At 38.3% G+C, this 230,686-nt stretch carries 200 protein-coding genes, 5 tRNA genes and 7 pseudogenes (1 of these 212 cut by a window edge); 117 read left to right on the forward strand and 95 right to left on the reverse strand.

Going from position 1 to position 230,686, the window contains the following annotated elements:
- The 3 genes from F936_RS04995 to F936_RS05005 form a co-directional block, all read left to right on the forward strand.
- A partial coding sequence (locus F936_RS04995) for a BapA/Bap/LapF family large adhesin (protein WP_005045646.1) occupies positions 1-4,701 on the forward strand: 4,701 nt, incomplete at its 5' end.
- 144 nt (positions 4,702-4,845) lie between these two features.
- Positions 4,846-6,501, forward strand: a complete 1,656-nt coding sequence (locus tag F936_RS05000; RefSeq protein ID WP_005045649.1) for a glycoside hydrolase family protein — start codon at positions 4,846-4,848, stop codon at positions 6,499-6,501.
- Positions 6,498-8,228 (forward strand): CapA family protein, encoded by a 1,731-nt coding sequence (locus F936_RS05005; protein ID WP_005045651.1) that lies wholly within the window; start codon positions 6,498-6,500, stop codon positions 8,226-8,228. Before F936_RS05000 ends, F936_RS05005 begins: the two co-directional genes overlap by 4 nt.
- 6 nt (positions 8,229-8,234) lie before the next feature.
- Here the strand turns inward: F936_RS05005 and F936_RS05010 are convergent, their stop codons facing one another.
- Positions 8,235-8,954: a zinc metalloprotease gene (locus tag F936_RS05010; RefSeq protein WP_005045653.1), complete on the reverse strand. Its 720-nt coding sequence runs from the start codon at positions 8,952-8,954 to the stop codon at positions 8,235-8,237.
- 81 nt (positions 8,955-9,035) lie between these two features.
- Here F936_RS05010 and F936_RS05015 point away from each other — a divergent pair, with 81 nt between their 5' ends.
- Positions 9,036-9,365 carry an MGMT family protein gene (locus F936_RS05015; RefSeq protein ID WP_080028334.1) on the forward strand — a complete coding sequence of 110 codons (330 nt, stop codon included), beginning with the start codon at positions 9,036-9,038 and terminating at the stop codon, positions 9,363-9,365.
- Positions 9,366-9,438: 73 nt separating this feature from the next.
- Here F936_RS05015 and F936_RS05020 read toward each other — a convergent pair whose 3' ends face one another.
- From F936_RS05020 to carA, 5 genes are all read right to left on the reverse strand, one after another.
- Positions 9,439-9,876 (reverse strand): universal stress protein, encoded by a 438-nt coding sequence (locus F936_RS05020; RefSeq protein ID WP_005045655.1) that lies wholly within the window; start codon positions 9,874-9,876, stop codon positions 9,439-9,441.
- 123 nt (positions 9,877-9,999) lie between these two features.
- Positions 10,000-10,632 carry a CatB-related O-acetyltransferase gene (locus F936_RS05025; RefSeq protein ID WP_005045658.1) on the reverse strand — a complete coding sequence of 211 codons (633 nt, stop codon included), beginning with the start codon at positions 10,630-10,632 and terminating at the stop codon, positions 10,000-10,002.
- A 74-nt stretch (positions 10,633-10,706) separates the two neighbouring features.
- Positions 10,707-11,183, reverse strand: a complete 477-nt coding sequence (greA, locus tag F936_RS05030) for a transcription elongation factor GreA (RefSeq protein WP_003650066.1) — start codon at positions 11,181-11,183, stop codon at positions 10,707-10,709.
- Positions 11,184-11,271: 88 nt separating this feature from the next.
- On the reverse strand, positions 11,272-14,502 hold the full coding sequence (gene carB, locus F936_RS05035; RefSeq protein WP_005045659.1) for a carbamoyl-phosphate synthase large subunit: 3,231 nt from the start codon (positions 14,500-14,502) through the stop codon (positions 11,272-11,274).
- A 14-nt stretch (positions 14,503-14,516) separates the two neighbouring features.
- Positions 14,517-15,656: a glutamine-hydrolyzing carbamoyl-phosphate synthase small subunit gene (carA, locus tag F936_RS05040; RefSeq protein WP_003650071.1), complete on the reverse strand. Its 1,140-nt coding sequence runs from the start codon at positions 15,654-15,656 to the stop codon at positions 14,517-14,519.
- Between the two features lie 123 nt (positions 15,657-15,779).
- Between carA and F936_RS18635 the strand changes: the two are divergent.
- A pseudogene (locus F936_RS18635) lies at positions 15,780-15,937 on the forward strand (hypothetical protein).
- A 29-nt stretch (positions 15,938-15,966) separates the two neighbouring features.
- Positions 15,967-16,554 carry a hypothetical protein gene (locus F936_RS05045; protein ID WP_003650073.1) on the forward strand — a complete coding sequence of 196 codons (588 nt, stop codon included), beginning with the start codon at positions 15,967-15,969 and terminating at the stop codon, positions 16,552-16,554.
- 59 nt (positions 16,555-16,613) lie between these two features.
- On the opposite strand, the gene F936_RS05050 is transcribed toward F936_RS05045, so the two are convergent.
- Positions 16,614-17,150, reverse strand: a complete 537-nt coding sequence (locus F936_RS05050; RefSeq protein WP_003650074.1) for a DOMON-like domain-containing protein — start codon at positions 17,148-17,150, stop codon at positions 16,614-16,616.
- Between the two features lie 16 nt (positions 17,151-17,166).
- Entirely contained in the window at positions 17,167-17,490 is a 324-nt protein-coding gene (gene yhbY, locus F936_RS05055; RefSeq protein WP_003650075.1) for a ribosome assembly RNA-binding protein YhbY, read from the reverse strand.
- A 199-nt stretch (positions 17,491-17,689) separates the two neighbouring features.
- Here yhbY and rlmE point away from each other — a divergent pair, with 199 nt between their 5' ends.
- From rlmE to F936_RS05075, 4 genes are all read left to right on the forward strand, one after another.
- Complete coding sequence (gene rlmE / locus F936_RS05060; RefSeq protein ID WP_003650076.1) at positions 17,690-18,340, forward strand: 23S rRNA (uridine(2552)-2'-O)-methyltransferase RlmE; 651 nt, start codon at positions 17,690-17,692, stop codon at positions 18,338-18,340.
- A gap of 133 nt (positions 18,341-18,473) precedes the next feature.
- On the forward strand, positions 18,474-20,369 hold the full coding sequence (gene ftsH / locus F936_RS05065) for an ATP-dependent zinc metalloprotease FtsH (RefSeq protein WP_026055597.1): 1,896 nt from the start codon (positions 18,474-18,476) through the stop codon (positions 20,367-20,369).
- Between the two features lie 135 nt (positions 20,370-20,504).
- The gene (folP, locus tag F936_RS05070; protein WP_005045664.1) at positions 20,505-21,356 is read left to right on the forward strand and encodes a dihydropteroate synthase; all 852 of its coding nucleotides are present in this window, start codon (positions 20,505-20,507) and stop codon (positions 21,354-21,356) included.
- Between the two features lie 132 nt (positions 21,357-21,488).
- Complete coding sequence (locus F936_RS05075) at positions 21,489-21,803, forward strand: DUF5713 family protein (protein WP_005038721.1); 315 nt, start codon at positions 21,489-21,491, stop codon at positions 21,801-21,803.
- Here the strand turns inward: F936_RS05075 and F936_RS19175 are convergent, their stop codons facing one another.
- Together F936_RS19175 and F936_RS05085 are read right to left on the reverse strand one after the other, a co-directional pair.
- The gene (locus F936_RS19175) at positions 21,804-22,145 is read right to left on the reverse strand and encodes a hypothetical protein (RefSeq protein ID WP_017390070.1); all 342 of its coding nucleotides are present in this window, start codon (positions 22,143-22,145) and stop codon (positions 21,804-21,806) included.
- A gap of 76 nt (positions 22,146-22,221) precedes the next feature.
- Positions 22,222-22,307 (reverse strand) — tRNA-Leu (locus tag F936_RS05085).
- Between the two features lie 195 nt (positions 22,308-22,502).
- On the opposite strand from F936_RS05085, the gene F936_RS05090 reads away from it, so the two are divergent.
- The gene (locus F936_RS05090; protein WP_005045670.1) at positions 22,503-24,305 is read left to right on the forward strand and encodes an alkaline phosphatase D family protein; all 1,803 of its coding nucleotides are present in this window, start codon (positions 22,503-22,505) and stop codon (positions 24,303-24,305) included.
- Positions 24,306-24,414: 109 nt separating this feature from the next.
- Here the strand turns inward: F936_RS05090 and F936_RS05095 are convergent.
- Both F936_RS05095 and F936_RS05100 read right to left on the reverse strand, forming a co-directional pair.
- A tRNA-Leu gene (locus tag F936_RS05095) sits at positions 24,415-24,500 on the reverse strand.
- A gap of 11 nt (positions 24,501-24,511) precedes the next feature.
- Positions 24,512-24,585: transfer RNA gene (locus F936_RS05100), tRNA-Cys, on the reverse strand.
- Between the two features lie 152 nt (positions 24,586-24,737).
- On the opposite strand from F936_RS05100, the gene folD reads away from it, so the two are divergent.
- Both folD and F936_RS05110 read left to right on the forward strand, forming a co-directional pair.
- Complete coding sequence (folD, locus tag F936_RS05105; RefSeq protein WP_003650084.1) at positions 24,738-25,586, forward strand: bifunctional methylenetetrahydrofolate dehydrogenase/methenyltetrahydrofolate cyclohydrolase FolD; 849 nt, start codon at positions 24,738-24,740, stop codon at positions 25,584-25,586.
- A gap of 254 nt (positions 25,587-25,840) precedes the next feature.
- On the forward strand, positions 25,841-26,509 hold the full coding sequence (locus F936_RS05110) for a class I SAM-dependent methyltransferase (protein ID WP_017390069.1): 669 nt from the start codon (positions 25,841-25,843) through the stop codon (positions 26,507-26,509).
- Positions 26,510-26,530: 21 nt separating this feature from the next.
- Here the strand turns inward: F936_RS05110 and F936_RS05115 are convergent, their stop codons facing one another.
- Positions 26,531-26,953 (reverse strand): hypothetical protein, encoded by a 423-nt coding sequence (locus tag F936_RS05115; protein ID WP_003650088.1) that lies wholly within the window; start codon positions 26,951-26,953, stop codon positions 26,531-26,533.
- A 116-nt stretch (positions 26,954-27,069) separates the two neighbouring features.
- Complete coding sequence (locus F936_RS05120) at positions 27,070-28,401, reverse strand: MFS transporter (protein WP_003650090.1); 1,332 nt, start codon at positions 28,399-28,401, stop codon at positions 27,070-27,072.
- Between the two features lie 372 nt (positions 28,402-28,773).
- Between F936_RS05120 and glpK the strand changes: the two genes are divergently transcribed.
- Both glpK and glpD read left to right on the forward strand, forming a co-directional pair.
- Positions 28,774-30,282, forward strand: a complete 1,509-nt coding sequence (gene glpK / locus F936_RS05125; protein WP_017390068.1) for a glycerol kinase GlpK — start codon at positions 28,774-28,776, stop codon at positions 30,280-30,282.
- Between the two features lie 150 nt (positions 30,283-30,432).
- A complete protein-coding gene (glpD, locus tag F936_RS05130; RefSeq protein WP_005045681.1) occupies positions 30,433-31,950 on the forward strand; it encodes a glycerol-3-phosphate dehydrogenase in 1,518 nt (505 codons plus the stop codon).
- A 41-nt stretch (positions 31,951-31,991) separates the two neighbouring features.
- Here the strand turns inward: glpD and F936_RS05135 are convergent, their stop codons facing one another.
- Positions 31,992-33,824 (reverse strand): phosphoenolpyruvate carboxykinase (GTP), encoded by a 1,833-nt coding sequence (locus tag F936_RS05135; protein WP_003650096.1) that lies wholly within the window; start codon positions 33,822-33,824, stop codon positions 31,992-31,994.
- A gap of 392 nt (positions 33,825-34,216) precedes the next feature.
- On the opposite strand from F936_RS05135, the gene F936_RS05140 reads away from it, so the two are divergent.
- The 5 genes from F936_RS05140 (at position 34,217) to groL (ending at position 47,751) form a co-directional block, all read left to right on the forward strand.
- On the forward strand, positions 34,217-35,155 hold the full coding sequence (locus tag F936_RS05140; RefSeq protein WP_003650098.1) for a diacylglycerol/lipid kinase family protein: 939 nt from the start codon (positions 34,217-34,219) through the stop codon (positions 35,153-35,155).
- A complete protein-coding gene (locus F936_RS05145) occupies positions 35,136-35,894 on the forward strand; it encodes a metallophosphoesterase family protein (RefSeq protein WP_005045684.1) in 759 nt (252 codons plus the stop codon). Before F936_RS05140 ends, F936_RS05145 begins: the two co-directional genes overlap by 20 nt.
- Positions 35,895-36,197: 303 nt before the next feature.
- The gene (gene blp1 / locus F936_RS05150; protein WP_005045686.1) at positions 36,198-45,527 is read left to right on the forward strand and encodes a biofilm-associated Ig-like repeat protein Blp1; all 9,330 of its coding nucleotides are present in this window, start codon (positions 36,198-36,200) and stop codon (positions 45,525-45,527) included.
- A gap of 240 nt (positions 45,528-45,767) precedes the next feature.
- Positions 45,768-46,058 (forward strand): co-chaperone GroES, encoded by a 291-nt coding sequence (locus F936_RS05155; protein WP_002120604.1) that lies wholly within the window; start codon positions 45,768-45,770, stop codon positions 46,056-46,058.
- Between the two features lie 58 nt (positions 46,059-46,116).
- Positions 46,117-47,751 (forward strand): chaperonin GroEL, encoded by a 1,635-nt coding sequence (gene groL / locus F936_RS05160; protein WP_003650104.1) that lies wholly within the window; start codon positions 46,117-46,119, stop codon positions 47,749-47,751.
- A 174-nt stretch (positions 47,752-47,925) separates the two neighbouring features.
- On the opposite strand, the gene F936_RS05165 is transcribed toward groL, so the two are convergent.
- Positions 47,926-48,300 carry a diacylglycerol kinase gene (locus tag F936_RS05165; protein WP_004643839.1) on the reverse strand — a complete coding sequence of 125 codons (375 nt, stop codon included), beginning with the start codon at positions 48,298-48,300 and terminating at the stop codon, positions 47,926-47,928.
- Between the two features lie 106 nt (positions 48,301-48,406).
- Between F936_RS05165 and F936_RS05170 the strand changes: the two genes are divergently transcribed.
- Positions 48,407-49,369 (forward strand): MBL fold metallo-hydrolase, encoded by a 963-nt coding sequence (locus F936_RS05170; RefSeq protein ID WP_005045688.1) that lies wholly within the window; start codon positions 48,407-48,409, stop codon positions 49,367-49,369.
- Between the two features lie 44 nt (positions 49,370-49,413).
- Here the strand turns inward: F936_RS05170 and F936_RS05175 are convergent, their stop codons facing one another.
- Entirely contained in the window at positions 49,414-50,556 is a 1,143-nt protein-coding gene (locus F936_RS05175; RefSeq protein ID WP_005045690.1) for a glycerophosphodiester phosphodiesterase, read from the reverse strand.
- A gap of 263 nt (positions 50,557-50,819) precedes the next feature.
- Between F936_RS05175 and F936_RS05180 the strand changes: the two genes are divergently transcribed.
- Both F936_RS05180 and F936_RS05185 read left to right on the forward strand, forming a co-directional pair.
- Positions 50,820-53,915 carry a multidrug efflux RND transporter permease subunit gene (locus F936_RS05180; RefSeq protein WP_005045691.1) on the forward strand — a complete coding sequence of 1,032 codons (3,096 nt, stop codon included), beginning with the start codon at positions 50,820-50,822 and terminating at the stop codon, positions 53,913-53,915.
- Positions 53,916-53,988: 73 nt separating this feature from the next.
- Positions 53,989-54,564, forward strand: coding sequence for a DUF4112 domain-containing protein (locus tag F936_RS05185; RefSeq protein WP_004643833.1), 576 nt, complete (start codon positions 53,989-53,991; stop codon positions 54,562-54,564).
- 50 nt (positions 54,565-54,614) lie between these two features.
- On the opposite strand, the gene htpX is transcribed toward F936_RS05185, so the two are convergent.
- Together htpX and F936_RS05195 are read right to left on the reverse strand one after the other, a co-directional pair.
- Positions 54,615-55,520: a protease HtpX gene (htpX, locus tag F936_RS05190; protein WP_003650116.1), complete on the reverse strand. Its 906-nt coding sequence runs from the start codon at positions 55,518-55,520 to the stop codon at positions 54,615-54,617.
- Positions 55,521-55,767: 247 nt separating this feature from the next.
- The gene (locus tag F936_RS05195) at positions 55,768-56,637 is read right to left on the reverse strand and encodes a lytic transglycosylase domain-containing protein (protein WP_017390063.1); all 870 of its coding nucleotides are present in this window, start codon (positions 56,635-56,637) and stop codon (positions 55,768-55,770) included.
- A 504-nt stretch (positions 56,638-57,141) separates the two neighbouring features.
- Here F936_RS05195 and ttcA point away from each other — a divergent pair.
- Both ttcA and F936_RS05210 read left to right on the forward strand, forming a co-directional pair.
- On the forward strand, positions 57,142-58,047 hold the full coding sequence (gene ttcA, locus F936_RS05205) for a tRNA 2-thiocytidine(32) synthetase TtcA (RefSeq protein WP_003650120.1): 906 nt from the start codon (positions 57,142-57,144) through the stop codon (positions 58,045-58,047).
- A gap of 204 nt (positions 58,048-58,251) precedes the next feature.
- Positions 58,252-58,635 (forward strand): SCP2 sterol-binding domain-containing protein, encoded by a 384-nt coding sequence (locus F936_RS05210; protein ID WP_003650124.1) that lies wholly within the window; start codon positions 58,252-58,254, stop codon positions 58,633-58,635.
- Between the two features lie 91 nt (positions 58,636-58,726).
- Here F936_RS05210 and F936_RS05215 read toward each other — a convergent pair whose 3' ends face one another.
- Positions 58,727-59,839 (reverse strand): MltF family protein, encoded by a 1,113-nt coding sequence (locus F936_RS05215; RefSeq protein WP_003650126.1) that lies wholly within the window; start codon positions 59,837-59,839, stop codon positions 58,727-58,729.
- A gap of 372 nt (positions 59,840-60,211) precedes the next feature.
- Between F936_RS05215 and greB the strand changes: the two genes are divergently transcribed.
- From greB to F936_RS05230, 3 genes are all read left to right on the forward strand, one after another.
- On the forward strand, positions 60,212-60,706 hold the full coding sequence (greB, locus tag F936_RS05220) for a transcription elongation factor GreB (RefSeq protein WP_005045696.1): 495 nt from the start codon (positions 60,212-60,214) through the stop codon (positions 60,704-60,706).
- 89 nt (positions 60,707-60,795) lie between these two features.
- Positions 60,796-60,885: transfer RNA gene (locus F936_RS05225), tRNA-Ser, on the forward strand.
- Positions 60,886-61,596: 711 nt separating this feature from the next.
- Positions 61,597-62,475: a MetQ/NlpA family ABC transporter substrate-binding protein gene (locus F936_RS05230; RefSeq protein WP_005045698.1), complete on the forward strand. Its 879-nt coding sequence runs from the start codon at positions 61,597-61,599 to the stop codon at positions 62,473-62,475.
- Positions 62,476-62,632: 157 nt separating this feature from the next.
- Here the strand turns inward: F936_RS05230 and F936_RS05235 are convergent, their stop codons facing one another.
- The 6 genes from F936_RS05235 to F936_RS05260 form a co-directional block, all read right to left on the reverse strand.
- Positions 62,633-63,376 (reverse strand): TSUP family transporter, encoded by a 744-nt coding sequence (locus tag F936_RS05235; RefSeq protein ID WP_005045700.1) that lies wholly within the window; start codon positions 63,374-63,376, stop codon positions 62,633-62,635.
- Positions 63,377-63,419: 43 nt separating this feature from the next.
- Positions 63,420-64,484: a hypothetical protein gene (locus F936_RS05240; RefSeq protein ID WP_005045703.1), complete on the reverse strand. Its 1,065-nt coding sequence runs from the start codon at positions 64,482-64,484 to the stop codon at positions 63,420-63,422.
- 34 nt (positions 64,485-64,518) lie between these two features.
- On the reverse strand, positions 64,519-65,370 hold the full coding sequence (locus tag F936_RS05245) for an alpha/beta fold hydrolase (protein WP_005045705.1): 852 nt from the start codon (positions 65,368-65,370) through the stop codon (positions 64,519-64,521).
- Positions 65,371-65,483: 113 nt separating this feature from the next.
- A complete protein-coding gene (locus F936_RS05250; protein ID WP_005045707.1) occupies positions 65,484-66,338 on the reverse strand; it encodes an MBL fold metallo-hydrolase in 855 nt (284 codons plus the stop codon).
- Positions 66,339-66,357: 19 nt separating this feature from the next.
- Positions 66,358-66,684 (reverse strand): hypothetical protein, encoded by a 327-nt coding sequence (locus tag F936_RS05255; RefSeq protein WP_005045708.1) that lies wholly within the window; start codon positions 66,682-66,684, stop codon positions 66,358-66,360.
- Between the two features lie 3 nt (positions 66,685-66,687).
- Entirely contained in the window at positions 66,688-67,233 is a 546-nt protein-coding gene (locus F936_RS05260; RefSeq protein WP_005045710.1) for a hypothetical protein, read from the reverse strand.
- Between the two features lie 150 nt (positions 67,234-67,383).
- On the opposite strand from F936_RS05260, the gene F936_RS05265 reads away from it, so the two are divergent.
- Entirely contained in the window at positions 67,384-68,268 is an 885-nt protein-coding gene (locus tag F936_RS05265) for a LysR substrate-binding domain-containing protein (protein WP_005045712.1), read from the forward strand.
- Positions 68,269-68,311: 43 nt separating this feature from the next.
- On the opposite strand, the gene F936_RS05270 is transcribed toward F936_RS05265, so the two are convergent.
- Positions 68,312-68,617 (reverse strand): hypothetical protein, encoded by a 306-nt coding sequence (locus tag F936_RS05270; RefSeq protein WP_005045715.1) that lies wholly within the window; start codon positions 68,615-68,617, stop codon positions 68,312-68,314.
- 321 nt (positions 68,618-68,938) lie between these two features.
- On the opposite strand from F936_RS05270, the gene F936_RS05275 reads away from it, so the two are divergent.
- The 7 genes and pseudogenes from F936_RS05275 (at position 68,939) to F936_RS05300 (ending at position 74,607) form a co-directional block, all read left to right on the forward strand.
- Complete coding sequence (locus F936_RS05275; protein ID WP_005045717.1) at positions 68,939-69,652, forward strand: DUF4882 family protein; 714 nt, start codon at positions 68,939-68,941, stop codon at positions 69,650-69,652.
- 299 nt (positions 69,653-69,951) lie between these two features.
- A complete protein-coding gene (locus F936_RS05280) occupies positions 69,952-70,371 on the forward strand; it encodes a hypothetical protein (protein ID WP_005045719.1) in 420 nt (139 codons plus the stop codon).
- A 138-nt stretch (positions 70,372-70,509) separates the two neighbouring features.
- Entirely contained in the window at positions 70,510-71,253 is a 744-nt protein-coding gene (locus F936_RS05285; protein WP_080595435.1) for a hypothetical protein, read from the forward strand.
- 48 nt (positions 71,254-71,301) lie between these two features.
- On the forward strand, positions 71,302-71,727 hold the full coding sequence (locus tag F936_RS05290) for a hypothetical protein (protein WP_005045723.1): 426 nt from the start codon (positions 71,302-71,304) through the stop codon (positions 71,725-71,727).
- A 214-nt stretch (positions 71,728-71,941) separates the two neighbouring features.
- Positions 71,942-72,165: pseudogene (locus tag F936_RS19180) on the forward strand (MetQ/NlpA family ABC transporter substrate-binding protein); the annotation flags it as partial.
- A 98-nt stretch (positions 72,166-72,263) separates the two neighbouring features.
- A complete protein-coding gene (locus F936_RS05295) occupies positions 72,264-73,358 on the forward strand; it encodes a hypothetical protein (protein WP_005045725.1) in 1,095 nt (364 codons plus the stop codon).
- Positions 73,359-74,052: 694 nt separating this feature from the next.
- Positions 74,053-74,607, forward strand: a complete 555-nt coding sequence (locus F936_RS05300) for a TetR/AcrR family transcriptional regulator (protein ID WP_003650146.1) — start codon at positions 74,053-74,055, stop codon at positions 74,605-74,607.
- Positions 74,608-74,707: 100 nt separating this feature from the next.
- Here the strand turns inward: F936_RS05300 and F936_RS05305 are convergent, their stop codons facing one another.
- Positions 74,708-75,313, reverse strand: coding sequence for a nitroreductase family protein (locus F936_RS05305; RefSeq protein ID WP_005045729.1), 606 nt, complete (start codon positions 75,311-75,313; stop codon positions 74,708-74,710).
- A gap of 40 nt (positions 75,314-75,353) precedes the next feature.
- Positions 75,354-76,508, reverse strand: coding sequence for a glycerate kinase (locus F936_RS05310; protein WP_005045732.1), 1,155 nt, complete (start codon positions 76,506-76,508; stop codon positions 75,354-75,356).
- Positions 76,509-76,905: 397 nt separating this feature from the next.
- Between F936_RS05310 and F936_RS05315 the strand changes: the two genes are divergently transcribed.
- The 5 genes from F936_RS05315 (at position 76,906) to epmA (ending at position 82,864) form a co-directional block, all read left to right on the forward strand.
- Positions 76,906-79,314 (forward strand): FdhF/YdeP family oxidoreductase, encoded by a 2,409-nt coding sequence (locus tag F936_RS05315; protein WP_005045734.1) that lies wholly within the window; start codon positions 76,906-76,908, stop codon positions 79,312-79,314.
- Positions 79,315-79,392: 78 nt separating this feature from the next.
- Positions 79,393-80,184: a formate dehydrogenase accessory sulfurtransferase FdhD gene (fdhD, locus tag F936_RS05320; protein WP_005045736.1), complete on the forward strand. Its 792-nt coding sequence runs from the start codon at positions 79,393-79,395 to the stop codon at positions 80,182-80,184.
- A 143-nt stretch (positions 80,185-80,327) separates the two neighbouring features.
- A complete protein-coding gene (locus F936_RS05325; protein WP_003650158.1) occupies positions 80,328-80,720 on the forward strand; it encodes a YkvA family protein in 393 nt (130 codons plus the stop codon).
- Between the two features lie 105 nt (positions 80,721-80,825).
- Positions 80,826-81,893: a 4-phosphoerythronate dehydrogenase gene (locus F936_RS05330; RefSeq protein ID WP_005045739.1), complete on the forward strand. Its 1,068-nt coding sequence runs from the start codon at positions 80,826-80,828 to the stop codon at positions 81,891-81,893.
- Positions 81,890-82,864 (forward strand): EF-P lysine aminoacylase EpmA, encoded by a 975-nt coding sequence (gene epmA / locus F936_RS05335; protein ID WP_005045742.1) that lies wholly within the window; start codon positions 81,890-81,892, stop codon positions 82,862-82,864. Before F936_RS05330 ends, epmA begins: the two co-directional genes overlap by 4 nt.
- A gap of 58 nt (positions 82,865-82,922) precedes the next feature.
- Here the strand turns inward: epmA and F936_RS05340 are convergent, their stop codons facing one another.
- A complete protein-coding gene (locus F936_RS05340) occupies positions 82,923-83,894 on the reverse strand; it encodes a Tim44 domain-containing protein (RefSeq protein ID WP_005045744.1) in 972 nt (323 codons plus the stop codon).
- Positions 83,895-83,976: 82 nt separating this feature from the next.
- A complete protein-coding gene (gene radA / locus F936_RS05345) occupies positions 83,977-85,365 on the reverse strand; it encodes a DNA repair protein RadA (protein WP_003650164.1) in 1,389 nt (462 codons plus the stop codon).
- Positions 85,366-85,707: 342 nt separating this feature from the next.
- Here radA and F936_RS05350 point away from each other — a divergent pair, with 342 nt between their 5' ends.
- From F936_RS05350 to F936_RS05380, 7 genes are all read left to right on the forward strand, one after another.
- Positions 85,708-87,201 (forward strand): alanine/glycine:cation symporter family protein, encoded by a 1,494-nt coding sequence (locus tag F936_RS05350; protein ID WP_005045747.1) that lies wholly within the window; start codon positions 85,708-85,710, stop codon positions 87,199-87,201.
- A gap of 311 nt (positions 87,202-87,512) precedes the next feature.
- Positions 87,513-88,919: an amino acid permease gene (locus tag F936_RS05355; protein WP_005045750.1), complete on the forward strand. Its 1,407-nt coding sequence runs from the start codon at positions 87,513-87,515 to the stop codon at positions 88,917-88,919.
- A 140-nt stretch (positions 88,920-89,059) separates the two neighbouring features.
- Complete coding sequence (lptM, locus tag F936_RS05360) at positions 89,060-89,284, forward strand: LPS translocon maturation chaperone LptM (RefSeq protein ID WP_005045752.1); 225 nt, start codon at positions 89,060-89,062, stop codon at positions 89,282-89,284.
- 22 nt (positions 89,285-89,306) lie between these two features.
- On the forward strand, positions 89,307-90,557 hold the full coding sequence (gene lysA, locus F936_RS05365; RefSeq protein WP_005045753.1) for a diaminopimelate decarboxylase: 1,251 nt from the start codon (positions 89,307-89,309) through the stop codon (positions 90,555-90,557).
- A gap of 5 nt (positions 90,558-90,562) precedes the next feature.
- Entirely contained in the window at positions 90,563-91,408 is an 846-nt protein-coding gene (gene dapF, locus F936_RS05370; protein ID WP_005045757.1) for a diaminopimelate epimerase, read from the forward strand.
- Positions 91,409-91,486: 78 nt separating this feature from the next.
- A complete protein-coding gene (locus F936_RS05375) occupies positions 91,487-92,410 on the forward strand; it encodes an ADP-ribosylglycohydrolase family protein (protein ID WP_005045760.1) in 924 nt (307 codons plus the stop codon).
- A gap of 1 nt (position 92,411) precedes the next feature.
- Positions 92,412-93,014, forward strand: coding sequence for an alpha/beta fold hydrolase (locus F936_RS05380; protein ID WP_005045762.1), 603 nt, complete (start codon positions 92,412-92,414; stop codon positions 93,012-93,014).
- A 49-nt stretch (positions 93,015-93,063) separates the two neighbouring features.
- Here the strand turns inward: F936_RS05380 and F936_RS05385 are convergent, their stop codons facing one another.
- Complete coding sequence (locus F936_RS05385; protein ID WP_005045764.1) at positions 93,064-93,687, reverse strand: LysE family translocator; 624 nt, start codon at positions 93,685-93,687, stop codon at positions 93,064-93,066.
- 174 nt (positions 93,688-93,861) lie between these two features.
- Here F936_RS05385 and xerA point away from each other — a divergent pair, with 174 nt between their 5' ends.
- The 5 genes from xerA to gyrA all read left to right on the forward strand — a co-directional run bounded on the left by xerA (position 93,862) and on the right by gyrA (position 100,555).
- Positions 93,862-94,755 (forward strand): site-specific tyrosine recombinase/integron integrase, encoded by an 894-nt coding sequence (gene xerA, locus F936_RS05390; protein WP_080595434.1) that lies wholly within the window; start codon positions 93,862-93,864, stop codon positions 94,753-94,755.
- Positions 94,745-95,326, forward strand: coding sequence for an HD domain-containing protein (locus F936_RS05395; protein ID WP_005045767.1), 582 nt, complete (start codon positions 94,745-94,747; stop codon positions 95,324-95,326). The genes xerA and F936_RS05395 overlap by 11 nt, the downstream gene beginning before the upstream one ends.
- Positions 95,327-95,775: 449 nt before the next feature.
- On the forward strand, positions 95,776-96,525 hold the full coding sequence (locus F936_RS05400; protein WP_003650176.1) for an electron transfer flavoprotein subunit beta/FixA family protein: 750 nt from the start codon (positions 95,776-95,778) through the stop codon (positions 96,523-96,525).
- Between the two features lie 17 nt (positions 96,526-96,542).
- Positions 96,543-97,475 carry an electron transfer flavoprotein subunit alpha/FixB family protein gene (locus F936_RS05405; RefSeq protein ID WP_005045769.1) on the forward strand — a complete coding sequence of 311 codons (933 nt, stop codon included), beginning with the start codon at positions 96,543-96,545 and terminating at the stop codon, positions 97,473-97,475.
- A gap of 365 nt (positions 97,476-97,840) precedes the next feature.
- The gene (gene gyrA / locus F936_RS05410; RefSeq protein ID WP_003650180.1) at positions 97,841-100,555 is read left to right on the forward strand and encodes a DNA gyrase subunit A; all 2,715 of its coding nucleotides are present in this window, start codon (positions 97,841-97,843) and stop codon (positions 100,553-100,555) included.
- Positions 100,556-100,599: 44 nt separating this feature from the next.
- Here the strand turns inward: gyrA and F936_RS05415 are convergent, their stop codons facing one another.
- Genes F936_RS05415 through F936_RS05430 form a run of 4 tightly spaced genes read right to left on the reverse strand, consistent with a single transcriptional unit; the run spans position 100,600 to position 105,449 of the window.
- Entirely contained in the window at positions 100,600-101,697 is a 1,098-nt protein-coding gene (locus tag F936_RS05415; protein WP_005045771.1) for an A1S_2622 family ABC transporter permease subunit, read from the reverse strand.
- Complete coding sequence (locus tag F936_RS05420; protein ID WP_174704867.1) at positions 101,694-102,824, reverse strand: ABC transporter permease; 1,131 nt, start codon at positions 102,822-102,824, stop codon at positions 101,694-101,696. The genes F936_RS05415 and F936_RS05420 overlap by 4 nt, the downstream gene beginning before the upstream one ends.
- A gap of 3 nt (positions 102,825-102,827) precedes the next feature.
- Positions 102,828-103,949: an HlyD family secretion protein gene (locus F936_RS05425; RefSeq protein WP_005045775.1), complete on the reverse strand. Its 1,122-nt coding sequence runs from the start codon at positions 103,947-103,949 to the stop codon at positions 102,828-102,830.
- 12 nt (positions 103,950-103,961) lie between these two features.
- The gene (locus F936_RS05430) at positions 103,962-105,449 is read right to left on the reverse strand and encodes a TolC family protein (protein ID WP_005045777.1); all 1,488 of its coding nucleotides are present in this window, start codon (positions 105,447-105,449) and stop codon (positions 103,962-103,964) included.
- Positions 105,450-105,836: 387 nt separating this feature from the next.
- On the opposite strand from F936_RS05430, the gene serC reads away from it, so the two are divergent.
- Complete coding sequence (gene serC, locus F936_RS05435; RefSeq protein ID WP_005045779.1) at positions 105,837-106,916, forward strand: 3-phosphoserine/phosphohydroxythreonine transaminase; 1,080 nt, start codon at positions 105,837-105,839, stop codon at positions 106,914-106,916.
- Positions 106,917-106,975: 59 nt separating this feature from the next.
- On the opposite strand, the gene F936_RS19300 is transcribed toward serC, so the two are convergent.
- Together F936_RS19300 and F936_RS05440 are read right to left on the reverse strand one after the other, a co-directional pair.
- Positions 106,976-107,122 carry a hypothetical protein gene (locus F936_RS19300; RefSeq protein ID WP_005038822.1) on the reverse strand — a complete coding sequence of 49 codons (147 nt, stop codon included), beginning with the start codon at positions 107,120-107,122 and terminating at the stop codon, positions 106,976-106,978.
- Positions 107,123-107,155: 33 nt separating this feature from the next.
- On the reverse strand, positions 107,156-108,097 hold the full coding sequence (locus F936_RS05440; protein ID WP_026055592.1) for a hypothetical protein: 942 nt from the start codon (positions 108,095-108,097) through the stop codon (positions 107,156-107,158).
- Positions 108,098-108,344: 247 nt separating this feature from the next.
- Here F936_RS05440 and F936_RS05445 point away from each other — a divergent pair, with 247 nt between their 5' ends.
- Positions 108,345-108,833: a YaiI/YqxD family protein gene (locus F936_RS05445; RefSeq protein WP_016801978.1), complete on the forward strand. Its 489-nt coding sequence runs from the start codon at positions 108,345-108,347 to the stop codon at positions 108,831-108,833.
- Positions 108,834-108,840: 7 nt separating this feature from the next.
- A complete protein-coding gene (locus F936_RS05450; protein WP_005045785.1) occupies positions 108,841-109,749 on the forward strand; it encodes a DMT family transporter in 909 nt (302 codons plus the stop codon).
- A gap of 29 nt (positions 109,750-109,778) precedes the next feature.
- Here the strand turns inward: F936_RS05450 and F936_RS19485 are convergent.
- Positions 109,779-109,859, reverse strand: a pseudogene (locus F936_RS19485) (PilZ domain-containing protein); the annotation flags it as partial.
- Between the two features lie 149 nt (positions 109,860-110,008).
- Between F936_RS19485 and F936_RS05455 the strand changes: the two are divergent.
- The 3 genes from F936_RS05455 to F936_RS05465 all read left to right on the forward strand — a co-directional run bounded on the left by F936_RS05455 (position 110,009) and on the right by F936_RS05465 (position 114,439).
- A complete protein-coding gene (locus F936_RS05455) occupies positions 110,009-111,244 on the forward strand; it encodes a lipoprotein-releasing ABC transporter permease subunit (RefSeq protein ID WP_003650195.1) in 1,236 nt (411 codons plus the stop codon).
- The gene (locus F936_RS05460; RefSeq protein WP_004643715.1) at positions 111,237-111,923 is read left to right on the forward strand and encodes an ABC transporter ATP-binding protein; all 687 of its coding nucleotides are present in this window, start codon (positions 111,237-111,239) and stop codon (positions 111,921-111,923) included. Before F936_RS05455 ends, F936_RS05460 begins: the two co-directional genes overlap by 8 nt.
- A gap of 83 nt (positions 111,924-112,006) precedes the next feature.
- Positions 112,007-114,439: a DNA internalization-related competence protein ComEC/Rec2 gene (locus tag F936_RS05465; protein ID WP_005045787.1), complete on the forward strand. Its 2,433-nt coding sequence runs from the start codon at positions 112,007-112,009 to the stop codon at positions 114,437-114,439.
- On the opposite strand, the gene F936_RS05470 is transcribed toward F936_RS05465, so the two are convergent.
- Positions 114,392-115,375: a lysophospholipid acyltransferase family protein gene (locus F936_RS05470; RefSeq protein WP_005045790.1), complete on the reverse strand. Its 984-nt coding sequence runs from the start codon at positions 115,373-115,375 to the stop codon at positions 114,392-114,394. The genes F936_RS05465 and F936_RS05470 overlap by 48 nt on opposite strands.
- A gap of 134 nt (positions 115,376-115,509) precedes the next feature.
- On the opposite strand from F936_RS05470, the gene sppA reads away from it, so the two are divergent.
- Both sppA and F936_RS05480 read left to right on the forward strand, forming a co-directional pair.
- Positions 115,510-116,526 (forward strand): signal peptide peptidase SppA, encoded by a 1,017-nt coding sequence (sppA, locus tag F936_RS05475; protein ID WP_005045793.1) that lies wholly within the window; start codon positions 115,510-115,512, stop codon positions 116,524-116,526.
- Between the two features lie 21 nt (positions 116,527-116,547).
- Entirely contained in the window at positions 116,548-117,357 is an 810-nt protein-coding gene (locus tag F936_RS05480) for an alpha/beta fold hydrolase (protein ID WP_004643713.1), read from the forward strand.
- Positions 117,358-117,426: 69 nt separating this feature from the next.
- On the opposite strand, the gene purN is transcribed toward F936_RS05480, so the two are convergent.
- Complete coding sequence (purN, locus tag F936_RS05485; RefSeq protein WP_004643712.1) at positions 117,427-118,056, reverse strand: phosphoribosylglycinamide formyltransferase; 630 nt, start codon at positions 118,054-118,056, stop codon at positions 117,427-117,429.
- On the reverse strand, positions 118,053-119,123 hold the full coding sequence (purM, locus tag F936_RS05490) for a phosphoribosylformylglycinamidine cyclo-ligase (protein WP_005045795.1): 1,071 nt from the start codon (positions 119,121-119,123) through the stop codon (positions 118,053-118,055). Before purM ends, purN begins: the two co-directional genes overlap by 4 nt.
- Before the next feature lie 135 nt (positions 119,124-119,258).
- Here purM and cxpE point away from each other — a divergent pair, with 135 nt between their 5' ends.
- The 4 genes from cxpE (at position 119,259) to F936_RS05510 (ending at position 125,812) form a co-directional block, all read left to right on the forward strand.
- Complete coding sequence (cxpE, locus tag F936_RS05495) at positions 119,259-120,452, forward strand: chloramphenicol efflux transporter CxpE (RefSeq protein ID WP_004643710.1); 1,194 nt, start codon at positions 119,259-119,261, stop codon at positions 120,450-120,452.
- A gap of 20 nt (positions 120,453-120,472) precedes the next feature.
- Positions 120,473-121,171: a DnaA regulatory inactivator Hda gene (gene hda / locus F936_RS05500; protein ID WP_003650214.1), complete on the forward strand. Its 699-nt coding sequence runs from the start codon at positions 120,473-120,475 to the stop codon at positions 121,169-121,171.
- Positions 121,172-121,507: 336 nt separating this feature from the next.
- Positions 121,508-123,358 carry a rhombotarget A gene (gene rbtA, locus F936_RS05505; RefSeq protein WP_005045798.1) on the forward strand — a complete coding sequence of 617 codons (1,851 nt, stop codon included), beginning with the start codon at positions 121,508-121,510 and terminating at the stop codon, positions 123,356-123,358.
- 15 nt (positions 123,359-123,373) lie between these two features.
- Positions 123,374-125,812: a CSLREA domain-containing protein gene (locus F936_RS05510; RefSeq protein ID WP_005045800.1), complete on the forward strand. Its 2,439-nt coding sequence runs from the start codon at positions 123,374-123,376 to the stop codon at positions 125,810-125,812.
- Positions 125,813-125,904: 92 nt separating this feature from the next.
- Here the strand turns inward: F936_RS05510 and F936_RS05515 are convergent, their stop codons facing one another.
- The 5 genes from F936_RS05515 to F936_RS05535 form a co-directional block, all read right to left on the reverse strand.
- On the reverse strand, positions 125,905-126,294 hold the full coding sequence (locus F936_RS05515; RefSeq protein WP_004790640.1) for a DUF3106 domain-containing protein: 390 nt from the start codon (positions 126,292-126,294) through the stop codon (positions 125,905-125,907).
- Positions 126,284-126,604: a hypothetical protein gene (locus F936_RS05520; protein WP_004643705.1), complete on the reverse strand. Its 321-nt coding sequence runs from the start codon at positions 126,602-126,604 to the stop codon at positions 126,284-126,286. Before F936_RS05520 ends, F936_RS05515 begins: the two co-directional genes overlap by 11 nt.
- On the reverse strand, positions 126,594-127,208 hold the full coding sequence (locus F936_RS05525) for an RNA polymerase sigma factor (protein WP_005045802.1): 615 nt from the start codon (positions 127,206-127,208) through the stop codon (positions 126,594-126,596). The genes F936_RS05520 and F936_RS05525 overlap by 11 nt, the downstream gene beginning before the upstream one ends.
- Before the next feature lie 159 nt (positions 127,209-127,367).
- The gene (locus F936_RS05530; RefSeq protein ID WP_005045804.1) at positions 127,368-128,144 is read right to left on the reverse strand and encodes a TrmH family RNA methyltransferase; all 777 of its coding nucleotides are present in this window, start codon (positions 128,142-128,144) and stop codon (positions 127,368-127,370) included.
- 59 nt (positions 128,145-128,203) lie between these two features.
- Positions 128,204-129,175, reverse strand: a complete 972-nt coding sequence (locus tag F936_RS05535; RefSeq protein WP_003650226.1) for a class 1 fructose-bisphosphatase — start codon at positions 129,173-129,175, stop codon at positions 128,204-128,206.
- Between the two features lie 184 nt (positions 129,176-129,359).
- Here F936_RS05535 and F936_RS05540 point away from each other — a divergent pair, with 184 nt between their 5' ends.
- The gene (locus F936_RS05540; protein WP_003650227.1) at positions 129,360-129,545 is read left to right on the forward strand and encodes an NF038105 family protein; all 186 of its coding nucleotides are present in this window, start codon (positions 129,360-129,362) and stop codon (positions 129,543-129,545) included.
- Between the two features lie 58 nt (positions 129,546-129,603).
- Here F936_RS05540 and pal read toward each other — a convergent pair whose 3' ends face one another.
- The 9 genes from pal to F936_RS05585 all read right to left on the reverse strand — a co-directional run bounded on the left by pal (position 129,604) and on the right by F936_RS05585 (position 137,913).
- Positions 129,604-130,164: a peptidoglycan-associated lipoprotein Pal gene (pal, locus tag F936_RS05545; RefSeq protein ID WP_005045807.1), complete on the reverse strand. Its 561-nt coding sequence runs from the start codon at positions 130,162-130,164 to the stop codon at positions 129,604-129,606.
- A 27-nt stretch (positions 130,165-130,191) separates the two neighbouring features.
- Positions 130,192-131,472: a Tol-Pal system beta propeller repeat protein TolB gene (gene tolB, locus F936_RS05550; RefSeq protein WP_004643698.1), complete on the reverse strand. Its 1,281-nt coding sequence runs from the start codon at positions 131,470-131,472 to the stop codon at positions 130,192-130,194.
- A 93-nt stretch (positions 131,473-131,565) separates the two neighbouring features.
- On the reverse strand, positions 131,566-132,969 hold the full coding sequence (tolA, locus tag F936_RS05555; protein WP_005045809.1) for a cell envelope integrity protein TolA: 1,404 nt from the start codon (positions 132,967-132,969) through the stop codon (positions 131,566-131,568).
- A 3-nt stretch (positions 132,970-132,972) separates the two neighbouring features.
- Positions 132,973-133,425 (reverse strand): protein TolR, encoded by a 453-nt coding sequence (gene tolR / locus F936_RS05560; protein ID WP_003650231.1) that lies wholly within the window; start codon positions 133,423-133,425, stop codon positions 132,973-132,975.
- The gene (gene tolQ, locus F936_RS05565; RefSeq protein ID WP_003650232.1) at positions 133,425-134,123 is read right to left on the reverse strand and encodes a protein TolQ; all 699 of its coding nucleotides are present in this window, start codon (positions 134,121-134,123) and stop codon (positions 133,425-133,427) included. The genes tolR and tolQ overlap by 1 nt, the downstream gene beginning before the upstream one ends.
- A gap of 23 nt (positions 134,124-134,146) precedes the next feature.
- Positions 134,147-134,554, reverse strand: a complete 408-nt coding sequence (ybgC, locus tag F936_RS05570; protein ID WP_005045811.1) for a tol-pal system-associated acyl-CoA thioesterase — start codon at positions 134,552-134,554, stop codon at positions 134,147-134,149.
- A 313-nt stretch (positions 134,555-134,867) separates the two neighbouring features.
- The gene (ruvB, locus tag F936_RS05575) at positions 134,868-135,872 is read right to left on the reverse strand and encodes a Holliday junction branch migration DNA helicase RuvB (RefSeq protein ID WP_003650234.1); all 1,005 of its coding nucleotides are present in this window, start codon (positions 135,870-135,872) and stop codon (positions 134,868-134,870) included.
- A gap of 7 nt (positions 135,873-135,879) precedes the next feature.
- Positions 135,880-136,479: a Holliday junction branch migration protein RuvA gene (gene ruvA / locus F936_RS05580; protein ID WP_005038862.1), complete on the reverse strand. Its 600-nt coding sequence runs from the start codon at positions 136,477-136,479 to the stop codon at positions 135,880-135,882.
- A 93-nt stretch (positions 136,480-136,572) separates the two neighbouring features.
- Positions 136,573-137,913: a deoxyguanosinetriphosphate triphosphohydrolase gene (locus tag F936_RS05585; protein WP_003650236.1), complete on the reverse strand. Its 1,341-nt coding sequence runs from the start codon at positions 137,911-137,913 to the stop codon at positions 136,573-136,575.
- A 309-nt stretch (positions 137,914-138,222) separates the two neighbouring features.
- Between F936_RS05585 and purL the strand changes: the two genes are divergently transcribed.
- The 4 genes from purL (at position 138,223) to F936_RS05600 (ending at position 144,054) form a co-directional block, all read left to right on the forward strand.
- Positions 138,223-142,056, forward strand: coding sequence for a phosphoribosylformylglycinamidine synthase (gene purL, locus F936_RS05590; RefSeq protein WP_005045813.1), 3,834 nt, complete (start codon positions 138,223-138,225; stop codon positions 142,054-142,056).
- Positions 142,057-142,132: 76 nt separating this feature from the next.
- Positions 142,133-143,338: a multidrug effflux MFS transporter gene (locus tag F936_RS05595; protein WP_005045815.1), complete on the forward strand. Its 1,206-nt coding sequence runs from the start codon at positions 142,133-142,135 to the stop codon at positions 143,336-143,338.
- 200 nt (positions 143,339-143,538) lie between these two features.
- Positions 143,539-143,664, forward strand: coding sequence for a KGW motif small protein (locus tag F936_RS19625; protein ID WP_004643689.1), 126 nt, complete (start codon positions 143,539-143,541; stop codon positions 143,662-143,664).
- 69 nt (positions 143,665-143,733) lie between these two features.
- Positions 143,734-144,054 carry a YqfO family protein gene (locus F936_RS05600; protein WP_004643688.1) on the forward strand — a complete coding sequence of 107 codons (321 nt, stop codon included), beginning with the start codon at positions 143,734-143,736 and terminating at the stop codon, positions 144,052-144,054.
- On the opposite strand, the gene F936_RS05605 is transcribed toward F936_RS05600, so the two are convergent.
- Positions 144,047-144,847 (reverse strand): enoyl-CoA hydratase-related protein, encoded by an 801-nt coding sequence (locus F936_RS05605; RefSeq protein ID WP_005045817.1) that lies wholly within the window; start codon positions 144,845-144,847, stop codon positions 144,047-144,049. The two genes, F936_RS05600 and F936_RS05605, sit on opposite strands and share 8 nt — an antisense overlap.
- Before the next feature lie 109 nt (positions 144,848-144,956).
- On the opposite strand from F936_RS05605, the gene F936_RS05610 reads away from it, so the two are divergent.
- Positions 144,957-145,532 carry a nicotinate-nicotinamide nucleotide adenylyltransferase gene (locus tag F936_RS05610; protein ID WP_080595404.1) on the forward strand — a complete coding sequence of 192 codons (576 nt, stop codon included), beginning with the start codon at positions 144,957-144,959 and terminating at the stop codon, positions 145,530-145,532.
- 11 nt (positions 145,533-145,543) lie between these two features.
- On the opposite strand, the gene F936_RS05615 is transcribed toward F936_RS05610, so the two are convergent.
- From F936_RS05615 to dapD, 8 genes are all read right to left on the reverse strand, one after another.
- On the reverse strand, positions 145,544-145,906 hold the full coding sequence (locus tag F936_RS05615; protein ID WP_004643686.1) for a glyoxalase superfamily protein: 363 nt from the start codon (positions 145,904-145,906) through the stop codon (positions 145,544-145,546).
- A gap of 12 nt (positions 145,907-145,918) precedes the next feature.
- A complete protein-coding gene (locus F936_RS05620; RefSeq protein ID WP_005045822.1) occupies positions 145,919-146,488 on the reverse strand; it encodes a CAP domain-containing protein in 570 nt (189 codons plus the stop codon).
- 118 nt (positions 146,489-146,606) lie between these two features.
- The gene (locus tag F936_RS05625; protein WP_005045824.1) at positions 146,607-147,068 is read right to left on the reverse strand and encodes a peroxiredoxin; all 462 of its coding nucleotides are present in this window, start codon (positions 147,066-147,068) and stop codon (positions 146,607-146,609) included.
- An 18-nt stretch (positions 147,069-147,086) separates the two neighbouring features.
- Positions 147,087-147,773, reverse strand: coding sequence for a Dph6-related ATP pyrophosphatase (locus tag F936_RS05630; protein ID WP_005045825.1), 687 nt, complete (start codon positions 147,771-147,773; stop codon positions 147,087-147,089).
- Between the two features lie 96 nt (positions 147,774-147,869).
- Positions 147,870-148,286 (reverse strand): hypothetical protein, encoded by a 417-nt coding sequence (locus F936_RS05635; RefSeq protein ID WP_003650267.1) that lies wholly within the window; start codon positions 148,284-148,286, stop codon positions 147,870-147,872.
- Positions 148,287-148,302: 16 nt separating this feature from the next.
- A complete protein-coding gene (gene queC / locus F936_RS05640) occupies positions 148,303-148,971 on the reverse strand; it encodes a 7-cyano-7-deazaguanine synthase QueC (RefSeq protein ID WP_005045827.1) in 669 nt (222 codons plus the stop codon).
- A 40-nt stretch (positions 148,972-149,011) separates the two neighbouring features.
- Positions 149,012-149,722, reverse strand: coding sequence for a 7-carboxy-7-deazaguanine synthase QueE (gene queE, locus F936_RS05645; RefSeq protein WP_005045829.1), 711 nt, complete (start codon positions 149,720-149,722; stop codon positions 149,012-149,014).
- A gap of 78 nt (positions 149,723-149,800) precedes the next feature.
- The gene (gene dapD, locus F936_RS05650) at positions 149,801-150,622 is read right to left on the reverse strand and encodes a 2,3,4,5-tetrahydropyridine-2,6-dicarboxylate N-succinyltransferase (protein ID WP_004643678.1); all 822 of its coding nucleotides are present in this window, start codon (positions 150,620-150,622) and stop codon (positions 149,801-149,803) included.
- A 295-nt stretch (positions 150,623-150,917) separates the two neighbouring features.
- Between dapD and carO the strand changes: the two genes are divergently transcribed.
- A complete protein-coding gene (gene carO / locus F936_RS05655) occupies positions 150,918-151,646 on the forward strand; it encodes an ornithine uptake porin CarO type 4 (protein ID WP_005045833.1) in 729 nt (242 codons plus the stop codon).
- A 90-nt stretch (positions 151,647-151,736) separates the two neighbouring features.
- Here carO and F936_RS05660 read toward each other — a convergent pair whose 3' ends face one another.
- The 6 genes from F936_RS05660 to F936_RS05685 form a co-directional block, all read right to left on the reverse strand.
- Positions 151,737-152,660: a CysB family HTH-type transcriptional regulator gene (locus F936_RS05660; protein WP_003650277.1), complete on the reverse strand. Its 924-nt coding sequence runs from the start codon at positions 152,658-152,660 to the stop codon at positions 151,737-151,739.
- A gap of 28 nt (positions 152,661-152,688) precedes the next feature.
- Positions 152,689-153,750: a sulfate/molybdate ABC transporter ATP-binding protein gene (locus tag F936_RS05665; RefSeq protein ID WP_005045836.1), complete on the reverse strand. Its 1,062-nt coding sequence runs from the start codon at positions 153,748-153,750 to the stop codon at positions 152,689-152,691.
- Between the two features lie 11 nt (positions 153,751-153,761).
- A complete protein-coding gene (gene cysW / locus F936_RS05670) occupies positions 153,762-154,646 on the reverse strand; it encodes a sulfate ABC transporter permease subunit CysW (RefSeq protein WP_005045839.1) in 885 nt (294 codons plus the stop codon).
- Entirely contained in the window at positions 154,643-155,476 is an 834-nt protein-coding gene (gene cysT / locus F936_RS05675) for a sulfate ABC transporter permease subunit CysT (RefSeq protein WP_003650283.1), read from the reverse strand. Before cysT ends, cysW begins: the two co-directional genes overlap by 4 nt.
- 80 nt (positions 155,477-155,556) lie before the next feature.
- Entirely contained in the window at positions 155,557-156,165 is a 609-nt protein-coding gene (locus F936_RS05680; RefSeq protein ID WP_003650284.1) for an alpha/beta hydrolase, read from the reverse strand.
- A gap of 30 nt (positions 156,166-156,195) precedes the next feature.
- Entirely contained in the window at positions 156,196-157,203 is a 1,008-nt protein-coding gene (locus F936_RS05685; RefSeq protein WP_005045841.1) for a sulfate ABC transporter substrate-binding protein, read from the reverse strand.
- Between the two features lie 263 nt (positions 157,204-157,466).
- On the opposite strand from F936_RS05685, the gene pabC reads away from it, so the two are divergent.
- The 4 genes from pabC (at position 157,467) to F936_RS05705 (ending at position 160,511) form a co-directional block, all read left to right on the forward strand.
- Positions 157,467-158,279 (forward strand): aminodeoxychorismate lyase, encoded by an 813-nt coding sequence (gene pabC, locus F936_RS05690; protein WP_005045843.1) that lies wholly within the window; start codon positions 157,467-157,469, stop codon positions 158,277-158,279.
- 1 nt (position 158,280) lies between these two features.
- Positions 158,281-159,351: an endolytic transglycosylase MltG gene (gene mltG, locus F936_RS05695; RefSeq protein ID WP_005045845.1), complete on the forward strand. Its 1,071-nt coding sequence runs from the start codon at positions 158,281-158,283 to the stop codon at positions 159,349-159,351.
- A 9-nt stretch (positions 159,352-159,360) separates the two neighbouring features.
- The gene (gene tmk / locus F936_RS05700) at positions 159,361-159,960 is read left to right on the forward strand and encodes a dTMP kinase (protein WP_005045846.1); all 600 of its coding nucleotides are present in this window, start codon (positions 159,361-159,363) and stop codon (positions 159,958-159,960) included.
- Positions 159,961-160,094: 134 nt separating this feature from the next.
- Entirely contained in the window at positions 160,095-160,511 is a 417-nt protein-coding gene (locus F936_RS05705) for a PaaI family thioesterase (protein WP_003650294.1), read from the forward strand.
- Between the two features lie 59 nt (positions 160,512-160,570).
- Here the strand turns inward: F936_RS05705 and nadB are convergent, their stop codons facing one another.
- A complete protein-coding gene (gene nadB / locus F936_RS05710; RefSeq protein WP_017390058.1) occupies positions 160,571-162,214 on the reverse strand; it encodes an L-aspartate oxidase in 1,644 nt (547 codons plus the stop codon).
- Between the two features lie 230 nt (positions 162,215-162,444).
- Between nadB and F936_RS05715 the strand changes: the two genes are divergently transcribed.
- The 12 genes from F936_RS05715 to F936_RS05770 all read left to right on the forward strand — a co-directional run bounded on the left by F936_RS05715 (position 162,445) and on the right by F936_RS05770 (position 172,778).
- Positions 162,445-163,821, forward strand: coding sequence for a Do family serine endopeptidase (locus F936_RS05715; RefSeq protein WP_005045851.1), 1,377 nt, complete (start codon positions 162,445-162,447; stop codon positions 163,819-163,821).
- A gap of 125 nt (positions 163,822-163,946) precedes the next feature.
- A complete protein-coding gene (locus tag F936_RS05720; RefSeq protein ID WP_005045852.1) occupies positions 163,947-164,399 on the forward strand; it encodes an acyl-CoA thioesterase in 453 nt (150 codons plus the stop codon).
- A 174-nt stretch (positions 164,400-164,573) separates the two neighbouring features.
- Positions 164,574-166,391 carry a translation elongation factor 4 gene (gene lepA / locus F936_RS05725; protein WP_003650302.1) on the forward strand — a complete coding sequence of 606 codons (1,818 nt, stop codon included), beginning with the start codon at positions 164,574-164,576 and terminating at the stop codon, positions 166,389-166,391.
- A gap of 76 nt (positions 166,392-166,467) precedes the next feature.
- Positions 166,468-167,295 carry a signal peptidase I gene (lepB, locus tag F936_RS05730; RefSeq protein ID WP_005045854.1) on the forward strand — a complete coding sequence of 276 codons (828 nt, stop codon included), beginning with the start codon at positions 166,468-166,470 and terminating at the stop codon, positions 167,293-167,295.
- A 24-nt stretch (positions 167,296-167,319) separates the two neighbouring features.
- Positions 167,320-167,694, forward strand: a complete 375-nt coding sequence (locus F936_RS05735; RefSeq protein WP_004643664.1) for a DUF4845 domain-containing protein — start codon at positions 167,320-167,322, stop codon at positions 167,692-167,694.
- A complete protein-coding gene (gene rnc, locus F936_RS05740) occupies positions 167,666-168,358 on the forward strand; it encodes a ribonuclease III (RefSeq protein ID WP_004643662.1) in 693 nt (230 codons plus the stop codon). The genes F936_RS05735 and rnc overlap by 29 nt, the downstream gene beginning before the upstream one ends.
- An 11-nt stretch (positions 168,359-168,369) precedes the next feature.
- Complete coding sequence (gene era / locus F936_RS05745; RefSeq protein ID WP_080028321.1) at positions 168,370-169,392, forward strand: GTPase Era; 1,023 nt, start codon at positions 168,370-168,372, stop codon at positions 169,390-169,392.
- Between the two features lie 17 nt (positions 169,393-169,409).
- Complete coding sequence (locus F936_RS05750) at positions 169,410-169,607, forward strand: NF038104 family lipoprotein (RefSeq protein ID WP_004643661.1); 198 nt, start codon at positions 169,410-169,412, stop codon at positions 169,605-169,607.
- 9 nt (positions 169,608-169,616) lie between these two features.
- Positions 169,617-170,330 carry a DNA repair protein RecO gene (recO, locus tag F936_RS05755; RefSeq protein WP_005045856.1) on the forward strand — a complete coding sequence of 238 codons (714 nt, stop codon included), beginning with the start codon at positions 169,617-169,619 and terminating at the stop codon, positions 170,328-170,330.
- 13 nt (positions 170,331-170,343) lie between these two features.
- Entirely contained in the window at positions 170,344-171,069 is a 726-nt protein-coding gene (pdxJ, locus tag F936_RS05760; protein WP_005045857.1) for a pyridoxine 5'-phosphate synthase, read from the forward strand.
- Positions 171,070-171,075: 6 nt separating this feature from the next.
- Entirely contained in the window at positions 171,076-171,720 is a 645-nt protein-coding gene (gene miaE, locus F936_RS05765) for a MiaE family protein (RefSeq protein ID WP_003650317.1), read from the forward strand.
- Positions 171,721-172,019: 299 nt separating this feature from the next.
- Entirely contained in the window at positions 172,020-172,778 is a 759-nt protein-coding gene (locus F936_RS05770) for an SDR family NAD(P)-dependent oxidoreductase (RefSeq protein WP_005045858.1), read from the forward strand.
- A 187-nt stretch (positions 172,779-172,965) separates the two neighbouring features.
- Here F936_RS05770 and F936_RS05775 read toward each other — a convergent pair.
- Positions 172,966-173,041 (reverse strand) — tRNA-Asn (locus tag F936_RS05775).
- Between the two features lie 52 nt (positions 173,042-173,093).
- Between F936_RS05775 and F936_RS19190 the strand changes: the two are divergent.
- Together F936_RS19190 and F936_RS05780 are read left to right on the forward strand one after the other, a co-directional pair.
- A pseudogene (locus tag F936_RS19190) lies at positions 173,094-173,234 on the forward strand (hypothetical protein); the annotation flags it as partial.
- Positions 173,235-173,275: 41 nt separating this feature from the next.
- Positions 173,276-173,707, forward strand: a complete 432-nt coding sequence (locus F936_RS05780; RefSeq protein ID WP_005045860.1) for a hypothetical protein — start codon at positions 173,276-173,278, stop codon at positions 173,705-173,707.
- Positions 173,708-173,722: 15 nt separating this feature from the next.
- On the opposite strand, the gene F936_RS05785 is transcribed toward F936_RS05780, so the two are convergent.
- On the reverse strand, positions 173,723-174,160 hold the full coding sequence (locus F936_RS05785) for a PaaI family thioesterase (protein ID WP_005045861.1): 438 nt from the start codon (positions 174,158-174,160) through the stop codon (positions 173,723-173,725).
- Between the two features lie 186 nt (positions 174,161-174,346).
- On the opposite strand from F936_RS05785, the gene F936_RS05790 reads away from it, so the two are divergent.
- Positions 174,347-174,763, forward strand: coding sequence for a GFA family protein (locus tag F936_RS05790; protein ID WP_004643654.1), 417 nt, complete (start codon positions 174,347-174,349; stop codon positions 174,761-174,763).
- A gap of 87 nt (positions 174,764-174,850) precedes the next feature.
- Here F936_RS05790 and F936_RS05795 read toward each other — a convergent pair whose 3' ends face one another.
- Entirely contained in the window at positions 174,851-176,086 is a 1,236-nt protein-coding gene (locus F936_RS05795) for a pyridoxal phosphate-dependent aminotransferase (protein WP_005045863.1), read from the reverse strand.
- Between the two features lie 207 nt (positions 176,087-176,293).
- Between F936_RS05795 and F936_RS05800 the strand changes: the two genes are divergently transcribed.
- Positions 176,294-176,473 carry a hypothetical protein gene (locus F936_RS05800; protein WP_003650328.1) on the forward strand — a complete coding sequence of 60 codons (180 nt, stop codon included), beginning with the start codon at positions 176,294-176,296 and terminating at the stop codon, positions 176,471-176,473.
- Between the two features lie 32 nt (positions 176,474-176,505).
- Here F936_RS05800 and F936_RS05805 read toward each other — a convergent pair.
- Together F936_RS05805 and F936_RS05810 are read right to left on the reverse strand one after the other, a co-directional pair.
- Positions 176,506-177,942: pseudogene (locus F936_RS05805) on the reverse strand (sensor domain-containing diguanylate cyclase); the annotation flags it as partial.
- A gap of 175 nt (positions 177,943-178,117) precedes the next feature.
- Positions 178,118-178,909 carry an A1S_2505 family phage non-structural protein gene (locus tag F936_RS05810; protein WP_005045867.1) on the reverse strand — a complete coding sequence of 264 codons (792 nt, stop codon included), beginning with the start codon at positions 178,907-178,909 and terminating at the stop codon, positions 178,118-178,120.
- A 179-nt stretch (positions 178,910-179,088) separates the two neighbouring features.
- Here F936_RS05810 and uvrB point away from each other — a divergent pair.
- The 8 genes and pseudogenes from uvrB to proB all read left to right on the forward strand — a co-directional run bounded on the left by uvrB (position 179,089) and on the right by proB (position 188,637).
- Positions 179,089-181,108: pseudogene (gene uvrB / locus F936_RS05815) on the forward strand (excinuclease ABC subunit UvrB).
- Positions 181,109-181,201: 93 nt separating this feature from the next.
- Positions 181,202-181,789: a lipocalin family protein gene (locus F936_RS05820; RefSeq protein ID WP_005045871.1), complete on the forward strand. Its 588-nt coding sequence runs from the start codon at positions 181,202-181,204 to the stop codon at positions 181,787-181,789.
- Positions 181,790-181,899: 110 nt separating this feature from the next.
- Positions 181,900-182,847 carry an EamA family transporter RarD gene (gene rarD / locus F936_RS05825; protein WP_080595402.1) on the forward strand — a complete coding sequence of 316 codons (948 nt, stop codon included), beginning with the start codon at positions 181,900-181,902 and terminating at the stop codon, positions 182,845-182,847.
- A gap of 216 nt (positions 182,848-183,063) precedes the next feature.
- On the forward strand, positions 183,064-184,521 hold the full coding sequence (locus tag F936_RS05830; protein WP_003650341.1) for a glyceraldehyde-3-phosphate dehydrogenase: 1,458 nt from the start codon (positions 183,064-183,066) through the stop codon (positions 184,519-184,521).
- Between the two features lie 149 nt (positions 184,522-184,670).
- Complete coding sequence (locus F936_RS05835; RefSeq protein ID WP_004643644.1) at positions 184,671-185,396, forward strand: hypothetical protein; 726 nt, start codon at positions 184,671-184,673, stop codon at positions 185,394-185,396.
- Positions 185,397-185,407: 11 nt separating this feature from the next.
- Positions 185,408-186,082 carry a hypothetical protein gene (locus F936_RS05840; protein WP_004643643.1) on the forward strand — a complete coding sequence of 225 codons (675 nt, stop codon included), beginning with the start codon at positions 185,408-185,410 and terminating at the stop codon, positions 186,080-186,082.
- A 182-nt stretch (positions 186,083-186,264) separates the two neighbouring features.
- Positions 186,265-187,488: an Obg family GTPase CgtA gene (gene cgtA / locus F936_RS05845; protein WP_004643642.1), complete on the forward strand. Its 1,224-nt coding sequence runs from the start codon at positions 186,265-186,267 to the stop codon at positions 187,486-187,488.
- A 15-nt stretch (positions 187,489-187,503) separates the two neighbouring features.
- Positions 187,504-188,637 (forward strand): glutamate 5-kinase, encoded by a 1,134-nt coding sequence (gene proB / locus F936_RS05850; RefSeq protein WP_005045878.1) that lies wholly within the window; start codon positions 187,504-187,506, stop codon positions 188,635-188,637.
- Positions 188,638-188,664: 27 nt separating this feature from the next.
- Here proB and F936_RS05855 read toward each other — a convergent pair whose 3' ends face one another.
- Both F936_RS05855 and F936_RS05860 read right to left on the reverse strand, forming a co-directional pair.
- A complete protein-coding gene (locus F936_RS05855) occupies positions 188,665-189,321 on the reverse strand; it encodes an HAD-IB family hydrolase (protein WP_005045881.1) in 657 nt (218 codons plus the stop codon).
- On the reverse strand, positions 189,288-190,496 hold the full coding sequence (locus F936_RS05860) for a DUF1615 domain-containing protein (RefSeq protein ID WP_026055595.1): 1,209 nt from the start codon (positions 190,494-190,496) through the stop codon (positions 189,288-189,290). Before F936_RS05860 ends, F936_RS05855 begins: the two co-directional genes overlap by 34 nt.
- An 83-nt stretch (positions 190,497-190,579) precedes the next feature.
- Here F936_RS05860 and dusB point away from each other — a divergent pair, with 83 nt between their 5' ends.
- A complete protein-coding gene (gene dusB / locus F936_RS05865) occupies positions 190,580-191,605 on the forward strand; it encodes a tRNA dihydrouridine synthase DusB (protein ID WP_005045884.1) in 1,026 nt (341 codons plus the stop codon).
- 37 nt (positions 191,606-191,642) lie between these two features.
- On the opposite strand, the gene F936_RS05870 is transcribed toward dusB, so the two are convergent.
- Both F936_RS05870 and F936_RS05875 read right to left on the reverse strand, forming a co-directional pair.
- Positions 191,643-192,689 (reverse strand): NAD(P)H-dependent flavin oxidoreductase, encoded by a 1,047-nt coding sequence (locus tag F936_RS05870; RefSeq protein ID WP_005045887.1) that lies wholly within the window; start codon positions 192,687-192,689, stop codon positions 191,643-191,645.
- A 109-nt stretch (positions 192,690-192,798) separates the two neighbouring features.
- Positions 192,799-193,500 (reverse strand): VIT1/CCC1 transporter family protein, encoded by a 702-nt coding sequence (locus F936_RS05875; RefSeq protein ID WP_005045890.1) that lies wholly within the window; start codon positions 193,498-193,500, stop codon positions 192,799-192,801.
- 249 nt (positions 193,501-193,749) lie between these two features.
- On the opposite strand from F936_RS05875, the gene F936_RS05880 reads away from it, so the two are divergent.
- Complete coding sequence (locus F936_RS05880; protein ID WP_005045892.1) at positions 193,750-194,970, forward strand: tetratricopeptide repeat protein; 1,221 nt, start codon at positions 193,750-193,752, stop codon at positions 194,968-194,970.
- Between the two features lies 1 nt (position 194,971).
- Positions 194,972-196,114: a non-hydrolyzing UDP-N-acetylglucosamine 2-epimerase gene (wecB, locus tag F936_RS05885; protein WP_005045895.1), complete on the forward strand. Its 1,143-nt coding sequence runs from the start codon at positions 194,972-194,974 to the stop codon at positions 196,112-196,114.
- Here the strand turns inward: wecB and F936_RS05890 are convergent.
- The 9 genes and pseudogenes from F936_RS05890 to F936_RS05930 form a co-directional block, all read right to left on the reverse strand.
- Positions 196,099-197,019, reverse strand: coding sequence for a hypothetical protein (locus F936_RS05890; protein ID WP_005045897.1), 921 nt, complete (start codon positions 197,017-197,019; stop codon positions 196,099-196,101). The two genes, wecB and F936_RS05890, sit on opposite strands and share 16 nt — an antisense overlap.
- A complete protein-coding gene (locus F936_RS05895; protein WP_005045899.1) occupies positions 196,997-198,841 on the reverse strand; it encodes a hypothetical protein in 1,845 nt (614 codons plus the stop codon). Before F936_RS05895 ends, F936_RS05890 begins: the two co-directional genes overlap by 23 nt.
- Positions 198,838-200,091, reverse strand: a pseudogene (locus F936_RS05900) (glycosyltransferase family 2 protein). The gene F936_RS05895 and the pseudogene F936_RS05900 overlap by 4 nt, the downstream one beginning before the upstream one ends.
- Positions 200,078-200,974 carry a hypothetical protein gene (locus F936_RS05905; protein WP_005045906.1) on the reverse strand — a complete coding sequence of 299 codons (897 nt, stop codon included), beginning with the start codon at positions 200,972-200,974 and terminating at the stop codon, positions 200,078-200,080. Before F936_RS05905 ends, F936_RS05900 begins: the two are co-directional and overlap by 14 nt.
- On the reverse strand, positions 200,974-201,717 hold the full coding sequence (locus tag F936_RS05910; protein WP_003650373.1) for a hypothetical protein: 744 nt from the start codon (positions 201,715-201,717) through the stop codon (positions 200,974-200,976). Before F936_RS05910 ends, F936_RS05905 begins: the two co-directional genes overlap by 1 nt.
- A 190-nt stretch (positions 201,718-201,907) precedes the next feature.
- A complete protein-coding gene (locus F936_RS05915; RefSeq protein ID WP_005045909.1) occupies positions 201,908-203,350 on the reverse strand; it encodes a cryptochrome/photolyase family protein in 1,443 nt (480 codons plus the stop codon).
- A 117-nt stretch (positions 203,351-203,467) separates the two neighbouring features.
- Positions 203,468-203,950, reverse strand: coding sequence for an FKBP-type peptidyl-prolyl cis-trans isomerase (locus F936_RS05920; protein WP_003650377.1), 483 nt, complete (start codon positions 203,948-203,950; stop codon positions 203,468-203,470).
- Between the two features lie 136 nt (positions 203,951-204,086).
- Positions 204,087-205,373, reverse strand: coding sequence for an NAD(P)/FAD-dependent oxidoreductase (locus F936_RS05925; RefSeq protein WP_005045911.1), 1,287 nt, complete (start codon positions 205,371-205,373; stop codon positions 204,087-204,089).
- A gap of 98 nt (positions 205,374-205,471) precedes the next feature.
- Complete coding sequence (locus tag F936_RS05930) at positions 205,472-206,791, reverse strand: D-alanyl-D-alanine carboxypeptidase PBP6B (protein ID WP_005045914.1); 1,320 nt, start codon at positions 206,789-206,791, stop codon at positions 205,472-205,474.
- A 170-nt stretch (positions 206,792-206,961) separates the two neighbouring features.
- On the opposite strand from F936_RS05930, the gene F936_RS05935 reads away from it, so the two are divergent.
- Together F936_RS05935 and F936_RS05940 are read left to right on the forward strand one after the other, a co-directional pair.
- Complete coding sequence (locus tag F936_RS05935; protein WP_005045916.1) at positions 206,962-208,665, forward strand: M61 family metallopeptidase; 1,704 nt, start codon at positions 206,962-206,964, stop codon at positions 208,663-208,665.
- Between the two features lie 398 nt (positions 208,666-209,063).
- Positions 209,064-211,301, forward strand: a complete 2,238-nt coding sequence (locus tag F936_RS05940; protein WP_004643621.1) for an NADP-dependent isocitrate dehydrogenase — start codon at positions 209,064-209,066, stop codon at positions 211,299-211,301.
- Positions 211,302-211,418: 117 nt separating this feature from the next.
- On the opposite strand, the gene F936_RS05945 is transcribed toward F936_RS05940, so the two are convergent.
- Complete coding sequence (locus F936_RS05945) at positions 211,419-212,207, reverse strand: rRNA large subunit pseudouridine synthase E (RefSeq protein ID WP_003650388.1); 789 nt, start codon at positions 212,205-212,207, stop codon at positions 211,419-211,421.
- A 196-nt stretch (positions 212,208-212,403) separates the two neighbouring features.
- Here F936_RS05945 and icd point away from each other — a divergent pair, with 196 nt between their 5' ends.
- Positions 212,404-213,660, forward strand: a complete 1,257-nt coding sequence (gene icd / locus F936_RS05950) for an NADP-dependent isocitrate dehydrogenase (RefSeq protein WP_003650391.1) — start codon at positions 212,404-212,406, stop codon at positions 213,658-213,660.
- Between the two features lie 35 nt (positions 213,661-213,695).
- On the opposite strand, the gene F936_RS19490 is transcribed toward icd, so the two are convergent.
- Both F936_RS19490 and F936_RS05955 read right to left on the reverse strand, forming a co-directional pair.
- Entirely contained in the window at positions 213,696-213,821 is a 126-nt protein-coding gene (locus F936_RS19490) for a hypothetical protein (protein ID WP_005045920.1), read from the reverse strand.
- The gene (locus tag F936_RS05955; RefSeq protein WP_016801967.1) at positions 213,818-215,044 is read right to left on the reverse strand and encodes a YbfB/YjiJ family MFS transporter; all 1,227 of its coding nucleotides are present in this window, start codon (positions 215,042-215,044) and stop codon (positions 213,818-213,820) included. The genes F936_RS19490 and F936_RS05955 overlap by 4 nt, the downstream gene beginning before the upstream one ends.
- A 48-nt stretch (positions 215,045-215,092) precedes the next feature.
- Here F936_RS05955 and F936_RS05960 point away from each other — a divergent pair, with 48 nt between their 5' ends.
- The 4 genes from F936_RS05960 to F936_RS05975 all read left to right on the forward strand — a co-directional run bounded on the left by F936_RS05960 (position 215,093) and on the right by F936_RS05975 (position 221,425).
- A complete protein-coding gene (locus F936_RS05960) occupies positions 215,093-215,974 on the forward strand; it encodes a LysR family transcriptional regulator (RefSeq protein WP_005045925.1) in 882 nt (293 codons plus the stop codon).
- 208 nt (positions 215,975-216,182) lie between these two features.
- A complete protein-coding gene (locus tag F936_RS05965) occupies positions 216,183-217,574 on the forward strand; it encodes an L-cystine transporter (RefSeq protein ID WP_004643616.1) in 1,392 nt (463 codons plus the stop codon).
- A 147-nt stretch (positions 217,575-217,721) separates the two neighbouring features.
- Positions 217,722-218,540 carry a PhzF family phenazine biosynthesis protein gene (locus F936_RS05970; protein ID WP_003650399.1) on the forward strand — a complete coding sequence of 273 codons (819 nt, stop codon included), beginning with the start codon at positions 217,722-217,724 and terminating at the stop codon, positions 218,538-218,540.
- Positions 218,541-218,662: 122 nt separating this feature from the next.
- A complete protein-coding gene (locus F936_RS05975) occupies positions 218,663-221,425 on the forward strand; it encodes a M16 family metallopeptidase (protein ID WP_005045927.1) in 2,763 nt (920 codons plus the stop codon).
- A 61-nt stretch (positions 221,426-221,486) separates the two neighbouring features.
- On the opposite strand, the gene F936_RS05980 is transcribed toward F936_RS05975, so the two are convergent.
- Positions 221,487-221,870 carry a DUF3144 domain-containing protein gene (locus F936_RS05980; RefSeq protein ID WP_004643612.1) on the reverse strand — a complete coding sequence of 128 codons (384 nt, stop codon included), beginning with the start codon at positions 221,868-221,870 and terminating at the stop codon, positions 221,487-221,489.
- A 103-nt stretch (positions 221,871-221,973) separates the two neighbouring features.
- Between F936_RS05980 and F936_RS05985 the strand changes: the two genes are divergently transcribed.
- Positions 221,974-222,606: a hypothetical protein gene (locus F936_RS05985; protein WP_003650404.1), complete on the forward strand. Its 633-nt coding sequence runs from the start codon at positions 221,974-221,976 to the stop codon at positions 222,604-222,606.
- A 35-nt stretch (positions 222,607-222,641) separates the two neighbouring features.
- Here F936_RS05985 and F936_RS05990 read toward each other — a convergent pair whose 3' ends face one another.
- Positions 222,642-224,105 carry a CYTH and CHAD domain-containing protein gene (locus tag F936_RS05990; RefSeq protein WP_005045930.1) on the reverse strand — a complete coding sequence of 488 codons (1,464 nt, stop codon included), beginning with the start codon at positions 224,103-224,105 and terminating at the stop codon, positions 222,642-222,644.
- Positions 224,106-224,270: 165 nt separating this feature from the next.
- Between F936_RS05990 and F936_RS05995 the strand changes: the two genes are divergently transcribed.
- From F936_RS05995 to rapA, 6 genes are all read left to right on the forward strand, one after another.
- Positions 224,271-224,654, forward strand: coding sequence for an Mpo1-like protein (locus F936_RS05995; RefSeq protein WP_017390055.1), 384 nt, complete (start codon positions 224,271-224,273; stop codon positions 224,652-224,654).
- Between the two features lie 116 nt (positions 224,655-224,770).
- Entirely contained in the window at positions 224,771-225,382 is a 612-nt protein-coding gene (gene thiE / locus F936_RS06000; protein WP_005045934.1) for a thiamine phosphate synthase, read from the forward strand.
- A gap of 42 nt (positions 225,383-225,424) precedes the next feature.
- Positions 225,425-226,723, forward strand: coding sequence for a glutamate-1-semialdehyde 2,1-aminomutase (gene hemL / locus F936_RS06005; RefSeq protein WP_005045937.1), 1,299 nt, complete (start codon positions 225,425-225,427; stop codon positions 226,721-226,723).
- A 61-nt stretch (positions 226,724-226,784) separates the two neighbouring features.
- Complete coding sequence (locus F936_RS06010; protein ID WP_005045939.1) at positions 226,785-227,489, forward strand: hypothetical protein; 705 nt, start codon at positions 226,785-226,787, stop codon at positions 227,487-227,489.
- A gap of 132 nt (positions 227,490-227,621) precedes the next feature.
- A complete protein-coding gene (locus F936_RS06015; RefSeq protein WP_003650418.1) occupies positions 227,622-228,260 on the forward strand; it encodes an RluA family pseudouridine synthase in 639 nt (212 codons plus the stop codon).
- A 145-nt stretch (positions 228,261-228,405) separates the two neighbouring features.
- Positions 228,406-230,686, forward strand: partial view of an RNA polymerase-associated protein RapA gene (gene rapA, locus F936_RS06020; RefSeq protein WP_005045942.1) — the 5' portion only. It continues 557 nt past the right edge of the window; 2,281 of the gene's 2,838 nt are visible here — the first part of the coding sequence; it begins with the start codon at positions 228,406-228,408; its stop codon lies off the right edge, out of view.

The following is a 230,686-nucleotide window of genomic DNA, read 5'->3' on the forward strand; positions in this document are numbered from 1 at the left end:
GTAGGCGGTACATTGACTGGCCTGGCTACGACTGACAACATCACCTGGACAGCAGTGTTCACACCAGATGGCACAGGCACAGCACCAAGCATTGCGGTGGCTGATGGTAGCTACACAGATACTGTGGGCAACCTTGGTACAGGCGATGTGCTTGATGGTACAGACGGTTTCGTTGTAGACATTGTTCCACCAACACTTGCAATTACTACTGATGATCTAGCTCTTGCAGCAGGTGAAACTGCGAATATTACCTTCACATTCAGTGAAGCAGTTGCAGGCTTTGATGCGACAGACATCGCGGTAGTGGGCGGTACCTTGACTGGCCTGACTACGACGGACAACATCACCTGGACAGCGGTGTTTACACCAGATGGCACAGGCACAGCACCAAGCATTAGTGTTGCTGATAATACTTACACAGACCTTGCAGGTAACTTAGGTACCGGTGATGTACTCGATGGTACAGATGGTTTCGTTGTAGACATTGTTCCACCAACACTTGCAATTACGACAGATGATCTAGCTCTTGCAGCAGGTGAAGATGCCAACATTAGCTTCACATTCAGTGAGGCAGTTACAGGCTTTGATGCAAGTGACATCACACTTATTGGTGGTACATTGAGTGCGTTGGTTACAACTGACAATATCACCTGGACAGCGGTGTTCACACCGGATGGTACAGGTACAGCACCAAGCATTAGTGTTGCTGATAGTACATATACAGACCTTGCTGGTAACTTGGGTACAGGCGATGTGCTTGACGGTACAGACGGCTTTATCGTTGACCTGGTTGCGCCAGTGGTTGGTTTCACAGATGTAACTACTAATGATGACACGCCTCCATTGACCGGTACGATCGATGATCCTGCTGCGACTGTGGTAGTGACTGTTGATGGCGTGGATTATCCAGCAACTAACAATGGCGATGGTACCTGGACGCTTGCAGACAATACCTTGCCAACACTCGCAGATGGTCCACACACAGTGAGCGTAACTGCAATAGATGTGGCAGGTAACATATCGAATCCAGCAACTGGTACGGTAACGATTAGTTCTTCTAGTATCTTGGCCTTTGATAACACTGATACAGCCGTACTTGCTCCTCAACCATTGCTTGTACAAGATGATGCCTCTTTAGGTAGCGAAACTTACCTAGCCTTGGTTTCACTTGCTGGACTTGATTTACAGCTTGGTTCTGAAGCAATTGATTTTACAGTGGGTGCTGGTCAAGAAGGTAACGCGACATTTACTTACAGTGCTTTAATTGGAGTGGATGCATTATCTGACTACTCTCTAGTTGTTCAAAAATTTGACACAACAACAGGTCAATGGACTGCGATTTATGGTGGTGGCCAAGCGGATATTATTGATCTTACTTTACTAGGTTCAACACCTGGTGTAGTGATTGATGGTTTAGAAGAAGGTCAATACCGTGCATTCATGTCTTATAACGGTCTTCTAGGTATCGGTTTACTTGGTACCTTAACAGGTACAATGGATGTCTATGATACGACACAAGTAGGTGGATACTACACCGAAGTTGCCGATGGTAATGTTATTACTGATATCAATACCAGTGGTGAAATAGACATCGTAACTCCTACGACTGTAGTTACAGCGGTAAATGGTCAGCCTGTTACAGCGGTAGATACAGTGATCAACGGGTTGTATGGTACTTTGGTAATTGATCCAGACGGTACATACACTTACACACCTAACTTAGATTCCGCTGGAGTTGGTCAAACAGATGTGTTTGTCTACACATTAACTGATCCTCTAACTGGTGATACGGCTCAAGCAAATCTCAATATTCAATTGAGCTCTGTGAAAGCGGTAGACAATGTAGTAACGGCAGAAATTAACCCAGAGCCATTGCTTGTTGCAGATGATGTAGCTCTTGGAGATGCATCTTACCTTGCAGCCGTATCGTTGGCTGGTCTGGATTTACAATTGCTTGGTAACGAGGCAATTGAATTTACTGTTGATCCAAACCGTGAAGGTACAGCAACGTTCACATTCGATGCTTTACTCACTGTCGATTTACTCAGTGATTATGCGATTGTTGTTCAGAAGTTTGATGAAGCAACAGGACAATGGGTATCCATTGGTGGAACTAATCCAGAAGCTTCTCTCATCGATCTTTCACTCATCGGCGGTACACCAACAGCCGTGCTTGAAGGATTGGATGCTGGTCAGTACCGTGCATTTATCGGATATGAAGGTTTGCTAGGCATAGGCTTAGGCGGAACATTAACTGGTACGATGGATGTCTATAATCCATACATCGTGGCTGGTTACTCTGTTGAACCGATCTCTGGTAATGTCATCAAAGATGCAAGCCTCACTGGTGAAGTTGATGCGGCAAGCAGCAATGCTGTCATCTCTGAAGTGAATGGTATTGCTGTTGATCCAACAGCTGGTGCAACAATTGTTGGCGCATACGGTACGTTGGTGATCGATCAAGATGGTAACTACACCTATACCCCAACTGTAGATGGAGCAAACCTCGGTCAGGTAGATCAATTTACCTACACCTTGCTTGATCCTGTAACAGGTAACACTTCTGAGGCAACACTTTATGTTCGTCTCGATAGTGACAGTGTAGATATGACTTGGAACGATGCAGATCCATCTCAACCAGCTGTAATTACTAGTCCGCTTCCAGTAGATGCAATGGATAACGTTGCTTCAGCTGAAATAGACATGGTGTATCCAGTAACAACTGAGGTACTTGATAATGCGATCAGCTATAACTGGTTACTCGGTATAGGTGGAATTGTTATCGGTTCTAGAGAAGGTACAGCGACATTTACAGTTGACCCAGGTAACCTTACTGATGCCATTATTGCAGTGAACTTCGGTTCGGTTGCAACGGTTATTGATGGTTTACATGTGGTATTAACCCGAGTAAATCCAGACGGCTCTCGTACTGTGGTTGCTGATAGTTCTGATACTGGCGTGATTGATTTGTTAGGTATCTTTGGTTCTGAAGTTCAATTTAAGATTGATAACTTAAGTGCCGGTACTTACGAGTTGTTCATGGAAAGCAACACACTTCTAACAGCTCTAGGTAGTGTTACAGCAGATATCACACTAAATCATGGTGATATTACTCAACCGCCTGTACTGGTCGTTGACCCTGTAACTGGTAATGTACTCGCTGATGATAACTCTGCAGTTTACGGTACAAACTATGTACCAGACTACATTACGACAACTTCAGTAGTAACTACAGTTACAGCTGAAAATGGTAATACAGAGGCAGTTGTAGTAGGTACTCCTACAACGATCGTAGGTGCATATGGCAGCTTGATTATCAATTCAGACGGCAGCTATAGCTATCAGGCAACTGCAGATATGGCGAATGTAGGTAAAGTTGATAGCTTCACTTATACAGTCACAGATCCAGTTACTGGTAGAACTGATACAGCTACATTACATGTTCAAGTTGGTTCGCCAGATGTTGATGTAACTTGGAACACAGCAGATCCTTCGGCAGATGCAACGCTTCCAACGCCTTCTGCAACAGCTGATACTGACGATGCAACAATCAGTATGTCACCAGTGGTAGACCCACTTGTGGATGTGGTAAGTGGTAATGTGACCATCGGTAACTTGGTTGGTTTCCCAATTCCACTTCCTGTACTCAGCAGTACGGTAACGTCGGATCAATTTGTGATTGCTGCTAATACAGTAAGTGATGTACATGTACAGTTGAACTACACTGCATCATTAAGCTTGTCTGCTTTCCCAACAACTGGATATACAATTCAGCAGTTCGTTGGTGGAACATGGGTTGATACTGCATATTCAGGTTCATCAACCGCATTGGCAGGTGTACTCGGTGCTCCGGCATTCTCGGCAGATGTACCACATTTGACGGCAGGTACTTATCGAGTTGTATTCAGTTTATCAAGTGTGCTTTCACTAGGTGTGGTAACTCTAGACTCTGTAGTGACAACTACAGCGACTCATCTAGACCAATACACACCAGATGGTCAAACAGACTGGATTACTGGCAACGTACTTACTAATGATGTGGTAGAAGGTACTCAGCTCTATGTACTGAACTCAACAACTGGCACATATGAGCTAGCTGCTGGTCAAGGAGTGAATACAGGTGAAGGCACATTGTATCTATACAATGATGGCTCTTACTTCTACAAACCATTAGACAGTGCTGCGAATGCGACAATCGATGTGGTTGATTACAAGTTAGTTTCGGTGATTGATGGTAGTGAATATCCTTCTTCATTGACGATTAACTTGAGTCAAGAGTTGAATAGCTTTGCAGTAAGTACTGCGGCAAATGATACATTTGCTCTTGGTAATGGCTCTGATACCTTGATCTACAACACATTAACAGCTGCAAGTGTCACTAATGCAACTGGTGGTAACACAACAGGTGGTGGTGTAGATATATGGACTGACTTCCATGTAGGTGATACTGCAACCGATGATCAGGCTGATAAGATTGACTTAAGTAACTTGTTAATTGGCTCTCAATCTAACTTAACAATTGGTCAATATGTGTCAGTAAGCTACGATGCTGGTACTCAAACTGCGACAATCAGCGTAGACCGTGATGGTGGAGTACTCATCGAAGGTACTTACACTGAAACACCATTGCTTCAATTGACTAACCTCACAGGTCCAGTCACATTGAATGACTTGATCAACAATGGTCAAATCATTTTCTAATCTGAAAATCGACTTATAGAAAAAAGAGCCTTCGGGCTCTTTTTTTATGTTTAAACAATACGTTAACTTTGCTTTTAGAAGGGGCATGATATGATGCTTGATTAGCGCTTTATAGAACAACAAACAATTAGGGACTGAATTCGAGTGACGGCATTTTTAAATTTCCAAAGACAACTTAACCTTTGGTTAGAACAAGTTGTTCAGCACGTTCCGAGTCTTAAGCAGGATATTATTTTATTTTTATCTTATGGCCCTAAAGACCAAAGATGTAGCGTATGGCACAGTGAGAAGACAAATTTAGAGTCTGCTAAAAAACAATTATTAGATTTTATTAATGACCAGTTTGCACAGGCACCACTTGCTGATTATATAAAAATCGATATTGCATATAATTTAATGCAACAGGTGTGGAAAGAAGTAGAGCAGCAGGTCCACCATCAATTTCACAACAACCATTACCGTAAAGGCATTGGCTTTGATGAACTCTGTTCAGTGGCCTTTCTTGAACAAGAGATCTATGGAAAAGCAATTATTCGAGGCTTGAGCTACGATAAGCCGAACTTCTTTGATGAAACCAATCTGAATTATGCAATTAAGCAAAAATATAACGCTACAAAACCACAGATTAAACTACAAGAGTTGCAAGACATTTGGACTTTTGATACCTACGCAGGATTTTATGAAAATGGGCAATTCATTAATTTAGCGAGTCGCTATGATGTAAATGGTATTAGAGGAATTTCAAACAATAAGAAACAGCATTTTAAGCTGCTAATTGAACAAAATTCGGCATTCCTGCATAGCCAGATTCAAGAAAATGGCAAATTTATTTATGGTTATTTTTCTGCCTATGATCGAGACATTCGTAACTATAATACGGTACGTCACTGTTCCTCGACGTATGCCTTACTAGAAACATTTGAGGTGCAAAATAAGCCAGAATATTGGTCTAAAATTCATGCCGCGATTCACTATGCACTGACCAACTTTTATAAAGAAAAAGATTCATCAACCGCTTTTATGATTGATGGTAAAGAAGGGGAATTAGAAATTAAACTGGGTGCCAATGCGGCAGCTATTTTAATGCTAACAAAATATCAAGAAATTACCCAAAAAACTGATTATCAAAAATATGCAGAGAAACTCGCAAATGGTATTTTGAAATTAGTAGATTCAAATGGATCAACGACTCATGTATTAAATTATCCTAACTATGATTTAAAAGAAAAATTTAGGATTATTTATTATGATGGAGAAGCTGCTTTAGCTTTATTAAGGTTATACCAAATTAACCAAGATTCTAGATTATTAGAAACAGTTAAATTAATGTTTGAATATTTTATTGAAAATAGATATGAAAAATATCATGATCATTGGTTAAGTTATTGTACCAATGAACTCACTAAAATATGTCCTGAAGATAAATATTTTATTTTTGGTCTAAATAATTATTTAAAACATTTTATTTTTATTCGAAATCGAAAAACCACATATGCAACTTTGTTAGAGATGTTAATGGCTGCTTATAAAATGGTGAGTCGTTTAAAAGAGCAGGGGCATACAACACTTTTTGAGCAATCTTATGTGTCTGAGCTTCAAAAGCTAATTGAGTTTAGAGCTGATTTTCAAACTACAGGTTTTTTCTATCCAGAAATGGCCATGTATATGGCACGGCCAGATAAAATTTTACATGCATTTTATATTCGACATGACCGTTTTCGAGTAAGGATTGATGACCAAGAACATAACTTGTCTGGTTATATCGCCTATGTAAAAGATTACAAGGGTGATGAGCCATGAAATATCAACCCGTTGAGATTAAGTTATTAGCACATGTCGACACTACAAGTTTTGATGAAACTTTATGGCAATTCGAATTTGATGATGATGTTTCAACGCTATTGCTTATTGACTATGCCCTAGAGCAATTTCAGCAAAAAAATATACAGGCTCAAGATGTCTATGTCGTGCATGAACACCTATCTGAGCAAGTAGGTCAGCACAATCTAGGCCTAAAGCCTTCTGAAAATTACACCTTTACTGAGCTATTACAGTTCTTAATTTTTACCCAAGCAGCAGATGTAAAAAATGCTTTAAGCAATATGCTTTGCGATACAAGTGAAAAAGCACATTTAATTTTGTCCGAAAGAGCTGATGTCTATTTCTTAAATTTCAAAAAAGAAAGTACACAAAACCAGTTAAAACATTTGTTTTTATTAGTCAAAAATATTTATACCTATCCAGCTGAAATCAGAAATCTGTTCTTTGTAAAGGAGCTAGATTTTAAAGGGAAGGCTTATCATCCCCAGACGCCATTAATGGCTCAATCAGTCGTAAGGGTTTTATACCTATCTAATTCGTTTAGAAAAATTTATCTCACGTTTTTTGAAGAAAACCAGACCATCGGTTTCTTTTCATTTTTAGATGATATACACCGGATTGAACATTTGGTTCCTTACTATCATTGCTTTCAAGAGCAGAACGTAAAACCTAAAGTTTGTTCTACTCAAAGTGGCATGATCAACATTTTGGGAGATACTTATTTTGGGGAGAACTATACAGAAAAGCGTAAATCTAAGGGCCAAAAAGATGCTCTACAACAATATGGATACAGCTATTCATTCGAAAAAATAAAAGCCTTTTTAAGTGAAAATGACTTAAATATTGCTAACTTTGAAGCAGTATTTTCTTTAGAAGATCAATCACCATTAGCATATAAAAAGCCGTTTATTCTTAAAGCTGAGGCTGAAAAAACATTAGCAGAATTTAATAATATTCACCTTAACCATGTTGTGTTGGCCAATAACCATCTAAAAGATTATGGCGATAGCGGATTAGCTTATACATTACAACAACTTGATCAGGCCAAAATTTCTTATATCGGTGCAGGATTGAACCAAAAAGATGCCCATAGCTATTTTGAAATCACGTTTAATAACAAGTATTACGCTATTTTTAATGGCTATTGGCACAGAGATACAGCCTATTTAGATTATGATTTTTACGCTTTAGCGCACAAGAGTGGAGTGGCTTGTCTAAATGGAGTTTTAATTGAGCAAATAAGCCGTTATAAGTTGGCTCATCCTCACCATAAAGTCATTGTTATTTGTCATTGGGGCGTTGATTTTAAACCTATTACAAAAGAACAAACTAAACTCGCCAATATTTTAACCCAAGCTGGGGCCGATCTTGTGATTGGACATGGTGCGCACAATGTTCAACCTATTCAATCCATTCATCAAAAGCCTGTAGTATTTGGTATTGGCAATGCAGTTTTTAATAGTAACGGTGAGTATGCAGAGCACAATGCTCTACCATATGGATGTATAGCACGGCTAGATTTGTCAAAAGATCGCCTTCGTTTATATCCGATCTATACCAATAATTTGAAAACATTTTGGCAGCCATATCCGGTCAATGAGGAAGATTTTTCAAAGGCCAGCTGTTATATGACTTCATTACTGGCCCAAGAAAATTATAGTTTGGCTCAAGATAAATTAGGTTTTTATGTAGAGCTTGGTTTCTAAAATATTTTAAGGATAACTTTGATAATTCGATAAAATTGTTTGAAGTTGTACAGGTGTAAAACCTAAATTCCTTAATCCACCACTACTACGTTTGCATTCAGCGCTCGCCATAATATTCGTTGGAGTCCGTTTTGTAGCATTCGGTGCGCAAACATGTTTTAGACCAAATACATGTCCCATTTCATGAACGCTTCCTGCCTGAATATTATAATTTAAACGATTCCAGTCTAACAAAACAAAGGGTTCACCATTGTTGCGAAAAGCTCTGCTGGTAACATCTTCAAATTTCCATTTAGGTGAGTACGCATCGTAAATAAAAATAATGACTTCTTTACTTGCTGTGCGTTTTGGAAAACAGGTCTTTATGCTTGCCGGAATCGTTTCGAGGGAAATAGGGTAGGGCTGATTAATTTGCTGCTTAAGGTCACATCGTAACTGAATGAACTGTTCATATGGGATATAACGGTTTAATTTGAACTTAAAAATTTTATTGTTTTTATCATCTACATAATATTTATTTAATATTTTAATTTCTTTTCGCATTTGTTGATAATTATCAAACTTTACAGCTTCCGGAGAATTAGTGGTAAAAACGAAAGTGACTGGAACAATAGGGCGGCCATCTATAGATACTTTAGGTACTTCTCTTGAAGGAAGAATAGGGGGGCGAGTAGTACAAGAAACACATAGCAAAGTCCCAGTCACTACCAGTATGGCTTTTTTCATGCAGATCTCCCTCAAACCTACCTTGGATTACATTTAATTTTAGTCAAATTTTTTTATATGATATGAAGAATGTCAATTTTTATGGAGTCCATTTTGACAACTCAGTATGAACTACATCGGCAGATTTTAGAAGTCATTGCTTTGATTCCTTACGGAAAAGTTGCAACTTATGGGCAAGTCGCTCGTATGGCAGGTTTACCTAAACATGCGAGATTAGTTGGCTATGTCCTTAAGCATCTTGAAGCAGATCATCAAGTACCATGGTATCGCGTTATTAATTCTCAAGGCAAAATTAGCCTAAGTAAATTTAATGAAAAGGGTGAAAATGTTCAACAGTTAAAGCTAGAAGCTGAAGGCGTCTATTTGTTAAATGGCAAAGTGAACTTAAAGCAATTTGCTTGGCAGCCTTAAATTAACTTAAGGGCTATTTATTTAAAAATAATTGCCTAAATTATTAAGATCAACAAGATAGGCAATATGGAAGTTATCGAACAATCAAAACAGGAATATGGCTTTCGCCTAAGACTTTTTGTGCAACGCTACCTAGCACCAGTTTTCGGACACCAGTACGACCATGTGAACCCATCACAATGAGATCAACATTTAAGTCTTGAGCAGCCTGAATAATTTCTTCATGTACAACAAAACCTTCCAATAACTTAGTTTCAACAGTAATACCTTCTTCGGCAAATTTTTGTTTTGCTTGCTCTAAAATGTCGAGTAAATAAGTTCGTGTGCGTTCAATTAAATCATTAGTTTGACCAGTTTTTACATAGGCATCGGCTATATAAGGGTCAAGTGCCATAACTTGTACAACCGTAATTTTGCTATTTAGCGCTTTTCCCAGTTTAATCGCCTCTTTCATGGCGATCATTGAAGTTTCAGAACCGTCAATTGGTACAAGAATGTGTTGATATAACATGAGTTTTTTCCTTATTGTAATGATGCTTATTTATTCAATACTTTATACTTATTTTTTGACGATTTAAATTCAAGCACGTAATCATTTGTGACTTTATAACAATAAATTTTTCTAGATAAAATTTTATAGATTTCGCAAATTTTCCATATGTGTAGATAAAGCAGCTATATCATCAGTTTGTAAATATTCACGTATTTTCAAAATTTGCTTCTCATCTAAATCATAAAGTTTTAAAGCAAGCAGTTTATCGATTTGTTCTTGAGGAAAGCGATATTTAATAATTTTCGCAGGCACGCCACCTACAATTGCATAGGGTGGAACATCTTTAGTTACTACAGCTCCAGTTGCAACGACTGCACCTTCACCAAGTTTGACACCTTGCATAATCATTGCACGACTACCAATCCAACACCCATCAGCAATAACTGTGTCACCAGCTGCTAAAAAACTACGGGTATCAAAAGGGAAAGTCGAAATCCAGTCTGGTCTATGAAGTTGGTTGCCACCCATCATGATGACGCATTCAGCGCCAAAACAAACAAAATTTCCAATATAAAGTTGGTCAATTGGTTTGTCTGGTGTCGAGGCTTTATCATGTAAATAACGTACGACACAACGTTCAAAACCTTGGTCCCAATAAGCTGAATAATATGAATAATGACCTTTAATATGGATATTTGGGTTTTTAACAGTTTTGGAAATAAACTCAAATTCACACCAATGACGAACTGGGGTGTTAATTAAAGAAGTATCCATTTGTGATTTCCCAAAAATATATCAATGGTATTGAATAAAAACCCCTCATAAAGAGGGGTTAGTTGTGTATTATCTTAGAGATATTCTACACTTACGATTTCATATTCGACTTCGCCTTGAGGAGTCACGATTTTTACTTCATCGCCTTCACTCTTACTCAAAAGACCACGTGCGATTGGTGAGTTCACAGAAATTTTATTAATTTTAAAATCTGCTTCGTCATCGCCTACAATTTTATAAGTCTTACGTTCTTCGGTATCCAGGTTTTCAATGGTGACAGTCACACCAAATACAACACGACCATTTTGCTCAAGTGTTTTGACATCAATTTCTTGAACTGCACCGAGTTTACCTTCGATATCCTGAATACGGCCTTCACAGAAACCTTGCTGTTCACGAGCAGCGTGGTATTCAGCATTTTCCTTTAAATCACCGTGCTCACGTGCTTCAGCAATCGCCTGGATAATACGTGGGCGTTCAACAGATTTTAAATGTTGTAATTCTTTCTCTAAGGCAATTTTACCTTCAGGGGTCATTGGATAGCGTTGCATTTTGGTCCCTCTTAATTTGAGAAAACACAGTTAAAAAAAATGAAAAAATCCCGCCACCGATAAGGTGACGGGACTTATCGGTAACAAATTAACCTACAGTTAAATCTTGCAAGCGGTATACATCCATTGGCAATTTCACAGCAAAGGCTTGGCAAACAGCTTCTGCACCATTGATAGTCGTTGTGTAATACACTTTGCCTTGTAGGGCAGCACGACGAATCATTGCAGAGTCATATTGAGCCTGTTTACCTTCAGTGGTATTGACAATAAGGTGTATTTCACCATTTTTCAAGCGGTCAACAATATGTGGACGATCTTCAGTTACTTTATTCACAGATTCACATTCTAAACCTGCTTCTTTAAGCACTTGGTATGTACCACCTGTTGCAATAAGCTTGAAGCCATATGCAGCTAATTTCTTAGCGATATCTGCAATATATTTCTTGTCAGATTCACGTACTGATAAGAAAGCATGTTTCACTTCGCCTTCGGTTGGTAAACCTGGTAAGCGTTCATTTGAGCCTAAAACAGCTTTATAGAATGCTTCACCAAATGTTTTACCTACGCCCATTACTTCACCTGTAGATTTCATCTCAGGTCCAAGCATTGGATCTACGCCTTGGAATTTAGCGAATGGGAAAACAGCTTCTTTCACAGCAAAGTGTGTTGGAATGATTTCTTTAGTAAATCCTTGAGATTCAAGTGATTGACCAGCCATACAGCGTGCAGCTACTTTTGCTAAAGAATCACCAATACATTTCGATACGAATGGAACTGTACGTGAAGCACGTGGGTTCACTTCAAGAATGTAAACATCATCGCCTTTAACAGCGAACTGAACATTCATCAAACCAACCACACCAAGTTCTTTTGCCATCGCAACAGTTTGACGACGCATTTCATCCTGAATTTCTTTTGATAAAGAATAAGGAGGAATTGAACATGCTGAGTCACCTGAGTGAATACCAGCTTGTTCGATGTGCTGCATAATACCGCCGATCACAACGTCTTTACCGTCAGATACACAGTCAACATCAACTTCAGTTGCATCATCTAGGAAACGGTCAAGAAGGACAGGAGCTTCATTAGATGCCTGAACTGCTTCACGAAGGTAACGTTTAAGTTCTTCTTCGTTATATACGATTTCCATTGCACGACCACCTAATACATAAGATGGGCGAACAACTAACGGATAACCTACTTTTGCAGCTTCAGAGATACCTTCTTCAGCAGATTTTACAATGCTGTTGTTTGGTTGACGAAGCTGTAAACGTTGGATCATTTGCTGGAAACGTTCACGGTCTTCTGCGCGGTCAATTGCATCTGGTGATGTACCAATAATTGGTGTACCAGCTTCTTCTAAAGCACGTGCCAATTTAAGAGGAGTTTGACCACCGTACTGTACGATTACACCTTTAGGCTTCTCTGTACGTACAATTTCAAGCACATCTTCAAGTGTTACAGGTTCGAAGTATAGACGGTCAGATGTGTCATAGTCGGTAGAAACAGTTTCAGGGTTACAGTTAACCATGATTGTTTCATAACCATCTTCACGCATAGCAAGCGCCGCGTGTACACAGCAGTAGTCAAATTCGATACCTTGACCAATACGGTTTGGACCACCACCAATCACCATGATCTTGTCACGATTTGATGGGTTTGCTTCACACTCTTCATCGTAAGTTGAATACATGTATGCAGTACCAGATTCAAACTCGGCAGCACATGTATCAACACGTTTGTAAACTGGATAAACACCCAAATTCCAACGTTGTTTACGGAATTGCTTTTGTGAAATACCCATGAGGTCAGCAATACGCAGGTCAGATAAACCTTTGCGTTTGAAAGCACGGATATTGTCAGCGTTTAAGTCACCAAAACCTAAAGATTTTACTTCAGCTTCAGTTTTAACAATGTCTTGGATTTGAATGAGGAACCAACGGTCAATTTTGGTTGCTTCAAACACTTCATCTAAAGAGAAGCCATGACGGAAAGCATCTGCTATATACCAGATACGCTCAGGGCCTGGAACTTTAAGCTCTTTTAAAATGGTTTCTTTTGCATTTGTTGCACCAGCTTCGATTTTTTCATCAAAACCGCTTACACCAACTTCAAGACCACGTAATGCTTTTTGTACAGATTCCTGGAAGTTACGGCCAATAGCCATTACTTCACCAACAGATTTCATCTGAGTGGTTAATACAGGTTCTGCTTGTGGGAATTTCTCGAAGTTAAAACGAGGAATCTTCGTTACAACATAGTCAATCGATGGTTCAAAGCTTGCAGGAGTCACGCCACCAGTGATGTCATTTTTCAATTCATCAAGGGTATAACCAACAGCAAGTTTTGCTGCGATTTTTGCGATTGGGAAACCTGTTGCTTTAGAAGCAAGAGCAGATGAACGAGATACACGAGGGTTCATCTCAATGACAACCATACGTCCATCTTTCGGGTTAATACCGAATTGAACATTAGAACCACCTGTTTCAACACCAATTTCACGAAGAACTGCAACCGAAGCATTACGCATCAATTGATATTCTTTGTCTGTTAATGTCTGAGCAGGAGCAACGGTAATTGAGTCACCAGTGTGAACGCCCATTGGGTCGAAGTTTTCGATAGCACATACGATAATACAGTTGTCGTTTTTGTCACGAACAACTTCCATTTCGTACTCTTTCCAGCCAATTAAAGATTCATCGATCAATAACTGGTGAGTAGGAGAGAGGTCAAAACCACGTTCACAAATTTCAAGGAATTCTTCGCGGTTATATGCAATACCACCGCCCGAACCACCCATTGTAAATGATGGACGAATAATTACAGGAAAACCAAAGCGCGACTGGATTGTTAAAGCTTCTTCCATTGTTTCAGCAATGGCAGCTTTTGGACATTCCAAGCCAATTTTACGCATAGCGATATCGAAGAGTTTACGATCTTCGGCTTTCTCAATCGCTTCTTTGCTTGCACCAATTAATTCAACATTATATTTAGCAAGAACGCCGTGCTCATCAAGTGCGAGAGCACAGTTCAATGCAGTTTGACCACCCATAGTTGGTAATACTGCATCTGGACGTTCTTTTTCAATAATCTGTGCAACTGTTTGCCAAGTAATCGGCTCAATATAAGTTGCATCAGCCATTGAAGGATCTGTCATGATGGTTGCTGGATTAGAGTTAACCAAAATAACACGATAGCCTTCTTCACGAAGTGCTTTACACGCTTGAGCACCTGAGTAGTCAAACTCACATGCTTGTCCAATCACAATCGGGCCAGCACCAATAATTAAGATGCTTTTAATATCCGTACGTTTAGGCATTATTCGCTCCGTAATTACTGTTTAGATGCTTCGATAAGTTCGATGAAATGATCGAACAAAGGTGCACAATCATGTGGACCAGGGCTTGCTTCAGGGTGACCTTGGAAGCTGAAAGCTGGTTTGTCTGTACGGTGGATACCTTGTAGGGTGCCATCGAACAATGATTTATGCGTTGCTTTTAAGTTAGCCGGTAAAGTTTCTGCATCTACAGCAAAACCATGGTTCTGTGAAGTAATCATCACTGTACCATCTTCAAGATTTTGTACAGGATGGTTAGCACCGTGGTGACCATGGTTCATTTTTACAGTTTTTGCGCCAGAAGCGAGTGCCAGAATTTGGTGACCTAAGCAGATACCAAATACAGGTAATGTTGTGGTTTCAACAATAGTTTTTACAGATTCGATCGCGTAATCACAAGCAGCTGGATCGCCAGGACCATTTGAGAGGAATACGCCATCCGGATTAAGTGCCAATACTTTTTCAGCCGGAGTTTCTGCAGGAACAACGGTTAGTTTGCAACCGCGGTCTGCAAGCATACGCAAGATGTTGGTTTTGACACCGTAATCGTATGCAACTACATGGTATTTTAATTCAGGTTGAGAGAAGCCTTTGCCTAAGGTCCATGAACCTTCAGACCATTCAAAACCTGTTGGATCACAACATTCTTTTGCAAGGTCTAAACCATTTAAGCCACCAAAAGCACGTGCTTTTGCAATTGCTTCTTCTTCTGTAATATTTTCGCCAGCAAGGATACATCCGTTTTGGGCGCCAGTCTGACGTAAAATACGAGTCAGTTTACGAGTATCGATATCTGCAATAGCAACAACATTATGCGCTTGCAAATATTCACTCAACGACTGCTCAGCACGGAAATTACTGTGTAGTAGTGGAAGGTCACGAATAATTAAACCATTCGCCCATACTTTATGGATACGACCAGATTCAACGTCTTCCGAGTTGCAACCAGTGTTGCCAATATGAGGGTAAGTTAATGTCACAATTTGTTGTGCATAACTTGGGTCAGTCAAAATTTCTTGATAGCCTGTCATGGCTGTGTTAAAAACGACTTCTCCAGTCGTATTTCCCGGTGCGCCGATTGACGTTCCTTTAAAGATCGTTCCATCTGCGAGGGCTAAAATGGCGGGGATGCTCAAACCAAAGCTCCTGAATTTCGGCTGTAAAAAAGCGAGTAGACCCAAAAAAGATCGGCGATGTTTGGATAAAACATGCCCTCCCTATCGGTCTGCCCGCTTGTAACTTAACAGCGCATTATACGCATGGAACCCTCTAAAGTCTATTTCTTTTCTGCTAAAAAATATAATTCATTGCTTGCTTTTTACAAAAAAATATCCGCTTATCTGAATTAGATACTTTTGATAAATTGTCTAACAATTTGCAAGGGGAATTCTTGGAACTAGATTTATTGTATTGCTAGTTAAAAAATAAACAATATGAGGAAATAGTATGAGCAATAATGAAGTTTCAACAGATGTGAGCGAAAAAGCTCAAGCGGTAGTTGAGTCGGTAAAAGCTGAGGTTAATGAAGTGAAAGAGACCATAGCTGCTACTACAACTAAGGCTAAAAAAACAGTAACTGCTAAAACTGCACAGGTAAAAGAAGCTGTTGCCGAAAAAACTGAGCAAGTTAAAGAAGTTGCTACAGAAGCAACAACTCAGGTAAAAGAGGCAATTACTGAGACTCAAGAACAAGTCAAAGAAGTTTTAAGCGAGACTCAAGAGAAAATTGAAGCTGAAACTCACGAATTAAATAAGAACATTCAAAATCAATTTGTTCAAATTAAACAAGATATTCTACAGCGTCTGGATGTGATTAAAGCTCAGTTTAGTACTTCACAAGAAGGATTGTCTGACCTTAAAAATGCTTTGAAAGCAGAGATTAATGCCCTTATTGAAGATTTAACGAAAGTGAGCAAAGAGCTTAAGGGTGATATTAGTCAGATTTCTTTGAAACACAAAGATTCTCTAAGTGAAAGTATTAAGCGTACTAAAAGTAATGCAGTCGAAGCTTGGAATAAAGCACGAGACAATTAATGATCTCTGCTTTGATCCAGCTATAAAAAAGCGAGAATTAATTTCTCGCTTTTTTATTTTTAGAACTGATGTAACCAGTCACGTTTATTATGGAAATCTGCACTTTTTCCACTATGCTGCATTGCATAGTACTGCATACCTTCTTTGGTCTTTAAAACTGTAGTCAAACCTAAATAAAGGTTTGCCCATTTCAAGCGATGCTGTTGCATAAATTGTCCTAAATCAAGACTAACATTTAAGCCATAGTGAGTACGCTTGAGATGATTCAGTTCAATATCGTAAGCAGCAAGGGGAGGTATACTTTCTGGATAGCGATATTCTTCAAACTGATATGACTGCCATGCTTGAGAAGGGGAAAGATTAATTTCCCGATAATAATCTTCACCATGCACGCCAACAAAAATTTCGAAACAAGTTTCTTCCCACAAAAAATCTTGACGAGGATGAGCCGCGACTTCTTGAGGCCAGATAATAAGTTGATTTGGATCACGAATCCAAAAACCGATATTTAAGGTATAGGGTGCTTGCTGTTCAATTGCGCCAACAACGGAAACAGCTTGAAAACGATCAAAAGCTGAAAGTTCGTAACTTGCCATAGTTTGTCAAATTAAATTAGTTTGCTAGATGAGCGTGACGAACAAGATTAGATAAATGCTGGTTTTGTTTAGCTGCTTTTTTGTAAAGCAAAACAATTTTACCAATTTTTTGCACAGCTTGAGCACCTGTCGCTTCTACAATTGCGTCAATTGTTGCAGTACGCGCTTCACGGTCTTCACCAGCAATCTTAACTTTAATAAGCTCATGGTCATTTAAAGCACGAAGCGTTTCTTCGATTACTGCGTCTGTTAAGCCTTGTCCACCAATCATGACAACTGGATTAAGCACATGACCAATTTGACGTAAACGTTTACGTTCATGGATAGATAAAGCGGCCATTAAAAATACCTGATTTTAAAAACGGCTTAGTATAGCAAAAAACTTAAATCCAGATGTACGAAAAACTGTATAAATAATCGATCAACATTATTGGAAAAAAACTGTAAAACTTAGTGAGATTACGCTACATCCGTACTGTAATGAGAGTAATTTTCACGTACAATGAACGATCAGAAGTTTTTTTGATATTTAGTGAGTTATGGCAACACGCATTACAAACCAGAAATTGTCGAAAAGTAGTCGTGTATGGATGAGGGAACATCTGGACGATCCTTTTGTAAAAAAAGCACAAAAGGAAGGATATCGTGCTCGAGCAGCCTATAAACTTCTTGAAATCCAAGAAAAATATAAGTTGATTAAGCCAGGCATGACTGTAGTGGATTTAGGCGCGGCTCCTGGTAGTTGGTCTCAAATCGCTGGGAAACTCGTTGGTAGCAAAGGTTTAGTGGTTGCTTCCGACATTTTGCCTATGGATGCTTTGCCTGATGTCACTTTCTTACAAGGCGACTTTAGAGAAGAAGATGTATTTGAAAAATTGTTAAATATTTTAAATGGGCGACAAGTAGACATTGTAATTTCTGATATGGCCCCCAATACATCAGGTAATAGGGCCGTTGATCAACCTAGACAGATTTACTTATGTGAATTGGCTTTAGATTTCGCTCAAAAGGTTCTGGGTCCTAATGGACAATTTGTTGTTAAAGTGTTCCAGGGCACAGGATTCGATGAGTTTCGTAAACAAGTAGTTGATAGTTTTGATGTGTTAAAGACAGCAAAACCAGCAGCTTCTCGGGCGCGGTCTAAAGAGGTTTTTTTGATTGGACAAGGGCGTAAGAAAGCATTGCGATAAAGTTTACTTGCCAAGCTCCTAAAAATTGTGCATTTTGTACTTTTAGGTTATCCGCAAGCAATACAGTTGCTGCTTTTATGACGATCGGCCAAGATTGGGCATGATCAAATTAGATCGATATGGGAATAAAGCTTTGAGCGATTACTTCAAGAATGCCGTATTGTGGCTAATAATACTTGGTGTTCTGATTTTAATTTTCAGTAATATCAGTGACCGCAATAAGCCTACTGCGATGAAATATTCAGATTTCGTTGCAGCGGTGAATAGTGGTCAAATTAAGCAAGTCACAATTGACGGTTTAAATATTAATGGTGAAAAAACTAACGGATCACAGTTTGAAACTGTTCGTCCGCAAGTTGAAGACACTGAGCTTATGCCAAGCTTAAATAAACAAAATGTTGTTGTAGAGGGAACAGCTCCGCAACGTCAAGGCATTTTGATGCAACTTCTCATTGCTAGTTTCCCTGTACTGTTAATCATTTTGTTATTCATGTTCTTTATGCGTAACATGGGTGGTGGTGCAGGCGGAAAGAATGGACCGATGAGTTTTGGTAAGTCAAAGGCAAAAATGCTTTCTGAAGACCAGATTAAACTCAATTTTTCTGACGTCGCCGGCTGTGATGAAGCAAAACAAGAAGTTGTTGAAATTGTAGATTTCTTAAAAGACCCTGCAAAATTCAAACGTTTGGGCGCTACTATTCCTCGTGGCGTACTTATGGTTGGTCCTCCGGGTACTGGTAAAACGTTATTAGCTAAAGCAATTGCTGGTGAAGCCAAGGTTCCTTTCTTCAGCATTTCAGGTTCTGACTTTGTAGAAATGTTCGTGGGTGTGGGTGCGTCCCGTGTCCGTGATATGTTTGAGCAAGCGAAGCGTCACGCGCCATGTATCATCTTTATTGATGAGATTGATGCAGTGGGTCGTCACCGTGGTTCAGGTACAGGTAGTGGTCATGATGAGCGTGAACAAACCCTAAACCAAATGCTTGTAGAGATGGACGGTTTTGAAGGTAATGAAGGCGTAATTGTTATTGCTGCAACTAACCGTGCTGATGTGCTTGATAAAGCATTATTGCGTCCGGGTCGTTTTGACCGTCAAGTAATGGTTGGTTTACCAGATATTCGTGGTCGTGAGCAAATTCTGAATGTACATTTGAAAAAGTTACCTTCAGTCACGGGTGTGGACATGCAAGTCTTAGCGCGTGGTACACCAGGTTTCTCTGGTGCACAGTTGGCAAACCTTGTTAACGAAGCTGCATTATTTGCTGCACGTCGTAATAAGAATACTGTTGACATGCATGACTTTGAAGATGCAAAAGATAAAATCTACATGGGGCCAGAGCGTAAGTCGATGGTTCTACGTGAAGAAGAGCGTCGTGCTACTGCTTATCATGAAGCTGGTCATGCAATTGTTGCAGAGATTTTGCCTGGTACAGATCCTGTTCATAAAGTAACAATCATGCCGCGTGGTTGGGCTTTAGGTGTAACTTGGCAGTTACCTGAACAAGACCAGATTAGCCATTATAAAGACAAGATGCTAAACGAAATTGCGATTTTGTTTGGTGGTCGTATTGCTGAAGAAGTGTTTATCCAACAGCAATCTACTGGTGCTTCAAATGACTTTGAGCGAGCTACTAAAATGGCGCGTGCAATGGTTACTAAGTACGGTATGTCTGACAAAATGGGCGTAATGGTTTACGAAGACGAAAACCAGAATGGTTTCTTTGGAAATGTAGGTAGTCGTACTATCTCTGAAGCAACTCAACAGTTGGTTGACGAAGAAGTACGCCGTATTCTTGATGAGCAATATAAAGTTGCACGTAATATCTTAGAAGGTAATAAAGATATTGCACATGCAATGGTAAAAGCTTTGATGGAGTGGGAAACCATTGATCGTGATCAAATTCGTGACATTATGGAAGGTCGTGAACCACAACCGCCTAAGGTCTATGTTGCTGAAAATCCAGTGGCTGCATTTGAACCGCCAAAAGATGGTCCATCTACACCACCACCATTACCAGCAATGAACTAAACCAGTTAAAAAAAAGAGCCACTATCATGTGGCTCTTTTTTTATGCGTGTATTTCCGGCAAAGCCGAAAAGAAATCAGCAGTATATCGAGCAGAGACTTGTTAAAATGTTGCCGAATATTAAATTGGAGCTTGTCATGCAGCTAATGCCTTTACCTCAGCAAATTCTACAATGTGGACAGCTTCAGTTAGATTTATCACAGCCTCACGTTATGGGTATTTTAAATGTCACACCAGACTCTTTTAGTGATGGTGGAAAGCATAATCAGTTAGATCAAGCTGTGGCGTATGCATTAAATATGATTGAACAAGGCGCCACAATTATAGATATAGGCGGGGAATCTACTCGACCAGGTGCATCTGAAGTAAGTGTAGAAGAAGAGGTGCGACGAGTTGTTCCTGTAGTTGAAGCTTTAGCTAAACATAATGTGGTTTTATCGATTGATACAAGTCAGCCAGATGTTATCCGTGCAGCGAAAGAAGTAGGGGCACATATTTGGAATGATGTACGTGCGCTTACTCGACCAGATGCATTAAAAACCGCAGCAGAGTTAGATATACCTGTAGTGATCATGCATATGCGTGGTGAGCCCACCACAATGAATCAGCTAGATCAGTATACAGATGTTGCATCGGATGTGATGCGAGAGCTTCAGCAGCGTATTAATGAGGCTCTAGCTGCTGGTGTGAAAAAGCATAATATTATTATTGATCCGGGATTTGGTTTTGCAAAAAATGCACAGCAAAATTTAAAACTATTAAAAGAGTTTTGGAAACTTAATGATATGGGTTATCCAATTTTATCGGGTCTTTCTCGTAAACGTTTTATTGGTGAAGCTTTAAAGGGTGTAGCCGCAGATCAACGCGCGGTAGGAAGCGTTACAGGGCATTTGCTTAGTATTCAGCAAGGAGCATCCATTGTTCGTGCACATGATGTAAAAGCCATGCATGATGCAATTCTCGTTTGGAAAGCGATGGAACAAGCTTGAAAAATAAGCTTTTATAAAGAAATCATGATTAATTAATTTCCTGAATTGGATGATTGAGTCAGGGAAAATTGTCGTTATTATTTTGAAAATATGTTATAAGCGGCAGGTTTCTGCTGCTGTGTAAACTTTTGTATGTTCGAAGACTTACTTCTCCCAATGTTTGATGATGAGTATTATCCAGATATTTTAGTCGCTGAACTCAAGCAGTTAATTGAACAATTTGCCAAAAAAGTTCAAAAGTCTGCTTTAGCTGATCAGGATATCTATCGATATGCTCATCAAACTGTTATTGAAATTAATGAAATGAAACCACAGTTCGAAGATCTGGATTCTTCACTAGATGATAGTGCTGCTGACTATATTGCTGAGGCAATGATGATGGTGGCGCAGGGTGCAGGATATTTGGATCTTGAGATGGAAGAGCTGGTTATGAATCGAGAGTGGTGATTACTCTCGATTCTCAATATTTTCAAATGCATCTAATAAATGACAAGATGCCTTTGAATGAATTTCATTTATTTCTTTAATTTTTAACACTAAAACACCATTCTCTTGATAATCGGCATCTGCTAATAAACTGATCCAATAGGGTTCTCGTTTTTGTTGTAATGCTTTGAATTTATCTATGATCTGCTCAGGTGCTTTAATTAAGTAATCATCTTTGGTAATTGAGCAGCGTGAAAAGTACCAGTTGTCATCTTTGAAAGAAATAGTGCCAGAAAAAAGATCTGTAGCGTAAACCTTGGATATAGAAAGGATGCTACACAGAAGTAATAATATTCTTATCATAAAATTCATTTTAATTAGGCATAAAAAAACCAGCTTACGCTGGATTCTTGGTAACACCAAATTCAATATTAGAAAATGGTGCCCGGGGCCGGACTCGAACCGGCACGCTTTGTGGGCGGGGGATTTTAAATCCCCTGTGTCTACCTATTTCACCACCCGGGCATGTGCGCAATAATAGATGACAAGACGGCGATTGGCAAGAGAAAATCGGATAGTTTGCTTTATTTTCAATCAGTTCGTACATCTATTTAAAAATAAGATCTACTTAAGTCATAATTTCTTCATCAAATTGAGATCAGTTGTTCATCTTATCTACTTAAGTTTAAGGCACTCATTGCTTAAAACTTAGGTAGTTGTATGTCAGAGAAAATTTCACGCCGAGAATTAATTCAAAAAAGTCTATTCGGTTTTGGGGCGCTGTCTTTGCCTGTAGCTTTTACGGGTTGTAATGATGGCTCAGACGATGAAAGTACAGAGGCACAAGCAGATTTTTTACATGGGGTTGCGAGCGGCGACCCTTTGCAAGATAAAGTGATTTTATGGACGCGATTAACACCAGTAGATCTTAATGCACGCCTTAAAGTTACTTGGGAAATTGCCACTGATAATCAATTTAAGCAGAATTTAAAGACGGGGATGGTTGAAACGACCAAGACTGACGACTTTACGGTGAAGGTAGATGCAGCAGGACTACAGGCGAATACCATTTATTATTATCGTTTCCGTTTTGGGAATAAAATTTCATCTGTCGGTCAAACTAAAACATTACCAATAAGTACTAATAAAGTTACTTTTGCCGTATGTTCTTGCTCGAACTATCCGGCAGGTTACTTTTATGTTTACCGTGAAATGGCAAAGCAGAATGTCGATGTCATTATTCATTTAGGTGATTATATTTATGAATATGGGGCAGATGGCTATGCGGCGGAAGATGCAGCAAAACTTGGTCGAACCTTACCAACAGATAATAATAAAGAAATTATCAAACTAGATGATTATCGCAAACGTTATGCACTTTATCGTCAAGATAAAGACTTGCAAGCAGCTCACCAGCGTCATCCTTTTATTGTAATTTGGGATGACCATGAGTTAGCAAATGATACTTGGCATGAAGGGGCTGAGAATCATACGGAAGAAACACTAAAAGCAAAGAATGAAGGTAAGTTTTTAGAAAGAAAGCTAGCGGCTTTACAAGCTTATTTTGAATGGATGCCTATCCGTCCTGTCGATGATCAGCACACTAAGATTTATCGCCAGTTTGATTTTGGGGGGCTTGTCAATTTAATGATGTTAGATACTCGCATTATTGCCCGTGACGAGCAGTTGGATTATGGCAAATATATAACAGCGAATGGTTTGGATATTGCAAAATTCCAAGCGGATTTAACTAATCCAATGCGGACCTTAATGGGGCAAACTCAGCGTGAGTGGTTATTGGGTAGTAAAGAGAAAAATATAGTAGGTGTCTTACAAAGTTCAACTGCAACATGGAATGTGATTGGTCAGCAAGTTCTAATGAGTAAGATGTGGATTCCTGCTGAATTATTGTTGTCTTTAGGGCAAATTACTTCAGGTGGGGCTTCGGCTGAAACCTTGGCTAAAATGAATGCGCAAATTACAGAGCTAGTCACCTTGAAACTGCGATTAGAACAGGGCGATCCAACATTAACTGCTCAAGAGAAAACGCGAGTCACAACAGTAGTGCCATATAACCTCGATGCTTGGGATGGTTATTATGCTGAACGTGAAACCGTATATGAAAACTTAGCGAGTTTGAATAAGAAAATTATTGTTCTGGCAGGTGATACTCATAATGCATGGGCATCTTATTTGTATAGCCAAAAAGGTCAATATGTTGGGGTTGAGTTGGCGACAAGTTCAGTTTCTTCACCAGGCCTCGAAAAATATTTAAGTATTCCGATAGCTCAATTGCAACAGTTTGAATTTGCTTTTACTACGCTTATTGATGAATTGGCTTATTGTAATTTAAATCAGCGAGGCTATTTGTTGGTTACGTTGGATCAGGCACAGGTGCAGTCGGATTGGATTTTTGTAGATTCAATTAAAAGTGCAGAATATAAAGTAGATACAAGTCGACAATATCAATTGGTATTAGATGTGAATTTGACACCTGAAAAAGATAAGCAAAAAACTGCTTAAATATCTTGGATAGAGTAAAGGGTGCTAAGCAGCATCCTTTATTTTTTATAGGCATAAAAAAACCAGCTTACGCTGGATTCTTTATGGCACCATTTTCAGTATTAGAAAATGGTGCCCGGGGCCGGACTCGAACCGGCACGCTTTGTGGGCGGGGGATTTTAAATCCCCTGTGTCTACCTATTTCACCACCCGGGCTTTACCAAATTTGGAGGCGGAGGTCGGAATCGAACCGGCGTCCACGGAGTTGCAGTCCGCTGCATGACCACTCTGCCACCCCGCCTACATTTGGTGATGCACATATTAGCAACCTTTACAGAAAAAACAATACTGTTTTTAGTGAAGATGAACATAAAAGCAACATCTAGAATAAAATTGTCCAAATAATCATGTATTATTGGCATATTAAATTCATGTCTACCTTGGAGATGTGCTGTGGCATTGGTTTTAGACGGTCGTGCATTAGCAAAGCAAATTGAAGAAAATTTGTCGGTACGTGTTGAAGCTTTAAAAGCTAAAACAGGTCGTACCCCGATTTTGGCGACTATTTTGGTTGGGGATGATGGCGCATCTGCAACTTATGTACGCATGAAAGGAAATGCCTGCCGTCGAGTAGGGATGGATTCTTTAAAAATTGAATTATCACAAGAAACTACAACAGAACAATTATTAGCAGAAATCGAAAAGCTTAATGCCAATCCAGATGTTCACGGTATTCTTTTACAACATCCCGTACCTGCACAAATTGATGAACGCGCATGTTTTGATGCGATTTCGTTAGCTAAAGATGTAGATGGCGTGACTTGCCTCGGTTTTGGCCGTATGGCAATGGGTGAAGCTGCATATGGTTCAGCAACTCCAGCCGGCATTATGACTATTCTAAAAGAGAACAACATTGAAATTGCGGGCAAACATGCAGTTGTAGTTGGTCGTTCAGCAATTTTAGGTAAACCAATGGCAATGATGCTTTTGCAAGCCAATGCAACAGTAACGATTTGTCATTCACGCACACAAAACTTACCTGAGCTTGTAAAACAGGCTGACATTATTGTTGGTGCTGTAGGTAAGGCTGAACTTATTCAAAAAGATTGGATTAAACAAGGTGCAGTGGTTGTCGATGCTGGTTTCCATCCTCGTGATGGCGGTGGTGTAGGCGACATCCAGCTACAAGGTATCGAAGAAATTGCTTCTGCATATACACCAGTACCAGGTGGTGTAGGTCCGATGACAATTACAACTTTGATTCGTCAAACTGTAGAAGCTGCTGAAAAAGCTTTAGGTTAATTTAATTAACGCTAGGCAGTTATTGATACGCGTAACCGTCATCCGCAATTGTTTGAGGCAGGATTACATTAAAATTTAATGTTTCTGCGATGCTATCGAGTGTAGATAGTATTTGTCGAGTTTTGCGGATGACAATGGTTTTGCCTACTTTTCCCGAAAGAAAAGTAGGTCTAACAGAAGGTTATTCTAAAAATTCAAATCATAATGGAATGACTCTGTTATGCTTGTTATATAAACGAATTAAAAGAACTCTGATGAGCTGCACCTTTCAACTTACCAAAGCCCCTGAACATTTACTTCAAGCCTTGCATGAAGTCATCCCTCATTGTGAATTAATAGCACAGCAGTTGCCGGAAACACCTATTTCTTTATGGTTGATTCCGCCAGTTTTTCCAACTGATCGCTTAGATGATGAAATTATTCGCCGAATCTGGAATGACACGCCGTACTGGATTTTTTGCTGGGCATCTGGTTTAGCAATGGCGCAGTGGTTGCTTGCAGAGCCACATCATGTCAAAGGTAAAGTTGTTCTCGATTTTGGTGCAGGTTCTGGTGTTGTTGCAATTGCAGCAAAAATGGCTGGTGCTAAAAAAGTAATTTGTTGTGATATTGATCAAGTTAGTCTTGCGGCCTGCCGTGAAAATGCTTTGTTAAATGATGTTGAGCTGGAATATTTAGACGATTTATATAAAGCAGAGCAAGTTGATATTTTATTGGCAGCCGATGTGTTATATGACCAGTGCAACCGTTTCTTCTTAGATGAGTTTTTAAAGTTTGCGCCAGAAGTCTGGGTCGCAGATAGCCGTGTTAAAAACTTTAGTCATACTAAATATCAAAAGATTGATGAAAGAAGTGCATCAACATGGCCAGACCTTGATGAAGCAAAAGAATTTAGAAATGTAAGTTTTTATAAGACGCTGTAAAAACAGCGTCTTTTTTTTATATTATGAGCAAGTATAACGAACGACTTTTAGCGTACTCGGGCGTGCTTCAAGCGCTTGACGAGTCGCATAATCTTCACCGTTGTTTAAGCTCGGTGTATTAGATAAACCAAATGAGGCACGAGTTTCACCCAATTGAACACCATAATGTTCTTGTTGAGCTGGGTTTGAAATCTCATTAATGCTAAGAACTGACAATTTATAAACTTTTTGAGCACCCAATACATTTTGACAAGCACGTTGCAATTTACGTTCATCTAATTGCTGATTAGTGCGGCTAGCCAATGTATAAGCTAAAGTTGCGGAAGTTTTTGTTTGGTTTTCAATTTGATAGCCAGTTGAGCCATTATATTGTCGAGGGGTGGTCTGACAAGCAGTTAAAATAAACATGCTGCTTAATGCCAAACATAAAATACTTCTATTCATCAGTATCATCCTTATATTCTTATCTCTAGTATCTCATAAACACAACGATTGTTGGGGCTTAATCGCACGATTTAAGCTAACATCGGCTCGCGATATTAGCGCTTATTGGTAAAATATTAATGTTCTTTAATTTTTGAATGATGCTTAGTATCTTTCATAAAAATATAAATAATGAGTGAAATGAAGATCATAATAGTTACATAAATAAAGTACCAAGATTCATGACCAGCCTCTTTAAAACTCAAAGCAAAGAACTCTGCTGTACCGCCAAACAAGGTATTGGCAATCGCGTAGGGTAAAGCTACCCCTAAAGCCCGAATATGAGCAGGGAAAAGTTCAGCTTTAACCACGGCATTAATTGATGTATAGCCTGTTACCATAACTAGACCTGCCAAACATAACCAGAAAGCAGTCCAATAGTTGTGTGTGGTTGCAAGGGTATTAAATAAAATATAAGTAAATAAAACCCCAGTTACACCAAAAGCGATCATGAGTGGTTTACGTCCGATTCGGTCTGACAAAGCACCAGCTACAGGTTGTAAGCACATGAAAATAAATAGCGCTAAAGTGGTAATTTGAGTGGCTTCGGGTTTTGTAAATCCGGAAGTATTCACTAAATATTTTTGTAGGTAAGTGGTGTAGGTATAAAAAGCTAAAGTTCCGCCAGCTGTTAAAAATAATACTGTAAAAGCTTCTTTTGGGTAGTGCTTGAATAAAGCAAACATGCCTGATTGTGGCTGGTCTTTTTCAGCTTGAGCATTTTTAAAAGATTGTGTTTCTAATAAGCCACGACGAATACGGAACACAACAATGGCAAGTAAAGCGCCAATAAAGAATGGAATGCGCCATCCCCAATCATGCAACTGTTGTTCGGTTAATACGATTTGTAATATTAAAAGAACACATAGAGCCGTCAATTGTCCTGCAATTAAGGTTACATATTGAAAGCTTGAGAAAAAACCACGTCGATTTCTTTCAGCCATTTCACTTAAATAGGTGGCGCTTGCACCATATTCACCGCCTACACTTAAACCTTGAATTAAACGTGCGACAACCAAAAGTAGTGGAGCGAATACGCCAATGCTTTCATAGGAAGGGGTGACTGCAATGAGTAGAGAACCGACACACATTAAAGTGACGGAAAGCGTAAGACCTGCTTTGCGTCCTTTACGGTCTGAATAGATTCCCATAATCCATGCACCGATTGGGCGCATTAAGAAACCTACAGCAAAAATAGCGGCTGCTTGAAGTAACTGAGCAGTTTGACTTCCTTTGGGGAAAAAAGCATGAGCAAAATAGAGGGTAAATGCGGCATATACATACCAGTCGTACCATTCGACAAGGTTACCAGCAGAACCACCTAAAATTGATTTTAGGCGAGTTTTTGTATCTAAATGAGGTTGTGGAGTTGTTGCTGTAGAGGGTTGATCAACCATGGGTCGCTCCATGTTTCGCTTGGGTTAAATGCTAAAAAAGAGAGAATTTATTCCGTTTTTACATATTATCCAGAGGAGTATTTCACTTTATTTTTTTTATGTCTGTAAAACAATGTTTATTATTTAAGCAAAGGGATAGGTTGAATATTTATGTGATTTCAAATTAGACAATTCGCATGTTCTTGTAGCTAAATTTTGACTTACTGCACATTATTTTCCCATAAAGATAAGAAAATTGATCAAGAATGACGAATGTTTAGTTTAAGAAGCAATATATGCGTTAAAAACAATGATATATTCCAAAGAAAATTTTGAATAATGCAGTTAGACATGATGTTTTATCGTCATGAGCTAGTGTGTGTAAATAATGAAAGGGACGTTCAGATGTCAAATTGCCCGAAAAAATATATTGTCGCTTTCGATCAGGGAACAACAAGCTCAAGAGCAATTGTTTTAGATCATGATGCTAACGTTGTAAGTATTGCTCAAAAAGAATTTACCCAGATTTATCCTCAACCAGGTTGGGTCGAGCATGATCCTATGGAAATTTGGGCGACACAAAGTGCTGTATGGGTAGAGGTATTGGCTCAAGCTAGCATTAAGAGTGAACAAGTTGCGGCAATTGGGATTACAAACCAGCGGGAAACCACAATTGTATGGGATAAGAAAACAGGAAAACCTATTTACAATGCAATTGTTTGGCAAAGCCGTCAAACTACAGAGATATGTAATCAATTACAAAAGGCGGGTTGGCAAGATCACGTCCGTAAAGTGACAGGTTTGGTGATTGATCCGTATTTTTCTGCCACCAAAATAAAATGGATTCTAGACCATGTAGAAGGAAGCCGTGAACGGGCCGAGCGAGGGGAGTTATTATTTGGTACGGTCGATACATGGTTAATCTGGAAATTAACCAATGGCGCAGCCCATGTCACTGATTTCACCAATGCTTCGCGAACAATGCTTTTTGATATTGAAAAGCTTGAATGGGATGAGCAACTTTTACAAGCTTTAGATATTCCTAAAGCAATGCTACCAGAGGTGCGTAGTTCATCGGAGGTGTATGGTTATACACATACAATTAGTGGGCAAGAGGTTGGAATTCCAATTGCAGGTATAGCAGGGGATCAACAAGCTGCACTTTTTGGGCAAATGTGCGTAGAACCTGGACAAGCAAAAAATACTTATGGTACAGGCTGTTTTCTTTTAATGAACACGGGTAAAAAGATTGTCCGTTCAGAGCATGGCTTACTGACTACTATTGCGTGTGGTGCACATGGTGAAGTGAACTATGCTTTAGAGGGCGCCGTGTTTAATGGAGGCTCTTGTGTACAGTGGCTTCGTGATGAGCTGAAGGTGATTAAGAACGCTAAAGACTCGGAGCTTTATGCAACACGCGTAAAGGACAGTAATGGCGTATATGTAGTACCTGCCTTTACAGGTTTAGGTGCTCCATATTGGGATCCGACCGCTCGCGGAGCGATTTTTGGACTCACTCGTGGAGCGAGTATAGAACATATTATTCGTGCAACTTTAGAGTCAATTGCTTACCAGACAAGAGATGTACTTGATGCGATGCAGCAAGATGCAGAAGAAGAGCTTCGAACACTCCGAGTTGATGGTGGAGTAACAGCTAATAATTTCTTAATGCAATTTCAGGCTGATATTTTAGCCACACCAGTTGAAAGACCCACCATGAAAGAAACAACAGCTTTAGGTGCTGCTTTTCTTGCTGGACTGGCAACAGGTTTCTGGCAAGATTTAAATGAATTAAGGAATAAGTCTGCAATAGAAAAAGTTTTCGAGCCACGTACCAGCCTTGAAGAAACTGAAGTTATGTATAAGGGATGGTTGAAGGCAGTTCAACGTAGTCAAAATTGGGCAGAGGATTGATTTCCTCTTAAACTAATTAAATCGCAGAGTAATCAATGAAGAGTTAACCTAGTAGCTATTTAAAATTGATTATTCTGCTTTTTTGATTGTTGTTTCATCAATTTGATGTTTTAATTTTTAATAACATAAACAATAAAAAGAAAATGAGAAATGACAGTACAAGCTAATGATTATTCAAAAATATATGATATTGCCGTGATTGGTGGCGGTATTAATGGTGTCGGTATTGCTAATGATGCGGCGGGCCGCGGATTATCCGTATTTTTATGTGAAAAAGACGATTTAGCTAGTCATACCTCATCTGCGAGCAGTAAATTAATTCACGGTGGTTTACGCTATTTAGAACATAAAGAATTTCGGTTGGTTAGAGAAGCTTTAGCAGAGCGTGAAGTCTTGTTGGCTAAAGCCCCTCATATTATTAAACCAATGCGTTTTATTATGCCTCATCGACCACATTTACGTCCTGCATGGTTAATTCGGGCAGGCCTATTTTTTTATGATCATTTAGGAAAACGAGAAAAATTATTAGGATCAAATCTCATTTATTTCAAAGAAGATAGTCCCTTAAAGCCAGCTATAACTCGAGGCTTTGAATATTCTGATTGTACTGTAGATGATGCACGTCTTGTCGTATTAAACGCGCTACAAGCGAAAGAGAATGGGGCTAAAGTTGTAACACGAACACGATGTATTAAGGCTTATAGACAACAAGACTTGTGGCATCTGGAATTACAAACTGGGACTGAGCTTTATCAAATACGTGCAAAAGCGTTAGTGAATGCAGCCGGCCCTTGGGTCGAGGAAATTATTAGTGAAAACCTACAATTAAAATCGCCATATCAAATTCGGCTTATACAAGGAAGTCATATTGTTGTGCCTAAACTGTACGATTGCCATAAAGCCTTTATTATGCAAAACGAAGATCGACGTATTGTGTTTGCCATTCCTTATTTAGAACAATACACATTAATAGGTACGACAGATCAGGAATATTTGGATGATCCACAAAAGGTGGAGATTACAGAAGTAGAAATTGATTACCTTTTAGCAGTGACAAATTCTCATTTTAAAAAGCAGCTCACCCGCGCAGATATTGTAAGTCAGTTTTCTGGAGTCCGAGCGTTATGTGATGATGAGTCAGATAATCCTTCAGCAGTTACACGTGACTATACTGTGGCATTGCAAGTGGAAGATAAAACCATTCCATTACTGTCCGTATTTGGTGGAAAGATTACGACCTACCGGAAATTAGCGGAATCAGCTCTGGAACAACTTAGCTCATTTTTCATAGAAATGGGAGAGGAGTGGACCGCAAATGAAGTATTACCTGGTGCAGTGAATTGGACCACACTTGAAGATTTAGTTATAAGGATTCAAAACCAAGTGGAAGGGGTAACTGAGCAGCTTGCTACGCGCTGGGCAAATGCGTATGGCTCTAGAGTTTGGAATATTTTGCATGAGCAAAAAACTCTTGAGCAGTTGGGACAAGATTTTGGTCACGGTTTATTTGAATCTGAAGTTCAGTATTTATGTGAAAATGAATGGGCAAATACGGCAGAAGATATATTGTGGCGTAGAACTAAGCTAGGTTTGGCATTTGATGAAAAACAAGTAAAAAATTTGGAAAGCTATTTGACTGGACGTCGACAAAAAGATGATGCTGCATAATAAAAAAGGTCGCATATAGCGACCTTTTTTATATTTAGCAATTAGAAGCCAGTTTTTACAGCTTCAAGTAAAGCTGTTTGACGTTCTTTTAATGCTTTTGGTAAGCGTTCACCAAGTTTATTGAATAACTCAGTGTGGCTTTCAATTTCAGTAACCCACTGATCTTTATTTTGAGCTGTGATAAGGTCAAATTCTTCTTTAGAGAAATCAGTACCTTCCCAGTTCAAGTCATCGTAAGTTGGAACAAGACCAATTGGTGTTTCAACAGCGTTTGCACGACCTTCACAACGGTCAATGATCCACTCAAGAACACGCATGTTTTGACCGAAACCAGGCCATACGAAGTTGCCTTCAGCATCACGACGGAACCAGTTTACGTTGAAGATTTTTGGTAATTTATTACCAGCAGCTTCAGCTTTTGTACTTACTTCTTCACCAAGGCTTAACCAGTGATCAAAGTAGTCAGCCATGTTGTAGCCAGCAAATGGAAGCATCGCGAATGGGTCACGACGAACAATACCTTGTTGACCAACAGCAGCAGCAGTGGTTTCTGAACCCATAGTTGCAGCTTTATAAACGCCATCAACCCAATCAAAAGCTTCAGATACTAAAGGAACCGTATCTGCACGGCGACCACCGAAGATAAATGCAGAAATCGGAACACCTGCTGGATTTTCCCAGTCAGCATCGATAGAAGGGCATTGACCAGCAGCAACAGTGAAGCGCGCATTTGGATGAGCAGCTTTTTCACCATTTACGTGAGGTTGACCTTTCCAGTTGGTTAAGTTAGTTGGAATTTCTTTAGAAAGACCTTCCCACCATACTTGACCATCATTAGTTACCGCAACGTTTGTATAGATAACATCTTTGTGAAGAGTTGCCATACAGTTAGGGTTAGTTTTGGTATTTGTACCAGGAGCAACACCAAAGAAACCAGCTTCTGGATTGATTGCGTATAGACGACCATCTTCACCTGGTTTGATCCAAGCAATATCGTCACCTACAGTCTCAATTTTCCAGCCTTCATAGCCTGCTGGTGGAATTAACATTGCAAAGTTTGTTTTACCACATGCAGATGGGAATGCTGCAGCGATATAGTGTTTTTCACCTTGTGGGTTAGTTACACCAAGAATAAGCATATGTTCAGCTAACCAACCTTGTTCGCGTCCCATAACAGAAGCAATACGAAGTGCTAAACATTTCTTACCAAGTAATGCGTTACCGCCATAACCAGAACCATAAGACCAGATTTCACGAGTTTCTGGGTAATGAACGATGTATTTTTCAGGGTTACAAGGCCATGCAACGTCTTTTTGCCCTTCAGCGAGTGGAGCACCTACGGTATGAATACAAGGAATAAATTCGCCGTCTGTACCTAACACGTCATAAACTGCTTTACCCATACGTGCCATTTTGCGCATGCTAACAGCAACGTAAGGAGAGTCAGTTAACTCAATGCCGATATGAGCAATATGGCTTCCAAGTGGACCCATAGAGAAAGGCACAACGTACATCGTACGACCTTCCATTGACCCTTCAAACAAACCATTTAACTTTTCACGCATAACAGCTGGTTCTTCCCAGTTGTTTGTCGCACCAGCATCTTCTTTCTTTTGAGAGCAAATGTAGGTACGATCTTCAACACGCGCAACATCAGATGGATCAGAATTTGCAAGATAAGAACCAGGATGTTTTTCTTGGTTTAATTTCTGCATGGTGCCGTTAGCGATCATCAAGTCGATTAGACGTTGATACTCTTCTTCGCTTCCGTCACACCATTCGATTTTTGCTGGTTTGGTTACGTTTGCAATTTCTTCAACCCATGCGATAAGCTTAGGATGACGAACGAATTCTGGTGCGTTCACTGTGGTCATGGTGAGGCCTATTCAAAATATGTACAACAATGTACAAGTCATTCATTGAGGTACAATGAAAGATCAAATAAAAAAGTGGCTGTATTAAAGCATAAAATCATAAAAAAAATAAGACTAAAGAATAAGAAATAGATATTTTGATTTTTAAATTTTCTTTATTAAAATCATGGATTTATTGTTTTTTGGTGTATTTTATTCTTTACATTTTTATGTTGTATGTGTGTTATTTATATTATTTATTTTTTTTAAAATCAATGACTTGATGTTTAAATTTTTCTTGAGAATTATTATTGATTAAACAAATGATCATCATTCGAAATTTACATAAAGAGACTTTTATTAGGCGATTTTCTATACAAAATATAGGGTAAATCCTCTCTAAGATAATAAAAATGCGGACTTTAAAACCTCTCTCTATCATCTATAACCAGAAATCGGGTTTTCATGCTTCGAAACATGAAGATATGTATGAACAATTAATGACTGTACTCACCGAATTTGGTTTTGAAATACAAGTTTTTGAATTAGCAGAGGGCGTCACCTTTGATGATTTGATGAATAAAGTTATCCATCGGCATAGCCAAAGTGCACATTTAGGCGTTGTTGTTGCAGCTGGTGGTGATGGGACTTTAAATGCAGTCGCATCAAAACTTCGACATACCAATATCCCTATGGGAATTTTACCTTTGGGGACTTTTAATTATGTCGCTAAAGTTTTAGATATTCCTTTAGATTTATTAGAAGCCGCTGAAGTCATCGCTACAGGTACACCACGTTCTGTACATATTGCGACGATTAACGATCATATTTATTTGAACAATGCGAGCTTAGGCCTTTATCCATTGTTTATAAAAAAACGTGAGCTTTACAATAAATACTTAGGACGTTTGCCTTTACATGCCTATACCTCGGCTTTGGATGTTTTATTAAGAGAAAATAAATCAATGAAACTCTCCGTCACGGTTGATGGTAAGAAATATCCAGTTAAAACACCTCTAATTTTCTTTGGTAATAATCAATTGCAATTGTGTGATATGAAACTAAGAATTGCGGATTGTGCTGCACAAGGGCGAGTTGCTGGAGTGGTCATTACAAAAAGTGATAGGCTTAGTTTATTAAACATGTTGTGGCAGTGGATTCAAGGCAAAGTAGAAGAGGCACAAGATGTTTATAGTTTTTGTGCAGACCATGTGATGGTAGATTGTGCAAAAAGATCAAAACTTACCGTGGCTTTAGATGGCGAAATAATAGAGATGAAAACACCATTAAATTTCACTGTAGAAAAGAATGCTTTAAATATTATGGTGCCAAATGTTATTACATCTGTCTGATCTGCATTTTGGAACAGAAATTGAGGCCTGTTTAGATGCGATTCGGCTTTTTTGTACCCAACATAGACCTGAAGTTATTGTTGTGAGCGGAGATATTACTCAACGTGCCCGATATCAACAGTTTTATAATTGTCGCCAATTTTTAGATAGTCTTAATATTCCTTATCTTATTGTACCGGGTAATCACGATATTCCTTTGTATCATGTCTGGAACCGTTTTTTTTCTCCATTTACTCGCTATCAATATTTTTTTGGTCAGCTTGAGCCTACTTTAGAAACCCAGCATTTTTATATTGTTGGCGTGAATAGTATACGCCGCCGTTATCATACGCGTGGCCATATTTCGATTGAGCAAATTCAAACTACATATGAGCGATTACAGCAAGGGCCAGCGAATAAAATCAAATTAGTGGTTTTTCATCAGCCTTTTTATACTCCACCCGATGATGAGCATGGTATTAAAGATTGTCCTGTATTAGGAAAAATGGCACTCGAAAAATGGAGTACCACAGGACTATTTGGAATGTTACACGGGCATCTACATAAAACTGCTGTATATGATTTGACGCAGATCTATCATTTAGAAATAGATCATCCTATTTATGACATTCATGCAGGGACAGCGACATCTAGCCGTCTGCATTATCATGTTCCAAATAGTTTTAATGTCATTTCAAATGAGGGGAAAATTAATCATTATTGGTTTAATTACGATTTAAAGATTTTTCAATTAATTTAATTTATAAAAAATTCTATAAGACATTTAACTTAAGAGTAGATTGATAAAATTTTATCCATTACAATGCCTAAGCTTTAAATTCTATATATGGGGAATAGAAAAACATTATAAATGTTTTATCATTTTAAAATAATATTAATGAATACATAAAAACTTTTAACTATAAAAAGCCGCGATTTTTAAGCAGCTATAATAAGGGTTTATTATTTTATGGAATTTAATAATATTTTATAAAAATGAGTATCTATTTTACTTAATATTTTAGAAAAACTTAATAATTATTTAAAATTTCATGGTGGAAAAATGGTACAAGTATCATTAATGGTAAATACTGCTTCAAAAAATAATACAGTTGATATTAATGTAGGCCAGACAAAAAATATTGTAGTAGATCCTAAAGAAATCGCAAAAATTGATATAAGCCCAGAAAAAATTGCCTCAATAACAAGAGAGGGAAATAATGCAATTATTCATCTAAAAGATGGAACTGAAATTGTTTTAGAAAACTATTTTATTAGCGAAAATCCGCAAATTCTTTTAAATGAAGGGCAGAGTTATTGGACTGCCAATTTGGGTGAAGATGCTACCGGACAGCCCACTGTTAATTATTTAGAATTAAAAGATGCACCAAAGTTTATAGATTCTTCATCTTCTGTACCTATCTGGTCTGGGGTGGTCAGTGCTTTAGCGGGCGCAGGAACAATTGCTTTATTGTCGCGGAAAGATGCTAAAGATACGACGCCTCCTGAGCCGGGTAATTTGAATCTCAAAAATCTTTTGGATTCAGGGGCTTCAACGACCGATCAGATCACTCAAGATAAAAACTTCAATTTAAAGGTTGAAGGGCAGGAAAGTGGCAGCCGAGTAACGTATTTGGTTTCTACTGATGAAGGAAAGACTTGGCAAGAAACAACAGTAGCTCAAAAAGATTTAGCTGATGGAAGTTATCTTTACAAAGCTGTAGTGACAGACCGAGCTGGAAATGCATCGGAAACCGCTATACAAAAAGTAGTGGTGAATACTACAGCGCCGAAAGCAGGTGAACTAACTTTATCTGATTTGAGTGATACAGGTGTTTCGACAACCGACCAGATTACGCAAGATCAAACTTTTGATTTAAAGATTAGTGGACAAGAAGTAAATAGCCAAATCATTTACTGGATATCGAAAGATGAAGGAAAGACTTGGCAGGAAACAATAGTAGCTCAGAAAGATTTGATTGATGGAAGTTATCTTTATAAAGCTGTGGTGACAGACGTTGCAGGGAATACCTCAGAAACTGCTGTCCAAAAAGTAGTTGTTGATACAACGGCGCCGAAAGCAGGTGAACTAACTTTATCTGATTTGTCCGATACAGGTGTTTCAGCAACAGACCAGATCACACAAGATAATAGTTTTACTTTGAAGTTAGCCCAACCGATTGTTATCGGCGGACAAGCAGCTTTACTAGATCATTATGAAGTTTCGACAGATGACGGAAAGACTTGGCAGGAAACAACAGCTGATCAAAAAGATTTAACGGATGGTGTTTACCAATATAAAGCTGTGGTGACAGATCTTGCAGGTAATACGTCTGAAACCGCTGTACAAAAAGTGGTGGTAGATAATTCTTTAAATATTCAAGGAAGTACAGTAACTGTTAAACCAATTACTGAAGATAATAAGATAAGTTTAGTTGAAAAAGATCAGATTATTTCGATAAAACTGGAAATCGATAATCTACCAACAGATTTAAACAGCACGCTGACTACAGTAAATACTACCTTAAATGATGTTCTTTATAACTTTCATTTTGATGAAGTAACCCAAGAATGGATTGCCGAAATTCCAGCAGAACTTCTGTGGTCAGAACAGTTGGAAACTACTATATCAATTGATATTAGCCTTACTGATCAAGCTGGTAATACAGCTATTATTCAACAGGTACATAGTTATAGTGTAGATCATACTCCGAATTCGCCAATACTAGATTCTCTAACTTTCAACAATATAGATGGAGCTATCATTTCAGGTAGTGCTTATAAAGGAAGCAAGATTGATATCTACAATAAAAATGGTGATTGGCTTGCAAGTACAATAACTAATGATGAGGGTAAATTTACTCTACAAGACCTTTCAATTAGTTCAAATCAAGAAGTTTATGCCGTCGCTACTTATAATGGATACAGCAGTGAACACTCATCAATTGGTCTAGTTACTGAAGTTCCAGCTCTTAGTATTCTACGAATTAGTCCAGAAGGTGTAATCATCGGCTATGCGACTGAAGGCAGCCACTTTATTGTAAAAGATCAGAATGAAAATATTTTACAAGAATTTGATTCTACTGTATTTGATAACTCAGGTATTACGCCTTTTAGTGTAATGGCATTAGGTGAAGTGAGGCCATTTACTTTGTCCCTCGAACAGCCTTTGGAGGAAGGGACTCATATTATTATCTTGACAGATAAAGATAATGTTTCAGGCCATCCGCAATATATTACCGCAGACTATACCCCCGCAGTATTTTTAGAAACTCCACAATTTGATGTAAGTGGTGAAACTTTATCAGTACATGTTAATGAACCTAACAGCTTTATTCTTGTATTTTCCGGAACAGGAAATCTAATCGCTAACGGTGTTACAGATGAGCAAGGTTTTGCAAGCTTATCTGTATTCCAATTTTTAAAAGAAGGCGAATCGGTTACCGTACAAGTAGTAGATAAAAATCAGAATATTAGTGAAGCTCTAATCGAGGTTCCAAACTTTGCTTATATTCCACATGTTGAACGTATTACACAAGAAGGTTTAATTTCTGGGGTTGCTGAAGATAATAGTACGGTAATTGTGCGTGATGCTGAGGGTAATGAATTAGGAAAACTTACATTAGGCGATGACAATAGTGGGAGTGACTTTAGTCATTTTAGCTTGAGTGTAAACCGTCCTTTAATTGATGGAGAGCAGATTTCCGTTCAAATTGTTGATAATAAAGGTTTGATGAGCCCTGAGCAGAATATTATTGTAGATCTGACTCCTCCACCTGTTCCAACAGATTTAAATTTCAATGATATTGGTGATCTAGTTTATGGTCATGCAGAACCTTTCTCTGAAATTTTGGTTAAAGATGGACAAGGAAACATTCTTAATAAATGGTTTTGGAATAATTGGACCGACGAGAGTGGAAGTTTCTCGATAGAATTAGGTATGTTTTTAACCAATGCTGAGACAGTTTATGTCACGGCTACAGATGTAAATGGAAATGTAAGTTTAGCTGCTCAGATACAGGCGCCTAACTATGCTTTTGCCCCATATGTAGATAGCTTTACTTCAGACGGAGTGATAAGTGGGCAAGCTGAAAATAATAGTACTCTCCTTGTTAAAGATGCCCAAGGTGAAGTCGTAGCTGAAATTAAAGTCGGTGAAGATAACGGCTGGAATGGATCGATTTATTTTAGTCTCCAGCTTGACCGTACTCTTGTTGATGGTGATCAATTGTTCTTATCAATTACAGATGCTCGTGGACAAGTAAGCGCCGATACTGTAATTACCGCTGATACGGTTGCTCCTACACCAGCTACCAATTTAGTTTTCTCAGAAGATGGTTCATATCTTACAGGTCTAGCGGAACTGAATACTACGATTCAGGTTTTTGATCATAATGGTCAGCTAGTGAATATATGGAATAACACCATAAATTCTGACGGTACATTTACTATTTTCTTAGGTAGCAACAATTTACATGGAGAGGCATTCACGGTCACTGTTAAAGACCAAGCCGGAAATGTGAGTGAAGCTGTTTCAATAAACGCTCCACTTGATGATATTGCGCCGAATCCAATTAAAAATATTTTACTTGATGCAAACGGTCAAAACTTTACAGCACAAGCAGAAGCAAATAGTCAGATCGAAGTTTTTGACTCATTGGGTAATCAGACAGGTTGGGGCTCTACGGATAGTGCTGGTAATGCCTCTGGTTCTTTTAATCAAATCTATTTACATGGTGAGGAACTTACTTTTGTTGTTATAGATCGAGTAGGTAACCGCAGTGTCGAATTTAAGCAAAATGCTTTAATTGATACCATTGCACCAAATCCGATTGAAAATATAATCTTCAGCGAAGATGGGCAAAGCTTTACAGCTCACGCAGAAGCTGGAAGCTCTATTGATGTATTAGATCAGGCTGGAAATAAGATTGCTTCTGGCTATGCGGATAGCTCAGGTAATGTATTTGGTTATTTCCCGCAAGTTTACTTACACGGTGAGGAACTTACTTTTATCGTGATAGATCGAGCGGGTAACCGCAGTGCAGAGGTCAAGCAGAATGCTTTGAATGATGATATTGCGCCAAATCCGATTGAAAATATTGTATTCGATATCAATGGTCAGAACTTTACAGCTTTGGCCGAAGCAAATAGCCAAATTGAAATTAAAAATACCAATGGCGACATTATAGGTTATGGATCAGCAGATAGTACAGGCAATGTTTTTGGTCACTTGTATCAGGTCTATTTACATGGAGAAGAATTAACTTTCATCGTTGTAGATCGAGCGGGTAACCGTAGTACAGAAGTTAAGCAGAATGCTTTGATTGATGATATTGCACCAAATCCGATTGAAAATATTGTACTTGACTCAAACGGTCAAAACTTTACGGCACAAGCAGAAGCAAATACTCAAATTGAAGTTAGAAATGCTGCAGGTGAGGTCTTAGGTTCAGGTTATGTAGATGGTGCTGGTAATGTGTCAGGTTATTTATATCAAGTCTATTTACATGGAGAGGAACTCACTTTTGTTGTCGTTGACCGAGCGGGTAACCGTAGTCCAGAAATCAAGCAAAATGCTTTAACTGATGATATCGCACCAAATCCAATTGAAAATATTTTACTTGATGCGAACGGACAGAACTTTACAGCTCAGGCAGAAGCAAACACTCAAATTGAAGTCAAAAATGCCAATGGTGAAGTCATAGGATCTGGTTCAACCGATAGCATGGGTAATGCTTCTGGTTACTTCTATCAGGTCTATTTACATGGCGAAGAACTCACTTTTGTTGTAGTTGACAAAGCGGGTAACCGCAGTGCAGAGGTTAAACAAAATGCTTTAAATGATGACATTGCTCCAAATCCGATTGAAAACATCATTTTCAATGAAAATGGTCAAAACTTTACAGCGCAAGCAGAAGCAAATAGCCAAGTTGAAGTTAAAAATGCTGTGGGTGAGGTTGTCGGTTCTGGCTATGTAGATAGTGCTGGTAATGTCTCGGGTTATTTGAATCAAGTTTATTTAAAAGGCGAGGAACTCACTTTTGTTGTAATTGATCAAGCCGGTAATCGCAGCGTTGAAGTAAAACAAACAGCCTTTTTTGATAATACTGCACCAGAAAATGCGACTAATTTAGTATTTAGTGAAGATGGCTCATATCTAACTGGTATGGCTGAGCCAAATGCTACGATTCAAATATTTGATCAGAATGGCCAATTGGTAAATCAGTGGAATAATAATGTTAATTGGGATGGAACATTTAACATCTCTTTATACAGTAACTACTTGCATGGCGAAGAGTTTAAGGTAGTTGTAGTAGATCGGGCTGGTAATTTGAGTAGCGCGGTTACTGTAAAAGCACCACTTGATGATATTGCTCCCGCGGCTGCGAGTAATCTCACGTTCAGTGAAGATGGTTCATCTCTTTCTGGTGTGGCTGAGCCGAATACATTCATCCAGATTTTTGATCAGAATGGTCAACAGGTGAATACGTGGAGTCAGAGTGTAAATGCTGATGGTACATTCACTATTTTCTTAGGTAGCTCTAATTTACATGGTGAAGAATTCACAGTTATTGTTAAAGATCGAGCTGGAAATGTGAGTGATGCTGTTTCAATAAAAGCTCCACTTGATGATATTGCGCCAAATCCGATTAAAAATATTGTACTTGATCTGAACGGTCAAAACTTTATAGCGCAGGCAGAAGCAAATAGTAATATAGAAGTCAGAAATGCTGAGGGTGCGTTAATAGGTCATGGTTCTACAGATAACGCAGGTAATGTGACAGGTTACTTCTACCAAGTTTATTTACATGGAGAAGAATTAACTTTCGTTGTCATAGATCGAATGGGCAATCAAAGTGTCGAACTTAAGTTAAATGCTTTGGTGGATACCATTACGCCAGATCCAATTGAAAACATCATCTTTGACGAAAATGGGCAAAATTTTACGGCACAAGCAGAAGCCAATAGTTTTATTGGTGTCAAAAATGCTGCGGGTGAGTTTGTTGGTTATGGTTATGTCGATAGCGCTGGTAATGTGACAGGCTATTTCAATCAGGTTTATTTAAAAGGTGAGGAACTCACTTTTATCGTTATAGATAAAGCAGGTAATCAAAGTGTTGAATTTAAGCAAAATGCTTTGATTGATGATATTGCACCAAATCCGATTGAAAACATCGTCTTGAATGAAAATGGTCAAAACTTTACAGCGCAAGCGGAAGCAGATAGTCGAATCGAAGTTAAAAATACTGCGGGTGAGGTGATAGGTTCTAGTTATGTAGATAGTACAGGTAATGTGTCAGGTTCTTTTAATCAAGTCTATTTACATGGAGAAGAGCTTACTTTTGTTGTCGTTGACCGAGCAGGTAACCGCAGTATAGAGGTCAAGCAGAATGCCTTAATTGATGATGTTGCACCAAATCCAATTGAAAATATTGTACTCGACTCAAACGGTCAAAACTTTACGGCGCAAGCAGAAGCAAATACTCGGATTGAAGTCAAAAATGCTGCGGGTGAGGTGATAGGTTCTGGTTATGTAGATGGTACTGGAAATGTGTCAGGTTCTTTTAATCAAGTCTATTTATATGGAGAAGAGCTTACTTTTATTGTAATTGATCAAGCAAGTAACCGAAGTATTGAGGTTAAACAAAATGCTTTAATTGATGATGTTGCACCGTCAGCTGCTTCAAATATTACGTTAACGTCAGACGGATTGCTTTTGGGTGAAGCCGAGCCAAACTCAACTGTTGAAATTATTGATCAATATGGCGCTGTTATCACAACAACTTATGTTTGGTACGATGGCACATTTAATCAATGGATTAATCTGAGTCAATACCAGACACAAAATTTGAGTATTGTTGTCAAAGATAGTGCTGGTAACCGAAGCGAAGTTGCTCATGAATTAGTACCTGTATTTTCGAATTCACCAATTACTGCAACGGAGCTAAAACTGGATGTAGATGGTCATATTCTGACAGGAAAGGCAACAGCAGGAATGTCGATTGTTGTTACATCTACTGATGGTCAGATCATTAATGGAGGGTGGAATAATGTTGTGAATGAAGATGATAGTTTTGCTATTCAGTTAATTGACTATTATCTAAAGAGACAGACATTACAAGTTCGAGTTTATGACCAGAATATCAATCAATACAGCCTAATCTCTGAAATTATTGCGCCTTTAGACAATATTGCTCCAGTAATTAATGATGTGGTGATTAGTAATGACGGTTATGGTATTACGGGACAAGCTGATCAGAAAGTAATCATTAAAGTAATGGATGCGGATGGAGATTTTAGAGCAGAATTTCAATCGGATGAAGCTGGATATTTCAATGCTAGTATTTATCCACCATTATTACGTGGAGAGCAGTTATTTATCACGGCAACAGATTTAGCCAAAAATATAAGTATCCCACTTAATATTACTTTTAATCCAGATACTAATGCACCACCAACAGCAGATCAGGTCGTTGTATCTGAAAATGGTTTCTTTATTGAGGGAACTGCTTCGCTCAATAGTGAGGTGCGTATTTTTGATGTGTATAGTAATTATATTGGTGGTGGTTCTGTAGATGAAACAGGGCATTTTAGTATCCAATTATATTCACCTCAGGCGAATGGGCAAACTTTACGCGTTGTTGTGGAGCAAAATGGCTATCAAAGCGCTTACACCGAAATTAAGGCACCTATAGACACTGTCGCACCAAATGCAGCAACTCAGCTTGTATTAGAGGATGGAAATATACTTTCAGGGCAAGCGGAAGCATATTCAACTGTTAATATTTTTGATGCTAATAATAATCTGGTTGGGCAAACTACTGTCGGAAGAGAAGGTAGTTTCTTAACACAATTATGGTCACAATATTGGCATGGTGAAATATTGACGGTAAAAGTAGTTGATGCCAATCAAAATGAGAGTGGGGGTACAACGGTTGTAGCTATAAATGATACAACGGCGCCGAAGATAGCCACACAGCTTGCCATGAATGGATGGGGCGAGCTCACGGGGCATGCAGAAAGTAAGGCTACTCTTGAAGTTACATATCATTTTGCTGATCAAGAACCTTTTGTAACAAATACTACGGTCATGGCAGATGGAACTTTCTCTACTTATATGTATGAGAATGCGACATCATTTGATATTACTGTTATTGATCGTGCAGGAAATCGTAGTGAAACTATCAGCAAAGCGATTAATGATTTACCTAAGATCACGGTTGATCAGTTTATAGGTGATGCTACAGATAATATTTATATAGTTGATCATATAAGTGATTTTGTTCAAGAGTATGGGGTTGCTGTTGTTGATGTATTTCAGGATGTCTGGATAGATACAAGTCATTATGAGGAGCAATGGGTAGCTTCTGGTTATACTGATAATATATGGGTAGATACAAGCCATTTTGAAAATGTTTGGATTGACACAAGTTACTCCCAAGATATTTGGATTGATACAAGCTATTATCAAGATACATGGGTCGTTGATGGCGTAATAGACGTCTACATGGACTCAAATGGCATAAATTACTATTCAGATGATGGTTCGTATACTCAATATGTGAATACCTACTATGATTATAATTTAAATCAATGGCAGTCAGGATATGAACTATCAGGTCCTTATACTGAAGAGATTGGACATTTTGAACAACAACTCGTTCAAGATGGGCACTATGAATCTCAATGGATTGAACAAGGTTATTATGAGCAACAATATGTGTTTGATGGTCATAATGAAGAGGCTTGGGTAGATACGAGTCATTACGAAAGTGTTTGGGTTCAAAGTGGTTATTCGGAAACACAAATAGTTGGGTCTGAACTTAAAGATACGGATTTTGGTGGACACGATAAAATAATTAGCTCTGTGAGTTATAGTCTGGTTGGATATTCTGATTGGTCGACAAATATAGAAAGTGGTCGTTATGTTGAAGACTTGGAGTTAGTTGGCTCTGCTCATCTAAATGCAACAGGCAATGCTTTAGATAATCTTTTAACAGGTAACTCTGGTAATAACATTTTGAATGGGCGTGAAGGTAACGATACCTATATCACCAATGAAGGTACAGATACCATTCTGTTCCAATTGCTAAATAGCCAAGATGCAACTGGCGGGAGTGGACATGACACGGTGTTAGATTTTACTTTAGGTGATGTAAGAACTGATGCTCAAGCTGACAAAATCGATTTAAGTGAACTATTAATTGACTATTCTAAAGATGTGAGCACATTGGCGAAATTTATTAGCGTAGAACAAGACGCTGGAAACACGACTATTAGTCTTGACCGAGATGGTGAAGGTACAATGTTTAGTAGTATTTCATTGATTACTTTGAATCATGTAAATACAACATTGGATGAATTGTTAAATAACCAACAACTTATTGTTTAATATTATTATTTTTATTAATAAAAGGGGCTATGAAAATAGTCCCTTTTATTTTGTGCTTTAAATTTAATAAAAACTCTTCACAACCTGTTAAAAAATGATCAAAAAAGAGAAGTTTTTTTTCATTTTCCCCTTGAAGCGTTTTTTTTCATCCCCACAAAAGTGACATCTAAATATTTTGTTATTGCTCTGGATTATGGCAATAACGATTAATCAAAAAGACTTAGTCTGGTGGAGTTAATTATGAGCAACATTCGTCCATTACATGATCGCGTTGTAATTCGTCGCGTAGAAGAAGAAACCAAAACTGCTGGTGGTATTTTACTTCCAGGTTCTGCTGCTGAGAAACCTTCGCAAGGTGAGGTAATTGCAGTAGGTAATGGTCAAATCACTGAGAATGGCGTACGTGCTTTGGATGTTAAAGTTGGTGACAAAGTATTGTTTGGTACTTATGCAGGTACAACAGTGAAAGTAAGTGGTGAAGAACTCTTAATCATGAAAGAGTCAGATATTTTAGCTGTGTTGGAAGGCTAATCAATCCATAACTCAATCCATTATCAGATTCAGTATTTAAAAAGATTCGGAGTTTAATATGTCAGCTAAAGACGTAAAATTTGGTGATTCAGCTCGCTCAAAAATGATTGCAGGCGTAAACGTACTTGCAGATGCTGTTAAAGTGACTTTAGGCCCTAAAGGTCGTAACGTTGTGATTGACCGTTCTTTCGGCGCTCCACACATCACTAAAGATGGTGTAACTGTTGCTAAAGAAATTTCATTAAAAGACAAGTTTGAAAACATGGGTGCTCAACTTGTTCGTGAAGTTTCAAGCAAAACTAACGACATCGCTGGTGACGGTACGACAACTGCAACTGTACTTGCTCAAGCAATTTTAAATGAAGGGATCAAATCTGTAACTGCAGGTATGAACCCAATGGATTTAAAACGTGGTATCGATATCGCAGTAAGAACTGTGGTTGAAAATATTCGTTTAAATTCAAAACCTGCTGATGATTTTAAAGCGATTGAACAAGTTGGTTCTATCTCTGCAAACTCTGATACTACTGTTGGTAAACTTATCGCTCAAGCGATGGAAAAAGTAGGTAAAGAAGGCGTAATCACTGTAGAAGAAGGTTCTGGCTTCGAAGATGCATTAGACGTTGTAGAAGGTATGCAGTTTGACCGTGGTTATATCTCTCCGTACTTTGCAAACAAGCAAGATACTTTAACGGCTGAGCTTGAAAACCCGTTCATTCTTCTTGTTGACAAAAAAATCGGTAACATTCGTGAATTGATTTCTGTTTTAGAAGCAGTTGCGAAAACTGGTAAACCACTTCTTATCATCGCTGAAGATGTTGAAGGCGAAGCGCTTGCTACACTTGTTGTAAACAACATGCGCGGTATTATCAAAGTATGTGCTGTTAAAGCTCCTGGCTTTGGTGACCGTCGTAAAGCAATGCTTCAAGACATCGCGATCTTGACTGGCGCAACTGTTATTTCTGAAGAAGTTGGTATGTCTTTAGAACAAGCGACTCTTCAAGATTTAGGTACTGCACACAAAATCACTGTTTCTAAAGAAAACACTGTTATTGTTGATGGTGCTGGTGATGCAGCTGCAATTGCTGAGCGTGTTCAACAAATCCGTGCTCAAATTGAAGAATCTTCTTCAGAATATGACCGTGAAAAATTACAAGAACGTGTTGCTAAATTAGCAGGCGGTGTTGCTGTAATTAAAATCGGTGCGGCAACTGAAGTTGAAATGAAAGAGAAAAAAGACCGTGTAGACGACGCGCTTCATGCAACTCGTGCAGCAGTTGAAGAAGGTGTAGTTGCTGGTGGTGGTGTTGCGCTAGTACGTGCTGTAAATGCATTAGACGGCTTAAAAGGTATTAACGAAGATCAAACAGCGGGTATCAACATTTTACGCCGTGCGATTGAAGCTCCACTTCGTCAGATCGTTTCAAACGCAGGTGATGAGCCATCTGTAGTCATCAATGCAGTTAAAGCTGGTGAAGGTAACTTTGGTTACAACGCAGCAACTGGCGAATATGGCGATATGTTAGAAATGGGTATTCTTGACCCTGCTAAAGTAACTCGTTCTGCACTTGAACACGCTGCTTCTGTAGCTGGTTTAATGTTAACTACAGAATGTATGATTACTGACATTCCAGAAGATAAAGCAGCTGTTCCAGATATGGGCGGTATGGGTGGTATGGGCGGCATGATGTAATAACGCATCAACGCTTTAACTAAAAAAATCCCTGCAAAATGCAGGGATTTTTTTATTTTTCACGTAATTTTAAGAAATCGTTAAGTTCAATGACTTATATTAAAAAACAGGAACAGCAGCTAGAAGTTCCTCTTTGTTACAGCCATGCTTATTTACTTGTAAGCATGGTTTTTTTTATCCTAATAAAATGAACAACCATGTAATGGCAATAATAGAAAGTGCAACAAATTGAGCAGCACTTCCCATATCTTTTGCATTTTTAGAAAGTTGATGTTTTTCAAGAGAAACTCGGTCAACTACAGCTTCAATAGCCGAATTGAAGAGTTCAACGATCATTGCAAACAGACATACAATAATCATTAACACATGTTCACTGCGGGTTACATCAAGAAAAAAACTGACTGGAATTAAAATAAGGTTAATAAAAACAATTTGGCGGAAAGCTGCCTCATTTTTATAGGCTGCTTTAAATCCCGAAATAGAGTAAGCCGTTGCATTTAATATACGTTTGAGCCCACTTTTGCCCTTATAAGGAGAATAGCTATTCATTTACTTATATTTCTGACACATTTCATGCATTATATAATTTGGGTCTTAAAAAATTATTAAATCTTTTTTAAAGATTTTGACTTTATAACTGAATAGAGAAGAATAGATGAAAAAATTATGTGTAGCTTTGGGTCTTGCATTTTTTAGTATGCATGCAACGTATGCCGAGCAAGCTCCTACCCAACAAGTACCGGGTTATTATCACCATCAATTTGGAAAATACCGTGTAACCTCTTTACTTGATGGTGCGATTTATCTAAACCCTAACTTATTTAAAAACTTAAATCAGGCTCAAAAAACTAAAATATTAACTAAATATGCTGCTGTGAATGAGAAGGGTATTCAGACTTCTGTAAATGCATTTTTAGTAGATGATGGCAAAAGTTTGACGCTTGTAGACAGTGGAGCAGCAAGCTGCTTTGGCCCACAGCTTGGATCGATTGCAAAAAATATTGAATTGGCAGGTTATCAACTGGCAAATGTAAAAACAGTATTACTCACGCATTTACACCCAGATCATGTATGCGGTATTGCTCAAAATGGAAAAGCTGTATTTCCAAATGCAAACGTTTATGCACATGAGCGTGAAGCTGATTACTGGTTAAATCCAGCTTCTGAAAAAACAGTGCCAGCGGACAAAAAACAAAGTTATTTGGGGACTGTGAAAAATGTAAAAACTGCTCTCGCTCCTTATCAAGCAAAAAAAGCATTTAAGACATTTAAAGATGGTGATGTCATTCAAGGCTTTGAAGTGATCGATACACGTGGTCATACGCCTGGTCATCACAGCTTCCGCTTAAAAAGTAATGATCAGCAAATCATTTTTGTTGGAGACATCGTTCATTCACATTCTTTGCAGTTTGATGCTCCAAAAACTGGGGTAGATTTTGATGTGAACTCTGAGCAAGCGATTAATACCCGTCTAAAAATGTTTGCTGAAATTTCAAATAAGCAGCAATGGGTCGCAGCACCACATTTACCATTCCCAGGCATTGGTCATGTTTATAAAGTAAATACCGAGCAATATCAGTGGATTCCTCTATACTTTGATAATGTCGTAGAAAAATAAAAAAACAGGGCATTTATTGCCCTGTTTTTTATTAGAAACTTTGATTATTTTGCTGCTTTCTCAAAGTTATTAACAGCTTCACGGCCCAATGCTGGGTCATCTGTAAAGACGCCATCAACACCCGCTTTGTAATAAGCTTCAAACTCTTTTAAAGCGCCAGATGGGCAGCGTTCAGCTGGTTTATCTTGACTATATTTTAAAGGCTTTGGTAAATAATTATTTTCTGGACGGAAAGTATAAGGATGTACTTTTAAGCCAGCCGTATGTGCATCAGAAATAAATGAAGTCGTTTGAACGGAGCCATTGTCATTAAAGCTCAGAATATAACCTTTACTTGGTCCTACACCATTTGCATATTTAGCCACATCTTTTAAGCCTTGTGCTGTGGCTAAATCAGCATAGGTTTTAGTTTCGCCAGATTCAACGAAGTCGGCTGGTTGAGAGGTTTTAGCATCATATAATTGAATGATTTGTGCATGTTTAAGCGTCTTATGAAGGTCAAGCTCCCTTTTTAAATCTTTTAGGTTTTGAACTTCAAAAGACTGTAAATAGACAGGTGCAATATCACGTGTATATTTATATTTGGCTAATGTTTTAAGAAGGGCATCTTCCATTGCCAGATTATGATTTTTAAAGTAAGTCGGATGTTTGGTTTCAATATATAAACCAATAATTTTTCCCGTTTTCTTATAATTTGCTTCAGCTAGTTCAATCACTTGTTCTAGAGTTGGAACTGGGTAGAGGTCATTATAAGCTGTGTTTGCTGGTCTAAACTCTGGAATACGTTCACGCGCTTTAAGTTGCTGTAATTCACTTAAAGTGAAGTCTTCTGTAAACCAACCTGTTAAGTCTTTACCATCAATATTTTTTGTTATTTTACGGTCCGCAAACTGGCTTAAGGTACTTACATTGGTTGTTCCACCAATCTCATTTTCATGGCGAGTAACCAATACACCATCTTTTGTGGATACTAGATCTGGTTCAATAAAATCTGCACCATCATCTATGGCTTTTTGATATGAAGCTAAAGTGTGTTCAGGACGTAAAGCGCTAGCGCCACGGTGTCCTACTACTAGAATTTTAGGAAGTTGATATTCTGGCTTAGTTGGTGTGTTTTCAGTTTTATCATCGTCATTACAACCAACTAAGCTAATTAAACTTAAGCATAAAATTGCTCTTTTAAACATAATTCTACTCATATTGTTTTAGTCGAAACGGCTCTAGTCTGCTCATTGAACTTGACATGATCATGAAGAATTCATGAATTTTCAGTGACACTTGTTAAAACCTTTTTTATGGGTTTGTAGGAAATAATCATTCCTGCTTTGTTTTTGTCCTAATTGCATTTATTGTGTTAATTCTACTTGTCTTTTATATATCGCTCGTTGATGATCAAGATGCCGAATTCGGTATTGCCACCTGTTAATTGACGACTTAATTCTGAGCAGCCATGCTATCTAAATTCTTTATTCAGCGTCCTATTTTTGCCAGTGTTTTAGCAATTATTGTTATGGCATTTGGTATTTTCTCGGTGCTGAATTTACCCGTAGAACGTTATCCTGATATTGCCCCTCCAAAAATTACAGTATCGGCAAGTTATAGTGGGGCAGATGCGCAAACGGTTGAGCAAAGTGTTACTCAGATTTTAGAACAGCAAATACAAGGTATTGATCACTTACTTTATTTCAGCTCTACCAGTGATTCATCGGGACGTAGCCGAATTACGATTAGTTTTGATAATGGAACAAATCCAGATACAGCACAGGTGCAAGTACAAAATAGTATTAGTGGCGTCATAAGACGTTTGCCCGATGAAGTGCAACGCCAAGGAGTTACGGTAAGTAAGTCACTCGGCGATACTTTTATGGTGGTAGGTTTATATGACTCTACAGGTAAATCAGGCAATATTGAGCTATCGGACTATTTAACGACGCATGTGGTAGATGACCTGAACCGTATTGAAGGGGTAGGCGAGTCCGATGTTTTTGGTTCGCAATATGCAATGCGAATCTGGCTAAACCCCGATAAATTAAAACAATATAATTTAATGCCAAGTGATGTTGCCAGTGCAATCACCGCTCAAAATACACAGGTGGCCGCAGGTGCGATTGGTGATTTACCTGTTATCGATGGGCAGTATTTAAATACGAAAGTTACAGCAGGTTCTCGACTAAAAACAGTCGAAGAGTTTAAAAATATTGTAGTGAAATCAAATCAAACAGCGAGCTATGTCTATTTAAAAGATATTGCCAGAGTTGAGTTGGGGGCAGAAAATTATCAGTCTTTTAATACCATTAATGGTTATCCTGCCGCAGGTTTAGGTATTTCGCTATCTTCAGGTGCAAATGCCATTCAAACCTCTAAGCTTATTCATCAAACTCTAGATCAGGTTACAAGCAAGTTACCAGCCGGATATAAAATTGTTTATCCACGAGATAACACGCCGTTTGTGCAAGAGTCGATTAAGGAAGTAGTGAAGACGCTTATTGAAGCGATTATTCTCGTTATTTTGGTGATGTTCCTATTTTTACAAAGCTGGCGCGCTACACTCATTCCGAGTATTACTGTGCCGGTTGTTATTTTAGGAACTTTTGCTGTCTTATATGTGCTTGGTTTTAGTATTAACACTTTAACTTTATTTGCACTGGTGCTCGCCATTGGCTTGTTAGTTGATGATGCCATTGTGGTGGTCGAAAACGTTGAACGGCTCATGCATGAACAGCATTTAACACCAAAAGAAGCAGCCATTGAGTCGATGGGGGAAATTAGTGGAGCCTTAATTGGGATTACATTGGTTTTAACTGCGGTTTTTATTCCAATGTCTTTTTTAGGTGGTTCAATTGGGGTGATTTACCGCCAGTTTTCCATTACTTTAGTTGCCGCTATGGCGTTATCGCTCGTCGTTGCCTTAGTGCTTACACCAGCTTTGTGTGCCCTAATTTTAAAACCTAACCCTGAGCCTATGCGTTGGGCGGTTTGGTTTAACCAAAAAATTGATCAACTTAAAAATCAATATATCAAGATCGTACAAACAAGCATTCGTTACAGTAAATCGGTTGTTGTGATTTTTGTGGCTTTGATTGCTGTTTTCGCCCTGTTCTATAGCGGTTTAAAAAGTGGATTTATTCCTAAAGAAGATCAAGGCATTTTAAGTGTTCAAATTAAGCTTGTGGATAGTGCTCCAATTTCTCAAAGCCAAAAAATTGGTGAACAAGTTCGTCAATATTTCCTGACTCAAGAAGATAAAAATGTCGACTTAGTTTTAATCCGTTATGGCCGAAATTACTCGGGTACAGGACAGAACTTGGCACAAGGATTTATTGCTTTAAAACCGTGGGATGTGCGTACTGGAAAAGACAATTCGGCAGACGCTATACAAAAGCGTGCGATGAAATATTTTAGCCGTTTTAATAATGCTCAAATCAATGTGACTTTACCTGCTTCAGTCAATGGTCTAGGTCAAACTGATGGTATGGATTTATGGATTCAAGATTTAAATGGGCAGGGGCAAGATTTTCTAGATAGCACCTTCCGTCAGTTGCAAACACAGAGCAAAAGCTACTCAAGTTTTGAAAACTTTGATAAGCAATCAACCAATAGTAAAGCAAACCTCAATATTAAGATTGACCAGAAACAAGCATTAGCAAATGGCTTAGAGCTACCTGCGATTAACAACACTCTGTCGAGTGCGTGGGGTGGGACTTACGTGAATGACTTTATTGACCGTGGTCGTATTAAGCGTGTCATGATTCAAGGTGATGCTGAGTTCAGATCGAAACCGGAAGATTTATATAATTGGTCTGTACGTAATAACCAAAATGAAATGGTGCCTTTTAGTTCATTTGCTAACTTTAGCTGGGGCGGAGCTCCTGAAATCGTAAAACGCTATATGGGATATAGTGCTTTACAGCTACAGGCAGATGTTGCGAGTGGCAGCAGTTCAGGTCAGGCAATGAAAGATGTTGAACAACTTGTTAATCAGCAAAAAGATGTCGGTTTAGCGTGGACAGGTTTATCTTTTGAAGAACAGAAGTCGACAAATCAGGCCATCTGGTTATATTTAATTTCGGCAGGCTTTATCTTTCTATGTTTAGCTGCTTTATATGAAAGCTTGAGCATTCCAGCCGCTGTGATGACATCAATTCCGCTTGGCGTAGGGGGAAGTGTTATTTTCTCTTATATTTTCGGCCTGCCGAATGACGTATATTTCCAAATCGCACTATTAACCACGATTGGCCTATCGTGCAAAAACGCAATTTTGATTGTTGAGTTTGCAGCCTTGGCTCAAGAAAAGGGTAAGAATGCAATTCAAGCGGCTTTAGATGGCGCTAGCTTGCGTTTAAGACCCATTCTAATGACTTCTTTAGCCTTTGGTGCTGGAGTAATCCCTTTGGTCTTTGCTCAAGGCGCAGGGGCTGTGAGTCGCCAAGAAATCGGTATTAGTATTTTAGGTGGCGTCATGTTTGGTACTGTGCTGGTTTTATTCTTTATTCCAGTGATGTACGTGTTGCTTCGTTCATTGTTTAGATCGAACGCTTCTAGTTAAAAGCAAACTATTTTAAAAAGAGGCATTAAATCAAGTATATTAAGTTTAACTTTCCTTAGTGTATTTGATTGAGATGCCTCAAGAAAAAAAATTAACAGAGCAGCAGGTCATCGCACTAGAACGAGATCTCGCTAAGTTTGCCACCATGATGGATAGTGCGGTTCGCATTCCTTTTACTAAACAAGGTATTGGAGCTGATGCTGCACTGAGCACGATTCCAATTGCTGGTGATGTTGCTGGTTTCGCGTTGACGTGCTATGCCATTTATAAAGCTAAACAGATTGGTGTACCTCAACATAAGCTGACTCCAGTCATTAAACTGGCAGTTGTAGATGCTGTAGTGGGCTTTGTTCCTGTTGCAGGAACTATTTTCGATATTTTTATACGACCTAGTAGAAAAGCATTAGATGTGGTGCATACGCACATACGTGAAGAATATGCGATTCAAAGTGATATTCATGTCGTTCATCCATATTTACATGAAAAACTCGAAAAGAAGCAGCAGCACTCAGCTTTCTGGCGTAATCCTGTAGTCAGTTGGTTATGGTTACATATACCCGATTTATTAGGTGCCTTTGTACTGCTTTTAATTGGCTTGGCTGTTTGGTGGGGAGCAAGTTATCTGTGGAGCTTCTATCAAACCATGTAATAAGAAATAAAGCCTCCGATTGGAGGCTTTATTTCTTCACGTTAAACGTTTTATGGGCAATCTAATTGATGTAAAGCTGCCACACGTTGTTCAATTGTTGGGTGGGTTTGGAACAAAGCAGCTAAGCTGAAACCTTGTTCTTTACCTTCCGCAATCGCGAAAGCTTTCATTTCTTTTGGCATTTGATCTGGCATTTCTGTCTCAGCTTGTAGACGTAATAATGCAGAAATCATTGCTTGTTTACCTGCTAAACGCGCACCTGCTTCATCAGCACGGTATTCACGATAACGAGAGAACCACATCACGATAGCCGAAGCGAGAATACCAAAGACGATATCCAATACCATGGTAATAACAAAGTAACCCATACCCGGTGCTTCATCATCTTGACGGCCAAAAACATTGCGGTCAATAAAGTCACCTACCACACGGGCAAAGAACATAACAAAGGCGTTCACGACACCTTGAATGAGGGCTAAGGTGACCATATCACCATTCGCAACGTGACCAATCTCATGTGCGAGAACGGCACGTAACTCATCTTTATTCATACGTTCAAGTAGACCCGATGAAACGGCAACCAATGCATCATTTTTATTCCAGCCTGTTGCAAAGGCATTGGATTGATATGATGGAAAAATACCAACCTCTGGCATGTTAATACCAGAACGTTGAGAAAGTTCAGCGACTGTTTGCAATAACCAGCTTTCAGCTTGGTTACGAGGAGCATTCGGGTCGATCAGTTCTGTACCGGTCGTTTTCTTAGCCATCCATTTTGACATAAACAGTGAGATTAAAGAGCCCACCATACCAAACACAAAACAGATGACTAAAAGGTTGCCTAGATTCAAGCCACCCGCGCCATGGTAACTACCGACACCGAAGAGTGACAAAATAATGCCAGCTACAACCAGTACCGCGAGGTTGGTAAGCAAAAACAAACCAATCCGCATCATTGAGAAAATCCTCTTATAAATAAAATGTTATCTGATTTATAAATTCTAAATCATGCAGCTAATATGCGGGGCTTAGGGGAAAAATTCAAGAAAAAAATAAGGAATTGATACATTCTTTCACGAAGTAGAATGTACCTAAATTTAAAGAATTATTGGCTAAATTTGCCTAAATGGTAAGGATTAGGTAATAGATCTTTACAATTTAAAGCATAGAAATTTGATGGAATATATCCGTCAGTAAAAGTTTTTATTCAATTCGAATATGTGCAATAGCAGTGGCATTGTTCGTGACATAAGTACCCGTAGGCGCATCAGTAAATGTCCCATTCGATAAAGTCACAATTTGACGAGAAGAGGAATATTTAGGTGCTGGTGCTGCTATTTGAGCTGTTGTGTTTTCCGTTAAATTAGAAGACTGAGAAGAGACTTGCGCTGAAGTATTAGAAGAATTAGTAAAAGATGAAAAACCTGAACCAGATGAATATAAGTTTTGATATCGACTGGTTACGCGGCGCACATAATCTTGTGTTTCACGAAAAGGGGGAATACCGCCGTATTTATCAACATTACCTTCACCTGCATTATAAGCAGCAAGTGCCATTTGTGTATTGCCACGAAAGCGCTTGAGCAACCAGCTTAAATATTTTGCACCTGCAAAAATATTTTGCTGAGCGTCAAAGGCATTGGTCACGTTAAATCGACGTGCAGTCGCAGGCATAAGCTGCATAAGACCTTGTGCCCCGACTGGAGAGCGAGCATTTACATTAAATCCTGATTCGGTATGCATGACGGCCTTAATTAAGCCTTCTGATACGCCGTGTTGCTGTGCAGCCTGTTTAATAATGTGGTCAAAAGCATTTTTATTTTTATTGTAGCTTGGTAGAACAGAGGCCTCTGAGGCTCCCCAGTTCGTATAACTATGAATATTACTGTCAGGGTAATAGGTTACTTTTACTTTTTTAAGTGATTGATCATTACTTTTTCGATTCGTCAGCAATGTACTACCATTTTTATCTTGGTAAATATACATCTGACCTGCTGAAGTCGACGTTATGCCGACCGAAAAAGTGGTTATCCCCAGTAAACAAGAAAAAAGAAATTGAACCGGTTTTTTCATTTTATGTTATTCACAATTTTAAGATATTCAAAACTTGTCGAAGAGTTTATCAAAAAATATTACAGAAAGAACTTTTGTGTAATATTTTTTATTTCGACTCTTTCAAAAAATCAAGCTGTTTTGTTCGAATGCTCATCAAAAAAAATTAAAAATTATTTTTAAAATGATTCTATTGACTTGACTAACATGTTGATATTTAAAGGTAAAAAACATTGGTTAAAAAATGATCAATTTAAATAAAACCCTTAACAGAAGGTCTAAACAGTTTGTCAAGTACGAAGAAATCCACAATTTTATCCACAGGTTTTGTGGAAAACTGTGGAAAAGTCCAAAAAGTAAGCACTTTGCACAAATTTTGAACGCGCTAGTCAAAATAAAGCACGACTTTTGCATCATGCAGGAGCAATGTGACGGCTTCAAGAATTGAAACTAATCTTTTGATGCGATTCTCGTCCGAATCATATAAAATTGCGCGGTATTTTTATTTATGGGTATATCTCGTCTATGTACGCGCCAGTTGAGTCTAATCAGGGATTTAATTTTAAGCCTGAACTTCCAACAAGCTCGGCCTATTACCGTTTGCTCAAGAAGCTTCGCCGTCAAGTTGGGCATGCTATTCGTGACTTCAATATGCTTGAAGAGGGCGATAAGGTCATGGTGTGTGTGTCTGGTGGTAAAGACAGTTATACCTTGCTCGATATCATGTTGCAGTTTAAACGTATTGCACCAATCAATTTTGATGTTGTTGCGGTTAACCTTGACCAAAAGCAACCAGGCTTTCCTGAAGATGTCTTACCTCGTTATATGGAAGAAAATAACATTCCATATTACATTTTAGAAAAAGACACCTATACCATTACTAAGCGTTTAACACCGGAAGGTAAAACCTACTGTGCAGTATGTTCGCGTTTACGTCGTGGTTCTTTGTATGGCTTTGCACAAGAAATTGGTGCGACTAAAGTTGCTTTAGGACATCACCGCGATGACATTCTTGCAACGTTCTTCTTAAATCTGTTTCATGGTGGTAGTTTAAAGGCAATGCCTCCAAAGCTTTTATCATCAGATAAAAAGAATATTCTGATTCGTCCATTGGCATATGTTGAAGAAAAAGACATCATCAAATATGCTGAGTTGCGTCAGTTCCCAATCATTCCATGTAACCTTTGTGGTTCGCAGGAAAACTTACAGCGTGCCATGCTCAATGAAATGCTACGTGACTGGGATAAACAATATCCGAAACGCTTACACAGCATTTTCGGTGCGTTACAAAACGTATCTCCGTCTCAGTTAGCGGACCGTGAACTGTTTGATTTCGAAGCGCTAGATTCTCAGCGCGAGCTGGATTTTAAAGATCCAGAAGAGCTTAAGAATCGCTTAGATGTTGTGAACTTAAGTTTTGCTGCTGAGTAAAACTACTTGATAAGTCAATTAAAGGCACTTTATAAACAAGTGCCTTTAATGTATCAAAATACTAAAAAATGAATGTTCCGTACAAAAAGTCATAGCCCTAAATTTAAATTACATGCTATAACAACGCTCAAGCAGAATTGCTTCACATGATGTTGTCTGGATAGGCAACTAGAGAAATTGAACAAATAAATTTGAGGAAGAATCATGCCTGCATTTTTAACTGAAGATTGGTTTGCTACTGTCGAAAAATTAACTGCTGAAGCAGGGGATCTTAATTTGCCACCTGCTCTTGCGAATTTGGCAATTAATTTAGTAGTTACAGATGCTTCTGGAAATACCGAATTAGCTTTAGATGGGGGTAAAATCAAAAAAGGTTTGTCTTCAAATGCCAAAACAACTTTAAATATGGATGCTGAAACTTTACGTAAAGTATTCTTAGAGTTTGATATGGCTGCTGCTATGCAGGCATTCATGACTGGTAAAATTAAAGTTCAAGGCGATATGTCTCAATTGATGGCTTTACAAACAGCTAAGCCAAGCCAAGAACAAAAAGATTTGTTCAAGAAAGTGTTAGAGCAAACAGCTTAAATTTCAAAGAATTCAAATAAAAAGCTTACCCATAGAGGTAAGCTTTTTATTTATACAAACAATGAATTTATCAACTTTTAAACAATAAAAATTAGATATTGATTCGTGTTTGCGCCGTTTTGATATGTTCAAGATAAGCACGGATACGGGTGACATATTGAACTGCTTGCTTATATCGACCATTTCGCGTTTTATTACTTTGCAAATAGTCATAGAGATTGACCCATTTGTTCGGATCTTTCCCTTGAGATTGCAAGCGCTTCTGAATTTGACTTACCGCACCCGGTCCCATGTTATAGGCCACAAGCGCATACCAGTTCCGATCAGGGAAGGGAATATTATCAAATTCAGTTAGCATCAAATCGTAATACTTCGCGCCACCCTGAATACTCTGAGCAGGATCGCTACGGTTGCTTACACCCATTGCTCGAGCAGTGCTATTGGTCAGCATCATTAAGCCACGAACACCTGTGGGAGAAACAGATTCTGGCTTTAAGTATGATTCTTGATAACCAATTGCTGCAAGTAAATGCCAGTCGAGATCATATTTAGCCGCACTTTGTTTAAAGCTCGCTTTATAAATCGGTAAACGCTTGCTTAAGTCACGCTGAATGGTTGACCAAGCTTCCGGTTTCACTACATTGCGGTTATAAAAAGAAGCAAGCTGTTGTGTCACACCATTTTGCTTACTTTGGCATACAAAGCCGCTAGCAGTCTGGGTGAGGGGGTCATCAGCTTGTTTAAACACCCAGCTCAACTCAGAATTTAAACCATTTTTTTGCAAATTGACTGTGTCACCACAACTTGCAGAAAAGGACATTAAACCTTTGTTCTCGATGGTACTTAAACCTGCGGTAGTCATCGCAAAGTTTGCTTTACCTTGCTGAACCCATCTAAGTGCAGTGGCATTGTCTGCCACGATTTTAAAGTCCAGCTTTACATTAAGGGTTTGTGCATAGTTACGTGCTAAGTCGTAACCAAAACCATGTAAAAACTGATCTTCTTTGAAAACGGTTGTCGGGCTTTCTACCGCAACAACAGTTAGAGTATTTGTATTTACTACAGTATTGTACTGTAGGGTTTTTCCTGCATTAAGACTATGAAATGGAAAAAGCATAGTACTGAGTGCAAGTGCTTTTAACGGGAGAGAAGAAAATAAAGAGTTAAGGCAAAGCCTCGACCCTGAACTTGAATTACTGTGCATGTTGTCTCCGCTACAGATAATTTATGCCCAAAAAGTCAGACAATAAGCTGCCATAACTTTTAAAAGTTGATAAATTCAATAAGGGGTGGGCAGTCATGACGTCATTCAAAATGACATGAAATGAAAAAAACAAACTGTGTAGAAAATCTACATAGTTTTCTGAAAGGTTAAAAAATGCTCAACATTTAATCTGCGCGCATCATAATATTGAAAAAAAGTATTGTCAAATTTCGTACAATTAAATATTCGATATATCATCATAAACACATGAATTTCTTAAGGAAGAAAATTTATACACTTCTGATATGAGAAAATAGGGTATAAAATGCTACATCTTGTAAGCGATATGTTGTTGAACAGTGGTTTTTAATCATGAAATCTAACTTAATCACCCGATCAGGGCATGACAAATTAGTTGCTGAATTAAAACAACTTTGGCATGAAGAACGACCGGAAATCACAAAAAAAGTGAATTGGGCTGCAAGCTTGGGTGATCGCAGTGAAAATGCAGATTATCAGTACAACAAGCAGCTGCTTAGAAAAATTGATCGACGAGTACGCTATTTAGGAAAACGTTTAGAAGAATTAAAAATCATTGATTACTCCCCTGAGCAAGCCGGTAAGGTTTATTTTGGAGCTTGGGTCGAGATTGAAAACGAAGAAGGTGAGCAAAAAACTTTACGTATTGTGGGGATTGATGAAATTTATGATCATCACCCGCAGCATATTTCGATTGAATCACCTATGGCCCGTGCACTGCTTGGCAAAGAAGTAGATGATGAGATTGAAGTGCATACACCATCTGGGAAAAAGCTTTGGTATATCAATACAATTCGCTATGAGAAGAACGGAAACCCAGAAAACTAAAGTAATTTGTATTTATTTTGAGCGTTTGAATTAAAAGTTAAATAAAAGATTTGCCAACTTGTGTTTTTGTTTATATTATAGCGCTCGTTGGAAGCGTGGCAGAGCGGTTTAATGCACCGGTCTTGAAAACCGACGAGGGTGTGAGTCCTCCGTGAGTTCGAATCTCACCGCTTCCGCCAAATTCTTAAAAAGCCCTTGTTAATGACGAGGGCTTTTTTTTATGCCTGTTTTTTTATTTTCTCGGCTTATATCAATTTTGAATAACGCTATTTAAATTTTATTGAAACACGTGCCTATATTTTTCCTTATTGTCATCCTAGTTTGATTTATAAGGCATAAAAATTGATTGTTCTTCTAAGTTAATAACTCACTCTTCATCTGCGTGGATTGGTTCGCCAGCTGTGCCTTGGGTTCATAAATAATTGAATTTAAGTTTAACCACCTAATTAAAAAAAGCCTTTGTGAAAATAGGGGCTTTTTTTATGCATAGCGTATAAATTAGCGTCATAGTTAGCTTAAATATTGCTAACAAATCCTGAAAATTTCATATAAATCAAATAAGTATATATTTTAATCAAAACTGTTTTATTTATATAATATGTTTTTTATTTTCAGTGCCTTACGGAGAACGTGTCTATATATCAAAATCGAACAAGTTATTTGTAGAATATTCACTTATTGATATATGATGATCCAATATTTAGAAACTGATTCAAAACATAATTCTATTGTTCAGCGAGCAAGATCAAGGAAGAAATTAGGCTGAATTCAGGCTTCTAAACCCTTATATATCTGGAAATTATTTCCAGCCAAATATTGCATTTCGACCCAATGGTTGGGAATGCCTCATTCTTTTGAAGAGTAGGCGTTTCCTATTTTAGGATGTATCTATGAAAAAATTATTTAGTGTCCTGTTCAGCGCATCTGTACTCACACTGACTGCATGTAATAAACAACCTGCACAAACTGAAAATACAGCACCAGCTAAAGACAAAACTGAGTCAGTACGCACAATTAAACTTGTTTCAACGAGTTCAGACACTGACGTATGGAAATATGTTGCAACGCTTCCTGAGACTAAAGAAGCGGGCATTAAACTCGAAGTGACCAACCTGACTGACTACGTTGTGTTGAATACATCTGTAGCAAGTGGCGAACAAGACGTAAATGCGTTTCAGTCATTTAACTATTTAGCGGCTTATAACGCTTCAAATACTGCTAAAGTTGCTGCTGTTGCGACAACTTACTTGGAACCAATGGGCCTTTATGCAAATAAAGTTAAAACTGTTGATGAGTTCCCACAAGGCGCTACAATCGCGATTCCAAACGATACTGCTAACGAAGCACGTGCATTAACATTATTACAGTCTGCTAAACTCATTAAACTTAAACCAGACTTTGACCCTGTAAAAGGGACAACCAATGACATCGCTGAAAATCCTAAAGGTTTAAAATTAAAACCAATTCAAATGACTACGGCAGTGCGTGTTAAAGACGACGTAGATGCAATTGTATTGGGTAATACATTGGCACTTGAAGGCGGCTTAAACGTTCTGAAAGATTCTATCTTCCGTGAACTTATTGACCAGTCTACAAAGCTTTATGTGAACTTATTGGGTGTGGCTGAAGCGAATAAAAATGACCCGATCTATACGAAATTGGGTGAACTTTACCACTTACCTAAAGTACAAAAATTTGTGAGCGAAAAATTTGCAGGTACAAAAGTTGAAGTCAACAAACCTGTTTCTGAGTTTACAGACATTAAATAAGTAATTTTTTAATTAAAATTATTTTCAAAAGCTAAGCCTCGGTAATCGGGGCTTAGCTTTTTCTATAGTATATTCTGTTTTAGAGTAATGAGCTCTGAACAGATTTAAGAGCCTCTAAAAAACACGCTTTTGAGATGCAAATAATGTAATAAATAGATTAAAAGAAATGACTAAAATATATGAAAATGGGGTTCTTATGATCCAATAATAATTTTAGAGCCATACATAAGCTTATCAATATTAACAAAGGTTTAATCACTCTTGATCCAAATCTTACCGCAAATTTTGCGCCAATCGAAGCCCCAATAAAAGCCCCACCAGCCATCACTAAAGCGATTGGAAAAATGACATATCCTTTAATGATGAAAATAGATAAAGAACCTAGGTTACAAGCCACATTTGCTAACTTGGTATAAGATAAGGCACTTACCAACTTAAAACCTAATAATAGTACAAATGCAACTATGAAAAATGAACCGACTCCAGGACCAAAAACTCCATCATAAAACCCTAGTAACGGTGCGACTAGAAGTGCAAACAGAAAATAAGGAATAAGTGGTTTTTTATCTACATCGCTTAGTTTTGGTGAAAAAATAAAATATAAGGCTACTAAAATTAAAAGTATTGGAACGATAGTCAAAAGTACATTTTTAGGCATGAGGGTAACTGAAAGTGCCCCTAATATTCCACCTAAAAAAGACATACAAGCTATAGGGATTGCTTTACGCCACTCGATGAGTCCTTTTCTTGCGAAACTAATGGTTGCTGAAAGTGTTGCAGAGGCAGCTTGCAATTTATTGGTTGCTATTGCAGATACAGGAGGAACACCTGATAAGAGCAATGCGGGTAGAGTTATTAAGCCACCTCCACCTGCAATAGCATCAATAAATCCAGCTACCATAGCCACTAAGCCTAAGATAAGTAGGAGTTCAAAATTCAATTCATTAGCCTTTAACAATAAGAGGATTTTTTTGCAGTACAATATAATCAAGATTTTTTCTATAACCAAATAAACGAACTAATGTTCTTCGGTTATCTTTAATAGTATCTCGACAATGTAAGCATAAACTATTATTAATAATTAAAATGGTATTAGGATTTAAATGAATAGAATCAACAATACTAGTTTTTCGAACAATTGATTCAAATTTATAAAAAGCATTTTTAATTTTTATAGACGCATTCTCATTTGGAGTGAATCTATATGAGTTGTATTTCATGGCTTTATAACCATATTTATCTACTTCTAGGATAGAAACATTTTCTCCTCCAGATCCTTGGCCCTCGTTAAATGTTTCACTTCTTGTGAAATTAAAACTTTCTGTTGTTAAAGCAAGTACCTCTTCAATAGTTAATTGGCTTAACACTCTTGATATTGGAATTAAACTTGTAGGTTCATTTAAGGGATTCCATCTTGCTGTTAAAATTAAAGAAGAAGGAGCAGGTGAGTGATTGTTAACAACTTTAGTAACTGTATGGTAGGGCGCTTCGGTATGTGCAGTTAACTCTATACCTGAATGTGAACTCTTATCAGGATTCTCATTTTCAATTTTTGTAGCTCCACCGCCTTTTAGGTTGGCAACAACTCTAACGATTTTACCCACATTATCAATATCAAACGCAAAAGCATCTTCTTCAAGGAGTGCCAATATTATTTGTTCAGAAGAAGCTAATGTTAATATATCTATATCTTTTTCGAGTATCTCAAGAGATGGTAGTTGAGTTGATTGAGTAATATCAATTTTACTACGATCTAATTTTTTAATATTTAACCCTTCAAGTACTAGGTAGGGTATTTCTCTATGAATATATTTTTCTATCATACTTTTTTCATATGAATTTAACTTTGCACTTAGTATTTCCTTAAAAGCCGGAATCTTTTCTTGAACAAATAAAGAATCTGGACCTCCTAATAACGCCAACTCATATGACATTTCATTAATTAAATGAGAAAGCTCGGAAGAAAGATGAAGATGATAAGTTTCTAAGTTCTTAACTATTTGATTCATGGCTAGTTTATTGTGATTAAAATTCTGCTACAGACTAGAGTTTCTTTTTTGATAAATCAATATTTTTTTTAATATTATAAGTTTTTATATTTTTTAAAAGATAATGATCTTTATTTTTCTCAATTATTAAATTAAAGTTAGCTTTTCGGATAGAAATTTTTTTAAATGTTTGGACTATCTCATAGGGAATGGGAGAATACTGAGTCATACCATTAATTTCATAAAATCCTTTCGACTTTCCATCATCCATTTTTATTCCATCCAATTCTCCATATACTATTAATACTTCTCTTTTATACTCCATTAAAAAATGCCAAATTGATGATGAATAAAAACTATAAGGTTTAGAAATTTCATTCTTAAACTCATTTCCATAAATTTTGTTTACTGCTTGATCTGAATATATAGCTGGACATAGTAAAATTAATTGATCTATTTGAAATTTTTTTGCCAAATTAATTGCAATATAACCACCCAAACTATATCCAATAACAATATCCACATTTTTTAAGAGACTGTAAAAAGCAATACTTTCATTTATATTTTGAGATAAAGATGATTTTGTTTTACTCGTACTATTTAACCCACTTAAATTAAATGAAAGAGTTCCAATATTTTTCTTTCTAAGTAGATCTTCTAAAGGACTTAAAGAGCTTAAGTCAGAGTTACCTCCATGTATAAGTAAAGCTATTTTTTCTGGAAAACCATCACAATAATTGAATTTTGCTTCTAATTCATAATTGCCAAAATCATGTACAAAGAAGAAAGATTTTTCATTTTCGACAGAGTTCCCATTTTTTAGCTTATGCATAGGTAACTTTGTTACTTTAGAAATGGTATTAGAAAGATATCTATGAGCAATTGATATCATGTCTTGGTTTTCCATGACTTATATTCCTATTAGAAATGTTAAGGAGTTTATTGTTTATAAAATAAAATTTCAAAAGCCTCTGCGAAAGCAGGGGCTTTTTTGTATTTCATAGAGCATTTATTATTATGTTAATGAGGTTCATTTAAATATGAAATCTCATATCTATCTTTTTGTTCCATAGAATGGATATATGCAAATCCTGATTTCCCGATATGCATACCTGCGATCAATTGCTTTTGCTCTGCCACTTGCTTCAGAAGTTTTTTCCGTGTGATTTTTGCCTGATCTGAATCATAATCAAAGGCAATAGAAACATTAGGGTTATCTAACTGAATATACGGGAAATGCACAATATCTCCCCAGATTAATAAGCTACTTTCACCTGCTCCAATCTGAAAGCCTGTATGTCCCGGTGTATGGCCGGCAAGTAAGATCGGACGAATACCAGCAATGGATTCATGACCATCAAAAAAGTGTAAGGATTGTGCGTATGCATTTAAGGTATGACGCATCAGATCAAAATTTCGCTTACCTCGTTCAGTCGCTTGTGCGAAGGCATAATCATTTTGCCAGTATTCAACCTCTAAAGTATGCAGATAAAGTTTAGCATTTTCATAAACAGGTTTTCCTTCATTATCCAGCAATCCACCAATATGGTCAGGATGTGCATGGGTGATGAGAATGGTATCAATATCACATGGAGCAACGCCAAGTTGAGCAAGGTTTCTTAATAGCAAACCACCTGCATGATTCAACCCTCCTGTTCCTGAGTCGACTAAAATTGTGTGTCCATTGCCCTGAATTAGATAGCAATTAATGTCAATTTGATCTGCATTAATTACGCCTGCATCAGTTTGTATTTTTTCAGCAGACTTTTCATCAATCCCAGCTAAAAGTGCCAGACTGACGTTCATTTCACCATCACTCAAAACAGTCACTAAAAAATCACCGATTTGATGTGATTTCTGTGCTTGATGATTCATTAAGCTCTCCGATTTCTTATTAATTATAGGCATACAGCTGTTCAGGTGGATAAGCAAAACATCGAATGCGGGATGTAACATCCAAAGATTTCTGAATAATTTGATCAAGTTTGTGCATAAAAGCAGTCATCATTTCAGGAGAGCGGCTTGCTAACAAGCGATACCTCAACTCAGCATAAATGGGATGTCCACAACCTGATTGAACCGAAATATAAATAATATGCACCTTTTCCACCTCAGCTCCGAGATGCTCAACGCATAAAGACTGAAAATCTTGTGTTAGCTCAACGACATCCTCAATTTGTTCTAACAGCTCTTTCGAAACATAAAAAGTAAGATTAGGCATACTTTAAATCTCATGATTCAGTTGAGTATTGGATAAGTTTTGCAGTTGCATAGTGATTGGTTCATAGAGATCTACATCAACAGTATTTGCAATCTGTTCAGCTTGGCTACGTGATAAAACATAAGCTACGCGATAATTTGGTGATTGGTCTAAACCTATTGCTTGCATTTGTATGGGTTTTGGTGGGGTTGTTATTTTATCGAGTTGCAGCACTTGAGCACTCAGTAATAAAACTTGATCTGCTGATACCGTAGGTGCAACGTCCTGAACTTCATAGAGATTACGATGCCAATCGGTAATGTTAGTTTGCCAACGTGAGAAGTTTCCGCCACCTTTTTGTTTATATTCATCACTGTTGATTACGTGTTCATCTTGAACAGTATGAATAGCCAGATAAGTAGGGCAGGCAAATGTGATTGCTTTAAATCGCTGTGAAGTGATGAATCCAGTTACTGAAATGAGGGCAGCTAATTTCTCAACACTATAAAATTCATTCCACTCATGTTCAGTTGTTGCATCGGTATAACTGCATTCGACGGTATATAACATGGGGATCACCTCGGCATGAAAATTAAAAAAATCGTCAAGTTGTTGACTTTTAATCATGCTAAAGGCTATTTACTTGAGTATAAAACGATATTATTTCATTATGTAGTGATATTTATTCACTAAAGTGTTTGGTGCTTTGAGGTTGCAACGATGCGTAGAAAGATACCGAGTAGTAGTTCTTTACAAGCTTTTGAAGCGGCAGCAAGGCATGGTAATTTCGCTCGTGCAGCCGAAGAGCTTTCATTGACCGAGGGTGCGATCAGTAGACAGATTGGCCGTCTTGAATCATTTTTAAATTGTAAATTATTTGATCGTGTTGGCAGTCGGGTAAAGCTCAATGCTATGGGGGCGAACTATGCACATCATGTTCGTGAAACACTTGAGCGATTGGATCGGGATACGCAATATATCCAAGGTTTACCTGAAGGAACCCAAAGTCTAGAAATATCTGCACTGCCTACCTTTGCCAATCGTTGGCTGATTCCTCGTTTAGGGAAATTCAAGCAGAAATATCCTGATATTACGGTGAATATTTCCGTTCGAACTGATCCTTTTATTTTGTCGGGGAGTGGTTTTGATGCCGCTATTCATTTTGAACATCCCGCATGGGCGGGTATGCGTACCCAATTTTTACTTGAAGAACGCTTAATTCCTGTATGCCATCCTGCACTTTTGTCAGACGAAGAGCTAACGGGCCAATTGCTACAATTACCCCGTATCCATCGGCGTCAAAATCCTGAAGCGTGGCAGGAGTATGCAGCGGAAAATAGCATCTTATTTAAACATCCTGCTCAAGGCGTGCGATATGATCTTCATGAAATGGCGATTTCAGCAGCATTAGCAGGTTTGGGGGTTGCCCTCGTTCCATCTATGTATGTTGAAAATGAGTTGGAAAATGGGCTTTTGGTTGCACCTTGGCCAAAATCCAAATCACTCAAGAAAAGGTTTTGTTTGGTGAAACCACCTGAAACAGGTATCAATGAAAGTATATTGATGATATTTGAAAAATGGCTCGAAACAGAAATTATTAAATGACAAGTAGACTGATATTAATTTTTTATTTGTCAGTTTAAGAATATTATTTCCTAGAAAAATAAACTCCTAACATAAGTATAAGAGTAATCAAAACTCCCACGCCTACGCTGATAGTTACTAGTTCTAAATTAAATATCTCTTTCCATAACCCATGTGCTCCCCAATCACCATCTACTCCTCGATTATTAGATTTACGGCCATAGGTAACTGCTACACCAAAACCTAAAGTGGAAAACAAGAAACAAGCTAAAGAAAGTTTTAGAGGGTTAAACCTTGAAAATAAAGGGATTAATATTGTTGCAACAATAGTCACAACAACGGCGGTGATGATATGCTTCCAGTTATCCATAACTTCTCATTAAATCTTATTAATTATAGTATGTAGGGGGGAATACTCTCCTAGATATCGGTATATTTTATCTTGTATCAGGGGCAAAATATATAACAGATGGATGGCTTGCGCTAATTTGCATAGGTGTTAAAGATCCCAAATCTATTATTTGATAATTCTAACTAGCTTATATTTAAATAAATGGATAAAACAAAAAATCTAGGGCATAGAAATAGGAGTATATTTTCCTATAGGAAAATTCCATTTTTATCTGAAAAATTTCTATACATTAAATTTTTACCATACAATCAAAAATCACAATAAAATTAAGGTGAAATAATGAAAAAAAATATATTGATTCTTAGCTTATTAATTATCAGTGTACAGAGTTGGGCCGAATGTAAAATTGGTGATCTAGAGATTGATCCAAGCGCTTCACAAACACCAGAAGGGACGCCAAATCCAAGCAACTATATAACAATAACTGGACAGAAAGTGTTAACTAAGGCTTTGGCTAATATAAACATAGGAACACTGATAAAAACTAAATCTGATACCAATATTGCTCAGTCTAATGTTGTTGCTTTTGAATATATTTTTAAGAAACCAATACATCTAAATTCAAATGAGCTAGCTTCAGGATTTATCACGGGAACAAGTAATTATGACGGTATTGTTTTTGCCGCTCCAAGTTTTGGAAGTGCGTATGGTTCACAGCAAAATTTATTTATGAGTTCTATTTCTGGAAACATAACCCCAACTCAGACACAAAATGAAGTTTTAGCAAATGAAACAGTTAGAGTTGGGATTTATTACAATCAAATCAGCAAGAAAATTGGCTATATTGTAAATGGAGTCGATAGAGGATACACATGGAGTTATACAACTCCATTAAGCAAAATGAAATTTGCTATTGCAATTGAAGAGGGATTTTATGCTTCCAACTCTAGTGCTTTAGGTAAAGAAATATCATATGAAATAGTATCTGATCATTCAAAACTACAATTTACCTATCCAACAAGCACTACAGATATTTGTGGAACACCTCTTTAAAAGTAAAACATATATCCAAAACTGCCTCACCACTCTAGTGAGGTAGTTTTTATTAATATATTGAATAATCCATGTCTATGTTGGGGATCAACTAAAATAATTTTTATATTCTCATTTACTGCTAATTTGGTTTTTACTAAAATGTGTATAGGAAATTTCCATATTACCTTTTTGGAGTTTTATACAGTAAAATTTTCAATAAGTGTTCTATTCTAAAGGGATTTTTTTAATTCAGCTATGAATGAATATTATAATTATATAAAATCAGGTAACAGAAAAACATGTATGAGTTCTAGTAAATGAAAAAAACAATTTTGAGCCTAATTTTCGCTACCTGTGCAGCTTTTTCAAATAGTATTCAAGCAGAAGAAGTTTATTTTCAACAAGAGGATATCGCTTATGCTTTTGAACTAGATTCAATCGAATTTTATTTACCGAGTAAAAGTAAATTTAAAATTACTGTTACTAGAAAATCAGGTGGTGTACCTGAAACAAAATTTTATACAGGCGAATTTGATAAAGATAATATCGCACAATACCATATGGCTTTTGACTGTTCACATAAGACGATACAGATTTTAGACTTTATGATCGGTGATAAAAATAATGGTGAACTTAAGTACAAGAATGATAAAAAGGGTGAAATAATGAAAGCTAGTAGTGATAATGATTTAGCTATGCTTAATTTAGTGTGTGAAAATGCTAAAACTATAAAATAAGAGTCTTTAAATTATAAAGTCTATTTTTTAAATACGGATATACAATTTTCTTGGCGGCCCACCTTTGAAAAATATGAAGTTAAAGATTTAACAATTATGATACCTGTACAAACATTCTCCTTTTTTGCAATTTTTCTGTTGTTTATTGCCCCATTAATTGGTGTTGTACTAACACTAGGTTTATTGGTGAAAGCACTATTCTTTTGGAGAAAGAAGGCACAAAAGCCTGTGCGGTTTTTTTCTCAAAAGACACTATTCATTCTGTTATTAGCATTGATATGTGACCTATGGGCAGGTTATTTATTTTATATGACTGCATCGGTAAAGTATGAGATCGCACTTAAGGAGCATTACAAGGAAAGTCGCAGTCATTTCGTTTTATCTCAAGATGCGCAATATGGAGAACTGTTGATTCCCAAAGGGAGCTTAATTAGTCGTTACGATGCTTTTGACAACGGTGAGCCACAATTACCCCTGAGTTTACGGGGATTACAGGCTGTACGTTTCCCTCATCCTGTACAAGTCGCAGGAATGTGGGTAACTGCGATGGAACCTCCTCGAATGGAATTGGCATGGGATCAGCAAATAGGGGCCGTCATGCGCTTTGATCCTAATGAAGAAAATGGTTATGGTAAATGGGTTTACGATACAAAGCGTCCTAAAATCGTCTGTGCTCGTGGAGATATCGTGTTACTTGAAATTCCACTCATTGATTACGATATTCAAAAAGAATTTGGTAAACCTGAACCCGATGGAGCTAATGCGCGTTTTCGCCCTAGTGAATGGGGTGTTCAAGAATGTGAAAAAGGTCAAGGGCCAATTAAAGTTAGCCCAGCATATACTGGGGCTAAGCCAAAGAAACCTTGGTTTCAACCTTACTGAAAAGCTCTTAATGTATCCTTATAAAATTCTAGTAATTTGAGTAAATTTATGTGGGACACAGTCATTCATATTTCTATTTTTGATCATTGGCTTTCAGAAGTAGAAGCTGATCAATCGAATATCATGTGCTACGACATCTCATTGAAAAATAATAGTCTGAATGAATATTTAAATGGGGAAGAAAAATTCTTAAACTTTTACTATCAACTTTTTGATGAGTATTCTTTTAAAGATAATAAAAAAATAGATTTTGATGAATATAAAACCACCATTATACAAAGTCTAAGAGAACAACGGTTGATGAATATTTATGTTCAAAATCGAAAAATAAGGTTACAAGGTGGATTTGATAGGACTGATCAGCTCTTTTTAGCTAATAGATCTTTGATCCCAGATATTATGAAAAAACTAGAAATAAGTAAATTACACGTTTTAGAGATAATGAGTTATGAAGATCATTTAAAATTAACGTAATGCAGCTTATACAAAAATCTTTCTAGCTTAAAACAGCTTATAATCAATAGGCTGTTTTAGTTTATAGTCATTTAAATAAAGGTCTAACATTAGAGATAGCATAGGTACTAAATGATTTAGAGCATGAATTGGAAAATTATTAGAAAAATACGATTCAGCGTCCTTAAGGATGTTAATTTCTGAGAATAATCATTTTATGAAATAAGCTTAAATTCTGCTGAAAGATTCTATCTTCCGTGAACCTATTGACCAGTCTACAAAGCTTTATGTGAACTTATTGGGTGTGGTGTGGCTGAAGCGAATAAAAATGCCCCGATCTATACGAAACTTGGTGAACTTTACCACTTACCTAAAGTACAAAAGTTTGTGAGCGAAAAATTTGCTGGTACAAAAGTTGAAGTTAACAAACCTGTTTCTGAGTTTACTGACATCAAATAAGTAATTTTTTATTTTATTAGTTAAAATTTTTTAATTGATTTTGATAGATATTTTATTATAATTTAATTTTTTATTAAGGTTTTTAGTTAATTTAAATTATGAGTTATAAAATTTTTAAAGGCAATCATCAATATTATCATTTAAATGCTTGTGTCGGGAATAATGGATGGACAGGAATATCAACTTACTTAGAAGGCTATCAAGCAGCAACAATAGCTATGTTGGAATCAATACTTGATAAAAAAGCTTTAGAGGGTTCAGAAATTATTTTCTGGACACAAGATACAGCTATATATCCTATTGTTTTTACAGCTAGACATTCTATAGAGCTTTTTTTAAAAGCAGAAATTAATAATATTAATACTTTAAAAAAATACTTAAGTCCTATCCAAAAAGAATTAACTGTCACTCATAATATTCAAAAATTATGGAATATTTTTAAAAGTCAATTGTCATTTGTGGGTGATAATAGATTAAATTATATAGTTTTAAAATTAGAAAATGCTATTGAAGAATATAGTAAAATTGATCCCAATGGAGAGACATTTAGATATCCTTATAGTAATGAGGATAAAAAACATTTAGAAGAAGTTTCTCTAATAAATATTTATGATTTTTATATAAACTACTTAGAATTAGCAAAAGAGATGCAAGATTTTCAAGTATTAGTTTCTTGTCTTCAGAATGAGTATAGTACTGGAACATATACGAAAAAATTGAATAGAAAAGATTTTGAAGATATTTCAAAGAGTTTGCCCCTCAGAGAGGAGTGGGCGGAAATCAACTTTAAAAAAATAAAAGAGGATATAAAAAATAAATATAATTTATCAGGCAGAGAGTTATCATCTGTTCTTGATCAGATTCAGAATCATTACGAGTTTAGCTTGAATATAATTCCTAATAATTTTTTGTTAAAAATTGATAAAAATATATTGATTCAATTTTGTAATGGATTGGTGAGTAAAGATCAATTAATTAATCTTAATAAAGAATATTTAATAACATTAAGGTCGTTAATTGAAATGTATAATTATGGATATCCAGTATTTTCTGAACGCATAAATCAATATGAAGAATATTTTAAAGAAATGGGAATAGATTGTGAAATAGACTATATTTTTAGAAAATATAATAAAGTTAAATTATTTTTAACGGAAAGATTAAATTATAATTTTCTTTTCGAAGATCAATAGATATCTGCAAGTTTTCTTAAAATTAAGCTTATATCTTTAATCTCAAATATCCCCAAAATAAAACAGCCTACCACAAGGCTGTTTTAACTCCCCTTTATAAACCCCCATTTAACAATAACTCACTCATTATTTATCCTTACTTTTTAATGATCTAATTTAAAACAAATGTCATTTTGTGTGCTTGACTGCAAAAGGGCGGAGCACTATCCTTTGCCTGCTGGCCACATTGCCAGTCGGTTTTAGCAGACCGTACTCAAGAGCATTGAAAAAACTCGTTTTTTTAATGTGAACTCGTTCGTCTCCCTTTTGTTGCGGTAGGACGGAAGGGGGACACCTTCGGGTGTGCTGGGTCTTGAGCCAGTCTGCTAACCCCCTTTCGTTTTGCCACCATAATTCTATAAATGTCTGGCAGAACTCCCAATAAAAAGGAGTTGGCTTTGCACATTCTTAATTTCTTGGCAGACTTTGCCAAAGTCTATATCGACACGACTTAAACTTTAAAAGCAGTTTGATGGCCATTGGGCTTTTCAGACTTTAAATCGCTTCGTCTAAAAACTTAATCAACAATAAAACTTGAGATGTGCCAAGCACAGTCTTTACGGCTTTGCTATGCCTTTTTTTCTCCCTAAAAAATGGCAGCGGCATTTTTATCTCTTTTATATACAACAAAAATTTAATTTATAACGGTAAAACTATGCCACATTCAGATCTTCCATTTCGTGCTTTAAGTGTGCTTCATACCTCCCGATTTCTTTTTAATAAATACGGTTTTCACAAAGTCGGGGTCGACCGCATTATTGAATCTTCGAAAACTCCGAAAGCAACTTTTTATAATTACTTTCACTCGAAAGAACGTCTTATTGAAATGAGCCTGACTTTTCAAAAAGATGGACTTAAACAAGAGGTCATTTCAATCATCTATGTTCAAAAAGAATTAACCCTGCTTGAAAAAATTCGCAAAATTTACTTTTTACATGCAGATTTAGAAGGGCTTTACCATTTGCCTTTTAAAGCTATTTTTGAAATTGCGAAAACACATCCCAAGGCGTATCAAGTGGTCGTTCAATATCGAAACTGGTTCATTAATGAAATCTATAATTTACTTTTAACAACCAATGCAAATGCTTCAAAACAAGATGCGCACATGTTTTTGTTTGTGATTGATGGGGCGATGGTTCAACTTCTAGACCCAAATAAGGCAGGGGAAAGGGAGAGATTATTAGATTATTTTCTGATCCAGTTTAAATAGGACTCACAATCAGATTTATCATGATACAAAATTGAAGGCTTCCAACGATTCATATTAAAAAATATAGAATTGTATGGAAGCCTAAAATCTGACTAAAACCTTAGAATGTATTTTGAATAATTACATCATCAAAAGGAAGTTTGCCCACACGTGGGTAAGGTTGAGTCGCCGATTTACCAACTGCAATCATTAAACACACCACATGATCTTCAGGTAAGTTAATTAACTTCGCCATCGCATCAAAGTCAAAACCATCCATTGGGCAACTGTCTAAACCATGCTCTTGAGCAAGAAGCATTAAGGTTTGAGCAAAAATACCCGCACTACGCATAACTTCATCACGTTGAGTTTGTGGGCGGTCACGGTAATATTGATCAATTGCACCAACCATAATATTTTGAACTTCCGGAGAAGCCCCATCCCACACACGTTTAGCATCGACTTCCCACGAGCTTACTTTTGCGCATAACACAATGAGTAAAGAAGCCTCGGTAACTTGTGGTTGATCCCATGCAATGGTACGAATTTTTTGTCTTAACTCAGCATCTTCAATCACAACAGGGCGCCAGTGCTGCAAGTTAAAAGCGCTTGGTGCATTTGCTAAAACTTCATGTAATAACTGTTGCTTATTTTCTTCAGAGATTTGAAATGAAGGATCGAAGCGCTTAATAGCACGACGTTTCTGAATGGCATCAATAACGTTCATAAGGCATTCCTATTTGTTGGTTTGACTGTTTTAAAGATAACTAAGTAATTTTTAGCGGTTGTTTCATATTAAACTGAATTAATCTCGCAATATCGATTGTTCTTTCGAAAATGAGTTCTGCTGCTTCTTCGCAGGCTTGTTCTAATGTGATTGGACCATTTGTTAGTGAAAAAGCAGCCGTAACACCGTGCTCATAAAGCGCTTGGTAGCCTTCGCCTAAAGTTCCTGCAATCACAATAACAGGTACATTTTTCATTTTTGCGACTCGGCTCACACCAAAAACTGTTTTGCCATTTAAAGTTTGTCGGTCGAATTTGCCTTCACCTGTAATGACCCAATCCGCGTTAGAGATCTTATGAGCAAGTTGATTGAGATTAGCTACAACTTCGACTCCAGCCTTAAACTCAGCATTTAAATAACTTTTGGCTGCAAAGCCTAAACCTCCCGCAGCGCCAGAACCTGCTTCATCTCTTTTATCGAAACCTAGAAGTTGGGCAGAGATATCGGCAAAATGGACAAGGGCTTGATCAAGTAACTGTACTTGAGCGGAGGTGGCACCTTTTTGTGGACCAAAAATATAAGATGCACCGTTTGGGCCGCAAAGTGGATTGGTCACATCGGCAGCCAATAAAAAACGTGTCTGCTGAATACGCGGGTCGAAATGAGTTAAATCAATTTTTGACAGATTACTTAGAGCGAGACCGCCATCGGGTAAAACATGTTGGTTCGAGTCTAATAAATGTGCACCTAATGCAGTTAATAAACCAGTGCCGCCATCGTTGGTTGCACTACCGCCCACAGTTAAAATAATGTCTTTTGCACCTGCGTCTAAAGCATCTAAAATGAGCTGGCCTGTTCCAAAAGTTGTGCTTTGGCAGGCATCACGTTCTGATGGTGGAACTAACTGTATGCCGCTCGCTTGAGCCATTTCAATCATGGCTATTTTTTGTTGTTTTAACCATCCCCATTTTGCCTGAACAGGTTTACCTAAGGGTCCAATTACGGTTTTTTCACGCCATTCACCTTTGCAGACTTCTAATACTGCTTCAAGTGTGCCTTCACCCCCATCTGCCATAGGGCATAGAATCGTTTCGGCCTCAGGAAAAACCTTTTGCCATGCTTGAGCAATTGCCTGCGCTACGCCCAAAGCCGACAGGCTGTCTTTAAAAGAATCTGGCGCAATCACAACCTTCATACGTTCTCTAAATCTGTTTTTTTCAATTAATTTATACTGCTTAAACCAATAAAAACCTACTTAAAATGACGTAAATTTCAGTTCATCACACCATTTCTATTTGTGAAAAATATAAAGTGAATTATGTTTTTATCTGTAAAAAATAGATCTTTCTGATGTTAAGGTATTGTTATTATTTAATTTAAATGATTTTTTCGATTTGGCTAAATTATTGTAATTATAAAAAATATGGCACATATTATAAGAACGATTGAGCCAGCTTTTAAAATATTGGGAATAGCATAAAAAGCGGACTCTACCCATAAGCTAGACAGCGGATAGCGTAGATATAACCATAATTAAATTGTGAATTTATTGCATCTGTTGAATGTGTAAAAAGAAATAAGAGGATGACAAAGTGGATAATTCTGAAGAACAAAAGCATATACAAGAAAATAACGGCTTTGCGCGAATTGAACCCTACACTCATCCTGCTGGGGGATGGGGGGCACTACTGAGTGTCGCTCGAAATCTAAAACGACAAGATATTTTAAAAAAAGGTTCAATTACCTTACTCAATATTAACCAGCCTACAGGCTTTGATTGTCCGGGATGCGCATGGCCTGAAAAGAAAAATGCTCATGCGTTTAATTTCTGTGAAAATGGAGCAAAAGCGGTTGCCTTTGAAGCAACCAGTAAAACAGTTACTCCTGAATATTTTGCAGGTCATACAGTCAGTTGGTTGTCTGAACAAAGTGATTTTTTTCTTGAAGATTTAGGTCGCTTAACTGACCCAGTTCGCTACGATGCAGCAACTGATAAATATGTACCCATTTCATGGGATGAAGCTTTTCAGATTATTGCTAAACATCTTCATGCGCTAGACCACCCAGACCAAGCGGCATTTTATACGTCTGGTCGCGCCAGTAACGAAGCGGCATTTCTATATCAACTGTTTGTGCGAAGCTTTGGAACAAATAACTTTCCAGATTGTTCGAACATGTGCCATGAAACCACAAGCGTTGGGTTACTTGATTCGATTGGTTTAGGAAAGGGCACAGTCACCCTAGAAGACTTTGATTTAGCCGATGCGATTTTTAGTTTTGGGCATAATCCCGGAACCAATCACCCACGTATGTTAGGCACTTTGCGTGAAGTGTCTAAACGTGGCGGCAACATTGTTGCGATTAACCCAATTAAAGAACGAGGACTTGAACGTTTCCAAGACCCACAAGCACCGCTTGAAATGATGACCAATGGCAGTACACCTATTAGCCGTTATTATTTCCAACCTAAAATTGGTGGTGACTACGCACTGATGTTAGGTATTTTAAAGCACTTAAATGAGTGGGATAAAAAAGCCCTTGCCTCAGGAAAACCAAGCGTTTTTGACCGAAACTTTATTGCGGTCAATACCATTGGTTTTGATGAAATGATTGCTGAGGTTGAAAAAACTGAATGGGCAGATATTTATAAACATTCAGGTTTGTCTGCTGAACATTTAGAAAAACTAGCCAAACTCTTTTTAGAGTCTGAGCGTTCAATTTTTTGTTGGGGAATGGGGATTACTCAGCACCGCCATGGAACTGCCAATGTACATATGTTAGCCAATTTATTGTTGGCACGTGGTCAAATTGGCAGGCCGGGTGCAGGGCTATGTCCAGTTCGTGGACACAGTAATGTGCAGGGCGACCGAACTATGGGCATTAATGAGTTACCTAGCCCTAAATTACTAGACAACATTGACCGTGTGTTTGGGATTAAATCCCCTAGAAAAAATGGACATGGTGTCGTCGAAACCATTAAAGCGATGGCTGAAGGTGAGGTCAAAGTCTTTATTGGTCTAGGCGGAAACTTTGCAGTTGCAACCCCTGATACACCGTATACGCAAGAAGCACTTAGAAAGTGTAATTTAACTGTTCATGTCGCAACCAAGTTAAACCGTAGTCATTTGGTGTGTGGTAAAGAGGCACTCATTTTGCCATGTTTAGGCCGTACCGAAATTGATGAGCAACTTCATGGCCCGCAGGCAATTTCAGTCGAAGATTCGATGAGTAATATTCATTTGTCGGCAGGGCGTAATACTCCAATTTCTGAAAATATTTTATCGGAACCAGACATTGTGGCAAGAATGGCAGAGGCAGTGTTACCAGATAGTCAAATTAAATGGAAATGGTACATCGAAAGCTATGACCGTATTCGTGATTCAATTGCCGATGTCTTTGATGAATTCCATGATTTTAATTTACGGGTCTATGAACCGGGTGGATTCCACTTAGAGCATCCAGCCAATCAGCACATCTGGAATACAAAAAGTGGTAAAGCACAGTTTATGATTACGCCACTTAATGAAGTCTATGGCGATAAAGAAAATCAATATGCTGCTGCCTATACCGAAAGTAAAGTTTATACCTTAATGACAACTCGTTCTCACGATCAGTACAACACGACGCTATATGGTCTTGATGACCGTTACCGTGGGGTCTTTGGTCAACGCCGTGTATTGTTTATGAATCAGGCCGATATTGATGAAGCTGGCTTCGAAGCAAACCAGTGGGTCGATATTGAAAGTGTTTTCTCAGATGGCGTTAAACGTATTGTGCATAGTTTCCGAATTGTGCCTTACAACATTCCACGGGGCAGCTTAGCCGCTTACTATCCGGAAACCAATCCTTTAGTAGCCTTAAGCAGTCATGATAAATATGCCAAGATTCCGGCTTCAAAAAGTGTTCCTGTGATTTTGCATGCCGGTGATGCACCTGAACACTTTAATTTGGCAACAGCAGTTGACCCTGAAGATGCAGATAGAAAAGTAAGCAGCCTTTAAATCAAAGGTGATATTAGAAATGTAATTGAAACAGATGGCGCTCCCAAAAGGCGCCATTCCAATATAAAGGAAATTATTTTGACACCACATTCTTATGGGGTTGAAACATTACAAGTACAGCGGTTTAAGAAAACCGAATCTGAAAGTGTTTTAGATAATATTGTTCAAGAGTATCCAATAGCTTTGGTATATAACGGTATTTCTCATGCAGTGATGATGGCAACACCTACCGATGTGAGTTTGTTTGCTAAAGGTTTTAGTCTCTCTGAAGGAATTTTAACGAGCTTAAAAGAACTGTATGCCATTGAGGTGCATCAGAGTGAATTAGGTATTGAAGTCGAAATGACGATTTCATCTAGAGCATTTGCCACATTAAAAGAACGTAGACGAATGATGGTTGGGCGTACCGGCTGTGGTTTATGTGGTATTGAAAGTTTAGAGCAGTTTCATCTCGATGTTCCTAAAATTACCACCGAACCTTCTAAAGAATGGCTTGCGCAAATTCCGATGGCGATTGCTCATTTAAAGAATCGGCAAGAAATTACTGCTTTAACAGGAGGTGCTCATGCAGCAGCTTGGGTCGTTGAAGGCCAAATTATCGCTTTATTTGAAGATGTGGGACGTCACAATGCTTTAGACAAATTAATCGGTTATTTAGCCCAAGAAAACTATGACACCAGTTCTGGTTTTGTTGTCATGACCAGTCGTGCAAGCTATGAATTAATTCGTAAATGCGCTCAGTTAAATATAGGTTTATTGGCTTCAATTTCTGCCCCAACCAGTATGGCTATTCGGCTGGCAAAAATATCGGGTCTAACTTTGGCTAGTTTTTGTCGTGGTGATGGCTTTGTTTTATATACGGAAGTATGAAGCCTTAAAATAACCATTAAATAAACTCTCATTAAAAGAATGATCAAAAAGATAGAAATTTACATTTCTATTTTTTCTAATTTTAAGCTAGGCAGAAGTTTTATACTTTATTATCAGACTTCGGTAGGTCGGAGTGTGTCCCAGTGTCTTGGTTGCAGTCTCTAAAAGATTGGGCAAAACGTCTAAAAAAACAAATTATTATGTTGTGGTTTGCATCAAAGCACCCGCAAATGCCGGTGTTACCAAAAATTATTGCTATTGTAGCGGTAGCTTATGCTTTTAGTCCCATTGATTTAATTCCAGATTTTATTCCTGTTTTGGGTTTACTTGATGAGGCTTTAATTTTACCCATACTCATTTGGTTAGCTGTTCGCTTTACACCCAAACACGTCATTTTAGAGGCAGAACAACAAGCCGAAGAATGGCTTGAACAACAAGAACGCCGTCCTCAAAATTATTTGGTCGCTGTGTTGATTATTCTAGTTTGGATAACTTTGGCTGTGATGGCTTATTTCTATTTTAGCGGTGGTTTATAAGTTCTAAAGGTTCAAGATATAGAGTACTAATTTAAAGGCATTAACATTGTACTTTGCTACAACTCAAAGGATAATAACGTTTTTATAAGCTATGAGTTGCAGACAATGAAAATCGTCGCAGATGAAAATTTGGCATTTACCGATTACTTTTTTTCAGAGTTTGGCGATATTCAACACCATGCAGGGCGTACCTTAACTCATGCAGATGTAAAAGACACAGAGGCTTTACTGGTTCGCTCGGTAACAGCAGTTAATGAGAATTTAATTCGAGACACTTCAATAAAATATGTGGGTAGTGCCACAATTGGTACTGATCATTTAGATATTCCAGCTTTAGAAAAACAAGGAATTACGTGGGCAAATGCAGCAGGTTGTAATGCACAGGCAGTTGCTGAATATGTAATTACTGCTTTACTGCATTTAGATGCCAACCTTTTAGAACAACAAGAAAAATTTACCCTAGGCATTGTTGGGTTTGGAAACGTGGGTAAACGTTTAGCATATATGGCTCAGTTGCTTGGCTGGCGTGTGATTGGCTTTGACCCATATGTACAGTTAGATTCAATTGAAAATGTAAGCTTAGAAATGCTCTTGCGACAAGCGAGTGCAATTTCAATTCATGTGCCGTTAACGAAAAATGGTGAGCATGCGACGTATCATCTTTTTGATGAGCAAGCGTTTGCAGCACTTCAACCTAACACGATTTTAATTAATAGTGCGCGTGGCCCAGTCGTTAAAGAAGCGGCTTTAATCGAAGATATTCAGCGTACAAAACGTAAAGTCGTGCTCGATGTATTTGAACATGAGCCTGTCATATCTGAACAGCTTCTTGATATGTTGGCTTTGGCCACACCGCATATTGCTGGTTATAGCCTTGAAGGGAAGGCTCGCGGTACACAAATGATTTATGAAGCGTTTTGCCAAAAGTTTGGGTTCGATATAAATAAGCGTTTCGAGACACAATTGCCTACGTGCGAAGATTATTTTTCAGGTCATGACTTAAAGGCTGTGTTAAAGCAAAAATTAACTCAAATTTATGACATTGCACAAGATGATGCCAACATACGTGCTTGCATTAAAGACGGTAAGGTAGAGCAAAAAGCATTTGATTTATTACGTAAGAACTATCCACTGCGTCGCGAGTGGGCAGCACATGGAGGGCCGCAGGCATGAGTTTAAGTTATCAACCTACTTGTTCCATTGATGCCTTAAAAGCTCGTGCTAAGCTCTACACCCAAATCCGCCGGTTTTTTGCAGAACGTGGCGTCATGGAAGTTGAAACACCGATTGTTTCACAAGCAGGTGTCACCGATGTGCATTTAGCGTCTGTGCAGGCTTTGCGTCATATTAATGGCAAACTGCAAACTCAATATTTACAGACTTCACCTGAGTTTGCCATGAAGCGATTGTTGGCAAGTGGTAGTGGACCGATTTACCAGATTTGTAAGGTTTTTCGAGATGATGAACACGGGCGTAAACACAATAGTGAATTTACGATGCTTGAATGGTACCGCCCGAGTTTTGATCTAAAAGCTTTAATGCATGAAACCGCCGATTTATTGCAAAGCTGTTTGCAGCATCGTTTTGGTGAAGTTCGTCCATTTATTCTAAGTTATAAACATGCCTTTCAAGATCGCTTAGACATTAATCCATTACAAGCAACTTTGAGGCAACTCAAAGATACGGCAAATCGTGTGGGATTAAACCTTGATTTAGGTGACGACCGTCTAGCTTATATCGATTTATTATTCTCGCATTTTGTTGAACCAAGTTTGGGGTTTGATGCACCTGTCTTTTTAACTGACTTTCCACCAGAAATGGCATCTTTGGCAAAGGTAAAACTCGATGAAGATGGAGAAGAGGTTGCTGCCCGTTTTGAGGTTTATATTGAAGGTCTAGAACTTGCCAATGCTTACGATGAATTGCTCGATGCAGAGGTGTTACGTTCACGCTTTGAAGCAGATAATGCAGAACGGGCTAAGCAAGAGTTGCATGTCATGCCTTTAGATGAACATCTATTAGCTGCTTTACCTCATATGCCAGAATGTTCAGGAATTGCTTTAGGTGTGGACCGTCTATTAATGGTTGCAATGGATCAGGTCAAAATTGAAAAAGTTATTACATTCCCAGCAGACATTGCTTAAAAACTAACAAATAAAAAAGCCACAATATTGTGGCTTTTTTATTTAAGACTGATTCAAATTAAGCTTGTTGAATACCTGCAACAACCCAGTCTTGCTGAGAGCCAGCAGGTTTAACAAAGTGCCAGATTTCAGTAAATGGTTGTGGCAAGCTGTTTAAATCTTCACTCACATTACCTGTGAAGCGTACGCTCACAACGTATTGACCATTTTCATTCGCACTGTCTACAACCATTGCATTTAGATTGCTAAATTCAGCAACGTCTTGATCTTGGTTTTCCATGATGTCGTTATACATAGAAGTATAAAGTTCTGGTGTCAAGTAACGGCGAATTTCTTCAATGTTACTTGCAGTATTCATCGATTGGATATGATTAAAACGTTGACGTGCAATACGCAAGAACGCAGCAGGTTCACTACCGTCTGGAAGTTGGTTGCCATTGCTGGTTGTTACACCGCCAAAAGGAGCTTGGGTTGCAGCACCACCAGCCACAGACTGACCAAAGATGTTTGTATTATCGCCAGCCTTACGTGGTGTCGCTTGTGGTGCAGCAGAACGGCCAAATGGGTTTTGACCGCCGTTGTTTGGTGCGTAAGGATTATTAGCTGCTAATTTTTTTTTTGCGCCAAATTTGCGGAATACAAAAAAGGCTAAAGCTGCTGCAAGTAATACCCAAATCCAGCTAGGGATACCACCCTTTTCCTCTTGTTGGGCTTCAGCTTGAGTTGCTTGCTGCTCAGTTGATGTTGGTTTGTCATCAGCTAAAGCATTTGCTGCAACAGCACCTACGGCAGCACCAGCCACACCAGCTGCAACCATTGAACCAACGCCTGGACCAGATCTTTGAGGTGCAGTAGCGGGTTGTTGAGCAGGAGTCACTTGACGAGGTTGTTGATAAGACTGGCTTGAAGTAGTAGAACGTGCCATACCGTGGCTTTTACCACCACCTGCACGTTTAGCTTCAGCAAGAGGAGAAATTGCTAATGCAGCCATTAAAATACCGCTAATCAAGCCACGCTGGTGTACTTCCATAGGAAATTCCTGTTTAAAATTAATTTACAATAGTATTTATGCAGGTATTCACCCTAAATTTCAACTATAAAAGTATATTTTTTTATGTCAATTCATCACTCAATTGCATTGCTTCGGTCAATGCTTCATGCAGGCGGGCAACCGCAATGACTTGTACGCCTGGAATTGCTTTTTGCGGCGCATTACCTCTTGGTAAAATGACATATTTAAAACCATGTTTAGCAGCTTCTTTTAAACGCTCTTGACCATTAGGAACGGGGCGAATTTCACCCGAAAGACCAACTTCGCCAAAAACTGCAAGCTGCTGAGGTAAAGCTTTAGTACGTAAACTTGAGGCGCATGCTAACAAAACCGCTAAGTCTGAACCTGTTTCGGTAATTTTTAAGCCACCCACTATATTCACATAGACGTCTTGTCCTGTGGTTTGGACACCGCCATGACGATGCATTACAGCAAGCAGCATGTTCAAACGGTTTTGTTCAAGGCCTAATGCGACGCGTCGTGGTTGTCCTTGTGCATCGTCCACCAAAGCTTGTACTTCGACTAAAAGAGGACGAGTCCCTTCACGGCTAATCATGACGATTGAACCGGGAATTGCTTCATCATAACGACTCAAGAAAATGGCAGAAGGGTTAGCAACTTCACGTAACCCTTTATCTGTCATGGCAAATACACCCAGTTCATTGACCGCACCAAAACGGTTTTTAACCGCACGAATCATTCGATAGCGTGAGTCGGATTGACCTTCAAAGTAAAGTACACAATCCACCATGTGCTCTAAAACACGAGGGCCAGCAAGTGCACCTTCTTTGGTCACATGACCAACAAGAAATAACGCCGTGCCACTATTTTTTGCATAGCGTGTAAGTAATGCAGCAGATTCACGAATTTGAGAAACACCACCTGGTGCCGATTGAAGTGTTTCGGTGTAAAGCGTCTGAATAGAATCTAAAATAGCCACAGCAGGCTTTTCTTGTTCTAAAACCTCACAAATTCGTTCTACACAGGTTTCGGCCATGGCTTTTAATTTGTCAGTAGGCAAATCAAGACGTTGAGCACGAAGAGCAACCTGAGATAACGATTCTTCACCCGTAATATAAAGTGCAGAGCTTTTCGCACTTGCCATGTGGGTCGCTGTTTGTAACAGAATGGTCGATTTACCAATACCGGGATCACCGCCGATCAGTACGACTGAACCAGTAACCAAGCCTCCACCAAGTACACGATCAAATTCGCTAATACCTGTCTGTAAGCGGGTTTCATGGGAAACTGAGACTTTATTAAGTGTTGTAATATTAGCGGCTTGGCCTGCATAGCCCCCAGTTTTGGGACGTGCTCGGTGCGCAGTGGTTGGTTCAAGTCTGACTTCGGTCAGGCAATTCCATTCACCACATTCTGAACATTGACCTGCCCATTTAAGATGATCGGCACCACATTGCTCGCAACGGTAAATAGTTTTGACTTTACTCATAAAAAATTGAAATTTTGCTCGATATTATATAAATATAGTTCTATAGAGAGTCCTTAGCTCTTTTTCCTAAATTTTTCATGTAAAAGATTAGGAATTAGAAAAGGGGAGCTTTTTAGGAACTAAAAGGGAAAGACATCAAAAATAACACGATATAGGATTTTTACAAGTCAGATAGAGTTTGTTTTCAGTGGATATAAAAAATCTAATCTATCCCCAAGGAAGGTGTTTTACTGATGTATATATCTACCTGTTTATTATAGAAATGGCATGGATATTGCTGAAGTAAAAAACGAACAAAATAATATGAGTATTGTATTTTAAAAATACAAAAGGTTGATATCTATGAGTGCAGCAGAAATTGTTGATTGGGTAAATAGCATAATCTGGAGTAAAGGACTGATTTACCTGTGCTTAGGCGCGGGTTTATTTTTTTCTATTTTGACTAGATTCGTTCAAGTACGCCAAATGAAAGAAATGGTAAGGTTATTAATAAAAGGAACTTCTTCTGAACAGGGGATTTCATCTTTTCAGGCGCTTGCAGTTTCATTATCTGGTCGAGTCGGTGTTGGTAACATTGCAGGTGTCGCGGCAGCAATTGGTTTTGGTGGTCCTGGTGCTGTCTTTTGGATGTGGTTAGTTGCATTTCTAGGAGCAAGTACAGCATATGTTGAATCGACATTAGGTCAAATCTATAAGGTTGAATATCAAGGGCAATACCGTGGCGGTCCAGCTTTTTATTTTGATAGGGGTTTAGGACAACGCTGGTTAGGAATCGTGTTTGCTATTGCTGCGATTATTTCTTGTGGTTTATTTTTACCAGGTATCCAAGCAAATGCTGTAGGTAAAGCTTTTACCCAGATTACAGGTGAAGGAACAATTATTTTTGGAGATATTGGATTATTTAAACTTGTTGCCCTTGCTGTAATTGTAAGTTTGCTTGCCATCATTATTTTTGGAGGAATCAAGCGGATCGCACGTTTTGCTGAGTTCGTGGTGCCATTCATGGCTGCTGGATATATTTTAATGGCTGTCATTATTGTAATTGCCAATATCCATGAACTCCCTGGAGTAATTAAATTAATTTTTGAAGATGCTTTTTCTCCTATGGCGGGTCTTGGTGCGGCGATTGGCTGGGGAGTAAAACGTGGTGTTTATTCAAATGAAGCAGGTCAAGGAACAGGTCCTCACGCTGCGGCTGCGGCTGAAGTTCAGCATCCGGCTCAACAAGGATTTGTGCAGGCATTTTCAATTTATGTAGATACTTTATTTGTTTGTTCTGCTACAGCATTCATGATTTTAATTACGGGGATGTATAACGTACAAGGTACCTTAGAAGCAGGTCAATTTATTGTGCAAAATGTGGGAGCTACAGTTGAAATTGGTTCTCCTGCATTCACCCAAATGGCTGTAAGTACAATGTTTGGTAATTTTGGCCAAATTTTTGTGGCTTTAGCTGTTTTCTTTTTTGCTTTCACAACAATTGTTGCTTACTACTACATCGCGGAAACTAACATTACTTACCTAAGCTATATTACAAAATCTCCATCACTATTATTTGTGGTTAAGTGCTTTATTATTTTATCTGTATCTTATGGAGTATTGAGTGCAACTGGTTATATATGGGGTATTGGTGACATTGGTGTAGGTTTAATGGCATGGATCAACATCGTTGGTATTATTGTGACTTATTTTATATGGAAACCTACTATTAAAGCATTGAAGGATTATGAGGCACAGCAAAAAGCCGGAGTAACAGAATACACATTTGATCCTATTAAATTAGGAATAAAAAATGCAACATTCTGGGAAGAAAAATTGAAAAATAAGCAGAAATAAAGTTTCAGAAATTTAGTTTATTTAGTTATTTAATTCCGGAAGGGTAGTCTTAGGACTACCTTTTTTTATTTGTATGAACGAATGAACTTGTCAGACAAAAGTTGACTTAAAAGTGCGTTGTTTTGAAATGAGCTTGTGCGTATTATCAGCCATAATTGTATGTAGCTTGAAATCATCAGCAATACAGACAAAAATTGGTTAGCTGAAAAATTTTCAAAAATATACATTTAAAAGATACCTGAAAATGGTGCGATATCGTCTTTTTGATTTTAGCTAACGGACTAAAAAAATTACTGGAGTGTATTCATAGAATGTCGAATCAAAATCTGAGTGAGTCTCATGAACAAGGTGAGCTCCATCGTAGCCTCTCAAATCGGCATTTACAGCTGATCGCGATTGGCGGCGCAATTGGTACCGGACTATTCATGGGATCAGGCAAAACGATTAGTCTTGCAGGTCCATCGATCTTATTCATTTATTTGATCATTGGTACGATGGTGTTTTTCGTCATGCGTGCGCTTGGCGAATTACTTCTTTCAAATTTGGCTTATAAATCTTTCATTGATTTCACAACAGATTTAATCGGTCCATGGGCAGGTTATTTTGTAGGGTGGACTTATTGGTTATGTTGGATCACCATTGGTATCGCTGACCTCTCGGCAATTATCTATTACTTACAATTCTTCAATAATGGACTGCCTTTTTCGCCTGTTGAAGGGGCAATGATTAGTGTTGCCGCCATTGTATTCATTATGGGCTTGAACTTATTAACAGTTCGCTTATTTGGTGAGTTGGAGTTCTGGTTTGCACTCATTAAAATTCTAGCAATTGTTATTTTAATTGCTGTAGGTCTGTGGATGATCTTTACTGGCTTTACCTCTACTACAGGTGAAGTTGCTTCATTTACTCATCTTTGGGCCAATGGTGGTTTCTTCCCAACTGGGGTGCATGGTTTCTTAGCAGGCTTCCAGATTGCGATCTTTGCTTTCGTTGGTGTAGAGCTGGTTGGAACAACGGCTGCGGAAACTAAAGATCCTGAACGTAATTTGCCTAAAGCAATTAACTCAATTCCGATTCGTATCATTATTTTCTATGTGTTCGCATTAATTATTGTAATGTCAGTAACGCCGTGGAATCGAATTGATCCAGCCATCAGTCCATTTGTAAATTTGTTTAGTCAAGCAGGTGTTGCAGCAGCAGCAATCTTGATGAACTTAGTCGTATTGTCATCAGTGATGTCATCAATGAACAGTGGTGTCTTCTCAACAAGCCGTATGTTATTTGGTCTATCACGTGAAGATCAGGGGCCAAAAGCTTTTGGTAAATTGAACAAACGTGCAGTACCAGCAAATGCATTGTATTTTTCTGCTGCGTGTTTATTGTTAGGTGCAGCTTTACAGTATTTTGTACCCAATACAGTTGAGGCATTTACGCTTGCAACGACACTTTCAACGATTCTGTTCATTTGCGTGTGGTTACTCATTATCTGGAGTTATATCCGTTATTACACTACGCGTCCTGAGCTGCATGCAAAATCGACATTTAAGTTACCAGGTGGTTTATTTACATGTTGGGTCACCATTATTTTCTTTATTGGCATGATTTACGTGTTGTCTTTAGAACCAGATACGTTCAAAGCGCTTAAAGTCAGCCCAATCTGGTTTATTATTTTGCTCATTGGCTATTTCTTCTTCTATAAACCACGCAATAAAAAATAAGCTTTTTAATGAGTGATAATCAAACGCTGGCTGAAAAGCTGGCGTTTTTTTATCGATATTGTTTTTCCTGCTAAGTTTACTCTTTAGCCGTTTGCCTGATCACGGTATACTGCACCGAATTGTTTAAATCAGGTGCTCAGATGCGTCGTGTCATTTGCCTCATCAGTTTATTGAGCAGCAGTATTTTGCTTACCGCTTGTGGTCAGTCAGGAGCATTGCAACTGCCTTCTGATCCAAATTATGACAAACGCGCAAAATACTTGCTCTATCGTAATAACGAATCGAAACAAGCTGTACAAAAAGATGAAAAGGCTGAACAGTCAGTTGAATCATCATCAGCTCCAACCCAAACAACATCACCTTAAGCTTTGAAATAAGGACACATTCATGAGTTTCACCCGCATTAATGGAGTATTGCATGCAGAGCAATGTTCTCTGGAGCAGCTTGCGCAGCAATTTGGCACACCGTTGTATGTTTATTCAAAAACAGCTTTTGAAAAACATTACCTAGATATGGACCGTGCCTTTGACTTTATTGATCATCAAATCTGTTTTGCGGTGAAATCTAACTCAAATTTAGCTGTTCTTAATGTATTGGCAAAACTTGGTGCTGGTTTTGATATCGTATCAGGTGGTGAGCTTGCGCGTGTTTTAAAAGCGGGTGGAGATGCATCTAAAGTTGTTTTTTCTGGTTTAGGTAAAACCGAAGCCGATATTGAAACCTCATTAAATGTAGGCATTGCCTGCTTTAATGTAGAGTCATACGCAGAACTAGACCGTCTTCAAAAAGTCGCGGCTCGTTTAGGCAAGAAAGCTCCAATTTCTTTACGTGTAAACCCTGATGTAGATGCAAAAACACATCCTTATATTTCCACAGGTCTTAAAGAAAATAAATTTGGTATTCCAAGTGATACCGTTTATGAAACCTATCAATATGCTGCATCTTTACCCAACCTTGAGATTATTGGAATTGACTGCCACATCGGTTCGCAATTAACCGAGACTAAGCCATTTGTTGATGCTTTAGATCGTGTCATGGTGATGATCGATGAATTGAAAAAACTTGGCATCAATCTTAAACATATTGATATTGGTGGTGGTTTAGGTGTTTGTTATAAAGATGAGACGCCGCCAAGTGTTGAAGAATATGCTAACTCAATGAAACCTGCTTTAGAAAAGTTAGGTCTCAAGGTTTATATGGAGCCGGGCCGTAGCATTAGTGCAAATGCAGGTGTACTTTTAACAAAAGTTGATTTGCTTAAACCAACGAGCCACCGTAACTTTGCCATTATTGATGCAGCAATGAACGATTTGATTCGCCCAGCTTTATATGAAGCTTGGATGGATATTCAACCTGTGGTACCAAGTTCAGATACTGAAGAAAAAACTTGGGATCTTGTTGGTGCAATCTGTGAGACAGGTGATTTTATTGGTAAAGATCGTTCATTGGCTTTAAAAGAAAATGACTTGTTGGCTGTACTCGGTGCTGGTGCTTATGGTTTTGTAATGAGCTCAAATTACAACACACGTGGACGTGCCGCTGAAGTAATGGTATCAGGCGATAAAGCTCATTTGATTCGTGAGCGTGAAACAGTTGAATCCCTTTGGGAAAAAGAACGTTTATTGCCTGAGGAGTAAATGAAATGTTGTTAGAATTTACTAAAATGCATGGCTTAGGCAATGACTTTATGGTGGTTGATCTGATTAGCCAACGTGCTTATTTAGATACAGAAACAATTCAACGCTTAGCTGACCGTCATTTTGGTATTGGTTTTGATCAGCTTTTGATTGTTGAACCACCTGATTTACCCGAAGCAGATTTTAAATATCGTATTTTTAATGCTGATGGTTCTGAAGTTGAACAATGCGGTAACGGTGTCCGTTGTTTTGCTCGTTTTGTACATGAGCGTCATTTAACGAGCAAAACCAATATTACTGTTCAAACCAAAGCCGGTATTGTAAAGCCAGAACTTGGGCAAAATGGTTGGGTACGCGTGAATATGGGCTACCCAAAATTTTTACCAAATGAAATTCCATTTGTTGCTGAACAACCAGAAGCTTTATATACACTTGAGTTAGCCAATGACCAAAACATTAGTATTGATGTGGTCAATATGGGCAATCCTCACGCTGTAACTATTGTTCCAGATGTACTCACAGCAGATGTTGCTGGTATTGGTCCACAAGTTGAGTCACATAAACGTTTTCCTGAGCGTGTGAATGCTGGTTTTATGCAAGTAATTGATGAAAACCATGTGCGCCTTCGTGTATTTGAACGTGGTGTAGGTGAAACACTTGCATGTGGGACAGGTGCTTGTGCTGCTGCGGTAAGTGGCATGCGCCGTGGCTTACTGGGTAATTCAGTTGAAGTTGAATTGGCTGGCGGTAAGCTACAAATTGAATGGCAAGAAGGCGATGTGGTCTGGATGACTGGTCCAACAACCCATGTATATGATGGGCGTTTGGATTTACGTTATTTTCAAGGCTAAATTAGATTTGTCTTAGGGGAGAGGACTTAAAATAAGGCCTTTCCCCTTTATTTTATAAGAATAAATATTGAGAGAAAAATGCAAAATAGAATTAAAGGAGCAATTTATGGATTGCTGATTGGTGATGCAGTCGGTGTACCATATGAATTTCATTCAGCTTTGCAGCTTCCACTTTACTCACATATTGATATGGTTCCACCTAAAGATTTTAGGCGAACTTATCCAGATATTCCAATTGGGACATGGTCAGATGATGGAGCTCAGGCTCTATGCTTATTAGCGTCACTATTGCATTGTCAGAAACTCGATAGTATCGATTTTGCTAACCGTCTTCGCAATTGGTACCGTTATGGTTATATGGCGGTTGATTATCAAGTGTTTGATATTGGTGTACAAACTGCTCAGGCGTTAAAACGTTATGAAGCTGGGGTGTCTGTAGAAGAGATAGCGAATACAGATGAACATTCGAATGGTAATGGAGCGTTGATGCGCACATTACCTTTGACATTATGGCATAGGGGATCAGATCAGCAATTAGTTGAGTTAGCCTATCAGCAGTCCCATTTGACCCATGCTCATCTCCGATCAAAAATTTGTTGCGCTTTATATTGCTTATGGGCAAAATATTTATTGAAAGGACAATCAGTTAATGATGCTTGGAAATCTAGTATTTCAATACTGATGCAACTTTATAAAAATAGTGTTAATGAACAACAAGAACTCGATAATATTCTTGATTCAACACATGAGAAAAAAATATCAGGCAGTGGTTACGTAGTAGATTGTTTACATTCAGCCCGTTTTGCTCTGCAACAAGGTAGTTATCAAGACGTCATTAAAACAGCTATTGCCTTAGGACAAGATACTGATACAACCGCTTGTGTTGCAGGAGGATTGGCAGGAATTGTGTTTGGATATGAAGGGATTCCTGAAATATGGTTACAGCAGTTAAGAGGGAAAGAAATACTTGAACCATTATTAAAACAATTAGAAGAAGCATGACATGAATTTAATTTTCTTTCCCGGTGCGTCAGGGAGTACTACATTTTGGCATCCATTAATTGAAAAACTACCTCAGCAGTATCATACAAAAATTATTGGTTATCCGGGCTTTGGAGATACACCAGAATCTGTAGAGGTTAAAGATTTTAAAGACTTAACAAACTATGTTCTTAATCAAATTAATGATGATTCAGTAATTATTGCTCAATCTATGGGAGGAATTTTTGCTGTTGCCGCAGCGTTGCAAAAACCTCAACTGGTTAAAGGGCTGGTTTTGATTGCAACTTCCGGTGGAATCGATCTTGAAAGATTCAATGTACGAGATTGGCGTGAAGCATATCGCCAAGCCTTTTTAAAATATCCAGATTGGTTTGTTACTACCAATATTAACTATGAAGAATTTTTGTCAGATATAAGCGTTGAAACTTTATTAATCTGGGGCGATAACGATCCGGTGAGCCCCGTTCAGGTGGGGCAGTATTTAAATCAAAAGTTTGAAAATTCGACGTTATATGTTGTGAAAAATGGCGATCATCAGCTAGCAGAAAAACATGCCGATGAAGTTTCAGTTCAAATAGAAACCTACTTAGAAAAACTAATGTAAGTTTTTAAGTGTTATTTAGCGTGCTAGGTGCCAGCACGCTTTTTTAGATTTACTTTTTGCTCAAAGCCAATTTCAAAGCAAACAACACAAAAATACTGCCTGTAATACGGTCCATATATTTTACAAATTTAGGTTGCTTTAGATAACGTGACAGTGGTTGCATGGCCAAAATTAATAGAGTTGACCATAACATTCCAATTACTACATGAATCATTACAAGCCCCATGACCCAAGTGACAGCCGATGCTTGCGGTGGAATAAATTGGGGAAGAAATGAGATATAAAAAATGCCGACTTTGGGATTAAGTAAGTTACCCAAGAAACCTTTAATAAACCAATTTTGTGAAGTAGTCATATTTGAATTACTCCCTTGCATGTCTGCAAGTTGACTACGCGGTTTTAAAATCATATTCAAACCCAGCCATGCAAGATAAGCGGCCCCCATCCATTTCAATATATTAAAAGCTAAATCAGAAGCCATGAGCAAAGCACCCAGACCGCAAGCAACCACAATTCCCCATGCAATACAGCCAAGGCTAATGCCTACTGCTGCTTGGAATGCTTTAGATTTACCTTCAAGTGTAGCAGTACGAATAATTAAAGTCGTATCTAGACCAGGGGTAAGCGTAAGTAAGGTAATTGCAAGTAGATAGGGTATGAGTATGGTGGTCATGGCAGCAAGGTTTCGACAAGTACTTGAGCTAAAGTGTAATACATATATAAGGTAGTTAGTTGTTATGCTGTACGATCTCAATTTTCCTGATCAACTACTTTTTGGTACACTGAAAAAAATAAAATGAGCAAATAAATGGAGAGCAATTTGGATTTTGCATTACAACTGCTCTCAATGTGGTTAAAAGAAAGAAAAATTCAGAACCAGTCTGAGCACACGATTACTGCTTATGAAAGAGATGTTAAAAGCTTTCTTGAGTTTTGTGATCTCAAACAAATTGATTTAAGAAATGTTGAAGCTTCAGATTTACGTGAATATTTGGCCCAGCGTGTTGAGCAGGACCAGTTAAGTTCAAGCAGTATGCAGCGTCATCTCACTTCCATTCGCCAGTTCATGAAATGGGCTGAACAAGGAAAATATCTAGAAATTAACCCTACAGATGATTTTAAGCTCAAACGTCAGCCTAGACCTTTGCCCGGTATGATCGACATAGAAACGGTTAATCAAATTTTAGATCAACCTATGCCTGAAAAGCCAATTGATCAGCAACTGTGGTTACGTGATAAAGCCATGTTGGAGTTACTTTACTCAAGTGGTTTGCGTCTGGCTGAGCTGCAAGGTTTAACAATTAAAGATATAGATTTTAATCGGCAACTGGTCCGTATTACAGGTAAAGGAAATAAAACCCGTATTGTACCGTTTGGAAAAAAGGCGAAAGAAAGCCTATTGAATTGGCTAAAAATTTACAAAATCTGGAAAGGCCATTTTGATCAAAATGCTTTTGTGTTTATTTCTCAAAGAGGTGGTGTGTTAACACCGCGACAAATTGAAAAACGTGTAAAGCTCCAAGCACAAAGAGCCGGCGTGAATGTAGATTTACATCCTCATTTATTGCGGCATTGTTTTGCTAGCCACATGTTATCAAGTAGCGGTGATTTGCGATCAGTACAAGAAATGTTAGGTCATAGCAATTTATCTACGACACAAATTTATACACATATTGATTTTGATCATTTGGCGCAAGTTTATGATCGAGCTCATCCGAGAGCACAAAAGAATGAACACTAAAGCGCGTTTGTTTTTATCACTTGATCAAGATGCGTTTAGTCAATGTAGTATTTTCATTGAGACAATTTTGCAGGAATATCAAACTATTATTGATGCCGATTATCAAGGATACTTAAATCACTGTAAACGTGTGGCTGCATGTTGTTTAATATTAAGCCAAGATAGTCGTGAAGATACTATACGTAAAATAGCGATTGCAGTTGCCTTTCATGATATTGGGATATGGACAAGTAAAACAATTGATTATTTAGAGCCATCCGTCAAAGTGATGTTAAGTTATCTTACTTTGCATCGGTTATTAGATTGGCAAATAGAAATAACATTGATGATTACAGAGCATCATAAATTAACAACGACAAAGTGTTCAGAATATCCATTGGTTGAATATTTTAGACAAGCTGATTATGCAGATTTTTCTTTAGGCTTATTGCGTTCAAATATTTCAAGAAGCGAGTTTAAAAAGTTAACGAGTCAATATCCAAACGCTGGATTCCATAAAACGCTAGTTTATTTAGGATTAAAACGTTTTTTACAAAAGCCTTGGAGTCCATTACCTATGTTTAAATGGTAGTTTAATCTTTTGTTTTCAATAGAAATATATGCTGAAAGATAAGTTGGTAATAGTCGATTACTTTTTATTTTTTTCAACATTTATTTTATGTATGTTCTTACCTAATTGCCAGTTTTTCAGAGTACTTTAAGTACTTTCATTGGGTGAGAAAATGATGTTTTTGTTGTTTTTCTCCTCACTATAATTAAAGGGTTTTAAGCTGCCGTATTTTTTAAAATATCAAGAAATTCAAGGTTTAAAATTTGTTTGGCTTATTTGCTAAATTCATTGAGTGAATAAGCAATTTGAATTAGTGAACTGGGCATTTCATCTTTTTTATAGCAGTAGCGGAAATTGTGACTTGACCGAAATGCCAAACACATTGCAAGATAGGGTACCTAAAAAATTTTAATTGAAGAGTTAATATACTTTTCTCAACATTTACTTTTGCTAGAACAGCCGAGGATTACATGAAGGCTCTTGTTGCTGTAAAACGCGTGGTTGATGCCAACGTCAAAGTTCGTGTTAAGCCGGACAATAGTGGGGTTGACCTTACTAACGTTAAAATGTCAATTAACCCATTTTGTGAAATCGCAGTGGAAGAAGCGGTTCGCTTAAAAGAAAAAGGAACAGTATCAGAAATCGTTGTTGTTTCTGTTGGTCCTAAAGAAGCTCAAGAACAAATCCGTTCTGCAATGGCTTTGGGTGCAGACCGCGGTATTTTGGTTGAAACTACTGATGAAATTGGCGCTTTAGAAGTTGCTAAAATTTTAAAAGGTGTTGTTGATGCTGAAAAACCAGAACTGATCCTTCTTGGTAAACAAGCAATTGATGATGACTCTAACCAAGTAGGTCAAATGCTTGGCGCATTATTAGGTGCGGGTCAAGGTACATTCGCTTCTGAAGTGAAAGTTGATGGCGGCAAAGTACAAGTAACTCGTGAAGTTGACGGTGGTTTACAAACTGTTGAACTGGCACTTCCTGCAATCATTACAACTGACTTGCGTTTGAACGAGCCACGTTATGCAGCATTGCCTAACATCATGAAAGCTCGTAAGAAGCCACTTGATACTAAATCTCCTGCTGATTATGGCGTTACAGCTGGTACTAAGCTTAAAACTGTTAAAGTTGAAGCTCCAGCAGAACGTAAAGCTGGCGTACAAGTGAAATCTGTAGATGAGCTTGTTGAAAAATTGAAAAATGAAGCGAAAGTGATCTAATACGGAAGGATAAAATCATGAGTATTTTAGTTATCGCTGACCACAACAACCAAGTACTTAACGGTGCTACTTTAAACGTTGTTGCTGCAGCACAAAAAATCGGTGGTGATATTACTGTATTAGTTGCTGGTTCTGGTGCTCAGACAGTTGCTGATGCTGCTGCTAAAGTTGCTGGTGTAAGCAAGGTTTTGCTTGCTGACAACGCAGCTTATGCAAACCAGTTAGCTGAAAACGTAGCTGCTTTAGTTGCTGATTTGGCTAAAGGTTACAAATACGTATTAGCTGCTTCTACAACAACTGGTAAGAACATTCTTCCACGTGTTGCTGCTCTTCTTGATGTAAGCATGATCACAGACATTATTTCTGTTGAATCTGCTAACACATTCAAGCGTCCGATCTATGCAGGTAACGCGATTGCTACTGTTCAATCTGACGAAGCAATCATTGTTGGTACAGTTCGTGGTACAGCATTTGATCCAGTAGCTGCTGAAGGTGGTTCTGCTACCGTTGAAGCAGTAAGTGAAGCGAAAGATGCAGGTATTTCTAATTTTGTATCTGAAGAAATCGTGAAACTTGACCGTCCTGAATTGACAGCTGCTCGCATTGTTGTTTCTGGTGGTCGTGGTGTAGGTTCTGGTGAGAACTACCATAAAGTACTTGATCCATTAGCTGACAAGCTTGGTGCAGCACAAGGTGCTTCACGTGCGGCAGTTGATGCGGGCTTCGTACCTAACGACTTCCAAGTGGGTCAAACTGGTAAAATCGTTGCGCCTGACCTTTACGTTGCTGTAGGTATTTCTGGTGCGATCCAGCATTTGGCTGGTATGAAAGATTCTAAAGTTATTGTTGCAATCAACAAAGACGAAGAAGCGCCAATCAACAGTGTTGCTGACTACTGGTTAGTTGGTGATTTGAACACTGTGGTACCAGAGTTGGTATCTAAACTTTAATCTTTACTGGTTAAAGTCAAAAACCCTTAGTTTTTACTAAGGGTTTTTTTATTGTAGGGATGGATTTTAAAGAATAAATTGGATTTGTTATCTCATTTTAGGTTTGATTTTTATAGAATAAAAATCACATAGTTTTAATAAGGTGAACCTATGCTCATTACAGGGATATGATAAGAATAATATGCAATTAAATTATACAAATATCACCAGATTGACCATGTAGATTCCGTACATTCCAAAGCGCTTTTGTGCTATACTATACAGCTATATTTTTTTCGACTTTAGTTCAGTTTTCGGAACTAAATTTTTTGCAAGATCAAGACATATAAGCAGATGGAAATTTCTATCTGTAAGAAGGAGTATGCATGAGCGTATCGGAAATCCGACCGATTGCCATTGAGGATGAACTCAAGCATTCATATTTAGATTACGCGATGAGTGTAATCGTATCTCGTGCATTGCCGGATGTGAGAGACGGTCTAAAACCTGTTCACCGTCGTGTGCTATTTGCCATGCACGAATTGGGCAATGACTATAACAAAGCCTACAAGAAATCTGCACGTGTTGTTGGGGACGTAATCGGTAAATATCACCCTCATGGTGACTCAGCTGTTTATGAAACCATTGTACGTATGGCTCAGGACTTTAGCTTACGTTATTTATTGGTAGATGGTCAGGGTAACTTCGGTTCGATTGATGGCGATAGCGCAGCTGCAATGCGTTATACCGAAGTCCGTATGACAAAGTTAGCGCACGAACTTCTTGCAGATCTAGAAAAAGACACTGTTGACTGGGAAGATAACTACGACGGATCTGAGCGTATTCCTCAGGTGGTTCCGACACGTGTTCCAAACTTGCTAATTAATGGTGCTGCCGGTATTGCTGTTGGTATGGCAACAAACATGGCACCACACAACATGACAGAAGTTGTGAATGCATGTTTAGCCTATGCCGACAATCCGAATATCTCGATTGAAGGATTGATGGAATATATTACTGGTCCTGATTTCCCTACAGGCGGTATTATTTACGGTAAATCAGGTATTGTTGATGCTTACCGTACAGGTAAAGGCCGACTACACATTCGTGGTAAATACCATTTCGAAGAAGATGAAAAGACAGGTCGTATAACCATCGTCTTTACTGAAATTCCATATCAAGTTAACAAAGCAAGAGTTATTGAGCGTATTGCCGAGTTAGTTAAAGAGAAAAAACTTGAAGGTATTTCAGAGCTTCGTGATGAGTCTGATAAAGACGGTATGCGTATTGCGATTGACTTGAAACGCGGTGAAAACGCAGAAGTCATTGTAAATAACTTATTCTTAAATACACAGCTTGAAAACTCATTCAGCATCAACATGGTTTGTCTTGACAATGGACAACCAAAATTGATGAATCTGAAAGATATTATTGCGGCATTTATTCGTCACCGCCAAGAAGTAGTGACACGCCGTACCATGTTCGAATTGCGTAAAGCACGTGAACGTGGTCATATCTTGGAAGGCTTAACCGTTGCCTTAGCCAATATTGATGAAATTATCGAAACCATTAAAACTTCTGCTAATCCAGCTGAAGCGCGTGAGCGTTTACTTGCAGGTGAGTGGGCTGGTGGCGGTGTTGTTTCTTTACTTGAAAAAGCTGGCGCTATTTCTGTTCGCCCAGATGAAATCGAAGGTGAAAACCCAGATCGTCCATTTGGCTTATCTGAATCGATTTATCGTCTATCTCCAACGCAAGTAGGTGCAATTTTAGAGTTGCGTTTACATCGTTTAACGGGTCTTGAGCAAGATAAATTACATGCTGAATATACTGAAATTTTAGGTCAAATTGCTGAACTTACTGCAATTCTTAATGATTTCAATTTATTGATGGCTGTGATTCGTGAAGAGCTAGCACAAGTATTACAACAGTATGGTGATGGACGTCGTACGGAAATTATTGAATCACGTATTGATTTTAGTCGTGAAGATTTAATTCCAGAAGAACAAGTTGTATTAACGGTTTCACAAACAGGCTACGCAAAAACTCAACCGCTTTCTGACTATCAGGCTCAGCGCCGTGGTGGACGTGGTAAGTCTGCAACTTCAATGAAGAGTGATGACTTTATTCAACATCTAATCGTGGCTTCAAACCATGCGACTGTGTTGTGTTTTACTAACGTAGGTAAAGTATATCGCCTTCGCGTATTCGAAGTACCTCAAGCATCACGTGGTGCAAAAGGCCGCCCGATTATAAACTTGTTACCTTTAGATGCGAACGAAACAGTAACTGCGATCTTGCCGTTAACAGAGTTCCTAGAAAACCATTACGTATTTATGGCAACAGCTTCAGGTACAGTTAAACGTGTTGATTTAGAGCAGTTCTCTAACATTCGTTCAAATGGCTTACGTGCAATTGAACTTAATGAAGAGGATACCTTAATTGGTGTTGCGATTACTGATGGTAATCAGCAAATCATGTTGTTCTCAAATGAAGGTAAGGCAATTCGTTTTGCTGAAACTGATGTGCGTTCAATGGGTCGTACTGCTAAAGGCGTCCGTGGTATGCGCGTTAGCATTGCAAGCAACACTTTAAGTGAAGAAGATGCAGAAATTGAAAATGATGAATCTGATGATAATGAAGATTCAGCAGAGTTAAGTGTAGTAAGTCGCATCGTATCGCTTGTTGTTGTTCCTGAAACGGGTGAAGTGCTGTGTGCGAGTGCCAATGGTTATGGTAAACGTACTCCTGTAAATGACTTCCCAACCAAAAAACGTGGTGGTAAGGGTGTTATTGCAATTAAGACAAGTGAACGTAATGGTGAGCTTGTGGGTGCGGTATCTATTGATGAAAGCAAAGAACTTTTGCTTATTTCTGATGGTGGTACATTAGTTCGTACTCGCGCGGCAGAAGTTGCAATGACTGGTCGTAATGCACAAGGTGTACGTCTAATTCGTTTAAGCGAAGAAGAAACCTTGGTGGGTGTTGTGTCTATTGAAGCGGTTGAAGATGAAGAAGAGTTTCTCGAAGGGGAAGTGGATACTTCAGAATTAGATACCGAAGATGCAGTGTCTACGAATGACGATGCATCAGAAGAGTAAGTAGAAATTAAATAAAAAAGGAAGCGTAAGCTTCCTTTTTTATTTTATGAAGAAGATTTTTTAACAAGTCGATAATAAGCTAAGCACATTAATATTAATCCGGCTGTCGCAAGAAATATCAATTTGGGTACAACCGTTGCTAAAGGAACACCCATCTGATTAAGTTGTACAAACATTTGTACGGCATGTGTAGAGGGTAAACACCAAGCAAACCATTGTAACCACTCGGGCATGGCTTGATGAGGCCATGCAGCTCCAGTTAATAAGAATAAAGGTATAGAGCTAAATACAATAATATGTCCAGCACGTTCTGGCATATCTAAAAGTGAGCCAATCAGCATGCCTAATCCAATCACACAACTAATAAAAATAGGAACGGCGACTAGCAAACCAGTAAAGTTCCCACCGTGTGGATAGTCATTGAACCACAAGGTAAAACCGAAAAGATAAAAACATCCTAAACAGCCAATGGTAAATATACTTGCAAAAATTCCAGCGAAGCGAATACCTGTAATTTTTTGGTGTTGTTCACGGTAGCTTGCAATTAGCATCGCTAAACCTAGCACAATCGTTTGATGGATAATTAAACCTGCAACAGCTGGAAAAATATAACTTCCATATCCTGAAAGCGGGTTAAATAAAGGGACTTGATGAATAGAAAGGGCCGGTTGGAAATGTGTGCGCTCTCCAAATCTTTCAATATATTCTTTTAATGTGGCTTCAATGGATGTGGCTAAACCTAAACCAATTTCTTTAGTTTTTAAAAAGTTTGTTGTGCTCAGATATAAGCCAATTCCACCTGTTTCTCCTCGGCGTAAGCTTTGTGTTAAGTTGCTTGGTAAAAGTAAAATACCATCGGCCTTTTGTTCACGCACCATTTGTTCGGCTTGTAAGAAATTACTTGTAACGGTAACAATATGAACATGTGGACTATTCGCACTTTGGCCGATTAATTGAGAGGTTAATAGGCTTTGTTCTTCATCAACTATTACGATTGGAATTGATTCTGCACGTTCAGCTTTATAGGCGGTAGGATAAAAAAAGCTATAAAGAATGACCGATAAAATCAGAGTTGTGAAAACCGAGCTATTACTAACAATATCTTTAAATGTTTGCCCATAAGCCTTTAAAAACTCTTTCATGGAGTTGCTCCCCGAATTAATTTTTTAAGCAGCAGAGAGCTTAAAAAGAAGTAAATAAGGCAGTAACCCAGAAGTATTAAAAAGGGAATCATTGAAATGAAAAGTGGGCTACCAATCACCCATTGTTCGGTTTGCAGCTTGGCATAAGGTGTATAGGGAATAATGAGTGACCAAAATTTAGTGAAAATCGGTGCATTATTTAAAGGCAGAGTAACGCCTGCAAAACTTAAAGATGAGCCACCATAGACGGCAATAAAGCCAAAAGTTTTACTTAAATTTTTAGTGGCAAGAATGACCGTACTGCTAATCAGAGCATAGGCAAAATAAAGTAAGAACTGTGCGACCAGCAATAAACTTAAGGAACCCGCTACAAACCAGCCACGGATTTCAACTAGCCAAAACATCCATAACCATGTCCATACACAAAAAATAAGGCTATAGAGCAAATTTTTAGCCAATAAGCCTTGAATAAAATTTTCTCGGTTCACCCATTGAGTGAGGGTATTACGTTTTAGTTCTTGTCCAATTGCAAAAGCAACACAGCAGCATAGCAACAGATGTAATACGGCAGGAACCATAAATGGCTCTAAATAAAACTCATAGCTCATGCTCGGGTTGTAAAGCGTTGATACTTTTACATGAGCTGTAGGTACATCTAAATAGGGAATATTATTTGCAAGATAACTTTGGCCTGCATAGTCTGCTAAAGCATTGAGGGTACTTACCAGCATTGCCGAGGAAATCGTATTTCCCACGCTAAAGAAAGACTGGTTAAAAGCAATGCTGATTTGAGCATCTTGCGCTTTCACAAAGCGCTTTTCAGCGCCGTCCGGAATGAAAACATAACCCCAGATTTTAGTTTCGTTAAGTAATTGTTCAGCTTCAGTAGGGCTTGCCGTAATTGTTTTAATATCTACCGTATGATTCAACGAAAGATACTTTTCAATATTGCGGCTGAGTTCACTTTGGTCCTGGTCAATAATGGCAATGGGTAAATGTTCAGCTTTACCTGCGTAAAACATGCTGCTAAACAAAAAAATGATAAAAGCAGGGATAAGTGTCACCATGCACAAATCCCATTTATTGCTTTTTAGATAGTTTAGTTCGCGTAATATACTGGCAAACATAAGTTATTTTTCTTCTTTAATTTTAAATAAAACGCTCATACCCACTTTTAAATCTTTCACTGGGCGTTCAGGCTCAAGATGCAGTTTAAAGCTACGAATATCATAACCACCAGTTTGACGAGTAGTTTTAATCGTCGCAAATTCACCCTCAGCATCAATATTTTTAATTTTAAAAGTCACATTCTGATTCAGTGCAGGAATAAAACCTTCAAGGGTTTTATTTTTATAAACAGAAGCATATTGATTTTCACCCACGTTTAAGCTGACCCATAAATCATCATCTTCTAGAATGCTGACAACAGGTACACCCATAGCGACTAACTCGGAAGGCTTCCCGTAAGTTTTTGAAACTGTACCTGAAATAGGGGAAAATAAACGTGTCTCAGCTTCAAGTGCTTTTGCTTCGCCTACAGCTGCTTTTGCAATTTCAACCTGTGCATCTGCTGTAGACTTTTGTTGACTTGTACTACCTCGTTTTGCACGAGCATATTGTTGATAAGAGGCTTCACTTAATTCTTGCGCAGAAGTTTGAGCCGCTAGCATCTCATCTCGTCTTTGGCGTGAAATAACACCTTGTCTATATAAATTTTCACCACGTTGGTAAGTGGTTTTTGCAAGGTTTGCTTGTGCTTTGGTGCTTTGCCAGTTGGCATAGAGAGTATCGATATTTTCTTGCTGAGAACCGCGGTCTACCGTAGATTGAAATGCTAAAGCTGATTGTAAAGCTGCCAAGGCTTGTTGCTTTTTAGCTTCTATTTCTGGGCTAACCAAGCGAACAAGTGGCTGGCCTTTGGAAATTTTCTGGCCTTCTTGTACATAAATTTCTTCAATACGACTTGGAACTTTCGTACTCACGTGAATAGTTTCGGCTTCAACCCGACCTTGTAGTTCAATAGGCTTTGGCTGATAACTTTTCCACAAACCAAAAATAATTAAACCTAATAGCGCAATAATTACTAAGCCAATAATCAGTTTAAGCTTGGAGTTTTTAGGTGGTTGAGAGTCACCTTTATTTATGTTTGATTCAGGGGTGTCACTCGCTTGATCGTTTTTTTGAGATTGGTTAGTTTCTACCGTATCCGCAGCAAGAGAATCCTGTTCTGAATGAGATGATTCTTGATTCATTTTATACTCCTATTAACGGATATAGTCGGTATGTGGTTGATTGACATAAGCTTTAAATTGATCAATTGAACCATGGCTTTGCAATAGAATCGCGAGTGACATGACATATTTATATGCATTTAAAGCCATTTCAGTTTTTAAAGCACTTAAAGCATTTTGTGCATCAATCACTTGTGTTGCTGTACCCATTCCTTCACGGAAAGAAAGCTCTTGAATACGTAAGTTTTCTTGAGCGGCATTTACGTTTCTTTGTAAGAGTTGATGGCTTTGCTGAGCAGAGTTGAGTTCGTTATATGACTTATTCAGAAGTGCCTCAATTTCTTGTTTAGTACGTTCGGTCATAAGTTCAGAGGCATAACGCTTTAGTTCGGCGGCATGGATATTCTTATTTTTATCTACACCAGAGAATAGGTTGTATTTTGCCATTACACCTACAATCCAGTTTTCATTTTCATCAAGGGCATATTCACCAAATGCAAAAAGACTTGGTTTTTTTGCGGCTTGTTGAGCTTGAATATTTACATTAGCCAGTTGTGTATCCATCTGCATTTTTTGTACAAGGCTAGATTTTTGCGAATAACTTGTTAAAAGTGATTCTAGAGACTGGCTTGGAGTGTTATTTACAAATAAGGGCGTACTTAAATCTACATTATTTTGTTGATGTAAAAGATTATTAAGGCTAAAGCGACTGGCATTTAAGTTGGCTTGAGTACTTTGTAAAGTACGTTCCGCATTATTACGCGCGACTTCAAACTGCATGCGTTGCCCTTTACTAATAAACCCTTGTTGTTCGAGCTTTAGGGCATTGCTGTAATGTTTTTGCATGGCATTAAAGTTGAATAAACTACTTGCTACCAGTTGCTGCTGTAATTGAACATTAAAATAACTTTGTACAACTTCAAACCGCTGTACATCTTGTTGCTGTTGACTTGAAAGTTCAGAACGCTGTGCTTGAATGTTGGCTATTTTTTTTGCACTGCTGGTTAAGCCGCCTGTATATAGTGGCATAACGACCGAAATAGAAGGGCGTACAACCTGATCTTCTATAGTCAGGTTCGCATAGTCGGGAAAGCGATTTATACCATCATGGATGGTTTGATTTGCACCTTCTTGAACTTGTCCAAGCACATCCGATGGAATGACATTGTTCCACTGTGAAAGTTTATCGTTTAATCCCTGACTTAAATCATTCTCAAGCTTTTGTTTAAAAGAGGCGAGGGGTACGTCTGTTTCGCTATGAAAGGCATATGCTCTAACATTTAAATCAACTCGAGGTAATCCGAGTCCTTTCACTGCTTCAGCTTCTAGTTGAGACGCTTGCTGCAAAGCCTGATTAGCTTGAGTGCTATATGAACTCTTCAAAGCTTGTTGTTCCGCTTCAGCATAGCTTAAGCTTTGAGCATATAAATGATTTGTGAAAAAAAGTCCTAAGGCCAAAGCAAGATGCTTGGGTTTAAAGAAAAAGGGGCAAATAGACTGTCTATATCGATGTACTGGCATTTTAAATAACAATTTCTGGCATCCCTTATAGTTTAAATTTCTTGTTATTAAATTCAATTATCATCTTGTTTCTTATACATTTGTATAAAAACCTTGTAGTTTTAACCTCCCTTTAATTATTAATATGACGAAGCCTATATATTTGTAATCCCTATCAAAGTATGTGAAATCATAATCACAAGTCAAGCTGATCTTGATTGAATAAAAAATGTTTTAAATCGATAAAATTGGAAGTTAAAACAGAGAAATATATAGAACAATAATTGAAAAAATAAACCTAAATGTAGTCCAGCATTGAAATATTTACTTGAGAAGCTGCTGCAAGCTTAAGCAATCTGTGGTTAAATGCCATTTTTATTGTGTTTGACTTTATACAAGGGAAAAATCATGCGCGCGTACAATTTCTGTGCTGGTCCTGCTGCATTACCTACTGCCGTTTTAGAAAAAGCTCAACAAGAAATGTTGGATTGGCATGGTAAAGGTCTATCCATCATGGAAATGAGTCATCGTAGTGCTGATTATGTTGCTATGGCTGAAAAAGCTGAGGCAGATTTACGCAAGTTAATGAATATTCCAGAAAACTATAAAGTACTGTTTTTACAAGGCGGTGCGTCATTACAATTTTCTGCGATTCCTTTAAACCTTTTGGGTAAGAACAATAAAGCTGATTATATTGATACTGGCATCTGGTCTGAAAAAGCGTTGAAAGAAGCAAAACGTTATGGCGACATTAATGTTGTAGACGCTGGTATTAAAGTAGATGGTAAGTTCGCAATTTCTGAACAAAGCGAATGGAATTTATCTGACGATGCAGCTTATGTACATTATGCAGATAATGAAACGATTGGTGGATTACAGTTTGCAGGAATTCCTGATGTAAAAGCACCACTCGTTTGTGACTATTCATCAAGTATTTTATCTGCTCCATTAGATGTGACCAAGTTTGGTTTGATCTATGCTGGCGCACAAAAAAATATTGGTCCTGCTGGTTTAACAATTGTCATTATTCGTGATGACTTACTTGATCAAGCTAAACCAGAAATTCCAAGCATCTTGAAATATGGTGACCAAGCGAAAAATGGTTCTATGGTGAATACACCATCGACTTATGCTTGGTACTTGTCTGGTTTGGTATTTGAGTGGTTGCTAGAGCAGGGTGGGGTAGATGCTATCCATAAAGTTAACCTCGAAAAAGCTCAATCATTGTATGGTTATATTGACTCAAGCGATTTCTACAATAACCCGATTGCAATTCCAAACCGTTCAATTATGAATGTACCGTTTACCTTGGCAGATGAAGCTTTAGAAAAGCAATTCTTAAAAGAAGCGGAAGTAAACCATTTATTAAACTTAGCTGGTCATCGCTCTGTCGGTGGTATGCGTGCAAGTATTTATAATGCCGTACCATTAGAAGGCGTACAGGCTTTAATCAACTTTATGGATGATTTTGCAAAGCGTAATGGTTAAGCAAATCAAATAAATAAAGCCCTCAAATGAGGGCTTTATTTTTGAATAAATTTTATAAACTAAAAAGGAACTAAACCAAACTGGTGCATGAATATGGCAGCTAAAAACATACCCAATACAAAAAAGCAAAACGCACCAGTATCGACCTTTACGCGCAGGCTACTAGATTGAATGAGGCTGGTAGTTTGTTCGGGTATAATCTTCATTCAATAACCTAATTATTAAAATATTAGTGAAATTCAATTAGTTTCACCCTTTTTAGCACAAATAGTCGCCTGAATCCAGATATTACCGCGAATATATTCGCCAATATTAAAGTTTTTATACAAATCGTTTTTGGTTGCAATGCGCACTAATATGGCAGGAAGATCATCTTCTAAAACCAAAGTAACATCATAAAGGGTATATTCTGCCCCCATAAATGTCATAGAAGTTTTGCCAACAATATTACCTTGGAACCATGCTTCATCTTCTTGACCAAGATTTTCACCATATAAATAAGCGACCATTTTTGAAAAATCAACGGTTACAGGTTCTTGATCTTCTGGAGTTTTTGGTTGCCATTCATTAATGAGTTCCTGTAAATTTTCAGGAGCAACACCATTATGTTCAGTCAAAATCGCATTTAATGCACGGTGATGTTTAATTGAGGCTGGGTCATCAACAACGATTTTTTCGCCTGCTGGAACAGGTTCTAATTCATAAGCCCATGCATTAAATTGAACTTGATAGTCTTGGGTTTTGTCATATTGACAAGCGTTAACGCTAAATAAATTATCAAATGCATAAACCGTTGTATCTTTATTTAGTTTTAAACTTAAAACAGCTTGTGTCGCAGAGTCACAAGTAATGATACGTTCAATTTTCGCATTATATTGATATGGACTTTCAAAACTTGGAAAGGCTGTTTTGAGTGCGCGAGGTTTCTGATTTTCAACCGCAATAATCTGGTTGATTGTAACTTTTTGGTTTTGTGGGCCTTGAATCAACCAAAAAGATTGATCCATCTCTTCTTCATGTTCGCATAAGCCCATTGGCATTACGGGTGCATCAAGTGCTAGTCCTAACCATTTTGGTACATCTGTTTCGGGATGGGACGTCAATAGATTCCAATGTTCGCCATGACTACCAAAATTTTGCTCATTTACTTTAATAACTTCTGGACTGTTTTGATTTTTCATAAGCATGATGCTGTTGGGTTCACATTACTTGTTATATTAAATCGAGGGTGTTTGCTATTTTTCAAGTCACCATATGTAAATTCTCTTGTAAAAGCACATATTTAGTCATTGAAAGATAGATATTGCTGCTAATTATAAAATAAAAGGTAGATCTGGCTCTTAAAAAAACTTAAACACTAAATTAAAAATAAGTTTAATGTTTATTACTATTCACCTTAGAAAAGCATCTGTTAGACTTATATTTTTAATGGAAATAGAGAATAACTTGCTGCCATTTAAGCTATGGGTAGATGCAGATGCTTTACCAAGAATATTACGTGAAGTAATTTTGCGCGCATCAGATCGTTATCAGTTAGAAGTCATCTTTGTTGCCAATCAAAATGTTGGGATTACGCCTTCAGTTCGCATCAAGTCAATACAGGTTTTAAGTGGTGCCGATCAGGCCGACAAAGAAATAGTTGATCGTATGATTGAAAATGACATTGTCATTACGCAAGATATTCCACTAGCGGCTCAAGTAATTGAAAAGGGTGGCGTTGCTATTCATCCCCGAGGTGAGGTCTATACAACCGCTAATGTTAAAGCGCGGTTACATCTACGTGACTTCATGGATACGCTTCGTGGTGCGGGTGTACAAACTGGTGGACCGCCCCCTATTTCAGAGCGGGATAAGCGTGAATTTTCGAGTGCATTAGATCAAACAATTTTAAAGCAAAAACGTAAAACAGCTAAGTGAGCATCGCATGCCATCGCAAACCAATTTGGCTTTAACCTATGCCTTGTTAGTGTTTATATGGGCAACAACTCCATTAGCCATTGTTTGGAGTGTGTCCGATCTACATCTTATGTGGGCATTGTTGTTACGCTTTTTTATTGCGTTGCCTTTGGCCGTGACCATATTACTGATTTTAAGAACACCTTTTCCAACTCATCGACAAGCTATTCATAGCTACATTGCCGGATCTTTTAGCTTAATTGGTTCTCAAATTTTCACATATGCTGCTACTCAATATTTAAGTTCAGGCATGATTGCGCTTATGTTTGGTTTAGCTCCCATTATGGCTGGGCTGATTGGCCGTTTTGCATTCGGTCAGCAACTTTATAAGTTGCAATGGTTAGGTATGGCTATTGCCGTAAGTGGTTTAGCGATTATTTGCTTGAATGGATCGAATCAGCATGTGCATCCGTTTGGCATTGTTCTCATGCTAATGAGTGTTTTTGTCTATTCTTTTTCAATTTTCTGGGTTAAGAAAGTTAATGCACAAATTCAGCCTATGGCTCAGGCAACGGGCTCTATTTTAGTTTCTTCAATTTTGGCAAGTTGTCTTATTCCATTTATTTGGCAATATGCACCAACACATTTACCAGAAGCTAAATCTTTATTTGCCTTAATTTATACGGTATTGATGGCTTCATTAGTTGCCATGTTTTGTTATTTCAAGCTTATACAAAATATTCAGGCAACGACTTTATCTTTAACGACAGTTATTACGCCAATGTTAGCCATGATGATTGGAGCTGCTTTAAATCATGAACAACTTTCGATTATGGTTTTTGTGGGTGCTTTAATTATCCTGTTTGGACTATTTTTATATTTCTATAAAGACATTCAAGCAAATCGAAATTTTGTCCGACATATTAAGCCTAAATAGGAGAAGATTTGGGTAATTTGTTGAGCTTATTCATTAAATTGTTCTAATTCGTAGCGAAATGCATGATCAAATTGATCTCCCAACTTAAGTAGTAGAAAATAGCGCAGCAATATAATATTAGGATTGTTAAGGAAAGATCAGAACTTACTGATTTTTAAACCTTAATACAGCATCTAACGATATGGCCAAATAGTAGATGTGGATGCGATTTGACATGAGCATCTGCTATTTCCCATCAATCACCTTGGATTTAGAAGGTATGTTTAAACCAATCTCACTGTATATAGGGTTGAGATATACTCGCGCAAGACGCAGTAATCATTTTATTTCTTTTATTGCATTGGTTTCGATGGTCGGTTTGACACTAGGTGTCGCTGTGCTGATTACGGTACTTTCTGTGATGAACGGTTTCGATCGCGAATTAAAAAACCGTGTTTTAGGAATGGTTCCGCAAGCGACAGTTTCATCTACACAAATCCTCACAGATTGGCCTGAACTAGTAAAACGAGTTGAACATCATCCACATGTAACTGGGGTTGCACCTTTTACCCAATTGCAAGGTATGTTAACCGCGCAAGGGCAAGTCGCAGGTATTATGGTGACGGGTATTGACCCAAAATATGAAAAGAATGTGTCTATTATTCAAAATCATATTGTTGCTGGTAGCTTAGATTCACTTAAAAAGGGTGAGTTTGGTATTGTTCTTGGTAAAGATATGGCCGATTCATTAGGCTTACGTCTAAACGACAGCGTGACATTGGTTTTACCTGAAGCAACACCATCTCCAGCAGGTGTAGTACCTCGTTTTAAACGCTTTAAAGTGGTTGGTATCTTTAGTGTAGGTGCTGAAGTCGACTCTATGGTGGGTTACATCGCTCTATATGATGCGTCAACCCTATTACGCTTACCAGATGGTGCTCAAGGTGTCCGTTTAAAACTAGATGATATTTTTGCCGCGCCAAAAGTTGCGGACGACTTGGTAAAAAGTTTACCAAGTAATTTCTACGCGACGAACTGGACCTATACGCATGGCAATCTGTTTAATGCCATTCAAATGGAAAAAACACTAGTTGGTTTGTTACTTGTACTTATCATTGTGGTTGCAGCATTTAATATCGTTTCGTCTTTAGTGATGGTTGTTACTGATAAAAAATCAGATATTGCCATTTTGCGTACATTAGGCGCATCACCATCAATGATTACTAAAATATTTATGGTGCAAGGTACTGTCATTGGTGTGATTGGTACAGTTGCGGGTACGGTTTTAGGTGTAATTTTGGCTTTAACCATTAGTGATATCATTTCATGGTTTAACAATGTGTTGGGCCTAAATCTATTTGATGCTTACTTTGTGCATTACCTTCCTTCTTATTTAAGATGGCAAGATGTGACGATTATTGTGATTGTCTCTTTACTTCTAAGCTTCTTGGCGACTATCTATCCGGCGCTTCGTGCTGCCAAAGTTCAACCTGCCGAGGCACTGCGCTATGAGTAAAATTGTTTTAGAAGCGAAAGATATCTATAAACATTTTGATGATGGTAAATCTAAGGTTGAAGTCATTAAAGGTCTTTCTTTACAAGTTGAAGCAGGGCAGTTTGTTTCGATTGTTGGTGCGAGTGGTTCAGGTAAAAGTACTTTGCTTCATGCGCTAGGTGGTCTAGAGCAACCAACGCAAGGACAAGTATTTTTAAATGGTCAGCGTTTTGATAATTTAGGTGAAGCCGAGCGTGGTTTTCAACGTAACAAATACCTCGGTTTTGTTTATCAATTTCACCATTTGTTACCTGAGTTTACTGCGCTTGAAAATGTGGCAATGCCTCTTATGCTTCGCCCAGATAGCCAATACAAATCAGTAAAAGCACAAGCTGAATATTTACTAGACCGAGTGGGTTTATCTCATCGTATGGATCATCAGCCAGGTGAGCTTTCAGGCGGTGAGCGCCAACGTGTCGCTTTGGCTCGTGCTTTGGTCACTCAACCTGCGGTTGTTTTGGCTGATGAACCAACAGGAAACCTAGATCGTAAAACAGCTTTAGGCATTTTTGAATTATTGACCGATCTTAAGAAAGAATTAAATATGGCGATGCTCATTGTGACTCATGATGAGCAGTTGGCTCAGGCAGCAGATTCAATCTTGCATATGGAAGATGGTCTTTGGGTGAGCGGTTCTTAAAAAATTGTCATTAAATCACATTGTTAAAGCCCACTCAGTTGGGCTTTAATTTTGCCCCTAAAAAGATAATGATATGATTTTAAATGTTAAAGCTTATTTTAGTGGGGTGGGTTGTAGGTATTGCATTTATGGGAATAGATCTTCCTTTAATAATGCAATATGGTTGGATTGGTAAAGTTGTCCTCTTTATCAGCTTAATTTTTTATATTTTTAAGCGGCATATTGTTGTAAATCGACCTATATTAAAAGGAGTTTATTATTTAATCTGTGGTCTAAGCCTTTTTGTTCTAGGTCATCAATATGCTCAGCATGCCTTAAATGAAAGATTACAACTACGGGAGATGCAACCTGAGTCTTTAGACATTGTTGTGTATATAGACCGAATAAGTGAAGAAAACGATAATAAGATACAGCAACTCGCTCAGGTTCTAGGGCGGTCATCTCATGTAGTGAATTGGTTATTATATTTAAAAAATGAAAATGAGAAGGCATTGATAGAGGGGCCAAAATTACAATTAGGTCATTACTATCGGATTTCGGGTAAAACCAGACCAGCTCATAGTTATGCAGTATCAGGTGCTTTTGATCAGGAGCAATGGTTCATTCAACGAAATATAATGTCAGGTTTCAGTGTTCAGCATATTGAACCTTTAAGCTCTGATGAAATTTATCGATTGGGTTATCAAAATCATTTACAACAGCAACAAAAGTTTTTTACTAGACAACAATTAAATATAGAAAAATTGCGCCTAAAATTTAGATTGATGCTAAAAAAATCTCCCTTACAGAACAAAGGACTGTTATTAGCACTTCTGACAGGGGATGAAAGTCTTTTAAATGAGGATACTAAAAATCAATTTAAACAGTTAGGAATCTCTCATTTGTTGGCCATTTCAGGGCCTCATGTCCTTATTTTTTCCATCATGTTGTCTTGGGGATTGCATCAATTAGTACGACGTTATTATCCTCAGATTTATTTGTGGCACCCCAAGCAAATATTAGCAATGATTCCGTTATGTTTTGGTGTTTTGATTTATACGGCTTTTGTCGGCTTTGAAATTCCAGCCTTAAGAACTTTACTTTCAGTATTTTTATTTGCCTTTTTATTGTTAGTCGAACTGCCTGTTAAACCATTTTCGCTCTTGGTTTATAGCGCAAGTCTACTTTTACTTTTCGATCCCTTCAGTGTTTTATCGGCAGGTTTTTGGCTCTCTTATGGTTCTTGCTTTATTTTATTACGCATTTATCAAACCATCGTACAGGCTCCAAATCTTGCCTCATTGAGTTTGCTATCTAGAATAATTCTTTTAAGCAAAACCCTCATTGAATCTCAGGGCAAAATATTTATCGCCCTATGTCCCTTAATGCTGTTTTTCTTTCAACAAATTTCATGGGTTGCACCTCTCACAAATATTATTGCAGTTCCTTTGCTAGGAGGAATTATTGTTCCTTTGAATATTTTTGCTGCTTGTATGTGGCTTATTTTTAATTCAATTGGAAATGCACTCTTTCAGATTAATGATATTTTGCTCAGTATAGTGCTGACATGTTTTAGTTTTTTAGAGAAGTTATCTCTACCGTTGCAAGGTTTTAGCCTGACACCACTTGCTTTAGTGTGTCTTAGCTGTGCCATTATTATTTTATTTTTACCGCGTGGTATTTTACCGAAATCTTGGGGGCTCATATGTTGTTTACCCTTAATCATTCCAAATAAGTCATCCCAGCAAATCCAATTAAATATTATAGACGTAGGCCAGGGCCAAGCGATTTTTTTACAACATTCAGAGCAGACATGGTTAATTGATACTGGCGGTTCTTATGATGAGAAGGCCTTTAGTATTGGTCAAAATGTAGTGATCCCATATTTACGTCAGAAAGGTATTAAACAGTTAGATCATGTGGTGTTATCTCATCTTGACCAAGATCATAGTGGTGCATTTCCGGCGATAAGTCAGGCTTTTCCTATCAAACAGGTCATATCGAATGAGCTGTGGAAAGAGCAGATTAAAGAACCATTTACTTATTGTCATCAAGGGCAAAAATGGCAATATCCACAATTAGATATTGAGATACTTTGGCCTAAAGAAAATGATTTAAATTTAGTTTCTTTAAATCAAAATCAATACTCTTGTGTCGTTTATATTCATTTAAAACAGATAAAAGGTTATCAAAACTATTTAATTATGGGGGATGCCGGATGGGAAGCAGAATATCAATTGATAAAAGAATATCCTGATTTAAAGGTAGATGTTTTGGTATTAGGCCATCATGGTAGTAAACATAGTTCTGCCTATGACTTCTTAGCGACTTTAAATCCCAAGCTTGTTGTTGCCTCTGCCGGTTTTAATAACCGTTATGGTCATCCAAGCAAAGAGGTGATAGCGAGAATACAAGCACTTAATATTCCTTTTAAAAGTACAATTGAGCAAGGAACATTAAGTTTTGTATCGCGCAATCATCAAATGATTTTATACACTCGACGTTTTGAGCGCACTTGGCTTCACAGAACTTTGTGAAGCCTCAGCTTTAAGTTTGGCAACAATTTGAAGTGCTTCATTTGGATCAATATTATAAACATTTTCTAAAGCAGGATTTGCTTTAAAACGTTTATAGCTCCAGTGATAGTGTTCTGGATAACGCTGGATGAGTTGTTCAATAGCCTGATGAATGACATAAGTTCCATCATCCGCACTACCTTCGTAGATCTTCTCATCCATAGGTTCAATGTACATCGTAAAGCCGTCATTTTCGTTACGAATTGCGTAAAGGAATAAGGCTTTTGCTTTAGTTTTTTGGATGAGCTTGGCACTTAAGTTACTTGAGGCAAGTGGAACACCAAAATAATTGATCATATCGCCGCCGATGTTGGGGGTATGGTCAGGTAAAATTACGGTGGTTTCACCTTGTTTTAAAGCTTTAAAAATTTGTCTTACACCAGTTTCATCGGTAGGGACCAAATTGGCTTCCTCACGACTACGTGCCTCTCTAACAAAACGGTCTGCATCTACATTTTTTACAGGCTTGTATAAAATTGTCATTGCTGTGAATTGTGCACACCAGGCATTCATGATTTCCCATGTACCAAAATGTGGAACAATTAAAACAACCCCTTTTTTTGCTGCAAGTGCTTCATGAAAGTAATGCTCACCTTCAATATGGTGAATTCTCTCAATATTTGTACTATTTGATGATCCCCAAATACTGAAAAATTCAAAGTATGAGGTTAACTCATTACGAATAGCTTGCTGTGTAATGTCTATTCGCTGCTGTGGCGTTAAATACGGAAGAGTAATTTGTAAGTTAAGTTCTATACTTTTTGATGTTTTAGTAATTTTTAAAGTATTGATTAACCCTGCCAACATACGAGCAAAAAAACGTCCAAATTTAATTGGCTGGCGGCTAAAAGTTTTGAGTAGGTAATAGTTCATGCTTTTTATATCTACTTTGGTCATCTATCGCGGGAAAAAGGAAGCAATAATTAAAAAAAGATAAAATTATTATAAATGAAATCATATTATTTAGACAGTTTTTATCAAATCAACGTATATAATGACCATCATTTTAGATTAATTTGGATTGGAATTTTATGTCCGATTGGCCGCCAAAACCACAAAATGAACCTATAATCCCTAAACAAAATGGACCAGAATGGCAAATTCTCGAAAAGGCTGTGCTTGCCTCTGTAGAGGAACAGCGTCGTAGCCGTCGTTGGGGTATCTTCTTTAAAACATTAACTTTTATTTATCTATTGTTCATTATTGTACTCATGGGTAAAGGCTGCTCAACCAGTAAAGAAGGATCTGCTGTAAGTAGCAGCAGTGCTCATTTGGCAGTGGTAGATATTATTGGAACTATTGATGCTTCAAGCAATCAATCTGTGAATAGTGAAGATACCAATAAAGCGCTTAAGCGTGCTTTTGAGGCATCAAATAGTAAAGCAGTTGCACTTAATATTAACTCACCTGGCGGTTCTCCTGTTCAGTCTGATGAAATCTGGCAGGAAATTCGTTATTTGAAAAAACAGCATCCTGATAAGAAGGTTTACGCCGTTATTGGTGATATGGGTGCATCGGGTGCGTACTATATTGCTTCTGCTGCAGATGAGATTATTGTTAATCCATCGAGTTTAGTGGGCTCAATTGGTGTCATCATGCCTAATTATGGTATTAGTGGTTTGGCTCAGAAGCTTGGTATTGAAGACCGGACGTTAACCTCTGGAGCTAATAAAGACATTTTAAGTATGACAAAACCGATTGATCCTGCGCAAAAGCAGCACATTCAATCTGTTCTTGATAATGTTCATACTCACTTTATTACCGCAGTTAAAGAAGGACGTGGAAAGCGTTTGAAATCGAATGATCCAGCTATTTTTTCTGGTTTGTTCTGGACTGGTGACCAAGCAATCCAGTTAGGCGTTGCTGACCGTTCAGGTAACATTACGAGCTTGATGCGTGAGCTAAACCTTGGTAATAAAGTTGACTACACAATTGAGCGTAACCCTTTAGAATCAATTTTAGGTCGTATGGGTGCACAACTAGGGCAAGGGGTAAGTGAATCTATTGCTCAAGAAGTGCAGACTCGTCAAAGCGCAAAATTACAATAAAATCTGTTTTAGGATAGCGGTATGTCAATGAAACCAGTTATACACTTTGCTCATGCGAATGGCGTACCGTCAAAAGTGTATCAAAAACTGTTTGATCAGTTGAAAGGGGAATATGACATTATTTATGTTCCCCTGATTGGTCCTGATAAACGTTATCCTGTGACTAACCATTGGCCTTCTTTGGTCGATCAGGTGATTGATAGTATTGTGCGGCAGGCGAAAGGACGTAAAGTCATTGGACTTGGACATTCTCTTGGTTCAGTTTTAACTTTGATGGCCTCTTTTCAGCGCCCTGAACTCTTTTCTCAAGTGATTATGTTAGACCCGCCTCTTATTTTAGGACGATATTCATTTGCTTTTCATATGGCAAAATTATTTCGTCCTAAATTGGTTGATGCGATGACACCAGCAGGCTTATCTGCACGTCGTCGTGAACATTGGGAATCGAGAGAACAGGCGGCCGAATTACTGCGTCCTAAAGGCTTCTATAAAAATTTTGATGAAGATTGTTTTCAAGCTTACATTGACTATGCTTTAAAAGAAGACTCGGTCCGCGGTGGAGTTACTTTAACTATTTCTCGTGAAGATGAAGTTGCAATTTTTCGGAAAAATCCTTCTTGGTGGTGGCTACCAATGCCAAAACCTAAGATGCCTGTGCATTTAGTTGTGGGTAAAGGAAGTGATTTCTTAAAAAGAGGCTTTCCTCAAATGGCAAAGCGAAAAATGGGAATTCCGTTTACCGTGGTTGAAGGGGGGCATATGTTCCCTCTAGAACATCCTATTGATACAGTGAACTCTATAAAAAAATTGATTCATACTCAGCCAAATTAATTTTTAAACTTATAAAAAAAGGACATGCTAGCATGTCCTTTTTTTATTTTTGCTTGTAAGTAAAATGCTTTACCAATTTGCAAAACGAATAGGGTGTTTAAGAACTTGATCACGGAAATAAGCTTGACCATTTTTCCATGTAAGTTGACCGTTACATAACCACTCTGCTACTTGTGGGTAAATAAAGTGCTCAAGTGTATGTACTCGATCTGCTAATGAAGCGGCAGTATCATGTTCTTTAACTGAAATAGCGGATTGGGCAATTGATTGACCAGAATCTAGTTCAGCAGTTACAAAGTGTACGGTACAACCATGTAAACGATCACCTGTATTTAAAACACGTTGATGAGTGTTCACGCCTTTGTAAGCTGGAAGAAGTGAAGGATGTATATTCAGCATTTTCCCTTGCCATTTATTGACAAAGGTGGGAGTTAAAATGCGCATGAAGCCGGCTAAAATAACTACATCCACTTGCCAAGCCAAGAGTTGTTGATGCATTGCTTCATCAAACACTTCACGAGTTGGAAAGTCTTTATGGGAAATAACAGCCGTAGCAATATTAGCTTTTTGAGCACGCTCTAGGGCATAAGCATCTGCTTTATTAGACAGTACACCTACAATTTGCCCTGATAGATTTGCATCTATCAAGGCTTGTAAGTTACTGCCGTTCCCAGAGACTAGAACAGCAATTTTTATCATGCAAAGATCACACGAATTTTTTCGTCTGCGCCTTCCACTGATTCAGCATTTTCTTGGATGTGTCCGATTTTCCAAGCTTTTTCACCTTGAGTATTAAGCACTTCAATTGCTTTTTCTGCATCATTTGCATCAACAGCAATGACCATACCTACGCCACAGTTAAACGTACGGTACATTTCAAAGCGTTCTACATTGCCTTCGCGTTGTAGAAGTTGGAATAATTCAGACCATTCCCAAGAAGCTTCATCAATGACAGCTTGTGCACCATTTGGTAATACACGAGGTAAGTTACCTGGTAAACCGCCACCAGTGATGTGTGCCATAGCATGTACATCAACTTGTTTGCATAGCTCAAGAACTGGTTTTACATAAATACGAGTTGGCTCCATTGCAACATCAGCAAGAGGACGGCCATCAATCGTTTGAGTTAAATCAACATTTTTAACGTCTAAAATTTTACGTAATAATGAATAACCATTTGAGTGAGCACCACTTGATGCAACACCAATAAGCACATCACCAGACTTTACTTTAGAGCCATCAATAATTTTACTTTGCTCAACAACACCAACAGCAAAACCAGCAAGATCGTAATCTTCGCCTTCATACATGCCTGGCATTTCTGCGGTTTCCCCACCTACAAGTGCGCAACCTGCAAGCTCACAACCTTTACCAATACCAGTAACAACATTTGCAGCAACGTCAACATTTAAGTGACCAGTTGCATAATAATCAAGGAAGAATAATGGTTCTGCACCACAAACTAAAAGGTCATTTACACACATAGCCACAAGATCTTGGCCGATTGTGTCATGACGATTAAGATTAAGTGCCAAACGTAATTTAGTTCCTACACCATCGGTTCCAGAAACTAAAACAGGCTCTTCATAACCTTTAGGAATTTTGCATAGTGCACCAAAGCCACCAAGACCGCCCATTACTTCAGGACGACTTGTACGTTTAGCGACTGACTTGATACGATCGACCAGTGCGTCGCCCGCTTCAATGTCGACACCCGCATCTTTATAGCTTAAACCGGTATTTGGGGTAGAAGTTGAGTTGCTCATAAATGAAGTCTCCGCATTGGCGGCAGATTATAACCTGAATATACGAAACTCTTATGTTATTTATGCTCGAAAATGCTATCTTTAATAAAAATATTTTTTCATTTATAACGATTAAATCAAAAAAGGCTAGATTTTATGCAAGATCGTATACTGCGCCGTATTTTTTTACTCGCAGGTATTGTATTGCTGGTATGGGTATTGTACTTACTCAAGCCTGTAGTCATTCCTTTTATCGGCGCTTTTTTCCTGGCTTATTTATTCAGTCCACTTGTTGATGTTCTGGTAAAAATCAAATTGCCTCGCTGGTTAGCAATTAGCGTGGTGTTTATAGGAATAGGTGTAACTCTAACCATCGCTTTGTGGTATTTGGTTCCTCTAATCTGGAAACAATTGGTTTATGCCCGAGATAGTATTCCAGCTGGTATTCACTGGATTAACGCTACCTTTTTGCCTTGGGTATCTTCAACTTTTAATCTACAGGCAATGGAAATTGACACAGAGCAGATGTCTAAAGCTGTGATGGAATATGTTCAAACCAATTATAGTGCCGATAGTATTCAGTCAGTGTTATTAAAATTGGCCCAGTCTGGTTTGAATTTTATTCAAATTGGCGGAACAGTTGTTTTAATTCCAATTATTGCTTTTTATTTTTTACTAGACTGGGATCGTATGTTGCAGAACTTACGTCGTCTCATTCCACGTCGATATGAAGCAACTACCTTGCAGATCGTTGGTGAATGCCATAGCGTTTTAGGGGCATTTGTTAAAGGTCAGTTTCTCGTCATGCTATTGCTAGGTATAGTATATGCAGTTGGTTTGCAGCTCATTGGTTTGGAAGTTGGTCTTATTATTGGTATGGTGGCTGGCCTTGCCAGTATTATTCCTTATTTAGGGTTTGCAGTAGGTATTATTGCCGCGGTTATCGCAAGCTTGTTTCAGTTCGGATTGGACTGGATGCATTTATTACTTGTTGGTGTGGTTTTTATGATTGGCCAAGCTATCGAGGGCTATATTCTACAGCCATTCTTACTGGGAGATAAAATTGGTCTATCTCCTGTAGCAGTTGTCTTTGCAGTATTAGCAGGTGCACAGCTTGCAGGGTTCTTAGGAATGCTCATTGCATTGCCTGTTGCGGCTGTTATTGTAGTGTTGTTGAAGCACTTAAGAGATAACTATGAAAGAAGCTCACTTTATGCTCCATCTTCTGCGTTAGTAATACAACAAGGTGATATTGAGCAAATTCATGTAGAAACCGAAAGCACTAAGCTTGATCTTGAGGTTAAAACACAGCAAGATACAGATGAACTGAAACCATCTGACCAGAAATAATTTCAAGGTTAATTCAATATATGCGTCAACTCCAACTGGATATAGAACCTCAACTTGATGCCCGAATCAGTGACTTTTCGGGACCAAGTTGGGGGAATGTAGTCGATGCTGTGCGTCAACTACATGCTGGTCTGGTCAGTAGGTTTTATATCTACGGTGGCGCAGGGACAGGTAAGAGTCACTTACTTTCCGCAATTTGTGACTCTTATTTAGAAATAGGCAAATCTGCAATTAAAGTTTCTTTACTTGAACTTCTTGATGCTCCTATCGAAGCAATTACTTCTTTAGAGCATTATGACCTTGTGGCTTTAGATGATATTGAATCGATTAGTGGTGTGCCGCATTGGCAAAAAGCTGTCTTTCATTTAATGAATAATCACGAAGGGCAGTTGGTATTTTCTTCGCGTGTAGCGCCTATCGAATTAAAGTTGGAATTACCAGACTTACAGTCACGACTTACCCAAGCGGTCAGCGTTAAAGTGCCGAGTGGAAGTCTATATGCGGACCGCTATGCCTTGGTTACATCTGTAATGTCTAGACGTGGTATTCATTTTGATCAGCAAATTGTTGACTATTTATTGTTGCATGGTCCTCACCAAGCCTCTCTTTTACTACAGACAGTTGCCCAATTAGAAAAATTGCTCAAAGGCGAAAAAACAAAACTTTCGAATGCAACTTTAAGGCAAATTTATGCTTTGATTGATGAATATCAACAATAGAAATTCTTTCATTCTGCTTTATTGCTTTGCCTAAATTTATAAAAACCTATTAAAGATAGAGTCTCTGGCACAAGATTTCTAATTTCAGAGCACTTGCCTATATATCTTTGTAAATCTCTTTCTAATTTTTAATAAGCCACTTTTTTGTATTTAAAAAACTTTTTTAAATCTAAGAAGCTTTTTGTAATCTGGTTCAAAAATGACTCTATAGACCGACCAAAATGTCTTGAGAAATTCTACTTGCTGTGACAAAGTACGCACAAAGGATGCGATTGCAAAAGCGGAAATTTTGCAATTTTGACAAAAAAAATGAAAAAAAGATGTAAGGAGATGGGTATGCTCAAACGGAGCATTGCTTTTGCTTTATTGGCTGCTGCTGGACACGCTTATTCTGCCGATATTCAAGTCACAAGCTTAATTGATGAAGATAAAGACGATACGCTATGTACGTTGCGTGAGGCTGTACAATTTCTTAATTATCGTGCATCTTCCAATGCTGCTGATGTTGAAAAATATGCAACTGGTTATCACGGATGCGGAGGTAAAGACGCCTCTTCAAATATTATTTTGAAGCGTGATAAAGAATATGCATTAAATAAAAGTATAACAATTACAGGGCCTCTCAATATTCTTACAGAGAGTGACTCTAGTTTTATTGATAATGATGCTCCAGGAACCCATAACGCTAGCATTAAAATGGCAGGTACAGACCGCCTGTTTAAAATTGATGATGATAATGTTGAAAAAACCTCTTTCTCAGTTTCTTTGAGTGACCTTAATTTACAAGGGGCTGGCTCTAAAACTTCAGCATTAGATGGCGGGTTAATTTATAACCATGAACAATTAACTATTAAAAATTCACGTTTGCTTAATGGTTACGCCACTCGTGGTGGTGCAATTTATAATGCTGGTAATTTATCTAATACTACAAGAACAGCTGGTACAGTTACCCTTACCAATAATTTAATACAGAATAATAAAGCGGGTCAGGGAGCAGTTTTATATAGTGAAATGCCTCTTTATTACATTACTCAATCTGTTTTACGTGATAATGAAGTTACAGCCGCAGATAACGCTTTATTGTATGTTCAAACTAAGTTTGCAGATGAAAGTACTGGGGGATATTTAACTTCACGTGCTATTGGATTAAGTAATAGTACAATTTTTCATAATAAAGGTGGTTTTATTGCAAATGTTCGAGATGGGATGTTTGTTAATAATATTACTATGATTAAAAATGCCAAAGGGCTATTTCTTGATGCTCCTCAAGGGAATGCTTCTGTTTCAAACAGTATATTAGTAGGGAATACTCTAAATTGTCAGGTAGGTACAGCCGACAAAGCAATTATACAAAGTAATTTAGTTACAGCAGAATGTAACCGAAATGCGACATCAAAGCTTCCTAACATTCTTTATCCCGCTAATGAAAAATTAATTGCGGGAGATACAGATGAAGGTGTGTGCGATGTAACTGCTCAAAATGGATTGTTATGCCCTTATAACACGCCAAAAAATAGCTTTCTGGGTTTCTTTAGACCACGATTACTCGAGAATTATAAAAATTTAGCTGAATCATTGATCATTAATAAAGGACGTCTTTATAGTGATGGCTCTTCAATTGGTTTAGCGAGTTGTGAAAGATACGATCAACGTGGTAAGAGTCGGAGTGGATATGATGAACTCTGTGATTTAGGTGCAATCGAATATATTGTAGATAGTGAAGTCTCTTCGGTTGGTCAAGATATTAAATATGGCCAAGTTGCAAAATTCGGTATTTTAGGTTCTTTAAGTGAAGCTGATTTGGTTACGCCTGCTACGTGTAAGCGATTGTTCGGCGAGCGTGCTGATGGCAAAGACTGGCAACCAGGATGTCTTAAAGTTAGACAAAGTACAGATACACCAGTTTCAAAAGGCACTATAACCTTAGATCAAAATGGTAATGTGATTTATACGCCAAATGGAAATTGGCATGGTGCAGATATTTTTAGTATTCAAGTAGTTACTAGTGTATCTCGTTTTAATGAGGGTGAAGATTTTCAATATATTACTATCCCAACAAGAATTGTTCAGGAACCTTTATCTGGAATTGAAGATAAATCGGTGAGTACTGGCGGTGGGGGGAGTGTAGGCGGTGGTTTAATTTTAGGGTTGTTTGGATTAATTGCATTACGCCGTTTCAAGTCATAAACAGGGATGTGGGCTATGAAAAATTATCAAAAAGCACTGGGTGTAATTACTGTTATCGCAGCAATGCCTTTAATGGCACAAACAACAATAAAAGTTACAACGCTTGCTGATGAAGATAATGAGAACATGAATGCATGTTCTCTACGTGAAGCTATTACAGCAGCAGAAATGCGTAAATCTTATGGTGGATGTGAAGTTTCTGCAATTGATGCAAACTATACAATTCAACTGGAAGGTGGTACTTACACTTTAAATAAAGAATTAACCCCTAAAATTGGTTTGAATATTATTGGGAAAGAAGCGACAGATTGGGAACGAAAAGGAGTTTTAACGAATGACTATCCAGCCCAAAAAGCGCTTGAAACTCGTATAAATGCTGGGGGAAAATCACGTATCTTTAATACGGCTGTTTACCAGCAACCTTTAACATTAACTAATATTATTTTAGAAAATGGTAAAAGTACTGAGTCTGGTGGTGCAATTTATGCTGGCGCCGATGTAACTTTAAAAAATAGTCAGATATTAAACTCACAAGCATCTAAAGGTGGAGCGATTTACCTTGGAGGTAATACTGCCAGTTTAACGATGAGTCATTCTTTAATTCAAAACAATGGCCAGACTTCAACTGAAGGTAGTATTCTCGCAATGAGTTGTATGTTTAATACTTCATATAGCGCACGTACTATATCATTGGATTCAAATAGTTTTGTTAATAATGGATCGGCTAGTTCAATAAGTGCTTTTAATTTTTGTGGCAGCCCTACAGCGACTTTTACAAATAATACAATCGCAAAAAATATTGCCAGTCCGACTAACGGTAGTATTCTTAAATTTACAGGAGATGCTGATCCATCAAAAAATCAAACCAGTAATTTAAGTTCGGCTAGTAGTTTAATCTTGCAAAATAATACGATTGTTGAGAACTCAGCAAACACAACTTTTTTATATGATAAATTAGGTAATAAAAAATTAGATTTTAATGTATTAGCTTTTAATAACGGGTCTTATGCTTGCCGATATTTACTTGGGGCAGCAGCTGAGGAAAAAGATACTGGATTAGATTTGAGGTTTAATGCGTTAAATTTAACAGGAAATGCACCAAAATGTGATGTACCCAAAGAAGTAGTGCCTGCGGGTAATACTAATATTGATATAGTAAATAATGTCTTAAATACTTTATTAGAGCCTTTAAAAGGGGCTAATGAAAATAATGGATTTTTACCAATTTACTATCCTAAAAATAATTTTTCAGCCACAGATTTAATTGATGTAGATTCAGAAAATAAAGTTAGTTGCCATCCTCAAGATCAGCGTGGGTTAGCTAGATTGGTAAGCAATACATACTATTATCAAACTTTAAATGAAAATAAAAATAGTTGTGATATTGGTTCAGTTGAATTAATGAAACTTACGGCAGGTGATCTAGAAGGTTTAGGTAATATTTCATTTACGACTTTAATAGAGACATATCAAAAAAGCTATGATTTGTATGATAGCCTGCTCAAAGATCCAACTACGCCATCAAACTTTATTGTTTACTATAAAGTTCGTTTAGCTGAATTTAAGGATTTACTTGATAAGTTTAAAAATGATAAGGCTCATGTAAATACAAAATATCGAGCAATCTATATTGATTTAAAAAATTATGGTTTTCCTCTACCAACTGAAGACATTAACCATGTATTAAAGTTTTTTAATACGGCTGATTATAATGTTAAAGCAGAACCCTTGGGCGTGGCGCAAAAAGTAGAAGATTTAACTCCTGATACTAAAACTAAGGAAAACCAGAGATGTGTGTGGAATCCAGCAGTACAGCAAATTCTTTTTTATCGTGTTGATGATGATCCTACTTCAAGTACAACTAATGAATTTTGTAAATATACAATTACCACTAAAGCTGGTGTGGAACTTAGTAGTGGATTAATTAAAGCAAAATTTGCAAATATTGCTCCTGTTTCTGGAGATGGCACAATAACATTTAAGTATTTAGCAAATGAAATGATTCCTTTGAATTTACTCAAATATGCGAATGATGATGGCGATGGGCCAGTTAGTACACTTATTGCAAAGCCTGATAAGCCTCAATTTTGGGTAAATGAAAAAGGTGTAGAGTTACCTATCTATTTGCCAAGCAAAACTTCAAAAGATGGAATTTTTACGGTCGTTAAGGCAGATCGAGAAGGACCGTGTCCTGGTAAAGACAATAAAAATACATGTTACGGCGGTAATATTTATATTCAAGCAAAAAATGTCTTTAACACTTTTAACGATACACTATCTTATAATGTCTATGATGCTAATGGATTAATTTCAGCGAAACCTGGGACAATTAATCTGATAAGTACCGCAACTACTACTGATGATTCTCGAAGTGGGGGCGGCGGCGGTAGCTTAGGAATTCTATCTATAGCATCTTTACTTGGTTTAGCGGTTTATAGACGCTACCGTAAATAAATTATATAAAATAAAAAGCCTCCAATTGGAGGCTTTTTATGGAAAGTATATAAGTCATGAAATTCACGGGGTGTGAACTTCATATACTTATATTAATGTTCTAAATACTTATTCATATATTCTTCACGAATAGCTGTTCTTTCTTCACCATTTGCTTTAAGCATACGCTGACGTAAATCATTACGCTCTTGTGTACTCATTTTTTGCCATGCTTCACGCATTTTTTCTTTTTCAGCATCGGGGAGCTGAGTAAACCAGTCCATACGTTGCTGTAGGTTCGTACTTTGATTCGCTGGTAACTCTTTTAAGCTCTGGTAACGTTTAATAACTGCACGTTGTTCCTCTTCAGAAAGGGCATTCCATGTGTCATCAACTTGTGTATTGGCATCTTTAGAAAAAATCCAAAATCGTTCAAAACCTGCAAAACTAGTTTGCAAGAAACTTAATGAACAAAGGATAAGAGCTAATTTTTTAGCTGCCATGTTGTACTTTATCCTCACCCAAGACCATTAGCATTTCTAAATCTTCCACCATTTGTGGGGATAATTTAGGATTTACAATCACTTGATTTTGTGGCTTATCAACAATATCTGCTGAATTAGGTAAAATTACAAAACCTGTGATCGCTGCTGCAAGTGCAAAACCAGACATTTTCCAGACACTATAAAAAGAGGCTGGTTTTTGTTGAATATGGTCAAGCACATGATTCATGACCACTGTTTTATTTTTATGGTGATGTGCCAAACTATCAAGTTTAGACGTCACCTTTTTAGTGAAATCATCATGATTCATCAGAACCTCCCAAGGGATTTAAATGGGCCAAGTACTCTCTAAGTCCCTGAATTGCTCGGTGATAATGGGTTTTTACACTACCTTCGGTACAGTTCATGATCTGAGCTGTTGTGTGTGTGTCAAAACCTTCCCACGCACGTAACATAAATGCCTGTTGTTGACGAACAGGTAGCTTTGAAATCGCTTCTCGAATTTCTTCGATAGTTACTGCTTGATCGAGAAAATCCGCAGGATTAATGGCTTTTTCATCAACTACATCAATAATTTCGTCGTCGTCATTGTCCAGACTAACTTTTTTGAAGAATGAAAATGGGTTTGCTCTACGAGATTCTTTGCGGCGCCAATCCTGAAGTTTGTTGTTTAAAATCGTATAAAACAGGGGATACCATTCTTCAGTACTTTTATCGGCATAAGATTTGTGTAAAGCAATAAATGCTTCTTGAACCAAATCCATTGCAATACCTTGTTGACCTTGGGTAGCACTCTCCATCATCACCAAAGCACGACCAGTTACATCTTGCATGAAAACTTTCAGGCGTTGTTCAGCCGTGCTTGCATGAGCACTAGATGTTTCCGATCGAGACTTTTTCGGTGCTAAATCCATGGAGATGGAAAATCCTGTCATTGGACATACCCACCTTATCTTCAATATATCTCTTATATAACGTTGAAAAGAGGTGGGAGGTTGACAACAATCGGCTATTTTTTACTAGTGTAATTGATTTTTTTCACAAATATGTGAGATGTAAAATAAATTAACGTTTTATTGGCGTTGACGAACCATCTCAAAAAAACAAATAGATCCTGCAATTGCTACGTTTAATGACTCTTGTCCACCTGGTTGAGGAATAGTCACTGATTGTGCTTGATCTAATGCGTAATCACTAGCACCTTGACCTTCGTTTCCTAAAATCCATACACAGGGTTTTGAAAGATCTTGTGAGTACAGGCTTGTTGAGTGATGAGAGCTCGTAACAAAAACTGGGATTTGAAATTTTGGAAGAATATCTGTGAGTTGGAAGTTTTCAAAACAATGTAAGCTAAAATGAGCTCCCATACCTGCTCTTAAAACTCGTGGAGACCAAAGTGATGCAGAGCCTTGTGTGCAAATAATTTGTTTAATATTTGCTGCCGCTGCTGAACGTAGCAATGTGCCTACGTTACCAGGATCTTGGATATTCTCTAGAATTAAAGTATCTACTTTATAGTCAATTGTTGATGCAGTTTTAGGCAAATCGATAATAGCCAAACAAGGCAGACTTGTACCTAAGGTACTCAAATCTCTATATAAAACTTCACTAATAACAAAGATATGACCTTGATGCAGTTCGATTATTTCTTTTAAATCTTCGTGTTCTAATGCTTGTTCTGTCGTAAATAAAGAGAAAAGCTTCTTCTGTTGCTGTAGCCACGCTAAACAAAGATGGGTACCTTCAAGGACTGTTTGCTGGTGTTTTTTTCGGGCGTTACTAAGTTCGATTAATCCACGCAAATGTTTAATTTTTGCATTGTCTTTTGATTCTAAAAAAATAACAGCCATAAGGAAATATCCAACAAAAGGGCACCATCATACTATGATGCCCTAAGTAATTAAAATTATTAATGATAGTTTGTTACGCGTTCAACTTCATTTTTAGAACCAATAATTACAGGAACACGTTGGTGAAGTTCTGTTGGTTCAATGTCTAAAATACGAACACGGCCTGTAGTTGATGCACCACCAGCTTGTTCAATGAGCATACTCATTGGATTCGCCTCATACATTAAACGTAAGCGACCCGCTTTTTTCGGATCTTTTAAGTCGTATGGATAAAGGAAAATACCACTGCGGCATAAAATACGGTGAATATCACCCACCATACATGCTACCCAGCGCATGTTGAAATCTTTTTCACGAACAGAGGTTTTACCTGCAAGTAATTCATCAATATATTGTTTTACAGGATCTTCCCAATGACGCTGATTAGAAGCATTAATTGCAAACTCTTGAGTATCTGCTGCAACTTGAACATTGTCAGTAGTGAGCAAGAATGTTTGAGTTTCTGGGTCTAAAGTAAAGAATGCTACGCCATTTCCAACTGTTAAAGCCATCATGGTTGATGGACCATAAAGTACATAACCAGCAGCAACTTGCTGTGTACCAGCTTGCATGAAATCGTCTGCTTGTGTTACCGCATTTTTTGCAGGCAGAATAGAGAAAATTGTGCCTACACACATATTAATATCAATATTACTTGAGCCATCTAATGGGTCAAACAAAACTAGATATTTACCATTTTCTTGGGCTGGTGTGAATTCATCAAGCTCTTCAGAAGCAAGACCACCTACTTGTGGATGAACTTTTAATGCATCGATTAAATAGTCATTAGAAATCACATCAAGTTTTTTCTGTGTTTCACCTTGAACATTTTCATTACCAGCACTTCCTAAAATACCAGCGAGCGCACCTTTTTGTAAGGCTTGATCGATAGTTTTACAGGTTGTGGCGATAGTATCGATGACTTGAGCCAACTCCGGTGTTAGATTCCCTTTTTGTTGTTCTAAAAATTGGGACAAGGTGAGGTTGGACATAGAAAATAGCTCCTGTGCTTCAAGCATCAAAATGAGTCAGATAAATACGTGGCATATTCTAGATGAGAATGGCACAAAATAAAAATTATCTTACTTTATTTGTGTTGGATTTATGCTTACAACCCCCATTTTAAATGGTATGTTGACTATATAACAACGGACTGTATATTTTAGGAGAATCGAAATGACAACAAAGAAGTTTGATGCGACCCCAACAGCAGGTGAACCAATCAATCTAGATGAAATTTCGAAAGAGAATGTTCAGGATGCTTGGAAAGATTATGAGGCAAAACCTGAATATAAAGATTTTAATAAGCATGATTTGATTGAATCGATGCAACATTCTGAAGAAGAAAAGAAATCTTCCTAAGTTTTGTTGTTATAAAAAAACGCTCATAAAAATATGAGCGTTTTTTTATGCGTATTCTTTATTTTAATAAAGGAGGGACTGCTTCGTAATTAATTTCAACGCGGCGATTTTCTTTCCACGCAGATTCATCATGTCCTGCATTAACAGGAGCTTCTTTACCATAACTTACAGCTTCAAGTTGCTGTGGGTTTACGCCATTGGTAATTAAGTAACTTTGTACAGCTTTAGCACGACGCTCGCCTAAGGCCATATTGTATTCACGTGTACCACGTTCATCTGTATGACCAGTTAATGCAACTTTTGAATTTGCATTTGCCATAAGAAATTGTGCGTGAGCTTGGAGAGTTTGATAGTCTTCAGTAGATAAGTCACTGCTGTCATAATCAAAATGAACAACGCGTTTAGCCAAAGCAGCTTTATTTGCTTCAGTCACACCTTTCGATGAAGCACCTGCCAAATTTTGAGCATTTAATGCCGCATCTTCACTTAAACCAGAAGTGTTTACTGTACTTGGATTTGTACCAGTTGCTGTAGTCGCTACCGGTTTGCGGCTAGCACAACCTGTCATCACAAGTGCTACGCTAAGAAAGGGTAAAGCTAAATATTTGATTGATTTCATGATCATCTCCATCAATGGAATTAAAAGTTATTTTGGTGCCCATGCCGGTTCACGTACTTCACCTTGTTCACTTGGTAAATTCATACGGAAACGTCCATCAGTAGACATAATAGACAACAAGCCACGGTTGCCTTCACGAGTTGCGTAGACCACCATTTGCCCATTTGGTGAGAAACTTGGTGATTCATCTAAACTGGTTGGGGTAAGAATATTGGTGATGCCAGTATTAATGTCCTGAATTGCAACTTTATAACTGCTGCCACTTGGGCGATGAACAAGAGCAATCTTTTTGCCATCTGCACTCAAAGTTCCACGTGCATTAAATGAACCTTTAAACGTTAGACGTTTTACTGAGCCATCAGCAAAGGTATAACGATAGATTTGGGCAGAACCACCACGGTCAGAAGTAAAAATAAACGATTTTCCATCTGGTGTATAACGTGCTTCAGTATCAATTGCCGAGTCGTTCGTCATACGTTTGACTTGGCGAGTTGATAAATCCATTTGATAGATTTCAGGATTACCATTCATAGAGGCTGTAAATAGCATTGATTGGCCATCAGGTGAAAAACTCGGTGCGCCATTTAGGCCTTTAAAGCTTGTGAGTACTTCACGTGTCCCTGTAGATAAATCTTGTAAATAAATTGCTGGACGTTTGGTTTCAAACGAAACATAGGCAATTTTCTTGGCATCAGGTGTCCATGCCGGAGAAAGAATTGGATCACGAGATGACAAAACTGTTTTTGGTTGTTCACCATCCGTATCTGCAATTTGTAAAGTATAACGTTCTGCAGGAGTTGCCGGATTTCTGAGTACATAAGCAATACGGCCACTAAAATCACCCGGAATGCCTGTAAGTGCCTGATAAATAGCATCACTTACCATATGGCCAGCTTGACGTATGCGTGAAGCAGGTACATTTAAAAGTTCATTTAAAATGTATTGCTGCTTTTGTACATCATAAAGTTGGTAATGAACTTCAAAACCTGTAGCTGTTTGTTTAATTTGTCCAGTAACTACATATGGAATTCCGGCAGCTTGCCAGTCAGAAGCTTGAATCTGATTGATTGCAGCATTAGCAGGTAAATTTTTAGATGAGCTTGTAAAGCGTCCAGAACGGTTTAAGTCAGTTTCAACAATAGGAGAGAGCCCATTGTCATTATTAAACGGGACAATAGCAATTTTAGGTGCCTGATCTGGTGCTTTAGCAATTTCCAGATATAACTGGGCAAAAGCAGTTGTAGAAGCAAGAGGGCTTAAAGCGGTGATCAATGCTAAAGATAGCAGGTGTTTGCGGCTCGTATTCATAAGTTTAAAGTCATAGCTGGTATTTTTGTGACTGTTGATTTTGTAGCATAGTTACATGCCTTAAACTATTTAAAGCATGTAACTCTTTCAAAATTATTGCGCTCTAAATGTAGAGGTAACACTTCTTGCTTCGCGCCTTGCATCTGGGTCTGATGGCATAGGATATGGCGCAGAGGCTTGAATTGCGGCCTTAATACTTGCATCTAAAGCATCATCTCCGCTTGAACGCGTGATTACAATTGAATTGACACTTCCCGAATCTGAGAGGGTAAAACGAACACCAACTGTTTTACCACTACTGCCCGTCGGAACATCCCAAGAGCGTCGAATTTTTTGCTCAAAATCACGTCTAGCTGAAGAAGCAACTTTTTTAGCCTCAGCTTTCTTTTGAGCTGCCTCTTCTTGTGCTTTTTGAGCAGATGTAGCTTTTGCTTCAGCCTCTGCTTCAGCTTTACGTTTAGCATCGTCAGCAGCTTTTTGCTGCTTAGCTTTTGCATCGGCGTCAGCTTTGCGTTTAGCGTCGTCATTGGCTTTTTGCTGTTTAGCTTTTGCATCGGCGTCAGCTTTACGTTTAGCGTCGTCATTGGCTTTTTGCTGTTTAGCTTTTGCATCGGCGTCAGCTTTACGTTTAGCATCTTCATTTGCTTTACGGGCTTCACTTTGTTCATGCTTAGCTTTTGCATCGGCGTCAGCTTTACGCTTAGCATCTTCATTTAATTTTTGCTGCTTAGCTTTTGCATTAGTCTCAGCTTTACGTTTAGCATCGTCATTAGCCTTTTGCTGTTTAGCTTTAGCATCATTTTCAGCTTTACGTTTAGCGTCGTCATTAGCTTTTTGCTGCTTGGCTTTTGCCTCAGCTTCAGCTTTACGTTTAGCTTCTTGCTGGGCTAAAAGTTTAGCGTTTTCAGACTTTTGAGCCTCACGTTTCAGCTTTGCATCGGTTTCAGCTTTACGCTTAGCCTCTTCAGCAACTTTTTGTCTAGCCTTAGTATCTGCTTCAGCTTTCGCACTTTGTTCGGCTTTGCGTTTTTGTTCAACTTCCGCTCTTGCTTTAGCTTCAGCCTGCTGCTTTTGTGCTTCCTCTACACGTTGCTGCTCTGTTGCTTGTTTAGCTTTCGCTGCTTCCTCAGCCTTGCGTTTTTGTTCAGCTAATTTTGCTTGCTGTGCCTGTTCAGCTTTTTGCTTTTCAGCAGCGAGCTGCTGTGCAGTCGGAGGAGGGGGCACTGCTGGAAGATTTTGAGGAAGAGTTTCATCTACAATAGGGCTTAAAACCTCTTTTGCTTCATTTGTAGCAGTTGTCTCTTGTTCAATTTCTTTCGCTAAAGGCGGGGGTAAATCTTCTGGCTTAACTAAAATAGTTGTTAGCTTTTTTGGCTGTTCAGGTGGTTTACTCAAGCCTAAAAAAAGCAAGCCAACAATGGCAATTGCATGAACTCCAATTGTAAAGCTCAATGCAATCGCATTTTGTTTAAAGTGTGGCTTTTGATTTTTATTCATAGCTTATTTTAAAGGCTCTGTCAGAAGGCCAACTTGAGTTAAACCTGCTTCTTGTAAACTTGCCATCAGTGATACGACCTCTCCATAAGGACGAGACTTATCACCATTGACTAAAACTGTGAGTTGTTTATTTTCTTGTTCAGCTTGTTTTTGAGCATCGCTTAAAACTTCTTCAAGTTTTTCACGAGATAATGGCTCACTATCTTTGTAATCTTCATACTGAAGATAAATATTGCCATCTTTACCAATCGTTACCATGGCTGGCATATCTTTTGATTCGATTGGATGGTTATTTGCTTGAGGTAAATCGACTTTAATACCACTGGTAATCATGGGAGCAGTCACCATGAAAATAACCAAAAGTACGAGCATAACGTCAATATAAGGTACGACGTTCATATCACTTTTTAGTGGTTTTTTTATGCGCTCAAAGCGCCCTGAACGCTGAATTGCCATTATGCATCTTCCTGTGATGAACCCACAGACTGACGTTGCAATAAAGCAATCATCTCTTCAGCAAATAAAGCACGATCAGAGTAAACACTTTCGCTTTTAGACGTGAAATGGTTAAAAGCCAATACAGCAGGAATTGCAGCGAATAAACCAATTGCGGTTGCAATAAGTGCTTCGGCAATACCCGGTGCAACAGTTGCCAGAGTAACTTGATCAACAGCGGCTAAACCGATAAAGGCATTCATAATGCCCCAAACAGTTCCGAATAGACCGATATAAGGAGCTACAGAACCGATACTTGCTAAACTACCTAATCCATATTCTAGGTGGCTCTGATCACGACTCAAACCTACACGTAAAATACGTTCAGTCCCTTCAATTGTTTGTGAAACAGGAGCCTGACGTTTTTTAAGTTTAAAAAATTCACTCAACCCTTGATAAAAAATATCTTCAAGACCTGAGCGTTTTGAGTTGAGTTGAGCATTGTTGTAAAGCGTATTGAGTTCAGCACCTGACCAGAACATTTTCTGGAAATGTTCATCTTCTTGATGTGCTTTTTTATAACTCATATGTAACTTGGCAATCAGATACCAACTAAAGATTGATGCTAATAATAAAATTAGCATGACCAACTGAACGACTGGACTTGCCTGTAAAATAAGGTCAGAAATATGCAGGGTTGATTCAATGTTTGTTGCCATAGTTACATATGCCGGTTGTTTTTTTAGTCTTGTTTCAATTCTTTACGAATAAGATCACGTATTTCTTCTGGAAGACGACGAGCTATCAGTTCTTTGCTTAAACATGCCAACTCAACCTCGCCAGAAGCAAGCAAGATTTCACCACGATAAATATTTTGTTGCAACACAAATGACGCAGCTTTACATGAAACTACACGTGCTGTAACAGTAATTAAATCATCCATTAAAATAGGACGCATGTATTTTACATCAATTTTATGTACGACAAAGTTGTAGTCTTTTTGATGCCAGTAATGATCAACCCCAGAAGCACGGAGCCATTCAGTACGGGTACGTTCCATATAGCGAATGTGGTTGGCATGGTAAACAATACCACCTGCGTCCGTATCTTCAATATAAACACGAATGTTGAATTCAAAATGATTCGCCATGAGAGGATTCCGTTTTAGTTCACTATAGAGCTTTGCATTTAAAATATGACTGCTGAATAAAACATCAATTTTATTCGAAGCCACGTATATGCTTTAAATACGGGGCAGTTTAGCAGATTGCATACTAAGTCCTATGGCACAACCTTTCAATTGCGGTCAAAGCATTTTTACGTTTTATAACGCTGCAAAAAAAGAAGAAAGTAAATATAGAAAGAAGACAATATTTGATTTCTTTAGCTATTATTTATAATGATATAAAATTAAAAATAATAATTTAGGAACCAAAGTAAGGAGAGACATGCTCTCCAAATCACTAGTTTTTAGGCTCAGGTGGAGTCAATCCAAACTGTAAATAAGATTGATTGGTAGCAATACGACCTCGAGCAGTACGCATGACATAACCTTGTTGAATTAAATAAGGTTCAAGAACGTCTTCAAGGGTACCGCTATCTTCGGCCATTGCTGCTGCTAGTGCCTCAACTCCAGCAGGACCACCATCAAAACGCTCTAGTAGCATGCTCAAATAACGTCGGTCTAGGGTGTCTAAGCCTGCCTTATCAACATTGAGCATATCAAGCGCACGTTGTGCCATGTCATGGGTCACTTCACCTGTACCTTTTACTTGTGCATAGTCACGCACACGACGTAATAGACGATTGGCAATACGAGGTGTTCCACGTGCACGGCGTGCAACTTCTTCTGAACCCTCAACTGTAATTGGCACATTCATTAAGTTTGCAGAGCGCGACACAATATGAGTCAAGTCTTCCACAGAGTAAAACTCAAGACGTTGTACAATACCGAAACGGTCACGTAGTGGTGACGTAAGTAAGCCTGCACGTGTAGTCGCAGCGACGAGTGTAAAAGGTGGTAAATCCAGTTTGATTGAGCGAGCAGCAGGACCTTCACCAATCATGATATCCAGTTGGTAATCTTCCATCGCTGGGTAGAGAATTTCTTCAATAACTGGAGAAAGACGGTGAATTTCGTCAATGAACAAGACATCGCCTTCTTCAAGGTTGGTAAGCATTGCAGCTAAGTCGCCCGCACGCTCCAAAACTGGTCCCGAAGTAGATTTAAGATTACCGCCCATTTCACGCGCAATAATGTTGGCAAGTGTGGTTTTACCCAAGCCGGGTGGACCAAAAATCAGCGTGTGATCGAGTGCTTCACCACGACCGCGAGCAGCGCCAATGAAAATTTCCATTTGTTCGCGTACTACAGGTTGCCCAATATAGTCGGCAAGTGAAGTTGGTCGAATCGCCCGATCAAAATGATCTTCTGGTTTTTCTGCTCCACTGATTAAACGGTCTTGCATAAGTGTTTTACTTCATCATTGATTTTAGAGCAGCGCGAATAATATCGGCTGATTCGGTGTAATCGGCTTTAACAGCAGCAACAGCTTTTTGTGCCTCAAGTGGCTTGTAACCTAAAGATTGCAAAGCTGCTTCTGCTTCTGCCACAGGTGAGTTTGCAGCAAACTGAATTTGAGGTAGGGTAGTCGCAGAAGAAGTTCCTTGAGCCAATGTTTTGAAACGGTCACGAAGCTCGATCATTAAACGCTCGGCTGTTTTTTTGCCAACGCCCGGGACTTTGACCAACGTGTTGATGTCGTCATGCTCAATTGTATGAACCAGTAGTTCAACACTTAACGTCGATAGAATCCCTAAAGCCATTTTCGGGCCGACACCATTTACTTTTAATAAGGTGCGGAAAATTATTTTTTCTTGAGCATCACTGAAACCGTAAAGCTGTTGAGCATCTTCACGGACAACCAAATGCGTCCATAACGTAACTTTTTGGCCTTTTTGTAATTGGCAAAATGTTGAAAGTGGCGTATCAATTTCATAACCCACACCATTTACATTCAGTAAGACAGTAGGGGCTTCCAGGGCAAACACTTCGCCAATTAAACATCCGATCATAGAGTAATTTCACTTATTCATAACTGTAAATCTGGTCGTTCTAACATTCATTGAAAACGACACAGGTTTTATTTCTTTCTATATCAAGCCAGCTTAAAACAAGCCAATTTTATTACCTTGTAACTCTTGAGCCAAGCTATAAGCCTGATGATCTGAGAACTTACTGATAATATCGAGTACTTGCATAATATTACTGTAGTGATTATTGCTAAAGTTAGCACCATACAGATTAAGGATAGACATTAAACGTTGTTCTTTAAAGCTCAAAGATTTATGTGGCGTTGTCAGAGGCACAAATGCATCCAAAATTGTTTGCAAACTTTGATGTGCAATAATTTCTAAACCAGACTTTTGTGGATGTTCAAAAATTTTGTCACGTGCCAAATTTTTGGCTGTTTCGATACCAATTGCAATATCGGGTGAGCAATATTGTAAAAGGTTGCCTTTAAGCTGACCGGTAATAATTTCATAATGATGTTTAGCAAAAGCTGTGGTGACTTCATCCACAAGCCGTTTCATAACACGACCACGTAATGCTGAAATCTTTTGTTGCCACGTACTGTCTGGGTGTGACAATTCTTCAGGCTGACCATAATCGGCAATAAGGTTTAAGAAAATTGGTTCAACTTCTTGGTAACTCAGCATATTTAAGATAATGCCATCTTCTAAGTCAATTAAGGCATAGCAAATGTCGTCAGCAGCTTCTAACAAGTAAGTCAGTGGGTGACGGCAATAATGATATTCACCTAACTGAATAAGTCCGAGCTGTTCAGCAATCTGTTTTAAAATTTCTTTTTCAGACTGATAACAACCAAACTTTGCTCGTTGATGGGAAGGGCGATCACCTTGAGATGCAATGGTTTTTGAAAGCCATGGGTACTTTAAATAAGCCCCTAAAGTCGCATAGGTTAAGCGCATCCCGCCATCATTTGGATGATAATCAATCCGACTTAATAAACGTAATCCTTGGGCATTACCTTCAAACTGGCGAACATCGGCTTCTTCTTCGGGGCTTAGTTTCTTCAAAAAATCATCATGTGAGGCATCATCGAACCACTCACGAATTGCATATTCACCTGCATGCCCAAAAGGTGGGTTACCAATATCGTGAGCCAGACAGGCTGCTTGAATAATTGCACCGACATCGGCAGGAGAAATCCAGACAGGTAATTCATTTTTTATTTTTTCTGCTGCGAGCATGCCCATTGAGCGGCCAATACAGGAAACTTCAAGTGAGTGAGTTAAACGGGTATGAATGCCATCATGCTGTGCGAGTGGGTGAACTTGCGTCTTACGGTTTAGCTGACGAAAACTTTGAGAAAATATAATACGGTCATAATCTTTATGGAATGGGCTACGAGCCAGTTCTGTACTGCTTTTTTTACTACCTAAACGAACTGCAGAAAGCAGCTCTAACCAACGCATTTGTTCCATTTATCATTATTCAAAACTGTAAAACCTGATCATGCCAAAAAAAAGTTAAAAGCACTAGCTTGGTGCGACATAGTTTGTCTTAGTTCAGGTTTTATTATGTTATTGAACAAACATGAAACAATTTATTTTTAGCTAGAATGCCTAAAAAAATGATTTTGAACAAAAAACTAATCACTTCTTGCAGAATTAGGTTACAGAATACTGATTCTACATCTAGCTGATTTTAGCAAGAAGCAGTAGAATATGCGCTCTCTCTAAAGTCACATTGCGGTAAGGTTCACAAGACCTGCCCGTGGAGCCAAAATCAACATGTTTATCGTGGCCGGTGCAGCAGCACATTCTTCTTTTAAGAAAGCTCAACTATTAACACGTTTATCGTCAATTAGTTCTGTTCAATCTTTTGACAGCCAATGGGTCTATTTGTTTGATCAAGCGCTCAACGAGCAGCAACATCAATCTGCTTTGCAATTATTGAATGACGGTGAGTCTTTTGAACTTCGTCAATCTGCAAGTGATGAGATTCAGATTTTAGTTACACCACGTGTGGGTACTATTTCACCTTGGTCTTCTAAAGCAACTGATATTTTCAAAAACTGTAATACGCCAGTGCATCGTTTAGAACGTGGCCTTTTATTTACGTTAAAAGGTGTTTCTGAACTTTCTAATGAAGTTAAACAAGTACTTCATGACCGTATGACAGAAACAGTTTTTGCTCAAATTGATGATGCAAAAGCATTATTTTCAGAAACGGCACCAAAACCATTAAATTCAATTGATATCTTAGGTCAAGGCAAAGAAGCTTTGGTTAAGGCGAATAATGAGTTCGGTTTTGCGTTATCTGAACAAGAAATTGATTACCTAACTGAAGCATTCGGTAAGCTTGGTCGTAATCCAAATGACATCGAGTTGATGATGTTTGCACAGGCAAACTCTGAGCACTGTCGTCATAAAATCTTTGGATCTGAATGGACAATTGATGGTGAAAAACAACCATTATCATTGTTCCAGATGATTAAAAACACTTATAAAGAATCTCCAACTGATGTGTTATCTGCTTATAAAGATAATGCTTCAGTGATTGTGGGTTATGACACGATGCGTTTTTATCCGAAAGCGGATGAAAATGGTCACTTTGTTTATAAATATAAGAGCCAAGCTGCTCATATCTTAATGAAGGTTGAAACTCATAACCACCCAACAGCAATTTCTCCATTTGCTGGTGCTGCAACTGGTTCAGGCGGTGAAATCCGTGATGAGGGTGCAACAGGTCGTGGTGGTAAACCAAAAGCTGGTTTAACAGGTTTTACAGTTTCGAACTTAAACATTCCTGGTTTTGAACAACCTTGGGAAGAAAACTACGGTAAACCTTCACGTATGGCATCGCCATTACAAATCATGATTGAAGGTCCATTAGGTGGCGCGGCATTTAACAATGAATTCGGCCGTCCTGCATTAAATGGTTATTTCCGTACTTTTGAACAGAATGTAAATGGTGAAGTGAAAGGCTTCCATAAGCCAATCATGATCGCTGGTGGTTACGGTAATATCCGTCCAGACCATGTAGAAAAAGATGCGATTCAACCAGGTGATTTACTCATTGTCTTGGGTGGCCCTGCAATGTTGATCGGTCTTGGTGGTGGTGCTGCATCTTCTGTAGATAGCGGTACAATGGGTGAAAGCCTTGATTTCGCATCTGTACAACGTGAAAACCCAGAAATGGAACGTCGTTGTCAAGAAGTGATTGATACTTGCTGGCGTTTAGAAGACTTCAACCCAATCGTTTCTGTACACGACGTTGGTGCTGGTGGTCTATCAAATGCTATGCCTGAACTTGTGAATGATCATGAGTTAGGTGCTGTACTTAATCTTCGTAAGATTCCTTCATTAGAGCCGGGCATGAGCCCAATGGAAATCTGGTCAAATGAAGCACAAGAACGTTATGTTCTCGCAATTCGTCCAGAATCTTTGGATCAGTTCGAAGCAATCTGTGCTCGTGAACGTTGTCCATTTGCTGTGTTAGGTGAAGCAACTGAAGCACGTCACTTAACAGTTGAAGATCCATTGTTCCAAAACGATGCCGTTGATATCCCAATGCAAGTAATGCTTGGTGGTACACCACGTATGCAACGTTCTTATGAAACTATTGAACGTAGTGGTGATGATTTCGACGCTTCAAAAGTTGATTTGAAAGATGCGATTTTCCGCGTATTGAAAAACCCTACAGTTGCGTCTAAATCATTCTTGATTACCATTGGTGACCGTTCAATTACAGGTATGGTTGCACGTGATCAAATGGTTGGTCGTTGGCAGGTTCCTGTTGCAGATGCAGCAGTAACAACAACAAGTTTGCAAGGTTTCACTGGTGAAGCAATGGCAATGGGCGAACGTCCACCAGTTGCATTGTTAAATCCAGCGGCATCTGCTCGTTTGGCAGTTGCTGAAGCAATTACCAATATTGCATGTGCGAACATTGAACAAATTAGCGATATCAAACTTTCTGCAAACTGGATGGCTGCTGCTGGTCAAAAAGGCGAAGACCAAGCATTGTTTGAAGGCGTGAAAGCGATTGGTATGGAAATGTGTCCTGCTTTGGGAATTGCGATTCCAGTAGGTAAAGACTCACTTTCAATGCGCACAACTTGGAATGACGATGGTGAAGATAAAGCTGTAACTTCTCCAATGACAGGTGTAATCACTGCGTTTGCTCCAGTGACTGACGTTCGTAAGACCTTAACACCTGAACTTAAAAATTTAGAAGATTCAGTACTTGTACGTATTGATTTATCTAAAGGTCAGTTCCGTTTAGGTGGTTCGATTCTTGCTCAAGTATATAAAGCAATCGGTTCAATCACTCCAGACGTTGATAGTTTTGATGATTTCAAAGCGTTCTTTGCTTTAATCCAAGACTGGAACAACCGTGGCTTGATTCAGGCTTACCATGACATCGGTGATGGTGGTTTATTAGCCTCTGTAGCTGAAATGATGTTTGCTGCGCGTTTAGGTGTTGCATTAGAAGACCAAACTCAAGCAAGTTTGTTTGCAGAAGAAATTGGTGCAGTACTTCAAATCAAAGCAACTGATTGGGAAGCTTTGCAAGCAGAAATTGCTGCTTCTAGCTTGAAAGATGCAATTGCTGTAGTTGGTCGTGTAAATAACTCAGATCAATTATCTGTAAATGGCTTAACTTTAGATCGTGCTGAATTACAACAAGCTTGGTCTGAGGTATCTCATCAGATCCAACGTCTACGTGATAACGTAGAAACTGCTGATCAGGAATTTTCATTAATTACTGATAATGCGCACCAAGGTTTGATTGCTAAACCAACATTCGACTTGAATGAACCTGTTGAAGCGCCGTTCATTAATACACGTCGCCCAAATATGGCAATCTTGCGTGAACAAGGTGTAAATGGTCATATTGAAATGGCGGCAGCCTTTGATAAGGTTGGTTTCAATACTGTTGATGTGCACATGAGTGATTTACTTGCTGGTCGTGTGAGCCTAAGTGATTTTGAAGGTTTGGTGACTTGTGGTGGTTTCTCTTACGGCGACGTAATGGGCGCTGGTGGTGGTTGGGCAAAATCAGTTCTGTTCAACGCGAAATTACGTGATCAGTTTGAACAATTCTTCCATCGTGATGAAACGTTCAGCTTAGGTATCTGTAATGGTTGCCAAATGTTGTCACAATTAGCGCCACTTATTCCAGGTGCTGAACACTGGCCACGTTTCCACCGCAATATGTCAGAAGTTTTTGAAGCTCGTAGCGTAAACGTTCGTGTTGAAAAATCTGTTTCTGTATTGCTTGATGGTATGGAAGGTTCAATCTTACCGATTGCTGTTGCACATGGTGAAGGTCGTGCAGTTGTAAGTGAAACTGATCTTGCAAGCTTAAATGTAGATAACCAAGTGGCATTACGTTATGTTGACAGCCTTGGTAACCCAACTCAGCACTATCCATTGAACCCGAATGGCTCACCTGAAGCGATTACTGGTGTGACTTCTAAAGACGGTCGTGCAACCATTATGATGCCACATCCAGAACGTACTTTCCGTGCGCTTCAGCATTCTTGGAAACCAGAAGAGTGGACTGAAGACGGTGCATGGTTGCGTATGTTCCGAAATGCGCGTAAGTTTATTGGTTAATGTAAAGATTGAAATAAGCCACCGTAAGGTGGCTTATTTATGTGTACTAGAATATTAAAAATAGTGGAGAAGAAAAATGAAATCAAAAATCCATTTTCGTGAGTTTGCGTTGCTCATGGCATTACTCATGTCGATTGTTTCTTTTTCTATTGATGCAGTTTTACCTGCTTTAGGTGAGATTGGACGTATTTTTGAATTAAAAAATAATAACCAGTCGCAATGGGTCATCATTGGTATCTTTTCTGGAATGACAATCGGGCAGCTCATTGCGGGACCGTTATCTGATGCGATCGGGCGTAAACGGATTTTATTCACAGGAATTATTATTTATTTTCTGGGAAGTTTATTGTGTTTTTCCACACAAAGTTTTGAATGGTTCTTAGTCGGGCGCTTTATTCAAGGTATTGGTGTTTCAGGGCCTTACGTTGCTTCTATTTCAATCGTTAGAGATAAATACAGCGGAGCTCAAATGGCTCGCATCATGTCTTTAATTATGATGGTATTTATGGTTGCTCCAGCAATTGCACCGAGTTTGGGGCAACTCATTATTCATTTCTTTGGTTGGCGTGAAATCTTTGTTTTATATATGGTCTATGCCACAGTTGTGGGAGCATGGGTCGCTTTACGACTAGAAGAGACTTTACTTCCCGAAAAACGTTTACCTATGCGTATAAAAGCATTTAAGGAAGGCTTTAAAGAAGTTGTGAGTAATAAAACTACCATGAGCTATCTATTGTGTGCTGGATTCTGCTTTGGTGGATTTATTGGTTATTTAGGAACGTCACAGCAAATTTTTATGCAGCAATTTGGTAAAACAGGGCAAGAGTTTAGTGCTTACTTTGCTGTGCTTGCGGGTGTGATGGGAATCGCATCATTTACAAACTCTAAAATTGTCATGAAGTTTGGCATGCGTCCAATCTGTATTTATGGCTTTCTTGGACTGTGCTTAATTTCTTTGATTTTCTTGTTGATTCAACTTGCGGGTGTAACGGTATCATTTTGGATGTTTATGCTTTATGCCTGTATTTTGTTTTTACTGTTTGGAACCCTCTTTGGTAATTTAAATGCGATTGCGATGGAACCGATGGGGCATGTTGCTGGAATGGCATCGGCTATTATTGGTGCAGCTTCCTCTGTATTGTCACTTATTCTTGCTTCTATCATTGGGCAGTTATATAACGGTACATTGATTCCAATGACCTGTGGTTTTGTAATTTTGTGTGGTTTAGCTTTTGCTATGACAATATATGAGAATAGATATTTAAAGAAATCGGATGCTTAAAATTATAAAGATGAAGATAGATTACTGAATTTTAAACTTTTCTTTAGACTAAGATTTGCATATGGATGAGTGCTGTTCTTTTAAGCGTTTTAGACAACTTACGAGACTATAGACATAGAGCTATTTATCCCAGTATGCTTGGTTCGAGGTTGGTTCAATTTTTGCTTTCTCTGTAACAACGATAAAAATCGGAGATCAAAATGATGAAAAATAAGTATCACATAAGAACAATGTATACCAAAGATAAGGGCTGGCGTTTATTTGGCTTGGCGCTTGCTATTCAAATACTCTTTATTGGAGCAAATTATTTAGTAATGATGAACTGATTTTGCTTGTTGGACTTTTAAAAGGGTATGATTTCAGCCCAACTCATAAAATCTTGAGTCATTTTTGTTATGTTAAAGCTGATTTATTACGTGCCTGAGTCACATCTTGAATTAACTAAACAAGCCATTTTCTCTGCTGGTGCAGGTGGTATCGGTAATTATGAACACTGCGCATGGCAAGTAAAAGGAATAGGGCAGTTTAAGCCAGTTAAAGGGGCTGCTCCCTATATTGGGCAGCTAGATGAACTTGAACAAGTTGATGAGTGGCGTGTTGAAACAATTGTGATTGAAGAGAACGCAAGGGCTGTAGCGAAAGCATTAAAGGCAAGCCATCCTTATGAAGAGCCTGCCTTTGAGTTTATTCAAATCATAGAAATTAATTTTAATTAAACTGAGAGAAATCTGGTTTACGTTTTTGCATAAATGCTTGAACAGCCTCTAGCATTTCAGGTGAGCGTACACGTTGCATAAAGATTTCAGCTTCATGATCAACACATTCGATAATCTGTTCTAAATTATGCTTCATGAGTGCTTTGGTTTGTTTCAATGATGCAAGAGGCAAGGCTGTTAATTGTTGAGCAGTTTGTTGAGCTGAAACATAAGCATCTTCAACTACTTCATTAACTAAACCTGCTTGCACCGCAGTTTCTGCATTAAACTTTTTCGCAGTAAATAGCAGCTCAGCTGCTTTATGATAGCCAGCTTGTTGAACCAGTAATTGACTTGCGCCACCTTCTGGAGAAAGACCGAGGCTTACAAATGGAATTTGGAAAAGGGCTGTATTGTCAGCAAAAACCAGATCTGCATGCAATAAAATCGTAACGCCAATACCAATAGCGACTCCTTTTACTGCAATAATAAGTGGTTTTGATAATTTGGCAGCGGCTTTAAGTAAAACGAATGGTGGGACTTCTCCTGCTGGGCCGATGTTAGGATTTTGTACAAAACCCATAAAATCTTTCATGTCATTGCCAGCTGTAAAATCTTGTTCTACACTGCGTAGAACGACTACTCTAACTTCTTTATTGAGATCGGCTTCATTCAGTGCTTTGGCAATCCATAAATAAAGTTCGCCGTACAATGCATTTTTTGCATCTGGGCGATTTATGGCTAAGGTGAGTACGCCACCTTCTAAATTTGCGTTTAAATGTTGATGAGGTTGTTGAATACAGCTAAGTGTCATCGTACTATCCTTGCTTTAAACCACGTTGTTAATTTTTAGGTTCTCATTATGGCGCATATTTTTTGTAATGAGCGTTACTGATGAGTTCATAAAAAGTGAAAATCTAATTATGTATAAATTTGACTATCTCGTTTTTATAGGTCGCTTTCAACCATTTCATTTGGCTCATATGCAGACAATTGAAATTGCCTTACAGCAAAGCCACTATGTGGTTTTGGCATTAGGCTCGGCGCAAATGGAACGTAATATTAAAAATCCATTTCTTGCGATTGAACGAGAGCAAATGGTTTTATCTAATTTTTCATTAGATGAGCAAAAACGTATTAAATTTGTGCATGTGGTTGATGTTTATAATGATGAAAAATGGGTGAAACAAGTCAAATCTTTAGTGAATGGTGTGATTGAACCGAACTCAAAAGTAGGTTTGATTGGACATTTTAAAGATGAGTCTTCTTATTATTTAAAACTTTTCCCTGAATGGATTATGGTTGAACTCGATAGTTTAAAAGATTCTATTTCAGCTACTCCGATGCGTGAAGCATATTATCGTGGTGAAATCCAAACTGAATTTTTTCCTGTAGGAACCATTCAGTTTTTGGATGAATTTCAAAAAACACGTATCTATCAGCAACTGCAGCAACGCTTTGAAGAGGATGACCTCTCTAATCTAGATGAATTTGAATAAGAGCATATAGCTTAAGCATCTGCCCAAAAGATAATTCGGTTGGAAAACGGATCGGTGATACTGAGTTCAAGTGTTTCCCAATCTGTTTTTTCAACTTGAGGTTTGGCGAACTTATAATCTTTTTGACTCAATTCGCTATGCAGCTCATAAATAGGTTCCCAATAAATGCGGATTGCACTATGTGGGCTTGCATCTCCAAAATGCTCAGATAAATGAATAACGCAATCATCTTTGGAAATTTGTAGATATAACGGAAAGTTATCTTCAAATTGATGTTGCCAATCAAGTTGGAAACCTAAGAATTCAAGATAAAATGATTGGGCCAAATCAACATCAAAAATTCTTAAAATTGGGGTGATTGAACCTGATTGCATCATTTTTTCCTTTTAACGTGTACCAAATTGTTGAGTCCAATAGCTCTTTTGCTTTACAGACTGATCAGAAGCACAAGCGATTGCGTAAGTTGTAAATTTGGGATTCATTAGATTACTACAATGTAGGGGACTCGGCAGCCATTTAGACATAACTTCACTCAAAGTTTTCTGGCCGCTAGCGACATTTTCACCGTTGGCTTTACCGAGTGTATTATAAATTTTCAAACGTGACTTTAAATCTAGTCCTGTTGAACTCACATGTCCGAGAAAGTTGTGTCTTGCCATATCTTCACTATGAGAAAGTGCACCTTTATATAAATTATTATTCCAACTTAGCGGTTTAGCAGCAGGGAAAAATTGTTGACCACACTGGCGTGGTTGTTGGCGGATCTGGTTAATTGTATTAAGTATGGCCTGTTGATAAGCTGGGTTTTGCAAATCTTGGCAGTTTATTTCAATGGCAGTTTTCTGAATTTGAGCAATTGATGGGGTGGTGTCGGTTGGCATGGGTAATGTATTTGCACTACATGCGCAGATAGAAAGAGTCAAAGGCAGTAAAGAGTAATTTTTGAGTAGACTCATGCGAACGCCTTAAAATAATTATTCTAATGTTTTTATCATACGCCAAAGTCAAATTATTGAGCAATTCTTTGCAATAAAAAAGCGAGTTTGATACTCGCTTTTTTATTGCATACGTTTATTAAGCTGATTGAAGAGCTTTTAGGTCTTCAAGTACTTGTTCAGCATGTCCTGCTGCTTTGACTTTACGGTAGCTTTTAACTAAGGTTTTGTTATGGAAAATGAAAGTAGAGCGTTCAATTCCCATAACTTTTTTGCCATACATATTTTTTTCTTTAATGACATCAAAATGATTACAAAGTACTTCTTCTTTGTCGCTAATGAGGTCAATTGTAAGCGCTTGTTTTTCAGTAAAGTTTTGATGGGCTTTTACCGAGTCGCGTGAAACACCGAAAATACGTGTACCCAAAGCTTCAAATTGGTCTTTTAAACAAGAGAAACCGACTGCTTGTGTTGTGCACCCAGGCGTTGAATCTTTTGGGTAGAAATAAATGATCAACCATTCATTTTCGACCTCGGCCAAGTTCACTTCACCGTGGGTAGTAGGGAAAACCTGATTTGGTAATTGAGTATTCTCAGTCATTTCTCATCCTTCAAAAAGCTAAATTTGATCTAATTCAAGTGGTAAAAAAGCATATTCTTCATGATAAACAATATCGAGCTTTCTTACAGGAATTGGTTTGTTAAAAATTGGACCGTCAATCACAGTGGTATGAAATTCACCGCCTTCACCACATGGATCAATACCGCGATTCTCAAGTTCTTGAATATATTCTAAGGTTAAAGTTTTTCCTAAATCTTCAATTGTCATGCCTAGTTTTAAGTTTACTGTCACAATGACACTACGGAAACCAAGATTGATAAACTCTTCAACAACCTCACGATGTGGACGTAGCCAAAGAGGCATGCCTAATTTGAGTCCCACTTGTTGAGTGATCCGATCATGCCAACAGCCATGTTCAGGCATATCAAGGTCACCTGTAACGAGTACCTCGGCACCTTGTTGTTTTGCATGAGTTAGTAATTCAATAAATTTAGCTTCATAGTCATTCCAACTTGATGAGGTCATGAATACTGGTAGGCCGATTGCTTTAGCTTGTGCTTGAATAATATCAAGTGGCATAGCATGTGAACGAGAGCGCTGGCCTTGTTCTTCTAGCATGACAATTAGTCCACTAACCGTACCAGTTTGCATTGCGTGGTAGATTGCAAGTGAGCTGTCTTTGCCCCCACTGAATGAGACAATAGACTGTCTATTAATTGCGTTGGTTTTCCATTGTTCTTGCATGGCTTATTTCAAATGAATTGGTCAAGATCGATTTTATTTTAACAGAGCTACAAAAAAGCCTGCATAAATGCAGGCTTAATTTGGAATAACAAAAGCTTATTTTTTAGGAGCTTGTTGTTGAGCTGCTTTCATTGCATCTTCAGTTAATTTTTCAAGTTTAGTTGTTAACTGAGGGCCAAAACATGCTTTAAGATCACGGTTTTGTTGTTGTACAAATCCTAGAGAGCTTGGGCTTTTCTTCGCATTGATTGCACTTTGGATTTCCCATTTTTGTGCTTCAGTGACTTTACCTTGTGCTTCAACTTGGCAGCTACAGAATTTGCTAACTTCTGATGAACTTAGTTTACCGCCTTTAGCTGTTTGATCTTTACAAACGTTAACTAATGCACCTTTAACGTTAGTACTTTTATATGCTGCTTGAACTGGGTTTTCCGCAGCATGTGCTGCACCAGCCATAAGAGCAACAGTTGAAAACAAAGATGAAAGAATAAGATTTGATTTTAACAACTTCATAAATTTTACCTACTTATTACGGTATATAGCGTGTTGGGTCGGCAACACCGGCCTCGATAAAGCCTTCTTTACGCAAACGGCAACTGTCACATTTGCCACACGCACGTCCTTGAGCATCTGCTTGGTAGCAAGATACCGTTTGACTATAGTCTACGCCATGTTCAATCCCTAAACGTATAATATTCGCTTTGGATAAATGTAACAGGGGTGTTTCAAATTTAAGTGGTTTTCCTTCCACGCCAGCTTTCGTTGCTAAACGTGCCATATTGGCAAAAGCGTCAATAAATTCAGGGCGACAATCAGGATATCCTGAATAATCAACGGCATTGATACCAATAACAATCGCTTCAGCATTGAATACTTCTGCTGCTGCTAAGGCATATGAAAGGAAAATTGTGTTACGTGCTGGTACATAAGTTACAGGAATGCCTTCTTGTAATTGTTCTGGTACAGCAATGTTATGGTCTGTAAGTGCAGACCCACCTAAATTAGCCAAATCAATATTAATTACACGATGTTCAACATCTGCACGTTGAGTTAATGCTTTTGCTGCATCGAGTTCAGTGGTTGAGCGTTGACCATACATAAAACTAATAGCAATACATTCATAGCGTGCTTGTGCCCAAGCTAGGCAAGTGGTTGAGTCTAAGCCGCCTGAAAGTAAAACAATGGCACGAGGGCGCATATTTTTCTCCATATTCGGAATGATTTATTTTATTGAGTGATTAGCGACCTGATTCGTCATTCCAGAGCAGTTTATGTAACTGAAGTTGGAAACGAACGGGTAATTTATCATCCAGTATCCACTGTGCCAGATCACGTGCTAGACGTGGCAGGCCAACAGCACCTTTTTCAACTGCAAAGGCAGGGGAGAACCAAACGGTACTGACTTTTTTATGCAGTTGATATATTTCAACTTGTTGCTTTGACCATTCGTAATCTTCGCGGTTACAAATGACGAATTTAATTTGGTCATGCGCAGTCAAATGATCAAGATTGCTGATGAGGTTACGATGTTCCTCACCAGAAGTTGGGGTTTTTAAATCGAGAACTTTAGAAACACGCGAATCTACTTTTGAGACATCGAGCGCGCCACTGGTTTCTAAAGAAACATCAAAGCCAGCTTCACATAGACGTTGTAATAAAATCAAACAATTTGGCTGTGCAAGAGGTTCACCACCAGTTACACAAATATAAGGCGTTTGAAATTGTGTAGCTGTTTCAATGATATGTTCAAGTGAAAAACGTTCACCACCTTCAAAAGAATAAGTGGTATCACAATAGCTACAACGTAATGGACAGCCCGTTAGACGAATAAATACAGTCGGTAGGCCAGAGGCATTTGCTTCACCCTGCAACGAGTAAAAAATCTCGGTAATGCGTAAACCGGACGCAGGGTCTGAGACAGGGATTGCAGAGGAACGTAAGGAAGCCATTCTAGAAATACCACACTATATAAAAAATAAAATCTCTACGATCAGTGTCGACCGTAGAGATGTTTGATCAAACTGAAATTAGTCAGCGCGTAACAAATCGTTCAAACTTGTTTTTGCACGTGTTTGCGCATCAACTTTTTTCACAATAATTGCAGCATATAAGCTGTATTTACCATCAGCAGACGGCAGGCTACCTGCTACAACAACTGAACCTGCTGGAACGCGACCATAATGGATTTCGCCAGTTGCGCGGTCATAAATTTTAGTCGATTGACCAATGAAAACGCCCATTGAAATTACTGAGCCTTCTTCAACAATAACGCCTTCAACGATTTCTGAACGTGCACCGATAAAGCAGTTGTCTTCAATAATGGTTGGGTTAGCTTGTAATGGTTCTAAAACACCACCGATACCTACACCGCCAGACAAGTGAACATTTTTACCGATTTGAGCACATGAACCTACAGTTGCCCATGTATCAACCATTGTGCCTTCATCTACGTAAGCACCAATGTTGACATAAGAAGGCATTAACACTACGTTTTTAGCTTGGAAGCTACCACGACGTGCTACAGCAGGAGGAACAACACGAACACCTGCTGCTTTAAATTGTTCTTCAGTCCAACCTGAGAATTTAGTTTCAACTTTGTCGTAGAAACGAAGATCACATGACTCGATTGGTTTATTGTCATTTAGTTTAAATGATAATAAAACAGCTTTTTTTAACCATTGGTGAACAACCCATTCACCATTGATTTTTTCAGCAACTCGAAGTGTACCGTTATCTAAACCAGCAATTGCTTCTTCAACAGCTTGGCGAATTTCGCTTGGGCAATCTGCTGCAGTAAGGTTTGCGCGGTCTTCAAATGCTTGCTCAATGATCGTAGAAAGCTGAGACATGATCTTCCTTCCATAAAAAATTTTAAAGATTTTACACTAATTTGTGACAAGAATCTTTGAAAAAACGTGTTACGTTTAATCGAGGGTATAAATGAGGTAAATGAAATTAAGCTTATTAGATAATCAAGTGTTTTTTACACAAAAATGATTTGAAAATAAAAATTTAACTCAATTTGTATCAAAAAATAACAGAAATCTAGCATTTTTTGTATAAAAAAGACTCTAAGCTCTCTTTATTATGATTTCAGTCACAAGATGAATAAATTAAAAACAGAGCCTTTTTGAGGAGAAAACTATGAAAGCATTACGTGTTTTAGTAACAACAACAGCTTTATTCGCTGCTGGTGCTGCGATGGCAGATGAAGCCGTTGTTCATGACAGCTACGCATTTGATCAAAACCAATTAATTCCTGTGGGAGTGCGTGCTGAGGTAGGTACAACTGGTTACGGTGGTGCTTTATTGTGGCAAGCAAACCCATATGTAGGTTTGGCACTTGGTTATAATGGTGGTGACATTTCTTGGCGAGATGACTTATCAATTAATGGTACTAAATATGACGTTGATATGGATAATAACAACGTTTATTTAAATGCTGAAATTCGTCCTTGGGGTGCCAGTACTAACCGTTGGGCTCAAGGCTTATATGTAGCAGCTGGTGCAGCATACCTTGATAATGATTATGATTTAAGCAAACGTTCACAAGACGGTACTATTAAAGTAAATGGTAATAATTATAACTTTAATGGTTCAGTTGATGGTAAATTAAGTTATAAAAATGATATCGCTCCATATTTAGGTTTTGGTTTTGCTCCTAAAATCAATAAGAACTGGGGTGTATTTGGTGAGGTTGGTGCATATTACACAGGTAACCCAAGTGTAAATCTTAAATCAAATGGTACATTTGTTAATGTTAACGGTGCTGACTTTGATAAAGACTTACGTGCAGAAGAAAATAAAATCGCAAATGACGATAAATACGAATGGTTACCAGTTGGTAAAGTTGGTGTGAACTTCTTCTGGTAATAAATAGAAAAAAACGAGCTTCGGCTCGTTTTTTTTTTGCTTCTAATAAAATAAAAGAGCTAAAAAGCTCTTTTATTTTGCTCTTAATTTTTATTCATCTGGATAAGCAATTTTCTTAAGCGCTTTAATATCGGCATCAGGTGAGCATAGAGAAATAAACTCATAACCATAACCGCGTAGTAGATGGCCTTTACGAACCGCAATCCATGTCGTATTGACACCAAAAATATCAGTTTTAGTTTGTTTTAAACGATGATCACGTTCTGTGTCATAAGCTACGGCATTGACAATTCCGACTCCCATGCCCAATTCGACATAAGTCTTGATAACATCCGCATCAAGAGCTGACATCACGATATCTGCATCGAGGTGAGCTTCTTCAAAGGCTTTGTCAATTTTAGATCGCCCTGTAAAACCACCATGATAAGTAATGAGTGGATAATCCGCTAAAAGTTCAAGCGTAATCTTGTCTGCCTTCACTAAAGGATGATTTTGCGGTGTGATAATACTGTGTTGCCATTGATAGTAAGGAATACTCGCTAGATTTTCTTCAGTCGTTAAAGACTCAGTTGCAATTCCAATATCAGCCTCACCTTGTAAGAGCATTTCTGAAATTTCAACAGGGCTGGCTTGTTGTAAAATCAAATGAACTTTAGGAAATAACTTCTTAAATTGATTGACGATCGGAGGCAGTACATAACGTGCTTGAGTATGGGTCGTCGCGATCGTTAATGTCCCTTCATCAACTTTATTAAAGTCTTCCGCAAGACGTTTAATATTTTCAGCATCAACTAACATGCGTTCAACGATACCAAGAAGAGATTGTCCTGGTTCGGTTAAACCTAAAAGACGTTTTCCTTTTCGTATAAAAAGTTGTACACCTAGTTCATCTTCTAAATCTTTAATATGTTTACTTACACCCGATTGAGACGTGTAGAGCGCAGCTGATGCTTCGGTTAAGTTAAAGTTTTGGCGTACAGTTTCTCGGATAATTCTTAATTGTTGAAAGTTCATTCACACTTTTCCTTACCAAATATATTTCTTAAGCAACTTGATCTGCAAATAAGTGCAGTTGAGATGCACTTACCCAAACGGTTTGATTCGGTTTAAACGCATGTAATTTTGCAGCTTCATTGCTTAGAGCAATCTCAATTAAACGTCCATTACGGTCTTGTAATTCCGCCACAACTTTTCCAGCAATCCAGATTTCACGTACAAAAGTCGCTTCAATAGTATTAGCCTGCGGTTGCGAGTGAATATGTAACTCATCTGGACGCGCAAAAGCAATCACTTTTCCTTGAGGCGCCTCAACTAACGTTGGTAATTGAATACGGTCATTGCCAATACGGATAATACCGCCTGTGTTTTCACCTTCAAAACGATTTGCCTGACCCAAGAAATCAAATACAAATGGTGTTGATGGTTTTTCATAAACTTCACGAGGCGAACCGATCTGCTCTACATTACCTTTATTCATTACAATGATCTGGTCTGCAACTTCAAGTGCTTCTTCCTGATCGTGGGTCACGAAAATTGAAGTAATATGCAACTCATCATGTAAGTTGCGTAACCAGCGGCGTAATTCCTTACGGACTTTGGCATCTAGCGCACCAAATGGTTCATCAAGTAATAATACTCGTGGCTCAACTGCCAAGGTGCGGGCTAAAGCAATACGTTGACGCTGTCCGCCCGAAAGCTGAGCAGGGTAGCGGTCTGCCAAAAATCCAAGTTGAACTAGATCAAGTAAACGAGTAACGCGTTTTTTAATTTCAGCTTCTGAAGGACGTGTTGCACGTGGACGAACACGTAAACCAAAGGCAATATTGTCAAATACCGTCATGTGACGGAATAAAGCATAGTGCTGAAATACAAAGCCGACCTGACGCTCACGCACATGTACATTGGTTGCATCTTCGCCTTCAAGTAACACTTGACCGCCATCAGCTGATTCTAGGCCCGCAATAATACGAAGTAGGGTTGTTTTACCGCAACCAGATGGGCCGAGTAGGGCAACCAGTTCACCTTCAGGAAAATCTAGGGAAATATTTTTAAGCGCATGGAATGCACCAAAGTGTTTTTCAATATTTTTAACTTGAATACTCATGATTTCATTCCTTACGAATCAGTTGAATGTGGTTCTGGTTTGTCTTGATGTAGTTCTAACCACGTTTTCAATACCAGTGTTAAGAGGGCTAAGAAAGCAAGTAATGAGGACACGGCAAACGCTGCGCTAAAGGTGTACTCGTTATATAAAATTTCGACATGAAGTGGCAGGGTATTAGTTTCACCACGGATGTGACCAGAAACTACAGATACTGCGCCGAACTCACCCATTGCACGGGCATTACATAGAATCACGCCGTAAATTAAACCCCATTTAATGTTTGGTAGAGTGACTTTCCAAAAGGTTTGCCATCCTGATGCACCGAGTACAATCGCTGCTTCTTCTTCTTCAGTTCCTTGAGCCTCCATGAGTGGAATTAACTCACGTGCGACAAATGGAACTGTAATAAAGATGGTTGCTAAAACAATTGCGGGTACGGCATATAAAACTTTGATGTCATGTTCCATTAACCAGCTGCCTAACCAGCCTTGGGCACCAAAAATCAATACAATCATTAAACCGGCAATAACAGGTGAAACCGAAAAGGGCATATCAATGATGGTGGTTAAAATTGCCTTACCTCTAAACTGGAACTTAGAGACAGCCCATGCAGCGCCAACACCAAATATCACGTTAATCGGAACAGCAATTGCTGCGGTTAATAAGGTCAATTTCACTGCCGATAGCGTGTCTGGATCAATCAACGCTTGAACATAGACTTCAAGCCCCTGTTTAAATGCTTCTACAAAAACCAGAATGAGTGGCAACATCAAGCAGCTTAAGAAAAAAATTAGAGCTACGGTAATGAGTATGTAACGTACCCAAGTTGGTTCACGTGTCGCATCTCGTGATTGCAATCTAAGCGCAAGCGCATTGCTGTCAGTATGTAGGTTCATGTTACATTTCTCCCTGTACGACGGTTTGCCCACGCTTGAAGTAAATTAATGGCAAATAAAATGATGAAAGAGAGAACTAACATGACCGCAGCAATCGTTGTTGCGCCTGCATAATCATATTCTTCAAGACGTGAAATGATCATGAGTGGAGCAATTTCTGTTTTAAACGGCTGGTTACCCGCAATAAAAATAACTGAACCATATTCACCCACACCGCGGGCAAATGCTAAAGCAAAACCTGTGAACAAAGCTGGTAGTAATATCGGTAAAATAATTTTAGTAATCGTCTGCCAGCGATTTGCGCCAAGTGCCGAAGCTGCTTCTTCAAGCTCAGTTTCGATATCACTGAGTACGGGTTGAACTGTTCTTACAATGAATGGAATACCAATGAAGACCAATGCCAACGTAATACCGATTGGGCTATATGCAACCTGAATGCCTAGAGGTTCGAGATATTGACCAATCCAGCCAGTAGGTGCATAGAGCGAAGTCAGTGCAATACCTGCAACTGCAGTTGGAAGAGCAAAAGGTAGATCTACTAATGCATCAACCAGACGTTTCCCTGGGAAGTTGTAACGTACAAGGCACCAAGCCAGAAGTAAGCCAAACACAACATTAATAAATGCTGCTATTAAAGCTGAACTAAAACTGAGTTGAAGCGATTTTAAAATACGTTCAGACGTTAAAATTTCCCATAATCCGTCCCATCCAATTCCAAATGATTTGATAAAGACTGCGGCTAATGGAATAAGCACAATAAAAGACACGTAGGCGAGGGTGAAGCCCAAAGATAGACCAAACCCAGGCAGCACTCGGGATCGCTGCGACATGATATTTCCTCAAAGAGAAAAGCCTGCTGAAACCAGTAAGCGAATAAATAAAGATAAACGGTGCGATATAAAGATGGGTATTAAGCAAATTTCAAAGAGAAATGAGTTTTTACCGGGTCGATAGATGAGTGACTACACATCGAATCTTCTGGAATCAGATAATTCAGCAAATCTGGAAATGGTCCAAAACCTGAAGCAACATTAATATGGCCGACTTCACCAAGATTAACTGGATTTAATTTCCACGACTTAGCAAGTTGTAAAGCATCAAAAAAGCCGAGCCATGGATCATTTTCACTAATGAGCAGAGATGTTGGGACATCAATTTTTAACTGATGAAAATATGCTTTGTAGTCGGTCAAGCTATGGCGGGCAAAACCAGCTTCCCCAAAGCGTGCTGGATTTGCTGGAGCAACCAAAATAAGTTTCTTAACTTGGCTCTTTAACTCTGGATATTCAGCTAAAGCAGCAACACTCGTTAAGCAACCGAAACTATGCGCAACAATTTGTACAGGAGCTTGCGCTGCTTGAACTGTTTTAACGAATTGTTCAACCCATTCACTTAATACTGGTCTATCCCAGTTTTTTTGCTCAACACGAGAACTAGACACGAGTTGACGCTGCAACCAAGATTGCCAATGCTGATGTTCACTTCCACCTACACCCGGAACAATTACAGTGTGAATCATGTCTGTTCTCCTTATCTTTAGTACAAAGAATTACTTCTCTGTACTATTGATTTTTACGATTTGATCGAAAACACCACCATTGTCGAAGTGTTGTTTTTGTACCTTCGTCCAACCACCAAATTCTTTGTCGATGGTTACAAGTTTCAATGGCTTAAATACATTGCTGTATTTCTTAAGAACGGCTGCATTACGTGGACGGTAGAAGTTACGTGCTGCAATTTCTTGGCCAGCTGGTGAATACAAGTAGTTCAAGTAACCTTTTGCAATAGTGAGGTTGCCTTTTTTAGTCGCATTCTTTTCAATAATTGCAACTGGAGGCTCAGCTAGGATCGAAAGAGAAGGGGTAATAATTTCAAATTTGCCCGGCTGTTCGCGAAGAGCTAAATGTGCTTCATTTTCCCAAGCTAGTAACACATCACCAATGCCACGTTCAGCAAAAGTAGTGGTTGCACCACGAGCACCCGAATCTAAAACTTTAGTATGTTTATAAATTTGACGAACATACTCTTGTGCTTTTGCATCATTACCACCTGGTTGATGTTTTGCCCAAGCCCAAGCTGCAAGATAATTCCAACGAGCGCCACCAGATGTTTTCGGGTTTGGTGTAATAATTTCTACGCCTGGTTTGATTAAATCACTCCAGTCTTTAATTTGTTTAGGGTTACCCTTACGTACTAAAAACACAATTGTTGAGGTGTATGGGGTAGAGTTCTGCGGTAACTTTTTCTGCCAGTCAATTGGAAGTAATTTTGCTTTTTCAGCAATTTCATCGATATCTGCTGCGAGCGCTAATGTCACTACATCTGCATTTAAGCCATCGATAACAGCACGTGCCTGTTTACCAGAACCGCCGTGTGATTGTTTAAACTCAATATCTTGCCCAGTGCGTTTTTTCCAGTAAGCACCAAATTGTTTATTGAAATCTGTATATAACTCACGAGTAGGGTCGTAAGAGACGTTTAAAAATTCTTGAGCTGCAAATGATGAAACTGAAAGAAGTGCAGCGATAACCCCGACTTTTAACTGAGAAAAACGCATGAGATAAGTCCTCAAAAAATATGAAATGTTCAAAACATGAACGCAGAATAGCGCTAGTCTTTATTCTAAAAAAATAATAAAAAACGAATTTAATATGAAAAAAATAGAAATAGTAAAAACAGATAAGTTATTCTTAAATCTTGATATACAACAAGTTTCAAAAGTAGATACGAAATCGGTATAATTTTTTAAAATCAGTCATTTATTATTTAAATGAAAGGTGTTGTATTGTTGGATCGTTTTAAGCAAAGGGTGGATTAAACATGTGGTGTTTTAAAAATGGGCAACCTGTTGAAACCATTCCTTTACTGGATCGAGCATTTCATTATGGAGATGGATGCTTCACCACAATTCGTGTTTTTCAAAACCAGATTGAGCTTAAAGAAAGACATTGGGAACGCCTAAAACTTGCATGTCAAAAACTGTCTTTAACTGCAGATTTTGAATTAATAGAACAGAGTTTGCAGCAACTACAAAAGCAGCATCTTGTGCTCAATGGCACTTTAAAAATTGTGATTAGTCGTGGGGAAGGAGACAGAGGTTATAGCTTACCAAAGCATCAGGCTGATATTTATATCTGGTTTTATCCGAAAGCTTTAGAGCCATTTCAGCCGGACTCTATCCAGTGTGGCGTTTTAAATCAGGCCTTAGGTTTAACCATGCCGAGCTTGGTCGGGCTTAAATCTTTAAACCGTCTTGAACAAGTATTGCTAAAAAAAGAAGCAGATCAACTAGGGTGGGCTGAAGCATTAGTTACTGATGTACAAGGTTATATTGTTGAAGGAGTCAGTAGTAATTGTTTTATTCGTTTAAATGATAGATGGATTACTCCCGAACTTCGCTATAATGGCGTCCACGGTGTAATGCGGGCGGAAATTTTAGCGCGTATGCAGCACCATGGAATTGCCTGTGAAGTACGTATAATTGAGCTAGATGAAGTATCTGAAATACAAAGTCTATTCTTTTGTAATGCTTTACATCCTATGCGAGTGGTCACTCATTTAGGAGCGAAAAAGTTAGAAACACAGGCATGCATAGATTTATTTCATCTCCTTAACTTAAATCAGATTCATTAATATGCCGAAGCCACCTGTGAATGCGAAAGCAAAAAACGCCAAGAAAAATAACAAAAAACAAGCTCCAAAATTTTCTAAGCGATTGGTTCTAATTGGCCTGTTTATTGTTTTAATTTCTACTTTTGCCATTTTATGGTCGAGTCTATTTAAAGCTTATCCGATTGAAGGCAAAAAACAGATGTTATCCATTACATCTGGTGAAACCTATTCTGGTTTTATTGATCGGTTGGCGAAAGAAGGCAAAGTTAGCTTTCCAGTGGTATTAAAGCTTTATCAGAAATTTATGATTCATGACAGCATGAAAGCTGGTGTGTATGAAATTGAACAGGGAATGAGTGTAAGAGAAGTATTAGAGATGCTATCTGATGCAGATAATGCTCAGATGAACCGTGTTTTGGTTATTGAAGGCACAACTTTTAAACAGCTTATCACTGCATTAAAAAATGATAAAAACGTAGAAAATACAATATTAGATTTACCTGATGATCAGCTTATGAAGGCACTTGGCATTCCTTATGGACACCCTGAAGGTTTGTTTGCACCTAATACGTATTTCTTTGCAAAAGGTGAGACTGACAAGAAAATTCTTACCGATTTATATCATCGTCAAATCAAAGCTCTAGATACAGCTTGGGCAAATCGTGCACCGAATTTACCTTATAAAGATAAATATGAAGCATTAATTATGGCTTCTATTGTTGAGAAAGAAACAAGTTTAGATAGTGAACTTACACAAGTTTCTGGGGTTTTTGTCCGCCGTTTAAAAATTGGTATGCGTTTACAAACGGATCCAACTGTTATTTACGGTATGGGTAATAACTATAAAGGTAACATTACCCGAGAAGATCTCCGTACCCCAACAGCATATAATACCTATACTATTAATGGCTTACCACCAACTCCAATTGCTTTGCCAAGCCAAAAAGCAATTGAAGCTGCGCTGCATCCAGATGACTCAAACAACATCTATTTTGTGGCGACTGGCAATGGTGGGCATAAATTTACGGCAAGCTTGCAAGCGCATAATCAAGCGGTGCAAGACTATTTATCCGTGTTGAGATCGAAGAAATAAGGAAAAGAGATGTTTATTAGCTTTGAAGGCACGGAAGGGGTAGGTAAAACTACGCTTATTCGAAAAATTCATCAGCATTTTGAAGAGCAAGGCAAACAAGTTGTTTTAACCCGAGAGCCGGGCGGTACACCGTTAGCTGAACAGATACGCTCTATGCTTTTGGCAGTGAATCATGATGAAAATATGAGTCATGATACCGAGCTATTACTCATTTATGCGGCACGTGCTCAACATTTACAACAGGTCATTTTGCCGGCTCTAGAGTCTAATAAAATTGTATTAAGCGATCGTTTTACCGATGCAAGTTTTGCTTATCAATGTTCTGGTCGTGGTTTAAGTCATGATAAATTACAGCTTTTAAATCAGAACTTTGTTTCACGCATGCCAGAGGTGACTTTCTGGTTAGATGCCCCGATTGAACTCGGTATGAACCGTGCACGTGAACGTGGAGCTTTAGACCGTTTTGAACAAGAAAAGTTAAGTTTTTTCACTAAGGTTCGTGAAGGTTATGAAACCTTATGGAAAGCTGAACCTGAACGAATTAAGCGTTTAGATGCTACACAAAGTCCTGATCAAGTATTTGAGCAAGCGTTGCAATATTTAAGATAAAAATTGATTGGCCACTCTTATTTTTATGAGAGTGGTTAAAAATGATGACAATTCTGGTTTGAATCGTCATAGAAAATATCTGTTATTTTCTTATGCTATCTTACATATGGTTTATAGATTGAAGAATAACAAGGATGAAAAGCTCAAAAGAAGAAATCGTGGCATTTCTTGAAAAGGAATTTCCACCAAGTCTTGAACATTGCACTATTGAATCAGTCACGCCCAAAGCCGCAGTTGTTTATTATCATGTCGATCAAAGGCATCAACGTCCCGGTGGCACCATATCTGGCCCGACCATGATGACCTTAGCAGATTTTGCTTTATATATTGCTATCTTAGGTGAAATCGGAATTATTGGTTTAGCTGTGACCACCAACTTTAATATTAACTTTTTACGCAAACCTGCGGGTGATCAAGACTTACGCAGTGAGTGTAAACTCATGAAAGTAGGAAAGAGCTTGGTGGTGGGTGAGGTTTGGATTTATTCAGTAGGGTTGGATGAACCCGTTGCACATGTGACCGCGACTTATTCAATTCCACCTAAATCATAAATATCAAACCAGATAAAAAGCACAGTCTGAACTGTGCTTTTTTTTTGTAGAAAAACAGCTTAAATATCAGTATTAACCAATGGTTGTTCTACTGCAAAATTTGGAGGAGTTAAAACTGTTTTACGAATCTCACTCGAAGTTTCAGGATAATCGAGTGTGTAATGTAGACCACGTGATTCTTTACGTTGCATCGCACAACGAACAATCATCTCAGATACGAGAACAAGATTACGCAGTTCAATCAGGTTCTTGCTAACACGATAGTCTTGATAGTATTCGGTAATTTCACGCTTTAACATTTCAATACGGTGTAAAGCACGTTCTAAACGTTTTGTGGTTCTGACAATACCAACGTAGTTCCACATGGTAGAACGTAACTCATCCCAGTTTTGTAAAATCACGACATCTTCATCTGGATTGGTGACTTGAGAGTCATCCCAACTTGGTACTTCTGGTAGTTTTAAATCTTTATCAAATTTATTTTCGATGTCTTTTGCTGCACTCATGCCGTAGACGAAGCATTCAAGTAATGAATTACTCGCCATACGGTTTGCACCATGTAAACCCGTATAAGATGTTTCACCAATGGCATATAAGCCTTCAATATCGGTCTGGCTATTTGAGTCAACGACAACACCACCACAGGTGTAATGAGCTGCTGGAACGACAGGAATCATATCTTTGGTAATGTCGATGCCCAATTCAAGCAATCGCGCATAAAGTGTAGGGAAGTGTTCTTTAATAAATTCTGGTGATTTGTGCGTGATGTCTAACCACACATGGCGAATACCGAGGCGTTTGATTTCATGGTCAATGGTACGTGCCACAATATCGCGTGGAGCCAGTTCTGCACGATCGTCAAAACGCAGCATGAAACGTTCACCATCTGGCAAGCGTAAGTAAGCACCTTCACCACGCATCGCTTCGGTAATTAAAAATGAACGAGCTTGGGGGTGATAGAGACAAGTTGGATGGAACTGATTAAATTCCATATTCGCAACACGACAACCTGCGCGGTAAGCCATAGCAATACCGTCACCAGTGGCAATATCTGGATTAGATGTGTAGAGGTAAGCTTTCATTGCACCGCCGCAAGCAAGCGCGGTAAATGGTGCAAGGAAGGTATGAACCTTTTCTGTGTTTTCATCCAATGCATACAAACCAATAGCGCGATTCGCTTGGTCAACATGTCCTAATTTTTGCGAAGTAATTAAATCAATCGCAATATAGTTTTCAAAAATAGTAATATTTTTACGTTCTTTGGCACGTTCAACTAAGGTGGTTGAAATGGCTTTGCCTGTTGCATCAGCAGAATGGATAATACGGCGCTGTGAATGACCACCTTCGCGGGTTAAATGAAGTTGTTCGTCTTCATCTAAGGTAAATTGCACGCCTTGCTTTAAAAGAAAATCTACAGAAGGGCGACCACCTTCTACGGTATGCTGAACTGCATCCATTTCACATAAATGGGCGCCTGCAATCATAGTGTCATTAATGTGCTGTTGAATAGAGTCAGTCTCATCAAGAACAGCAGCAACACCACCTTGAGCGTAGAAGGTACTTGCTTCGGTTAAAGCAGCTTTTGCTAAAACTGCAATATTAAAATGATTTGGTAACGATAAAGCCAGACTCAAACCAGCGCCGCCGCTGCCCACAATAATCACGTCAAAGTGGTGAATTGTCTGTAAATTAGGCATGTCCATTCGCATCAATTTAAAACGTCCGCTAATGACACCGCTTTTTATCTAAAAAGGCAAGAGCTTAAGCGCTCTAACTCAGAGAAAAATTGCAATTGGCTTAAAAATTTGCAATGCGTAAAATAATCATTGTGATGATGCCTTACAAATAAACATATTGTTACGCACAACTCCAAAGCGTTGTGATACAACAGTTTTATTCTTATTCTCGTAGACCAATTGTGGGTGAGCACCAAATGAAAACTCGCTATTTACAACAAGGAATGTATGCAGCGGTATTTACAGTTGCTGCTGTTCAGGCAAATGCTACTGTTGATTTTTCAAACCTCGTTGAACAAGTTAGTCCAGCCGTGGTGAGTGTAAACGTTGTAAAAAAAATGACTCAGGATGAACTATTGCAGCAGCAAGTTCCTGAAATTTTAAAACGTTTTTTTGGTAATCAGGTCATCATTCCGCAGCAACAAGGTCCACAAGAAAAAACTGCATACGGTAGTGCATTCTTTATTAGTAAAGATGGTTATCTACTCACCAACCACCATGTGATTGAAAATGCCTCACGCATTAGTATCACTTTAAATGATCGTCGTGAAATTGATGCAACGGTGGTCGGTAGTGATGAGCGTACAGACGTTGCATTGTTAAAAGTGACTGGAAATAGTTATCCAGCTTTACGTGTAGGAAATGTTGACCGCTTACGAGTGGGAGAGCCAGTTTTAGCAATTGGTTCGCCGTTTGGTTTTGACTATTCAGCTTCGGCAGGTATTGTCAGTGCTAAATCACGAAATATGAGTGGTGAAACTTCGGTGCCATTTATTCAAACTGACGTTGCGCTAAACCCAGGTAACTCCGGTGGCCCATTGTTTAACCAAAATGGTGAAGTAGTCGGGGTAAACTCTCGAATATTTAGTGGTACTGGCGGCTATATGGGCTTGTCTTTCTCTATCCCGATTGACGTAGCGATGGATGTAGCCGAACAGCTTAAAACTAAAGGCAAGGTAACGCGCTCTTATCTTGGTGTGATGATGCAAGACATTGACCGAAACCTTGCCGATGCTTACAAGTTACCAAAACCTGAAGGTGCTTTAATTACTCAAATTTCTCCGAACTCACCTGCACAAAAAGCAGGACTGAGAGCTGGAGATGTGATTTTGAAATATAACGGTAATCCGGTATCGCGCACCAGTGAATTACTGTATGCATTAAACAAAGTACAGCCGAATCAAACTATTCAGTTTGAAGTATTACGTGATGATAAAACCCGTAATATTTCAGCAACTTTAACGACTGCCCCAGATGAAACGCCTGCCACAGGTGCACAAAGTGCTGTATCTAAAGGTCCAGTTCTAGGAATGAGCATTCGTGATTTGGCTGAACCAGAAAAAAGTGCTTTAAGTGTAAAAGGTGGTATCTATGTACAAGATGTTCGCCGTGGTGGCCTAGCATCATTGTCAAATATCATTCCGGGTGATGTGATTGTTCAAGTCAACAATAACCAGATTTTAAATAGTCAGGATTTTGCAAAAGTTGTTTCTAACTTGCAAAAAAATACTGTAGCACGTGTCGCGATTATTCGTCAGGGACAACGCGCAATGCTTGGTTTACGTATTCAGTAAACTTAAAAAGAAACAATGAGCCACCCTAAACATGGGTGGTTTTTTGTTATTTATCTTGAGCGTATAGTGATATCTACCTACACTTATTTCAGTTTGAAAGTTAATAAATAAGAGTGTGAACATTCGTGAGTAGTATTTTTGATTTACATATTCAGGTACAGCCACATCATATTGATGCGTTAGGACATGTGAATAATGTGATATATGTACAGTGGATGCAAGATGTAGCTGCTGCTCATGTTGAAACCTTAGGAGTAGGGGTCACTAAATACCTCGAGTTAAAACATGCAATGGTCGCGGTTGAGCATCATGTGCAATATCGTAAAGCTGCATTTGAAGGCGAACAAATTGTATTACGCACATGGTTAGATGATATCAACGCTCTTTATTCTTTCCGCCAGTATGTATTTTTCCGCCCATCCGATCAGGCTGTATTATTTGTTGGAAATACAAAATGGGCATGTATTGAAATTGCCACAGGGCGCCCAAAACGAATGTCTCCAACTTTTACTCATGCATACCAGCCGCTTGATTCGAGCATAAACCCTTATGATTTTACTGTTTCATATGCTCGATAACCTGAAGCAACATGCTCACTTTGATTCTCCTTTTTAAAACATAAGTACAAAGCTCATGATTATTTTGGATACTTTAAAATATCCATCTGTTATAATCGCACGCAATTAATTTAACTGCTTTGGCTGTGTATTAAAACAAGCTACATAGCACTCTATATTTTCTCAAGGTAACCCATGGCGCAAGCTAAAAAATCCGTCGATATCAAAAATATACGAAATTTCTCGATTATTGCTCACATTGACCATGGTAAGTCTACATTGGCTGACCGTTTTATTCAGATGTGTGGTGGTCTACAAGATCGTGAAATGCAAGCCCAAGTCCTAGACTCAATGGAGCTTGAGCGTGAACGTGGGATTACCATTAAAGCCGCTTCTGTCACGCTATATTACACTCATCCGAATGGTCAGGAATATCAACTTAACTTTATTGATACTCCTGGACACGTAGACTTCTCGTATGAAGTTTCCCGTTCATTAGCTGCATGTGAAGGTGCGCTATTGGTTGTAGATGCTGCGCAAGGTGTAGAAGCACAATCAGTTGCAAACTGTTATACCGCAATTGAACAAGGTCTCGAAGTTCTTCCTATTTTAAATAAAATTGATTTACCACAGGCTGAACCTGAACGTGTAATTCATGAAATTGAAGAAATCATCGGGATTGAAGCGACAGATGCACCGACATGTTCAGCAAAAACAGGTTTGGGTGTTGAAGGCGTATTAGAGCGTTTAGTCGATGTTATTCCAGCGCCTGAAGGCGATCGTGATGCTCCATTGCAAGCATTAATTATCGACTCATGGTTTGATAACTACTTAGGTGTAGTTTCTCTTGTACGTATTAAACAAGGTCGTATCCGTAAGGGCGACAAAATGTTGGTTAAATCGACAGGACAAACTCATCCGGTAACTTCAGTGGGTGTATTTAATCCTAAGCATACTGAAACAGATATTCTTGAAGCTGGTGAAGTTGGTTTTGTTATTGCGGGTATTAAAGATATTTTTGGTGCACCAGTAGGTGACACTATTACCCTTGCTGCTACACCTGATGTTGCAATTTTACCAGGTTTTAAAAAGGTTAAACCGCAGGTTTATGCTGGTCTTTTCCCGATTGATGCGAGTGACTTTGAGCCATTCCGTGAAGCGTTACAAAAATTGCAGATCAACGACTCGGCTTTGTTCTTTGAACCAGAAAGCTCAGATGCATTAGGTTTTGGTTTCCGTTGTGGCTTCTTAGGAATGCTACACATGGAGATTGTACAAGAGCGTTTAGAGCGTGAGTATGACCTTGATCTCATCAGTTCTGCACCTACCGTAATTTATGAAGCATTAACCAAGAAGGGCGAAACGATTTATATCGATAGTCCATCAAAAATGCCAGACGGATCTACTGTAGAAGATTTGCGTGAGCCGATTGCAGAATGTCATATCCTTGTTCCTCAAGAATACTTAGGGAATGTAATGACCCTATGTATTGAACGCCGTGGTGTTCAAAAAGATATGAAATTCTTGGGTAATCAAGTTTCTATTACCTTTGAAATCCCGATGGCTGAAGTCGTTATGGATTTCTTTGATAAATTAAAATCATGTTCTCGTGGTTTTGCATCGCTAGACTATAACTTTGTGCGTTTCGAAAGTTCAGCTTTAGTTAAGGTTGATGTATTAATTAATAGTGACAAGGTTGATGCCTTGGCTATGATTTGTCACCGTAATGACGCGCGTCATCGTGGTATTGCATTGGTTGAGAAAATGAAAGATTTGATTCCTCGCCAAATGTACGACGTTGCTATTCAAGCGGCTATCGGTGCACAAATTATTGCTCGTTCTACTGTAAAAGCAATGCGTAAAAACGTATTAGCGAAATGTTATGGTGGTGACGTTTCACGTAAGAAAAAACTACTTTCTAAACAAAAAGAAGGTAAGAAACGTATGAAACAAGTGGGAAGTGTTGAAATTCCACAAGAAGCGTTCTTGGCTGTATTGAAAGTAGAAAGATAAGAAATGAGGGTGGGAGAAGTAAGATATTACTTTTCCCCCACTTTAAGACAAGCAGCTAGGCTGCGAGTGAGGTCATGTGGATTTTGATTTTAATTTAATTCTTGTTCCAGTTACGCTGATTCTATTTGCAGTGTGGTTGTTAGATAAATTTGTATTTAAACAGCGTGCAAATAAAGGGCGCGGGAACGAAAATTTTGTTATTACATGGGCCTATGACTTTTGGCCAGTTTTAGCTGTAGTACTTGTACTTCGTTCATTTCTTTATGAACCATTTAATATTCCATCAGACTCTATGGTACCCACTTTAGAAACTGGTGATTTTATTCTGGTTAATAAATTTGATTATGGTGTGCGTTTACCTATCGTCAATAAGAAAATTATTGATATGGGAGAACCAAAGCGTGGTGATGTGATTGTGTTCCGTTATCCACCTCAACCTACCATTAGTTATATTAAACGTGTAATCGGTTTGCCGGGTGATCATCTTATTTATGATCATGGACAATTGATTATTAACGGACAAAAAGTACCGAAAGTATTAACACAGTTTAGTCGCGAAAAAGACGTGTTAGATACCCCAACGTCTATTTATCATAAAGAGACGATTGGTGAACACACCTTTACGATGCGTGAGCTTGAAGGCGTAAATGTGGCGCGTCAAGCACCGTTTATCAATTATGTTGAAAATGGTAAATATGCAAACCAAGACGGTTTATATTGGGAAGTGACTGTTCCAAAAGGACATTACTTTGCAATGGGAGATAACCGTGATCAAAGTGCAGACAGTCGTTTCTGGGGCTTCGTTCCTGAAGAAAATTTAACAGGACGAGCATTCTATGTGTGGATGCATAAAGAACCGGGTTTACATCTTCCTAACTTTGGCCGAAATGGAAAAATAGATTAAAAACAACCATTAGGAAAAAAAGAAATGCGTAAGGCACAACAAGGTACTTCGTATTTAGCAATTTTATTTGGGGTGGTTATATTTGCAGTTGCAGTAAAAGCTGTACTTGCAGTTTGGCCAGCATATTGGGATGATCGATTGATTAATAATCAAATCGAAGAGCTTTTACAAGAAAGCTCTTCTGAGATCACACCACAGAAGTTTGTGACACAAATGGATCAGCGACTGGAAATGAACAATATTCGTGATCTCCACTTTAAAGAGATTGCGCAAGTGTTTAATCAGTCTGGTCTGACAGTCAAAAAGAAATATGAAGTAAGAAAACCTTTCTTATCAAATATTGATTTAGTTTTAACATTTGAGAAGAGTTTTGATAAAACATCAGTTCAAACTAAGTGATCCTCGCTTATTGAGTCGCATCGGATATCAATTCAAGCAGCTTGAGTTGTTACAGTTAGCTTTGACTCATCGTTCGGTGAGTCATAAATACAATTACGAGCGCTTGGAGTTTTTAGGCGATTCATTATTAGGCATGATTGTTGCCAATTATCTATATCATGCCTATCCAAATGAAAACGAAGGTCGTCTAACGCGTATGCGAGCGACTTTAGTCCGTCAGGAAGCTTTAGGTAAGATTGCAACCGATTTGCAACTTAGTCGGTGTTTAATATTAAGTACGGGTGAATTGAAATCTGGTGGTCATCATCGTGAGTCAATATTGGCTGACACGGTAGAAGCCATTATTGGTGCAATTTATATTGATAGTGGTGATCTCAACTTACTTACAGATATTGTGCTAAAATGGTATGTACCCTATTTAGACCATATTGAACCTACGGATCAACTTAAAGACCCGAAATCACGTTTACAAGAGTATCTACAAGCACGTAAAAAACCTCTCCCTGTTTACGAGGTTGTAGATATTCAGGGTGATGCACCTCACCAGCACTTTAAAGTTGAATGTTTGATAGATGGTTTATCAAAGATTTATGGTGAGGGTTCAAGTCGTCGTTTTGCCGAGCAGGCAGCAGCGGCGGAAATTTTAAAGTTATTGGAGCAATAACCTGCATGTCGATGCATTCTGATCAAATCAATCCAGATTCAAATGATAACCAAGATCCTAATAATCTGATTGATCAATTTTTTAGTTCCAAAGGCGTAACAATTCCTTCGGATTTTAAGAGCGGATTTGTGGCGATTGTAGGACGTCCAAATGTGGGTAAATCTACCCTCATGAACCATTTATTAGGTCAAAAGCTCTCGATTACTTCGCGTAAACCTCAAACAACACGTCATAAAATTATTGGTATTGATTCGCGTGAAAAAATGCAGGCGGTATATGTAGATACCCCAGGTATGCATAAAAAAGAAGTACGCGCTATTAATAAAATGATGAACCGTGCAGCTCATTCTGCATTACGTGACGTCAATTTGGTCTTATTTGTTATTGATGCTTATAAGTGGACCCCAAATGATGACTTAGTGCTTGAAAAACTCAAGAATGCTGAAATGCCAGTTATTTTGGTGATTAACAAGGCTGATACTTTTGAAGATAAAAGAGATATTCTTCCTTTAATTCAAGAGCGTGCCAAGCTTATGAATTTTGCCGAGATTGTTCCTGTATCTGCATTACGCGGAGCAAATCTGGAACACTTGAGTGAAACGATTGAGAAGTATCTTCCTTATCAAGCGCCTTTGTATTCATTTGATCAGATTACTGACCGTTCTGAACGCTTTTTAGCTAGCGAAATTATTCGTGAAAAAATCATGCGCCAGTTGGGTGAAGAGCTTCCTTATGATTTGACAGTACAAATTGAATCTTTCAAAACGGAAGAGGCTGCTGTTAATGAGAAAACTGGTCGTTTAAAACCAGCTTGTACCTATATTGATGCAACGATTTTTGTAGATCGTGCGGGCCAAAAAGCGATTGTGATTGGTGAAAAAGGTGCCAAGCTTAAAACAATCGGTATGGATGCTCGAAAAGACATGGAAAAAATGTTTGAGCAAAAAATTATGCTCACACTTTGGGTAAAAGTGAAGGGTGGCTGGTCTGATGATGAGCGTGCCTTAAAAAGCTTAGGATATAGTGATATCTAAAGGATAAGGATACTGGTATGAAAACAATTACATCATTGGTCGCTATAATTGGATGTACATTGATGTTACAGGGTTGTGTATATAAGCTTGTAACCGTACCAGTAGGTATCGCCTATAAAACTACAAAAGGTGTTGTCAAAGGTACAGCGGCTGTTGTAGGCGCGGTGATTCCTGATGGCGATGATGACAAAAAAGAAAAAGAATCTGAGGAATAGTTTCTTTTTATGATGCGCAATGAAGTCCTCCATGGATATATGATTCATCACCGTAAGTACCGTGAAAAAAGTCATATTGTGCATCTTTTTACTCAGGAGTATGGGCGAGTCGATGGTATTTTAAGACAGACTCCGCCTCCTCAGTATCAACCTATCCGATTACAAGCGACAGGTAAAAGTGAGCTGAAGAACTTTACTAAGTTAGAAATATTAAATCAGCCTGTTTTCTTTTTCGGTGACGCCTTTTTTGCCGGATTTTATTTAAGTGAAATCATTCTTCGGTTATGTCCACTTGAAGAGGCAATGCCTCAATCTTTTGAACAATATCAGTTAACTCTATTGCAGTTACAGCAGCTCGCTTCTACTGATCAACCCGATCTTTTTTTAAGACAGATATTACGCCAGTTCGAACATGTGCTTTTGCCTGAACTTGGGTACGCACTTGATTTTTCAATTGATACTCAGCAGCAGCCGATTCAATCTCATCAGTTTTATCAATTTCAAGTGACCGAAGGTTTTGCTCCTGTTGCGCAGGCGAGTCGTTCATCTTTGTCAGGAAAAGCGATTTTGTCTATGGTGGATTATGAGCAAGGGCAGGATTTTTCTCACGAACAACTGCAATTATTAGGTAAACTATACCGTCAAATGATTACATCGCTTTTAGGAGATCGTCCCCTAAAAAGTCGACAGTTGTGGATTCAAAATACTCAAACTCAATCGTAATTAGGATTTTTTTATGGCTGCATTGCTTGGTGTAAACATAGACCATGTTGCTACTTTGAGACAGGCGCGTGGTACTACTTACCCAGACCCTGTAGAAGCTGCTCTTATTTGTGAACAAGCTGGTGCAGAGGGAATTACCTTGCATTTGCGTGAAGATCGTCGCCATATTCAGGATGATGACGTACGCCGCATGCGACCATTACTAAAAACACGCATGAATCTAGAGTTGGCTGTTACTGATGAAATGGTCGAGTTTGCGAAAGAAATTCAGCCACAGCATGTATGCTTCGTTCCTGAAAGACGCCAAGAAGTAACAACTGAAGGTGGTTTAGATGTAGTGGGTAACTTTGACAAGGTTAAAGCTGCAACTCAGACTTTAGCTGCTATTGGTTGTGACGTATCATTATTTATTGATGCTGATCTAGCTCAAATTGATGCAGCAGTTGCATGTGGCGCACCTACGATTGAGTTGCACACGGGGGCATATGCAGATGCAGCAACGGAGCAAGATCAACAGGCTGAATTGGCGCGTATTATTAAAGGTGTTGAATACGCAGCTTCAAAAGGTTTGGTGGTAAATGCTGGTCATGGCCTTAACCTTAAAAATATTGCTCCAATTGCTGCTATTTCACAAATTCATGAGTTAAACATTGGGCATTCAATTATTGCGGATAGCATTTTTGTAGGTCTTGTTCAAGCTGTCAAAGATATGAAAGCAGCAATTCAGGTGGCAGGATAATTGGTTATGTCGAGTATCAATTACGATGAACTAATGCAACCTGTTTTGGCCTTTTTAGGATGTCAAACGCCCAAAGCATGGCTAGATGAAGCGATCAATAATTTAGATATATTGATGCAAGATCATGCTAACTGCGAAAAAAAAGCAGCTAGTACAGCAATGAACTTAATGTTCCGCTATAGCTTTTTCCCTGATTTGCAAGTAAAGCTTGCACAACTAGTACGGGAAGAAATGCTCCATTATGAACAGGTGCTTGAGCTAATGGCCAAGCGTGGTCAGAAATGGGATGGCTTAAGTGCAGGGCGCTATGCAGGTGGGTTGCGTAAAGAAATCCGTACTTATGAGCCGGAAGCTTTAATTGATGTACTTGTGGTAGGTGCTTTTGTTGAGGCGCGCTCATGCGAACGTTTTCATGCACTTGCCCCACGTGTAGATGAAGAGTTAGGACGCTACTATCGCTATTTGCTTAAGTCAGAGTCTCGTCATTTTGAAGACTATTTGGCACTTGCACTTGATGTTGCAAAAACTGCAAAAATGAAAAATCCTAAAGAGGATATTCAGCAGCGCATTGAGCATATCCGTGAGGTTGAAAAGAACTTGATTTTAACGCCTGATGATACCTTCCGTTTTCACAGCGGCGTGCCTGCATAATCAAAAAAGTTGTAAATAAAAAAGTTTATCTTTCTAGGTAAACTTTTTTTATTTTAACCTTTAAATTTTTTAATTATTTTTATAAGTGGTTAGCATCTGGGGATGCGGTATTTATTACCTGATACTCCTGATGAAATCATATCTATATAATTAATTTCCTTAAATATTGTTATCCATAATTAAATTTTTTAGAAAAATATTTTATTTTTTAAAGTAATAACGAATATTATGTAAATATAAAGATAGGTTTGTTCATAATAGGTTCAACGAAAGTAGTTGAATATTTTAAGGATATAAGAATGTTAGCATTAGTTACAGGCGCTTCTGCGGGTTTTGGTTATAGTATTTCAAAAAAACTGATTGAGTTAGGTTATAAAGTTATTGGATGTGGAAGACGGGCAGAAAAGCTAAAAGAATTACAACAAGAGCTCGGTGAAAAATTCTATCCACTCGTATTTGATATGACAGATACAGTAGAAAATATAAATAAAGCATTGGTTGATTTACCAGCCGAATTTCAAATCAGTCAAATTGATTTATTGGTTAACAATGCTGGATTAGCATTAGGCCTGGAGTCAGCAGATAAATCAGATTTGGATGATTGGTACACCATGGTGGATACCAATATTAAGGGATTGATTACTGTTACGCGGTTAATTTTACCGAATATGGTGAAGAAAAAGTCCGGTTTAATCATCAATATGGGATCAATTGCAGGTACATACCCATATCCGGGTGGTAATGTTTATGGTGCAACCAAAGCATTTGTGGAGCAATTTAGTTTAAACCTTCGAGCTGACCTGTCAGGTACTGGTATTCGAATAACTAATATTGAGCCCGGTCTTTGTGGTGGTACAGAATTTTCTTTGGTGCGCTTTAAGGGCGATCAGGATAAGGTAAATAGTCTGTATGATAAAAAGAAGCCAATCTTGCCTGAAGATATTGCAAATACGGTAGCGTGGGTCGCATCACAGCCTCCACATATTAATATTAACCGTATTGAAATGATGCCGACTTCTCAGTCTTTTAATCCCCTAAAAGTTGTTGAGGTAGAGTAATAAGGTTCAGAATGAACCGATAGTGAGTTTATAGATGCTATGTCTTTTGAATTTTGATTCGGACATTGAATGAAATTAATAGATTAATAATTAAATCCTCTATGTTGTGATAGGGGATTTTTTATAGTTATTGAAAAAATTTATAGCAAAAAAAAGCCCGCTTTAATGCTGCGGGCTTTTTAGTATTTGGCTCTCCCACCTGGGCTCGAACCAGGGACCTGCGGATTAACAGTCCGTCGCTCTACCGACTGAGCTATGGGAGAATCTGCATGCGATTATAAGGAGATTTTGAGAAGGGTCAAGTGAAAATCACCATGTTTCCTTCATTTTTGTGTTGTATGCTTTTTATTTGATCAGTTGAGCGGTGAGCTGAGAAATTACTTGCGCTTTAAAAATTCAATTGCTAGATTCAAAACAGAACAAGCGTTTGAAGAAATTCAAACAGTGTGGATTTAAACCAACTTGCCAGCACTAAAATGGCTAAATCGGAGATAAGTATGAAAACACTTACTGTTGCCTCTATTTTTTCTAATTTTAATTTTTATCAACGCAATTATCTCAATATCTTAAGTCGACCAGAATCTTATTACACACCTGTAGAGGGTGCGTCGATTGATGCTTATCCTTTTAAAAAGCAGGACTTGTACTTAGGTGATTTATTGCAGCTTTGGTTCAGTTCTAAATGGAATGTGCATAGTTCACTAAAAGTTTTAAAGTGTTCAAAAGTATTAGATCAATCTAAACCCTTATATATTTTTCAATTAGAAGGGGAGTTGCTGCTGGGCAAAAATAAAGTTCTAGCTTGGTCTACTGAACATCAAGAGGTAATAGAGCTTCAACTTAAAAATATTTGGGCACCTTATATAGTGGCGCAAACCTGTGATCGTCCAGATAATCCAGATTACTCAATAAAAAAGGCAGCGGTTTAAGGCTGCCTCTTATAACTATGGGCGAATAATCATGCAGGTTGCTGTTGCATAGGCATAAAGTTTACCTTCCTCATCAATAATCTTTCCTTCGGAAATTCCTAAGTTTTTACTTATGTTAATGACTTTACCTGTTGCAATTAAAGGATGATTCTTTGGAATAGGGCGGCACATTTTTACGTTAAGATCGATTGTTCCGTAACCTACACCAGCAGGTAACATCGTATGTACTGCACAGCCAGTCACAGAGTCTAAAACTGTAGCAGCAAAGCCACCATGTACGCCCCCTAGCGGATTTAGATGATTATGATCTGCTTGCGCTTTAAAAGTAACAGAACCTTCTGAAATTTCAGTAGGTTGCATAGGTATGGTTTTACTAATACTTGCTGCTGGAATATGGCCATCAATCATCGCTTGTAAAAATTCAAGACCAGTCATTTCCATGGGATTTTTCATTTTTGAGTCCTTTAATTTTATAAGTTCTTAAATGGAACTTAAGTTTAAATTATGATGTAAAAGTACTATTGTCAAGTTAGAAAAATGAAGTGATAAGTTCAGTTATAGTTTACAAACTTGTAAATTTTAATTAGACAGAATATTTTATGAAATTAAAAATATAAAACTTATCAATGGGAAATAATAATGAACGGTCAATGTTTATGTGGTAAGACTACATTTGAGGTAGAGCTAAAAAATCATGATGTGCATGTTTGCCATTGTTCGATGTGCCGCCGACAAACCAGTGGTGTTATTATGACGATTGATGTTGTACAAGGCAGTCTAAAGTTTATTCAACAAGAGCATCTGAGTATTTTTAACTCTTCTGAGTGGGGAGAAAGAGGCTTTTGCAACGCTTGTGGAACTACAATTTTTTGGAGAACTAAGGATCAAGGCTACTGCAACATTAATGCATTTTCTTTAGATGAACCTGTAAATGACTTAAAGTTAGATCTGGAAATTTTTATTGATTCAAAACCCGGTTTTTATGCCTTTAAAAATAATACAAAAAAAATGACTGAAGCTGAGGTCATGGCTTTATTTAATTCTGCTGAGTCATAAATAGTAGCTAAGAATAAAATTTTTAATCTTATATTCATAAAAAAGAGGCCCCAACTTGAAGTTGAAGCCTCTTTTTAAAATTATAAATTACTTAGCTGTTTTTTCAGCTTCAATAGAAGCAATTGCAGCATCTACGCCTTCAATTGAGTCAGCAGCTTTTTTGATACGTGCTAACGCATCAACGAGTACTTCGTCAGCTGTTGCATATGAAATACGCATAAAACCGCCTAGACCAAATGCATCACCAGGCACTACTGCTACACCAGTTTCTTCTAGTAACCATTCAGAGAATTCTGTGCAAGATTTTAAGCCTTTTGCACGAATAAGAGGGCGAATGTTTGCATAGGCATAGAAAGCACCGTCAGCAGGCAAGCAAGAGATACCTTTGATTTCATTCAAGCCGTTTACGACTAAGTCATGACGGCGTTTGAACGCTTTAATCATTGGTTGTAAAACGTCTTGAGGACCATTCAATGCAGCTTCAGCAGCAACTTGTGAAATTGAAGTTGGGTTTGAAGTTGATTGAGACTGGATTTTTTTCATTGCGCCAATGATTTTTGCTGGGCCGGCTGCATAGCCAATACGCCAACCTGTCATCGCATATGCTTTAGAAACACCATTTAAAACAATCGTACGATCATATAAGTCTGGAGCAATAGTTGCGATGTTGTAGAACTCATCTTCCCAACGAATTGGTTCATACATATCGTCAGATGCAACAAACACTTGTGGATGGCGACGTAATACTTCAGCTAAAGCTTCTAATTCAGCTTTGCTATAGATCATACCTGTCGGGTTAGATGGGCTGTTTAATACCACTAAACGAGTGTTAGGAGTAATAGCCGCTTCTAATTGTTCAGGAGTAATTTTGAAACGTTGGTCTTCACCACATTTCACAATGACTGGAGTACCTTCAGCAATAATGACCATATCTGGATAGCTTACCCAGAAAGGTGCTGGAATGATAACTTCATCGCCTTTGTTTAATAGAGCAAGAGCCAAGTTAAAGAAGCTTTGCTTACCACCACATGAAACCAAAATCTGATTTGCTTGATAATCAAGATTATTATCACGTTTAAATTTAGCAATAATTGCTTTTTTTAATCCAGGAGTACCATCTACAGCCGTATATTTGGTGAAACCATTATTAATCGCTTCAATTGCAGCATCTTTGATGTGTTGAGGGGTATCAAAGTCTGGTTCGCCAGCACCTAAACCAATCACATTCTTGCCAGCAGCTTTAAGTTCAGCAGCTTTGTTGGTTACAGCAAGTGTAGGGGACGGTTTGATGGCATTGACACGATCAGAAAGACGTACGTCCACGGCAATATTCCTCTTATGGGATTAAAAAATAAAAAGCATACTATCTTATCGCAAAAATTAAGTAATTTGCGGATGTGAACCTTTTCAGATGTAAAAAAGTTTAGTTTAGTAATCATCTTAAGCAATATTTATTCAATTGAAGCTTTTTTAGAAAGAAATGAGAAAATCATTTATAATAGGTCGCAATCGAAATTTCGAGAATTAATCATGACTGAGCAACAGCCAAAACAGAAAAAGGCTTTGGTGAAATTGCCATTCCCAATGCCGAATGATAGCAATGAAGCCGACGACGCGGTACACAACCAAGTGCGTCCAAAACCAGAGCAATACGCAGATAAAACGTGGATGCCTCCGCGTGGTACTCGTCGTTCTATGGGAAAACGCTAATCTCGAAAACAGGCAATATGCCTGTTTTTTTATTGATTAAATAAAATTTCCTGATAGTAGCTTTTTTTCTTTTGGTACATGTGATGGTCAGCTCGCTTTAACATGTCCTCAATTTGTTCATTTGCTTGAGTTGTTGCATGTCCAATTGCAATGCTAATTGGGTGGCTTGAATAATATTGATTGTCGATATTAAAAAGCTCTTGAATGGTTTGAAGCATAATTAGAACATTCGCCTCATCTGCCCCCGGCATTAAAATCACGAATTCATCGCCACCTATTCTAGAAGCCGTATATGCTGTATTTAAAATGGCCTGACTTAAAATATTTCCGACGCGGCGCAATAAGCCATCCCCAATATCATGACCAAACTGATCATTCGTTTCCTTTAATCCATTCATATCTAAGAAAATTGAAGAAACAGGTCGAATAATGCTTCGGTTTAAACGATTAAGTTCCTCTGTAAAAAAAGCGCGATTATATAGTTTGGTCAGGACATCATGCTGCCCCAAATATTCAAGATAGTTTTCCGCTTTTTTCCGCGCGGTAATATCGGTAAGTGCAACCTGTACCAGTCCCCAAGTGTCTTCATAACCCGGAAAAACGGTAAATTGAAGCAATACATTTCTCATTTGGCCATCTAAGGCATAGTTAATGGCTTCACGCTTATGATGAATATTACCTTGCCATAATTCGATGAGTTGTTCGCGAAAGGTTTCAATCATCTCTTCAGCAAAAATCTTATGTGTATTTCTTAAAAGGGTCGATTTATCAGGAGCCTTAAATAAATCAAGAGTTGCCTGATTAACATCTAAAATCAGAATATCTTCTACACACTGACGGACAAACTCAGGATGGACATCTAGAAATGTTCTAAAATCTTCAATACCTAATAACCTGAGTTGATCAATTCTATTTTTTATACGGCTGAAATCTTCGACCCAAAGAGAAGTGGGTGAATAGATAAACATAGACTCAGCTAATCTACGATTTTTTGCTTCCTCACGAAGTGCATTTTGATAGGGTGTAATGTCTTCGGTGGTAATTAATACACGCTCAAAGGTTGATTCAGAGTCAGGTAAAATTGAGCCTCTTAGCTGAACATCAATACGTTTGCCTGATAAGGTGTAATTTACGGTCGTACTTGAAAAGTGGGTTTTACCATTCCATAGTTCTTCAAGCTCAAAAATATGGGATTCGAACATTTCTTTTTTAAAAATAAGATTTAAATTCGAATATAGCTCTTCGTGAGTTCTTGCTTCGAAAAGTTCTAATGTTTTTTGATTAACACGAACAATTTTAATTTTATGTGCGCATTCACTGATTAAGTTTTTATTTTGACTTAAAAATTCATGGAGGTTTTCAATACCTTGATTTCTCCATAAATCAAATTGTTGTTTAACTTCACTGAAATCCTCAATCCACATTGGAATTGGGCTAAGGTCAAAAATTGAAGAATCTAAAGTTTCCATATGTTTCTTTAAGTATTCAGTTTGCCTTAAAGTATAATGAGAAAAATTAGGATTTGGGAAGCTAAAGAACTTAAATCTATTAGAATAATTAAAAATATAAAGATTAAATGTAAGTAAAAATAAAATAATGAGAAAGCAGATATTATCTGCTTAGCTCATAAATTTATAAGAAAAATTAACGATTAATAGGGTGGTCAATATTCTTTTCACCACGCCAGAGTTTGATAAAGTCTTGCTCGTCAAAATCATAAAGTTCCATGAGTGCAACCACAGCACTTACGAAAATCATGGCACCCTCTGAGTTTCCGTGCAGATCAAAAATTTTACCATTGAGCTTTCCTAAAATATCACTCAGCTCATGATCACGGCCTCGGCCATAACGATCCCGAGGGTATAGCTCTTCATTTAAAACAATAAGAGCAATGGCTTTTTCGGCACTTGATAAATCTGTTTTATCTAAGGCTTCTTCAAAAGATTCACTTCCATGATTAAAGTAAAAAATAACTTCATCATTAATGAAACTTTTTACCATCTTTTGGGTTAATGTCGGAAATTCAGAAACTGCATTATCTTCAACATAAGGTTTAAAAGATTCTGGAAAGATAACGTTGTGATGGATATCTTTAAATAGTGGCGCAATTTCAGAAACTTTATAACCTGCTATGCCACAACCTAAAGCCGTGACAAAATATTTCATTTTAGGATGATTTTTTGCATATATCTTAAAATCTTCAACATAGTGCTCAATCTGTGAAAGAGGCATTTGTTGAATATGTTCATTTAAGGTGGGAATTGCAAAGCTTTGACCAGCCCAGCCGCGACCTACACCTTCAACTGCTCCGAAGTGTTGACTGGCAACGCGTGCTGCACCGCTACCGTGCTGTCCAGCAAGGTTACTTCCAAATACAAAAACTGTATCTTCGGGAAGTTCGGTTACAATACTTTCATCATGATATTGATAGGTCATGGTTATGCTTTTTATTTAATGGATAGCTTCATGTTGCAACTGATTAGGGTATTGGTCAAGTGTTAAGATGCTTAATCTTTTACATTGAATTTCCAACTTAATTTGCACTTTAAATTAAGATAAAAATCCCCATTAATGGGGGAGACGTTAAATTCAATTTTTCATAAAGAGAGATAACTTTGAACGAAAATCAACCTTTCGATTTGGTCACTCATTATCAGCCAGCAGGTGATCAGCCACAGGCAATTGAAAAGCTGGTCAATGGTATCGAGCATGGTTTTCGTAATCAGTTATTGCTAGGGGTAACGGGCTCAGGTAAGACCTATACCATGGCAAATGTGATCGCTCAAACACAGCGACCTACAATTGTGATGGCTCATAACAAAACTTTGGCTGCCCAGCTTTATGGTGAGTTTAAATCTTTCTTCCCCAATAATGCGGTTGAATATTTTGTAAGTTATTACGATTACTACCAACCAGAAGCTTACGTTCCATCTTCGGATACGTTTATTGAAAAAGATTCAGCCATTAATGATCACATTGACCAGATGCGGTTATCAGCAACACGAGCTTTATTAGAACGTCGTGATGCAATTATTGTAGCATCGGTTTCTGCAATTTATGGTTTGGGTGACCCGAATGCTTATATGCAAATGTTGCTGCATGTGGTTGAGGGCGACCGAGTAAGTCGCGATGAAATCATCCGCCGATTGGTTGAAATGCAATATACGCGTAATGAACTTGAATTTTTACGTGGTACTTATCGCATTCGCGGCGAAATTATTGATATTTTCCCAGCAGAATCTGATCAACATGCGATTCGTATTGAACTATTTGATGATGAAGTCGATTCAATCCGTTGGTTTGACCCGCTAACTGGTAAAATGGTTCGTAAAGTTTCTCGGATAACGATTTATCCAAAAAGCCACTATGTGACACCAAAAGATCATTTGACCCGTGCTATCGATACAATTAAAGATGAATTACAAGATCAGCTCAAATTTTTCCGTGAACATGACAAATTGCTTGAAGCACAGCGTATTGAACAAAGGACACGTTACGATCTGGAAATGATGCAACAGTTGGGTTATACCAATGGTATCGAAAACTATTCGCGTCATTTGTCAGGACGTCCGTCTGGTGAAGCACCGCCGACTTTATTCGACTATATTCCAGAAGATGCTTTGCTCATTATTGACGAATCACACGTTACCGTTCCGCAAATTGGAGCGATGTATAAAGGTGACCGGTCACGTAAAGAAAACTTAGTGAATTATGGGTTCCGTTTGCCAAGTGCGCTTGATAACCGTCCAATGAAATTTGAAGAGTGGGAGCGTATTGTAGACGACCATTTTTGTAAGTGCAACGCCTGCTAAATATGAATTAGAAAAGTCAGATCAAATCGTTGAACAGGTAGTACGTCCAACAGGTCTAATCGACCCTGAAATTGAGATTCGTCCTGTCTTAACCCAAGTAGATGATGTTCTTTCTGAAATTAATATTCGCAAAAACTTGAATGAACGGGTATTAATTACCACTTTAACAAAGCGTATGGCAGAAGACCTGACTTCTTATTTAAAAGAATATGGCGTTAAGGTCGCTTATCTCCACTCAGATATTGATACGGTTGAACGCGTCAAAATTATTCATGAACTACGTACAGGTGTATTTGATGTTTTAGTCGGCATTAACCTGCTACGTGAAGGTCTGGATATGCCTGAAGTTTCTTTGGTTGCTATTTTAGATGCAGATAAAGAGGGTTTCTTACGTTCGGAACGTTCACTCATTCAGACGATTGGTCGTGCTGCGCGTAATGTGAAAGGTAAAGCAATTTTATATGCTGACCGAATTACCGATTCTATGCAAAAAGCTATAGATGAGACTGATCGCCGTAGAGCCAAACAAATTGAATTTAATGAGCTGCATGGTATTACGCCACGTAGTGCTGTTCGTCAGGTTGTCAAAGAAATTGACTCGGGTGAGGTACTTTCAGACGACGAGATTGATGAAAAAGTACTTGAACAAGCACAAGCATTGAGTGCCGATGAAAGACATATTCTTTCAGATCCTAAACTGTTTAGTAAGCATATTACTAAGCTTGAAAAAGATATGTTAAAGGCCTCGAAAGATTTGCAGTTCGAGCAAGCAGCGCGGATACGTGATGAAATCATTCGATTAAAAGCGCAAATGTTGCAATAAACGAATACATAACGCTACATAATGTGTTTAAAAAACAAGCTACTGTAGATATTTGAGTTCTTTTGTATTCACAACTAATCGTTGAGGGCAACAATGGCATTTCGAAATAATGTTCCGCAAGCCAGTTGGCGTTTGGCTAAAATTGCGTTGGGCGGTGTTGTTTTGGCTGGTTTAGCTGTTGGAACGTATGTCTATGCTCAGCCGAAACCTTTGCAAACCGTTTATAAAGTTGAACTGGACCGATATTTAGGTGTCTGGTATGAGGTCGCCCGTAAGCCTACTTTTTTTCAAAAAAAATGTGCTTACAACGTATCTGCAACTTACACCTTAAATGAAAATGGAAATGTAGTTGTAGATAATCGCTGTTATGACAATAGAAAACAATTACAGCAATCTATTGGTGAAGCCTTTGTGGTAAATCCGCCATATAACACGAAATTGAAGGTGAGTTTCTTACCGGAAGCTGTGAGATGGATTCCAGTCATTCGTGGAGATTACTGGATTTTAAAAATAGATGAAGACTATCAAACTGTTTTAGTAGGAGAACCTTCTCGTAAATATCTTTGGGTGTTATCAAGAACACCTCATCCTGAACAAGAAGTGGTTGATGAATATCTAAATTATGCAAAAACATTAGGTTTTGATATTCGCGATATTATTCATACAGAACATAAAGAATAGCTGTAGATGTCTGATTAATAAAAAACCATGTTTTTACATGGTTTTTTCTTTTTTATAGTGGATAAATCAAGTATTGTGGTGAGCTGTTTTTACTAAAGTATAAGAGGGTGATGATGTTTAAGGGCGTGAGCTTGTCTGTCATGGCATCTATCACTTTTGGTGTACTTTATTTTTATACTCAGTTGTTAAGTCAGCTTGATAGTGAACAGACTTTTGGATGGCGGATTATTGCAACACTACCTGTTCTCACTTTGTTTATGTGGTGGAGCGGTGATTTAGGGTATATAAAAAATATCTACCAGCGTATTTTGGCAAAGCCATCTTTATTATTGTTATTAATCACAACCTCTGTTTTAACTTCAGTACAACTTTGGCTGTTTTTATGGGGGCCAATGCATGGTCGAGGCCTACAAGTATCTTTAGGGTATTTTCTATTGCCGCTTGTTCTTGTCTTGGCTGGAAGTGTGCTGTATGGCGAAAAAATATCAAAATTTCAATGGGTCGCAATTATTCTTGCAGTCATTGGAGTGAGCCATGAGATCTGGCGTTTAGGAAGTATTGCTTGGGAAACTGCACTAGTTGCAGTTGGCTATTCTGCCTACTTTTTATTACGTAAGACCATTAAAACAGACAATTTAGGTGGCTTTTGGTGGGATTTAGTTATTATTTTGCCGATTGCGATTTATTTGACCCATACGGGTTTATTCCCTTATAGCAAATTTATAGACCAACCGAGTCTTGCTTTGGTCATTGTTGGGCTTGGAATTTTAAGTGCTATTGGTTTGGGAAGTTATATTCTGGCAAGCCGCTTTTTACCATTAGTCGTGTTTGGACTTTTAGGATATTTGGAACCTGTATTACTTGCTTTAGCTTCTTTAGTTTTAGGGGAGAGTATTGGCCAAGAAGAATGGTTCACTTATATTCCGATTTGGTGTGCAGTATTTGTGTTAGTTTTAGAAGGTGCAGTTCACCTTTATCAGCAACGTCAAAAAGCCAAAAATTTGCAGCTCAACATCTCGAAATATCAAAAAAGATTAAAAAATGATGAGTTTGATTAGAAGAGCAGAATCTAAAAAGTAAGAAAAAGCAAAAATTTAGCTGCTTTAAACAATAAAATAATAAAAAATAATTATAGGTATTTTATGAATTTATGATGAATTTTAGGAAAATCTAATCACTAACGTCAGCTTTTGATTCATTCTTGCTAATAATTCCATTACAATTACGGGGTTTAAAAAATCACGCCTAGATATAATTAATTAGAGGACGTATCTGTGAGCAAAGACACTATCATCGCCCTGCATGCTGAACACCAAGGCCGTTGGAAAAACCGTGAAGAAATCGCGGAACGTATGATTGCATTAATCGGACAATTATACCGTGAAAAAAATATTGTCGTATCTGTTTACGGTCGCTCTTTAATTAACCGTTCTGTTATCCAAATTTTGAAAACTCACCGTCGTACACGTGTTGTAGACGTTGAGCTTTCTGTTGTAAATACATTCCCAATTTTAGAAGCTTTAGCTAAGCTTGAAAATATTGGTTCTGCAGAAGTTGATATCGGTAAACTTGCTGTTGAATATAAAGAAAAAGGCGGTGATGTTGATGCTTTTGTTGCTCAAGCAGTTGAGTCAATCAAAGGTAGCGCAACTTCTGAACAACCTAAAGATGTCGTTCTTTATGGTTTTGGTCGTATTGGCCGTATCTTGGCTCGTTTAATTATTAGCCAATCAGGTCTAGGTCGTGGTTTAAGCCTTAAAGCAATTGTTGTGCGTAAATCTTCTGATGGCGATTTAGCAAAACGTGCTTCTTTACTTCGTCGTGACTCTATTCACGGTACTTTCGCTGGCACAATCGCTGTTGATGAAGAAAACGAAGCAATCATTGCTAATGGTAACTTCATTAAAGTGATTTATGCGTCTAGCCCAAGTGAAGTTGACTATACTGAATACGGTATTTCCAATGCACTTTTAATCGACAATACTGGTAAATGGCGTGATGCAGAAGGTCTAAGCCAACACTTGAAATGCCCAGGCGTTGCACGTGTTGTATTGACTGCACCAAGTAAAGGCGAAATGAAAAACGTTGTATTTGGCGTAAACAACACAGACATCTTAGATGAAGACAAAATCATCTCAGCTGCAAGTTGTACAACAAATGCAATTACTCCAATTCTTAAAGTATTGGATGACAAATATAAAGTTCTTAATGGTCATGTTGAAACTGTTCACTCATTTACAAATGACCAGAACTTGATTGATAACTACCATAAAGCAGATCGTCGTGGTCGTGCTGCTACTTTAAACATGGTAATTACAGAAACTGGTGCAGCTAAAGCAGTTGCTAAAGCATTACCTGCATTAAAAGGTAAGTTAACTGGTAACTCTGTACGTGTTCCTACACCAAACGTATCTCTTGCTATCTTGAACTTAACGCTTGATAAAGAAATTGATCGTGAAGAAGTGAACGAATACATTCGTCAAATTTCAATTAACTCTAGCCTTCAAGGTCAAATTGGTTATACCAACTCGACTGAAGTTGTATCGAGTGACTTTATCGGTTCTCGTACTGCTGGTGTATATGACGCTCAAGCAACGATTACTTCTGGTAACCGTTTAACTGCTTATGTTTGGTACGATAACGAAGTAGGTTATAGCTGTCAGGTATTACGTATTGCTGAACAAATGTGTGGCGTAAGCTACAAAAAAATCCCAGCAGAATTGAATGCTTAAGATCATTTAACGATCTATAAAAGATTTTCACAAAAAGACCCAGTTTAGACTGGGTTTTTTTACAACCGTACAAAATATATGCTGACTATTTTTTGTAAATAAATGAGAATATGAATTAAGGAAAAAAAGAAAATAGTAAGGGATTGGAATTGTCGCAGTTTAAACGTTTGTTGGTCGTTTTTATATTCATCATTATTGCCAATTTATGTGGTGTACTCATTGCAATATGGGTGTTTAAGCATTTTAACATTTATATTCCATTGAAGAATCAGGCAGTTGCTATTGACTTGCAAGAACCCCTACAGGTTAAAGTTAAAGTACAAGATGCTTTAAATGTGGATGTAAAAGGGCGCGTAAATGCCAGTATTCCAATTGATGAGCAATTGAATATTCCATTAACACAAACATTAACTCCGCGTGTTTATTTCGATAATATGGTGCCCATTAGCACAACAATTCCTGTCAAAGAAGTATTAAAAGTTGAGCAAAATTTACCAATTGATACGAAGGTTCAAGTTAGGGTTTTGGGGCGTGATATTACCTTACCGTTAAAGGGATCAATTCCATTAAAACTTGATGTTCCGATTGATATTAATGTTCCGCTTGAGCAAAAGGTTCATTTGAAATTTGATGCGCCAGTGCGGACAGTATTAAAAGAAAATTTACATATTCCTCTGAAAGCAAGATTAGATACAAATATTCCAATTGAGGGTAATTTGAGTGTCCCAGTTAAAACAGCACTAAATGCTTCGGTTGATGTGAAAAATACTTTACCTGTGAAGATTGCAAATGGTGAGTTAAAAATTCCTCTGTCCAGTATGCGATTAAATCGGGTATTAGGTTCAGAAACGTCGCAGACGACAGCTGATCAATAGGGTGGATGGTAATGTTTCGTTCACTCAAGAGTATGCTCATCAGTTTCATTTTAATGATGATACTTGCCGCTGTTATGTTTTGGGTATATCTCAATATTCAAGCAAATGTAGTGGTTTCGGCTCATAACGCAGATATTAGTTTACCTGACTCTTTAGAAACAAAGATTCAAGTTGGCAACACTTTGCAAGTTCAATCTATTGGTAAACTTGATACAACATTGGATATAGACCGCCAACTGACTCTACCGCTAAAAGGGAAATATTTAGCAGATATCAGTTTTGCTATAGAGACACCTGTTACAGTAAATGTTGATTACACAACGACTCTAAAAATTGATCAGGTTATGCCTCTTGAAACAACTACAGACTTGATCTATCAAAATAAGTTTTTGCCTAAATTTCCACTTAAACTTGATATTCCCATAAAGTTAGATGTGCCTTTTCAGTTAAAGCGTAGTTATACCATTCCGATTAAAATTGTTTTTGATGGTCCTGTTTATTTTGAATTCGATGAGCCAGTAAATTTATCGGTTAAACATCAGTTTAAACCAAGTCTACAAGTGAATGATCCTATGGAAATGGGGAATGTCTCTTCATTTAATGCCATTATGTATAATTCGGTTCCAAAAACAAAAGCAAATCTTGATATGCAAATGACCTTACCTCTACGGAATGTTCATCCTTAAAAATTAAATAGTCATCCTGCATTTTATTTTCAATATCGGCTGTATTTGTGGGTCTAAAATGCTTCTGATGACTTAAATATAAAAACAGATCGTTATAAATAGGAATTGTCCCATTTTATATTCGAGAATTTTATGAAAATATGGCAGAATAGGCGGTTTTAGAGTTTTTAGAGGATTGGCAGATGCGCTTTGTTGATGAAGCAGTCATTACCGTAGAGGCTGGCGACGGTGGCAATGGCGTAGCCAGTTTTCGCCGTGAAAAATTTGTCCCATTTGGTGGCCCAGATGGTGGTGATGGCGGACGTGGTGGAAGTATCTATATTCAAGCTGATGATGATACGAGTACGCTAGTCGATTACCGTTACACACGTAAGTTCCGTGCTGAGCGCGGAAAGAATGGTGCAGGCGCTAACTGTACCGGACGTGGTGGTGAAGATGTGGTTTTAAAAGTACCCGTTGGTACAACAATTGTTGATACAGATTCAGGCGATATTATTGGCGATTTGGTTGAAGACGGCCAAAGAATTCTGGTTGCAGGTGGTGGTGATGGTGGTTTGGGGAATACCCACTTTAAATCATCAACTAACCGTGCTCCGCGTAAATGTACGACTGGTATAAAAGGTGAATTTCGTGAAATTCGCCTTGAATTAAAAGTATTGGCAGATGTTGGTTTATTGGGCATGCCAAATGCTGGTAAATCAACCTTTATTCGTGCTGTAAGTGCTGCAAAACCAAAAGTAGCAGACTATCCATTTACAACCATGGTTCCAAACCTAGGTGTAGTAGATGCTGACCGTCATCGTTCATTTGTAATGGCCGATATTCCTGGGTTGATTGAAGGTGCAGCAGAAGGTGCAGGTTTGGGAATTCGTTTCCTTAAACATCTGGCACGTACGCGTATCCTTTTACACATTATTGATGTGCAGCCAATTGATGGTTCAGATCCGGCGCATAATGCAAAAGCAATTATGAACGAGTTAGTTAAGTTTTCACCTACTTTGGCTAAACTACCAGTTGTTTTAGTACTGAATAAACTTGATCAGATTGCTGAAGAAAGTCGTGAAGAGTGGTGTCAGCATATTCTAGATGAACTAGAGTGGACTGGACCTGTCTTTAAGACATCGGGCTTATTAAGTGAAGGAACGAAAGAGGTTGTGTATTACCTCATGGATCAGCTTGAACAACAACGTGAACGCGAAGTTGAAGATCCTGAATATGCAGCAGAAGTAAAAGCTTTCCGTGAACAACTAGAAGTTGAAACACGTGAACAAACCATTGCGGCAAAAGAAGCATATCGCGCTATGCGTCGAGCACAACGTCTTGAAGGCATGTTAGGCGATGATGATGATGATTTTGACGATGATGAAGACGACAATGATGTAGAAAGCGTCTACGTTCGTGACTAGAAAACCGAGGAAAACATGATAGAAGTGGTCGATGGGCAACGTCAGCTCAGTGAGTGTAAACGAATCGTTGTTAAAATCGGATCATCTTTACTCACAGCCAATGGGCAAGGTTTAGATTTGGATGCTATTTCGCATTGGGCGAAACAGATTGCAGATCTACACAATGCCGGACACGAAATTATTTTAGTGTCTTCTGGAGCTGTGGCAGAAGGTATGGTTCGTATGAAGCTTGCGAGTCGACCCACCGATCTACCCAGTCTACAAGCCTGTGCTGCGATTGGGCAGATGGGTTTAATTCATACTTGGTCTAGTGTGCTTGAAGAACATGGTATTCGTACTGCTCAGGTTTTACTGACACATGATGATCTGGCGGACCGCCGTCGTTATTTAAACTCATGTGATGCTTTGCAAAACTTGATTGATTGGCGTGTGATTCCGGTCATTAATGAAAATGATACGGTATCTACCGATGAGATCCGCTTTGGTGATAACGATACTCTAGCTGCGATGGTTGCAGGACAGGTTCATGCAGAATTGCTGATCATTTTAACGGATCAGCAGGGGATGTTTGACTCGGATCCACGTCATAACCCTGATGCTAAATTACTCTTTACTGTTCGTGCCATGGACGATGTTTTATTCGAAATGGCTGGCGGTGGCGGTGTGCTTGGCAGAGGTGGTATGGTGACTAAAGTTCGCGCCGCACGTTTAGCTGCTAAGTCGGGTTGTCCAACGCTCATCGCGAGTGGTGAAAGTGATAATGTCTTGTCACGTGCGATGGCGGGTGAAATGCTAGGTACGTTGTTTACGACAGATAAAGACCGTATGACTGCTCATCAACAGTGGCTCGCTGCTCATTTACAGACAGCAGGTCGTCTTGTAATTGATGATGGTGCTGTTGAAGCGATTAAATTGAAACATCGCAGTTTACTCCCTGTCGGGGTTAAAACTGTTGAAGGGCATTTTGATCGTGGTGATGTGGTTGAATGCGTCGATAAACAAGGTAAACGTATTGCAGTGGGTCGAGTGAATTTTAGCTCGCGATCTGCTGAAATTATTAAAGGCTTAGCCTCTGATAAGGTTTATCAAGTGTTAGGTGAAGCCCGTTCACTTGAAATGATTCATCGTGATCATATGGCGATTTACTAGATTGTTGTAAAATTAAAAAAGCTCGCTTTATGCGAGCTTTTTTTCTGGCGTTAAACGAGGTAAAACACGATCTTCACCCACCATGTATGGATGTGTGGCGAGACTCAACATGTCTAGGTCTTCTGAGCTATTACCGTAAGCATAAATTTGATGATAATGCTGTAGCGTATATTGCTGATGTACTCTTAATTTCTTTTGTTCACTACTACAATCTGGGGTGGAGTAGTAACCCGTCACCATGCCGTTTTTAATTTGAGTTTCAGTACAAATTAATTCGATATCTAGTAACTTGCACAGTGGGGCAAGGTAGACATCGATTGAAGCAGAAACCAGTACCACCCGATCACCACGTAACTGGTGGTGTTGTAACTGTGCGAAAAGTTCAGGTGAGAGCACAGAGACTAGCTCTTGTGCGTATTCTTCGCCTAATCTTTGTAATTCAATTGCGGAGGTATCTTTGAACATGCTGCGAAATAACTTGGCGCGCATCGCATGGGCTGGATAAAAGTTAAGATAGTAGGCTTGAATCCATGGCAGAATTTTTAAGCCTTGCTTAACAATGTGCCGCTTAGACAAAGCATAAAAGATGAACCCTGTAAAACTGTCTTTGCTACACAAGGTTCCATCAAAATCGAACAGGGCGAGACTCTTTATAGTCTTATTCGTTTCGCTCTTTGCATACATGTTTCATATCGTCCGTTTACTCGGGTTGCAAACCAGTTGGTATTATAGTCACGACTTAATTTTGGCCCAGAAATAATAACTTGCGGCATAATTGCATAGATAGGTTCTTTACCTGTCTTCGCTTTATAAAGTTTCGTCAGAGCAATGTAGGTTTGTGTACTTTCAAACTTTTTCTCTTTTTCTAATTTAAGATCATCACGAATTTGTCTTGGCGTAACTAATACATTATTTTTTGCAAATACAGTAATCAGTTCTTTTTCTGACTGGCTTTGAGTCGGACGCGGATCACCATCTTTTGTGTAAAGAAGTAGATCACCATCTAAACTTACTTCTGAATCGGTCAAGTCATTGAGCATACTTTGAAAAGCAGCATTACGGCTAGAATACATACCTGAGTTATAGTCTGCAAATCGATAAATAGCTTTATCATAATTTGCTGGATAAACCATTAAACGGTGGATGCCGTAATATAAACCGCCGTATTCTGTATATAAGTCATTACGAAGCTCAGCGATATTCATGCTAGAGCGTTTGTTGGCTTTGGCGTAGTTAATGTGAACTTGCATAGAACCCAAAGTGGTAATTGGGTTCATTTTTTCACCAATATCTTGTCCGACCAGTTTGGCTGCACCTGTTAGAGCACTGACATGATAATGCTTCGCCATGAAATCGAAAATTTCTCGATAGAGTAAGTCTAGTTCACGTTCGGTTTTAACTTTACGCATCCGACTCATATAATTGTCATCTGGTGAAGGCTGTGTTTTAAGAACTTCTTCGAAGTAACCAGCAACTGTTCCACCAATTTTTTGACCCAGTTTTGCTTCAAATTTTTCTTGTAAACGCGTATTTACTTCTTGAACTGCTTTCGTGCCTAGACCCGGAACTGATGGGTCAGCTACAAAATTTGATTCCTGATCGACCACAGCAATAATACTGCATACATTTGTTTTAGTTTGAGCTATATCTAGCTCTTGCATAATGTCATCAATATCTTTTGCCCAAGACTCACGGTCATTCACACGTGATGGAATTAAGCGCTTAATATGTTGGCTTTCTAGTTCAGGCTCATCATTGTTTGACCACCAAGCTTTATCACCACAAGCAGCTAAACTCATGCACACGGTGACCATACCGAATGATTTTAATAAAAAACGGGAAGACAACGGTTTGTTCATGGCGAGGAAAGCACCTGCATAAAAAGATGAGCCGATCAAGCGGATGAAGTATACTATGTTGATCATCAATTGTATGAATATATATGTATATTGGTCCCTATCAACTGTCAAATAATTTAATCGTTGCTCCTATGGCTGGGGTCACTGACCGTCCATTTAGAACGCTCTGTAAGTATTTTGGCGCAGGCCATGCAGTCAGTGAAATGATGACTGCCGATAAGACTTTGCAGATGAGCAAGAAAAGCCTCTACCGTGCAAATTTTGATGGGGAACTTGCTCCGATTTCTGCACAAATTGCTGGTTCTGATCCTGAGCAGTTAGCTGAGGCTGCACGTCATCAAGTGGCAAATGGTGCCCAAATTGTTGATATCAATATGGGATGTCCTGCCAAAAAAGTATGTAATAAACTCGCAGGTTCAGCTTTATTACAAGATGAAGATTTGGTGGCACGAATTCTTGATACGGTGGTCGCTGCTGTTGATGTTCCTGTTACTTTAAAAACGCGTTTGGGATTTTTAAATGGGCAAGAAAATATTTTAAGGGTAGCAAAAAGAGCAGAAGAAGCGGGAATTGCTGCACTAGCCTTACATGGCCGGACACGTGAAGACATGTATTTAAATACAGCACGTTATGATTTGATCAAACACGTCAAAGAATTAATCAATATTCCACTTATTGCAAACGGTGATATTGATAGCCCTGAAAAAGCTAAATATGTACTCGATTACACTGGTGCTGACGCGATTATGATTGGCCGTGCTGCTCAAGGCCGACCATGGATTTTCCGTGAAATTGCTCATTATTTAAAAACTGGAGAGCACTTAGCCGCACCTAATATTGAAGAAGTGAAGCATGTGTTATTGGGACATTTATCAGAACTTTATCAATTTTATGGTGAATATTCAGGCTGCCGTATTGCCCGTAAACACATTGCTTGGTACACAAAAGGATTACGTTCAAGTAACGAATTCCGCCAAAATATGTATAAAGTTGAAAGTACTGCTGAGCAAGCAATAGTGGTTGAAAACTATTTTAATCAGTTATTGGCTCAAGGTGATTTGATGAGTGATGTGCAAGTTGAGCAGATTAATTTATTGCAAACTCATTAAATAAAAAAGCCAGTATCTTCACTGGCTTTTTAAGGTCTTACTCATCTTCTAATATTTCTACCACTAATTGGTTAATCAGGTCGGCAGCATCTAGTTCTCTTATTTGCGATACATTACTACCTGCCCAAAAAGCACCATATCCATAGTCTTGATGTTTGCTTGCAATCGCATTTAACTGTTTCGCTAAATCATAGGTATATGGATATTCGGGTTGAGGAGGGCGATTTGGTAAATCAATTTGTGTATGCCAGTGGTTCAATAGACCACGGGCTGGACGACCAGAGAGACTCGCACTAATTTGTGTTACTGGTTCACTAAATAAAGCTTTACGATATTCAACAGATGCATTGGATGATCGACATTGAACAAAAGCGGTCCCCAGTTGAACAGCCGCAGCACCTAAGCTCAACATATACCGCGCTTGTGCTCCATTCATAATCCCACCGGCGGCCACGACAGGCAACTTGCAGTGTTTTACAATAAGCTGCACTAAATCGCTGGTTTTGATAGCTGCATCAAAGGTTTTATTAAAGATTCCTCGATGACCGCCAGCTTCAATACCTTGAGCAATAATAATATCGATGCCAGCAGCTTCAATGGCTTGTGCTTCAACCAAATTGGTAGCAGAAACCATCGTTAGAATGCCGGCATTTTTTAAAGCCTGAATTTGATGTGGATGGGGAATACCAAAATGAAAACTGACAGCTTTAGGTTTAGTGTCTAATACGACATTTAAAAAGTCATCGTTATCAAGAAAACTTGGATAAATGCAGTTCAAATTTTGAGGAGGTTGCTCACCAAACTTTTCAAATTGTGGACGTAAATATTCAATCCATTGTGCTGAAGTTTGGGGATTAAGTTGTTCGGGTTGATGGCAGAAAAAATTAACCTGAAAGGATTTCTCTGTAAGTGTTTGGGTTTTTAAAATCTGTTCGCGCGCACTTTGTGCCGTGTTTGCTCCGAGTCCTAATGACCCAAGTCCACCTTGATTAGAAACTTCCGCGGCAAGTTCGGGGGTAGATACACCTGCCATGGGCGCAAGAAAAATTGGATGTTTAATTTCAAGTTGTTGTAACAGGGTCATTTTATTCACCTCATTTCTTTATGTTCACCATAACGTGGAATTTGAATCAAGAGCAAATAATATTGGCTATTTAGTTTTTAAATATTTAATGTTCATAAGTTCTATTTTTTTAAAGTGGAGTAACGTTAAATAATGAGCCAATCCAACTTGAAAAAGCCATTGCTAGAATACCCCACAATGTAATGCGTAAACTGCCTTTAAGTTTAGATGTGCCTGCAAAATAACTTGAAAGGGCGCCTAAGATAGCTAAAGCAATAATCCCTGTAACGAGAACACTTTGCATAATTAAATGTTCAGGAGTGAATAAGATTGCGAGCATCGGAAAAAAAGCGCCAAAAAAAAACGATGCGGCGGATGAAAGAGCAGCTTGAACTGGGTTTGCAGCCGTATTTTCATGAATACCTATTTCATCACGGGCATGTGCACCTAAAGCATCATGTGTTGTGAGCTGTATCGCAACCTCTTTTGCTAATTCACTTGAAAGCCCTCTAGAGATATAAATTTGAGTTAACTCATCTAATTCTTTCTGAGGATATTTTTTTAATTCTTTTTCTTCAGTTGCTAGATCTGCTTTTTCAATATCTTCTTGAGATTTTACTGAAATATATTCTCCGGCAGCCATTGATGTAGCCCCAGAAATTAATCCAGCAATACATGTAATTAATAGAGTGTGTGAGTTGGCTCCACTAGCTGCCATTCCCATAATTAAGCTAGTAACAGAAATAATTCCATCATTGGCCCCTAATACGGAAGCTCTTAACCAGCCTGAACGGTGAATAGCATGATGTTCTACATGATGTGGAAAAGCCATAATTTTTCCTTATAAATTCTTTATAGATGCTATGAAATTTTACAATTTATTGATCAAAAAATATGTCATTATTATAGGGAATCTAGGGATAAGACAGAATAGATCAATAACAAAAAATGGAGACTAAATTATTTATATAAAACATCCTTAACCTAACTTAACGATGTAACTCATTATTTTTTAATTATGATATTTATTGATCATTTAAAAAACTACCCCTAATAACTCTAATTTACTGTAGAGGTGAAAATGAAAAATAGCAAAACAATAAAATCTCTAACTCGTTCCTTTATCGTTATCGGTTCGCTTTGTCCAACTTTAGGGTTCTTAACTATTGAAACTGCATTTGCCCAAGAAATCGTTAATCAAGAATATAAACCTGGTAACCCGATTTATGATAAATGGGACCAATTTTATAAAATTGAGAAGACTCAACCTGAAAATGCGGAGAAGTTATTATTAGAACTCGGAGAGATGACACCACAAGATATTAAGGTATGGAAAAGCTTAACCTATTTACAGATTAGATTAGGTAAGCAAGAGGCTGCTTTACAAAGTCTAAGAAAAGCAGAGGCATTAGATCCAGCAGATGACACTTTAAAATTACAAGAAGCATATCTGCTTAATTCTCAGAAAAATAATAAAGAAGCTTTGGTGGTTTTTAAGGAACTTACAACATCTAAAGATGCTGATATTGCCAATAAAGCCACACAAGCCGTAAAAAATCTGAGCGGGGGCGAGGTAAAAACTTACTTCCGTGATGTTTATTTCGCGCCTTCATATGAGTCACGTTATGACGATGTGATTTTCCCACTCAAAGCCCGTTACGGTAAAAACTTTGATAATGGTCGAGCACAAGTTTATGGCTTTTTAAACTTAAACCGTGACACTCAATCTCAAGGCGGGGTACGTCCTGAAATTATTGATGAAAACGCAGTGACGCTAGGGATAGGCGCTAATTATCAACCTTGGACTTCAATCCCTGTGCGTGCATATCTAGAAGTTGGTGGAAGTTACGATCTGATTGACCGTAATAGAGATAAATTTCGTGAAAGTGTAGTGGGTGGCGTTACGGGTTATCAAGAGTGGAATTCTCAAAATAATTGTAATAACTCACTCTGCTTTAATGATTACTTCACTGATTTATATGGCAATGCAGCAACTTATTCTAGAGAAGATTATAACTTTATTGGGGATTTACGATTACGTACGGGCTTAAATGTATATAAAGGTGAGAATGGAACTGTCCAGGCTTACGTGAAATTGCATGGTTTAGCTGATAGCAAAGATGAATATTACAATAATTTATTTGAATATGGCCCAGGGATTTCATGGCAGCCTTTTAATTATCAACCTATAAAATTACGTGTTGAACGACTATATGGCAATTACTTTAAAGATGTGCCAGTAAATACAAAAGATCATTACAACAATACTCGCGTCGAACTCGTTTTTTATAAGGATTTCTAAAATGAAGAAAATTTTTATATCTATTGTATTTGGTACACGTCCAGAACTAATCAAACTTGCCCCTGTTATTTTATTGGCAAAGCAAGATCCACGCTTTCAAGTTGAGGTTATTTTTACGGGGCAGCATGATGAATTGGTAAGAGATGCGATAGATTTCTTTGGGGTTGAAATCGACCACCGTCTCAAAATTATGAATGCTGGACAAAGTCTCAATCAGTTATTAATACATGGTTTGAGTCAAATTGAACAGGTATATACCGATGGTCAAAAAAGAGATGCAATTGTTATTCAGGGCGATACAACGACTGTTTTAGCGGCAGGTTTGGTCGCGTTCTCTATGAAAGTTCCTGTTGCGCATGTCGAAGCGGGTTTGCGTTCCTATGATTTAGATCATCCTTTTCCAGAAGAAGGAAATCGCCAGTTAGTTTCCCGCATTACAAAATGGCATTTTGCTCCGACTGAACAATCAAAGAGAAATCTACTCAATGAACAAATTTCACCAGAGCTTATTACTGTTACAGGTAATACCGTTGTTGATGCTGTGTATTTAGGACGTAAATTAATTTCTGAAAAATCGGGTTTGAAGAACCAGCTAGAACCCTATGGAATTCAATTAAAGCAAGATGACAAAGTTGTGCTTATTACAGCTCATCGCCGTGAAAATTTTGGAGATGGAATTCAAAACATTTGTAATGCAGTTGAGCATTTAGCTAATGGCCACCCAAATTTACATTTTATTTGGCCTGTGCATTTAAACCCCGCAGTACATGATGTTGTACATAATAAGTTTAAAGATCATCCCCAAATCCATCTTGTTAAACCGCTAGACTACCCAAGCTTATTGGCAGTCATAGACCGATCTACATTTATTTTGACAGATTCGGGTGGCTTACAAGAAGAGAGTCCATCATTTAATAAGCCCGTTTTAATCTTGCGAGATACCACAGAACGGCCTGAAGTTGTTGAGGTTGGAGCAGGAGTCTTAGTAGGGACTAACCAACAAAAAATTATTCAAGAAGCTGAAAAGTTGCTCACCGACCAACAGCACTATGAAAAAATGGCACATGTAGAAAATCCATTTGGTGATGGGCAAGCTGCTCGGCGTATTCTTGACCAAATTGCACAATCTTATGAATTAGCATAATTATGAGTTAGAGATTTATTCTCACTTATGGAGGTGCTCTTACCACCATAAGTGAGGCGATACCACAAGCTCACAATATTGACGCACCAGCGACTCATGTAGTGAGGTCCATCAAAAATATAGACGGTTTTTCCTTCATATGCTTTTAGTTGAGAAATAATTTCCCAAGGGTAGGCGGCTCTAAATTGCCCATTCTTTTTAACTCTAAAAGCTTCTAGCACTATAATTACTTTATCTTTTCCAAGCTTTTGTTCAAGTTGATCTAAAATATGTTTGGCTTGCTTAGGAGACCTTACACCTACGCCTACCCCGTCTTGGAAGAAAACACCGTTATTTTCAGGTAACCAGCTTTTAACCCATAAATCGTAATGTTTGGGTTCACTTTCACCACTATAAATACTCACCCAAACTGGTACTGGAAATTTGGTTAAAACCTGACCTAAAGCACTTACTCTTAACCAAGTCGGATCTGCTTCTACCGGAAAATAATAGCCTTTAAGTGCCGTTTTTTGCTCTTTTATAATTTGGGCAGATTTTTCACCTAACTCAGTTACATTTGCCCGAGCTTTAGGTTCATTATATTCGCCTGCTAAGCCCAATATCAGGTTTTTAGCCCAAGGCTCCTGTTTAATTTTTTCTAAATTAATTGCTTTTTCCCATTGAGGAAAGTTTGATTCTTTCCACCATGATTTAGACTCAACAACAGACCACTGAGGGACAAATGTGTTAACACCCAAATAGTGCCAGTTTCCCTCTGGTGGGGTCGTGTTATTGTCGGGCTGCCAGAAAATTCCTTCAATACGCGGGGCTTGTCCTTGATGTTTGAACAACCCCGCATAAGCTATAACACTACATATAATTAAAATAATAAAAGCAGCTATTTTAATTGGTATCTGTTTTTTCATTATTTCGTCTTAACCAGTACCACAAAAAGATAATTATTATCATAATTGCAGAGATAATCACAACTAATAAGAAGAAAGAAGATTGTTGAACTAAAGGTGCTTTTTGATTTCCGACAATGAGCTTTTGTAAAACATAAATATTTCCATTTTCTGAAACCAACATTTTTGTCACGTTATTAGGAATTTTATGCTGTATTTTTTCCCAAAGATGCATAAAACTTTGTGCACCACCTTCTGAGTCGGTAATAACATCAAAACGGTTATTGTCATAACTCACAATAAAACCATTAACAGCAGCAGGCGCATAAATAATATCTTGATGCATTAATACTTGCTGTTTATAAATATCTTTATTCACACGAATATTTATTGATTGTGGGGCACTCGGTGCGTAGCGAACTAGGTTTAGAGGCATTGGTGCTTGTGTTAAAAGCATTTTTTTAGCAACTTTACCTAATACAATAGCAATATTTAAAGCACCAGATTGATCATCAATCGCAATGGTGGGAGTAGTTGCTAAAGTCATGGAAATTGCAGCTACCCCATTTTTGAGTTTGTGTGGAAGTTTTACCGTGGATTTGGCTGTATCAATCCAGAGAGAACCATGAGCGGTTGGTAAACACTGAGAACTTGCGATTACTGAGTTTTCAAGTTTTAGGCTGAAATTGGTTGTATTTGAAATCGCTTTAGCAAAAATATTAAATTGTCGATTTACTGGATCTGAAGCGAGATCTGCTGTTTTCATACTTCCTGCAAGTCCGCCATCAATCCAAGCTGTAATATTTGAACCTTGTAATAGACCACTTTGAATACGAAGTGCGATTTGTCCCTGCAAGATATCGGTTGGTTGCCAAACAGCAGGGAAGTCAAGAAATAAGTTCTTTTCAGCATGGTTTAATCTGAAATCTTCAATACCTAAATCGGCCAGCGTATCAATTTTTTTAAATTGAGCCCAAGTTGGATTAGAGATCGTGGTGGGGAAAATTGCACTTCCTGTATTCAGTTGCTGTACATAAGATGGATTAATGAGCCCATTAATGGCAGCAGTAAGTTCTTGTCGGGTGTGATAAGTAATTGAAAGCGTTGCTACTCCATCAACTGGTTTTGCAATTTGTACAAAAGCTCCACCCTTGAGTGGAGTAGGTGAATGAATCACTTCAATAATAAAATTTGTTTCAGGGTTTAAGTTGGTCTGTCCAGAATCAACCCACTCAATTGGCGTTACTGAACTCCACGAGCTAGCTAGCCGGGCAAGCATAGACGCTTCTGCAATCTCTTTACGGTTATATTTTAAAATTCCAACAAAGGGCGTAGGTCGTCTAGCTTGTGGATTAAATAAAGCATCGGGTAAATCTTTTAAACGGTATATATTCCGAATCGGCTTAAAATCGAGTTGAGAATTACTTAAATAAGTTAAATGATCAATATCTTCAGAGCAAAAAGAATCCTTAGTTCGATTGAGTGTTGTTGATTTGGTATATTGCTGAATAATGAAGTCTAATCGGTGAAAACCACTTTGGCTTTTAGGAATATCAAATTTTAGTTGTCCATCACTACTTAAAGTAGAGTTATAGATGAGCTTATCATCATATTTAACTAATAAAGTTGTATCACTTTCAGTGGAATAGTTACTTGAAAATTGAATGTTTTCCCATTCAGCACCTTTCCCAATATAGAAAAAATATGGTTCAACAGTATATTTGGTGGATGTACTAATATCGTCTAGTTCCCATGTATACGCATGAGCAGACATTGCTAACATTAGACTGGTGCTGGCAAGGAGCACTTGAACCGTTTGGTATAGGTCAAAAGTCTTTTTCATTTTTTTCTCTCCTTGCTACGTTCCGTTTTGTACCATTGAAGGGAGTTGCCCTGTATTTTATTTTTAAGCATGTCATATGCCGCTTTAAATACAATAAATAGAAATATTTGTGAATAAGTTACATAAGATAAAACTGAGTAAAAATAGAGCTCTGGTTTGGCCCTTTCTAAAGATAGGGTAAACCACATTTGTGCAACGTACAGGCAAAATGAAAGACCCCACAGTAATGTGAATGGTCCTGGAACCGAAATACCTGCAATACCGAGTAACCCAAGAGTTAAGGTGATATGACTCCAGAGTAACGCAGGTACAAAAAGTATGTAGCACATAATGTTATTCAGAATTTCAATTCCGATAGGAAAAGGCGTTCTTAACGCTACAGGTAAATATTTACGAGTCACATAAAAATTACCTTGAGTCCAACGTGAGCGCTGTTTAATAAATACACTCAAAGATGGTGGATCTTGCTGCCAACCAATTGCGTAGGGTACCCATTTAATTCGTTTTTGGCCGATAAAAATCCGGAAGCTCATTTCAGTGTCATCGACCAATGACTTCTCATCAAAACCACCCAAGGTTTCTAATGCATCACGCCAAATGACATAGTTGGTACCCATCAAAGTGGATAGTTCAAAACGTTGCCAACGTCCGCCTTGAAAAATCCATTGGAAAAAGATGAATTCAATGGCGATAAAGCGAGTCAAAATACTATCTTGCTAATTACGGGTTCTTACCTTGCCATTTACAGCCACTAATTTTTTATCAGCAATTAGCGTTTGAGCTAAGAGACGGACACAATCAGGCTCCGGTGTACTATCTGCATCATAAACAACAATGAGTTCACCTTTGGCATGGGGTAAGCCATTATTAAGCGTTCTAGATTTACCTTTGCCTCCCATTCCTTTAGGAACGTTGACAATTTTTATGCAAGGATAAATCTGTGCTAGATTTTCGGCAATTTCTAGGGTGTTATCTTTAGAACCGTCATTAATGAGCAAAACTTCATATGCTTCGGCTGGATAATCCTGTTGAGCGATTGCATGCAAAGTATCTTCAATCACTACGCCTTCATTATATGCAGGAATCAAAACACTCAAAACAGGCCATCTATCTGGCACAGGAAGGTTCTGTAGCTCTTTTTCCGCCGTTTTTGAATATTTCCAAGCCTGATAACTTAACCAAGCCCAAAATGCTTGAGGAATCCAGATTCCTAAAAAACCAAATAGGAAGAGAATATCAATGGGAGCCATTTGATTTAACCCTCCTAATAATAGACGAGATCAGCAATAACAATAAAATCACCCCGATGACCAAGGAGATCCATGAAATATAGCTGCCGAAGGTACCCAGAAGATCAGGATAGGTACTTTTTAAAATAAGATCGAGTGGAACTACGACTGTGCTTAAACCAATAAAAATATATCCAATAAAACTAGTTTTTATATGTTCAGGCGTACTTATGTAGTTAATATTATTAAATTTCCATGATATTCCGAGTTGAGGGTATCGAATATTTGTGGTTGGTAGATCAGCAGGAGGATTAATAATAATTTCATAACCCGAAATATGACCATCAAAACTTTTAGCTGAATAAAATAAGTGCTGCTTTTGTCTAATTTCTCTAGATGGCAGAGGAAGTTCTGGTGGATTAAACTGAACAATATAGCTGCCAGCAGTTTGTGAAATTAAGTTTTCATCCCAACCTTTTGAAACAAAAGCAGCCATGGGCCGTAAACCAATGGCAGTTGAAAATGTGGCTTTGGCTGCAAAATATTGGGGCTGTCCGGATTTAAAAAGTGCAATGGGAATTGCACCTTGGCTGACTGCTTCTTTTAATAAGAAATAATGAGAAAAGCTAAATACTTCATCCGGTAATATGATGCCTGGCTTTATCCCTTTATGAATAAGACTTTGAAAACTATCCGAACTGATTTGGTCAATTGTAAAAACAGGCCACCATGTGTCCTGCGCTGGGAAAAACATGGAAAGGTCATTAATATTCTGAATTTCGGTTTTTGTTTGTTCAGCTTTAATTTCACATTGATAATATTGACGATAAAACTGCTGTAAAGTGCTATCTGGATATTGACTAGAGGCGATAATAATTCCACAAATATTAAGAAGATTAGACATTAAGTAATCTCCTCTTCAAGTGGAATCTGAATAATTTTATATTCTACTTCAAGCCGCAAGGTCATAATTTCTTTTAGCTTTTTAATAAATTCAGGTTCTTCTTCAGTTTTTTGCTTGCGAATAACAATGCTGTATATCGTTTCTAGATCATCATCAGCAAACTGGAAAACAATTTCTTGTGGATGATGCTGGCTCAAAATTTGAATCATTTCATTTTGAGTGGTTTTCCACACATCATCGCCTAACATTTCTTTAATTAAGATTCGGTTGAGAATTCTAATTTCAAAGACTTCATAGTCTTGTATGTGGTGATGATCAAGAAGTTTAAAGAAACTACGTTGGAAATATTTGAGTGCGCTAAGTGGGAAAATATCACGGCGGTAATTTCGATCATAACTCTGTATATCACGATATTTTTGAACGTTAATTTCAATATTATGGCGTACAGCACTCAGAAAAAGAGGAATAAGGGGAATAATAAAAAGTAAAAGGAGCTGACGTTCAATATGTGTTTGTGCCCCTAGGTCGAGTAAAAAATATACTGCCACGCCTACGAAAGCGATTAAACCAACAATTAAAGATGCGCCGACTTTTAAAAAAGCACCAGAAATTAAAAGAATAAGAATAAAAATCCAGCTTCCTCTAAAGCTTACAGGCAACCACTCATATGCCACCATTCCCATAAAGAGGTGAGCTGCGATAATCCATAAGACGAGTGTTCTTCCTGGGTTCTTTTGTTGCATGCGCGCTCTAGTCCCTTTTTGTAATGTTAATTTTTATACTTTTATAATGAACTGTGATGTTTTTTGAATTTATTGTTGTGTTTGTCCTTTTACAGATCTATTTATAACCATTTTTAGAGTAAAGTCACAATATAGTCAAATTTCTCGTTTTTTTTTAATCAAAAATAAACACAAAAGACAGAAGTGGCGTCTAAATGTTCTTGAATGTTTCAATTGCGTTGATACGCGTTTCTTTTAAATCAACAATTGGTTTTGGATAATTCAATTGAAGATGAGTTTTGGTTGAGTAGGGTTCATGAATCATTTTATTGTCTAGATGAGCTAATTCATTCACCCATTGACGAATATAATCTCCATTTGGGTCAAATTTCTTAGATTGAGCAATAGGGTTAAAAATTCGGAAATAGGGTACAGCATCAGTTCCAGTCGATGCACACCATTGCCAGCCACCATTATTCGCAGCTAAATCGCCATCAATTAAATGCTGCATAAACCACTGTTCACCTACTCGCCAATCGATGAGTAGGTTTTTACACAAAAACATAGCGGTAATCATGCGGACACGATTATGCATCCATCCCGTTTTTTGTAGCTGGCGCATGCCTGCATCAATAATTGGTATGCCTGTTTGGCCATTTTGCCATGCGACCAAATGCTCTTGATTATTTTCCCACTTAATATTTTGAGTATTTTTCTTAAAAGGGTAGTGTTTAGAGACGTGCGGAAAATCAAATAAAATATGTTGATAAAATTCGCGCCAAAGTAATTCATCTAACCACGTTTGCTGGCCTTCGTTTGTCAGATGAAAGTTGCCATGTTCAGCTCGAAAAAGGGCTTGTAAACATTGGCGAATAGATAAAATTCCAAGGTTTAAATAGGGAGAAAGTTGGCTAGTTCCTTTTACATTTGGAAAGTCACGTTCTAATTTATAATGAGATAAATGATCGTTAATAAATAAATCGAGCTGCTCCAAAGCAAAGTCTTCTCCAGTAGGCCATAAGTCTTGTTGCTCTTTTGGAATTGATGAGTCAAAAAAAGCTTCAATATCTTCTAGACCTAAACTTTTTATATTTGAAAAAGACTGCGGATAGGCATTTTGTTTCTCAGAAATTGGATAGCACTGAGGCAAACCACTTATATCTAGTTTTGAATAACATGCTTTTTTAAATGCACTGAAAACTTGATACGGTTGCTGTGACTGATTGCGAATGGAACGTAAAGGGAAAATCGTACGGTCATGAAATAAAAAAAGCTCTTTACTCTGCTGATTTAAAGCTTGTTGTACAATTTTATCTCTTTTCAACTCATTCACACCTACTTCTATATTCGAGTAAACATTTTCGATATTGAGTTGTTGAGCGAGTTTAGAAATATAGTCTGCAATATCTTTCCAGTAGGGAATGACTTGAATGATAAGTGGAATATTAAGCTGTTCTAATTCTTTTCTGAGTTGTTGAAGTTGGCGTAAATAGAAATTAATTTTTATAGGCGCATCGTGATGTATTTTCCATTGCTCAGGCGACAAAATAATTAACCCAATCGAAGGGCCTTGTTGGCAGGCATGCCATAACGCAGCATGATCCCGAACTCTCAAATCCTGACGAAACCAAATAAGCTGATTTACGTTTGACATGAAAGATACCCTTATAAAGTTGAGTGAGTTAGAGGTTTGTTATCCAGATATTATATAAAAATAAATACATAAAAAAAGCAAAGCCGAAGCTTTGCTCTTATCATCTTTAAAGATGAATTAGTGGTGATGACCACCAGCACCGTGTACGTGACCGTGATCTAATTCTTCTTCAGAAGCTTCACGGATTTCTACGATTTCAACTTCAAAAGTTAAATCTTGACCAGCAAGTGGGAAGTTAGCATCAACAACAATGTTGTCGCCTTCAACCGCTTTAACAGTTACGATTTGTACGCCGTCGTCTGTTTGCGCTTGGAATTGCATACCAGGTTGAATGTTCTCAACACCTTGGAACATTTGAGCTGGAACTTCTTGAACTAGGTCTGGGTTGTATTCGCCATAACCTTCAGCTGCTGGTACGTTAACAGTAAATTTTTCACCAACAGTTTTACCTGTTAATGCATTTTCTAAACCAGGAATGATATTGCCTGCACCGTGCAAATAGGCAAGTGGTTCACCTTGAGATTGATCAAGTGTTTCACCCTCAGCGTTTGTTAATTTGTAGTGGAATGAAACCACGTGGTTATTTGCAATAGCAGTCATGTTTTTGATCCATTCAATCAATTAAAGCGTACATCATAAAGTGAAAAATAAATTTTGTAGACTACAAAATTTGAATCTTTAACACTTTTATATAATGCGTTTTTATCTAAATAGGGATGAACTTAAAAAATTCAACTCAATATAGTTTAATTTTTGGACGTACACGTCTTGTAAGTAAATCTTTCATTGTGAGTAGTCCAGCCTGTGTGTACCCGTGAATCGTTGCTTGATGTAAACGATATAAAGATACGTACATTGTTTTGGCAATATAGCCTTGCACACTTACATCACCAAGTAATTCTCCAACGGCTTTATTACGGCTTAAAGACACAAGCGAACCTTTGTCGTTAAAGGTAAACATGGGTTGTGATCGGCCATTAAGTCGAGCAGCCATGGCATCGACTAAAAAGCTCGCTTGTTGGCTTGCAACTTGAGCGCGCGGGCCAAGTGGAGGATGTCTTGCATCAAGTTGGCAACGGGCGCAATCACCAAAAGCAAATACATTTGGGTCGGAATAAGTTTGTAATGTTGCGTAGACCATCAGGCGGTTAATATTGTCGCGTTCAAAATCATTGAAACTTTCTAAAACTTTTGGTGCTTTTACACCTGCTGCCCAGACGGTAATATCACTTTTTAATTGATCGCCATTACTAAAATAGATGGAATGCTCATCAATTTTTTCAACGCGATGTTTGGTTAAAACTTCAATGCCCATTTTTTTGAGCTGTTTTGCACTATGCTCAGCTGTTTTTTCACTTAGAGCAGGTAAAATGCGCTCAGAAGCCTCAATTAGGGTAATTTTAACTTGGTTGGGGTGAATCTTCTTTAAACCATATCGATAAAAGTTTTTAGTCGTTTCAATTAACTCGGCCGCAAGTTCTACACCTGTTGCACCAGCACCCACGATTCCGATATTTAAAGTCCGCTGATTTGGCTGATTTTGAGCTTCAATATAAAGATGTAATAAATCTTGCTGGAAAATATCAGCTTGCTTTCTGCTGTCGAGGAAATGACAGTTTTCACGTACGCCTGTTGTATTAAAGTCATTTGACACAGAACCAAGCGCTAAAATAAGCGTGTCATAACTCAGCTCTTGTGGATGAGTGCTTTGCTCTTTAGAAACTTGAGGGGGAATTAACTCAATTAATTTTTTATCTTTCTTAACTCCAACTAATGTTCCAAGTACAAATTCATAGTGATGTTTTTCTGCATGGGCAAAATAGTTAGTTTGTTCTTCGTGTGGATTTAAAGACCCAGCAGCAATTTCATGAAGCAAAGGTTTCCAGATGTGCGTTAGGTTTTGGTCAATTAACGTAATCTTCGCTTTATGAGTTTTCCCAAAAGTTTCACCGAGTTGTGTCGCAAGCTCTAAGCCTCCGGCACCACCACCAACAATTACAATATGATGTAAATTTTGGGTCATTTTTATCACCTAATTATTTTTCTATAAAAAAAGATGGCTGAATTATGCCATCTTTTATTTATAAAATTTATTGTGCATCTGTGCACAATTTGATGTTTTTAGTGCGAATCTAAAGGGTAGAGTTTTGCAGCACTATGTTCACTCGATGAAAAAATAGAGAAGAGGCTAGAAAACCACATCATGATTCTTTGGAAAATATTGGCTTCTTCAATATGTACGTTATCTTCAATTTGAAGACTACGGATCAGCTGGTTGTTTTGATAAATAGATACTGTTGCCAAACTCATGACTTTCATTAATGGTGCAGTTAACTGTTTTTCATTTAGTTCAATGTTTACATGTGTTTGAGTCTTTTCGAGTGGAGCAATCACTTTTGGCTGTAAATTACTATCAAGTACTTGAATGCGTTGAGTCACATTGTCAAAAGTATTTAAGTCAATGGGAGTAGGTTCAGCATATAAAGATGTCGTTACAATCGTCGGTTGCTTTGTTGCGACCTTAAACATTTTTAGAGTCGATTTTACAACAGGCAGTTCGGCAATTAATTTCTGCTCAGGAATAATGACTTCATCGCGCGTGTAAGCATAAGCAAGATTCATTAACTTATCTGCAATCTCCGCTCGTTTTACCGCACTCGGTGTACCTAAAACAATTACTAATAAACGTCTTTGAGCTAAGTCTGATGAAAATGAAGGACGTGAAGCTGTTAATGCTAAATTATAACCAGCTGCTTTAGTGTAACCAGTTTTTAGACCGTCAACAGATGGGTCATATTTCAGTGCAAGGTTGGTCGCATGATGGAAGCGTTGGTTGTAGCTAAAGCTTGGCATTTTTGAATAATGTAAATATTCAGGAGTTTGTTTAATTAAAGCCTGACCTAATAAGCTTAAATCATGAGCCGTAGTGTAATGATCAGGCATCGTAATTCCGGGAGGATTACTAAAATGAGTATCTTTCATACCCAAAGCTTGAGCTTCCTGATTCATACGTTGTACAAAGTGAGGAACATCCCCAGAAATTTTTTCAGCTAAAGTCACGGCTGCATCATTAGCAGACATCACAATTAAACCTGCCAATAACTGATCAACTGAAATTTGTTCACCAGCTTTAAGATACATTTGTGATTCATCCCACTGCACGACACTTACCACCGGCGTTGCAGTAATGATTTCTTCTTTTTTCAGCTTTCCAGCTTTAATCTCTTTTAAGGCAATATAAGCAACCATCATTTTGGTTAAAGATGCTGGTGCGCGTTGCACATGGCTATTATGCTCGGCAATGATTTGACCCGATTGAGTATCTACAATAGTCCATGCAGCGGCTTCAACACTTTCAGGTGCAATATTGAGTAACGCAGCATTGGTTAGGGTAGTGCAGAAAATACTAAAGAGGGTAAAAAGAGATAGAAAAAATTTCACGGATGACCTTAACTTTCACTGGCAAATACGGGACACAGATGCACAGCATGCTATGCCTTTTTTTAATCGAAGGCTAGTGGGAATTGTTGCCAAAAAATACATCTACGCAAGACGATACAAAAAAGTGATAATCTAATGTGAAGCCGTTCTTATTTTAAATTGAAGAATTTATGTTGCATTATCAAATTGAGTTCGATGATTACAAACAACACCTTGTTCACGTGACAATTCGTTTTTTAGCCAATCCGAATCAGGAACTTTGGCTGCCAACGTGGATTCCGGGTAGTTATCTAATTCGAGAGTTCTCAAAACATATTGAATCCGTTAAAGCTTATGATGAAGCTGGACGTATGCTGGACATTAAAAAAACGAGCAAGAATCGCTGGCGTTTATTTAATACAGATCACGAATTAATGACGATTGAATATGATGTCTATGCATATGATTTGTCTGTACGTGGCGCATATGTAGACCAGACGCGTCTATATATTAATCCTGCGTGTGTATGTTTGGCTTTAGATGGACAGGAGCAGTCTGCTTGTGAAGTCGAAGTTTTCTTGCCAGATGAGTTAAAGCATTTTCAGTTAGCAACCGGCTTAGCTTCAAAAAGTTTAGTCAAAGGGCGCTTTACTTTAAAAGCCGATCATTATGATCAATTGATTGATAGTCCGTTTGAACTGGCTGATCAAATGCGCTTTGGCTTCGAAACACATGGCATTGAACATGAGTTTGTAATTTCTGGTCCACATAATGCCAATATTGATCGCTTAAAAGCCGATATTGAAAAGATTTGTGCAGCTGAAATAAATATGTTTGGTTCAGCGCCATTTAAAAACTATACCTTTATGACGATGGCAACAGGGAATAGTTATGGTGGATTAGAACATTGCAATAGTACAAGTCTGATTACACCACGCGACGATTTGCCAAAATCGAATGAACCAACTGAACCTTCTAAAGATTATCAACGCTTTTTAGGCTTATGTAGTCATGAATATTTTCATTCATGGTTAGTAAAGTTTATCCGTCCTGAAAACTTTGCAAATTATAATTTGCACCAAGAAGGCTACACATCTTTACTTTGGATATTTGAAGGCTTTACTTCATATTATGATGACCTGATTTTATTGCGTAGTGGCGTCATTTCTCAGAAGTCTTATCTTGATTTACTCAAAGCACAAATTGATCGCTATTTGCAAAACCCAGGTCGTTTTGTTCAAACAGTTGCCGAATCAAGTTTTGATGCTTGGATCAAATTTTATCGTCAAGATGAAAACTCAAATAATGCAGGTACCAGTTATTACAATAAAGGTTCATTGGTAGCGTTATGCCTAGATTTAGGTTTACGTCTACGTGGTTCTAGTCTTGATGCTTTAATGCGTCGGTTATATGAAAATACTCAAAATGGTATACAAGTAAATGAGCGAACCATTTTTGATTTATGTAAAGAACTGACGGGTGATAACTGGATTGAACAGATTAATCATTTGATTAACACGACTGATGAATTACCACTTGATCAGTTGCTTCCTGAATTTGGCTTAAGCTATAGAGTTAAAACTGACAAATCTTTGCCATTAGGCTTGAAACTTGTCGATAAGCCAGAAGGCGTACTCGTGCAAAGTGCTCGCCGTGAGAGCGCTGGAGCAAAAGCAGGTATTTCTGCCAATGATGTGATTATTGCAATTGATGGTTTAAAAGCATCTACTAAGCTTATCGAGAAGTATGCAAAACAGGGTGGTACTTATACTGTATTTGCTTTCCGTCGTGATGAGTTAATATCTTTTGCAGTCGATTGCGCTACATCTGATTTAACAGAAGTTGAACTTGTCGTTGAAGATCAAGCTAAAACTGAAAAATGGTTAAAAGCATAGATTAAAGCTAAATAGTTTATAAAAAACCGATGTTTTGCACATCGGTTTTTACTTTTAAGTACGTCCAAATGGTGAAATCTGTTTTACCTTTGAGTTTATTTTGAATGAAAAGTATAATAATTGTCAGAACACTGAAAGATATCTCATGTAATTTAATGATGTTTAATGCCTGAAAAGTGATCGGAATGTGTATATTACAATGACTTAGATATTAGAAAATTATCTATATATTTTAATTATGTATTATTTCGCTACGAAATGTCGTTATCACTGGATATTTCGTTGACTGAAAGGCAATGAGAGTCGATACTCTCAGGGTTTTATTTAAGCATATCGGTTCGTAGGCACTGGGCCAAAAGCTCGGTCCTCAACACTCAATCAAACGGAAGGGGCTATATATGGCTGGTGAAAAGTCAACTATTATTTACACACTGACTGACGAGGCGCCACTATTGGCGACCTATTCGCTACTGCCGATCATTGAGACCTTTACTAAGCCAGCTGGCATCGAGATTATTAAAAGTGACATCTCTGTAGCTGCACGTGTGCTCGCAGAATTCGCTGAATACCTAAGTGAAGAGCAAAAGGTAACTGACAACCTTGCAGAGCTAGGTCGTCTTACACAAGATCCAGATACTAATATTATCAAACTCCCGAATATCAGTGCGTCTGTTGCGCAATTAACTGCATGTATCAAAGAGCTTCAATCAAAAGGTTATGCAATTCCTGATTATCCGGAAAATCCTACAAACGAAGAAGAAAAATCAATCAAAGCTCGTTATGGTAAGTGCCTTGGTTCAGCAGTAAACCCTGTCCTCCGTGAAGGTAACTCTGACCGTCGTGCTCCAGCAGCAGTTAAAAATTACGCAAAAAAACACCCTCATTCAATGAGCGAGTGGAAACAGTGGTCACAAACTCATGTTTCACATATGGAAGAAGGTGACTTCTACCATGGCGAAAAATCAATGACACTTGATCGCGCACGTAATGTGAAAATGGAACTTATCACGAACAGTGGTAAGAGCATTGTTCTTAAGCCAAAAGTTGCGCTACAAGACGGCGAAATCATTGATTCAATGTTCATGAGCAAGAAAGCACTTTGTGATTTCTATGAAAAAGAACTTGATGATTGTAAAGAAGCAGGTATTTTGTTCTCTTTACACGTAAAAGCGACAATGATGAAAGTTTCACACCCGATCGTTTTTGGTCACTGTGTGAAAATCTATTACAAAGAAGCTTTCGAAAAACACGGTAAGTTATTTGACGAATTAGGTATTAACGTCAATAACGGTATGGCTGGGTTATACGAGAAAATCGAAACTCTTCCAACATCATTACGTGAAGAAATCATTGAAGATTTACATGCTTGTCAAGAACACCGTCCTGCACTTGCAATGGTTGACTCGGCAAAAGGCATCACAAACTTCCATTCACCAAACGACATCATCGTTGATGCTTCTATGCCAGCTATGATCCGTGCTGGTGGTAAAATGTGGGGTGCTGATGGTAAGCAATATGATGCTAAAGCTGTTATGCCAGAATCAACATTTGCTCGTATTTACCAAGAAATGATCAACTTCTGTAAGTGGCATGGTAACTTCGATCCGAAGACTATGGGTACTGTACCGAACGTTGGCTTGATGGCTCAAAAAGCTGAAGAATACGGTTCTCACGACAAGACTTTTGAAATTTCAGAAGCTGGTATTGCAAACATTACCGATCTTGACACTGGTGAAGTGTTATTGACTCAAAATGTTGAAGAAGGCGATATCTGGCGCATGTGTCAGGTTAAAGATGCTCCGATTCGTGACTGGGTAAAACTTGCAGTAACTCGTGCACGTAACTCAGGCATGCCTGCGATCTTCTGGCTTGACCCATACCGTCCACACGAAAATGAATTGATCAAGAAAGTACAAAAGTACTTAAAAGATCATGATACGAATGGCTTGGATATTGAGATCATGTCTCAAGTTCGTGCAATGCGTTATACACTTGAGCGTGTAGTACGTGGTCTAGATACTATTTCTGTGACTGGTAACATCTTACGTGACTACTTAACTGACTTGTTCCCAATTATGGAACTTGGTACTTCTGCGAAAATGTTGTCTATCGTTCCGCTTATGGCGGGCGGCGGTATGTACGAGACGGGTGCGGGTGGTTCAGCGCCAAAACACGTACAGCAACTTGTTGAAGAAAACCACTTGCGTTGGGATTCGCTTGGTGAGTTCCTTGCTTTAGCAGCTTCTTTAGAAGAAATGGGTATTAAAGAAAATAATGCTCGTGCTAAGTTACTTGCGAAGACGCTTGATGAAGCAACTGACAAGTTGCTTGATAATGATAAGTCTCCATCGCGCCGTACGGGTGAGATTGATAACCGTGGTAGCCATTTCTACTTGTCACTTTACTGGGCTGAAGCACTTGCTGCACAGGACGAAGATGCTGAGTTAAAAGCTAAATTTGCTTCACTGGCAAAAACTTTAGCTCAAGAAGAACCGAAGATTGTTGCTGAACTTGCTCAAGTACAAGGTAAACCAGCTGACATCGGTGGTTACTATGCAATTGATAAAGCAAAAGTAGATGCAGTAATGCGTCCAAGTGCTACATTCAATGCAGTTCTTGCAACTGTTAATGCTTAATTACTAATTCGTTAGTAAATAGCTTAAGGGCCGGTGCATATGCACCGGCTTTTTTATTTTTAGAAAAATAAAAGGCATTAAAAAAGCCCACCTAGGTGAGCTTTGAAAATTTACATCTTATCGATCATTACGGCCACGACCACGTGGTGCTTTAGCATTTGGACGAGTTGTACCATTGGTTTTACGACGTGGTTTTTCACCTTCATCCATCTGCCAAATACGTTTTGTACCAGACTTCTTCGTAGAACCGTCTTTATTCTTGCGAACCATTGGTTTACCACCAGTACCACCTGGTTTTTTCACATATGAACGTGAACGATAAGGTTCTTCAGCTGGAACATCTTTAAAGTCAGGGTAAAGCAAAGGCTCAATTTCCTTAACATCACCAGGTTTTAAACCGAGTTGAACTAAATCAATTGAACCAATTTTAGTACGAATTAAACGTAAAGTTGGAAAACCTACCGCAGAAGTCATACGACGAACTTGACGGTTACGGCCTTCGCAAATTGAAATTTCGATCCAAGATGTTGGAATATTTGCACGAAAACGTACAGGCGGGTTACGTTCCCATAACCATTCAGGTTCACTTACTTTAATGGCGGTGGCAGGAAGCGTCATACCATCATTAAGTTCTACACCTTTACGAAGCTGCTCAAGCGCTTCTTCAGTTACATCGCCATCAACTTGAACTAAATACGTTTTGTATTTTTTATTTGCAGGGTTAGTAATGAACTGATTCAAACCACCATGATCAGTTAAAAAAACTAAACCCTCAGAGTCCATATCAAGACGGCCTGCCAAACGCAAAGTCGGGTCATCAACAAAGTCAGAGACGGTCATATGCGCTTCGTCTTTACGAAACTGGGAGAGAACGTCATATGGTTTGTTGAGAATGACAATTTTCATAAAAAATGACTTCTTCTTTCAAATAACTAGAGAAAACATTGAGGTTTATTTAAGTGAGAAATCTTATTATTTCTCATATAAATCCCAAAAATGATTAATTTCAATTAAGCTATTATGCGTTAAGAAGAGTTGAAAGTATTGTGTATCGATAATTATTTTTAGTTAATTAAGTATTATAAAAGGGAGAATTCACATAATGGGTTATCAGAAGATCGTGGTTCCTGCAGATGGCGACAAAATTAAAGTAAATGCAGACCTGTCACTGAATGTACCAAATCATCCAATTATTCCTTTCATTGAGGGTGATGGTATTGGTGTGGATATTACACCAACCATGAAAGCAGTCGTAGATGCTGCTATTTTAAAAGCTTACGGCGGCAAGCGCTCAATCGAATGGATGGAAGTGTATTGCGGTGAAAAAGCCAATAAAATTTATGGCAGCTATATGCCGGAAGAAACTTTTGAAGCACTTCGTGAGTTCGTTGTCTCAATTAAAGGTCCGTTAACTACACCGGTTGGCGGCGGTATTCGATCATTAAACGTAGCCTTACGCCAAGAATTAGATTTATATGTTTGCGTACGTCCAGTGCGTTGGTTTGAAGGTGTACCTTCACCAGTTCAACACCCAGAATTAACGGACATGGTCATTTTCCGTGAGAATTCGGAAGATATCTATGCAGGGATTGAATGGAAAGCCGATTCTGAAGAGGCTAAAAAAGTCATTAGATTCCTTCAAGAAGAAATGGGTGTGACAAAAATCCGTTTCCCAGAAGGCTGTGGTATTGGAATTAAACCTGTATCGAAAGAAGGTTCACAGCGTTTAGTACGTAAAGCCATTCAGTTTGCGATTGAAAATGATAAGCCTTCGGTGACGCTTGTTCACAAGGGTAATATCATGAAATATACCGAAGGGGCATTCAAAGAGTGGGGTTATGAGCTGGCTCTAGATCGTTTTGGCGGGGAACTGATTGATGGCGGCCCATGGGTTAAAATTAAAAACCCAAGAACTGGTAAAGATATCATCATTAAAGATGTGATTGCAGATGCGTTTTTACAACAGATCCTAATGCGTCCCGCAGACTACTCTGTTATTGCAACGCTTAATTTAAATGGTGACTATATTTCCGATGCGCTCGCAGCAGAAGTAGGCGGCATTGGTATTGCACCGGGTGCAAATATTGGTGGTGCAATTGCAGTTTATGAAGCAACTCATGGCACTGCGCCTAAATATGCTGGTCAAGATAAAGTAAACCCAGGTTCTATCATTTTGTCTGCGGAAATGATGTTACGTGATATGGGCTGGACAGAAGCTGCTGATCTGATCATTAAAGGGATTTCGGGAGCGATTGCCGCTAAGACCGTAACTTACGATTTTGAGCGTTTAATGCCGGGTGCAACCTTGTTACGTTGCTCTGAATTTGGTGACGCGATTATAAAACATATGGGAGAGTAATCTTCTATTAAAAAGCCCTCGGTTGAGGGCTTTTTTTATTGCAAAAATTCAGAGTGCTTAGTGGTCTTCGTGATGCCGACTTTCTTTTGATAACTCTGATCTAGGGCCTGAATAAAAAGAACAAAGGCAATTAAAAATAGGGGGAAGAACAGAGATTTCATAATTCGGTTTCTCCGAGAGTTGAGATGTAAGTAGGCCGTACAGGAAGTAAAAGGCAAACTGCAAAGAGTAGAATGATTCCACCCAAAAGAAAGAGATGTGCATAAGACCAATGCAAATGATGCAAAGTACTAATGATTACACCACCTAAAAGCTGAGTGCTAGCAAACCCAATCGTGGCAAGGCTCCATAGCTTTTGATAACGTTGCTCATAAATTTGTAAGAGGCTATAAGAGCTAATAAACACCGTTGCGGGAGTAAGTAATCCTGTAAGAAGGGACGATAAAGCAAGCAAGGAAGTGGTCTGGGAAAAGAAAGGTAAAACAACAGCTAGACAATAAATGGCATATAACCATTTAATGGTGTGTAAATATCCTATTATTCTGCTTAAGCAATAAGCGACAAATGCACCAATGCAGCTTCCTGTACCATAGAGAACCCAAAATAAATTCCTTTGCTCTAATGAAAAATGCAAAGTTCCAGATAAATAATCCATCCAGAATAGAGAGTGAGGAATATAAGCAAAGGCACTGCACATATAGGCAATAATAATGACAAGACCTAAACGTGATTTTTGTGAGGCTTGCAGGTTTGTAGAATGTGGCTTAATCACCTGAGCAGTATTACGACTTAATAATTGATAAAGCAGTACGCTTCCTAATATGGAGATACCCGCAAAAATATCCCAAACATAATGCGCAGGTATATTTTTAAGTACAGGAATAATAATGGTGGCAGATAACACACCCACGCCAATCCCGCTAAATCCTAAGAAATTAACTTTTAATCTTTGTGTGGTGGGAATGTATTTCATCGCAAAGCTCGGGGCTAAAATCATAAGTAAGCCGCCAGCAATACCAGAAACCGTACGCCAGAAAATGAACCATGCCAGAGGCATATCCATGAATGAGCAGCATAGGAGGCTGAGGCTGCCAGCAATAGTTGAGAGTACGATCATGGATGGGATGTACTTTTCTTTAATACTCAATAACGCCAATAAGGCACCAATGAGATATCCCAATAAATTTGCGCTGCCTAAGAAACTGGCAAAATCATGGGTCCAGCGGTATTGCTCGATCATGATGGGCATGAGCGCGGTATAGGAAAACCTAAAAACACCAATTCCCAAACAAGTTGCCAAAAAGACAATTAAGCTCATTCGATAAAACGTAGACATGAGAAGATGCTCAATTTTTTTATTATTAAAAGCTAGTTTTGTAATCATTAAAAATGATTTAATAAGATGATAGTTATCTTATTTTGAGATAGTGTAATGTTATTAAAGTCACTAGAGTTTTTCTTGGCGGTCGCAGAGAGTGGAAGTTTTTCATTGGCTGCACAAAAAATGTATACCGTTCAATCGAATATCACGAGCCATATAAAAAAACTTGAAGAAGAGTTGGGGGTGATTTTATTAAATCGCCATAACCCAGTGACACTAACCAATGCAGGACAACAGCTACATAGTTATGCCGTTCAAATGCTTGCACTACACCGTAAAGCTAAAAAAATCTTTCAAGAAGGTGGAATTGATCCTGCTGAATCAATCCGGCTTGGAAGTATGGAGACCACTGCTGCAATACGTTTGCCACAGTTACTCAATCAATGTATGCAGCAATATCCTACTTTACCCATTGAGCTCCAAACTCATCCGACACGTTATTTATTAAATGCTGTACATCAGGGTGAATTGGACTGTGCTTTTGTAGCATCTAAACATTCCATTCCTGAGTTATATAGTTTTCCAGTGTGGCATGAAGAGCTGGTTCTGGTTTGCCCTAAGCAACAAGAGAGCTTTCCAGACATGGCAACCCTTGCAAAAACTAGATTTATAGCATTTCGGCAAGGTTGTTCATATCGACACGCAATAGAGCTTTTCTTGAATGACTTTAGTATCCCACCTTCGCAAATTATGGAAATGGGAAGTCTGGACGGAATCGTGAGTTGTGTAGAGTTAGGTGTTGGTTTTGCTTTATTACCTAAGTCTTATTTGGCAAAAGTTGCGGATAAAGTGTCCGTCAATTGTTTTGGACTAAATACGGAATCTGCTTTTTTCACTACATATTTAGTTGCCCAGTTACCTGAAACATGGGGAACCAATTTAAAGCAATTTATTTATTTTATTGAGCAACAATTTGAATTAAAGGTTGCTTAGGTAGAGGCTGATTTTTATACATAAATATCTTACGTAATTTATAAATTAAAAGTGATATATATGTATTTAAAAGTCATTTTATATTCTCACGCAGGTTTGTAATCATCTTGATGCTATAAAATTGTTGAAAAGGGTAGTTTATATAGGCCGGCTATGGTCAAATATGCCCCCTTGAAAGATGACACAAGCAATAATTTGGAGTTTGGGAATGAATATACCCTTAATCATCAATATTGTGGTTTTTGTCGGGTTAATATTTTTACTCGCCCAAACACGTAAAACGGACTGGAGCTTATCGAAAAAAGTTCTGGCTGGCTTAATTCTAGGTGTGGTGTTTGGCTTAGGACTACATTTGATTTATGGCGGTGGCCATCCGATTCTTGCTGAATCTATTAGCTGGTTTAATATCGTTGGAAACGGCTATGTAAAACTTTTACAAATGGTCGTGATGCCTTTGGTATTTGTGTCTATTTTGGGAGCGGTTGCAAAATTACACCAAGCATCGTCTTTAGGCAAAATCAGTTTTTACACGATTGGTACTTTACTGTTTACAACGCTGATTGCTGCACTCGTAGGGGTATTTGTTACTAACCTGTTTGGCTTAACGGCAAAAGGCTTGGTGCAAGGTGCTGCTGAAACTGCACGCTTAACTGCCATTAATACAGATTATGTAGGCAAAGTTACCGATTTAAGTGTGCCGCAATTTATTCTTTCCTTTATTCCAAGTAATCCATTTGCTGAATTAACTGGTGCAAACCCAACTTCAATTATTAGTGTGGTTATCTTTGCCGTCTTCTTAGGTATAGCAGCACTCAACCTAATGAAAGATGATGAAGAAAAAGGTCAGCGTATTTTAACTGCAATCCAGACTTTACAGTCTTGGGTAATGAAGCTTGTTCGTTTAGTGATGACGCTTACACCTTATGGTGTTTTTGCACTCATGACCAAAGTTGTGGCAAGTTCTAACGTAGCAGATATCTTAAATTTAGGCGGTTTCTTGGTGGCGTCTTATTTAGGCTTGGCGATTATGTTTGTCGTACATGCCATTATTTTGACGCTTACCGGTGTTTCGCCACTTAAATTCTTTAAGAAAGTTGCTCCAGTTTTAACGTTTGCATTTACCAGCCGTTCAAGCGCTGCAAGCATTCCACTGAGCATTGAAGCACAAACTCGTCGTTTAGGTATTCCTGAATCTATTGCAAGTTTCTCTGCTTCATTTGGTGCGACAATTGGCCAAAATGGTTGTGCTGGCTTATATCCAGCAATGCTAGCGGTAATGGTTGCGCCAACGATGGGAATTAACACGCTAGACCCAATGTGGATTGCATCGTTAGTCGGTATTGTGACTTTAAGTTCAATTGGGGTGGCTGGAGTAGGTGGCGGTGCGACTTTCGCTGCTTTGATCGTACTTCCTGCAATGGGCTTACCTGTAACTTTGGTTGCGCTTCTTATTTCAATTGAACCATTAATTGATATGGGACGTACTGCGCTAAATGTAAATGGTTCAATGACTGCGGGTGTTGTTACCAGTCAATTTATGGGCCAGACAGATAAAGAAATATTAAACAGTGAAGATGAAATTGAATTAACACATCATTAATAAACTGTAAGAGACGACTCAATCTTATTGGATTGGGTCGTTTTTTTATGTGTGAATAATGGCTGTAATGCTAATTTTTAAAAATCTGTGTCTGTTTATATTTAAAAAAATTAAAGACAATGAGTTAATTTAAAAGAGTTGAATATCATGAAAATGTATCAAGTCGATGCTTTTACAAAAGAGTTATTTCGTGGAAATCCGGCTGCTGTGGTTGTTGAAAAAGAATGGCTAGATGCAGATTTAATGCAGAAGATAGCATTTGAAAATAACTTGTCTGAAACTGCTTTTGTCAAAATCATAGACTCTGAAAATTATGAAATCCGTTGGTTTACTCCAACAGTTGAAGCTGATTTTTGTGGACATGCCACTCTTGCTAGTGCTTTTGTAATATTTAAAGATTTTACTAAGAAAAAGACGATTAATTTTCATGTACGAAACTTAGGGCTTTTTATAGTTCATCAAGATGAAGACGGCAAAATTAGAATGAATTTTCCAATTTGTAAAGCTCATCAAGTTGAAGATTATCCGGCTATTTTACGTCAAGCTTTAAGCAAACCTTTTAAAGCGGTTTATCAAAATCCTTATGCCTACGTCATTGAATATGAGTCAGTTCAAGATGTATTAGATGAACAGCCCGACATGAATTTGCTAAAAAAATTAGGTAAGTTACGTACTGCTGTTACAGCAAATGATGTGGATGTTGCAATAACATCAAAAGCCGATCAGCAATATGATTGTGTCTCTCGCTATTTTGCACCTGTCGCAGGTATTGATGAAGACCCCGTAACAGGTTCAATTCATACTGCTATAGCACCGTTATGGGCAGAAAAGCTTGGGAAAAATAATATTGTGGCTTATCAGGCTTCTAGTCGTGGAGGCATTTTATATTGCAATATTCTGTCTAAAGAACGTATTGAAATTTCAGGATATGGGAAACTTTATATGCAAGCTGAAATTTTTCTTTAAAATATAAGGCCGTTTAAATAAACGGCTTTTTTTTCAAAACTTTACTATGAAAGTCAGCTTAAATTTCCTACTATAGTCCCACAACTATTGATTTTTTATTATTCAAATTAATTGGTATTTATATGTTTATGCAGTTTAAACAACTGACTCTCTCCCTATGTATTCTTAGTTTAAGTGCTGCGTCTTGGGCACAAACCACACTAGTAAAAAGCAAGCAAAATATTGAGGAATATAAATTAGATAACGGTTTTCGGATTGTACTTGCACCGAATGACAAAGAAAATAAAATCTTTATTAATACCATTTATTTAACAGGTTCATTAAATGATCCGCAAGGCAAAAGTGGCTTAGCTCATTTACTTGAACACTTGGCTTTTAAGGGGACAAAGAATGTTAAAGGGGAAGAATTCCAGCGCCGTTTAGATCAATATACGTTAATGACGAACGCAAGCACAGATTATTACTCGACTAAATATACCAATATCGTTCGTCCGGAAAAGACTGCACTAAATGAAGTGTTGTACCTTGAATCTGAGCGTATGGATAAATTGGTTCTACAAGAAAAATTTGTTCCTTCTGAAATTGAAATCGTAAAGCGTGAACGTGAAGTCCGCATGGATCAGCCTTTTGCTGTTTTAATGGACCAAATGTGGAAATCGGCTTATGGCAATCAATATTTAGGTCGTTTACCGATTGGTGATTTGCCTGAGCTTAAATCTATTAAAATGCCTGAGCTAGACCGTTTTTATCGTAGCTGGTATGCACCGAATAATGCAGTCATGGTTGTTTCGGGTAAATTCGATAAAACAGATGTCTTAAAAACAATTGATCAATATTTTAGTCCAATCGCGGCACGTGAAGTTCCTAAGGCTGTACAGATTCCTTTACTTGACTCTACAAAAATAAAAAATCGTCAGTTTGTGGTGAAAAAGGGGAGCGATCTGGCGAAGTTCCATATTTATATGAATGGAAAAAACACCAAAATTCAGCCGACACTAGCGTTAGCTCCTTTGCTATATACCATGCAACCAAGTGGTCATTTATATCAGAACATGGTTGAAACTGGCATTACCACAAATGTTGATGCGAGTACGTGGTTAGACCAAGATTTTAATGTGGTATTTCTAGGTGCTATTTATGCACCAAGTAATGATCCTAAAAAAGTTGAAAGCTCTTTACTCACGGGTATTGAGAAAGGTAAGCCTTTTACTGAAGTTGAATTAAATCGTGTTAAAAGTTTAATGAAAACCCAAGGCGACTTAATCACCAAAGATGCGGTAGCACTTGGATCGCGTTTAAGTGATTACACCGTAGCTGGCGGGCAATGGGATCAATATTTTAAAGATTTAGATTCGGTAAAAAACGTTAAGCTAGATGATGTAAATCAAACTTTAAAACAGTTCCTTGTTGCTGAGCATCGTATTGATGGTGATATTTTGCCAACACCTGAAGACCAGAAGAAAGCTCAACAACAAAACTCAAAAGATGCGCCTAAAACCTTAGATCAGGTGGAAGCAAAGGCTGAGCCTTTAAAAGATCCGAAGGCGTATCAACAAGAAGTCGCTGAGTTTTTAAAAACTTCTAAGCAATATGTTGAAAGCAATGAGAAAAAGATTATTCGTGGAAAGCTGAAAAATGGAATGAAGTATGCTTTATTCCCAGTTGAAACACGCGATGATCGTACTTATGCCACAATTACGATGGACTTCGGAACAGAGAAATCTTTATTTAACAAAGGTACAGTAGTCGATTTAACCTCATATTTATTACTACGTGGTTCTGATAAATACAGCTTGCAGGATATTGCCGATAAGTCGATTGATGCGGGTGGGGCCGCTTATGCGAGCGCTGATGGTAATGGCATGACCATTAATATTCAGTCTAAATCAGAAAAATTTGATGAATTCTTTAAGTTTGCTCTCGATGTGATGAAAAATCCAAAATTTGAGCAATCTCAATTTGATTTGATTAAATCGCAGAGCTTATCTAGTTTAGATCGTCCGTATACTGAACCGGATGTTGTAGCAGGTTTAACACTTTCCCGTTTACTGGAAGAATATCAACCGGGAGATTTGCGTTACCACTTTGAACCAGAGTTGGCAAAGCAGCAATTGAACAGTGCTACTCAAGAACAAGTGAAAGAGTTGTACGAGCGTTTCTTTGCTATGAACCACGCTCAGATTGCGATTACGGGCGGGTTTGATCCGAAAAAAATGCAGAAATTACTTAATCAGGAATTTGGTCGTTGGAATGGTAAACAGCCTTATCAAAAAATCTTGATTGATCATGTTGATTTTCCAGCTCAGCAAGTTCATGTTTTATCTGAGCAGCGCGAATTTGGTAGCTACCAAAGTGTGCTCGCTCTACCAGTCGGAAAAAATCATCCTGATGCATCTGCTTTAATTTTACTTAACTATATTTTAGGTGAATCTCAAATTTCATCACGTTTGGCTCAAGAGCTTCGTGAGAAAAATGCATTAGTGTATGGTTTTGGAAGCGGATTACAGCTTGATCGTGATACTAATGTTGGGGCCTTAAGCATTAGCGCAAATTACACTTCGGGTCGCTCAGCGCAGGTTTCTGCATCAATACATAAAGTATTGAATGACTTGTTGAAAAATGGTGTGACAGAGCAAGAGCTTGAAGCTGCAAAAGCAGATATCATGAAGAAACGTGTTACTGCATTAGAAGATGAACGTAATATTCATGGCATGTTAAATCTCCAGCTTGAGTCAGGTAAAACATTACAAGACCGTGTAAAACACGATCAAAATCTGACTAAACTGACTGTTGCAGACATAAATACAGTAATTAAAAAGTATATTAAGCCTGAACATTTAGTCGAAGTTATGGCCGATCAATATGGTCAGGCAGCAAAAAAATAAAGTCTTCTTTTAAATAAAAAGCCACTCAATTGTGGCTTTTTATTTGGGTTGTTAAATCATTTTAATGATCATGTTTATGCGCGTGAAAATCTTCATTTTTACGGAAACGTAAATAATTTTCGAACTGTTCACAATATTCATCGAAATTATCTTCAAGCATCATTTGAAATTGTTGCACAAGATAAGACATGACCTGATCTTTAGCATCACGCATTTCATCGCCATCTTTAAAGTTATTTGCCGCTACCCATGTGTTAAAACGGGCGCTAGCAAACAACATTGCTGCGCTTACTTGACCACGCAGCTCGGCTGGATCTGGTTTTTCACCTTTTGGCGGGCGACAAAAATCATTCGCTTGTTTGATAAATTCATCCGCACGCTCAAAGAAAACCGCATTTAAAGCTTCTTCTTCAGTAACATCTGTTGCATTGATCTTTTGAGACATGACTTATTCCCGCAAAAATAGAGTTGCTTATTATAGGCAAAGCCTTGCGGAAACAAAACCTTTGCCTTAGTCTGTAAATAGCCTAAGTATCGGGAGGTTTAATATGCAAGATGCAATTGCTATTCAAAGTTTAAAAACGGATATCGCTTTATTACGACAGCATATTTTCCCGCCTCAATATTTAGAACATGTGGAAGGGCTGCCGATCTATTATGGTTTACAACAAGAAGTCGAAATCTATTACCAACAATGGCAAGGTCTAATTGAAAGGGCACAAGAACTTTTTCAACCCTTTATGGAAGATGAATTACCAGATGCCATTCATTTGCCAAGTCATTTAAATTTACCCTTGTTCTTTTTTCATGTAGACCGAATTCGGATTAATAAAACACGTGCGAAAGAGTCTAAAACTTTCCGCGGCGTTGCAAGTCTTATTGAAAAATGTGGGCAGTTCGAAACAGACCAGATTTTTACGATGCAAGAATGGTTGCAGAGTGACGATACTGCTGCACTGGTGGCTCATCGTGAGTTTATCGATTTAAGAACCTATGTATTCCAACATGGCCAAAGTGAATATACCCGTTCACGTTTTTATACCAATGGTATTGTGTTAGGGGTTGAGCCACATTTTAAATTGGTCGATGCCCGTGATAAGCCAAGAAAGCAACGTAGTGATAGCTATAATGACCCATTAGCAGATAACGGTGTATGGAAAGTATTTGGTAAGTATAGATAAAAAGTCGCTGCACGTTTACAGCGACTTTTTATAAATTACCAGAACGTTTCAGCCTGACTAAAAGTTTGTAAAGCTTTGGCGGACCGCTTTTGTAAGTGAGGCTGTTTGGCTTTTACCCATCCTAGTGCAAACCAGAAAGACGAGTCATTTTCGACAGCTTTATTGAAAATACCTTCTGCAATAAATAAGTCGTTATATTGACCTAAGGTGTTTTGTACAGGTTGTAGCTGTTTTAAATATTGCTGTACTTTTTTGTCAGAATAAAGACTCGAAATAAACTCAACACAATAGCGTAACTGCTTAGCTGTCTTGCGTATTTTATGCTGTTCAGCAACTTCAAGTTCAGAGAAATGTTCAGCATTGCTGATCACTTTATGATGTAGCTTATCTAAACTCTTTTTAATATGTTTTTTTAACCCACCTGATTTGGACTTTGAATTTTCTTCAGAGTAGGCGAATGCTAATAAATCGAGTAATAGCTTAATCGTGTCCGAAGATATAAAGAGTATTGAGAGCTCTTTTAATGGCTGTGCTGAAACGGGTAGTAAAAGCTCAGGTGAACCGTGTTGCTTAATGATTGGTAACACCTCGGTGCGAATAGCATCTTCATCACGGGTGTCTCCAAGCTGGCGGAAAAGCTCAGCAATTTGTTCTTCCCAAAGAGGATTTACCTCGTTTGACCAGCTAGAAAAATGTTTAAGTGCGCTACGTAAACGGCGCAAACTTACACGTGCCTGATGAATATGTTCAGCTTCGGCAACTCCATCGGCAATTGCAGCCATATTTGGTAAAAATTGTCCTAAACAGTTTTCTACAATCTTTTTTAAGGCTTGTTCAGCAGTAATATCTTTATTTAATGTCAGGGCTTTGGCATGAACAGCGGCTGAAGCCGCTTGCCCCAGCGCTAATAAATTACCACGCTCGGCTTTACTTCTTACATCGAGCCAAAGGGTATAACGATTAATCCATTGCTGTGCAAACTGGATAAGTGTTTTAACTGCGCCTTGTTTAAGTTCAAATTCAACTTCGCAAATTATGCTTTGAGCAGTTGCAGTTTTTACGACACCGTCATCAAGGCAAACTTCAATCGCTGTATTGTCTGCTTCAAACACATGATAAGTGCGCTGTACATCAGTCTCAAATTGCAAACTTAATTTTTTAGCTTCTTTGCCTAGGGCTGTATTAAGTAAATCAGTCACTACTTTATTGTCTTGATATAACTCAAGGTTTAAGTCAGGTTCTTGATCACACGCACCTAAATGAATTTCTTCTTCAACACGGTGTAGATGGCTTTGACCTGCGGCTTTAAATGTTTGTACCCATTGATCATTTTCTTTACGCAAACGTAGTGCCATGCCATTTTTTGCAAGTAATCGATCAGGGGTGTCGTAATATTTTGCCTGTAGATGAATCTGCTGTGCTTTATGCTTTTTTAAGTATTGTTGAACAGTTTTTTTCTTCGATTCAGGTAACTGAAACTTAAGCTCAACTTCAACCATAATGTATCTCCCTGAATCAGTTATTTAAACTATCTTGAATGAGTATAATAGCTTAGTACTAAAAGTAATGGTTTTGATAGAGAAAGTTACAATCAAACATATGACGCTACACTTTTATTTCGGTATACAATCAGGTGACGTTTTGATCAAATAAAAATCAGGAAGATGATCGTGAATGCACCCATAAACTTTAATCATGAAGCTCAGCCAGAGTTTGAATTACCGATTAAAAATTATCAGGAATTTTATCGTTTTTACTTAACTGAACACCGTAACATTATGAGCAGACGCTTACATGTGGTGGGTAGTAGTATAGGCATATACTTTTTTTCTAAAGCCATTCGTAAAAAACAAGCCAAATATGTACTCTATGGTTTGGTAGCGGGTTACGCAAACGCTTGGGTTGGACATTTTGTGTTTGAAAAAAATAAACCTGCGAGTTTTAAGCAACCTTTCTATAGCTTTATTTCTGATTGGCGAATGCTATCTGATGTTGCACGTGGTCGTTTGAGTTTGACTGATCGCAAACACGATAAAATTCCGAGTTAATTTTTTATTTCTATTCTTAATAGACCGATTGGTACCGGTAAGCCCATATCAATCGGTACTTATGATGACCCATAAATCCGTTATACTAGCGAAGTTTTTTAAAGCAAGAGTAGAGTATGCGTGGTTTATATCTGATTACCAATGATGACCCAATCCAATTATTATTAGAAAAACTAGATGTCGCTCTCGCAACTAAACAGGTCGCAATTTTACAGTACCGCCGTAAAAAAATAGAAAAAACTGACCAACCTGCTGAAGTTGAGCAAATCAAATTATTGTGTGAAAAATACCAAGTTCCTTTTGTAATTAATGATGACCTAGAACTGGCTGCTCAGTTTGGTTTAGGTGTTCATTTAGGGCAAAGCGACGGTGAAATTACCGATGCAAAATCTCAGTTACCACAAAATGTCATTATTGGTCGCACTTGTTTGAACTCTTTAGAGCTTGCCCAAAAAGCAATTGCAGATGGTGCGACTTATATTGCATTTGGTGCTGTCTATGCGACCTCTACAAAACCTGAAGCAGGTAATGTGGGTATTGAAGTGATTAAGCAGGCAGCAGCTCAATATGATCTACCGATTTGTGCTATTGGCGGTTTAACCGTTGAAAACTCAAAACCTGTGATTGAGGCTGGGGCTGACCTGTGTGCCGTCATTAGTGATATATTAGGCCGATCAACTGCTGAAATTCCTGCCCGTGTACAGGCGTGGGCACAATTATTTTCTTAAGCTTTCAAAATTATTTTTTAGATATTTAAGACGAGCATTTCCATGAGTTTATCTCCAAAGCAAGAACAGTTATTTAAACAAGCCAGCAAACACATTCCAGGTGGTGTGAACTCTCCGGTACGTGCCTTTAATGGCGTTGGAGGAACACCTGTTTTCATCGAGAAAGCCAAAGGTGCATATTTGTGGGATGTGGATGGTAAGCGTTATGTTGACTATGTTGGTTCTTGGGGACCAATGATTTTGGGCCATGCTCATCCAGAAATTATTAAAGCAGTACAAACAGCCGCAGAAGATGGTTTAAGTTTTGGTGCACCGACCGTACACGAAACAACATTGGCAGATATTATCTGTGAAATCATGCCATCAATTGAATTGGTACGTATGACGAACTCTGGTACAGAAGCGACCATGACAGCTATTCGTTTAGCACGTGGGTACACTGGCCGTGACAAAATTGTGAAGTTTGAAGGTTGCTACCATGGGCACTCTGACTCACTTTTAGTAAAAGCAGGTTCGGGCTTACTCACTTTAGGTGAAGGTGAACCAACTTCAAAAGGTGTTCCAGTTGATTTTGCTAAACACACTTTAACGCTGCCATACAACGATATTGCTGCACTAAAAGAGTGTTTTGTTAAGTTCGGTCATGAAATTGCTGGTGTAATTATTGAGCCTGTCGCAGGTAACATGAATATGGTGAAACCAATTGATGGTTTCTTACAAGCCATTCGTGATGTGTGTGATGAATATAAATCTGTCTTTATTGTTGATGAAGTGATGACAGGTTTCCGTGTTGCTTTAGGTGGTGCTCAATCGGTTTATAACGTTAAACCTGATTTAACGACCTTAGGTAAAATTATTGGTGCTGGCTTACCGGTAGGTGCATTTGGCGGTAAACGCGAAATCATGGAATGTATCGCACCTTTAGGTGGCGTATACCAAGCAGGTACTTTATCTGGTAATCCACTCGCTATGCGTGCTGGTATTGAGATGTTCAAACATTTACGTCAACCAGACTTTTACAGCAACTTATCTGCTCAACTTGAAAAGTTACTTGCTGGTTTACAAGCAGCAGCTGATGAAGCGGGGATTCCATTTAAAACTCAGCAAGCTGGGGCAATGTTCGGGTTGTATTTTACCGATCAAGAAGACATTACAAGCTTCGACTCTATGTTGGCATGTGATATTGAAGCTTTCAAAAAGTTCTTCCATGGCATGTTAAAGCGTGGGGTAAACTTGGCACCGTCGGCATTTGAAGCAGGTTTTATTTCATCTGCTCATTCTGATGAAGATATCGAATATACGATTCAGGCTGCAAAAGAAACATTCGCTGAAATGAAGTAAGCAAAAAGGCCCGTTTAAAACGGGCTTTTTAATTTGAGCTATTTTTTATTTGTAGAGAACAATGTTTTATCCTTTACCTCGAAAAATCCAATTAGCAGCAAATACTTCAAATTGGTCAATTGAGTCTACGCAAAGTATTTTGCTCATGATTGGACTAAATGAACTTAAAGTTTTACCTGATTGGGCAGGGCAGCCATTAGCCGATCATTTAGAATTGCTAAGTAAAAGAGCACAGGCGCTCGAAATTCCAGTTATTTTTATTGAGACATCTCAGCTTCAGCAAACCATGTTGCAACTTGGTCAGCAACTATCACCAAATAGTAAAGCCCAAGTTGTGATGGCAGGCAATTTGTCACCTCTGTTTAAACAGGTCATGCAGCTTGTTTTATCTATTACCGATTATGTAGCTATTGTAAATGATGCGATCTTGGCGGCTAATCTAGAGCAGCATATTCAATGGGTTGAAAAGATCAGTCTTGACCATATAAAACATTTAAATACACAGAGCTTAATGCGCTTATGGTCTTTAAGTGCACCGTCTGAATATATTTTGTCGGATAAAGGAATTTTATTGGCCATTGCTGAACAGGTTGGGCGACATCCTATGGAAGTTCACCCTGAAATTGATTTACGAAATTATGGATTAAATCAATCTGCTGTGAATTATCTAGTCGACCTATGGCGTGCGAACGGTGCAAGCCTGAGCGCTGAAGAGATGATGCAAGCACCTACCTTGCAACATATTATGCAGTTATTGAAGCATTGACTCACCATAGACCCAACATGCGCCATAATATTTGCAAATTATGCTGTTAATTTACCCGAACGGCATTGTAATTCGGACGTAAGCTTTTTATTATTGCCCGCTTGTTTTTCATCTTACCTTGGGAATACAACTTTGAGTGATTTTCTAAGTGAACATCTGATCTATCGTGATGATGATTTTATGGTGATTCATAAACCTTCGGACATCTTGAGTGTTCCAGGTAAGGGTGATTTACATGATAGCGTTCTGACAAGGTTGGTTGCGATTGAGCCTAAAACTTTGCTCATTCACCGTCTAGATCGAGACACTTCAGGTATTTTGGTATTTGGTTTATCTAAGCGTGGTCAAAGTGCGATTGCACGCCAATTCCAAGACCGTCAGACTTCAAAAATATATGAAGCACTAGTTGCTGGTCATTTAGAGGGTGAGGGGACTGTAGATATTCCTGTTATCTATGATCCAAGTCGACCACCTTTACATATTGTCGATGCTTCTCACAATAAGCCTGCTTTAACCCATTGGCAGGTTCTAGAAAATTTTCAGATTCAGGGACAACCTGTAACGCGTGTGAAATTAACACCAATTACGGGTCGATCCCATCAACTCCGTGTACACATGCAATATCTTGGGCATCCAATTGTAGGTGACACGCTGTATGCAACACCGGAGCAGCAACTTGTTCCGCGTTTGTGTTTGCATGCTAAACAGTTAAGTTTTAATCATCCTGTCACAGCAGAAACATTAACTTTTGACTGTCCTGTACCGTTTTAATGTAAAAAATTTTAATGCGTGATTTTTTGTGGCAAAACGATTTAATTGGTTTTTGCTTCAAAATTTTGCTTTAAAGACTACATAAAAAGATGCAAAAATAAGCTAATTTGCATCGTACAATATGTAGTGCGAACTTGAGAGAAAGGTGGAAAAATTGCAGCAGTATGCTATTGGTCAACGTTGGCTATCAGACACAGAGACTGAGCTCGGTTTAGGTGTACTTATTGATGTAGATGAAAGATCTGTCAGCATTTTATTCCCCAAAAGTGATGAAACACGTGTATATGCACGTAATAACGCTCCACTATCTCGTATCATCTTTAACACAAATGATGAAGTTCAAGATCAAGAAGGCAAGAAGTGGATTGTTGAGTCTGTTGAAGACCGACATGGCGTTTTGCGTTACAACGTTGTTCGTACATTAGAAAATGGTGAACAAGATCGTAAAGCGCTGAATGAAACACGTATCGGTGCGCAAATTCAGTTGTCGAAACCTTTAGATCGTTTGCTTGCAAGTCAGGTTGATTATAAAGAGTGGTATGACCTGCGTATTGAAGCGATGCTTATGCAAGCACAAATGCAGAATAGCCCTTTACGTGGCATGATTGGAGCGCGTGTTGGTTTAATTCCACATCAGCTTTATATCGCACACGAAGTTGGTAAACGTTTTGCACCTCGTGTTTTACTTGCCGATGAAGTGGGCTTGGGTAAAACAATTGAAGCTGGCTTAATTATCCACCAACAGCTTAAAACCGGTCGCTCAGAACGAATTCTTATTTTAGTCCCTGATTCGCTACAGTATCAGTGGATGATTGAAATGCGCCGTCGTTTTAACTTGCAATTCTCTCTGTTTGATTTAACACGCACTGCATCTATTAAAGAACATGATCCAGAACTTAACCCATTCTTGACTGAGCAATGCATTATTGCCAGCGTTGATTTAATGGTTGACCATGATGATTTGCGCGAGCAAGCCATCGAAGCTGGGTTTGATTTGCTCGTGGTCGATGAAGCACATCATTTGATGTGGAGCGAAGAAGAAGGCGGTAATGATCGCTACGATTTAATTGAAGAGCTAGCTGAAAATACGGCTGGGGTATTGTTGCTTACTGCAACACCTGAACAGCTTGGTGTAGAAAGTCATTTTGCGCGTTTACGTTTACTTGATCCGCAGCGTTTTAGCAGTTTAGAGCGCTTCTTAGATGAAGAAACTCAGTACCAGCAGACTGCAAAAATTGCTGAAGTGCTGATGTCTGATCAACCTTTAGCTTCTGAGCATTTATCTGCTTTAGAGGGCTTGTTAGGGCATAGTATTGAAGACCAGCCTGAACAGCGTTTTAGAGCAATTCACGAATTATTAGACCGTCACGGTACTGGACGTATTTTATTCCGTAATACGCGTGAAGCAATTCAAGGTTTCCCAGGGCGTGATTGTCAGCCAGCACCATTACCAGCACCAGAAGATTGGTCAAAAGATGGAAAACTGCGTGAGCAGATGTGGCCTGAAGAAGCACACCTTGATGGTTCATGGATGCAAAATGACCCACGTGTGTTATGGGTAATGGAAGTTCTGCGCAAAGATCTCAAGCATAAAAAAGTGCTTTTAATTGCGCGTAGTGGGCCAGTTGTTGAAGCTTTAGAAAATGTGTTGCGTTTGCATGCAGGCATTCGTACTGCCATGTTCCATGAAGGCATGAGCTTACTTGAACGTGACCAAGCTGCTGCTTATTTTGCTGAAGAAAGCTATGGCGCACAAATTTTACTGTGTTCGGAAATTGGCTCTGAAGGCCGTAATTTCCAATTTGCTAGTGATCTAATTTTATTTGATCTACCAGCTAACCCAGATGTTTTAGAGCAACGTATTGGGCGTCTAGACCGTATTGGTCAAGAAAACCGAATCCAGATTCATGTGCCATATCTTGTGGGAACAGCTCAAGAACGTATGTTCCGTTGGTACAATGAAGCACTTAATATTTTCAGCAATATTTCGCCAACAGCACAAACGTTGCAAGAAAACTTTATTGTTGAATTAAAAGACTGTTTGCTTGCAGACCAAGGCCAAACATTTGAAGATTTGCTTGAAGAAGTAAATGTTCAACGTCAAGCCTTAGAAGCTGAACTTCAAGCAGGCCGAGATCGTTTACTTGAATATAACTCATGTCGTCCAATCGTGGCGCAAGAGATTGTTCAGGCTTTAGAAGATTATGATGACAACACAACGCTTCCGATGTTTGTGAAGCCTTTCATGTCATCAACCAATATCGACTTTGATGAGCAAAGTAACGGTACTGTGATTATTCGTCCAACAGACCAAATGCAAGTGCAAGGTTTGGCGCTAGACGAAGAAGGCATGACAGCAACGTTCTATCGTGATCAAGCACAGCTTCGTGAAGATGCCCAATATTTAACTTTAGAGCATCCATTCA

The sequence above is a fragment of the Acinetobacter calcoaceticus DSM 30006 = CIP 81.8 genome, from assembly GCF_000368965.1.
GTDB lineage: Bacteria > Pseudomonadota > Gammaproteobacteria > Pseudomonadales > Moraxellaceae > Acinetobacter > Acinetobacter calcoaceticus.

Excerpts from the sequence above, each read along its gene's own strand:
- F936_RS05280 (WP_005045719.1), top strand. The coding sequence starts at position 69,952 with ATGAAAAAAACAATTTTGAGCCTAATTTTCGCTACCTGTGCAGCTTTT.
- F936_RS05250 (WP_005045707.1), bottom strand. The coding sequence starts at position 66,338 with ATGAATCATCAAGCACAGAAATCACATCAAATCGGTGATTTTTTAGTG.
- F936_RS05265 (WP_005045712.1), top strand. The coding sequence starts at position 67,384 with ATGCGTAGAAAGATACCGAGTAGTAGTTCTTTACAAGCTTTTGAAGCG.
- F936_RS05780 (WP_005045860.1), top strand. The coding sequence starts at position 173,276 with ATGAAAACACTTACTGTTGCCTCTATTTTTTCTAATTTTAATTTTTAT.
- cysW (WP_005045839.1), bottom strand. The coding sequence starts at position 154,646 with ATGAACCTACATACTGACAGCAATGCGCTTGCGCTTAGATTGCAATCA.
- F936_RS05455 (WP_003650195.1), top strand. The coding sequence starts at position 110,009 with ATGTTTAAACCAATCTCACTGTATATAGGGTTGAGATATACTCGCGCA.
- F936_RS05145 (WP_005045684.1), top strand. The coding sequence starts at position 35,136 with ATGTTATTACATCTGTCTGATCTGCATTTTGGAACAGAAATTGAGGCC.
- F936_RS05005 (WP_005045651.1), top strand. The coding sequence starts at position 6,498 with ATGAAATATCAACCCGTTGAGATTAAGTTATTAGCACATGTCGACACT.
- F936_RS05400 (WP_003650176.1), top strand. The coding sequence starts at position 95,776 with ATGAAGGCTCTTGTTGCTGTAAAACGCGTGGTTGATGCCAACGTCAAA.
- F936_RS05425 (WP_005045775.1), bottom strand. The coding sequence starts at position 103,949 with ATGAATCAAGAATCATCTCATTCAGAACAGGATTCTCTTGCTGCGGAT.
- F936_RS05945 (WP_003650388.1), bottom strand. The coding sequence starts at position 212,207 with ATGAAAATTGTCATTCTCAACAAACCATATGACGTTCTCTCCCAGTTT.
- F936_RS05615 (WP_004643686.1), bottom strand. The coding sequence starts at position 145,906 with ATGCAATCAGGTTCAATCACCCCAATTTTAAGAATTTTTGATGTTGAT.
- F936_RS05295 (WP_005045725.1), top strand. The coding sequence starts at position 72,264 with ATGAGTTATAAAATTTTTAAAGGCAATCATCAATATTATCATTTAAAT.
- F936_RS05120 (WP_003650090.1), bottom strand. The coding sequence starts at position 28,401 with ATGGAGCGACCCATGGTTGATCAACCCTCTACAGCAACAACTCCACAA.
- F936_RS19625 (WP_004643689.1), top strand. The coding sequence starts at position 143,539 with ATGATGAAAAATAAGTATCACATAAGAACAATGTATACCAAAGATAAG.
- folP (WP_005045664.1), top strand. The coding sequence starts at position 20,505 with ATGCAGCTAATGCCTTTACCTCAGCAAATTCTACAATGTGGACAGCTT.
- F936_RS05185 (WP_004643833.1), top strand. The coding sequence starts at position 53,989 with ATGCCTCAAGAAAAAAAATTAACAGAGCAGCAGGTCATCGCACTAGAA.
- F936_RS05785 (WP_005045861.1), bottom strand. The coding sequence starts at position 174,160 with ATGAAAAATCCCATGGAAATGACTGGTCTTGAATTTTTACAAGCGATG.
- F936_RS05995 (WP_017390055.1), top strand. The coding sequence starts at position 224,271 with ATGATCGTGAATGCACCCATAAACTTTAATCATGAAGCTCAGCCAGAG.
- F936_RS05870 (WP_005045887.1), bottom strand. The coding sequence starts at position 192,689 with ATGACCCTGTTACAACAACTTGAAATTAAACATCCAATTTTTCTTGCG.
- F936_RS05050 (WP_003650074.1), bottom strand. The coding sequence starts at position 17,150 with ATGGCAAGTTACGAACTTTCAGCTTTTGATCGTTTTCAAGCTGTTTCC.
- F936_RS05955 (WP_016801967.1), bottom strand. The coding sequence starts at position 215,044 with ATGATTACAAAACTAGCTTTTAATAATAAAAAAATTGAGCATCTTCTC.
- F936_RS05965 (WP_004643616.1), top strand. The coding sequence starts at position 216,183 with ATGAATATACCCTTAATCATCAATATTGTGGTTTTTGTCGGGTTAATA.
- groL (WP_003650104.1), top strand. The coding sequence starts at position 46,117 with ATGTCAGCTAAAGACGTAAAATTTGGTGATTCAGCTCGCTCAAAAATG.
- F936_RS05520 (WP_004643705.1), bottom strand. The coding sequence starts at position 126,604 with ATGAATCATGATGATTTCACTAAAAAGGTGACGTCTAAACTTGATAGT.
- dapD (WP_004643678.1), bottom strand. The coding sequence starts at position 150,622 with ATGTCTCAGCTTTCTACGATCATTGAGCAAGCATTTGAAGACCGCGCA.
- F936_RS05385 (WP_005045764.1), bottom strand. The coding sequence starts at position 93,687 with ATGACCACCATACTCATACCCTATCTACTTGCAATTACCTTACTTACG.
- F936_RS05010 (WP_005045653.1), bottom strand. The coding sequence starts at position 8,954 with ATGAAAAAAGCCATACTGGTAGTGACTGGGACTTTGCTATGTGTTTCT.
- F936_RS05175 (WP_005045690.1), bottom strand. The coding sequence starts at position 50,556 with ATGTTTAAAAGAGCAATTTTATGCTTAAGTTTAATTAGCTTAGTTGGT.
- glpD (WP_005045681.1), top strand. The coding sequence starts at position 30,433 with ATGACAGTACAAGCTAATGATTATTCAAAAATATATGATATTGCCGTG.
- F936_RS05255 (WP_005045708.1), bottom strand. The coding sequence starts at position 66,684 with ATGCCTAATCTTACTTTTTATGTTTCGAAAGAGCTGTTAGAACAAATT.
- F936_RS05350 (WP_005045747.1), top strand. The coding sequence starts at position 85,708 with ATGAGTGCAGCAGAAATTGTTGATTGGGTAAATAGCATAATCTGGAGT.
- yhbY (WP_003650075.1), bottom strand. The coding sequence starts at position 17,490 with ATGGCCGCTTTATCTATCCATGAACGTAAACGTTTACGTCAAATTGGT.
- F936_RS19175 (WP_017390070.1), bottom strand. The coding sequence starts at position 22,145 with ATGATAAGAATATTATTACTTCTGTGTAGCATCCTTTCTATATCCAAG.
- F936_RS05595 (WP_005045815.1), top strand. The coding sequence starts at position 142,133 with ATGAAATCAAAAATCCATTTTCGTGAGTTTGCGTTGCTCATGGCATTA.
- epmA (WP_005045742.1), top strand. The coding sequence starts at position 81,890 with ATGAGTTTAAGTTATCAACCTACTTGTTCCATTGATGCCTTAAAAGCT.
- mltG (WP_005045845.1), top strand. The coding sequence starts at position 158,281 with ATGCCGAAGCCACCTGTGAATGCGAAAGCAAAAAACGCCAAGAAAAAT.
- F936_RS05715 (WP_005045851.1), top strand. The coding sequence starts at position 162,445 with ATGAAAACTCGCTATTTACAACAAGGAATGTATGCAGCGGTATTTACA.
- F936_RS05600 (WP_004643688.1), top strand. The coding sequence starts at position 143,734 with ATGTTAAAGCTGATTTATTACGTGCCTGAGTCACATCTTGAATTAACT.
- F936_RS05465 (WP_005045787.1), top strand. The coding sequence starts at position 112,007 with ATGTTAAAGCTTATTTTAGTGGGGTGGGTTGTAGGTATTGCATTTATG.
- gyrA (WP_003650180.1), top strand. The coding sequence starts at position 97,841 with ATGAGCGTATCGGAAATCCGACCGATTGCCATTGAGGATGAACTCAAG.
- F936_RS05015 (WP_080028334.1), top strand. The coding sequence starts at position 9,036 with ATGGAGTCCATTTTGACAACTCAGTATGAACTACATCGGCAGATTTTA.
- miaE (WP_003650317.1), top strand. The coding sequence starts at position 171,076 with ATGTCGAGTATCAATTACGATGAACTAATGCAACCTGTTTTGGCCTTT.
- lepA (WP_003650302.1), top strand. The coding sequence starts at position 164,574 with ATGGCGCAAGCTAAAAAATCCGTCGATATCAAAAATATACGAAATTTC.
- F936_RS05660 (WP_003650277.1), bottom strand. The coding sequence starts at position 152,660 with ATGAACTTTCAACAATTAAGAATTATCCGAGAAACTGTACGCCAAAAC.
- ruvB (WP_003650234.1), bottom strand. The coding sequence starts at position 135,872 with ATGCAAGACCGTTTAATCAGTGGAGCAGAAAAACCAGAAGATCATTTT.
- F936_RS05940 (WP_004643621.1), top strand. The coding sequence starts at position 209,064 with ATGGCTGGTGAAAAGTCAACTATTATTTACACACTGACTGACGAGGCG.
- F936_RS05115 (WP_003650088.1), bottom strand. The coding sequence starts at position 26,953 with ATGAATAGAAGTATTTTATGTTTGGCATTAAGCAGCATGTTTATTTTA.
- F936_RS05735 (WP_004643664.1), top strand. The coding sequence starts at position 167,320 with ATGCGTAAGGCACAACAAGGTACTTCGTATTTAGCAATTTTATTTGGG.
- F936_RS05380 (WP_005045762.1), top strand. The coding sequence starts at position 92,412 with ATGAATTTAATTTTCTTTCCCGGTGCGTCAGGGAGTACTACATTTTGG.
- F936_RS05880 (WP_005045892.1), top strand. The coding sequence starts at position 193,750 with ATGAAAAATAGCAAAACAATAAAATCTCTAACTCGTTCCTTTATCGTT.
- thiE (WP_005045934.1), top strand. The coding sequence starts at position 224,771 with ATGCGTGGTTTATATCTGATTACCAATGATGACCCAATCCAATTATTA.
- F936_RS05800 (WP_003650328.1), top strand. The coding sequence starts at position 176,294 with ATGACTGAGCAACAGCCAAAACAGAAAAAGGCTTTGGTGAAATTGCCA.
- carO (WP_005045833.1), top strand. The coding sequence starts at position 150,918 with ATGAAAGCATTACGTGTTTTAGTAACAACAACAGCTTTATTCGCTGCT.
- F936_RS05375 (WP_005045760.1), top strand. The coding sequence starts at position 91,487 with ATGCAAAATAGAATTAAAGGAGCAATTTATGGATTGCTGATTGGTGAT.
- F936_RS05470 (WP_005045790.1), bottom strand. The coding sequence starts at position 115,375 with ATGACCAAAGTAGATATAAAAAGCATGAACTATTACCTACTCAAAACT.
- rarD (WP_080595402.1), top strand. The coding sequence starts at position 181,900 with ATGATGTTTAAGGGCGTGAGCTTGTCTGTCATGGCATCTATCACTTTT.
- tolQ (WP_003650232.1), bottom strand. The coding sequence starts at position 134,123 with ATGGCAACAAACATTGAATCAACCCTGCATATTTCTGACCTTATTTTA.
- F936_RS05530 (WP_005045804.1), bottom strand. The coding sequence starts at position 128,144 with ATGGCTGTTATTTTTTTAGAATCAAAAGACAATGCAAAAATTAAACAT.
- proB (WP_005045878.1), top strand. The coding sequence starts at position 187,504 with ATGATAGAAGTGGTCGATGGGCAACGTCAGCTCAGTGAGTGTAAACGA.
- F936_RS05405 (WP_005045769.1), top strand. The coding sequence starts at position 96,543 with ATGAGTATTTTAGTTATCGCTGACCACAACAACCAAGTACTTAACGGT.
- F936_RS05820 (WP_005045871.1), top strand. The coding sequence starts at position 181,202 with ATGGCATTTCGAAATAATGTTCCGCAAGCCAGTTGGCGTTTGGCTAAA.
- F936_RS05215 (WP_003650126.1), bottom strand. The coding sequence starts at position 59,839 with ATGCACAGTAATTCAAGTTCAGGGTCGAGGCTTTGCCTTAACTCTTTA.
- purM (WP_005045795.1), bottom strand. The coding sequence starts at position 119,123 with ATGAGCAACTCAACTTCTACCCCAAATACCGGTTTAAGCTATAAAGAT.
- greA (WP_003650066.1), bottom strand. The coding sequence starts at position 11,183 with ATGCAACGCTATCCAATGACCCCTGAAGGTAAAATTGCCTTAGAGAAA.
- F936_RS05620 (WP_005045822.1), bottom strand. The coding sequence starts at position 146,488 with ATGAGTCTACTCAAAAATTACTCTTTACTGCCTTTGACTCTTTCTATC.
- F936_RS05090 (WP_005045670.1), top strand. The coding sequence starts at position 22,503 with ATGTCAGAGAAAATTTCACGCCGAGAATTAATTCAAAAAAGTCTATTC.
- F936_RS05975 (WP_005045927.1), top strand. The coding sequence starts at position 218,663 with ATGTTTATGCAGTTTAAACAACTGACTCTCTCCCTATGTATTCTTAGT.
- rlmE (WP_003650076.1), top strand. The coding sequence starts at position 17,690 with ATGGCAACACGCATTACAAACCAGAAATTGTCGAAAAGTAGTCGTGTA.
- cgtA (WP_004643642.1), top strand. The coding sequence starts at position 186,265 with ATGCGCTTTGTTGATGAAGCAGTCATTACCGTAGAGGCTGGCGACGGT.
- F936_RS05525 (WP_005045802.1), bottom strand. The coding sequence starts at position 127,208 with ATGGATTTAGCACCGAAAAAGTCTCGATCGGAAACATCTAGTGCTCAT.
- carB (WP_005045659.1), bottom strand. The coding sequence starts at position 14,502 with ATGCCTAAACGTACGGATATTAAAAGCATCTTAATTATTGGTGCTGGC.
- F936_RS19300 (WP_005038822.1), bottom strand. The coding sequence starts at position 107,122 with ATGAAGATTATACCCGAACAAACTACCAGCCTCATTCAATCTAGTAGC.
- cxpE (WP_004643710.1), top strand. The coding sequence starts at position 119,259 with ATGCAAGATCGTATACTGCGCCGTATTTTTTTACTCGCAGGTATTGTA.
- F936_RS05970 (WP_003650399.1), top strand. The coding sequence starts at position 217,722 with ATGAAAATGTATCAAGTCGATGCTTTTACAAAAGAGTTATTTCGTGGA.
- era (WP_080028321.1), top strand. The coding sequence starts at position 168,370 with ATGCATTCTGATCAAATCAATCCAGATTCAAATGATAACCAAGATCCT.
- F936_RS05075 (WP_005038721.1), top strand. The coding sequence starts at position 21,489 with ATGTTCGAAGACTTACTTCTCCCAATGTTTGATGATGAGTATTATCCA.
- rbtA (WP_005045798.1), top strand. The coding sequence starts at position 121,508 with ATGCTCAAACGGAGCATTGCTTTTGCTTTATTGGCTGCTGCTGGACAC.
- F936_RS05330 (WP_005045739.1), top strand. The coding sequence starts at position 80,826 with ATGAAAATCGTCGCAGATGAAAATTTGGCATTTACCGATTACTTTTTT.
- F936_RS05515 (WP_004790640.1), bottom strand. The coding sequence starts at position 126,294 with ATGGCAGCTAAAAAATTAGCTCTTATCCTTTGTTCATTAAGTTTCTTG.
- F936_RS05340 (WP_005045744.1), bottom strand. The coding sequence starts at position 83,894 with ATGGAAGTACACCAGCGTGGCTTGATTAGCGGTATTTTAATGGCTGCA.
- ruvA (WP_005038862.1), bottom strand. The coding sequence starts at position 136,479 with ATGATCGGATGTTTAATTGGCGAAGTGTTTGCCCTGGAAGCCCCTACT.
- F936_RS05895 (WP_005045899.1), bottom strand. The coding sequence starts at position 198,841 with ATGAAAAAGACTTTTGACCTATACCAAACGGTTCAAGTGCTCCTTGCC.
- xerA (WP_080595434.1), top strand. The coding sequence starts at position 93,862 with ATGTGGTTAAAAGAAAGAAAAATTCAGAACCAGTCTGAGCACACGATT.
- F936_RS05875 (WP_005045890.1), bottom strand. The coding sequence starts at position 193,500 with ATGGCTTTTCCACATCATGTAGAACATCATGCTATTCACCGTTCAGGC.
- F936_RS05810 (WP_005045867.1), bottom strand. The coding sequence starts at position 178,909 with ATGACCTATCAATATCATGATGAAAGTATTGTAACCGAACTTCCCGAA.
- F936_RS05110 (WP_017390069.1), top strand. The coding sequence starts at position 25,841 with ATGAGCTGCACCTTTCAACTTACCAAAGCCCCTGAACATTTACTTCAA.
- nadB (WP_017390058.1), bottom strand. The coding sequence starts at position 162,214 with ATGGACATGCCTAATTTACAGACAATTCACCACTTTGACGTGATTATT.
- purL (WP_005045813.1), top strand. The coding sequence starts at position 138,223 with ATGTTTATCGTGGCCGGTGCAGCAGCACATTCTTCTTTTAAGAAAGCT.
- F936_RS05625 (WP_005045824.1), bottom strand. The coding sequence starts at position 147,068 with ATGACTGAGAATACTCAATTACCAAATCAGGTTTTCCCTACTACCCAC.
- dapF (WP_005045757.1), top strand. The coding sequence starts at position 90,563 with ATGTTGTTAGAATTTACTAAAATGCATGGCTTAGGCAATGACTTTATG.
- F936_RS05890 (WP_005045897.1), bottom strand. The coding sequence starts at position 197,019 with ATGAAAAAACAGATACCAATTAAAATAGCTGCTTTTATTATTTTAATT.
- F936_RS05450 (WP_005045785.1), top strand. The coding sequence starts at position 108,841 with ATGCCATCGCAAACCAATTTGGCTTTAACCTATGCCTTGTTAGTGTTT.
- cysT (WP_003650283.1), bottom strand. The coding sequence starts at position 155,476 with ATGTCGCAGCGATCCCGAGTGCTGCCTGGGTTTGGTCTATCTTTGGGC.
- F936_RS05245 (WP_005045705.1), bottom strand. The coding sequence starts at position 65,370 with ATGGAAAACCAAGACATGATATCAATTGCTCATAGATATCTTTCTAAT.
- F936_RS05680 (WP_003650284.1), bottom strand. The coding sequence starts at position 156,165 with ATGATTCACACTGTAATTGTTCCGGGTGTAGGTGGAAGTGAACATCAG.
- F936_RS05540 (WP_003650227.1), top strand. The coding sequence starts at position 129,360 with ATGACAACAAAGAAGTTTGATGCGACCCCAACAGCAGGTGAACCAATC.
- F936_RS05920 (WP_003650377.1), bottom strand. The coding sequence starts at position 203,950 with ATGACTGCTATTGCAAATAACCACGTGGTTTCATTCCACTACAAATTA.
- F936_RS05420 (WP_174704867.1), bottom strand. The coding sequence starts at position 102,824 with ATGTTTGCCAGTATATTACGCGAACTAAACTATCTAAAAAGCAATAAA.
- F936_RS05180 (WP_005045691.1), top strand. The coding sequence starts at position 50,820 with ATGCTATCTAAATTCTTTATTCAGCGTCCTATTTTTGCCAGTGTTTTA.
- F936_RS05135 (WP_003650096.1), bottom strand. The coding sequence starts at position 33,824 with ATGACCACAGTGAACGCACCAGAATTCGTTCGTCATCCTAAGCTTATC.
- F936_RS05935 (WP_005045916.1), top strand. The coding sequence starts at position 206,962 with ATGTTGCATTATCAAATTGAGTTCGATGATTACAAACAACACCTTGTT.
- lptM (WP_005045752.1), top strand. The coding sequence starts at position 89,060 with ATGCGTCGTGTCATTTGCCTCATCAGTTTATTGAGCAGCAGTATTTTG.
- htpX (WP_003650116.1), bottom strand. The coding sequence starts at position 55,520 with ATGATGCGGATTGGTTTGTTTTTGCTTACCAACCTCGCGGTACTGGTT.
- F936_RS05355 (WP_005045750.1), top strand. The coding sequence starts at position 87,513 with ATGTCGAATCAAAATCTGAGTGAGTCTCATGAACAAGGTGAGCTCCAT.
- lysA (WP_005045753.1), top strand. The coding sequence starts at position 89,307 with ATGAGTTTCACCCGCATTAATGGAGTATTGCATGCAGAGCAATGTTCT.
- queC (WP_005045827.1), bottom strand. The coding sequence starts at position 148,971 with ATGCGCCCTCGTGCCATTGTTTTACTTTCAGGCGGCTTAGACTCAACC.
- F936_RS05290 (WP_005045723.1), top strand. The coding sequence starts at position 71,302 with ATGTGGGACACAGTCATTCATATTTCTATTTTTGATCATTGGCTTTCA.
- F936_RS05260 (WP_005045710.1), bottom strand. The coding sequence starts at position 67,233 with ATGTTATATACCGTCGAATGCAGTTATACCGATGCAACAACTGAACAT.
- pabC (WP_005045843.1), top strand. The coding sequence starts at position 157,467 with ATGTGGTGTTTTAAAAATGGGCAACCTGTTGAAACCATTCCTTTACTG.
- F936_RS05275 (WP_005045717.1), top strand. The coding sequence starts at position 68,939 with ATGAAAAAAAATATATTGATTCTTAGCTTATTAATTATCAGTGTACAG.
- F936_RS05195 (WP_017390063.1), bottom strand. The coding sequence starts at position 56,637 with ATGAAAAAACCGGTTCAATTTCTTTTTTCTTGTTTACTGGGGATAACC.
- hda (WP_003650214.1), top strand. The coding sequence starts at position 120,473 with ATGCGTCAACTCCAACTGGATATAGAACCTCAACTTGATGCCCGAATC.
- F936_RS05165 (WP_004643839.1), bottom strand. The coding sequence starts at position 48,300 with ATGAATAGCTATTCTCCTTATAAGGGCAAAAGTGGGCTCAAACGTATA.
- F936_RS05430 (WP_005045777.1), bottom strand. The coding sequence starts at position 105,449 with ATGCCAGTACATCGATATAGACAGTCTATTTGCCCCTTTTTCTTTAAA.
- queE (WP_005045829.1), bottom strand. The coding sequence starts at position 149,722 with ATGGCTTCCTTACGTTCCTCTGCAATCCCTGTCTCAGACCCTGCGTCC.
- F936_RS05630 (WP_005045825.1), bottom strand. The coding sequence starts at position 147,773 with ATGCAAGAACAATGGAAAACCAACGCAATTAATAGACAGTCTATTGTC.
- F936_RS05310 (WP_005045732.1), bottom strand. The coding sequence starts at position 76,508 with ATGAAGGTTGTGATTGCGCCAGATTCTTTTAAAGACAGCCTGTCGGCT.
- F936_RS05210 (WP_003650124.1), top strand. The coding sequence starts at position 58,252 with ATGCCTGCATTTTTAACTGAAGATTGGTTTGCTACTGTCGAAAAATTA.
- F936_RS05025 (WP_005045658.1), bottom strand. The coding sequence starts at position 10,632 with ATGGATACTTCTTTAATTAACACCCCAGTTCGTCATTGGTGTGAATTT.
- F936_RS05750 (WP_004643661.1), top strand. The coding sequence starts at position 169,410 with ATGAAAACAATTACATCATTGGTCGCTATAATTGGATGTACATTGATG.
- F936_RS05910 (WP_003650373.1), bottom strand. The coding sequence starts at position 201,717 with ATGCAACAAAAGAACCCAGGAAGAACACTCGTCTTATGGATTATCGCA.
- wecB (WP_005045895.1), top strand. The coding sequence starts at position 194,972 with ATGAAGAAAATTTTTATATCTATTGTATTTGGTACACGTCCAGAACTA.
- F936_RS05770 (WP_005045858.1), top strand. The coding sequence starts at position 172,020 with ATGTTAGCATTAGTTACAGGCGCTTCTGCGGGTTTTGGTTATAGTATT.
- F936_RS05790 (WP_004643654.1), top strand. The coding sequence starts at position 174,347 with ATGAACGGTCAATGTTTATGTGGTAAGACTACATTTGAGGTAGAGCTA.
- F936_RS05855 (WP_005045881.1), bottom strand. The coding sequence starts at position 189,321 with ATGTATGCAAAGAGCGAAACGAATAAGACTATAAAGAGTCTCGCCCTG.
- F936_RS05230 (WP_005045698.1), top strand. The coding sequence starts at position 61,597 with ATGAAAAAATTATTTAGTGTCCTGTTCAGCGCATCTGTACTCACACTG.
- F936_RS05305 (WP_005045729.1), bottom strand. The coding sequence starts at position 75,313 with ATGAACGTTATTGATGCCATTCAGAAACGTCGTGCTATTAAGCGCTTC.
- F936_RS05510 (WP_005045800.1), top strand. The coding sequence starts at position 123,374 with ATGAAAAATTATCAAAAAGCACTGGGTGTAATTACTGTTATCGCAGCA.
- radA (WP_003650164.1), bottom strand. The coding sequence starts at position 85,365 with ATGAGTAAAGTCAAAACTATTTACCGTTGCGAGCAATGTGGTGCCGAT.
- F936_RS05960 (WP_005045925.1), top strand. The coding sequence starts at position 215,093 with ATGTTATTAAAGTCACTAGAGTTTTTCTTGGCGGTCGCAGAGAGTGGA.
- F936_RS05170 (WP_005045688.1), top strand. The coding sequence starts at position 48,407 with ATGAAAAAATTATGTGTAGCTTTGGGTCTTGCATTTTTTAGTATGCAT.
- F936_RS05840 (WP_004643643.1), top strand. The coding sequence starts at position 185,408 with ATGTTTCGTTCACTCAAGAGTATGCTCATCAGTTTCATTTTAATGATG.
- pal (WP_005045807.1), bottom strand. The coding sequence starts at position 130,164 with ATGAAATCAATCAAATATTTAGCTTTACCCTTTCTTAGCGTAGCACTT.
- F936_RS05395 (WP_005045767.1), top strand. The coding sequence starts at position 94,745 with ATGAACACTAAAGCGCGTTTGTTTTTATCACTTGATCAAGATGCGTTT.
- tolA (WP_005045809.1), bottom strand. The coding sequence starts at position 132,969 with ATGAATAAAAATCAAAAGCCACACTTTAAACAAAATGCGATTGCATTG.
- F936_RS05585 (WP_003650236.1), bottom strand. The coding sequence starts at position 137,913 with ATGGAACAAATGCGTTGGTTAGAGCTGCTTTCTGCAGTTCGTTTAGGT.
- F936_RS05860 (WP_026055595.1), bottom strand. The coding sequence starts at position 190,496 with ATGAACAAACCGTTGTCTTCCCGTTTTTTATTAAAATCATTCGGTATG.
- tolR (WP_003650231.1), bottom strand. The coding sequence starts at position 133,425 with ATGGCAATTCAGCGTTCAGGGCGCTTTGAGCGCATAAAAAAACCACTA.
- F936_RS05445 (WP_016801978.1), top strand. The coding sequence starts at position 108,345 with ATGGAAATAGAGAATAACTTGCTGCCATTTAAGCTATGGGTAGATGCA.
- F936_RS05440 (WP_026055592.1), bottom strand. The coding sequence starts at position 108,097 with ATGAAAAATCAAAACAGTCCAGAAGTTATTAAAGTAAATGAGCAAAAT.
- F936_RS05415 (WP_005045771.1), bottom strand. The coding sequence starts at position 101,697 with ATGAAAGAGTTTTTAAAGGCTTATGGGCAAACATTTAAAGATATTGTT.
- F936_RS05155 (WP_002120604.1), top strand. The coding sequence starts at position 45,768 with ATGAGCAACATTCGTCCATTACATGATCGCGTTGTAATTCGTCGCGTA.
- F936_RS05605 (WP_005045817.1), bottom strand. The coding sequence starts at position 144,847 with ATGACACTTAGCTGTATTCAACAACCTCATCAACATTTAAACGCAAAT.
- F936_RS05980 (WP_004643612.1), bottom strand. The coding sequence starts at position 221,870 with ATGTCTCAAAAGATCAATGCAACAGATGTTACTGAAGAAGAAGCTTTA.
- ybgC (WP_005045811.1), bottom strand. The coding sequence starts at position 134,554 with ATGGCGAATCATTTTGAATTCAACATTCGTGTTTATATTGAAGATACG.
- greB (WP_005045696.1), top strand. The coding sequence starts at position 60,212 with ATGAAATCTAACTTAATCACCCGATCAGGGCATGACAAATTAGTTGCT.
- glpK (WP_017390068.1), top strand. The coding sequence starts at position 28,774 with ATGTCAAATTGCCCGAAAAAATATATTGTCGCTTTCGATCAGGGAACA.
- dusB (WP_005045884.1), top strand. The coding sequence starts at position 190,580 with ATGTATATTGGTCCCTATCAACTGTCAAATAATTTAATCGTTGCTCCT.
- blp1 (WP_005045686.1), top strand. The coding sequence starts at position 36,198 with ATGGTACAAGTATCATTAATGGTAAATACTGCTTCAAAAAATAATACA.
- F936_RS05480 (WP_004643713.1), top strand. The coding sequence starts at position 116,548 with ATGTCAATGAAACCAGTTATACACTTTGCTCATGCGAATGGCGTACCG.
- pdxJ (WP_005045857.1), top strand. The coding sequence starts at position 170,344 with ATGGCTGCATTGCTTGGTGTAAACATAGACCATGTTGCTACTTTGAGA.
- F936_RS05665 (WP_005045836.1), bottom strand. The coding sequence starts at position 153,750 with ATGAGTATTCAAGTTAAAAATATTGAAAAACACTTTGGTGCATTCCAT.
- F936_RS05240 (WP_005045703.1), bottom strand. The coding sequence starts at position 64,484 with ATGAATCAAATAGTTAAGAACTTAGAAACTTATCATCTTCATCTTTCT.
- purN (WP_004643712.1), bottom strand. The coding sequence starts at position 118,056 with ATGATAAAAATTGCTGTTCTAGTCTCTGGGAACGGCAGTAACTTACAA.
- F936_RS06010 (WP_005045939.1), top strand. The coding sequence starts at position 226,785 with ATGTTTTATCCTTTACCTCGAAAAATCCAATTAGCAGCAAATACTTCA.
- F936_RS05270 (WP_005045715.1), bottom strand. The coding sequence starts at position 68,617 with ATGGATAACTGGAAGCATATCATCACCGCCGTTGTTGTGACTATTGTT.
- hemL (WP_005045937.1), top strand. The coding sequence starts at position 225,425 with ATGAGTTTATCTCCAAAGCAAGAACAGTTATTTAAACAAGCCAGCAAA.
- F936_RS05915 (WP_005045909.1), bottom strand. The coding sequence starts at position 203,350 with ATGTCAAACGTAAATCAGCTTATTTGGTTTCGTCAGGATTTGAGAGTT.
- F936_RS05535 (WP_003650226.1), bottom strand. The coding sequence starts at position 129,175 with ATGTCCAACCTCACCTTGTCCCAATTTTTAGAACAACAAAAAGGGAAT.
- F936_RS05610 (WP_080595404.1), top strand. The coding sequence starts at position 144,957 with ATGTATAAATTTGACTATCTCGTTTTTATAGGTCGCTTTCAACCATTT.
- F936_RS19490 (WP_005045920.1), bottom strand. The coding sequence starts at position 213,821 with ATGAAATCTCTGTTCTTCCCCCTATTTTTAATTGCCTTTGTTCTTTTT.
- F936_RS05985 (WP_003650404.1), top strand. The coding sequence starts at position 221,974 with ATGCAAGATGCAATTGCTATTCAAAGTTTAAAAACGGATATCGCTTTA.
- F936_RS05990 (WP_005045930.1), bottom strand. The coding sequence starts at position 224,105 with ATGGTTGAAGTTGAGCTTAAGTTTCAGTTACCTGAATCGAAGAAAAAA.
- ttcA (WP_003650120.1), top strand. The coding sequence starts at position 57,142 with ATGTACGCGCCAGTTGAGTCTAATCAGGGATTTAATTTTAAGCCTGAA.
- F936_RS05045 (WP_003650073.1), top strand. The coding sequence starts at position 15,967 with ATGAGCAATAATGAAGTTTCAACAGATGTGAGCGAAAAAGCTCAAGCG.
- F936_RS05020 (WP_005045655.1), bottom strand. The coding sequence starts at position 9,876 with ATGTTATATCAACACATTCTTGTACCAATTGACGGTTCTGAAACTTCA.
- F936_RS05460 (WP_004643715.1), top strand. The coding sequence starts at position 111,237 with ATGAGTAAAATTGTTTTAGAAGCGAAAGATATCTATAAACATTTTGAT.
- icd (WP_003650391.1), top strand. The coding sequence starts at position 212,404 with ATGGGTTATCAGAAGATCGTGGTTCCTGCAGATGGCGACAAAATTAAA.
- F936_RS05140 (WP_003650098.1), top strand. The coding sequence starts at position 34,217 with ATGCGGACTTTAAAACCTCTCTCTATCATCTATAACCAGAAATCGGGT.
- sppA (WP_005045793.1), top strand. The coding sequence starts at position 115,510 with ATGTCCGATTGGCCGCCAAAACCACAAAATGAACCTATAATCCCTAAA.
- F936_RS05925 (WP_005045911.1), bottom strand. The coding sequence starts at position 205,373 with ATGACCCAAAATTTACATCATATTGTAATTGTTGGTGGTGGTGCCGGA.
- F936_RS05300 (WP_003650146.1), top strand. The coding sequence starts at position 74,053 with ATGCCACATTCAGATCTTCCATTTCGTGCTTTAAGTGTGCTTCATACC.
- F936_RS05705 (WP_003650294.1), top strand. The coding sequence starts at position 160,095 with ATGAAAAGCTCAAAAGAAGAAATCGTGGCATTTCTTGAAAAGGAATTT.
- tmk (WP_005045846.1), top strand. The coding sequence starts at position 159,361 with ATGTTTATTAGCTTTGAAGGCACGGAAGGGGTAGGTAAAACTACGCTT.
- F936_RS05905 (WP_005045906.1), bottom strand. The coding sequence starts at position 200,974 with ATGTCTAATCTTCTTAATATTTGTGGAATTATTATCGCCTCTAGTCAA.
- recO (WP_005045856.1), top strand. The coding sequence starts at position 169,617 with ATGATGCGCAATGAAGTCCTCCATGGATATATGATTCATCACCGTAAG.
- F936_RS05235 (WP_005045700.1), bottom strand. The coding sequence starts at position 63,376 with ATGGTAGCTGGATTTATTGATGCTATTGCAGGTGGAGGTGGCTTAATA.
- serC (WP_005045779.1), top strand. The coding sequence starts at position 105,837 with ATGCGCGCGTACAATTTCTGTGCTGGTCCTGCTGCATTACCTACTGCC.
- F936_RS05685 (WP_005045841.1), bottom strand. The coding sequence starts at position 157,203 with ATGCGTTTTTCTCAGTTAAAAGTCGGGGTTATCGCTGCACTTCTTTCA.
- tolB (WP_004643698.1), bottom strand. The coding sequence starts at position 131,472 with ATGAATACGAGCCGCAAACACCTGCTATCTTTAGCATTGATCACCGCT.
- F936_RS05635 (WP_003650267.1), bottom strand. The coding sequence starts at position 148,286 with ATGAAGTTGTTAAAATCAAATCTTATTCTTTCATCTTTGTTTTCAACT.